This window comes from Yimella sp. NH-Cas1, assembly GCF_022359705.1.
Classification (GTDB): Bacteria; Actinomycetota; Actinomycetes; order Actinomycetales; family Dermatophilaceae; genus Yimella; species Yimella lutea.
In genome coordinates this window covers 2289940-2520625 of record NZ_JAKSGG010000003.1, presented here as the reverse complement: position 1 = coordinate 2520625, position 230686 = coordinate 2289940, and the positions used below count along the sequence as shown (strand labels likewise).

Genomic DNA, 230686 nt, shown 5'->3' with positions numbered 1-230686 from the left:
ACGTATCTGGCTGACATTGCCGGGCGCGCCCTCGATGTCGGCGGACGCGATGGTCTGCACCGAGTCGATGATCAGAAAGGTCGGCTGTACCTGCTCGATCTGCGCGAGCACGGTGGACAGGTCGGTCTCGGATGCGAGGTAGAGGGTGTCGGCCATGGCCTCGATGCGCTCGCCGCGCAGTCGCACCTGAGCCGCGGATTCTTCCCCGCTGACGTACAACACCTCACGACCCCCGCGCGCCGCCCGCCCTGCGACGTCGAGCAGCAGCGTGGACTTGCCGATGCCCGGCTCGCCGGCCACGAGCACCACCGCACCCGGAACGAGTCCGCCACCGAGCACCCGGTCGAACTCACCCACGCCGGTCGGGGCAGCCTCGGCCAGGCTCGCATCGACGTCGGCGATCGGCAGAGCCGGCCGCTCGACGGTGCGCGCCGGAGCCGTCCGCGGCTTGACCATGCCCGCCTCGACGACCGTGCCCCAGGCCTGACATTCACCGCACCGGCCGACCCACTTGATCGCCGTCCACCCGCATTCGGTGCACCTGTACGCCGGTGCCGAGCCCTTCTTCGCTGCCATGGTGGTAACCGTACGAGACGGGTACGACAGCAACTTCGGACGTCCTAAGTGGCCGACCTCACCTGGTGTGGGGCCTAGGCTGCTCGGGTGAACCTCGAAAAGGTGGTCTTCGGATTCTTCGTCCTGTTGGCGGCCACACTCAATTTCGGCTTCTTCCTCGGCGACATCGACAACCCGCACGTGCACAACGTGTACGAGTTGTTCGCTGCGATCGTGGTCAACTGCATCGCCACCGTGCTGAAGTTCGGCGACCGGACGCAGGTCGGCGCCGTGCACCTGGCGACCAGCCTGGTCGCCCTGCTGCAGCTGATCGGCGCGGCGTCGGTGTGGGTATGGGCGAGTCAGGTCTCCGCCCACGGGCTCGATGGGGAGGCCACGTCCAGCGTCGTCTCGCTGTCGGGTGGCGCGCTGCTGGCGAACGTGGTCTCGGTGGTGCTGCTGGTCGTGGAGACGGTGTCGTTCCGGCGACGTTGATCCGCGCCGTCGTCGACTGAACCTTCATGGTCAACCTGCTGCATCTGCTCAACCTGCGTCATCGCCACGTGCGGCGCGCGCGGCGCCGGCCGGTGCCGATCCCCACCGGGCTTCCGGCGACGGACGCCGTCTTCCTGCTGCTGCGCCGGATGCGAATGCCGTTCATCGTACTCATCACGACGTTCAGCATCGCCACCCTCGGCATGACGCTGGTGCCCGGCAAGGACGTCAACGGCAACACCTATCATCTGACGCCGTTCGATGCGTTCTACCAGATGACGATGACGGTCACGACGGTCGGATTCACCGAGGCCCCGCATGCCTTCAGCTACCCGCAGCGCATGTGGATGACCGCGTCCATCTTCATGCTGGTGGTCAGCTGGGCCTACGCGATCGCCGTCATCTTCTCGATGATGCAGGACACGGCCTTTCAGGAAGCCCTTGCCACACAACGGTTTCGGCGCAAGGTGCGCAACATGCGCGAGCCGTTCATGCTCGTTGTCGGGTACGGAGCGGCGGGCCAGGCGGTGGGCCACGAACTCGACAAGCGACGCCGCAGGTTCGTCGTCGTGGAGGAGTCGCAGAGCCGGGTCGAGACCGTGTGGACCGACGAACTCACCGCCGATGTCCCGGCGCTGGAGTCGGACGGAAGGGTGCCGGCCGCACTCGGACTCGCCGGGCTCGGACACCCGCAGTGCGAGGCCGTGCTCGCGCTGACCGACGACGACGAGGCGAACCTGGCAATCACGATGAGTGTGTCCTTGCTTCGTCCGGACCTGCCGGTGATCGCGCGCTGTGTCGACCACACTGTCCAGTCGCGGATCGAGGATTTCGGCCCGACCGCGCTGATCAACCCGGACGACCGGTACGGCGGCTACCTCGCGCTGTCCCTGCACCAGCCGGTCACCGACCAACTTGTGCAGTGGCTGATGGACAACGACGAGCACGAACTTCCCGAACTGCGTGAGGGCCTTGCCCTCGGACGCTGGGTGGTCGCCGGTGATTGTGAGTTCGGAGAGGAGGTCACTCGCGACCTGCGTGGAGCCGGGCTGTCGGTCGACCACGTGGACGCGTCCCGGATGCCCGAGTCGTTCGACGATGTCGCGGGGTTCGTCGCTGCCAGCACGAACGACCTGACGAACATCGCTCTGGCGGAACGGGTTCGGCTGACCAACCCCGACACCTACCTGTGCGTGCGGCAGCGCACGAACTCCTATGCGGCGCTGTGTCATGCGATGGAGATCGACTCCATCTACATCTCGACCGAGTTGGTGGCCCGTGAGGTGCTGGCCCGTGTGCTGACGCCGGTGTTCTGGCAGTTCATCGAGGAACTGTTGCAGCAGGACGAGCAGTTCGCGGTGGGGCTGCGCGACCGTCTGGTGGACAAGTGCGGCAAGCGCGCGCCCGAACGGGATCTGTTCAGACTCGATCACCAGCATGCGCCGGCCGTGTCCGCGTGGCTGGAGCGCGGTCACGACCTTCGACTCGGCGACCTGCTGCGGCACCCGGACGACCGCAACGAGAAGCTCGCCCTGGTGCCGCTGATGGTGCTGCGCGATGACGAGCACTTTTTGGCCCCGGACGACGACCTGCTGGTGCGGGCCGGCGATCAGGTGCTGCTGGCCGGCACCGGCCGCGGCCTCATGGACCTGTACGACGCGCTGTTCTACTCAGCGACGCTCGAGTACATCGCCACCGGCAACCAGGTGCCCTCCACCTGGGTCTGGCGGGCCCTGCGCAGCCGGCGTCCTTGACGCCGGTCAGTACTTTTTCCAGCGCACCCAGACCGCGTAGTCGACCTCGACGCCTTCGTGCGAGGCAAGGATCTGCTCGGCGTGGTGCCTGTCGAACTCGATGCCTACGACCGCCTCGAAATCCGCGCGGGTCTCGAACTTCCAGCGCATCAACACCGGGATCTTCGACCAACCCTGACGCTCCCAGAACCGCTCGACCGACACCAGGTCGTAGGTCGGCCACGCCTCCCGGAACCACCGCCCGAAGGTCGAGCGGGACGCGTCGTTGTCGACGACGAACGCGACACCGTCCGGCGCCATGACGCGGTCGAGCTCTTCCAGCCCCGGCTCGCAGCCGCCGCCGAAGAAGTACGCCCACCGGTTGTGCATCACGTCGACCGAGTGCTCCTCGACCGGCAGCATCTCCGCCCCACCGAGCCGGACGTCGACATTCCGGATGCCGCGCACCCGTGCCTGCGCGGTGCGCACCAACGGTTCGTGCGGCTCCACCCCGATCACGGACTCTGCCGTGCGGGCCAGCTCGGGCAGGTGGAAGCCGGTGCCGCAGCCGACGTCGAGCACCCGGGCACCGTCGAAGGAACGCACCGAACGCATCGCGTCCCAGATCAGCCCGTCGGGATCGACCCCGCGGTTCTCGATCTCGTAGATGTCGGGGTGGTCCCAGATGTTCGGTGACGGAATCGCTTGATAATCAGGCAAGTTCAGATCTTCCGACGATTCTGCTTCTCCGCGGCGAGAGTTGCAGGATGGACGAGCAGGGGCAGCATCTTGCGGTTGCCCGGACGACGCGCGACCGCAACCGCGGCCAGGTGGGCCTCGCATCGCCGAACCAGTTCTGCATACCCGGCCTCGCCCATCAGATGTTTCAGCTCTCCGGCATTCGAGACGTACAACGGGTTCTTGCCGACGTGCGCCTCGGGGTTGGCCGAGCAGTACCAGTCGAGGTCGTGTCCACCCGGACCCCAGCCGCGACGGTCGTACTCGGTGATCGTCACCTCGGTGTACGTCGACTCGTCGTTGTGCGTGACGGTGCGGAAGTCGCGCCGAATCGGCAGCTGCCAGCAGACGTCCGGCTTGATCGTGTGCGGCTCGATACCTTCGGCCATCGCGTGCTGATGGAGCGCGCATCCGGCGCCGGCGGGGAAGCCCGGCCGGTTGAGGAAGATGCATGCGCCGTCGACCACGCGGGTCTTGGTGGCGCCGTCCTCCTTCTGCGTCCAGCCCTTCTTGGAGCGGCCCTCGTCGTAGTACTGCCATTCGTCCGGACCGAGGTTCTTCGCGGCCTGCTTGACGTTCTTCAGGTCGTCCTTGTCGCTGAAGTGGGCGCCGAGCGTGCAGCACCCGTCGTCCGGGCGGTCCTCGTAGATGCCCTGGCAGCCCTGGCCGAAGATGCACATGTAGGACGAGGTGAGCCAGGTCAGGTCGACCCGGAACCGTTCGGTCGCGTCGTCCGGGTTGTCGAACTCGGCCCAGACCCGCGGGGCACGAAGGGGTGTCTCGGTCACCGGCGCATTCTCCCTTACCGATAACCTCGCCTCATGCGCCTGGGTGTGATCGACGTCGGATCGAACACCGTGCACCTTCTCGTGGTCGACGCTCACCAGGGCGCACGTCCGTTGCCGGCGTTCTCCCACAAGCGCGAACTGCGGCTGTCGGAGTACACCGACGACAGCGGACACATCGCCGACGCGGGCATCGATGAACTGGTCACGTTCATCGGGGAGTGCCAGGCGATCGCCGACGACCACGGCATCGAGGAACTCCTCCCGTTCGCCACGAGCGCGATCCGTGAGGCGCCGAACGGCGATTACGTGATCGAGCAGGTGCGCTCGCGTTCGGGTCTCGACATCCAGGTGATGCCGGGTGAGGACGAAGCCCGCCTGACCTTCCTGGCGGTACGTCGCTGGTTCGGCTGGTCGGCCGGGCGCCTGCTCGTGGTCGACATCGGCGGCGGCTCACTCGAACTGGTCACCGGTACGGACGAGGAGCCCGACGTCGCCATGAGTCTGCTGCTCGGCGCCGGACGCCTGACCCGCACGATGCACGGCGACCCGCCCTCGGCCGCCGAACTCAAGGTGCTGCGCAAGCAGATCCGGTCCGACATCGCCCGCGAGATCCGTCCGCTGACCAAGGCCGGTCTGCCCGACCGGGTCATCGGCACCAGCAAGACGATTCGCTCGCTGGCTCGCATGTGTGGCGCCGCGCCCTCGGACGAGGGGCCGTACGTCCGCCGCACGCTCTCGCGCGACGACCTGCGCACGATGGTGCCCAAGTTGTCGACGATGACTGCGGCACAGCGAACTTCGCTGCCCGGTGTCTCCGAGAGCCGCTCCCACCAGGTGCTTGCCGGTGCCATGGTCATCGAGGCCGTGATGGACCTGCTCGACATCGCCGAACTCGAGTTGTGCCCGTGGGCGATGCGCGAGGGCGTGATCCTGCGTCGGCTGGACTGGCTGGACGACTGAGTGGGGGTCGTTGACGTGCCGGACTCTCGCGTGGCGTTGTCGACCTCGTCGGTCTACCCGCTGGGGGTCGTCGGTGCGTTCGATCTCGCCGACCGGCTCGGGTACGACGGCATCGAGATCATGGTCTGGACCGACCCGATCAGCCAGGAGTCGGGTGCACTGAAGCGCCTCATCGACCACTACGGACTACCGGTCGTCTCGATCCATGCTCCGACGTTGCTGCTCACCCAGCGGGTGTGGGGCACCGATCCCTGGGGCAAGGTCGACAACTCGGTGAAGCTGGCACAGGAGGTCGGCGCCGAGGTGGTCGTCGTGCACCCGCCGTTCCGGTGGCAGAAGGAGTACGCCGCGGAGTTCGTCGAGGGCATCGCGCAGCGGGAGGACGAGACCGGCATCGCGATCGCGGTGGAGAACATGTTCCCCTGGCGGGCCCGTGGGCGTGAGATGCAGGCCTACCTGCCGCACTGGGATCCGGTCGGCGAGTCCTACCGCCATGTGACACTCGACCTGTCGCACACCGCGACTGCCGGGTCGGACGCCGTGCAGATGGTGCACGACCTCGACGAGCGGCTGCGCCACATCCATCTCGCTGACGGCCTCGGGTCCTTCAAGGACGAACATCTCGTGCCCGGACGCGGTGGCCAGCCCTGCGCGGAAGTGCTGGAACTCATTGCCGCCCAAGGATTCTCCGGCGACGTCGTGGTGGAGGTCGGCACACGCAAGCGCACCGACGACGATCGCGAACTCGACCTCGCCGAGGCGCTCGCCTTCGCCCGATTGCATCTGGCGGCGCCTGCGGGCTGAACCCCGCCGGGCCCTGCGGCCACTGTGGCAAGACGAATGTCGCGCAGAAACATGGCGGTAACCAAACCGCGCTAGGTTCGCATGCGTGAAAGGGATCTTCGAGGCGTACCGGAACCGCCCCGACACCTACGACGAGATGTACGCCGAGGACGCCACCACGCGTCCGGCGTATGTCGAGCTCAGGCGTCAGGTCGAACGGCTGACCCCGGACGACATGCGTACGCGAGCCGACTACCTCTCGCACACGTATCTCGACCAGGGCGTCACGTTCGACATCGGTGGCGAGGAGCGGCCGTTCCCGGTCGACATCATTCCCCGTCTGATCGACAACAAGGCCTGGTCGCACGTCGAAGCCGGTGTGGCGCAACGGGTTCGCGCACTCGAGGCATTCCTTGGTGACATCTACGGAGAGGGCCAGGTCTTCAACGACGGCGTGATCCCGCGTCGCGTCGTCACCAGCAGCCCGCACTTCCTGCGCGCCGCGAAGGGCATCAACCCTCCTGCCGGCGTGCGCGTGCACGTCGCCGGCATCGACCTGATCCGGGACGCGAAGGGCGATTTCCGGGTGCTGGAGGACAACGTCCGCATTCCCTCCGGTGTCTCCTACGTCATGACGAACCGGCGCGCAATGTCCGCCGGTCTGCCGGAAGCCTTCGCGCACCACCGCATTCGCCCGGTCACGCAGTACCCCGGCAAGTTGCTCGCCGCCCTGCGCGCCAGTGCTCCGTCCGGTATCGGCGATCCGAGCGTGGTCGTGCTTTCTCCTGGCTCCTACAACCCGGCCTACTTCGAGCACGCCTTGCTCGCTCGTCTGATGGGGGTCCGCCTCGTCGAAGGACGCGACCTCGTCGCACAGGCCGGACGGGTCAGCGTGCGCACCACCAACGGCCTCCTACCGGTGCACGTGATCTACCGCCGGGTCGACGACGATTTCATCGATCCGGTTCATTTCAGACGGGATTCGGTACTCGGCGTGCCCGGCCTGCTGAACGCGGCCCGTCGCGGCAATGTCGCGATCGCCAACGCGGTCGGCAACGGCGTCGCCGACGACAAGCTCGTCTACACCTACATGCCCGATCTCATCCGTTATTACCTGGCGCAGGAGCCGATCCTGCCCAACGTCGACACCTGGCGGATGGAGGACGAGGACCACCGCGAAGAGGTGCTCGACCGACTGCACGAACTCGTCGTCAAGCCCGTCGACGGGGCCGGCGGCAAGGGCATCGTGATCGGCCCGCGGGCCACCATGCAAGAACTCGACGAACTGCGCGCCCGCCTCCTCGAGGACCCTCGCGGCTGGATCGCCCAGCCCGTCGTCCAGCTGAGCACCGTGCCGACGTTGATCGGCAGCGATTTGGCGCCGCGTCACGTCGACCTGCGTCCGTTCGCGATCAACGACGGGGAGAAGGTCTGGGTGCTGCCCGGCGGCCTGACCCGCGTCGCGATGCCCGAGGGCGAGCTGATCGTCAACTCCAGTCAGGGTGGCGGCTCGAAGGACACCTGGGTGCTGGCTCCCGAGCCCGGCGACCCGATCGTCACCCCCGAGCCCGCCGACGAGTCGGCGGTCCTGCACCCCGCACAGCGGACGGCGCGCGCTGCCGCTGAACGCGAGGCGGCGGAGGAAGCCGCAGAGACGGCGGAGGCCATCACCCCGGGCTTCTCGCAGTCGCAGGCCCAGTCACAGTCACAGTCCCAGGGCTCGGCGCGGCAGCCGGCTCACCCCGGTCTGGACGGCGGGATGCAGAGACAGTCCCAGAGCCAGTCGCAAAGCGGTGGTGGCTCGCAGAGCCAGTCCCAGTCGCAATCGTCACAGTCGTCGCAGTCGGACGAGCCGGTCGAAGCCGGACCCCAGGAGCAACCCCAGATCGAACTCGATCCGGACGTCGAGGACGAGGGGGCGCTCTAGATCATGCTGAGTCGAATCGCTGAATCCCTCTTCTGGATCGGTCGCTACATCGAGCGCGCCGAGGCCACCGCCCGCATCCTCGACGTGCACCTGCAGTTGCTCGTCGAGGATCCGGTGCTCGACCGTGACGCCACCTGCCAGTCGCTGCTCGCGGCCATGGCCGTCGGGCACGACGGTCCGGCCGACGTGGACGAGGTGCTGCGCTACCTGCTGACCGATTCCCAGCAGCCGTCCGCGATCGCGTACGCGCTCACGATGGCCCGCGACAACGCGCGTCGGTCGCGCGAGATCGTCTCGACCGAGCTGTGGGAGGCGCTCAACACCACCCACCTGCAGGTCGCCGACGGCCAGCTCGCCGCGATGCGCCCGGCGGACGCGTTCCGTCTGGTTCGTGAGCGAGCGAACATGATTGCAGCGCTCGCCGACAACACCCAGAGCCACGACGACGGGTGGCAGTTCATCCGCCTCGGCCGGATGATCGAGCGGGTCGACATGACCGCCCGGGTCATCCTGATGACGACGTACGGCACCGGTTCGGCAGCGTCCTGGCAGGTCACCCTGCGCGCCTGCGGTGCCGCACACGCGTTCACCCGTATCTACCGGGCGTCCGAATCTCCCCGCTCCGCAGCCGAGTTCCTGCTGCAGGACCGGTTGTTCCCGCGATCTGTCAGGTACTCACTCAACGAGGCGGCCACCTGCCTCGAGGAACTCAATCCCAAGCAGCACCGCACCGGCTTCTCCGGCGATGCGCGCCGCATCGTGGGGCAGGCCCTCGCCCAGCTGGAGTACCGCTCGATCAGCGACCTGCTCGGCGACGTCGCCAGGGAGATGGAGTCGCTGCAGCGGGTGTGCGCACAGGCGACCGAGGCAGTGTCCAAGCGTTACTTCGAGGGAGCTCTCCCTCCCGAGTGGATCCGAGGTGAATCGTGAGCGTGACCCTGCGCCTGGTCCACCGGGCCGGCTATACCTACTCCGGACCCGCCGTCGCGTCGTACAACGAGGCGCGCATGGTGCCCAGATCGACTCTGGCACAAACGGTTTCGCACACCAGGATGGAGATCACCCCGACGCCGTGGCAGGACTCCTGGGTCGACTACTGGGGCAGTAATGTCACCACCTTCGAGCTGCACGAACCGCACGGTGAACTCAAGGTCGTCGCCATCAGCACGGTCACCGTCCACCGCACCCGGCAGGAGGGCGAGCACCTCGGCTGGGACCAGATGCAGGAGAAGTCGGTCAGCGACGAGTACGGCGAGTTGTTGGAGTGTTCGGGCCACTGCGGCGCGGTCGGCGAGTTCGCTGCGGCCATTCAGCGGATCCGGAACGACGCCGACACCCCGGCGACGTTCGTCGAGTCCGTGGTTGCCGCGCTGCACGAGAAGGTGACCTACCGCCCGGAGCGCTTCTCGCACGCACCCCAGGCCGCGAAGGTCTGGGACGCGGGGGAGGGCGGCTCCACCGATTTCGCGCACATGATGATCACCGCGCTTCGGTCCGCCGGGATCCCGGCCCGTTTCGTCGTTGGTTACCTGCTGCGTGACAGCGAGGTGCCGATCGGCGAAGTGATCACCGGTCACGGTCACTCATGGATCGAATGGTGGGACGGCACATGGATGGCGTACGACCCTGCGATGCAGCGGGAGCCGGACGACTTCTACATTGAGGTCGCACACGGACGCGACCACACCGACGTCGCGCCACTGCGGGGCATCTTCACCGGGACGCCCGGCAGCAAGATGTCCGTCACGGTGGAAATCAGCCGACTGGCCTGACCATCGAACGAGCTGAAGGAGAGTCATGGTCGACCCGAGTGCTGTGCTGCGCAGCGGACTGATGGGCCTGAGCCGCAACACCAAGGTGCGTGACGTCGTCGAGAAGGCGCCGGTCAGCAAGGACGTCGTCAAGCGGTTCGTCGCAGGCACCTCCACCGAGGACGCCGTGCGGGTCAGCCGTGAGCTCGACGTGGAGGGCAAGCTCGCCACCATCGACTTCCTCGGCGAGGACACCCTCGAGCGTGCGCAGGCGATCCACACCCGCGACGCCTACCTCGATCTGCTCGCCGAGCTCGCCGACGCCTGCCTCACCGACGGCGGACGTGTCGAGGTCAGCGTGAAGCTCAGCGCACTCGGCCAGGCCCTGCCCAAGGACGGTCGCAAGATCTCCCTGGAGCACGCTCGCTCGATCTGCGAGGCCGCGGCGATCGCCGGCACCACGGTGACTCTCGACATGGAGGATCACACCACCACCGACGCGACGCTGGAGACCCTCGCCGAGCTGCGCAAGGACTTCCCCGACACCGGTGCCGTGCTGCAGGCCTACCTGCGCCGCACCGAGGGTGACTGCCGCGACCTCGCGTACGAAGGCAGCCGCGTCCGCCTGTGCAAGGGCGCGCACGCCGAGCCGGCGTCCGTCGCCTTCGCCGACAAGGGCGAGATCGACATGAACTACGTGAAGTGCATGCGGGTGTTGATGGAGGGCGAGGGCTACCCGATGATCGCCAGCCACGACCCGCGCATCGTCGAGATCGCCGGTTCGCTCGCGACCAAGAACCTCCGCGCCCCCGACTCGTTCGAGTACCAGATGCTCTATGGCATCCGCCCGAACGAGCAGCGGCGTCTCGCGGATGCCGGAAACCAGGTGCGCGTGTACGTCCCGTACGGCGACGAGTGGTACGGCTACCTGGTGCGTCGAATGGCGAACGACCGTCGAACACGGCGTTCTTCCTGCGTGCGCTGAGCAGCCGCAGCTGAACCCCGTCCGTTCCATCCCGGAGGTACCAGTGTCAGAATCCTCGGCACCCGCGGGCACCCCGCGTCGCCTGGCCGTACTCGGCGTCGGCGTGATGGGGGAGGCCCTGCTCGCCGGTCTGTTGCGCAGCGGTCAGCCCGCTGATCACGTCGTGGTCGGTGACCGGCACGAGGCCCGCGCGCATCAGATCCTCGCCACGCACGGTGTCCGGGCCGCGTCCCCGGCGGACGCCGTCGTAGGCGCCGACACAGTGGTGCTCGCGGTGAAACCACAGGACATGAGTGCGCTGCTGGACGAGATCCGCGACCGGCTCGAACCGGGAGCGCTGGTGGTTTCGATCGCCGCCGGAATCGCCACGGCGTACCTGGAGGCGCGGTTGCCCGAAGGGACCCCGGTCGCCCGCGCGATGCCCAACACCCCGGCGCTCGTTGATCAGGGCATGGCCGCGGTCAGCCCCGGAACCCATTGCGGCGCCGACGATCTCGCCGAGGCGACCCGTCTGCTCGAGGGCTGCGGCAAGGTCGTCACGGTCGCCGAGCACCACATGGACGCGATCACCGCGATCAGCGGCAGCGGCCCCGCGTACCTGTTCTACGTGGTCGAGGCGATGATCGAGGCCGGCGTGCTGCTCGGGCTGCCGCGCAACACCTCGACCGAGCTCGTCGTCCAGACCGTCGTCGGCGCGGCCACCATGCTCAAAGAGACAGGTGAGCACCCGACCGTGCTGCGCGAGCAGGTGTCCTCACCCGGGGGAACGACGATGGCGGCGTTGCGGCAACTGGACGACCACAAGGTGCGCGCGGCTTTCCTGACCGCGATGGAAGCCGCCGCACATCGCTCCGCCGAACTGGCCCAGGGCTGACCGTGCCCACCTGGCCGGGCGTGTCGTCGGTCGTGCCGGATAGGCTGCAGCCGCGACTTCCGGCCCGGAGCCGGGAGGAAATGCTTGGCATGGAAAGGTGGAGTGCATGAGCGAAATCACGATTCGCGCGCTTGGTACGGACGAGTGGGAGACCTACCGTTCCGTTCGCCTGAGCTCGCTGGAGGAGTCGCCCGAGGCCTTCGCCGCATCCGCAGCCCAGGAGAAGGACTACGACGAGGACTTCTGGCGTACTCGCCTGGAGCGCTCCCGTCGGTTGATCGCGCAGGACGGTGACGACATCGTCGGAGTGGTCTCCGTCGGAGACCGCAGCACCGACGAGGCGCGTGTGGGCGAACTGTTCGGACTATGGGTCACCCCGCGCCTGCGTGGCCAGGGTGTGGCCTGGAAGTTGGTCGAGGCCGGCGTCGAGAAGGCCAAACAGGAGAGCTACAAGTTCCTGCTCTATTGGGTCGGCACCGACAACGGTCGGGCCGTCGCCTTCGCGAGCAGCTTCGGATTCCGTCCCACCGATTCGCGTCGTCCGATGAAGGGTGCCACTGAAGACACCCAGGACGACGATGAGATGGCGATGGTCTACCCCCTCGGCGACGACCCGTCCTCGGTGCCGTCGTCGGTCCTCGACTGATCCTTCGTCGCCGGCGCAGGAACACCACCTACTCGTAGAAGCCGCAGGCGCCCATGGCATCGACAACGCCGTCGGTCCGAGTCGTCTGGGATGACCGACTCACCCAGTACGACTTCGGGGAAACGCACCCGATGAACCCGGTCCGGTTGGACCTCACCACCCGGCTGGCACGCGCGCTCGGCGTGCTCGACCTGCCCGGCGTCGAAGTGGTCGGTGTCGACGACGAACCCGATCTCGACGCCTTTCTCACGGGAGTGCACAGCCCCGACTTCGTCGAAGCGGTCAAGGCCGCCTCCCTGGATCCGGCGAATGCCGACGAGCGCTTCGGGCTGGGCACCGAGGACGACCCGGCTTTCGTCGGCATCCATGAGACCTCCGCCCGCATCGCCGTCGCGACCCGCGACCTGTGCAAGGCCGTCTGGCAGGGCGAGATCGACCACGGCGTCAACTACTGCGGCGGCATGCACCACGCGATGGCTGACCGCGCCGCCGGCTTCTGCATCTACAACGATGCCGCTCTCGGCATCAGGTGGCTGCTCGACAACGGCGTCGAACGCGTCGCCTACATCGACGTCGACGTGCACCACGGCGACGGCGTCGAGCAGATCTTCTGGAACGACCCGCGAGTGCTGACCATCTCCGTGCACGAAACCGGACGAATCCTGTTCCCCGGCACCGGTTTTCCCGGTGACATCGGTGGTCCGGAAGCCGAGGGCTCGGCTGCGAACCTCGAACTCCCGGCGGGCACCGGGGACGCTGCCTGGCTGCGGGCGATCCACGCGGTGGCGCCGTCGCTGGTGCGCGCGTTCAAGCCGCAGATCCTGGTGACCCAGCAGGGCTGCGACTCCCACTACTCCGACCCGCTCGCGCACATGGCGATCAGCATCGACGCTCAGCGCACCGCGTTCGAGACCATCCACGACCTGGCTCACGAGGTCTGTGACGGACGCTGGGTCGCGCTCGGCGGAGGAGGCTACGAACTGGTCGACGTCGTCCCGCGCTCGTGGACGCACCTCACCGCGATCGCCGCGCACAAGCCGATCGATCTTGAGACGCCCGTCCCGCAGGAGTGGCGCGACCACGTCACAGAGCGCGTCGGGCGCCCGGGCCCGCCGCGGATGGGCGACGGCGTGGCCGAGGGCGGGCATGTCTGGTTCCGTTCCTGGGCCACCGGCAGCGACCCCGACAACCCGGTCGACCGCGCCGTGATGGCCACCCGTGAAGCGGTCTTCCCGCACCATGGCCTGGACATCTGGTTCGATTGAGATCGCACCCCACAGGGCACCGATGCGGAGCGGCCGGGCAGTATTTCGAGCGGTTTCGGCCACTGTCGGCGTGTCGGATGGACAAAGTCCCCCAGAACTTTCCAAGGGAGCACATCTGCCCCTAAGGTGCTCCAAGGCAACATCAACCACATGAGTTCAGCGCAGACCGCCCTGGGCCATGGCTTCCATCGCCACGAGAGGGCTGGGATCCTAAATGGAGCAAGAGCGTCAGATCGGCGAGACCACATTCATGACGGTCGCCGAGGTGGCCGCGATCATGCGGGTCTCCAAGATGACGGTCTACCGCCTCGTGCACGCCGGTGAACTGCCGGCCGTCCGTGTCGGTCGGTCGTTCCGGGTACCCGAGGACGCGGTGCACCACTACCTCAAGCAGTCCTACATGGGCACCGCCTGATTTTCCGGCCTCGCCGTCGATGGCGTAAAGTAGCCCGAAGGGCTCGCGCCCACTGACTTTTCTGTTCCTCGATAACCAGTTAGGACACCGCTGACGCATGGGTTCCGTGATCAAGAAGCGCCGTAAGCGCATGGCCAAGAAGAAGCACCGCAAGTTGTTGCGCAAGACGCGTCACCAGCGCCGTAACAAGAAGTAAGGCTTCTTCGCCACAAGATGGCTCCGTCCGATTCGGACGGAGCCTCTTGCGTAGGGTCCCGAACGCATAGGATCGGGGCGTCGAAAGGGGTGAGCATGGGACGGATCGTCCTCGTCACGGGCGTTTCGCGCCGGATCGGTGGTCGCACCGCCGAACTGCTGTCCCGTGACCCCGAGATCGAGAAGGTCATCGCGGTCGACGCGGTACCGCCCTCGCACAGCCTGGGCCGTGCCCAGTTCGTGCGCGCCGACATCCGCAACCCGATGGTCGGCAAGGTGATCGCCCATGAGGGCGTCGACACAGTGCTGCACCTCGGCGTGATCCTCACCCCCAAACAGGCCGGTGGACGCACCTCCCAGAAGGAGATCAATGTCATCGGGACGATGCAGTTGTTGGCCGCCTGCCAGCGCGCGTCCTCCCTGCAGCGGCTGGTCGTGAAGTCGTCGTCCGCGGTCTACGGCTCCTCGCCGCGCGACCCCGCGATGTTCACCGAAGAACTCCAGGCCAGGCGGATGCCCGCCGGTGGATTCGGCAAGGACTCGGCGGAGGTCGAGAACTACGTGCGCGGCTTCGCGCGCCGTCGTCCCGACGTCCAGGTCGCCACCCTGCGCATGGCCAATGTCGTCGGACGCGGTTTCAGTAGCCAGCTGTCCGATTACTTCTCGATGCCGATCATGCCGGTACCGATGGGGTTCGACGGACGGATGCAACTACTGCACTTCGACGACGCGCTGCAGGCGTTGCGCGCCGCGACATTGTCCGATCTCGACGGCACGATCAACATCGCGGCCGACGGACTGCTCACTGTCCGCCAGGCTGCGCGGATCGCAGGCAAGCCGATCGTCCCGGTCGTGCCTCAGACAAGCGGTCTTGTCGAGCAGCTCACTCGCCGGGTCGGACTCAAGGGCTTCGCGGCGTCCCAGATGGACTTCCTGTGTTACGGGCGAGGAATGGACACCAGTCGAATGCGCACTGAGCTCGGGTTCGAGCCCGCACTGACCACACGTGAGGCGTTCGCCGACGTGTTCGCTTCACCATCACGACGCGCGGCCTTGGTCGGAGCTGCGCATGGCTGAGCCCAAGGGCCGCAAGCCGGCTGCCAAATCCGCTGCGAAGCAGGCGCCATCGGCCAAACCGGCGTCCAAGCGCGCCACCAAGGCGTCGACGCCGCGCAAGACCGCGGCCAAGCCACTGCGTGCTGCCGCGCGAACCGATGACTCGCTCGGCTCGAAGACGACCCGTCGGCCCACCCGGTCGTCAGTACAGGCGAAGGCGAAGTCGCCGCGTCCGGCGCTGCACGTCGTGCCCGACCCGGCGCCCGATCAGGACGAGGGGTTCGCCGCCACCGGCAATCCGTTCGAGAACAAGCTGCCCTTCGGACTGCCGGTCGACCCGGCCATCTTCGTCCAGACGCTGATCTCGGTGCTGCGCGCGGCAGGCACTGCCGCCGGGTTGTCGGGTGATGACCTCGAACGCCGGGTCGCGTCCGCGCTGGCCTTCCTGCGGCGACGGCTCAACGGTGACTACGCGATCGACGATTTCGGTTTTGACGAGGAGTTCACCCGCGAGATCTGGATCCCGTTGCTGCGGCCGCTGTACAAGCGTTGGTTCCGGGTCGAGGTGCGTGGCATCGAGAACATCCCGGCCGAGGGCAGGGGCCTGGTGGTCGCGAACCACTCCGGCACCGTTCCGGTCGACGGACTGATGACCCAGGTCGCGATCCATGACGAGCACCCGAACCACCGTTTCGTGCGGATGCTCGGAGCCGACCTGGTCTTCCAGTCGCCGTTCATCGGAGAGTTGTCCCGTAAGTCCGGCACCACGCTGGCGGCCAACCCCGACGCCGAGCGCTTGCTCGAATCGGACGAACTGGTCGCCGTCTTCCCCGAGGGGTTCAAGGGCGTCGGCAAGCCGTTCAGCGACCGCTACCGTCTGCAGCGCTTCGGTCGCGGTGGCTTCGTGTCCGCCGCCGTCCGTGCCGGCGCCCCGATCATCCCGTGTTCGATCGTCGGAGCAGAGGAGATCTTCCCGATGATCGGCAACGCCAAGAGCGTGGCCAGGCTGCTCGGTTTCCCCTACTTCCCGATCACCCCGACGTTCCCGTTGTTCGGCCTGCTCGGTGCGATCCCGTTGCCGAGCAAGTGGATCATCGAGTTCGGCACGCCGATCGAGACCGAGCACCACGGCTCTGCCGCCGCCGATGACCCGATGGTGTTGTTCGACGTCACCGACCAGGTGCGCGAGACCATCCAGCAGACGCTGTACTCCCTACTGCTGGAACGACGTTCGGTCTTCTTCTGATGGCGCGCATCACCCTGTACGGCAAGCCCGGCTGCCACCTGTGCGACGACGCCCGCACGGTGATCCAGCGGGTCTGCGCCGATCTGGGGGAGCAGTACGAGGAGTTCTCGATCGAGGGCGACGCCGACCTGATGCACACGTACGGCGAACTGATCCCGGTCACGCTCATCGACGGCAAGCAGCACGACTACTGGCGGGTCAGCGAGTCCCGACTGCGTACTGCCCTCACCGCCTGAAACTGTTCGCGAAGGCCGGGGGTGGCTATACCACAGAGGCCTTGTAGCACGTTTCGCGCGTTCATGCGACTTTGTGCCTGCGTTCACGAGGACTTACTCTCGGGGGGTCATGTGCCAGGGATGACGAGCGTTTGGTATACGCCGCCATCTCATCGGGAGGAGATTCGTTCCCTGTGACCAACACGTCCGCGTCGCGCCGGGACATCCCGGATGCGACCGTCGCTCGGCTGCCGGTGTACCTGCGGGTGCTCCGTGCCCTCAGCGGCCGTGGGATCGACGTCGTGTCCTCGGACGAACTGGCTGACGCCGCAGGCGTTCGCTCCGCCGGTCTGCGCAAGGACCTCTCCTACCTCGGCTCCTACGGCGTGCGTGGTGTCGGTTACGACGTCGAGCGCCTGTCGGAGGAGATCACCCGCGAACTGGGCCTACAGAGCGACTTCGCCGTCGCCATCGTCGGCATGGGCAACCTCGGCCGCGCGTTGGCCGACTACCGCGGATTCGCCACTCGCGGCTTCGAGGTGCGCTGGCTCATCGACAACGACCCGGCCTTGACCGGCATGCATGTGGGTGCTCTGGCGATCGTCGACTTCGACGGCTTCCGCCCTGCCGCCGACGAGTCGGTCATCGGGGTGATCGCCACGCCGCCGCACGCTGCGCAGGCCGCCGCCGATGATCTCGTGGCCCGCGGCGTCCGCTCCATCCTGAACTTCGCCTCCGAGCCGCTCGATCTGCCGGAATCGGTCGCCGTGCGCAAGGTCGACCTCGCCACCGAACTGCAGATCCTGGCCTTCCACGATCAGCGCACCCGTCCCGAACCTGCTCCCCTTGTGGAGGTTCCTTCGTGAGTCTCCTGGTCGTTGGGTTGTCGCACCGTTCGGCGCCCGTCGAGTTGCTCGAGCGCGCCGCCCTGTCCGGTGAGCGCGGCGCGCGGCTGGACGCCGTGCTGCGCGACGGCGACCACGTCGAGGAATGGATGATCGTGTCCACCTGCAACCGGGTGGAGATCTACGGCGAGGTCGGCACCTTCCACGGTGCCGTCACCCAGATCAGCGAATCGCTCTGCGCGGTAACGGGACTCAGCCTCGAAGAGCTCGGCGACAGTCTGTACGCCCACTACGAGGAGCGGGCGATCGCGCACTTGTTCTCCGTGGCCGCCGGGCTCGACTCGCTCGCGATCGGCGAGAGCCAGATCCTCGGTCAGTTGCGCAGTTCCCTGCAGGACGGCCGCGAACACGGGCACCTCGGGAGTGCGCTGGAGAACGTCGCCCAGCAGGCGCTGCGCGTCGGCAAGAAGGTGCACGCCGAGACCGAGATCGACCGGGTCAGCAAGGGCCTGATCGAGCGTGGAGTTGCGCTCGCCGAACACCGGATCGGCCCGATCCAGCGGGCCCGTGCGACGGTCATCGGTTCGGGTGCGATGAGTGCGCTCGCCACCCACACCCTCAGCCGGATGGGCGTGGAGAACATCACGATCGTCAGCCGGACGCTGGAGAACGCGCGCCGCCTGGCTGCGGCCACCGGCGCCACCGCGCGAGAGTGGGACGAGCGTGCCGACGCGATCGCCGAGTCCGACTTCGTCGTGTCCTGCACCGGAGCCGTAGGACATGTCGTCGAGATCGAGCACGTCACCGGCGGCGACCGTCCGAAGGTCTTCCTCGACCTCGCCCTGCCCCGCGACGTCGACCCCGCGGTCGCCGTCCTCGACGCAGTCACCGTGCTCTGGCTCGAGGACCTGCGCGAGGTCACCGAGTCCGAGGGTTCGCGCTCGCAGGTGCACGCCGTCGAGGAGATGGTCACCGCCGAGGTCGCCGAGTTCGTGCTCAATCGGCGCGCCGCATCCGTCGGCCCGACCGTCGCCGCGATCCGCCGGTACGCCGCCGACGTGGTCGCGACCGAACTGGAACGCCTGGACTCCCGCGTCGAACTGGACGACCGCCAACGCGCGCAGGTGCAGCTCAGCGTCCACCGCATCGTGGAGAAGTTGTTGCACACCCCGACCGTGCGGATGAAACAACTCGCGGGCTCCGAGGACGGCAGTGAGTACACCTCCCTGCTGCGCACGCTCTTCGACATCGACCCCTTCGTCTCGAAGGTGTCGTCCATCCCGCGACAGGTAGGAGGCGACTCATGAGCGCACTTCGGCTCGGCACCCGCCGGTCCCACCTGGCGATGACCCAGTCCGGCCATGTCGCCGACGCGCTGCGTGCGCTCGGTCACGAGGTCGAACTGGTCGAGATCGTCACCGAGGGCGACACCAACCGCGCCCCGCTGACCCAGATCGGTGGCACGGGAGTCTTCGCAGCCGCCCTGCGCGAAGCGCTGCTGCAGGGCGAGGTCGACCTCGCGGTGCACTCGCTCAAGGACCTCCCTGCTGCGGGGCACCCCGGCCTCACGGTCGCCGGTATCCCGCGACGAGAGGACCCGCGTGACGCCTTGGTAGCCCGCGACGGACTGACCCTCGGCGAACTTCCTCCCGGCTCGAGCATCGGCACCGGCTCGCCGCGTCGCGTCGCAGCGTTGAACGCGCTCGGCCTCGGCTTCGAGGTGCGGCCGCTGCGCGGCAATGTCGACTCCCGCTTGGCGCGGGTCAGCGACGGCGAACTGGACGCGATCATCCTGGCCTGCTCCGGGCTTCGCCGGATCGGACGGCAGGACCGCATCACCGAGGCGATCGACCCGCTGCAGATGCTGCCGGCCCCGGGGCAGGGCGCACTCGCCATCGAGGTGCGCGCGGACGACCGGCGGATGATCGACATCGTCGGCGCACTCGACGACGCCGACACCCGCGCCGCCGTGACCGCCGAACGAGCCGTTCTGCTCGGACTCAAGGCAGGGTGCTCGGCACCCGTCGGTGCGCTCGCCGAAGTCGTCGAGGACGTCGACGGCAGCCTGGAGATCTCGCTTCGGGCGTTCGTCGGAGCACCCGACGGCAGCGATGACCTGCGCCGCTCGATCACCGGCCCGTTCGACAAGGCCGAACAACTGGGCCTCGACCTGGCACAGATGCTGCTGGAGGACGGGGCGGACCGGATCATCGCCGACGCCGGTGGTGACGATGCGGTGGCGGGGAGCGTGCGAGCCGGCACCGAGGAGGAGCACCGGCAGAAAGCACAGGCGCAGCATCACGGGGCGTACGAAATCGTCGCCGACGCGTGCGAACCCCCTCCCGGGCGACCAACCAACGCCGGCTCGGCCGGCGGCCCCGAAAGTCCGAACAACAAACACCGACGCCATGGAGCGTGACAAGTGACCACCACCGCCAAGACGCCTGCAGCAGTCGCCTTCGTGGGCTCCGGCCCCGGCGACCCGGGTCTGCTGACCGTGCGAGCCGCCAGCCTGCTGCGCCGCGCCGACGTCGTCGTCCTCGACCGGGTGGCTCGCGAGGACTTCGTCGCGAAGTTCGTCCGCGAGGACACCGAGATCGTCGACGCCGGCCACGGCGAGGCCGGCCAGGCTCTCACCACCGCCTCGCGTGCCAAGCTCGTCGTGAAGACGGCCAAGGCCGCGGCCAAGCTGGGCAAGGACGCTCTTGTCGTCCGCCTCATGGACGGCGACCCCGCCACCTTCAACGGTCTCGCCGAGGAGGCGTCCGCGCTGCACAAGGCTGCGGTGCCGTTCGAGATCGTCCCCGGTGTCAGCGCTGCGTCCGCAGTGCCGACATACGCAGGTATTCCGCTGACGCACAACGGTTCTCGCGCGGTGCACCTGCTCTCGCCGGGCGACTCCAAGGTCGACTACGCCAAGTCGGCCGCAGCTGACACGACCGTCGTGCTCTTCGGCACCGTGGACACCCTGCGCACCAGCTTCGCCCGACTCCTCGAAGCCGGACGGGACGCCGAGACCGCGGTCGCGGTGACCGTCGACGGCACGACCATCCACCAGAAGACGCACACCTTCACCCTCGACACCGTCGACGCCGGCCTGAAGTTGCTCGCCGACGATGCCCAACTGGTCGCCGTCGTCGGTTCACCGGTCGACTACCGCGAGACGTTGTCGTGGTGGGAGAACAAGCCGCTGTTCGGGTGGAACGTCCTGGTGCCGCGCACCAAGGACCAGGCCGGTTCGATGACCGAGCGCCTCGGCGACTTCGGGGCGTCCAGTGACGTCGTTCCGACGATCAGCGTCGAGCCGCCGCGCACCCCGCAGCAGATGGAGCGCGCGATCAAGGGTTTGGTGACCGGTCGCTACGAGTGGATCGGCTTCACCTCCCAGAACGCGGTTCGGGCCGTGCGCGAGAAGTTCGAGGAGTTCGGTCTCGACGCCCGGGCGTTCGCCGGTCTGAAGATCGCCGCTGTCGGTGGCGTGACCGCAGAAGCGTTGCGCGAGTGGGGCCTTCAGCCCGACCTGGTCCCGTCCGGTGAGCAGTCGGCCAAGGGCCTGCTGGAGGAATGGCCGGAGTTCGACGAGTTGCTCGACCCGATCAACCGAGTCTTCCTGCCGCGCGCCGACATCGCGACCGACACCCTTGTGGCCGGTCTGCAGGAGATCGGCTGGGAGGTCGACGACGTGACCGCGTACCGCACCGTGCGCGCCGCGCCGCCGGCCCCCGAGGTGCGTGAGGCGATCAAGACCGGCAAATTCGATGCGGTCTGCTTCACCTCGTCCTCGACCGTGCGCAACCTGGTCGGCATCGCGGGCAAGCCGCACGCCACGACCATCGTCGCGTGCATCGGTCCGGCCACCGCCAAGACCGCCGAGGAGCACGGTCTGCGCGTCGACGTCATGTCGCCGGAGCCGTCCGCCGAAGCACTGGTGGACGCGCTGGCCGACTTCGGTCGAAGCCTCGCCCTGTCGGCCGCCGAGGCCGGTGAGGCGGTCCGTCGCCCGAGCGAGCGGCGCACCACCTCGCGCCGCAAGGCCAAGGCCTGATCCGAAACCTTCACCGAGTGGCCGGGCTATGAACCAGTGGCCGAGCTATGGCCCGGCCACCCGTTCATAGCCCGGCCACTCGGCGTTTGTCCGACAGAGCAAGGAGAAGCCGTGAACCCGATCGTCCGTCCGCGCCGTCTGCGGCAGAGTCCGGCTGTGCGCCGGTGGGTGTCGCAGACGCGTCTGCACCCGGCTGACCTGGTGCTCCCGCTCTTCGTGAAGGAGGGCATCAGCGAGCCGGCGCCGATCTCGTCGATGCCGGGAGTCGTGCAGCACACGCTCGACTCGCTGGTGGAGGCCGCACGCGAGGCGATCGACGCCGGCGTCGGTGGCCTGATGGTGTTCGGCGTTCCGGCCGAGCGTGACGAGATCGGTTCGGGCGCAACGGATCCGGACGGCATTCTCAATGTCGCGCTGCGTCGCTTGCGGGACGAATTCGGTGCGTCGACGGTGCTCATGGCCGACCTGTGCCTGGACGAGTTCACCTCGCACGGACACTGCGGTGTGCTCACCGAGACCGGTGCCGTCGACAACGACGCGACGCTGGAGATCTACGGACGGATGGCGGTTGCGCAGGCACGAGCCGGCGCTCACGTCGTCGGCCCGAGCGGCATGATGGACGGCCAGGTCGAGGTCGTGCGGGCCGCACTCGACGACGCGGGCTTCACCGACGTGATTGTGCTGGCGTACGCCGCCAAGTACGCGTCCGCCGCCTACGGACCCTTCCGCGAGGCCGTCGACTCCGCGCTGCAGGGTGACCGTGCGACCTACCAGCAGGACCCGGGCAATCTCACCGAGTCGTTGCGCGAAGTACGCCTCGACATCGAACAGGGCGCCGATATCGTGATGGTGAAGCCGGCGACTCTCTACCTCGACGTCATCGCCGCGGTGAAGCAGACGTCCGACGTGCCGGTCGCCGCGTACCACGTCAGTGGCGAGATGGCGATGATCGAGGCCGCTGCCGCGAACGGGTGGATCGACCGCGACCGGATGGTGACCGAGCAGTTGACCGCGATCAAGCGTGCGGGTGCGCAGATCATCCTGACCTACTACGCCGCCGAGGTCGCGCGCCGTCTGGGCTGACCCGCGTACCCTCGACCTGGAAGAGTCCGCTCGAACCTTCGATTGGGAGGCCACCCGATGAGACTGCTCTCCATCGCCGCCGGTGCCACCGCGGCAGCAAGCATGCTCACAGTTGCCGGCTCCGCCGTGGCTGCTGCTGAAGCGGCGCCGAAGCTGACCCGCGTCGTCCCTGTGCCCGTCACCGCTGATCGCGTCGCGCTCGGTGTGGAGGTGAAGCACGCCGCCGATGACACGGCGGTGAAGGCGTACGACCGCGGACGGTTGGTCGGCACCGGCGAAGTCGCGAAGGGGAAGGCCGTTGTGCCGATCCAGCACACGCTTCGAGCAGAATCCGCGCCCCGCTCGATCGCCGTCGTGGTCGGCGACCACCGCAGGACCGTCACGATCGACCTCGACACCGACGACCTGAAGCGCAGCCCGTGGTTCGTGGTCAACAAGCGACACGGCGCCGCCAGGTACGTGCCCAAGAAGCTGAAGGAGTTCGAGGGTGGGCGTCTCGAGGTTCGTGCTCTCGATGCCTATCGGCCGATGGCGAAGGCCGCCGACAAGGACGGATCCGGTTTCTGGGTGGCGAGCAGCTACCGCTCCGCGGAGCGACAGAAGCAGCTGTACGAGGGTTACGTCCGGCGCGACGGCGCCGAGAAGGCGGATACCTACTCGGCCCGTCCTGGCCACAGCGAGCACCAGACCGGCCTGGTGATCGACATCGCGAACGGCGTCTGCAATCTCGAACGCTGTTTCGCCGAGACCGCGGCCGGACGCTGGGCCTCCAAGTACGCGGCCGAGCACGGTTTCATCGTCCGGTACACCCGTGGCAGCGACGAGGTCACCGGCTACCGGTACGAACCGTGGCACCTGCGCTACGTCGGACGCTGGTTGGCGACCTACCTGCAGGACTCCGACACCGCCACCCTCGAGGAAGCGTTCGACCTCGACGATGCAGCCGACTACCCCCGACCCGTGGCCTGACCTGCACCGATGGCCAGTTGATCGTTGTACGACCGAGACCCTTGAGGGCCGGCCTGCGCGTAAGTTATCTGCATGAGTGGCTCTGGGGTCGAGTGGCTTGATGACGAACAACAGCTCGCGTGGCGGCACTACATCCGCGGTTCACGCGCGCTGGAGACTGTGCTCGACAACGAGGTACAGACCGAGGCAGGCATGTCGCTGTCGGAGTTCGAATTGCTTTCGATGCTGTCGGAGGCACCTGACCGGGTGCTGCGGATGAGCACCCTCGCCGAACTCATCGTCCAATCACGCAGCCGGGTCACGCACACCGCCAACCGTCTGGCACGCCGGGGCTGGGTCGAACGGCGTGCTGCCGCCGACGACGGCCGCGGCGTCGAGCTGGTCCTCACCGAAGCCGGGATGGAGGCCGTCGTGGTCGCCGCCCAGGTGCACGTGATGAGTGTTCGCCGGCATCTGGTCGACGTGCTGGAGCGCCTGGAGTTGGTGGAGCTCGGTGCCGCGATGATGAAGGTTCGCGCGTCACTGTGAATCGACTGTGAACCCGGGCTGACGTCGTGGGCGCGGATTTCGGTTGACCGCTCCCATCTGGGACACTGGCCTCATGTCCACCGCCTCGACGTCGGCTTCCGCTGCCCTGCTCGACCGAGCCCGCCGGGTCACGCCCGGCGGTGTGAACTCCCCGGTCCGCGCGTTCCGCGGCGTCGGTGGCACGCCCCGTTTCATCGCCTCGGCGAAGGGTCCGTGGATGACCGATGTCGACGGCAACGAGTACGTCGATCTCATCTGCTCCTGGGGCCCGATGATCCTCGGCCACGCCCAGCCCGACGTAGAGCGTGCGGTGAGCGAGGCTGCGTCGAAGGGGTTCTCCTTCGGCACGCCGAGCGAGAACGAGGTCGCGCTCGCCGAGGAGATCGTCCGCCGGGTCGAGCCCGTCGAGCAGGTGCGCCTGGTCAGCAGCGGCACCGAGGCGACGATGAGCGCGCTGCGGCTGGCGCGCGGATTCACCGGCCGGACGAAGGTCGTGAAGTTCGCCGGTTGCTACCACGGACACGTCGACGCTCTGCTCGCCCAGGCCGGTTCCGGTGTCGCGACGTTCGCGCTGCCCGACTCCGCGGGTGTCCCCGAATCGAATGCGCACGACACGATCGTGTTGCCCTACAACGACATTCCTGCGCTCCAGGCTGCGTTCGTCGAGCACGGTGACGAGATCGCCTGCGTCATCACCGAGGCGAGCCCGGGAAACATGGGCGTCGTCCCGCCGGCCGAGGGCTTCACCGCCGCGCTGCGTCGCGTCACCCGCGACCACGGGGCGCTGCTGATCAGCGACGAGGTCATGACCGGTTTCCGTTGCTCGCAGGCGGGCTGGTTCGGCCTGGAAGGTCCGCAGGGCGACGGCGTGCCCGACCTGTTCACGTTCGGCAAGGTGATGGGCGGTGGCTTCCCGGCCGCCGCGTTCGGTGGTCGCGCCGACATCATGAGCCGCCTGGCTCCCGACGGCCCCGTCTACCAGGCCGGCACCTTGTCGGGTAACCCTGTTGCCACGGCGGCCGGACTGGCTACTTTGCAGGGCTGCACCCCCGACGTCTACGGACGTCTGGAGGTGGCCGCCCGAGCGATCGCCGGAGCCGCGAGCGAGGAACTCGACAAGGCCGGAGTGCCGCACGTCGTGCAGTGGGCCGGGTCGATGTTCAGCGTCTTCTTCCGCGACCGCCCGGTGCGCAACTATGACGACGCCAAGGCCCAGGACACCGAGGCGTTCGGACGGTTCTTCCACGGGATGCTCGACCAGGGCGTCCACCTGCCGCCGAGCGCGTACGAGGCCTGGTTCGTCAGCGCGTCCCACGACGACGCCGCAGTGTCCAAGGTGATCGAGGCGTTGCCGGGCGCGGTCCGCGCCGTCACGGAAGGAAGCCGCTGATGGCTGCTCGTACCGTCGTCCACCTGGTCCGTCACGGCGAGGTCGAGAACCCCGAGGCGCTGCTGTACGGGCGGATGCCTGACTTCCATCTCTCGCAGCTCGGTCGCGAGATGGCCGTACGGGTGGGGGAGTACCTCCAGTCGCACGACGTGACCCACCTGGTGAGCTCTCCACTGGAGCGCGCCCAGGAGACGATGGAGCCGCTGGCCGAGACGCTGCGCCAGGAGGTCACCCTCGACGATCGCGTCGTCGAGGCGGCCAACGACTTCGAGGGCATGACCGTCGGTTCGAACCCCAAACAGCTGCTCAACCCGCGCCTGTGGCCCAAACTGGTCAACCCCATCCAGCCGTCCTGGGGCGAGCCCTACGAGCAGATCGCGACCCGGATGCGCGCTGCGATCCACGACGCCCGGGTGGCCGCCTCCGGTCACGAAGCTGTGATCGTCAGCCACCAGTTGCCGGTCTGGACGGCGGGGTTGTCCTTCGAGGGACGCCGCCTGTGGCACGACCCGCGTAAGCGCGAGTGTGCGCTCGCGTCCGTCACCAGCCTCACGTTCGCCGGTGACGAACTGTTGAGCATCCAGTACTCCGAGCCGGCCGGTGGGTTGCTGGCGCGCGCGTCCAAGGTGCCCGGAGCATGACCCGAGTGTTTCGTCGTCTGACCGCAGGTGCTGTTGCCTTTCTGTTGGCCGGGTCGTTGGCTGCCTGCTCGGACGACCCCAATTCGATCGGCGCGCAGGCCAACAAGGGCGATTCCAAGGGGTACGTCGCCGGTGACGGCACCATCGAACAGATCGGTTCGGGTGAGCGGGGCAAGCCGGTGAGCCTGTCCGGCAAGCTGCTCGACGGCACGCAGTGGAGCAGTGACCAAGCGACCGGCAAGGTCGTCGTCCTCAACGTGTGGGGAGCCTGGTGCCCGCCGTGCCAGGAAGAACTTCCGCACCTGCAGAAGGCGTGGACCGGTTGGCAGGACTCCGGCAAGCCGGTGGTGATGCTCGGTATCAACCAGCGTGACTCCGTGCAGCGGGCGCAGGCCATGCTCGACAAGTTCGCGATCAGCTACCCCTCGCTCGCCGAGGACGGCGGCCGGGCGCTGTTGTCGCTGCAGGGCAAGGTGCGCGCCTACCCGACCACGCTCGTCCTGGACAAGCAGCACCGCATCGCCGCGCGGGTCTCCGGCGCGGTCACCGAGAGCACGCTCAACGGTCTGGTCGACGACGTCCTGAAGTCGTCATAGTGCTCGCTGACGTCGGCTCGACGGTCGTCTCCGGCAGTCTGCCGGCGGCGATCGCGTTGGCCCTGCTCGCGGGCGTCGTCTCATTCGCCTCGCCGTGCGTGTTACCGCTCGTGCCCGGCTTCCTCGCCTACGTCACCGGCCTCACCGACGAACAACGAAGGACCCGCCTGGTCACCGGCGCGTTGTTGTTCGTGCTCGGTTTCGGCGCCGTACTCGTGTCGGTTGCGGTGGCGCTCGGATTCGCCCTGGAGGCAACGCAATTGCACCGTGCCGCGATCACCCGGGTCGCCGGCGTCGTGGTCATCCTGCTGGCGCTCGTCTACCTCGGTTTCTTCGGGCAACGCGGCTTGCCGGTGCACTGGCGGCCGACCGCGGGGCTGGCCGGAGCACCCCTGCTCGGCGTCGCGTTCGGGCTAGGGATGACCCCGTGCATCGGCCCGGTCTACGGGGCGATCCTGACCGTCAACGCGCCGCTGGCAGGCGACGGCGGCATCGTCGGACGCGGCGTCGTGCTCGCGATCTGTTACGCGATCGGGCTCGGGATCCCGTTCGTACTCATGGCCGCCGGGTGGGCGCGGGCCGAGCGTGCCTCGCGCTGGTTGCGTGATCACCACCGTCCGATCCAGTGGGTCGGTGGCGGGCTGATGCTGTTGGTCGGAGTCCTGATGGTCCTCGGAGTTTGGGAGCAGTTCATTGTCTGGATGCAGACGAACCTTGTCGGCGTCGACGGATTCCGGACGGTGATCTGATGGGTACGAGCACGCGGACCGCACAACCCAAACTCGGTCTCGTCGGCACCCTGCGCTGGTTGTGGCGCCAGCTGACCTCGATGCGCACGGCGCTGTTCCTGCTGTTGATGCTGTCGGTGGCGGCGGTGCCGGGCTCGATCTTCCCGCAGCGCTCGATCAACGCCCAGCGGGTGACCGAGTACCTCGACCAGCACAAGACCACCGGGCCCTGGCTCGACCGGTTCGGCTTCTTCGACGTCTTCTCCAGCCCCTGGTTCGCGGCCATCTACATCCTGCTGGTGATCTCGCTGCTCGGCTGTGTCATCCCGCGGATGCGCATCCACTACAACTCGCTGCGCTCACCCATTCCGCAGGTGCCCGCGCGTCTGGGACGCCTGCAGGCGAGCGCCGACGAAAGGGTTGCGGGTGACCCTGCGAAGATCATCGCCACCGCGCGAGAAGTGTTGGGGCGCAAGCACTATCGCCTGAGGGAAGACTCCGGCGACGACGCCCGCACCCAGGACACCCACGAACTCGCGGCAGAGGGCGGCCGGATGCGCGAGACCGGCAACCTGCTGTTCCACCTGTCGCTGGTGATCGTCATCGTGGCGGTCGCGATGGGTTCGCTGCTCGGTTGGCGCGGCGATGTCATCGTGCCGGAGAAGAGCGAGTTCTCCTCGACCATGACCCGTTACGACACGATCGACCCGGGCCCGTGGGTCGACCTGGAGAAGCTGACCCCGTGGTCGCTGACTATGGACAAACTCGATGTCGCGTTCGAGGAGAACGTGCCGCAGGACTCCCCGCAGTTCGGGCAGCCGCGCAGCTTCATCGCGTCCGTCACCACCCAGGACGGCGAAGGCGGGTCGCCGCAGAAGTCGCAGATCTCGGTCAACCATCCGCTCAGCATCGGCGGTTCGGACGTCTTCCTGCTCGGCAACGGGTACGCACCGAAGGTCGTCGTGCGAGACGCCCGAGGCAACGTCCTGTACGAGGACGCCACGCCGTTCCTGCCGCAGGACAACAACTACCGCTCGGTGGGCGCCATCAAGGTGACCGGTTCCGCGCCCAAGCAGCTGGGTTTCTTCGGGCTCTTCCTCCCGTCGGTCGACTTCGACGACAAGCAGGGCCCGTACTCCACCTTCCCCGACCTGCGAAAGCCCGCGCTCGTCCTTGGTCTCTACGAGGGCAATCTCTTCCCGGGCGGACGCCCGCAGTCGGTCTTCTCGCTCGACACCCGCGAGATGACCCAGGTGAAGGCGCAGAACGGTGAGCCGCTGCGGATGATGATCCGCCCCGGTGAGACCATCCAGCTGCCCGGCGGCCGCGGTTCGATCACCCTGGAATCGGTGCCGCGCTGGGCCGGACTGTCGGTGCGCTCCGACCCCGGCAAGCTGCTGGCGCTGATCGGCGCCACCTTGGGCCTCATCGGCCTGGTCATGTCGATGGTGCTTCGCCGCCGCCGCATCTTCGTGCGGGTCACACCGGACGGGGAGGGCACCAACCGTGTCCAGGTCGGTGCCCTGGCCAAGGGTGACGACCCACGCCTGCAGCGCGCGGTCGACGAGCTGATGCAGACGCTTCGAGGTGGCTCCACGGACGCCACGTACCCTGAACAGGTGAAGAAAGCAGGTGCACGATGATCACGTCCTTCGTAGCGAGCGAGGTGAACGAGTCCCTCGCTGAGATCGGCGTCGACCTGCTGTGGTCGTCCGCGCTGGTGCTGACCCTCGCGATGCTCTCTTTCACCCTCGACCTCGCCGGGCACCCCGGACGCGTCGCCCGGGCGCAGGCCCGTCGCACGGCGCGCACCCACGAGCAGATCGAGGAGGCCGGCGACACCGCCGTCCTGACCGAGGTCGACACGTCTGGCGCGCCCGAGAAGCGCCAGTGGGGCGGCATCGGCATCTCGCTGGCCTGGCTCGGCACGTTGCTGCTCATCGGGTCCGTCGCCGCACGTGCGTTCTCGGTGCACCGTCCGCCGCTGGGCAACATGTACGAGTTCGCGATCGTCGGCTCGGCATTCGTGATGCTCTGCTACCTGCTGTGGGCGCTGCGCCACGACGTCCGTTGGCTCGGTGCGTTCGTCACCGGCACCGTCGTGCTGTTCGAGATGCTCGCCGCGATGGTGTTCTTCACCGAGGCCAGCCAGTTGATGCCGTCGCTGCGCAGCTACTGGCTCTCGATCCACGTCTCCGTGGCGACTCTGTCCGTCGCGCTGTTCACCGTCGCGTTCGTGCTGCACGCGCTGTGGTTCATGCAGTCCTGGCGTGAACGTCAGCCGGGCAAACTGGCCTTCATGGACGCCGTCCCCGGCAAGGACACGCTCGACCGCCTGGCGTACGGCGTCCTGATCATCGCCTTCCCGCTGTGGACGTTCACCCTCATCGCAGGTGCGATCTGGGCGCAGGAGGCCTGGGGCCGCTACTGGGCCTGGGACCCCAAGGAGGTCTGGACGCTGGTCATCTGGGTGCTCTACGCCGCCTACCTGCACGCCCGCATGACCGCCGGTTGGAGCGGCCGCAAGTCGATCTACGTCGCGCTCGCCGGGTTCGCCTGCGTGCTGATCAACTACGGCATCGTCAACGTGTTCTTCGTCGGTCAGCACTCGTACTCGGGTATGTGATGGCGCGCTACACCGTCCTGCGCCTGCTGATCTTCTTCGGCGTCCTCTGCGCGCTCTGGCTCGCCCAGTTGCGCGGCTGGCCGCTGCTTCTGCTGTCGGCGGTGGTCTCCGCGATCATCTCGGTGTTCGTGTTGGCCGGCCCGCGCGAGCAGGTCGCCCAGAAACTCGAGGAGAAGGTCACCGAGCGCCGCGAGCGCACCGACGACCACCGTACGGCCGAGGACGAAGAGGACGAGGAATCGCAGGAGTACACCGACCGCTGAGTGTCTCGGACGCGAATGTGGCGCGAAGGTGGCGCGAATGTCATGGAGGGTGAGGCGTCAGGGCCTCACCCTCCATGACATTCGGAGTGCGTCAGCCGAGGCGAAATGCGAGGTAGAGACCGAGACCGAGCGCGAGGCCGTAGCTGAGGCTGGTCAGTCCGGCACCGGCGAGCGCGGGGACGAGGTCGCGTCCCTTCTTGCCCGACAGCACCGTTCGGACCGGCAGGATCGCCGGCAGCAGACCCACGAACCCGAGCGCCGCGTACGGGTGGCCGATCGCGATGAGCGCCACGACGACGGCGGCGACGGCGTACATCGCCACGAACAGCGTCCGGGTGGCCTTGTCACCGATGCGGACGGCGAGCGTGCGCTTGCCCGAGACGGTGTCGCCGGGGATGTCGCGCAGATTGTTGACCAGCAGGATCGCGACGGCGAGCGCACCTACTCCGACCGCTCCGGCGATGGAGGCGAGGTTGAGTTCCTTGGCCTGCGTGTAGGTCGTGCCGAGCGTCGCGACGAGCCCGAAGAAGATGAAGACGAACAGTTCGCCCAGACCCATGTAGCCGTAGGGCTTGTCTCCGCCGGTGTACTTCCACGCCGCCCAGATCGACGCGACACCGCCGAGCAACAGCCACCAGGTGCTCGACAGGGTGATCAGCGCGAACCCGCAGAACGCCGCCCAGAAGAAGGCGATGAACGCGGCCAGCTTCACGTTGGACGGGGTGGCGAGCCGTTGCCCGACCAGGCGGACGGGGCCGACGCGGTCCTCATCGGTGCCGCGGATGCCGTCGGAGTAGTCGTTGGCGTAGTTGACCCCGATCTGCAGCAAGGCCGCGACGAGCAGCGCGAGCAGCGCGTACCCGAGGTTCGCGCCGCGTGGCAGCAGGTAGGACGCACCGGTGCCGACGGCGACGGGCGCGACGGCGGCGGGCAGGGTGCGCGGGCGGGCGCCGGCGATCCACTGGTTCAGGGTTGCCATGGGCGGTGCGTGCTCCAGGAGGGCAGGCCGAATCAGGGTTCGGCGACGGCAGGGGTCATCCAATCTTGCCACTGATCGGAGGTCCGCAGCGCCAGGCGGTCGGGCTTGCCGGGGCCGCGCAGGGGAAGTTCGTCGAGCACGAGCAGGCGTCGGGGGAGGGCGTACGGGGGCAGGTTCGCGGCGAGGGTTTCACGGATACCGGCGAGCGTGATCGGCGAACGGGCGACCACGGCCGCGCTGACGACCTGCCCCCATTCGGGGTGATCGGTGCCGAGCACGACGCTTTCCCGGACCTGTGGAAGGTGGGACAACGCGTCCTCGACGAGGCGCGGTGCGACCTTCATACCGCCGGTGTTGATGAGGTCGTCGGCGCGTCCGAGCACCTGCAGGCGGCCGTCGACGAACCGGCCGAGGTCCCCGGTGCGGAAGCCACCCTCGGCGTCGAAGACCTCGGTCGTGAGTTCGGGTTCACCCAAGTAGCCGAGGGCAACGGTGTTGCCGCGCAGGGTGATTCGGTCGTCGTTCAGTTCGACAGTGGTGCCCTCGAGCGGGACTCCGTCGTACACACACCCGCCGGCGGTCTCACTCATCCCGTACGTCGTGTGCACGCGGACGCCGGCATCAGCGGCTCGGTGCAGCAGCGCCGGTGCGCTCGCCGCGCCGCCGAGCAGGATCGCGTCGTAGGAGCGCAGTGCCGTCAGGGCGTCGCTGTCCAGCAGCCGGACCAGTTGGGTCGGCACGAGCGAGGTGTATCGGCGGTCGCCGGTCAGTTCGGCTGTGGCGCGGACGAATTCGTCGGTACCGAACCTTCCGAGACCGACAGGTTCGGTGCCGGCCACGATTGAGCGGATCAGCACCTGGGTACCGGCGATGTGTTGCGGCGGCATCGGCAGCAGCCATTGGCCAGGGCCGCCCAGCCGTTCGTGTGTCGCGGTCGCACTGGCGCGCAGGTTGTCGGCGGTGAGCATCGCTCGCTTGGGTCGTCCGGTGGAGCCGCTGGTCGAGACCACAAGGGCGACCCCGGCCGGTACGTCGGTCTCCTCGGGTGCACCGGCGTCCGTCAGTGGCGCGATCGCGTCCCCGCCGTTCAACGCCTCGTGCAGCGCTCGCCGGTAGTTGCGCAAGTCGCGTGGATCGACGACGAACGGGAGGAGGCGGGTCACGGTCCGACCCTACGACCCGCGTCCCGCCGCTCATCCCTAGCCTGTGCCCATGGTTGACAAGCGAGTGGCAGTGGTGACCGGGGCGAGCAGCGGCATCGGACGGGCGACGGCCCGACGGCTCGCGGCGGACGGGTTCGAGGTGATCTGCGCGGCGCGCCGGACCGAGCGCATCGAGGAACTCGCGGCGCAGATCGGCGGCCGAGCCGTCACCTGTGACGTGACCGAGCCCGAGGACATCGAGCGATTGGCCGACGAGGTCGGCGACCGGCTCGACGTCCTCGTCGCCAACGCCGGCGGAGCGATCGGTACCGAGCATGTCGCCGACGCCAAGCTCGAGGAGTGGCGGGCGATGTACGACACCAACGTGATCGGCGTGGCTGCGTCCATCCAGGCCCTGTTGCCGGCTCTGAAGAACGCGCACGGCGCGATCATCATCATCGGCTCGGTGGCCGGGCTGGTCGCGTACGAGGGCGGCGCCGGCTACTGCGGTGTGAAGGCCGCCGTTCGCTCGCTGATGATGGCGCTGCGCCTGGAGCTGGTCGACCAGCCGGTGCGGGTTTGCGAGATCGATCCGGGCATGGTCAAGTCGGACGAGTTCTCGCTTGTCCGTTTCCACGGCGACGCGGCGAAGGCCGAAGCGGTCTACGACGGGGTCGAGGCACCGCTGTCGCAGGACGACATCGCCGACACCGTCGCATGGGTCGCATCCCTGCCCGAGCACGTGAACATCGACCAACTCGTCGTCCGCCCGCGGGCGCAGGCGGCTGCGCACAAGGTCCACCGCACCGGCTGATCCTGCCGACCGGCACAATGGCTGCGTGGACAACGACCAGTTGCTGGGCCTGTTGCAGGAAGTCGCCGCCGAGATCGTCACCCCTCGATTCAGATCCCTCGCCGCGCACGAGGTGATGGAGAAGAACCCGGGCGACCTGGTGACCGTCGCCGACCGCGAGTCGGAACTGGCGATCGCCGCCCGCCTCACGGACGCCTACCCGGACGCGTTGATCGTCGGCGAGGAAGCCGTCGCGGCCGACCCGTCGATCCTCAAGCGCACCCCGGACGCAGATCACTGGTTCACGGTCGACCCGATCGACGGCACGAAGAACTTCGTCAACGGTTCTCCCGATCACGCGTTGATGGTCGCCGAGATGCATGGACGCGAGGTGGTGCGCGGGATCATCTGGCAGCCGGAATACCAGACGGCGTACGTCGCCGAGCGCGGGGCGGGAGCCTTCCGCAACGGCACTCGACTGGAATCGGTGGAACGCAACCAGGAGACGCTTTCCGGACACACGTCCCGACGCTCGCTGCTGAACGAGCAGATCGGTGACCTGCCGCCGCTGAAGCTGTCGTGGGTCTGCTGCGGAGTCGACTACCCGCATCTGGCGGCCGGTGACGCCGACTTCCTGCTGTACGGCGGCTCGATGCCCTGGGACCACGCGCCCGGCTCGCTGCTGCTGGCCGAGACCGGAGGAACCGTCGGGTATGCGGACGGTTCGCCCTACGACCCGACCTCTTTGCAGACCCCGCTCCTCGCGGCCGGCGATCGCACCACCTTCGACCGGGTGCGCTCCGAACTCACCAGGCACTCGGCCGCGACCGCCTGACCGAAAGTCCGCAGAACGCGCGGGTCAACGCGCCCTTCTTACGGACTTTCGGGTTGCTCGTCGTAGGGTTCGCCGGTCCAGGGGTCGACGGCGTCCCGACGTTCGGTGCGGAAGAAGACGAACGACTTTCCGCCCACCTGGTAGACGCGGGCGTCGGTGCAGGTCGAGTGCGGCATGCCGGCGGCAATCTCGTGGACGTCGGCGACCTTCGCCTTGCGCGAGCGGGCCATCAGCGGGGCAGATGAGCGTAGGCGTCCTGGACGCGTCGCTTCCACCACTGGATGCGGTCGGGAGACGCCGCCCACCGGTCGAGCAGTTCCGGCTCCGGAGTGACTGTCCGGACGGACAGCGAACCATCGTGTGGCACAACCGAATCGGTGACCACGTCTGCGTCGAACAGTTCGATCGTTCCCAGGCCGCACGCGAACGGCAGGTCCGGAAGCGCGGCTGCGAATGCGACTCCCGCCGACATGCCGACACTGCTCTCGAGCGCCGACGACACGACGACGGGCAGGTCGATCTGTTCGGCGATCCGGAGGGCGTTCCGGACGCCGCCCAGCGGGGCGACCTTCACGACCGCGACGTCGGCAGCGTCCAGTTCCTTGACCCGGAACGGATCCTCGGCCTTGCGAATCGACTCGTCCGCTGCGACCAGGACGTCGATCCCGTTGCGGGCCAACGCCACTCGCAGAGCGGCGAGGTCCTCGACCCGGGTGCAGGGCTGCTCCACGTACTCCAGGCCGTACGGGGCGAGCTGGGCGATCGCGTCCAGGGCGTCGTCCACCGTCCAGCCGCCGTTGGCGTCGACCCGGATGCGGGCGTCCGGACCCATCGCCACGCGGGTCGCAGCGACGCGGGCCAGGTCGTCGGTCAGTGACTGACCGCGTTCGGCGACCTTGACCTTCGCGGTGCGGCATCCGTCGTACCGCGCCAGCACGTACTCCACCTCGTGGTCGGCGACGGCGGGAACGGTCGCGTTGACTGGTACCGAATCGCGTACCGCCTCAGGGAATCCGTGCCAGCCCGTTTCGATCGCCGCAGCCAGCCACCTGGATGATTCCTCGGGCGCGTACTCCAAGAACGGACCGAACTCGCCCCACCCGGAAGGCCCGTCGAACAGCGCGACCTCACGGTGGTCGACCCCGCGGAACCGTGTGTTGAGCGGGAGTGACACGACGTGCAGTGCCGCGATGAGGTCGTCGGGGCCCGGAAGGTTCACCTCATCATCATGACAACATCGCGGCATGCGTGAACAGGGAGGCAGCCGCACAGTCATCGGTACGCCCGCACGGTTCGTGCACTGGCGATCTGATCGTCGCGGTGCGTGGGCGGTCTTCGTCGCGGCGGGCGCGCTGTGGGGTCTGGTTCTGTTTCAAGGTCACCCCCAACGTCATCGGGGCATGGTCGATCGTCCTGGACCCGGACTAACCCACGCACGTCATGCTCGAACAGGACTAGCGTGATGGTCGACGCCCTCTGTCGCTCTCCGCAGTCGTGGCCGGCAACATCCTGTTCGCCGGCGCCGGCCTGTACGTGAGGCGCAGCCGCCGTCGGTGACCGGGATGACTAGGGTCGGTCGGGTGAGTGAGCAGACCAGCGCCAACCCCTTCCGTCCCGAACTGTGGGAGCCGGTCGACGGGTTCGACTTCACCGACATCACCTACCACCGCGCGAAGGACCTCGGTTGCGTGCGCATCGCGTTCGACCGTCCGGAGGTGCTGAACGCGTTCCGGCCGCACACCGTCGATGAGCTGTACCGGGCTCTCGACCACGCACGCCGCACCGCGGACGTCGGCGTCGTCCTGCTGACCGGCAACGGGCCCGGACCGCAGGGATCCGGTGCCGCCGGCAAATGGTCGTTCTGCTCCGGCGGTGACCAGCGCATCCGCGGACGTTCGGGCTATCAGTACGCGGACGGCGAGACCGCCGAAACCGTCGACGAGCGCCGGGTGAAGGCCGAGGGCGGACGCCTGCACATCCTCGAGGTCCAACGGCTGATCCGCACCATGCCCAAGATCGTCATCGCGGTCGTCGGCGGCTGGGCGGCCGGCGGCGGTCACTCGCTGCACGTCGTCTGCGACCTGACGATCGCTTCCCGTGAGCACGCCCGCTTCAAGCAGACGGACGCCGACGTCGGCTCCTTCGACGCCGGCTACGGTTCGGCGTACCTGGCCAAGATGGTCGGCCAGAAGTTCGCCCGCGAGATCTTCTTCCTCGGCAGGCCCTACAGCGCCGAGGACATGCACCGCATGGGCGCGGTCAACATCGTCGCCGACCACGCCGAACTCGAGGACGAAGCGCTCCAGGCGGCCCGCGAGATCATGGGCAAATCGCCTCAGGCACAACGGATGTTGAAGTTCGCGTTCAACCTCACCGACGACGGTCTGATGGGCCAGCAGGTGTTCGCCGGTGAAGCGACCCGGCTGGCCTACATGACCGACGAGGCCGTCGAGGGGCGCGACCAGTTCCTGGAGAAGCGCGACCCGGACTGGTCGCCGTTCCCCTGGTACTTCTGATCAATCCCGCGACTCCCGGTAGTGCTGCGGGCTCACGCCGTACTCCTTCTTGAATGCGGCGCTGAGGCTGTACGGGCTCGCATAGCCGACCCGTCGGCCGATCGCTGCGATCGTCATCGATGGTTCGTGCAGCAGGTCGGCCGCGAAGCCCAGGCGCCACCCCGTGCCGCACAGTTCTCCTAGGGTGTTGACATGGGGAAGATCATCGAAGCCACAGGCCTGTCCAAGAGGTACGGAGATCATCAAGCCGTCGACAACGTCGACCTGACCGTCGAGGAAGGATCCTTCTTCGGCATTCTCGGCCCGAACGGTGCCGGGAAGACCACACTGCTGGAGATCATCGAGGGCATCCGCAAGCCGGACGCCGGGACGGCGCGCATCGCCGGGGTGGAGGTGTGGCCGCGCAACAAGGAGATCCTCACCAAGATCGGCGTCCAGTTCCAGTCGGCCGCTTTCTTCCCGAAACTGACTGCAAGAGAACAGATCCGGGCGTTCGCCGATCTGTACGGTGCACCCGAGTCGCGCTGCGACGCTCTGCTCGAGCAGTTCGGTCTGACGCAGAAGGCGGGCACGCTCACCGAGGACCTGTCGGGTGGCCAGTCCCAGCGGCTGTCCATCGCCTGCGCTCTGGTGCACGACCCGCAGGTCGTCTTCCTCGACGAACCGACCGCAGCGCTCGACCCACAAGCACGCCGCAACCTCTGGGACGCCCTGCGCGGCATCAACGCCGAGGGCCGCACCGTCGTCCTCACCACGCACTACATGGACGAGGCGCAGTCGCTGTGCGACCAGGTGGCGATCATGGACCACGGACGCATCCTCACCGTCGACAGCCCACGCGCTCTCATCGCGCACATCAACGCGCCGCACAAGATCACCATCGACCGCGACCTCATGTCCGTTCCGGATGCGGCCGCGATCGGTGGTGTCCACTCGGTCGAGGACACCGGTGAATCCCTCACGATGATCACCGACGATCCGGCGCCCGTGCTCACCGCCCTCGCCGAACGCAAGGCACTCGCCGGCGTCGGGGTCAGCGGAGCCAGCCTCGAGGACGTCTTCCTCGAACTCACCGGACGGGAGTACCGCGCGTGAACTCACCCCACGAAGTTCTCCGCTCGTACCTCGCTCCGATACTTCGCGGGGGCCCCGGCACCGATGGTGGAGTGACCGGAGAAAGGGAGTGCTGCTCATGAGTCACACCACCGAGGAGACTCTGGCTCCCGAACAGACCGGCCGCACCCAGCTGGGCAAGCCCAAGGGTTTCGCCACGCTGGCTCGGGCGCAGTGGAAGGCGTTCATCCGCGACAAGCAGATCCTGTTCTGGATGCTGGCGTTCCCGCTGGCCTTCCTGCTGCTGTTCGGGGTGCTGAACGGTTCGTCCGGTGACGCCCCCAAGACCGAGATGACGCAGGTCGGTTCGGTGCAGTTCGTCGACCGTATGCCGGCCGACGCCAAGAAGCAGTGGGACGAACTGTTCGATGTCACCAAGACTTCCGATCGTGATGCCGCTCTGGCCAAGCTGAAGAAGGGCGACACCGACGCCGTCCTCGAACAGACCGGTGGCGGTCTGGTGCTGCACTACTCCAGCGCCGACCAGGTGCGGGCCGCCACCGTCCAGGGCACGGTGAGTTCGTTCGTCGACCGGTCGAACCTAGCGATCGCCGGCGTGAAACCAGCTGTGTCGCTGCAGGCTCAGCCGGTCGAGGACGCCTCACTCAAACCGATCCAGTACCTCACCCCCGGCCTGCTCGGGTTCGCGCTCGCGATGGGTGGCACGTTCGGCGGCGCCATGACCCTGGTCAACTGGCGCAAGACCAAGCTGCTGCGCCGGATGCGGCTGACCCCGACGAACACCTGGGACCTCGTGGCCTCCCGTGTCGTGGTCTCGATGGTCATCGCGGTGCTGCAGTTCGTGCTCTTCATCGCGGTCGCCATGGCGGTGTTCGGCCTGAAGCTGACCGGTTCCTGGTACATGGCGCTGCCGCTCGCGCTGTGCGGAATGCTTGTGTTCATGGCGATCGGACTGATCGCCGGTTCGGTCTCCAAGAGCGAGGAGGCGGCGTCCGGCCTCGCAAACCTCATCGTCCTGCCGATGTCCTTCCTCGGCGGAGCGTTCATTCCGCTCGACTTCGCGCCGGCATGGCTCAAGACCGTTGCGAACTTCCTGCCGATGGGTCACCTCACCGAAGGAATGTTGGACGTTATGGTGCGTGGCGAGGGACCGACCGCCGCGCTGATGCCGATGGCGATCCTGCTCGCCTTCGCCGCCGTCTTCACGCTCATCGCAGCGAAGATCTTTCGCTGGGAGGACTGAGACATCGACGTCGCAGGCGCCGCACTCCCACCGAGTAGGTCCCGGCGTCGGGGAGCGCGCAGCTTAGGCTGGTTTCGCGGAACGGATTCGCCACTGTCGCGTCCGACCGCAGGGCACAGAGTTGCCCCGATGCGACCAGGGAGGAAGTCATGTCTAACTACGCCGGAGAACCCAAGCGCCGAGGTCTTGCCCTCACCATCGTGGGCGCCGTGATGATGCTGGTGCTCGCTCCGGCGGCGTTCGTCGTCGGCACCGTGTTCGGGGTGAAGGGTGCCGTCGACCTGGTGCAGTCGGCCCCGATGGTCACCAGCGGTGGGAGCGTCGCCATGTCGGTCGGACAGACCCGCGACATCTACGCCTACGTCGGTGCGTCGTCGTCCGACTCCGGCATCGAGACCGACTCCACCCTCGGCGAGTCCGTGCCCGCGTGCAAGGTCACCTCGCCGTCCGGTGCCGACGTGCCGGTGTCGAGCGCGACCGGCAACACCAGCTGGACGCGCGACGGCGGCCGCTACGGCTCGGCCGGTAGCTTCACCGCCCAGGAGGCGGGCGATCACGCCGTCGACTGCGGCAGCGCCTCGGCCATCGTGCCGGACGGCGACCAGGCCAGTGAAGCCGCCACGAAGGCTGCCTGGGGGATCGGCGGCGGCCTCATCGGCGCCACCATCATCGGGATCCTCGGCCTCATCATGCTGATCATCGGCATCGTCAAGCTGGTCAACTCCGGCAAGGAGCGCTCGCAGTTCCGCATGCAGCAGCAGATGGGCCAGTGGAACAACCAGCCGCGCTGGTGACCCGCCGTTCGTCCGTCCGGCGACGGTGAATCGGGTTCGGAGGAAAGGCGCCGGACGCGTTAACCTTTGGCCGTCGGCCCTGCGCGCCCGCAGGCGACGCATTTTCCAAGACTGATCAGCAAGCAGGTGTGACGTGCCCAGCGGCAAAGTGAAGTTCTTCGACGCGGACAAGGGGTTCGGATTCGTCTCCGGCGACGACGGCAAGGATGTATTCCTGCCCTCCAGTGCCCTGCCCGCCGGCACGAGCACCCTGAAGAGCGGCACCCGCCTGGAGTACTCCATCGTCGAAGGGCGACGTGGTGCGCAGGCGATGACTGTCACCCTGCTCGACCCGGCGCCGTCGCTGGCAGCCCGTCACCGCAAGCCGGCCGACGACATGGCGATCATCGTCGAGGACCTCATCAAACTGCTCGACGGTGTCGGCAACGGTCTGCGCAAGGGCCGCTACCCCGACAGCTCCCACTCGGCGAAGGTCGCCTCGGTGCTGCGCGCCGTCGCGGACAACCTGGACGTCTGATGCCGGCCGACACCACGACCAGGACAGCGGCCCCGCGCCGCACGGCCCGCAAGAGCGCCGCGCCGAAGCCGGACAAGGTGCTGTTCGACGCCGTCGACCTCGCCCGTGAAGCAGCCGTCTCGATCGCGACCCCGAACACGGTCGGCGATCACGAGGGCGCGGTCATGCTCGGCGAGCGTCTGGCGATGCATTACTTCACCTGCACCAACAAGGGCTACCGCGGGTGGCGCTGGGCGATCGCGGTCGCTCGTGCGCCGCGGGCGAAGGTCGCGACCGTCTGCGAGACCAACCTGCTGCCCGGCGACGACGCGGTGCTGGCGCCCGAGTGGCTGCCCTACGCCGAGCGCCTGGCCCCCGGTGATGTCGGCCCGGGTGATGTCATGCCCTACATCGCCGACGACCCCAACCTCGAGCCCGGCTTCGAGGCGACGGGCGACGAGGACGTCGACCACATGGCGTTCTTCGAACTCGGCCTGGGACGTCCGCGCGTGCTGTCGCGTGAAGGACGCGAGGCTGCTGCCACCCGCTGGTACGACGGCGAGCACGGCCCGCGCGCCGCGGTCGCGGCACAGGCAAAGGGCAACTGCAGCGGATGCGGTTACTTCCTGCCGATGGCCGGCGCGCTGCGTCGCTCCTTCGGTGTCTGCACCAACGAATGGTCGCCGAGCGACGGCACCGTCGTCTCCCTCGACCACGGGTGCGGTGCCCACAGCGAGATCCACGAAGAGGCCCCGACACCGGAGAAGATCGAGCCGCCCGTGCTCGACGACTTCGCCGTTGATGTCGAACAGGGCTGAGCAGCACGCAGATTCACCTGAGAAGGGCGACCTGGGATTCCAGGTCGCCCTTGCTCGTTGCTGGTCCGCCTCGAGTCAGGCGGTCGGCTCGCGCCACTCCCGCTCGAACGGCAGGCGCCACGCAGTGGGTGCGACCAGTTGGTGGATCTGGTTCGGACCCCAACTGCCCTGCCCGTAGGGGCGCACCGGGGGTGGGTTGTCCAGCAGCGGCTGGCTGACCTCCCAGAGACGTTCGATGCCCTCGGACGTCGTGAACAGCGTGTGGTCGCCGCGCACAGCGTCGTAGATCAGACGCTCGTAGGCCTCCAGTGCTGCCGCCGAACCGGTCGACTCCTGCATCGCGAACTGCATCGAGTGCTTGTTCAGACGGAAGCCGGTACCGGGTCGTTTTCCATAGAACGACAACGACATTCGCGATTGGTCGGCCAAGTCGAAGGTCAGGTGGTCGGGGCCGTGCTGGCTCACTCCGGAGCCGGCCGGGAACATCGACTTCGGCGGCTCCTTGAACGCGATCGAGATGATGCGCTGGCCCTGCGCCAGGCGCTTGCCGGTGCGCAGGTAGAACGGGACGCCGGCCCAGCGCCAGTTGTCGATGTAGCACTTGAGCGCGATGAAGGTCTCGGTCTCCGATTCGGGGGCCACCCCGTCCAGATCGCGGTACCCCTGGAACTGACCGCGCACGACGTTCTCGGGCTGGATCGGCATCATCGACCGGAAGACCTTGTTCTTCTCCTCGGTGATGGCCTGCGGTTCCAGTGACGTCGGCGGCTCCATCGCGGTGAAGGCGAGCACCTGGAACAGGTGGGTGACGACCATGTCGCGGTACGCACCGGTCGCCTCGTAGAACGCCGCGCGGGTTTCCAGGCCGAGGGTCTCGGGCACATCGATCTGGATGTGGTCGATGTGGTTGCGGTGCCAGATCGGCTCGAACAACCCGTTGGCGAACCGGAAAGCCAGGATGTTGAGCGCCGCCTCCTTGCCCAGGAAGTGGTCAATGCGGAAGATCTGTTCCTCGGCGAACACCTCGTGCAGCTTCTTGTTCAACTCCACCGCCGTCGCGAGGTCGGTGCCGAACGGCTTCTCCATCACCACGCGGCTGTACGCCGCAAGATCGGCGGCGGCGAGCGTCTGGATCACCGAGAGCGCAGCCTTCGGCGGGACGCTCAGGTAGTGCAGTCGACGCGGGCGCGAGTCGCCGTCGTACCCCTTTTCCGCTTCTGCGACAACGGCTTTCAACGCTTCCGGGCCGGCATCGCTGCGCACGAAGTAGAGCCTCTTCGCAAACTCCTGGAAGTCCCTCTGCGCCTCCTTGCGGGAGGAGAACTCGGCGATCGCCCGCTGCGCGAACTCGACGAAACTCTCCCGCGTGTGGTCATCGAGCGAGGTGCCGACGAGGCGCACATCGTTGAGCAGTCCGCTGCCCCACAGGTGCAGCAGGCCGGGCAGCAGCTTGCGGCGGGCGAGGTCTCCGGTGGCTCCGAACAGGACGATGGTTGTGGGCCGTTCCGACATGCCGCCCAGTCTGCCTCTCCCGGCGTGGCTGTCGCGAGCCCGCAGCAGGTGAAATGCGTCGCTGCGTTCCTTGGAGGTGTCGGGCTGCCCCGACACAGCGTTGGCCAGAGCACGGGATGTCGTCGCCGCTCGGCGGTCCATAGCGTCGATGACATGATGACGACACAGTTACCGACCTCGGCCGAGAAGACACTCATGTCGACGACGCACCAGACTCGTCAGCGGATTCCGACCCCTCGCGACGTGCTGCGCCGTCTTCCCGGTGACGCGGCGTACCTGTTCCTGTCCTGGCCGGTCGCGCTGCTGGCGTTCGCGCTCGCGTGCATGTTTTTCGGAATGGTCAGCAGCGTCGTCCTGGCGCCGGTCGCCGTCCCGGTGGCGCTGCTCGTCGCGTCCTGGGCGGCACAGACCGAGCGGCGCCTGCTGCGCCGGTTCCAGGGTGTGGACGACGCCCATGGTGCGTACTACCCACTGCGCCAGGGCGATTCGATGGTCGCCAAGGCGTGGACGCTGGTGCGCGACCCGCAGCGTTGGCTGGACGCGGTGTGGTCCGCGGTCGGCTGGGTGATCTCGACGATCACCTGGATCATCCTGGTCACCCTGTGGGGCAGCGTCATCGGCCTCGTGTTCTGGCCGGCGTGGGGCTGGGCGTTGCCGGAGGACGGCAGCGGGTCGCTCGCGGGGTTGATCTTCGGGTTCACCTCCTACGGAGCTCAGGCGGTGGTCGAAGTCGTCTTCGGGATCCTGCTGCTGATGATCGCGCCCTACGTGACGGTCGGTCTGGCGCATCTGCAGAGCCTCGCCTCCCGCGCCATCTTGTCCAGTCGGTCGCAGCAGCAGGTCATCGAACAGTTGCGCTCCAGCCGCGACGCCGGGCGGTCGGCCGAGACCGATCAGCTGGCTCGTCTCGAGCGTGACATCCACGACGGACCGCAGCAGCGGTTGGTCCGTCTGAAGGTCGACCTCGCCCGCATCGAACGACAGTTGGGCTCGGATTCACCTGCGGCAGAATCGATCCGGGCTGCAATCGTCAGCACGCAGGACACGCTGGAGGAACTGCGAGCGCTGTCCCGCGGTATCGCTCCACCCACCCTCACCGAGCTCGGACTCGTCGCCGCGGTGCGCCAGGCAGCCGCTCGTCCCACCGTTTCGGTCTCACTGACCACGAACCTTCCCGAGGAGCGCGGCGTCCTGCCGTCGCACGTGGAACAGGCCGCCTATTACGTGATCAGCGAGGCACTCACGAATGTCGCCAAGCACAGCGGCGCTCGCAACGCCTACGTCGAACTGACCGTCGACGACCATGAACTCGTCGTCGCCGTGACGGACGACGGTGTCGGCGGCGCCGACCTGGCCAAGGGCAGCGGCCTACGGGGGCTGGCCGAGCGGCTGCGTTCCGTGGACGGCAGGCTGTCGGTGGACTCACCCACGGGTGGCCCGACCACACTGCTGGCTCTCATTCCCCACGGACGAAGGTGTACTGATGCGGATCGTGCTCGCCGATGACTCGACGCTGCTGCGTGAGGGCGTCCAGCTGATCCTCACCGATGCCGGTCACCAGGTCGTGGCCGGCGTCGGCGACGCACCGACCCTCGTCGAGGCGGCGTTGCGGGAGCGTCCCGATCTGGTGATCACCGACGTCCGGATGCCGCCCACAGGTTCGGATGACGGTCTGCGTGCTGCGGTCGAGATCCGACAGGCGTGGCCGGACGCCCGAATCGTCGTCCTGTCGCAGTACGTCGTGCAGGCGTACGCCGATCAGTTGCTGGTGTCCGGAGCGGCCGGCGTCGGATACCTGCTCAAGGACCGCATCGGCGACATCGACGAGTTCCTCGCCGCGATCGACCAGGTCGCCGCAGGCGGCACCGTCCTCGACCCGGACGTCGTCTCGCAGCTCATGGTGCGGGCGAAGGACCCTGTCCAGTCGCTGACCCCGCGTGAACGAGAGGTGCTCGAACTGATGGCGCAGGGGCTCTCGAACGGTTCGATCGCGGGGCGGTTGTTCGTCACCGGGGGAGCGGTGGAAAAACACACCCAGCGGATCTTCGCCAAGCTCGGTCTGTCGCCGGACGACTCGGCCGGGCACCGACGGGTGCTCGCTGTGTTGGCTTACCTGCGCGGGTCCGACTGACCTTCGGTCAACGAAACCGCCTGAAACGTGACCCCACGAAAGCGAGGGACGGATCAGGCGGCGGACGCGTTGCCGCGTCCGCGGCGCACGTAGAAGTAGCCGATCAGGCCGAGTGCGATGCCGAACACCGGCGTCCAGGGCCACCAGCTGCGCTCGCCGGAGCGCAGACTCGGCACCACGAGAATGACGATCAGGGCGACGGTCCAGACGGCCACTCCGCCGAGGGTCACCTTGTTCATGTCGACCCGCATCGGTTCGACCGCGATCGGCTCGTCGGATGCGTCGTGGGTCACGATTAGCAGCGTACCGGTGACGCGGACCGGCGCCCGGGCCTAGTCTCGCGGGCATGTCGACCAACACCCCCGTGAAACCCGCCCCGGTCAGCGGCTTCGACCGCTACTTCAAGATCTCCGAAAGAGGTTCGACGCTTGCCCGGGAGGTGCGGGGAGGATTCGTCACCTTCTTCACGATGGCGTACATCATCGCGCTGAACCCGTTGATCATCGGCACGGTCAAGGACGGAACCGGCCAGTTCCTCGGTGGCGGCTCGGCTCCGAACCTGGCGATGGTCGCCGCGTGCACCGCCCTGGTCGCCGGAGTCATGTCGATCCTGATGGGCGTGGTCGCGAACTTCCCGATGTCGATCGCCGCAGGCCTCGGGCTCAACGCGTTCGTCGCGTTCGGTGTCGCGGCGCTTCCCGACATGACCTGGAAAGCAGCGATGGGGTTGGTCGTCTGGGAAGGCATCCTCATCCTCCTGCTGGTCATCTCCGGCTTCCGGGTCGCGGCGTTCCGAGCCCTGCCGGGACAGATGAAGACCGCGATCTCGGTCGGTATCGGACTGTTCATCGCTTTCATCGGCCTGTTCGACGCGGGCTTCTCGCGCGCCGGCGCCGGTACGCCCGTTCAGCTCGGCATCGACGGGCGCCTGCAGGGTTGGCCGATCGTCGTGTTCATCGTCGGGTTCCTGCTGCTGCTCGCCCTCTACGTCCGCAAGGTGACCGGCGCGCTGTTGATCGCGATCGTCTCGGCCACCGTCCTGGCGATCATCATCGAGTCGATCGCCAACATCGGCCCCCGCTCCGTCGACGGCAAGCCGACCAACGACCGCACCTGGTCGCTGAACGTCCCGGCCGTTCCGGACCAGGTCGTCTCGACACCGGACTTCTCGCTCGTCGGTCAGGTCGACATGTTCGGCGGCTTCGCCAAGATCGGTGTCATCGCGGCCGCGCTGATCATCTTCTCGCTGATCCTCGCCGACTTCTTCGACACCATGGGCACGATGACCGCCATCGGGGCGAAGGGTGACCTGCTGGACGAGGACGGCGCCCCGCACGACACCCAGAAGATCCTGGTCGTCGACTCCGTGGCAGCTGCCGCCGGCGGTCTGGGCGGAGTCAGCTCGAACACCGGCTACATCGAATCGGCGTCCGGCGTCGGCGACGGTGCCCGCACCGGCCTGGCGTCCGTCGTCACCGGCGTCCTGTTCCTGTTCGCGACCTTCCTCGCCCCGTTGGTCGAGGTGATCCCGCACGAGGCGGCCGCCCCGGCACTGGTCTTCGTGGGCTTCCTGATGATGCAGGAGGTCGGCGAGATCAACTGGCGCGACATCGACATCGCGCTGCCGGCGTTCCTGACCATCGCGCTCATGCCGCTGACCTACTCGATCACCGTCGGTATCGGTGCGGGCACGCTCGCCTACCTGCTGATCAAGATCATCAAGGGCAAGTGGCGTGAGATCCCGGTGATCCTGTGGATCATCTCGTTCTGCTTCTTCCTGTACTTCGCGATCGACCCGATCCGTCAGATCTTCGGGGTCAACTGACCGCGCGACCGAGTGTCATGAGGGACGCGGCAGCCACGCCTCGTCCCTCATGACGTTCACAGGTCCTCGGCGTCGGTGATCCGGTAGGCGTAGCCCTGTTCAGCCAGGAAGCGCTGCCGGTGGGCGGCGAAGTCGGCGTCCACGGTGTCGCGGGTGACGACCGTGTAGAAATGCGCGGTGCGTCCGTCGGTCTTCGGGCGCAGCACGCGTCCGAGGCGTTGCGCTTCCTCCTGGCGTGAACCGAAGGTGCCGCTGACCTGGATCGCGACGGACGCCTCCGGCAGGTCGATCGAGAAGTTCGCCACCTTGCTGACCACCAGCAACGAGATCTCACCGTCGCGGAACTGCTGGAACAGCTTCTGCCGCACCGAAACCGACGTCTCGCCGGTGATCAGGTCGGCGTCCAGGCGTCCGGCGAGCGACTGCAGTTGGTCGAGGTACTGGCCGATGACCAGGGTCGGTTCACCGCGGTGCTTGTCGACGAGCTGCTGGACGACCTTGTCCTTCACCGGTGCACAGGACGCGAACCGGTAGCGCTCGTCCGCATCGCTGGACGCGTACGCCAGGCGCTCGCTCTCGGACAGACTGACCCGCACCTCGACGCAGTCGGCGGGCGCGATGTAGCCCTGCGCCTCGATCTCCTTCCACGGCGCATCGAAACGCTTGGGGCCGATGAGGCTGAAGACGTCCTCTTCACGCCCGTCCTCACGTACCAACGTCGCGGTGAGGCCGAGGCGGCGACGGGCCTGCAGGTCGGCGGTCATACGGAAGATCGGGGCCGGCAGCAGGTGCACCTCGTCGTAGACGATGAGTCCCCAGTCGCGGGCGTCCAGCAGTTCCAGGTGCGGGTGCACGCCCTTCCGCTTCAGGGTCAGCACCTGGTAGGTCGCAATGGTGACCGGCCGGATCTCCTTGCGGGCCCCGCTGTACTCGCCGATCTCGTCCTCTGTGAGGGAGGTGCGGCGCAGCAGTTCGTCCTTCCATTGCCGAGCGCTCACCGTGTTGGTCACCAGGATCAACGTGGTGGTGCGCGATTTCGCCATGGCACCCGCGCCGACGAGGGTCTTGCCGGCACCGCAGGGGAGGACGACGACGCCGGATCCGCCGTGCCAGAAACCGTCCACCGCGTGCTGCTGGTAATCGCGCAGACTCCAGCCGTCCTCGGCCAGTTCGATCGGGTGCGCCTCGCCGTCGACGTAGCCGGCTTCGTCCTCGGCGGGCCAGCCGAGCTTGATGAGTTGTTGCTTGATCGCGCCTCGTTCGGACGGGTGCACCAGAACGCTGTCGTCGTCGATCCGGTCGCCGACGAGTGGCTGAATCTTCTTGTTGCGCAACACTTCCGTGAGCACTGCGCGGTCGGTCGTCACCAGCACGAGCTTCTGTTCGCCGGCGATGTCCTGCTTGCGCAGGGTCAGACGTCCGTAGCGATCCATCGTCTCGGCGAGGTCGATGAGCAGCGCGTTCGGCACCGGGTAGCGGCTGTACCGGACGAGCGCGTCCACCACCTGTTCGGCGTCGTGTCCGGCGGCGCGCGCGTTCCACAGGCCGAGCGGCGTCACCCGGTAGGTGTGGATGTGCTCGGGCGCACGTTCCAACTCGGCGAACGGCGCGATCGCCGCACGTGCTTCGCGGGCGAGCGGGTGGTCGACTTCGAGCAGGACGGTCTTGTCGCTTTGGACGATCAGGGGTCCGGGGACGTCGGTGGGCACGTTTCAGGCTAACCAGGCGGGAAGCCCGCCGATTCCCGGCGGGTTCAGGGCGCGGACGGCGGGTGAGACGATGCTCACATGAGCCTGCCGATGGTCGAACCAGCCGACGGATTGCCCGACAGCATCACGATCTACGAGGTCGGTGCCCGCGACGGATTGCAGAACGAGAAGAGTGTCGTGCCCACCGCGGTGAAGGCCGAGTTCATCCGCCGGATGATCGACGCCGGCCTCGACACGATCGAGACGACCAGCTTCGTGCCGCCGTCCTGGATCCCGCAGTTGGCCGACGCGACCGAACTGGTGGACTCGCTGGGGCAGGAGGCGCGCCGTCCGACCCGGCCGGTACTGGTGCCGAACGAGCGGGGTCTCGACAACGCGCTCGCGGCCGGGGTGAAGTCGATCGCGGTGTTCGGTTCAGCCACGGAGACCTTCGCTGGAAAGAACCTCAACCGCTCCGTCGAGGAGTCACTCGACATGTTCGCGCCCGTGGTGAAGCGGGCCAAGGACGACGACCTGTGGGTGCGCGGGTACGTCTCGATGTGCTTCGGTGACCCGTGGGAAGGACCGGTGCCGATCGAGCAGGTCGTCGACGTGTGCGCGCGGCTGATGGAGCTCGGGTGCGATCAACTCAGCATCGGTGACACCATCGGCGTCGGCACGCCGGGTCATGTTGCTCGACTACTGGATGCGTTGGGAGACAGCGGAATCGGGATCGACCGGATCGGCGTCCATTTCCACGACACCTACGGGCAGGCGCTGTCGAACACGCTCGTCGCGCTGCAGCACGGGGTCCGGGTGGTGGATGCGTCCACCGGCGGATTGGGTGGGTGCCCCTACGCGAAGTCGGCGACCGGCAACCTGGCCACCGAGGACCTCGTGTGGATGTGTCGCGGACTCGGCATCGAGACCGGCGTCGACCTCGACAAACTCGTCGCCACCAGTGTCTGGATGGCCGACCAACTCGGCCGCCCGTCGCCGTCCCGCGTCGTCCGCGCCCTCGGCACTGCCTGACCCACCGAGTGGCCGGGCTATGAACAGGCGGCCGGGCGATATCCCGGCCACTCGTCCATAGCCCGGCCACTCGGCGGGGTTAGGGTCGACGTATGCGTTCTGGCCTGACTTCGACCTTCGATTCCGAAACCCGCGTGCAGGACGACCTGTTCGGGTTCGTCAACAATCACTGGGTCCGCAGCACCGAGATTCCCGACGACCGTGCGCGGTACGGCGCCTTCGACGCGCTGCGCGAGGCGTCCGAGGCAGCTGTCCGAGTGATCATCGAGCGGGCCGCCGCCTCCGACGCCGAGCCCGGCACGGGGGAGCGCAAGGTCGGTGACCTGTTCACCTCGTTCATGAACACCGAGTCGATCGAGGCCGCCGGTGCCGACCCGATCCAGCCGCGGCTGGAGCAGATCCGCGGTTTGCGGTCGACGAGCCAGCTGGCCGGGCTCATGGGCGAACTCACCCGTCGCGGAGTGTGGAGCGCGATCGCCTTCTACGTCACCGCCGACGCCAAGGACCCGGACAAGTACATCGCCTACCTCACGCAGAGTGGTCTCGGCCTGCCGGACGAGTCGTACTACCGCGAGGACAAGTACGCCGAGGTGCGCGAGAAGTACCAGGGGCATCTCGAGCGGATGGCCGAGTTGGCGAGCGTCCCCGATCCTGCCGATTTCGCGCGCCGTGTGTTCGCGCTGGAGACCCGCCTCGCGACTCATCACTGGGACGTCGTCTCGACCCGCGACGCTCTGAAGACCTACAACAAGCACTCGTTCGCCGAACTGAAGGATCTGGCCCCCGAGTTCGATTGGGATGCTTGGGTTTCCGGGATCGGGGCGCCGCCCGGAGCATTCGCGGACGTGGTCGTCGGAGAACCGTCGTACCTGTCCGGTCTGTCCACCGCATTGGTCGACCACGACCTGGACGACTGGAAGGCGTGGCTGTCGTGGATGGTCATCAGCGACCAGGCGGCGTACCTCCATCAGGACATCGTCGACGAGAGCTTCGCGTTCAACGGCAGGGTGCTCAGTGGCACCCCGAAATTGAAGGAGCGGTGGAAGCGCGGCGTCGCGGTCGTCGAGTCGTGCATCGGTGAGGTCGTCGGGCAGTTGTACGTCGACGAGCATTTCCCGCCGCGCGCCAAGGAGCGCATGGAGGAACTCGTCGCGAACCTCATCGAGGCGTACCGCCGCGACTTCGAGAGCCTCGAATGGATGTCGCCCGCGACTCGTGAACGCGCGCTCGGAAAGCTGGCGCAGTTCACCCCGAAGATCGGTTACCCGGACAAGTGGCGTGACTACTGCGCGCTCGAGATCGACGCGGACGACCTGCTGGGAAACCTTGCTCGGTCGGCCGAGTTCGAACTCAACCGTCAGCTCGGCCGCATCGGGCAGTCGATCGATCGCACCGAGTGGTTGATGACCCCGCAGACGGTCAACGCGTACTACCACCCGATGATGAACGAGATCGTCTTCCCGGCCGCGATCCTGCAGCCGCCGTTCTTCGACGTCGACGCGGACGACGCGGTCAACTACGGCGGCATCGGTGCGGTGATCGGTCACGAGATCGGGCACGGCTTCGATGACCAGGGTTCGCGCTTCGACGGCGACGGTTCGCTCACCGACTGGTGGACCCCGGAAGACCGCGAGCGTTTCGAGGAGCGTGCCAAAAAGCTCATCGACCAGTTCGACCAGGAGTCACCGGCCGATGCCCCCGACATCAAGGTCAACGGTGGACTGACCGTCGGCGAGAACATCGGCGACCTCGGTGGTCTGACGATTGGTTACATGGCGTATTCCATTGCGCAGGAGGAGAATCCGGCTCCGGAACTGGACGGATTCACCGGTAACCAGCGTTTCTTCCTCGGGTGGAGCCAGGTGTGGTGCGGCAAGGCGCGTCCGGACGAGGCGAAGCGTCTGATCGCGATCGACCCGCACGCGCCGGCCAACTGCCGCGCGAACGTCGCACGGAACCTGCGCGAGTTCCACGAGGCGTTCGACGTGCAGCCGGGCGACGGCATGTACCTCGCGCCCGAGGACCAGGTGCGGATCTTCTGATGTCGCGCATCTTCACCACCAGCGTCGCGTCGGTGTATCCGCACTACGTGACGAAGGTCGAGAAGAACGGTCGTACCGAGGCCGAGCTGCGTGAGGTGATCGAGTGGCTCACCGGCTTCGACGCGGCGGCTCTCGACAAGCACCTCGCCGACGAGACGACCTTCGAGGAGTTCTTCGCTGAGGCGTCGGTCAACCCGAACGTCTCGCAGATCACCGGCTCGGTGTGCGGGGTGAAGGTGCAGGAAGTCGAAGACCCGCTGATGCAGAAGATCCGTTATCTCGACAAGCTCGTCGACGAGCTCGCCAAGGGCCGTCCGATGCAGAAGGTGCTACGCGCCTGACCCGTCGCGGGACAGCCCGCGCACCGCGTCGAGATGCGCAAGCTTCAGCGGATTGCGTTGCACCAGAGTGCGATTCAGGAGGCCGTCCGCGACTTAGAAGGTTGAAGGTCGAGTCGAGCTGACCGTCGATGTCGGCGAGCACCGCCGGGCCGCCGTTGAGGTCGACGATGCGGAACTGCGTGGGTGCGTCGGGCCGCACGGCCAGCAGGAACCGCAGCACCTTCTCGACGCCGACGATCGGACGCAGCGCGGCCTTGCGCACTCCGCCGCCGTCGGTCAGCGTGTGGCGGTGGTGACGCGGTCGACTCGTCCGGTGCGGGCGAGCACCTCGGCCTGCCGGTCGGCGTCCGTCGGGACATCGACAGGGCGGGCGAAAATGCCTGGCGCATAAGCGTGTTCGCCCCAACCGGTCACTGCCGAGTCGATCTCGTCGAGCTCAGGGTCCGTGAGGAGGGCGCGTTCGCCATGTGAGGCTGCGAGGTCCCAGCGGTGCACCAACAGATCGAATCCGTAGAACTGCGACAGCGTCTCGCCCACGGTGGTCGGGCCGAAGTGGCCGTCGTAGGTCTTGTCGCCCACGCCCGGCTCGGCCAGCAGCTCACGGACCTTCGCGTCGTGCGCGCGCCAACGTGCGGACGGATCGCTGTGGTCGAGGTTCGGTAGGTCGAATCCCTGGCCGGTGAGGAATTCCCGTTCGGTGTCGACGACGTGGTCGACCACGTTGCGGGCGGTCCATCCGTCACACGGGCTCTGGGCGTCCCAGTCGGTGATCGATGCGACCACCTCGGTGAACGGGTCGGCGTGGGCGGTCCAGGTCTGCAGACTGTCGGCCATGGTCTTCTCCTTCGGTTGAGTTCTTCGAAAGTAGGAGCCCGGCCACCGCCCGGTATTGATAATTTCCGACACATGGGCCGGGCTGCAGACGATGTCGAACGCGCGCACCTGCGCGACGCCGGCGACCGCACGTTCACCATCCATCGCTACCCGGCGCCCGATCACCTCGCCGGGTTGCTGCGGCGTTACTGGATTCCGGTCTGGGATGTGCCCGCCGGGGAGCAGGCGGTGCAGAAGGTGCTGCAGTATCCGCTCTGCCTGCTGATCACGACGCCCGCCTACTCGCGTTTCGTGGGGCCGAATCGCGGGCTCGGCACGACCGTGCTCGAGGGGCGCTCGTGGGGCTTCGGTGCGATGTTCGCGCCGGCGGCGGGAGCACTGCTGCTCGGTCGACCGGTGCGAACGCTGACCGACACGCATCTCGAACTCGATGCGGTGCTGCCCGGACTCACCGCGCCACTGATCGACGTCATGGCACCGGACCCCTCCGATCCGCGGGCGCATGCGATCGGGCGCGCCCTCGTGGAGGAGCGGCTGGAGCGGCTGCTGCCGATGGACGACGAGTCGGAACTGGTCAATTCGATCGTCGAGCGCGTCGAGACCGACCCGTCGATCACCACGGTGACGCAGCTGTGCGAGCTCGTCCGCCTGCCCGAACGCACCCTGCAACGTCTGTGCTCGCGCCGGCTCGGACTCAGCCCGCTGTGGCTCATCCGTCGACGCCGCCTGCACGAAGCCGCGGACCGACTGCGGGACGGCACTGGCTCGTTGGCCGACACCGCTGCGGACCTCGGCTACTCCGATCAGGCGCACTTCTCCCGCGACTTCAAGGCATCGACCGGGATGACACCACGGGAGTTCCTGCTGCGCAGTCAGCCGCGCTGAGCCGAGCCAGTCCGCGCCACCCCGCGCACACGCCCCCCTTGCCACCGTCCCGTGGCGGTGTTGTAATTCTGTAATTTGGTAATTCGCTAGGAGATTGTGATGATGGCACGACAGGCAATGGGTGGCCCCGGGCGCCGGACGGCGCGCGAACTGCCGTCGGCGGACGACGTCGCCGAGTGGTTCAACGGCAGGCTTCCGGCGCAATGGTTCAGCAGTTTCGACCTCACCGCCGACCGCGAGGAGATCGTCGTCATCGGGCGCCTGACCCATGTCACCGAGTCGAACGCCGAGGCCGAGGGCAAGGTCGCGAAGTTCCGGTCGGACACTCGTGACGAGCGGATCGGCATCGCACTCGACGCCGAGAGCCGCTACCACCGCAAGGTCTCCTGGGGCATCGCTGTCGGAGACGAGACCTACCTGTTCACGCACGTCGCGGCGCCGGTGATGACACGGCTGCGCCAGCCGGAGCGACACGTGCTCGACACTCTCGTCGATGCCGGCGTCGCCGGATCACGCTCGGAGGCGCTCGCCTGGTGCGTTCGTCGCACCGGAGAGCACATTCACGAGTGGCTCGACGAACTGCGGCAGGCGATGTCGGAGGTGGAGGAACTGCGCAAGCGCGGCCCCGGCAACTGATGCAGACCTGACCTGGGGAATTTGCTGACGGCGCGCTGTAGTTGGCCGACGTCGGTGTGGGGTGCGAGGCGGGTGACGGCTTCCTCATAGGGGGCGGGGACGTGCCTCGCGATGATCACCAGTTGGTGGAAGGTGATCGCGGTGGTCTCGAACGCGGCCAGGGCACAGGGCAACTCGTCGGCGCGGGAGGCGACTTGGACGATGTCGGTCGCGGCGCCGCGGGAGATACCTGCGAAGCAGGTGAGCCAGTGTTGTGGGGAGCGGATGCCTGACCCGGCCCAGTGCTGCTCCCGTAGCGCGAGGCGGGTGACTTCGACGCGGTGTCGGTAGGCGGCGGTCAGCACTCCGGCGGCGTGTTCGAGGTCGTACCGGGCCGCGCAGGCGGCGTCGACCTGGGACAGTCCGGGCCGCGTCGCGCCCATCGGCACCGGAGCAACAGCAGGCTCAAATCGTGGCCGGATCGCGTTGTGTCACAACCGATCCCGTCACCATCGAACCCTCGTCCAGCTCCATGAACAGAGTCTGCCACCCACCACCGACAACCTCGATTGCCCGACTGTGGGCCAGCGGTTCTGCGTCAGTGTCGGTCGACGAACTCGCGGGCGCGACCGAACCTGGCGACCTGATGCCAGACCTGCTTCACGGCCTGCGGATGATGCCGACCGGTGCGCGCCGCATCGCCGATGATTCGTGCGTCGAGCATGCCGTCACGCGCGATGCTGCGCGCAAGCTCGACCGCCGGTGGGTCACGGTAATCGGCGTTCCGTTCGAGGGTGCCGAGGTCGAGCGCGCGGCCCTCGTGCCACTCCACTGGCACCCCGAGCGAACCGGCAGAGTCCGCGTGGGCGGTGTCGCGGTAGCAGGGGTCGAGCACGACGGCCTCGACATCGCGTTCGATGATCAGGACGCCGTGCACCTGCGCCTCGATGTATCCGTCGAGCAGGTCGCCGTCCTCCGGCTCGTGCTGCGGAGGCTGCCGGTCGAAGCGACGTACGGCGTCGAGCAGGTTGCCGAATCGGGCGGCGGTGCCGATCACCGAGGGCTGGGTGAAGGAGTCAGGGAAGCAGAAGGTTGCGCGCTCGAGGGCGTGCTCCGCGAGCCGGAAGTAGCACGAACCGAAACGGGGTGCCCCGCCGAGCGGCCGCCGACGGTGATCGACCGCGCCGTACTTCGGACGTTCCTGCGCCGGGGCGTCGTCGTAGGCGCCCCGAACAGGCGACCCTCCCAGCGCCATCGGTCTCCACCGGGATGAGCGGTGAGGCCGCCGTTGCCGGTGCCGGTCTCGAATTGCGACCGGTAGACCCCGTCGCGCGCGATGCCTTCGATCGTCGTCGCGTCGCCGCTGCGCCGGTCCGGGTGGAAGTTGAGCGTGATGCGCAGCGATCGGTCCATCGGGTCGCCGTGGCTCGACGACGTCACATGCGCGACGGCCGCCCGCGCCCAGCGGGACGGCTCGGCCGGTGGCTGTGTGCGCTCAGGCCGGGCTGACATCGGTGATCCGATGAACGCCGATCGTGCGCACCGACTCACCCACCGTGCCGGTGACGCGTCCTCCGTCGACGCCGGTCGGTCGCAGGGTCACGCGCTTGATGTTGCCGGCGGTGTCGACGTAACCAACCCGCACGGGCAGCCCCGCGGCAGCGGCGTCGAGCAGCAGGTCGACCGTCACGGCCGGGTCGCCCGCTGATTCGCCTGGGGCAGAACCATTTCGGGCGAGTAGGTCAGCCACGAAGCGCTCGGCGGCTGAGTCGCTGACAGCAGTGGTGACCACCGGCGACGGCGGACGCGGCACCGGCGCCCGGTGCTGGACGGCGCCCGTCGCGGCCACGGTGCCCGACGCGTCCTCTCCCAGTGTGGAGTAGCCCGCCTCGCGCAGCAGGGTGAGCATGCGCGCCGCCGGAAGCCGCGACACGACCACGGTCGGGGCGATGCGCAGCAACTGCAAGGGCTCGGTGTTGCGGTCGGCGAGCAGCGCGTCGAGCAACGTCTCGTCGTCGCTTCGCAGGTAGCAACTCGCGGCGCCGATGCGGGCAACTCCGTGTTGCCGCGCGACGTCGTCGATGAGGTAGTCCAAGGCCTGCGGGAGTGGGGTGAGGCTCGCGGCGCTCAGCCGGTCGCGCAGATCGGGCGCCGACCAGCCGGCATCGAGCCCGCGCCGAAGAGACGTCGAGCTGAACCGGTAAACCGTTGCACCACCACTTGATTCGACGTCGGCGACGGCACCCATCAGGCGCCGCAGATCGTCCCGCAACGGCCCGGGAGCGATCGCGGTGAGGTCGGCCTGCACGAGCAGGTGGTCGATCAGGGTCGGCAGCAACGGCTCGAGCGCGGCGGCGCCGCACCGGTCGTCGAGCAGAGCACGTCCGGCGGTGCTGAGCTGACCGTCGGCCACCAGGCCGAGCCATTGCGCCTCGGCCAGCACGTCTGCCGACCGTGTCGGCGTGCCCGGCGGCAGCCGCAGCGGACGGTGCCAGCGCAGCAGATCGTCGACGTCACCGGCGTCGACCGCGACGTTGAGTCCCGCCTCCGCCACGGCGCCGAGCACATCGTGGCGGCGCTGCCGCATCATCGGCCACGCCGCGCCCGAGCCGAGCAAATTGACGGTGGTGCCCGCAGCGTCCCGGGTGCCGACGAGCGAGGGTGCACGCAGCATCGCCCACCACGCGTCGATCAGCACCGACCACCGGTGCGCGGGCGAGGTGTCGAGCCAGTCGTCGTATGCGGATGTCGGCAGCCAAGTGGGTTCGACGTCGTGGTCGTCGGCGACCAGCCCTGCGGCGTGGGCGATCTCGGCGACGAAGGCGGCTGCGGGTTCGGCGAGTGCGAGCTCGGTGGAGAGTCGCTTGTGGTCGCGCACCGACACCCCGCCCTTGGCCATCACCCGAGGCGGGTTGTTCTGCCACCAGTCGGCAAGCGACTCGATGTGGCGCAGCAGGTCGAGCGCCGCCTGGCCGGCGTGCGCGTCGGTGACCGACCGGTCGACGCCCGCTCGACCCACGGTCGGCAACGTCAGCGGCGCGGAGTCGAGCGCGTCGTGCTCGGCGAGGGCCGTGGCGCGAGGCAGCAACAACTCGCTCACCGATCGGGTCGCGACCAGGGCAGAATCCCTGCGCCACAACAGCGCTCGGGTCCACAACAGATCGGCGAACTCGCCGATGACCGCCGTGTCGACCCCGAGTCGGGCTGCGGCGGCAGCGCCGTCACCGTCGGTGACCAGCAGCGTTTCGAGCACCCTCAGCGCGTCGGCCGACAAGCTCTCGACGGCCCGCTGCACGCTCGCCCGCGACGCCGCACGCGCGGCCAGACCCGACACGTCGACCGTGCCGCCCTGCATCAGATCGGGCCGGGCCAGCACCAGTTGCCGCAACTGCTCGGGTGAACGCGCACGCACGTCGTCGGCGAGGCTGCGATTGGTTTCCGGCACCCCGCAACGGTAATCCCACGGCTTCGTTGCGGAATGCTGTGGAGTCGGGCGCGTCGACCTGCCAGGCTCGAACCCGTGACGACGAACGCGACGACCGAGATGAAGCAGAAGCTGCACACCTACCTGCGGGAGGCGCGGGAGGCCGTGCTCTGGAAGGCCGACGGACTCGACGAGTACGACCTGCGCCGTCCGCTCACCCGCACCGGCACGAGCGTGCTCGGACTCATCAAGCATCTGTCGCTGGTGGAGGCGTGGTACTTCGGCGACTGCTTCGACCGGCCGTTCGAGCCGCACCTCACGGGGTGGGACGAGGGCGCCGAGGAGGAGAGCGACATGTGGGCGACGGCCGAGGAGTCCAGCGCCGACCTGATCGCCACCTACCGCGCCGCGATCGCGCACGCCGACGCCACCATCGACGCTCTCGACCTGGACGCGATCGGTCACGTGCCGTGGTGGCGCAGCGATGGGGTCACCTTGCACTCGATGCTCGTGCACGTACTGAGCGAGACCGCGCGTCACGCCGGCCACGTCGACATCCTGCGCGAGGGGCTCGATGCGCGGGCCGGGATGAGCGAGGGCAACACCAACCAGGGCGACCACGACGACGCGTGGTGGGCGGCGCACCGCGCCCGCATCGAGGCGGCTGCTCGTGCGGCTGCCGGCCCGAAGACTCCCTGACGGGGTGCGGGCTCGCACGCGATGTGCTTGATTGGGCGTCATGAGTGATCGCGCACCCAGCGGGCAGCAGTGGACCCTGATGGCCCACGACCAGGAACTCGTCGTCGTCCAGGCGGGTGGAGGAATCCGCGAATACCGCTCGGGTGGAAGGCCACTGCTGCACGGCTACCCGGTCGACGCAAAGGCCGATGCCGGACGGGGTCAGCACCTGATGCCGTGGCCCAACCGTATTCGCGACGGCAAGTACACCTACGCGGGCAAGGAGCAGCAGTTGGCGCTGTCCGAACCGGCACGATCGAACGCCTCCCACGGACTCACCCGTTGGGCGACCTGGCACCTGGTGGAGCAGAGTGATGATCGAGTGGTCGTCGGTTGCTCGCTGCTGCCGCAACAGGGTTGGGACGGGATCCTCGAGCTGACCGTCACGTACTCGATCGGCGAGGACGGCCTCACCGTCACGCCTGCTGCAACGAACGCCGGCCGTGCAGCGGTGCCCTTCGGTTACGGCGCACACCCCTACCTCACGGCCGGGGAGGACACGGTCGACCAGCTGATCCTCGAACTGCCTGCCGGCACCGTGATCGACGTGGACGACCGCCTCATCCCTACGGGCACCGCGCCGGTGCCGGCCGAGCTCGACTTCTCGACCGCGCGGCCGATCGCCGATACGCAGCTGGATCACGCGTACACCGATCTGCGCGCGGAGGACGGTCACTGGCGCATCACGGTACGGACCGACGAACACGCGACGACGCTCTGGGCCGATGCGGACGCGTTCGGCTACGCGCAAGCCTTCACCGGTGACTCGCTGCCCGGTGGTAACGCCCGGCGCACCGGCGTCGCGGTCGAGCCGATGACCTGTTCGGCCAACGCTTTCAACACCGGCGAGGGCCTCATCGAGCTGCAACTCGGACAGACCTGGTCGGCGTCGTGGGGCGTTACGGGAGAATGACGCCGTGAACCCCTCCATGGCCTTCGCGACCGTGCTGATCGACGAGCTCGTCCGGCACGGCGTACGTGACATCGTCCTGGCTCCCGGCTCCCGATCGGCGCCGCTGGCGTACGCCGCGCTCGAGGCCGAGAAGGCCGGACGACTTCGGCTGCACGTGCGCATCGACGAACGGTCGGCGGGGTTCCTCGCCCTCGGCATGGCGAAGATCCGTCGGATCCCGGTGCCGATCATCACCACCAGCGGCACCGCGGTGGCCAACCTGCACCCGGCCGTTCTCGAGGCGCACCATGCCCATGTGCCGATGCTCGTCCTCTCGGCCGACCGGCCGCCGGAGATGCGCGCTGTCGGTGCCAACCAGACCACCGACCAGGTGAAGATCTTCGGCAACTCCACCCGCTGGTTCTACGAGTTCGGCGTACCCGAAAGGCGTGCGGGTCAACAGGATTGGTGGCGTTCGATCGTCGGACGTGCCCTCGCCGAAGCGACCGGCGTACCCACGGGCGACGCCGGCCCGGTGCACCTGAACATTCCGCTGCGCGCCCCACTGGTGCCGGACGTCGACAGTGAGGACTGGCCGGAGGACCTCAGCGGTCTGCCGCGCGGTGAGTCCTGGCTCAACATCCGCCAGGTCGACAGCCACCGCGCTGTGGCTGCCGGGCCCGGCATCGCCCCCGTGCCGCGCACGCTGGTCGTGCTGGGTGACCTGCCCGAGCCGTCGATGGCCGCCGAGGTCGCCGAGCTCGCGGACGCGGCGGGCTGGCCGGTCATCGCCGAACCGTTCGGTCAGTACCACCGTGGACGGGTCACCCCGCACGGGGCGCTGATCCTGCGTGCCACCGAATGGCTGGAGCGCAACCGGCCAGAACGCGTCCTTGTGGCCGGACGCACCACCCTCGATCGGGAGGTGGGCAAACTGCTGCGCCATCCGGACGTCTCGGTCGAGGTCGTCACCGCCGGCACCTCGTGGGCGGGCTCGAGTCACCACACCCGCCGCGTGCACGCGTGGGAGGACATCGAGCGCAGCCGGACGGCGGTCGCCAGTTGCGCGGACCGCGCGTGGAGCGCCCGGTGGCGTCGTGCCAGCACTGCGCTGTCCGAGGCCGCGACACCGCTCATCGAGGGCAGCTGGCCTTCCGGCATGACCGTCGCCCGGACGGTGGTGCACAACCTGCCCGACGGCTCTGCGATCGTGATCGGCCCGTCCAACATCGTCCGAGACCTCGATCTTGCGCGAAACCCCAATCGCATTGCGCGAGAGGTGGTTTCGGTAGCCAATCGCGGTTTGGCAGGCATCGACGGCATGGTGTCGACCGCCGCGGGCGTCGCGCTCTCGCGTCCGGAACGACCGACGTACGCACTGATGGGCGATCTCACGTTCCTGCACGACGGCAACGCGTTGCTGATCGGCCCGGACAACGACAAGCCGGACTTGACGATCGTCGTGCTGAACGACGACGGCGGTGGGATCTTCAGCACCTTGGAGCCGGGCCAGGACCACTTGACCGATTCCTTCGAGCGCATCTTCGGAACGCCGACCGGCGCCAACCTCGAGCTGGTGTGTCGGGCGCGCAGCACGCAGTACGAGCTCATCACCGACCGCGACACGCTCGCCGATCGAATCGCCAACCCCAGCAAGGGGGTTCGGGTGCTGGAGGTACGCATCGAGCGTTCTGCCGAGCGTCCTCTGCACGAACGTCTTGCGGAGGTCGCCCGACACGCGCTGGCCGAACTGGACTGATCGCGCTCAGTCGGCCGATGGCAGAGACGGGTGATCCGTCGGATACACGCCGATGGCGAATCCGTACACCGTGTCACCCGAGCGCGGCATCCGGTCGAACTCCTCGACGAGTTCAGCCATCCGGTGCCAGAACTGCGACGCCTGGTCCTGCGAAAGGCGGGCGTGCCGGATGAAGCCCCACAGCTTGCCGCGTTCGTAGGCGGGGCCGGATTCCTGCGCGGCGACCTCGAAGTCGTTGAAGTCCCGCGGCATTGCGCCGCGATCGGCGGCGGGTTCGGCCGGTCAGACTAGCATCGTCGAACGTTCCAAGAATGTGGATCATTGCCTCGAGAAAGCTGTTGCTCATGACCGACGTGCTGCTCTACCACCACATCCAGGGCCTGACCGACGGCGTCCGTGCCTTTGCCGACGAGCTACGCGAGGCCGGGCACACGGTGCACTCACCCGACCTGTTCGAGGGGCGGACATTCCCCAGCATCGAGGACGGCTTCGCCTATGCGAAGGAGGTGGGGTTCGAGCAGTTGGGCGAGCGAGGCGTCGCTGCTGCCCAGGAGTACGGAACCGATCTCGTGTATGCGGGCTTCTCGTTCGGTGTGGCGATCGCCCAGCAGCTGGCCCAGACCCGATCCGGCGCACGCGGCGCGCTGTTCATGTACTCCTGCCTGCCGGTCAGCGAGTTCGGAGCATGGCCGACCGGGCTGCCCGTGCAGATCCACGGCAAGGAAGGCGACGAGTACTTCGACGAGGACCTGCCCGCAGCACGTGAGCTCACCGAATCTGAGTCCAATGCAGAGCTGTTCGTCTACCCGGGCGATCAGCACCTGTTCGCCGACAGCTCTCTCGACGCCTACGACCCGCAGGCGGCGGCCTTGCTCATGGAGCGGGCCAAGGCCTTCCTTGCCGGGCTCGACTGAGCGCTCCGGCAACGAAAAGTCCGCAGAACCAGTAGACCAACTCGACGATTCTGCGGACTTTTCGGGTTGTTCAGACGTGCTCCTGGTGATCCGAACTCTCGCTCGGTGCAAGGCGGACAGTGCCGCTGCCGGTGCGAGCGCTGAGCTTGACGAAGTCTTGGCCGGGGGCCGGTTCGCCGGCGGAAGGCAGCGTCGACTCCACCGGACGTCCGGAGACCACGTCCGTCCAGACCGGAGTGCCTTCGGGGACGTGCACGCTGACCGAACCACTGCCGGTCTTGGCATCGATCTCGCCGTGCTGGAGGCGACCTACGGACACGTCGCCACTGCCGGTGCGTCCCCGCACCTTGCCCCGAGCCCGCTCGATCGACAGGCTTCCGGAGCCGGCCTTGAACGAGAGTTCGCCGAGCAAGTCGCTGATGCTGACGTCGCCGGAGCCGGTGGCGACGATCGCCACGCCGTCGAGGCGTCCGGCTCGGACGCCACCGGACCCGGTGCGCAGTCGGGCGTCGCGCTGCAGATGAGCCACCGTGATCCGGCCCGAACCGGTGTCGACGAGGGTCTCGCGTCCGACCCGGTCGAGCACCACGTGGCCTGATCCGGCCTTGCACTGCATCGAGCGCAGCTCACCCTGCTGGGTCACCGGCGCGCTACCTGACTGCACAATGACGTCACTGTCGCCCGGAACGCGGATGCGCAGGTCGACGGCCCATTCGCGTCCGCCGCCCAGCCCCCGCGGCCGCGGGGTGACCACGCGCAGCGAGCGACCGCGCTGCTCGACCAGCACCTCGTCCGCGTGAGTGCCTTCGATCTCGACCGAGACGTCGGTGGATCTCGTGGCGTCCAGGTGGACCGAGCCGCCCTGGATCTCCACGTACAGCTCGACAGGTTCGCGGGCCTCGAACTGTTCGTGTCGCATGATCAGTTCCAACCCTTCATGTGTCGGCTGCCCTTTCGTCCGGTGAACGGGTCCTGACCGAGGAAGTGGTTGATCAGTTCGCTGGGGTCCATCTGGAACCCGTCCTTGATCGTGGAAACGCGAATTGCGTTGACGATCCACGTGTTCAGCGACTGGTTGGCAGCCTCGGCGCGAGCCTCGGCCTTGGCCTTGACCGCCTCGGGCAGGCGTACCGTGACGCGGGCCAGGCCGCCTTCGTCCTCGGGTTCGGCGTCCTTGTCCAGGTGAGGGGGCGACGGGGGAGTGGGCGGACTCGGCAGCGGCGCGTTGATCGCGAAGTCGAGGTCGCGACCGACCAGTTTCACATCGACCGAACCGGACGGCATCTTGGCCGTGATCTCGGCGGCAGCGGCGCTGACCGCCTCCATGATGGCCAGTCGCGCGGATGCGTCGATGGCGTACGAGAGGCGTTCGGCGACGAACTTCTCGCCGTCCTCCCCGGCGGCACGGGCGGCAGCGAGCAGGTCCTGCCGCATTCCTTCGATGTACGGAGTGATGTCCATAGACATCACTATGACGTCAACGTGGCGTCAGCGTCAAGGGTTCGGGGGCGGCAGAAGAATCCAAGCCTCCGACGATCTGCTGGACGCGGGTCATCACGAGGTCGGCAGTCGAGGTGCGTGAGGGTCATGGGGCCTCGACCAGGCCGGTGACGCGGGCGTCGTGGGCCGCCAGCGTGGGAGGCAGCGCCGTCTCCTCGTGGTCGAGCAGCCAGTGCCCCAGTCCGAGCAACTCAGCCGCCGGTCGGGGATCGCTGCGCGCGAGAGCGGCGGCCGTTCCCACGCAGCACTCGCCCATGGCCGGGGCGGACGCGTAGGAGCGGGGCCCGCCCATCGCCTCGGCGAACCACCTCGTGGCCACATCCACCCGGTCGAGTGCCAGCGCCGCCCAACCCGCGTACGTGGCGATCGTGGCCGTCGGCTGCACGCCGAGTCAGCCTGCCTGGCACGCGGAGTCCTCGAGCAGGTCGAGCGCCTCCTGCGGCCGGCCGGCGTGCAGCAGCAGCGCCAGGGCGGCCTTGGGATGGCAGTGACCCGATGCACCACGCCGGCACTGTGGCCTGCCCGGGCCATCGCCGCGTGCGCTCCGCCATGGCTCCCTCGGCGTCACCGACGGCCGCGTCCTTGTCCGAGCCGCCCGGACGGTGCTCGTCCAGAAGGAAGCTCGCCGGCGTGGTCCGAACGCCACGGCGTAGCTCGTCCAGCCGTACCCGGCTCGGGGCCGACCAGGGTGGCAGACACGTTGTCGTAGGCGATGTCCCCGTGCCACAGGGCCAGGGCGCGGCGGCACAGATCGGGGTTCAGTGCGTACACCCAGGCCGAGGTGCGCCGCGCCGAGGAACGGGCCGAGTTGAATGCCCAGGACCAGGCGGCGGGACGGTCCGCGACTCGTCCGGTCGACCCGGATCGGGTGCACCTGCAGCGTGTGTTGCGCGGCACCGCGACCGGTTCCTCGGCCGAGGCGGAGTGGTTGCGGAACGCGGCGATGGTCGGCCTCGAGCTGGTGCCCCGGTGGGGTAAGGGTGGCCGCTACGTCGTCACCGGATACTTGGTGTCGTTGGCCGACACCGACTCGGTCGCGGTCGCCGCATCGAAGATCGCGCCGGACCTGACATTTAGATCGTTGCGGAAGCAGTGGGCACCCCACGAAACCCCCGAGACCCGGCGGGAAGCTCTCGCGCTGTGGCGGGAAGAAGAGGCGGTTGTCGACCACCCCACCACCGACATTGAGGAGCACCTGGCCGAGCCGAGCACCACGCAGAACGGTTCGCTGCCGAGGTCGAGGCGACCGACCCCGAAGACATTGAGCAGTGGCGATCGCACGCGGCCGCCGCCGGCTGGATGCTCGCCCTGGCCGCGGTGCATCACCCCGACCCGCACGAGGCGTCCCGGCTGGGAAGGTCGCCGACGACTACGCCCGAGTGTCGTTCGATCCCCGCCCGGAGGACTACACCACCGGGGCCGGGATGTAGCACGGCAGCATTCTGCCCCGCTCCCGCTCAGCAGGGCTCGCAGCACGACACCTGAACCTCGCGATCCGCGCCGGCGGCCGCGACCGCACTCGCGGCTGGTACGCGGTGATGAAGCAGATCCAGCGCACCGTGCGCGCTATGCAGGATGCGCAGGCCGCCCGCCAGGAGCTCGTCGACCTTGGTCGCGGCCAAACCGTCACCCAGCAGCAGCTCGTGCCTGTCCTGGTCGGCGCCGGGGATAACGCTGAGGCCGGCCGCGTCCCCTCGTCGATGCGCACCAATCCCGCGCCGGAGCTGCCGGCAGAGGCGATCGAGGTCCAACAGGCCGCAGCGCACGGCACCTCTGGGCGACCTCGGTTCCCGGCCGCCGGCACCGGTCCGGCGCGCGGCTGGGCCAATGAATGGCCGGCACCCCACGCCGTACCGGGCCGGCACCTGATCGAGGGCTCGGTCAGTGAACCTTCCACACACATCAGGATGAGGGGGCTACAACCAGCGTTATGGCCCCCTTGTGTCACCCAGAGATAGCCCTACCCAGCCCCGTCAGCTAGTCGGCGAGTCGGGAGGGCCTTGCGTGAGAGATAGCGTCCCAAGGCCTGGGATCGCATGTCCCGACGTGGTCGATCACCATTCGCCGCGATCCTTAGTATCGACGCCATCTTCGATGCTGTTGAATAACACGCGAAAGTAGCGGACAACCCCCCATAATGTGACGATCGCAAGCGGGAGCGATAATATTTGGAGGAGCGACCCCAAGCCCTCATTCGATTGCTTGAGTTGCGATCCTCCAAAGGTAAGGGCTCCTGTTGCAATCGCTGCTAGGTACAACCATGCAGGGAACTTACTTTTTCTAGCTTGATCACGTTTCACGTGGCTATCACTCACTACCATTCGAACTCATTGTGAAAAGGGCTGTTGGAAGCCCTGGATCCGATTGAAGCCGAGCGTTGCATTTGCGATTACTTCTGCTCCACGACCATACATGAAGCCGGCGACGCCACCGATGACGGTTCGTTCCGGCCCGAACAACGATCCGACGCCGGCGAAGTATCCTGATGCTACCGAGCCGCCACTTACGCACGCAGAAAGTCCTCCGATGGAATCGGTAACATCAGACCAGTACTTTCCGACAGGGTCCATGTAGTTGATCGGTTTGCCTCCTTCAAACACGTATGGGTTTGCACCGGCCGGGTCGTTGAGTCGCGTGATCGGGTCGAGACTGATCCATGTGCCGGCGTAGGTGCCGTTCCGGCGTTCGCCACGCTTTCAATGCTTAGAGATGACGCCCTGAATTCCGAAGTTGCCCCAGGGGCTTTGCTGTCCGGCGCCGGACGACGTCGATGTTCCGGAGGTGCCGTCGATGCCCGAGGTTTTGCCGTCGCATCGGTGGGTGCGGCTCAGGGCGGGTTGAGTCGTGCACAGCTGCACCGTGATGGCGTTGAAGCGACCGGCAAGGTGCACGTCTTTCACGCGTCGATGGCGCTGGGTCCCAAGCACCAGCATCTGACTGATGAGCAGTGGAACGTGTTGGCTCATGAGTACGTGAAGCGTGCCGGTTTCGTTGATGAGAACGGGCACGGCTCGTCGTGGATCGCGGTGCGCCATGGGCTGTCCTCGAAGGGCAACGACCACATCCCTCGCGGTCGACAGGCAGAGCCCCGAGCGCGGCCATGCCCAACTCGCGCAAGCGGTCCCTGCCGAGCGAGGTGTCGGTTGACGCGGCGCAGCATCGTCGGGTCGCTGGGGTCGGAGAGTGCGCCGAGACGGGTCGGCCAGGCCCGCATGCGGTGGTGCTCAGACAGTACTACCCGCCGACAGCTGGCGGAGTCGGCGATCATCACCGCGATCTCGGCCTCGTCGGTGTCCGATGACCGGACCCACATCGCGAGACCGATCGCCCGGCCGGTGCCGGACTCATGTGCCACGTGCGATCGCTGAACACCGTCCACCACCCGTGCGAGTGCGGTCGTCGAGCGGAGCGGAAGCTGCTGGATGCCGGTGTGAAGACGCAGGTACGCAGATTGCGCAGACATCCCACCCATGACCTCGTGGACGGTGAGGACGTCGCCGTCCGTGAGGGAGCGCACCGCGAAGGTGTCGGTGGGCGCCGGGAGGGTAGTGCCCCAGTGCTGGATCACAGGGATCGTGGTTGTCGTGGTCTGCATGACGCTCCTTGTGGTCTCGTGACACCAACCTGCGCGCCCGGTCTGTCACCGACCTGGCACGGTCGGAGAACCTCCGAGAACGCTGGGCTTGCTCGACCAGCGTCGGGGTTGTGATCGGGTTGGCGTTCGCGGTCACCGTGGTTTCGGCGCCTGCGGATTCCTTCGTCATCCGCAGGGCTCAACCAGCGGTAAGGGCTCGACCAGCGTCGGGGTGTGGTCGGGTTGGCGTTCGCGGTCACCGTGGTTTCGGCGCCTGCGGATTCACTTCGACACGTCGCTTGTGCCTCGCGACGGCTCAGTACAAGCCTTCGTCATCCGCAGGGCTCGACCAGCGGCGCGGGCTCGACCAGCGGTGGTCAGTCGTCGGCGAGGGCGCTGCGCATCGGCAGCAGCTTGGCGTCCGACTCGGCCAGTTCGGCCTCGGGGATGCTTCCGGCGACAATGCCGCAGCCGGCGAAAAGCCTTATTCGACAGGGGTCTTCGGGGTCGAGCATGCCGCTGCGAAGAGCGATGCCCCACTCGCCGTCACCATCGGCGTCGAGCCAACCGACCGGGCCGGCGTAGCGTCCGCGGTCCATCCGCTCGAGTTCGTGGATGACCTCGGCTGCCATGCCGGTCGGCGTGCCGCACACCGCCGCGGACGGGTGCAGCGCGGCAGCGAGCGCCAGTGACGGCGTGCCGTTGCGCAGCACGCCGGTGACGTCGGTGGCCAGGTGCATCACGTTGGGCAGGTGCAGCACGAACGGGGACTCGGGCACGTTCATCGACTTGCAGTGCGGACGCAGCGCCTCGGCGACCGAGCGCACGGCGTACTCGTGTTCTTCGAGGTCCTTGGAGGACCGGGCCAAACCGGCGGCCAGGCCGAGGTCGTGCTCGTCGTCGCCGCTGCGGCGGATGGTGCCAGCGAGAACACGCGAGGTGACCAGGCCCTTCTCGCGGCGCAGCAGCATCTCCGGTGTCGCCCCGAGCATGCCGTCGACGGCGAAAGTCCACGTGTTGGAGTAGGTCTGCGACAGGCGGTGCAGCAGCCGGCGCGGGTCGATCGGGGTTGCGCTGCGAGCCACGACGTCGCGCGCCATGACCACCTTGTCCAGGTCGCCGTGCTGGATGCGCTGCACGGACTCGGCGACCGCGTCCGCCCACTCGTCGCGGCTCAGGGATCCTGATTCGAAGGCCGTCTCGCCGGTCGTGCGCGGCTCGTGGCGCTCCACCCGGGCAGGGGTACCGGGCAAGCGGTCGGCCGTCGCGATCTGGGTGATCCAGCAGCGGCCCTCCCGTCGTCCGACGACCACCTCGGGCACGACCAGCGTGCTGGTCTGACCCGAGCGGCGACTGAACGCGAAGGTGCCGAATGCGATGGGTCCCGTGCCCGGGAGGTCGAGATCGGTGCGGACCACGGCGCTCGCGGTGACGTCCTGCCACCACTGTGTGGCGGCGTCGAACCGGTCGGCACCGCTGGTGGTGATCGAGGCGGCCCGGCCCCAGCCGATGAGTCCTTCGCCGCCCCGCAACCAGCAGACGATGTCCTGCGGCGCGACGTCGTCGGGCACCAGCAGCGACAGGTCGATCGGGTCGGGGATCTGCGTCGTCCGGGCCACCAGGGTCGGCGGGGTGGCGTCGGCGAGCGGGAAGGTCACGAGCAAGGAGCGTACGCCGACCGGCGAGTAATACGGTCACTGCGTGCGTCAAGATGGGCACATGAATCGCGCCAGCCTCGACAAGCGCCCCTCGGACGTCGCCCGGATGTTCGATGACGTGGCAGCCCGCTACGACATCACCAACGACGTCATGTCGATGGGGCAGGACCGCCGCTGGCGCAAGCAGGTGGTGGATGCCGTCGCACCCAAGCGTGGCGAACTCATCCTCGACATCGCTGCCGGCACCGGCACGTCGAGCGAGCCGTTCGAGGCGGCCGGTGCACAGGTCGTGCCCGCCGACTTCTCGCTCGGCATGCTGCGCGTCGGCAAGAAGCGTCGCGCCGACATGGCCTTCACCGCGGCGGACGCGATGAACCTGCCGTTCCCGGACAACACGTTCGACGCGGTCACGATGAGCTTCGGTCTGCGCAATGTCGAGAACGCGGTGAAGGCGCTCGCGGAGTTCCACCGCGTCACCAAGCCCGGCGGACGCGTCCTCATCTGTGAGTTCTCGACGCCGACGAACCCGGTTTTCCGCAAGGTGTACTCCGAGTACTTGATGGGTGCGCTGCCACGCATCGCCAAGCCGGTCGGCTCTAACGCCGAGTCGTACGTGTACCTGGCCGAGTCGATCCAGGCCTGGCCCGACCAGGCCGGGATGGGCGCGCAGTTGCAGCAGGCCGGCTGGAGCGACGTGGAGTGGAAGAACCTCACCGGCGGGATCGTCGCGCTGCACCGGGGCACCAAGGCCTGAGTTCTTCGCGGTCCGGAGCACGAGTGGCCGGGTTCTCGTCCCGTCGGCGCCTTGATTTCGGCGCGCACGCCTTCCTTCGTCAGGCGTGCGGCTCTACCAGCGGCGTTTTGGGTGCGGCTCTACCAGCGGCGTTCGCAGGGTGTGGCTCGACCAGCGGCGGTTGCGGAATGTAGCTCGACCGGCGGTGTTTAGGGTCGCCTTAGTAGGGACATTCGAGGGCTGCGACGTAGAGTGCACGGGTTAGTGAACGTCTTCACAAGCAGACCCAGAAGCACCGAGGAACCCCACTGTGAGCCAGGCTGCCCCGCGTCATGCGGCGGAGGGAACCGCTGACGTCATCGTCGTCGGCGCAGGCCCCGCAGGTTCGGCGACCGCAGCGCACCTGGCCCAGGCCGGCCTCGACGTGCTGGTGCTGGAGAAGGCCACTTTCCCCCACGACACCGACCGCGGCAACAACCGTGGCGAGGCTCTGTCTCCGCGCGCGGTTCGCGAACTGATCACCCTCGGCGTCCCCACCGACGGGTGGGTGCGCACCAAGGGTGTGCGGATCATCGGTGGCGGCATGCGACTGCAGGTCGCCTGGCCGGACGAGGCCGCCTTCCCGCCGTACGGTTTCGTGCGCAGCCGGCGCGAACTCGACCAAGCCCTCGCCGAGCACGCCGCGGCCAAGGGCGCCCGCGTGCTGCACGGGGTCGAGGTCACCGGGCCGATCAAGGACTCGAACGGCAGGATCGTCGGCGTCGAGGCTCGGCGCATCGACGACGAGGGCGCGAAGGTCGGCTTCGACACGCCGCTGGTCATTGCGGCCGACGGTGCCGGGTCGGTCCTGGCGCAAGTAGCCGATCACGAGTCGGAGCAACCGGAGATGTACGCGGTCTGCGCCACGTACTCCAGTCCGCGCAGCAACGACGACCACCTGGAATCCTGGGTCGAATTCCCGACGCCGGACGGCGGTGAGCCGATGCGTGGCCGCGGCTGGATCCATGGCCTGGGCGACGGCACGAGCACCGTCGGACTCACCGTTCGCGAGGACATTGCGCCGGCGGACGCCGCGAACGCCCTGAAGCGCTGGGTGGCGACGATGCCGTCCGAGTGGACCTTCGACGACTCCACGATGCAGGGCGAGATCGAGGGCACGCGCCTTCCGGCGGGTCTGATCCGAGGGCCGTTGTACGCCGACGGGCTGCTGCTCGTCGGCGACGCAGGAGCCTGCACCAACCCGTTCACCGGCGAGGGCATCGCTGCCGCGCTGGAGTCCGGCCGCCTCGCTGCGCAGGTTGTCGTCCAGGCCTTCGCGCGCTGCGATGCCGCCGGTCGCGAGCAGGTCCTGGCTTCCTACCCGGACGCCGTGAGCGGCGCGCTGGGCGGGTACTACACAATGGGTCGTTGGTTCGCCAAGATGATCGGCAACCCGCACCTCGAGCGCTGGGCCGTGAAGTACGCGGTACCCCGCGCAACGACGATGCGGTTTGCGGTGAAGTTGATGGCAAACCTCGGTGACACCCACGGCCGCAACGCCGACGACCGGCTGCTGGCAGCCCTGACACGGGTGACCCCGGCAGCATGAGCGTGAATACCATGGAGCGTCGCTCGATCATGAGCGCCTGGAAGGAGTCGGCCCGATGCAAGGGATGACGAACTACTCGTATGCACCGCTGTTGTTCTTCGCGGCCATCGGTCTGTTCTTCGCGGTGTTCTCGGTCGTCGCCGGTGCACTCGTCGGCCCGAAGCGATACAACCGCGCCAAGGCGGACGCGTACGAGTGCGGCATCCAGCCCACCCCGCACGCCGACGGCGGCGGACGCGTCCCGATCAAGTACTACCTGACCGCGATGCTCTTCATCATCTTCGACATCGAATCGGTGTTTCTCTACCCGTTCGCTGTCTCCTTCGACCGCATGGGCCTGTTCGCCCTGGTCGAAATGGTGCTGTTCATCCTGACCGTCTTCGTGGCCTACGCATACGTGTGGCGCCGCGGCGGCCTCGACTGGGACTGAGGTCCGAAACATGGGTATTGAAGAGAAGCTCCCCGCAGGCTTCCTGCTGTCGACCGTCGAGAACGTCGCCGGCTACATGCGCAAGAGTTCGATGTGGCCCGCCACGTTCGGTCTGGCTTGCTGCGCGATCGAGATGATGGCCGTCGGCACTCCCGACTACGACATCGCCCGCTTCGGTATGGAGCGCTTCTCAGCCACCCCGCGCCAGGCCGACCTGATGATCGTCGCCGGCCGCGTCAGCCAGAAGATGGCTCCCGTCGTGCGCCAGGTCTACGACCAGATGCCTGAGCCGAAGTGGGTCATCTCGATGGGCGTGTGCGCCAGCTCCGGCGGCATGTTCAACAACTACGCGATCGTGCAGGGTGTCGACCACATCGTCCCGGTCGACATCTATCTGCCCGGCTGCCCGCCGCGTCCGGAGATGCTGCTGAACGCGATCCTCGAACTGCACAAGCAGGTGCAGTCGAGCCCGCTCGGCGTCAATCGCGTCGAGGCCGCCCGTGCCGCCGAGCGCGCCGCCATGCAAGCCACCCCCACCCACCAGATGAAGGGCCTTCTCGCGTGAACGACAACGAGAAGAAGGACGTCCCCCAGGATCCGGTGAACGGTCCGGTCGTCCCGGCGCCCACCGAGCAGAAGCCCGAGACCGAGATCGCTCAGGAGGACGGCCGCGTACTCGACACCCGCGAGGGCGGCGGTCCCGTCGTCGTCGCGAAGCGCCAGGGCATGTTCGGTTCGTCGATGGGCAACGACACCACCGGTTACGGCGGTCTTGAGCGCAAGGTGCTCTTCCCCGGCGAGGCGCAGCGTCCGTACGGCGGCTGGTTCGACAAGCTCGCCGACGATCTGGCTGCAGCGGTCGACAAACGCGGGGGAGCCTCGTTCGCCGACGCGATCCAGCGAGTTGTGGTCGATCGCGGGGAACTGACCCTCTTCGTGACCCGTGAGCACCTGCCGATCGTGGCGCAGACGCTTCGCGACGAGCCCTCGCTGCGCTTCGAGATGTGCGCCGGTGTTTCCGGCGTGCACTACCCGCAGGAGGCGGGCGCGGAGTTGCACGCGGTCTACCACCTGCTGTCGATCACCAACGGCAGCAAGCGAATTCGCCTCGAGGTGACGGCCCCCGAGAGCAACCCGCACATCCCGAGTATCACCTCGGTGTGGCCCGGTGCCGACTGGCACGAGCGCGAGACCTGGGACATGTTCGGACTGATCTTCGACGGTCACCCCGCACTGACCCGCATCCTGATGCCGGACGACTGGCCCGGCCACCCGCAGCGCAAGGACTACCCGCTCGGCGGAATCCCGGTGGAGTACAAGGGCGCCACCATTCCGCCGGCCGACGAGCGCAGGAGCTACAACTGATGTCGACCGCCACGAACGAACGCGACCCCTTCGGCGCCTCGAACCACGACGTCGACGACGACACCCCGGTCATCAACGCGACCGGCGGCGATTGGGACTCCGTCGCCGAGGAGGCGTCCGCCCTCAACGAGGAGCGGATCGTCGTCAACATGGGTCCGCAGCACCCGTCGACGCACGGCGTCCTTCGCCTGATCCTCGAACTCGACGGCGAGACCGTCACCGAGGCTCGCGCTGGAATCGGCTACTTGCACACCGGCATCGAGAAGAACATGGAGTTCCGCACCTGGGTGCAGGGCGTCACGTTCTGCACGCGTATGGACTATGTGATGCCGCTGTTCAACGAGGCGGCATACTGCCTCGCGGTCGAGAAGGTGCTCGGCATCACCGACCAGATCCCGGAGCGTGCCAACACCATCCGCGTGATGATGATGGAGTTCAACCGGATCACCTCCCACCTGGTCGCCCTGGCGACCGGCGGGATGGAGCTCGGCGCGACCACCGTCATGACCATCGGCTTCCGTGAGCGTGAGCGCATCCTGCGTATCTTCGAGATGGTCAGCGGTCTGCGCATGAACCACGCTTACATCCGTCCCGGCGGTGTGGCTCAGGATCTCCCGGTCGGCACCATCGACGCAGTGCGCGAGATGCTGCCGAAGCTGCGCAGGGGCATCGGCGAACTCGAGGCGCTGCTGAACGAGAACCCGATCCTCAAGGGCCGCATGGTCGACGTCGGCTACCTCGACCTCACCGGCTGCATGGCCCTCGGCATTACCGGCCCGATCCTGCGCTCGGCGGGTCTGCCGCACGACCTGCGCAAGACCGAGCCGTACTGCGGTTACGAGACCTACGACTTCGAGGTCGCCGTGCGCGACACCTGCGACGCCTACGGACGACTGCGGGTGCGCATCGATGAGATGTACCAGTCGATCCGCATCGTCGAGCAGGCCATCGAGCGCTTGGAGAACAACCCGGGCCCGGTCATGGTCGCCGACAAGAAGATCGCCTGGCCGGCGCAGCTGGCCGTCGGCAGCGACGGTCAGGGCAACAGCCTCGACCACATCCGCGAGATCATGGGCGAGTCCATGGAGTCGCTGATCCACCACTTCAAGCTGGTCACCGAAGGATTCCGGGTGCCGGCAGGACAGGCCTACGTCGCGATCGAATCGCCCAAGGGCGAACTCGGCTGCCACGTCGTCTCCACCGGCGGCACGCGTCCGCATCGGGTGCACTTCCGTGACCCGTCGTTCAACAACCTGCAGGCCGCGGCCGCGATGAGTGAGGGCGGCGCCGTCGCCGACGTCATCGTCGCCGTTGCCTCGATCGACCCTGTGATGGGAGGCGTCGACCGCTGATGAGCGCCGAGAGCCCGCTCCACGAGAAGACCCCACTGCACGCCAGCGCCGAGCCGTACACCGACGAGCAGCTGGCTCAATTGCACGCCGACGCCGACGCGATCGTGGCCCGCTACCCGCAGAAGCGGTCCGCGCTGCTGCCGATGCTGCACCTGATCCAGTCGGTCGACGGTTACATCACCGGCCGCGGCGTCACCTTCTGCGCCGAGAAGCTCGACCTCACCGACGCCGAGGTGTCAGGTGTGGCCACCTTCTACACCCAGTACAAGCGCCACCCCAACGGCGACTACACGATCGGCGTCTGCACCAACACGCTGTGCGCCATCATGGGCGGCGACCAGATCTTCGACGAACTGTCCGAGCACCTCGGCATCGGCCACGACGAGACGACGCCCGACGGCAGGATCACCCTCGAACGCGTCGAGTGCAATGCCGCGTGCGACTACGCCCCGGTGGTCATGGCCAACTGGGAGTTCTTCGACTACATGACCCCCGAGGCCACCAAGCAGGTCGCCGACGACCTGCGGGCCGGCAAGGACGTGCGTCCGAGCCGTGGCCCGAACAAGGTCTGCACCTTCAAGCAGGTCTCGCGCACGCTCGCCGGGTTCTCCGACGGCCTTGCCGACGAGGGGGTCGGCGCGGGCCCCGCGTCCCTGGAGGGTCTGAAGGTCGCCAAGCAGCACAACTGGACCGCACCCGGCAGCGCGCAGGACGTCGATTCCGACGACCAGGCCACTGCCGAGGCCGGCGGTCGCCAGCCGCAGCCGGGGGAGCCCCACTCGGGCGCCGAAGGTCATGGCACCGCAGAGTCCGCGAAGGGTGACAACTGATGGCCACGACGCTGACCCCGATCCTCACCAAGTTCTGGGACGCACCGCAGTCCTGGACCCTGGCGACCTACGAGGACAACGAGGGCTACCAGGCGCTGAAGAAGGCGTTCGGCATGAGCCAGGAAGAACTCGTCAACATGACGAAGGACTCCGGCCTGCGCGGACGCGGCGGCGCCGGCTTCCCGACCGGTATGAAGTGGGGCTTCCTGCCCAAGCCGGACGGCGGCCCCCGCTACCTCGTGGTCAACGCCGACGAGTCCGAGCCGGGCACCTGCAAGGACATCCCGTTGATGATGGCCGCGCCGCACTTCCTCATCGAGGGTGTGGCGATCACGTCGTTCGCCATCGGTTGCAACCATGCGTTCATCTACCTGCGCGGTGAGGTCGTCCACGTCTACCGTCGCCTGCTGCGCGCGGTGGAGGAGGCGTACGCCGCCGGACACCTCGGCAAGAACATCCACGGCTCGGGGTTCGATCTCGATGTCACCGTGCACGCCGGCGCCGGTGCCTACATCTGTGGTGAGGAGACCGCGCTGCTCGACTCGCTCGAGGGCCGTCGTGGCCAGCCGCGCCTGAAGCCGCCGTTCCCGGCCGTCGCCGGTCTGTACGCGCGTCCGACCGTCGTCAACAACGTCGAGTCGATCGCATCCGTGCCGCCGATCCTGTTGCACGGCAGTGACTGGTTCAAGGCAATGGGCACCGAGAAGTCGACCGGTTTCGGCATCTTCTCGCTGTCGGGTCACGTCACGCGTCCGGGTCAGTACGAGGCGCCGATGGGCATCACCCTGCGCGAACTCGTCGACATGGCCGGCGGTATCCGGGGCGGTCACAAGCTGAAGTTCTGGACGCCGGGTGGCTCGTCCACGCCGATCTTCACCGACAAGCACTGGGACGTCCCGCTCGACTTCGAGTCGGTGGCCGCCGAGGGTTCGATGCTCGGTACCCGCGCCCTGCAGATCTTCGACGAGACCGTCTCGGTCGTCCGTGCCGTCAGCCGCTGGATCGACTTCTACGCGCACGAGTCCTGCGGCAAGTGCACCCCGTGCCGCGAGGGCACGTTCTGGCTGAAGCAGATCATGACCCGTCTCGAGAACGGTCGTGGTACCCAGGACGACATCGAGAAGCTCGTCGACATCTGCGACAACATCCTCGGCCGGAGCTTCTGTGCTCTGGGCGACGGAGCCACCAGCCCGGTCACCTCCGCGGTGAAGTACTTCCGCGACGAGTTCGAGGCCGGTATGCACACGCCGTGGTGGGAGATGTTCCCGCCCGAGCGCTCGGTGCTGTTCAACACGAAGGAGACCGTGTCCGCATGACGACCGTCACCTCTCCCTCGGCCGGCGGCAACGCCGTCGACAAGGGCGGCAACGCTGCGCCCCCGATCGCGGCCGACGAGATCACCCTGACCATCGACGGCGTGGACGTCAGCGTGCCCAAGGGCACCCTGGTCATCCGCGCCGCAGAGAAGCTCGGCATCCAGATCCCGCGCTTCTGCGACCACCCGCTGCTCGACCCGGTCGGCGCCTGCCGCCAGTGCCTGGTCGACGTCTCGACCAAGGGTCCGGACGGCTCGCTGAAGCCGATGCCGAAGCCGCAGGCGTCCTGCACCCTCGAGGTCAGCGACGGCATGGAGGTCAAGACGCAGCAGACCAGCCCGGTCGCCGACAAGGCGCAGCAGGGCGTCATGGAGCTGCTGCTGATCAACCACCCGCTCGACTGCCCGGTGTGTGACAAGGGCGGCGAGTGCCCCCTGCAGAACCAGGCGATGAGCAACGGCCGCGCCCGGTCGCGCTTCGAGGACATCAAGCGCACCTACCCCAAGCCGATCAACATCTCCAGCCAGGTGCTGCTCGACCGTGAGCGTTGCGTGCTGTGCGCCCGCTGCACCCGCTTCTCCGACCAGGTCGCCGGTGACCCGTTCATCGCCCTGATCGAGCGTGGTGCGCTGCAGCAGGTCGGCATCTACGAGGAGCAGCCCTTCGAGAGCTACTTCTCCGGCAACACCGTGCAGATCTGCCCGGTGGGTGCACTGACCAGCGCGATGTACCGCTTCCGCGCGCGTCCGTTCGACCTGGTCTCGACGCCGAGCGTGTGTGAGCACTGCGCCAGCGGTTGCTCGCTGCGTACCGACCAGCGCCGCGGTGTGGTGCTGCGCCGCATGGCGATGGACGACGTCCTGGTCAACGAGGAATGGAACTGCGACAAGGGTCGCTGGGCCTTCCAGTACGCCACCAAGAACCGCCTCGAGACGCCGATGGTGCGCGACGAGAATGGTGAACTGCGCGTCGCCGGCTGGCCCGAGGCCATCGTCGCCGCGGCGGACGGTCTCGCCAGGGCCCGTGCCGCCCAGGGCGTCGGTGTGCTGACGGGTGGCCGCCTGTCGGTCGAGGACGCATACGCGTACAGCAAGTTCGCCCGTCTGGTGCTCGGCACCAACGACGTCGACTTCCGCGCCCGCCCGCACTCGGTCGAGGAGGCCGAGTTCCTGGCGCACGCCGTGGTCGCGACCGGTCCCGCCGGTGGCGCGGTCACGCACGCCGATCTGGAGAACGCGAAGAACGTCGTGCTCGTGGGCTTCGAGCCCGAGGACGAGTCGCCGATCGTGTTCCTGCGCCTGCGCAAGGGCTTCCGCAAGAACAACGTCAACGTGCTCTCGCTGGCCTCCTACGCCAGCCGCGGTCTGGAGAAGATGGGTGGCACGTTGGTGCCGACCGCTCCGGGCACCGAGGCGGAGGTGCTGGACGCCCTGGGCGACCTCAACACCGAACTGGCCAAGTCGAACCCGATCGAGGGTGACGTGATCGTGCTCGTGGGTGAGCGCATGGCCGCTTCGCCGGGTGCGCTGTCCGCGGCCGCCGCATTCGCCGCGTCCAAGAAGGGCCGCCTGGCCTGGGTCCCGCGTCGCGCGGGGGAGCGCGGTGCGCTCGAAGTCGGTGCGTTCCCGACCCTGCTGCCCGGTGGCCGCGATGTCACCGACTCCGCTGCCCGCGATCAGGTCGCGACCGTCTGGGGCGAGGGCGACCTGCCCTCGACGCCGGGCCGTGACACCGGCTCGATGCTGGCCGCTGCCGCGTCCGGCGACCTGTCCGCGCTCGTCGTGGCCGGCGTCGACCCGCGCGACCTCACCGGTCAGGGAACCGTTCGCCAGGGTCTGACCAACGCGTTCGTGGTCTCTTTGGAGATCCGCGACAACGAGGTCGCGCAGTACGCCGACGTGATCCTGCCGGTCGCCCCGCAGCAGGAGAAGTCCGGCGCCTATGTCAACTGGGAAGGCCGCGTCCGCCCGTTCCAGCGTGCGATCGACACCCAGTCGATGAGCGACTACCGCGTGCTCGACCTGCTCGCCGCCGAGATGGGCGAGTTCCTCGGCACCCGCACGATCGACCAGATCCGCGCGGAGATGGACGAACTCGGTCCGTGGACCGGCACCCGCGCGGTGCGTCCGCGTGCCAAGGCCGGCGGCGCCCCGCGTCCGCTGGTCGGCGAGGCGATCCTGGCCACCTGGGCGCAGCTGCTCGACAACGGAGTGCTCCAGGACGGCGAACCGTTCCTGGCCGGCACCCGCCGTCCGGCGGTGGCTCGCATGTCGCAGGCCACCGCGTCCGGCGCGGGCGTGGTCGACGGCGATCTGGTGCAGGTCTCCACCAAGTCCGGTGCCATCACCCTCCCGGTGTTGATCACCGCCATGCCCGACCACGTGGTCTGGGTGCCGACCAACTCCGACGAAAGCACGGTGCGTTCGACGCTCGACGTCGACGCCGGTGCGGCCGTCGCACTGCGCAAGGCAGGTGCCTGAGTGAACTCCGTGGCTCACCTCCTGACGGCCGTCCCGGCCGCCACCGACAACCCGGTGGCCGACTTCAGCGACACCCCGTGGTGGCTGTCGCTGGTCAAGGCGGTCCTGCTGTTCGTGTTCCTGCTGGTGAACACGCTGATCGTCATCTGGTTCGAGCGTCGCGTCATCGGCCGGATGCAGCAGCGTCCGGGCCCGAACCGTGCCGGCCCCTTCGGTTTGCTGCAGACGCTGGCCGACGGTGTGAAACTGGCGCTGAAGGAAGACGTCACCCCCAAGAACGCCGACAAGCTGATGTTCATGCTGGCTCCGATGATCGCCGGTGCGATGGCGTTCGTCGCGTTCGCGATCATCCCGCTGTCGAACGAGGTGTGGATGTTCGGTCACCGCACCCCGCTGCAGCTGACCGACACTCCGGTGGCGGTGCTGCTCGTGCTCGCGGTGGCGGGTGTGGGTGTGTACGGCATCCTGCTCGCCGGTTGGTCCTCCGGTTCGACCTACCCGCTGCTGGGTGGCCTGCGTTCCTCGGCCCAGGTCATCTCCTACGAGATCGCGATGGGCCTCGCGCTGGTCGCGGTGTTCCTGTACGCCGGCTCGATGTCGACCAGTCAGATCGTCTACGCGCAGAAGAGCCTGTGGTACATCATCCCGGCGTTCTTCTCTTTCTTCGTCTACCTGATCACCATGGTCGGTGAGACCAACCGTCTGCCGTTCGATCTCGCCGAGGGTGAGGGCGAGCTCACCGGTGGTTTCCACACCGAGTACTCCTCACTGAAGTTCGCGATGTTCTTCCTGGGTGAGTACGTCAACATGTTCACCGTCTCCGCGTTGGCGACCACGCTGTTCCTCGGCGGCTGGCAGGCGCCCCCGTTCATCGCGATGATCGGTGACGGCATGCTCAACGGCGGCTGGTGGGGCCTGTTGTGGTTCAGCCTGAAACTGTGGACGTTCATGTTCTTCTTCGTCTGGCTGCGTGGTTCGTTGCCGCGTGTCCGGTACGACCAGTTCATGAAGCTCGGCTGGAAGGTGCTCATCCCGGTCACCCTGCTCTGGGTCGTCGCGGTCGCGTTCATCCGCGCCTCCCAGCTCGGCTTCCTCGGTGACAACCGGATCTCCTTCGCCGGCTTCGACATCCCGCGGGCAACGCTGTTGGTAACCAGCCTGATCGCGCTCGCCGTCCTCGGTGCCGCATGGGCTTGGGATGCCAAGCAGGCACGCAAGGAGACCGAGGTCCGGCAGGTGCCGGACGAGATCGATCCGTTCGCCGGCGGTCACCCCGTACCGCCTCTGCCGGGCCAGCGCCTGGTCGAACCCGCGCCCAGCCTGACCTCCTCGAGCGTCCGGTCGAGCGCCCACAGCACCGACACCACCCTCCAGGAGGAGTCCCGTGGCTGACCAGAAAAAGCCTGACGACGACGGCGAGAAGGGCGGATTCCTCTCCGACCTGTTCGCGCCCATCGCGGGCTTCGGCGTCACCTTCGCAACCATGTTCCGCAAGATCGAGACGCAGGAGTACCCGGAGGAGAAGCGGCCGACCCAGCTGCGCTTCCACGGGCGTCACCAGCTCAACCGTCACCCGGACGGGCTGGAGAAGTGCGTCGGCTGCGAGCTGTGCGCGTGGGCCTGCCCGGCCGACGCGATCTTCGTGGAAGGCGCGGACAACAATGACGCCGAAGGTGAGCGCTTCAGCCCCGGCGAACGGTACGGCCGCGTCTACCAGATCAACTACCTGCGCTGTATCTTCTGCGGCCTGTGCATCGAGGCCTGCCCGACGCGCGCGCTGACGATGACCAACGAGTACGAACTGGCCGACAACAACCGCGCTGACCTCATCTTCACCAAGGAGCAGCTGCTGGCTCCGGTGCTGTCGGGCATGCTGCCCGCGCCGCACCCGATGGTTGAGGGCATGGAGGAGCGCGACTACTACCAGGGCAAGGTGCAGGGCGCCACGGACGAACAGCGCGAGTGGGTCGAGCAGCGCGGCGGCGACACCGTCGTCGACGAGCCCGACGAAACCCCGGTCGAGCACCACGAGGCCGGCCGCTACGCAGGGGAGGGACGCCCGTGAGCAACCTCGGTGGAGCCGAGTCGACGCTCTTCTTCTTCCTCGCACCGCTGACCGTCTTCGGTGCGCTCGCTCTGTTGTTCGCCCGCAAGGCGGTGCACGCCGCGATGGGGATGGCCCTGACGATGGTCGGGATGGGTGTCTTCTACATCGCCCAGAACGCCGAGTTCCTGGGTGTCATCCAGATCTTCGTGTACTCCGGCGCCGTGATGATGCTGTTCCTGTTCGTCGTCATGCTGGTCGGTGTCGACAGTTCCGACTCCCTGGTCGAGACGATCAAGGGTCAGCGGGTCGCCGGTCTGCTGCTGGGCCTCGCGCTGGCCGCACTCGGCGTCGCCGCGGTCGCCAAGGCGAACTTCGGTCCGTTCACCGGCCTGGACAAGGTCAACGAGCAGGGCAACGTCAGCAGCATGGCCAACCTGATCTTCGGCCAGTACGTGTGGACCTTCGAGGTCACCTCGGCGCTGCTGATCACCGCCGCCCTCGGCTCGATGGTGCTCGCGCACCGTGAGCGCCTGACCGCCAAGCCGACCCAGGCCGACTGGTCGCGAGCTCGCATCAAGAGCGGCAAGGACGTCGCGGGTCTGCCGGTGCCGGGTGTCTACGCCCGCCACAACGCGGTCGACACCCCGGCCCTGCTGCCCGACGGATCGATCGCCGAGAAGTCGGTGTCGCGCGTCCTCAAGGCCCGTGGCCAGGTGGCCTCCACCGGTGAGCTGGTCGCCGCGAGCAAGGAGCTCGAGGGCGAGACCGGCGACATGACTCGTTACGACGGAGGTACGGACCGATGAGCCCCATGGTCTACATCTACCTGTCGGTGATCCTGTTCGCGATCGGCGCGACGACGGTCCTGCTGCGGCGCAACGCGATCATCGTCTTCATGGGCGTCGAGCTGATGCTCAACGCGGCGAACCTGGCGTTCGTCACCTTCGCGCGCATGCACGGCACGGTCGACGGGCAGGCCATCGCACTGTTCGTGATGGTGGTCGCGGCCGCCGAGGTCGTGGTCGGCCTAGCGATCATCATGGCGATCTTCCGGGCGCGCCGCTCGGCCTCCGTCGACGACGCGAACTTGCTGAAGTTCTAAGGGAACGGTGACTTGAGTTGAACTTCCTCACGACCTCTGTCCAGGGCGCCGTCCTGGCGTCCGGCGAGGCGCAGACCGCACACGCCGCCGAGGGCATCGCGTCCCTGGGCTGGCTGATGATCGCGTTGCCGTTGCTGGGTGCTGCCGTGCTGCTGCTCGGCGGACGCAAGCTGGACAAGATCGGTCCGCTGCTGGCGACCGTGCTGTCCTGGGCCTCCTTCGGCGTCGGCCTCGCCGTCCTGCTCGGCATGCTCGGCAAGGACAGCCACGACCGCGCAGCGCACCTGAAGCTGTTCTCGTGGATCGACGCCGGCGCGCTGAACGTCGACTTCGGCCTGCTGATGGACCAGCTGTCGATGACCTTCGTCATGCTGATCACCTTCGTCGGCTCGCTGATCCACGTGTACTCCCTGGGCTACATGGAGCACGACCCGGACAAGCGCCGGTTCTTCGCCTACCTGAACCTCTTCATCGCCGCGATGCTGACGCTGGTGCTCGCCGACTCCTACGTCGGTCTGTTCCTCGGCTGGGAAGGCGTGGGTCTGGCCTCCTACCTGCTGATCGGTTTCTGGAACTGGAACCCGGCGTACGCGACCGCCGCCAACAAGGCGTTCATCATGAACCGTGTCGGTGACTTCGGTCTGCTGCTGGCGATGTTCACGATGTTCGCCACCTTCGGCCGCGTCGACTTCGCCGGAGTCAACGAGCAGGTCGCCGGAGCCGGCAAGGGCGCGCTCACCGCGATGGGAATCTTCCTGCTGGTCGCCGCCTGCGGTAAGTCGGCGCAGTTCCCGCTGCAGGCCTGGCTGGGCGATGCGATGGCCGGCCCGACGCCGGTCTCGGCGCTGATCCACGCGGCCACCATGGTGACCGCGGGTGTGTACCTCATCGTCCGCAGCAATGTCATCTACGACGCCACCCCGGACGCCCGTCTCGCGGTCTGCATCGTGGGTGCGATCACGTTGATGTTCGGTGCGATCGTGGGATGTGCCAAGGACGACATCAAGAAGGCGCTGGCCGCCTCGACGATGTCGCAGATCGGTTACATGATCCTGGCCGCCGGTCTCGGCCCGGTCGGGTACGCGTTCGCGATCTTCCACCTGGTCACGCACGGCTTCTTCAAGGCGGGCATGTTCCTCGGTGCCGGTTCGGTCATGCACGGAATGAACGATCAGGTCGACATGCGCCGCTTCGGCGGGCTGTCCTCGGTCATGAAGATCACCTGGATCACCTTCGGCCTCGGCTGGCTGGCGATCATCGGTGTGCCGGGTCTGTCCGGTTTCTGGTCCAAGGACAAGATCATCGAGGCCGCGTTCATCGGCGAGGGCTGGCGTCCGTGGGTCTTCGGCGGGGCGACGCTGCTGTGCGCGGGTATCACCGCGTTCTACATGTCGCGTCTGTTCTTCATGACTTTCCACGGCAAGCGCCGCTGGACCGACGACGTCCACCCGCACGAGTCGCCGCTGTCGATGACGGTGCCGATGATGATCCTCGCGGTCGGTTCGGCCTTCCTCGGTCTGGCCCTCACGCTGCTGGACTTCCCGCACTGGCTGGAGCCGGTGGTCGGCGCCCACCCTGAGGGTGAGCACCCGGTCATCGCGATCCCGGTGATCATGGCGCTGACGATCCTGTTCGTCGCCGTGGGTGTGGCCCTGGCGTGGATGCGCTACTGGCGCGACGACGTCCCCGTGACGCCGCCGGTCGGTTCGTTCGCCACGCGTGCCGCGCGTCGCGACCTGTTCCAGGACGACCTCAACGAGGCCGCGTTCGCTCGTCCCGGCCTGCACCTGACCCGCTCGCTGGTCTTCGCCGACAACAAGGGCATCGACGGCGCCGTCGGCGGCACGGCCGCGATGATCGGCGGCAGCTCCTCGCGCCTGGCGAAGCTGCAGAACGGTTTTGTCCGCTCCTACGCGACAACGATGCTCGTGGGCATCGTCGCGATCCTCGGTCTGCTGTGGGTGATCAACTGATGTCCAACTTCCCCTGGTTGACGACGATCGGCGTCGTGCCGTTGGTCGGCGCCATCGTTATCGGCTGCCTGCCGAAGGCAGCCGCGGCCTCGGCGCGCCTGGTCGCGCTGGTGTTCTCGCTGATCACCCTCGGTCTGGGCATCGCCGCGGCGACCCAGTTCAAGACCGGCGGCAGCGGTCAGCAGTTCCAGCTGACGGAGACGCACACCTGGATCAAGCAGTTCGGTGTCTCCTACGCGCTCGGTGTCGACGGCATTGCGCTCGCGCTCATCCTGATGAGCCTGGTGCTGGTGCCGATCGCGATCCTGGCCGCCTGGCGCGATGTCGAGGACGACACCCCCGGCCGGCAGAAGGCGTACTACGCGCTGCTTCTGGTGCTGGCCACCTTCATGGTCGGTGTCTTCGCCGCCACGGACGTCTTCCTGTTCTACGTCTTCTTCGAGGCGATGCTGATCCCGGTCTACTTCCTGATCGGCCAGTTCGGCGGCCCGCGCCGCCAGTACGCCGCAGTGAAATTCCTGATCTTCTCCCTCGCCAGTGGACTCGTCATGCTCGTCGCGGTCATCGGCCTGTTCCAGGCCGGTCCCGGCGGGGAACACGGCTTCCTGGTCAGCCGCCTGACCGGGATCGACATCCCGCTCGATACCCAGAAGTGGTTGTTCGTCGGCTTCTTCATCGCGTTCGCGGTGAAGGCCCCGATGGCGCCGGTGCACACCTGGTTGCCGGACGCCGCCGCCGAGTCCAAGCCGGCCGTCGCCGTCCTGCTCGTCGGTGTGCTCGACAAGGTCGGCACCTACGGAATGATCCGGTTCTGCCTGCAGCTGTTCCCGGACGCGTCCAAGTGGGCAACGCCCGTGGTCATCACGCTGGCGGTCTTCTCGATCATCTACGCGGCGATCGTGGCGATCGGCCAGACCGACATGATGCGCCTGATCGCCTACACCTCGGTGAGCCACTTCGGCTTCATCGTGCTCGGCATCTTCGCGATGACCAGCACCTCGCACGTCGGCGCGAACCTCTACATGATCAACCACGGTTTCACCACCGGTGCGTTGTTCCTGTTCGCCGGCTTCCTCGTGGTGCGCGGTCGCAGCCAGAACATCCCCGACTACGGCGGTTGGCAGCGGGTCACCCCGGTACTCGCCGGTGTATTCCTGATCGCCGGTCTGTCCGGTCTGGCGTTGCCGGGTCTGAACTCCTTCGTCTCGGAGTTCCTGGTCATGGTGGGCACCTTCGGCAAGTACTGGCTGGCTGCGGCGATCGCCGCGGTGGGCGTCATCCTGGCCGCGATCTACATCCTGCTGATGTACAAGCACCTGATGACCGGTCCGAAGCCGGAGGGGGAGCGGTTCGCCGCCGTGCGCGACCTCGACGTCCGCGAGAAGGTCGTCGCCGCAGTCCTGATCGCCTTCCTGATCGGTCTGGGTGTGTACCCCAAGCCGGCCCTTGACATGTTGAAGCCCGCCGTGACGCAGACGCTGCAGCACGTCGGGGTGACCGACCCCGCTCCGAAGACCGGTGCGGCCGTTGACGGGAGCGCCAAGTAATGGATCCCAATACCTTCACGCAGGCGCAGATCGAGTACTCGGCGCTGCTGCCGATGTTCGTGATCTTCGGTGCGGCGATGGTGGGTGTGCTGATCGAGGCGTTCGCGCCCCGCAAGGCCAGGTACGCGGCGCAGCTCGCCGTGACCCTCATCGGCCTGGTGGCCGCGTTCGTCCTGCTGGTGACCGTCGCGCGTGACCACCAGGGTGTGACCGCCGGTCGCGCCCTGGTGATCGACGGCCCGGCGCTCATGATGCAGGGCACGATCCTGGTGCTGTCGTTCCTGGCCGTCCTGGTCATGGCCGAGCGCTTCACCTCCGACGGTGCGGACGCGTTCACCCAGTCCGGTGCATCGGTGCCCGGTTCGCCGCAGGAGGCTCAGGCCGAGCGCCTGGGCGCCACCACCACCGAGGTCTTCCCGCTGACGCTGTTCGCGGTCGCCGGAATGATGATGTTCCCCTCGACCAACAACCTGCTGACGATGTTCGTCGCGCTCGAGGTGCTCTCGCTGCCGCTGTACATCATCACCGGTCTGGCTCGTCGCCGTCGCCTGCTGTCGCAGGAGGCCGCCCTGAAGTACTTCCTGCTGGGAGCCTTCTCCTCGGCGTTCTTCCTGTTCGGTTCGGCGATGATCTACGGCTTCGCGGGCACGCTCGACCTGGCGTCGATCTCCAACGCCGTCGGCACCCAGAGCGGCCAGGACTCCGTCCTCGTCCTCGGCATCATCCTGATCGCGGTGGGCCTGCTGTTCAAGGTCAGTGCGGTGCCGTTCCACTCCTGGACGCCGGACGTCTACCAGGGTGCCCCGACCCCTGTCTCGGGCTTCATGGCTGCGTGTACGAAGGCCGCCGCCTTCGGTGCGTTGCTGCGCGTCTTCTATGTCGCGTTCGACACGATGCGGTGGACCTGGCAGCCGGTCATGGTGATCGTCGCGCTGCTGACGATGGTCGTCGGTGCGGTGCTGTCGATCACCCAGACCGACATGAAGCGTCTGTTGGCCTACAGCTCGATCTCGCACGCAGGCTTCCTGCTGCTCGCGCTGACCGCGCTCGACAAGGATTCGGTCGCCGGTGTGCAGTTCTACGTCGCCACCTACGGCGCTGCGACCATCACCGCCTTCGCGGTCGTGGCGCTGGTGCGTAAATCGGGCGTCGAGGCGACGCACCTGTCGGAGTGGGCGGGCCTCGGCCGTCGCAGCCCGATCCTGGCCGGTGTGTTCGGTTTCCTGATGCTCTCGTTCGCGGGTATCCCGCTGACGTCGGGCTTCACCAGCAAGTTCGCGTTGTTCGCGCCGGCCGTCAAGCACGGCTCGGTGTGGTTGGTCGTCGTGGCCGTGATCGTCTCCGCGATCACCGCGTTCGTCTACGTCCGCGTCATCGTGCTGATGTTCTTCTCCGAGCCGGCCGAGGGTGTCCAGGTGGCGATGCCGTCGCCGCTGACCGCCGTAGCGGTGGCCGCCGGTACCGCGATCACGCTGGCGCTCGGTGTGCTGCCGGGACCGTTGCTGGACATCGCGGGCCACGCCTCGCAGTTCCTGCGCTGATCCGGTCATGAGCATGTCCACGAGCCCTACCGACACGTCCACCATCGGTGTGCCGGGCGCGAGCGAAGAGCTCGCGACCCGGCTCGCCGAGGGACTCACACAGGTCGACGCGCGGCTGCGGGAGGTCGTCCAGCATGACGACCCGTTCATCGCCGGGGCTTCCAAGCACCTGGTCGAGGCGGGCGGCAAGCGGTTCCGCCCGTTGCTGACGCTGCTGGCCTGCGAACTCGGTGACGGACGCAATGAGCAGGTGGTCGACGCGGCGGTGGGTGTCGAACTAACCCACCTCGCCTCGCTGTACCACGACGACGTGATGGATGAGGCCGACCTGCGTCGCGGTGTCCCCAGCGCGAACGCCGAGTACGACAACTCGACCGCGATCTTGATCGGCGACCTGCTGTTCGGCAAGGCGTCGGCGATCATGGCCGGGCTCGGACCGGATGCGGTCCGCATTCAGGCCGAGACGTTCGTCCGGCTGTGCACCGGTCAGATCGAGGACGACCGTCAGGCCCCGGCCGATGCCGATCCGATGGCGCACTACCTCGACGTGCTCGCCGACAAGACGGGCTCGTTGATCGCGACCGCGGCTCGCTACGGTGCGATGTTCAGCGGCGCTGCGGACGACGTCGTCGAGACGCTCACCAAGTACGGCGAGCTGGTCGGCATGGTCTTCCAACTGGCCGACGACGTGCTCGACGTGAGTTCGGACGTCTCGGGTAAACCCGCGGGCACCGACCTGCGCGAGGGCGTGCGCACGTTGCCGGTGCTGTACGCGTTGGCGTCGACCGACCCTGCCGATGATCGGCTCAAGGAGTTGGTATCCCGGCCGCTCACCGATCCCGCGGAGCACGCCGAGGCGCTGGCGTTGCTGCGTGCCCACCCGGCGCTGCAACAGGCGCGTGAGCACACCGTCGCCGTGGCGGCATCGGCTCGGGCGCTCTTGGACGGGCTGGGGGACAGCGATGCAGTGCAGACGCTGCGGGCGCTGCCCGAGGGAGTTGCCGAACGCTCTGCCTGAGCCGAGCGGACTCGGCCCGGTGGTCGAGCGGATAGTGCTACGCGCCGGTTCGGAGCCGGTTGACACCCGTCACGATCAAGAGTGCTGAAATATCCGGGAATCACCGGTATTGTCTTGGACGGCCGTTCAAGACCGGGAGAAGGAGAATCCCATGTCACGCACTCCCGCGGCCATTCGTCGTACCGAACTGGTCGAGGCGGCCATTCGGGTCTCGCTCAACGAAGGCCTGGAAGCGGCGACGGTCCGCCGCATCGCCGCCGAAGCAGGGGTCTCCCTGGGCACGGTCCACTACTGCTTCGGATCCAAGCGCGCGCTGCTGGAGGCCGTGGTCGAGTCGATCGCGCAGCCGACCCTCGAGGTCGACCTCAGCGCAATCGCGCCCGACGACTACACCGGGATCATCCGCGCGGCCTTCCGGGCGTACTGGGTCGAGGCCGGCGGCAACCGTGACCGCCAGCGGCTGATCTACGAGCTCGCAACCCACCTGGTGCGCCAGGAGGAGCCTGGCCCCGAGCTGGCGAAGATGATGTTCCAGCGTTCCTTCGCGACCGTCGCCCGGTTCATCGAGCAGCGCCTGCTGGATTCCGTGCCGGAGTTGCCGCTGCCGAGCCAGACGCTGGCCCGCATGATCATTGCCGTCACCGACGGTGTCGCCCTTGCTTGGATCGCCGACGGCGACGACGAGGCGGCCCTCGAGGTGCTCGACGGCTACGCCGTCATCTTCGGAATGACGATCGACACCTTGCTCGCGGGGTCCGATTGACCGAGCCCTGGAGAGCGCTGACGAAGGCCGGTGTCCCGACCGCTGTCGTCGATCTGGATCGTTTCGACGCCAACGCCGCGGGCATGCTTCGCCGTTCCGGTGGAATGCCGATCCGGGTCGCATCCAAGTCGATCCGGGTGCGATCGCTGATCGAACGCGCGCTGTCCTTCAAGTGCTACCAGGGAGTGCTGGGCTACTCAGTGGCCGAGGCGATCTGGTTGGTACGCAACGGAATCGACGATGTCGTGGTCGCGTACCCGACCGTGGACGAGGAATCGGTGCGGACCGTTGCAGCCGACCCCACGCTGGCCGCAGCGATCACGTTCATGGTCGATCTGCCCGAGCACATCGACTGGCTGGCCCGGTTCGCTCAGGACGTGCCGCTGCGGGTTTCGATCGACGTCGACTGCTCGCTGCGGCTGGTGGCGCTGTCGATCGGTGCGCACCGATCCAGCGTGCACACCGCGGACGAGGCGGGCCGCCTCGCAGCGCACGCGGCCGCAACTCCCGGTCTCGCGCTGGTCGGAATGATGTTCTACGAGGCGCAGGTCGCCGGAGTGCCCGACAACAAGGCCGGCATGCGGATCGTGAAGAAGCTGTCGCTCGATCAGCTCACCCGTGACCGCGGCGCGATCCGATCAGCGGTCGAGGAGCACGCGTCCCTGGAGTTCGTGAACGGCGGCGGCACCGGCAGCCTGCACACCACCCATCTCGACCCGGCGATCACCGAACTCGCAGCAGGCTCAGGCCTTTTCTCGCCCGCCAGTTTCGACGGCTTCGACGACCTACGGGTGGAACCCGCGGCATGGTTCGTCTCGCCGGTGACGCGCAAGCCGCGCGCCGACGTCGTCGTCACCTTCAGTGGCGGCTACCTCGCCTCCGGTGCGGCCGACCGCTCGCGCCTGCCCACCCCGACCCACCCGTCCGGACTGTCCTACTTCCTGCAGGAGGGCGCCGGCGAGGTGCAGAGTCCGTTGCGCGGCAAGGCTGCCCGCGATCTCGAACTCGGTGACCTGGTGTGGTTCCGGCACGCGAAGGCGGGTGAGATGTGTGAGCGTTTCGACGAGATCGTGCTGATCAGCGACGGGCAGGTGACAGGTCGCGTCCCGACCTATCGCGGCGAAGGGAAGAACTTTGGCTGAGTGGAGCAACTGGAGCGGTACCGCCACGGCCGACGTCGAGATCGTCGAGGTCTGCGACGTCGAGCACCTCCAGCAGATCTGCGCGCAGGCGCTCGCCTCCGGTCGCAAGGTCAAGCCGATCGGCGCGAGCCACTCCTTCACCGCGATCGGCCAACCGGTCGACATTCAGTTGCGGATGGACCGCATCAGTGGGCTCATCAGCGCGGACGCTTCCACCGGACGGGCGTGGGTGCGTGCGGGCACACGCCTCAAGGACGCCGTGGTCGCGCTGCACGAAGCAGGCCTCGGTCTGCCGAACCAAGGCGACTACGACCGGCAGACGCTCTCGGGCGCGACCTCGACGGGTACGCACGGCACCGGTGTCGGTTTCACCGGGTTCTCCGGCATGGTGCGCGGCGTGGAGTTGGTGCTCGCCGACGGCACGTTGCTGCGCGTCTGCGACTGCGAGAATTCGCAGCTCCTGCCGGCCGTCGCGCTGACCCTCGGCTCGCTCGGTGTGATCACCGCGATCGAGTACCAGTGCGAGCCCCGCTACCTGCTGACCGCGCAGGAAGGACCGGCTTCCTTCCGGACGGTGCTGGCAGAGGTCGACGAGCGCATCGCCGCCCACGACCACTTCGAGTTCTTCTGGTTTCCCGACACCGATCGCGTTCTGACAAAGACGAATTCGCGCCACCGCGAGGAGTCCAGGCGTGCGCCGATGCCCGCGTGGAAGGACCGACTGGACAACGATCTGCTGTCGAACAAGGTGTTCGAGGCGGTCAACCGGTTCGCCGGACGTGTTCCGCGGGCGACGTCGTTGATCAACCAGGTTTCCGCTCGTGCACTCTCGGCCAAGACCTACACCGATTGGTCGCACATCGTGTACCCGACCGAGCGTGACGTCGTCTTCCGCGAGACCGAGTTCTCCGTGCCCCGAGCCGACGCCGTCGAGGTGTTGCAGCGGCTGGACGAGTGGCACCGCGCGCACCCGTCGGCCACCTGCTTCCCGGTCGAAGTGCGCTTCACGGGGCCGGACGACGTCTGGCTGTCGACCTCCTACGACCGCGAGTCGGCGTACATCGCCGTGCACCAGTTCCGCACGCGTCCGCACGAGGAGTACTTCTCGGCGTTCTGGGACATCCTTCGCGACTACGAGGCGCGCCCGCACTGGGGCAAGATGCACGAGCTCGGCGCCGACGATCTGCGCAAGGTGTACCCGAAGTTCGACGACTTCGTGGCCGTGCGTGACCGACTCGACCCGCAGCGGGTGTTCACCAACCCCTACCTCGACCGCGTCCTCGGCGCCTGATCATCTCTGCTGGTTGAGCCGTACGCCTGAGCGACGAAGGCGTACGCGCCGAAATCTCTGCAGCGAACGAAGCGAATAGAGCATCGAACCGCTTCGGACGTGCAGGTCTCTCAGACGCTTGCGTTTCGCGCCGATCTCGCCGACCGTCGGGAGCGGCCTGCGCTGGCGAGCGAGTCGGCGCTGAGGACGGCGAGGGCCAGCCAGACGATCGCGAAGCCGATCCAGCGTGCGGTTGACAGCTGTTCGCCGAGGAACAGCACCGCACAGAGCAGTTGCAGCACCGGCGTGACGAACTGCAGCAGCCCGATGGTGACCAGCGGGACGCGTGACGCGGCGGCAGCGAACAGCAGCAACGGGATGGCGGTCGCGATACCGGACGACGCGAGCCACAGCGTGTGACCGGCGCCCTCGGAGCCGAACGTGGTGTCGCCGCGTGCGGCGAGCAGGAAGAGTGCGACCAGCGCGATCGGGGACAGGATGGCCGTCTCGGCCGCCAGGCTCTCGAACGCCGACAGTGATCCGCCGATGCGCTTCTTCGCCAGACCGTAGGAGGCGAAGCTGCACGCGAGCACCAGTGAGATCCACGGGAACGTGCCGCCCTCGACGGTGAGGTACAGGCAGGCCACCGCGCCGATCGCGACGGCGATCCACTGCAACGGGCGCAGCTTCTCGCGCAACACGACCACGCCGAGTGCGATCGTCACCAACGGGTTGAGGAAGTAGCCGAGGGACGCTTGGCTGGTGCGTCCGGTGTTGACCGCGTAGACGTAGACCAGCCAGTTGGTCGCGATGAGCAGGCTGGCGATCGTCACCAGTGCCATTCGCCGCTTGTCGCGAATCAGCTTGCGGATGAACGCGGTTCGTCGCAACACCACGACGCCGATCGCGCAGACGACGAGCGTCCATAGGATGCGATGGACCAGGATCTCCCAGGCGCCCGCCGGCAGCAGCTGGTGAAAGTAGAGCGGGAACACGCCCCAGAGCAGGTAAGCCGCGAACCCGTAGACCGTGCCCTTGCTGACCTCGTCCCGTTCGCGCCTCACCAGTGAACGGTAGGGCATCGATCGGCTGCCTATCGAACCGTTTCAGCCGCTGATCACGGCGCGGCAGGATGGGCGCCATGACCGTGAACCTCACCATCGACGACCACGTCGCGTTGATCGAGTGGAACCGTCCGCCGGCCAACCATTTCGATCGCGAACTACTCGACTCGATCGCAGATGCGGGGAAGCACGCTCAGGACGCGGGTGTACGGGCCATCGTGCTGGCGTCGGCGGGCAAGCACTTCTGCGCCGACGTCGACTTCGCCGCCGGACAGATCCGGGCCGACCCGCACGGTGCGATCTCGGCACTGTACGAAGCGGGCAAACGGATCTTCGCGCTCGAGATTCCGGTGGTGGCGGCGGTGCAAGGTGCCGCGGTCGGTGGTGGACTCGGGCTGGCCTGCGCAGCGGATTTCCGGGTGGCGTCGGCGCAGACCCGCTTCCAGGCCAACTTCGCCCGTCTCGGCATCCACCAGGGCTTCGCGACATCGCTGACTGTCCCACGCATCGTCGGCCCGCAGCACGCCGCGTACATGCTCTACGCAGGTCACTCGGTGCGCGGCACGCAGGCGCTTCGGATCGGGTTGATCGACCGGCTCGCCGACGACGGACATGAGCGGGAGGAGGCATTCGCGCTCGCCCGTGAGATCGCGGCGTCCGCACCGCTGGCGGTTCGCTCGATCCGTTCGACGCTGCGTGCGGAACTGCTCGCCGGCCTCGACGCCGCCTTGCAGCGCGAGGTGGACGAGCAGGCACGACTCATGCAGACCGCCGATGCGGCCGCGGGTATCGAGGCCTCGCTCGCGCGCGAGACGCCGATGTTCGAGGGCCGCTGAACGCGCCGCGGCCCCTGGTTGAACGTCCCGAGAGTTTGCGCAGGGCACGTGCAAGCGCCCAGGCTGCGTCCGGATGCGCACGTCATAACGTGCGCATTCCGGACACGGCGTGAGCATGTGGACGCAACCTGCGCACCTGTCCATGAGGTGCGCATCGTTGACGACCTGAGGACGCAACGAGCCCGCAAGCCCGGGTCCTTCGAGGCCCGCCTGAAACCTGGACGCCTCGAAAAGCCGGCCGCCCGAAGGCGATACGGAATCCGCCTGGGCACAGACCGACAGAACAGACTCAGCGGGCGTTGACGTCCCAGGTGTCGGCACCGGACAGCAGTTGCTGCAGGTCGGCGTCGGCCACCTGTTCGCCGCCGGTGGCCTGGTCGATCTGGGCGCGTACACCGTCGTCGTACGTCGGCACCTCGACCTGGCGGAAGATGCCCATCGGTACATGTGCGAACGACGGGTCGTCCAGGCGGGACAGCGCGAACGCCAGTCCGAGGTCGGTGGGGTCGTGGTGCACGATGCGATTCGGATCGGCGTCCGCCTCGGGAACGACGGCGAGAGAACCGTTCTCGGCGCTGACGACCACGCGGACGTCGTCGCCGGTGCCGGCACGGACGGGTTCGCCGGGCACGAGGTGCAACAGGCGCGCGGTCGCCTCGTCACGGTCCTTCAGCAGTTCGAAGGCGCCGTCGTTGAAGATCGGGCAGTTTTGGTAGATCTCCACCAGCGACGTACCGCGGTGTGCCGCAGCCGCTTTCAGCGTCTCGGTGAGGTGCTTGCGGTCGGAGTCCATGGTGCGGGCGACGAACGTGCCCTCGGCTCCGAGCGCCAGCGAGACCGGGTTGAACGGCCGGTCCACCGAACCGGCGGGCGACGACTTCGTCACGGCGCCGACGTCCGAGGTGGGGGAGTACTGACCCTTGGTGAGGCCGTAGATCTTGTTGTTGAACAACAGGATCGTCAGGTTCACGTTGCGGCGCAGCGCGTGGATCAGGTGGTTGCCACCGATCGACAGAGCGTCGCCGTCACCGGTCACGACCCACACCGACAGGTCACCGCGCGAGGTGGCGAGCCCGGTCGCGATGGCCGGGGCGCGGCCGTGGATCGAGTGCATGCCGTAGGTATCGAGGTAGTACGGGAAACGGCTGGAGCAACCGATGCCGGAGACGAACACGATGTTCTCGCGCTTGAGGCCGAGTTCGGGAAGGAAGCCCTGGACGGCGGCGAGGATCGCGTAATCGCCGCAGCCAGGGCACCAGCGCACTTCCTGATCGGAGGTGAAGTCCTTCTTGGTCTGCTTCGCGTCGGTGGTCGGGACGCCGGCGGTGCCGCCGCCGATGGTGGCGGGCATGCCCAGGTCGATGCTCACTGCGAGACCTCCTCGAGGTGTTCGGTGATGACGGTGGCGAGTTCGGTTGCGGTGAAAGGCAATCCGCGGACGGCGGTGTGCGACTTGACGTCGACGAGGTACTTGCTGCGCAGCAGCATCGCGAGCTGGCCGAGGTTCATCTCCGGCACGATCACCCGGTCGTATGACTTGAGCACGGTTTCGAGGTTCGCCGGGAACGGGTTCAGGTGGCGGACGTGTGCGGTGGCCAGTTCGGCGCCGCCGGCACGCACCAGCCGTGCCGCGGCCTGGATCGGTCCGTAGGTCGAACCCCAGCCGAGCACCAGCACCTTGGCCTTGCCGCTCGGGTCGTCGACCTCGACGTCGGGCACCTCGATGCCGGCGATCTTGGCGGCGCGGGTGCGCACCATGTGGTCGTGGTTGGCCGGGTCGTAACTGATGTTGCCGGTGATGTCGGCCTTCTCGATCCCTCCGACGCGGTGCTCGAGACCGGGGGTGCCGGGCACGGCCCACGGCCGAGCGAGCGTCTCCGGATCGCGCTTGTAACCGTGGAAGACCGGTTTGCCGTCGGCGTCCACGTCGTTGGGCTCGGTGGTGAATTCGACTGTCAGATCGGGCAGTTCGTCCACGGATGGCACCAGCCACGGCTCGGAACCATTGGCCAGGTAACCGTCGGACAGCACGATGACCGGGGTGCGGTACTTCGTGGCCATGCGAACGGCGTCCAGTGCGGCGTCGAAGCAGTCGATCGGGGTGCACGGCGCGATGACGGCCACGGGGGACTCGCCATTGCGGCCGAACATCGCCTGCAGCAGGTCTGATTGTTCGGTCTTGGTCGGCAGGCCGGTGGAGGGGCCACCGCGCTGCACGTCGACGATCACCAGGGGCAGTTCGAGGGAGACCGCGAGGCCGATGGTCTCGGCCTTGAGCGCGAGGCCGGGTCCGCTGGTCGTGGTGACACCCAGCGACCCACCGAACGACGCGCCGAGTGCGGCACCGACAGCGGCGATCTCGTCCTCGGCCTGCAGCGTCATGACGTTGAAGCGCTTGAGCCCCGACAGGGTGTGCAGCAGATCGGACGCCGGCGTGATCGGGTAGCTGCCGAGTGTCAGCGGGATGCCCGCACGGTGCGACGCAGCCACCAATCCGTAGGCAAGAGCTACGTTTCCGGTGATGTTGCGGTAGGTGCCCTGCGGCATCGGGGCTGGCGCGATCTCGTACTGGACTCCGAACGCCTCGGTCGTCTCGCCGTACGCGTGACCGGCGTGCAATGCCTTGATGTTGGCGGCGAGGATGTCGGGCAACTTGGCGAACTTGGTGGACAGGAACTTCTCGGTGCCCTCCAGCGGACGCGAGTACATCCACGACAGCAGGCCGAGCGCGAACATGTTCTTCGCGCGTTCCTTGTCCTTGCGGCTCAGGCTCTCGAACTCCTGCAGCGCCTCGACGGTGATCGAGGTCAGCGGGACAGGGTGCACCTGCCATGAGGCGAGGGATTCATCGTCCAACGGGCTGGCGGTGTAACCGACCTTGGCCAGGTTGCGCTTGGTGAACTCGTCGGTGTTGACGATGACCGTCGCGCCGCGTGGCAGATCACCCAGATTCGCTTTGAGTGCAGCGGGATTCATCGCCACGAGCACGTCGGGCGCGTCACCCGGGGTGAGCACGTCGTGGTCGGCGAAGTGCAACTGGAAGCTGGAGACACCAGGCAGCGTGCCCTGGGGCGCGCGGATCTCGGCGGGGAAGTTGGGCAACGTCGACAGGTCGTTGCCGAGCGAGGCCGTCTCGGCGGTGAATCGGTCACCGGTCAACTGCATGCCGTCGCCGGAGTCGCCGGCGAAACGAATGACCACACGGTCGAGTGCTTGGGACTGCTTGCTGCTCACTGGACCCGTCTTCTTCGAGGTTCGCGTTCGCGGAGGTTGGTTCGCGAGTTAGGAGGTGCTAACCCACAACGGTACGCCTGTGTCCGAGAAACACCGGAAACCGTCCGCGTTATGAAATTCCTAACTCAACGTTATACATACGTCGAGGGTGAGTGCGCGGTCGGCGCGGTTCGGTTGGCCCGACCCGGGTCACCTTGGTTCTAGCGCTACGCCGAGGGCCCTCGCAAGCAGCGTCGGGCGATCCGTCGCAGCCGGTGGTCGGACTGCCATGTCGATGCCCGCTCGACCTGGTTCGGTGATCTGGTTGCCGGCAGTCCGAGTGCCGACACCAAGGCGCCGGACGTCGACTGATCACTGCCAGCACGCGAAAACGCCTCGTCGCCGAGGCGATTCGTACGTGCGATGGATTGCTCCGGGGGCAGCGAGTTCGAAGATGGCGGTCGCCGGGGATGGGCGTCGGCCGACGATCGTGACCGTGTCGATCGTGCGGTGCTCGCCCAGATACCCGGGCAGGTCGCGATGGGAATCGTCGAGAACGAGGTGTTCCACAACGGCAGGCCGGGCGGCGTGCTCGATGAGGGTCTCGCAGTGCAGTTCGCCGCCGTGCTCACCGTGCCTGCCCAGACGGACGGCGTCGCGCATGAGTAGTTCGCCTCCTTCGGCCACGGCTGCATGCAATGAGCGGTGCACGATTGCACCGTCGCACACCACGAGCGGTTCACCCCACCAGTGCAGGCTCGCGCCGGATGCGACGGTGAGGCGCGTCGTCCAACGAGCGCTGTGTCCCTGGCCGTCGTACGCCACGGTGGCGGCGACGTCGGTGAGGTCGAGTCGTACACCCTCACCCACCACGACCTCGAGCACGACGTGGTCACCGCCGAGAAGTAGGGCCTCGGTCGCGACCAGGGTGATGCTCAGCCGGTGACCTTGCTGGTGGGTGATGCGCGGCGACAGGACGCCGGTGCGCATCCTCGTCCGGACGGTGTCTCCAGCGGGGTGTACCTCGATGCGGGTGGTGCGCGGTTCAGTGACTGTGGGCACCGGCGCTCGCGTGTTCGTGGGTGGTGCCATCGGCGTGCGAATGCGGAGCCATCGGACCCGGGTCGATCGCCTGGTGATCGCCCGCCCGGTAGGCGGCGAGGGTGGTGAGTACCCAGTCGGTGAGGGACTGCACGGACGCCGGATCGTTGCGCGACAGGGCGATCACCGGTCGGCCGTCGCGGGCTACCTCGCCCTCGTGCCGCATCAGGTGCGCATCGACGCCGACGAACGGCGCGAGGTCGGTCTTGTTGACGATCAACATGTCGGCACGGGCGATGCCAGGGCCGCCCTTGCGGACGACGTCGCCGCCTCCTGCGACGTCGAGCACGAAGATCTGCGCATCGACGAGGGCCGGGCTGAAGGTTGCGGTGAGGTTGTCGCCGCCGGACTCGATCAACACGAGTTCCATTCCGGGGTAATCGGATTCGAGATCCTCGACGGCGGTCGCATTGGCCGTGATGTCGTCCCGGATCGCGGTGTGCGGGCACGCCCCGGTCTCTACGGCACGGATCCGGTCGGCGTCGAGCACGCCGGCGGCGCGCAGCATTCGGGCGTCCTCGTCGGTGTAGATGTCGTTGGTGATCACACCGAGGTCGAGCTGGGTGCTGAGTTCGCGGCAGAGCAGTCCGATGAGTGACGACTTGCCGGTGCCGACCGGTCCGGCAACGCCGAGTCGCATTGCGCGAGAGGGGTTTTCGAGCATGATGTCAGGCACGGAAGAGTCTCCTGGTGTGGGTGGGATGGGCGTGCTGCCATAGCTCCAACAGCGGGGCGGTTGCAGCCGGGAGGTGGTCGGGCGAGGTCAGTTCGCGTACCGCGTCGACCACTTCGTCGATCTCGTCGGCAACGCCGAGCGACCAGCCGACGGTGTCGATCGGGTCGAGTGGCGCGAGTTTCAGGGCGGCGGACGCAACCGCCTGCACCTCGTCATGGCACACGACGCGGGCGGTCTGCTCGGCGTCCAGTCTCCAATGTGCGGCGAGCAGGCCGACGGCGACCGGACGAGGGACGTCCGTGCGGCGATTCCAGCGAGCGTCCAGCCCGCCGCGTACGCCGAGCCGAAGGTAGCCGCGGGCAGCCTGGCAGGACGCCTCGCGCACCACGTGGCTGGGCGTGCGTGCGTTCCAGGCGCTGATGACGTCCTCGACACGTTCAGGGTCGGCGCGGGTCACCACCGCCGTCGCCGCGTCCACCCGAATGCTGGTGCGCAGGCGAGCGACGAGGAAGTGTTCGATCTTGGCCTCGGGCATTCCTGCCAGAAGGGCCGGCTCGAGGGCGCCGGATTGGGTATGGCCGCCGGTGGGCAGACGCGCATCGGCGAGCAGCAGTGCGTGACTGGACATCAGAAGAGTGAATAACGCTGTGCGAGTGGGAGTTCGGTAGCCGGTGACGGCTGCACAACCGCGCCGTCGATCGCGATCGTGAAGGTCTCCGGATCGATGTCGATGCGTGGACAGGCGTCGTTGAGCACCATGTCGGCCTTGGTCACCTCGCGGGTGTTGCGTACGGGCTGGATCTCGTGGCGAAGCCCGTAGCGATGACCGATGTCCGTGGCCAGGGGGCCAACGAACGTGATGCCGTGGGCGGCCTCGGCGGTCAGTGCGGGCCGCATGAGAACGGGTTGCGGGGTCGGGATGGACGCGTTCGGGTCGCCGAGTGCGGCGCGCACGATGGCGCCGCTCTTGACGACCAGAGCAGGGCGGATGCCGAAGAAAGCCGGGTCCCACAGCACGAGGTCGGCGAGCTTGCCGGCCTCGACCGAGCCGACAAGGTGGTCGATGCCGTGCGCGATCGCCGGGTTGATCGTGTACTTCGCCACGTACCTGCGCGCTCGCAGATTGTCTGCCGCGCCGCCGAGGGATCCGACGCGGTGCTTCATCACGTGCGCGACCTGCCAGGTGCGGGTGATCACCTCGCCGATGCGTCCCATCGCCTGAGCGTCCGAGGAGGTCATCGACAGGGCGCCGAGGTCATGCAGCAGGTCCTCGGCGGCGATCGTCGTGGCCCGGATCCGCGACTCGGCGAACGCCAGGTCCTCCGGTACGGACGGGTTGAGGTGATGGCAGACCATCAGCATGTCGAGGTGCTCGGCGACGGTGTTGACGGTGTGCGGAAGCGTCGGATTCGTCGATCCCGGAAGGACATTCGGGTGTGAGGCGATCGACATGATGTCGGGCGCGTGACCGCCGCCGGCGCCCTCGGTGTGGAAGGCGTGGATGGTGCGTCCGCCGATCGCGCGCAGCGTCGAGTCGACGTACCCGGCTTCGTTTAACGAGTCGCTGTGGAGTGCGACCTGCAGACCGAACTCGTCGGCTGCTCGCAGGGCGGCGTCGATCGCGGCGGGGGTCGAACCCCAGTCCTCATGCACCTTGTAGGCAGCAGCTCCGGCCTCAGCCTGTTCGCGTAAACCGTTGTGGCTCAAGGTATTTCCCTTACCCATGAGCAGCACGTTGATGGGCAGGTGGTCCAGGCCCTGCAGCACATTGCGCAGGTGCCAGGGTCCGGGTGTGACCGTGGTGGCCTTGGAACCCTCCGACGGCCCGGTGCCGCCGCCGCCCAGCGTGGTGAGTCCCGCGGCGAGGGCCTCGTGCACCTGGCTGGTCGACAAGAAGTGCACGTGCAGGTCGATGCCGCCGGCGGTCAAGATCTTGTGTTCGCCGCTGATGATGTCGGTCGAGGGGCCGATGCGCAGCGCCGGGTGGACGCCGTCCGTCACGTCCGGGTTGCCGGCCCGTCCGAGAGCGACGATCCGTCCGTCCTTGATGCCGACGTCCGCGCGGACGATGCCGGCGTGGTCGAGCACGGTGACGCCGGTGATGACGGTGTCGGGCGCGCCGTCGGCGCTGGTGGTCGACCCCTGCGCCATCGATTCCCGGATCGACTTGCCACCCCCGAAGACCGCTTCGTCGCCGTAGCTGATCGAGCCGTCAGGTCGTTCGGCGGTGAGGTCGCGTTCGATCTCGATCCACAGGTCGGTGTCGCCGAGCCGCACCTGATCGCCGGTGGTCGGTCCGTAGAGGTCGACGTACTTGCGGGCGCTGATGCTCGTCATCGCGCGTTCTGCTTCACCTGCAGGCCGGCCACCACGCGTTCGCCGCGCAGGCTGACGGCACTCACCTCGCGGGAAACGCCCGGTTCGAATCGGACGGACGTGCCGCTCGGCACATCGAGCCGGAACCCCTGCGCCGCAGCGCGATCGAACTCGAGTGCCGGATTGGTGTCGGGCAGGTGGAAGTGCGAGCCGACTTGGATCGGACGGTCACCGGTGTTCGTGAGGGTGAGCGAGATGCGCTCGTCGGCCGGACGCGGATTGATTTCTCGCTCGGTCTGCGCCGGTCTGGTTGCGCCGGGCGCTTCGGCCGACCCGCCTTGCACGGGATGGTGCAAGGTGACCAGCTTGCGTCCGTCCGGGAAAGTCGCCTCGACCTGGACGTCGTGAATCATCTCGGCGACGCCGTTCATCACCTGGTCGGCCGTGAGCACCTCGCGTCCTTCCTCCATCAATTGCGTCACCGACGCTCCGTCACGAGCGTGTTCGATCACCCAGGTCGACAGCAGTGCTACGGACTCGGGGTGGTTGAGCTTCACCCCGCGCGCGAGCCGGTCGCGGGCCACCATGCCGGCCACGGCCAGCAGCAGCTTCTCGGTGTCGGAGGGCATCAGGTGCATGACGGGTGACTCTGGCAAGCGGATGTGTCAGGGATGTTTCGTGGTCATTCCGGCGGTGGAAAGACTCGGCCGAGAGGTGGCGTGCGTGGTCAGGCGCGTTTGTCAACGGCATGAGTCGCGCTGTGGACAACTGCGTGCTCGGACGGGGGCTGTGGATACCAGCGGGTAGCGAATTTCGTTGTCAGCGAACGAAATTGGGGTATGGAAGGCCTTCCGTGCGGGTTCGAACACCTGTACGATAAGGACATGCTCGAGACCACCTCATACCCCGGCGAAGCAGCCGAATGCGCCTCGGCGGTGTCGGACGTGCTCGCCTCCGTGGAACGGTTGGCGTCGGTTTCCTCGAACCTCACCGATGTCGAACTCACAGCGACCGCGCAGTCGTTGGTGGTGATGATGCAGCAGGCCGAGGCCTCGCTGGTCGCCTTGACGGCGGACGCGATCGGTCGGGGTGTGATCGACCGGTCCACCGCCGCGGACACGTCCCAGTGGGTGCAACGCTTGTCGACCGGTGAACCCGTACACGGGTTGTTGGGCGCGCAGACCCTTTCGGTGGCAGGCCCTCTGGTGCCCGTGGCCTCGACGAACAGCGAACCCACCAGTGACCCGGCCGACGTCGCCGGGGAAGCGGTCGACTCGACCGCGTTGCGGTCGGGGATCGAGCCGGCGCACGCCGCCCGGATCAGCAAACTCGCCGACGCGTGCCGGTCCTCGCTGAATCAGGTGTTGGCGGACGCGGTGTGCACCGCAAGCGTGAACACCACCATCGCCAAGACCGCGCTCGACAACATCGACAAGGTCAAATCGGTGCTGCCCACGGCGGACCGGGGTGAGGTGTTCTCCTGGTTCCTCGGCCTGGAACCCGGGTCCGGCGCCAAAGCAGTCCACGAACTGACCAAACGAATCATGGCGGCATTCGGTGATGAAGTCCTGGACGACACGGAAGACGCCGTCCGGCCACACGAATCATTGACCTGGATGAACCTGCCCGAGGGCATGGTCCGGTTGATCGCGGACCTGTCACCCGACCACGCAGAAATCGTGAAGCACGCCATCGGTGCGTTGTCCGCCCCGGCGCCGGTCACCGATTGCTGTGACGAGCCGAACCACCGCCACAACGAGGGTGCTGCGAAGACGGGTGAACCGGACACTCGGTCCCCGGGTAAACGACGCGCGGACGCGCTACTCACGCTGATCGCCATGGGCGCCCAAGGGATCGACGGCGACGGCAGCATCAAGACGTTCGGTTCGGCCCGGCTGGTCGTGACCATCGACTACGAGGTGCTCGCCAAAGCCCTCGCCGGACTCGGGGTCACCGACACCGGGGTAGGTGTCACCCCCGGCACGATCCGGCAACTCGCCTGCGATGCGGAGATCATCCCGATGGTCCTCGGGTCCAAGTCTCAACCGTTGAACGTCGGACGCAAGGTCCGGCTGGTCGACAAAGAACTCCGAAGAACCGTGATCCATCGCGATGAACAGCGAGTCGACCACACGCCACTGGTGGCGCGCTGTTGGGAACTGCGGGAGGACCTGGCGATCTCGAGCGTGATCCAAGGAGAACGCGCCGGTGCGGGATTCTCCGTCATCCGTGGCGTTCATGGGGATTTCGGGCAACTTGGTTAGTCTGCTCGGGTGCGTTCCGGACTCAGTGGCTACCTCGTGCTCGGTGGGGTCGGTGTCGCCGGAATCCTGCTGTTCGTGGCCGCGATGATCGCGCGCCGTCTGCTTGCGCCGGTTGATCCGAACCCCGCGAAACTGGCGACCTATGAATCGGGCGTCGACCCGGTCGGCACGGGCTGGGCGCAGACCAAGGTCCGCTACTTGGCGTACGCCTTCCTCTACCTGGTGTTCGCGATCGACACCGTCTATCTGTTCCCTTGGGCTCTCGTGCTGCGCGACAGCCGCCTGGGAATGACCAGCCTGGTCGAGATGGGCATCTTCATCAGCGTCCTGCTGGTCGGGCTCGCGCACGCGGCCCGCCGCGGCGTGCTCAGTTGGGTGAACGATGTCGACTGACCTGCCCATGCCCACGGTCGGACCCATGCAGTCGGCCGCGCCCAAGCCGATGCGCATCGTCCTCAACTGGGGACGCCGCTACTCGCTCTGGGTCTTCAACTTCGGATTGGCCTGCTGCGCCATCGAATTCATCGCTGCGTCCATGTCACGGCACGACTTCATCCGGTTCGGTGTCATCCCGTTCGCACCCGGACCGAGGCAGGCCGACCTCATGGTGGTCAGCGGCACCGTCACCGACAAGATGGCGCCCGCGATCCGCCGGCTGTACGACCAGATGCCGGAACCCAAGTACGTCATCTCGTTCGGTGCATGCTCCAACTCCGGTGGCCCGTACTGGGATTCGTACTGCGTCACCAAGGGTGTCGACCAGTTGATCCCGGTCGACGTCTACGTACCCGGGTGCCCGCCGCGCCCGGAAGCCCTCCTGCAGGGAATCCTGGTGTTGCAGGAGAAGATCGCGAGTGAGCGGGTGAGCACGAAAGCGTTGCGTGCCAAGGCTGCCCGGTACGCTGACAACCGCACCGCGGCGAGCGCGCTGCAGCGCCCGGTCGTCAAACCGCCGACGGGCGGCGCGGATGACTGACGAATTGACCACCATCTGCGAATGCTCGGCATGGGTGGAGCAAGCCGGCAAGCTGTGGGCCGAAGGCTTCGACTTCTTCGACTTCCTCACCGCGGTCGACCACCTCGACGACGTCGAGGAGCCGGGCTTCGACGTCGTGCTGCACGTTTACGACATCACCCCCGGCGCCCTGCGTGAAGCCTTCCTGCGCACCCGCGTCCCCGACGGCAGGTCGCTGTCGAGCCTGACCTGGGTATGGCCGGGTGCGGCCTGGCACGAGCGCGAGACTCACGAGATGTTCGGCATCGACTTCACCGGCTTCACCGACGCCTCCGGACGCGGGATGCGTCCGCTGCTGCTGCCGGAAGGTTTCGAGGGCACCCCGCTGCGCAAGTCGTTCGTGCTGGCAAGCCGTGTTTCCAAGCCGTGGCCCGGCGCGAAGGAGCCCGGCGAGGGCGCGACCGCCCACGCCGCGAAAGCCGGTCGCGCGCCGCGTCGCAAGCTGCAACCGCCCGGCGTCCCGGACGAGAGCTGGGGACCCCGCTGATGGACGTCGCGATCGAGGTGATGCTGCGCAGCGCCGCCGTGCTGGCGGCGTTCCTCGTGCTGCCGCTGGTCGTCGGTCAGACCGAGCACAAGACGATGGGCCACATGCAGGGCCGGGTCGGTCCGATGTACGCCGGTGGTTTTCACGGCTGGGCCCAACTGGTCGCCGACGGGGTGAAGTTCGTCCAGAAGGAGGACATCACCCCGTACGCCGCCGACCGTGGAGTGTTCCGAACCGCGCCTGCGCTCGGGCTGGTCAGCTACATGATGGCGCTCGCGGTGATTCCGCTCGGGCCCGGCACGATCGCCGCCAACGTTCCGGCATCCCTGCTCGTGGTGCTCGCGGTCAGTGCGATCGGCACGGTCGGCACGCTGATGGCCGGGTGGGCGTCCGGCAACAAGTACTCCCTGCTCGGCGGGCTGCGCTCGGCCGCCCAACTCGTCTCCTACGAGTTGCCGCTCCTGCTCGCCTGCGCCTCCTTCGCGATGGCCGCCGGCTCGCTGTCCCTGGTGGAGATCGCCCACGCGTGGACCCCCTGGTGGCTGCTGTGGCAGCTGCCCGGAGCGATCGTCTTCCTCATCGCCGCCACGGCCGAGCTGCAGCGTCCCCCGTTCGACATGCCGGTCGCCGACTCCGAACTCGTGCTCGGTCCGTACACCGAGTACACCGGGTTGCGGTTCGCCCTCTTCCTGCTCGCCGAGTACGCCGGCATCGTCGTGATGTCGCTGCTGTTCGCGGTGCTCTACCTCGGCGGCTGGACCGGACCGTTCGACGGCGTCCTCGCCTGGGTCTGGACGCTGCTCAAGGGTTTCGTGATCGCGGTGTTGATCATCTGGATCCGTGTCTCGTGGCCGCGCCTGCGGGAGGACCAGCTGCAGCGGTTCGCCTGGCTCGGCCTCGTGCCGCTCGCCCTGTTCCAGGTCGCGATCACCGCGGTCGGTGTCGTTCTGATCGGAGACAAACCGTGACCGAGCAGAAGAAGAAGTCCGGTTTCATCCCTGGACTCATCTCCGGGATGGCCACCACCGCCAAGACCGCCATGCGCCCGGCCGACACCCAGCACTATCCGGACGAGAAGCCGGCCCTGCCGCCCCGCTCGCGCGGAGTGATCGCGCTGCAGGCCGACAATTGCACCTCCTGCATGCTCTGCGCCCGCGAATGCCCCGACTGGTGCATCTACATCGACTCGCACAAGGAGACGATCCCGCCGGCCACCGAGGGAGGTCGCGCGCGTCAACAGAACGTGCTCGACCGGTTCGCTATCGACTTCAGCCTGTGCATGTACTGCGGCATCTGCATCGAGGTGTGCCCGTTCGACGCGCTGTTCTGGAGCCCGGAGTTCGAGTACGCCGAGACCGACATCCGCGACCTGCTGCACGAGAAGGACCGGCTGGGGGAGTGGATGGCCACCGTCCCGCCACCGGCAGCGATCGACCCCGGTGCCGACCTGACGAAGACCGATGGACCAGAGGCGGATTCGTGACCACACACGACGTCTTCTTCACCATCGTCGGAGTGCTCTGCCTGGCCAGTGCGGTCCTCGCCGTGACGACCAAGCACATCCTGCACTCGGCCTTGTGGCTCGTGGTCAGCCTCGGCACCCTCGCCGGTTGCTACCTCGTGCTCGGTGCCGAGTTCGTCGCACTGGTGCAGTTGGTGGTCTACGTCGGCGCGGTCGTCGTGCTGATCCTGTTCGCACTCATGCTGACCCGCGCACCCATCGGTCGCTCGAAGGCGCACGACACCCCACGCGTCCAACGCGCCGCTGCGCTCGTGCTCAGTGCCGCCACCGCGACCCTCATCGGTGCCGCGCTGATCACCGGGTTCGGCACCGGCAAGGTCAGCCTGCGACCGAACACCACCGAGCAACTGGCCACCCAGATCTTCGCCACCTGGTCGTGGCCGTTCGAACTCTTGTCGTTGTTGCTGCTGATCGCGCTGGTCACCGCAATCATGCTGTCCCGCGTACAACTCGACGAGGTGTACGACGACGAAGAGGTGGACGCGTGATCCACCTGTGGTTGCCGCTCGCGCTGTCGGCGGCACTCTTCGGCGTCGGTCTGTACGGCGTGCTCGCCCGGCGCAACGCCGTGCTGGTGCTGATCGGGGTCGAGCTCATGCTCGGTGCCGCGGGTCTTCTGCTGATCACCGCCGGGGTGAAGTTCTCCGACACCGTCCTGGCCGGTCAGACGCTCACCGTCTTCCTCATCACGATCGCCGCCGCCGAGATCGCCGTGGCGCTCGGGCTCGTCGTGCTCGCCTACCGCGCACGCGGCAACATCGATGTCACCGCTGCTCGAGGTGACGACGAGTGAAGACACCCCACGAAGTTCTCCACTCGTCCATCGCTGCGATACTTCGCGAGGACCCCGTACTCGACACCACCACGGGTGCGCTCGACCTGATGCTCCAACCCAGTCACCTGGCGATCCTGCTGCCCACCCTCGGCGCCTTGTTGGTGCTGCTGTTCCGCAGCCCGAACGCGGTCGCCGCGTGGATCGTCCGGATCACCGGTTTCCTCGGTCTGCTGGCGCCGGCCTGGCTGGTCTGGCAGTCGATGCGCGGTGGGCTGCGGTCGAGCGTGCCGACCGTCGGCGTCCCGATCAGTTCAGCCGAACTCACGCTGCCGCTCCAACTGCACGTCACCCGACTCGGCATTCTCATGGCCTGCGCGGTGGCGCTGGTGTCGCTGGTCGTGCAGATGTTCGGGCGTTGGTACCTCTACAACGACCCGCGGTACCGCTCGTTCGCTGCGACCGTCGCGCTCTTCACCGCCGCCATGCAATTGGTTGTGCTCAGCGGTGACGTGGTGCTGACCCTCATCGGCTGGGAGCTGATGGGCTGGTGCTCCTACGTCCTCATCGGCCACGAATCCGAGCGGGCGAAGGCCCGTCGCGCGTCCTACAAGGCGTTCCTGGTGACTCGTCTGGCCGATGCGCCGTTCTACATCGGGCTCGTCGCGCTCGCGAGTTGGGCGAAGACGACCTCCATCCCGGGCATCATCGAGTTCTGGAGCGCCCACCCGCAGCGCTCGCTCACGGTGGCGTTGCTGTGCATCGTGTGCGGCGTCGCCGGAAAGTCCGCGCTGGTGCCCTTCCAGGACTGGCTGGCCGACGCGATGGAAGGCCCGACGCCTGCGTCCGCCCTCATCCATGCGGCCACGATGGTCGCGGCCGGCACCTACCTGGTCAGCGTCCTGCACCCGCTCTTCCTGGTCGCCCCGAGGGCCACGCTCGCACTCGCGATCCTCGCCGGGATCACGACCGTCGTCGGTGCGCTGCTGGCCTTCTTGCAGCACGACCTGAAGAAGCTGCTCGCCTGGTCGACCGTCTCGCAGATGGGGCTCATGCTCACCGGCCTCGCCGGTCTTCCGGACGCGGTCAGGCCGGACGTCGTCGTGCTGCACCTGCTCGCGCACGCCGGCTTCAAGGCGTTGCTCTTCCTGATGGTCGGCTGGCTCGCGGTGCTGGTCGGCGGCACGATCGTCGAGCGCATGTCCGGCGCAGTCACCACCCACCACAAGACCCGTTGGCTCGTCGGCAGCGGCCTGCTGGCGCTCGCCGGCATCCCGCCGCTGTTCGGCTTCGTGTCCAAGGACCTCATCGTCGACGAGGTCTTCAAGGGCGTTGCCGACGGACGGCAGTCCTCCTACGTGGCCGCCGTCGCGCTCGTGCTGGTCATCCCGCTCACCGCCGCGTACGCGATGCGTGCCTGGCTGGTCCTGACCCACCAGACGGTGCTGCAGCGCCACTTCGTCATGGACGTGCTCGACGACTCGCACTCGGTGCAGGAAGTCGGCCTGATGGACCTGCTGGTCGAGGGTGAGCCGGTGGACGAGTTCGGTCGCCCGCTGCGCCGCGAACCCGAGCCTGAGCCCGAACCGGAAGTCGTCCTGCCGCGTCCGCCGTGGCCGACCCGCATGGGTCTGGGCCTGCTGGCGTTGATCAGCATCGGCGGCGGCGCGCTCATCCTGAGCCCCTGGCTCGACATCGACTACATGCACCCGCAGTGGCTGATCGTGGCCGCAGGGCTGCTCGCGATCGCCGCCGCCGGGTTGCTGGTGCGGGCGCTGTCGGTACGCACCACCTTCGGGGACGCCGCGTCCCGCCTGCCGTTGTACCTGCGTACGTTCGCCTCCCGCGGCGCCGACGTCGACCGGCTCTACCTCGCGCTGGTCGCCCGGCCGGTCGAGATGCTCGCCGGCGTGGTCGCCCGCGCGGACGCGATGCTGGAGCGCGGGGTTCGCGCCCTGGGCACCGGTGCGCTCACCCTCGCCACCCGCAGCGGACGCGTGCACACCGGCGCCCCGTCGGTCGGTCTGGTCGCCCTCGCCTGCGGCATCGTGCTGGCCGGGGTGCTGGGGGTGACGCTGTGGTGATCATCCTGCTGGCTCTCGTGCTGGTGCCACTCGTCACCGGATTCGCGCTCGTGGGCGGCGGACGCTGGCCACGCGCCGTCGGCGAGACCTCTGCCTTCGCGATCGCGGCGCTCGCCGCGGCTGCGACCACCGCCCTCGCCGTCGTGGTGTCGATCCAGCGGCCGGACTTCGACCGGCAGTGGGTGCCCTCGCTCGGCCTGCGCTTCCACCTCGGTGTCGACGGCATCAGCATTCCGTTGATCGTCCTCACCGCCGCGATCGGTCTGCTCGCGGTGCTGCACCGCCGGGTTGATGACCGATCTGGTTCGGACGCAACGTATTTCGGCTGTCTGCTGATCGTGGTCGGCGGCGCCCTGCTCGGCTTCCTGGCCCGCGACGCGATCCTGTTCTTCATCGCCTTCGAGATGGTCCTCGTGCCGATGTGGGTGTTGATCGCGGTCTTCGGCGACCAGCGGGACCGCGAGAGCACCCGCCGCGCGGCGCTCATCTTCGTGCTCTACACGGTGCTCGGCTCGACGCTGATGCTCGCCGGAATCCTGGCGCTCGTCTTCGCCTCCGGCACCGCCGACCTCACCGAACTCGCCCGGGGCGTCTCCCTCAACGCACCCCAGCAGACCGCCATCGCCGCGATGCTGCTGGCCGGGTTCGCAGTCAAGGTGCCGCTGTGGCCGCTGCATTCCTGGCTACCCGCCGCACACACCGCGGCACCCACCGGCGGCTCGATGCTGCTGGCGGCCGTCCTGCTGAAGCTCGGCACCTACGGCGTCATCCGCTTGCTCGTCGCACCCTTGCGCGAAGGCTGGCAGACGCTCGCACCCCTCGTCGGCGTGCTGGCGGTCATCGGCATCATCTGGGCAGGCCTGGTCTGCCTGGTCGAACCGTCACTCAAACGCCTGATCGCCTACTCCTCGGTGGCCCACATGGGTGTCGTGATGCTGGCGCTCGCGACCGGCACCGAACTCGGTCTCAAGGCGGCTCTCTTCGGCAACATCAGCCACGGACTCATCTCGGCGCTGTTGTTCGCAGTGGTCGGTGGGCTCAAGCAGCGCTGGCACGACGACCGCCTGGACGTGCCTCGCGAGGCCGTCCGCGACGTCAGCCCCCGCCTGGGTTTCGCTCTGCTCTTCGGCCTCGCCGCCTCCCTCGGTCTGCCGCCGCTGGCCGGCTTCTGGTCCGAGTTGCTCACCCTCCTCGCCGCTTGGCAACCGGCATCCGATCGGACGCTGTTCAAGGTGCTGGCCGCCGTGGCCGCGATCGGTGCCGTGCTCGGCGCCGCGTACGCACTGCGCGTCGCGCGCACCGTCTGGGGCGGCTCGTCCGACCGCGGCGAACGCGTGGTGCCCGAGCCCGCGCCCTGGCGTGATGCGTCCGCGTTGGAGTGGACGGTCATCGCGACGCTGATCATCGCCATCGCGGTGCTGGGCGTCTGGCCGACCGGGCTGCTCGATCTGATGGCCCCTGCCGTCGATCAGTCGGGAGCAATCCGATGAACATCAACGTGCACTGGCTGCCGCTGCTCCCGGTGATCATCCCGGCGGTCACAGCCGTCTTCGTCCTGGTGATCGACGCAGTCGTGCCCCGCCGACGCACCGTCCACTTCCTCGTGGCGGCCCTCGCCCTGGCCGCGGCCACCGCGAGCACCGTCCCCTCGCTGACGCGGGTGTTCGACGATCCGGCCACCTCGTTGTGTCAACCGGAGGGCAACTGCTTCTACGTCGTCGACAACGTCTCTGCGGGTCTGCAGGCGACCGCGCTGCTCTCGGCACTCGTCGTCACGTTGCTCGCGGCGCCGATCCGGATCGCGAAGTCGCACAGTGTGATTCAGGTGTCGGCCCTGCTGTCCGTGACCGCGGGCGCCACGGGCGTCGTCGCCGCCCGCGACCTCCCCGCGTGGCTGGTGATGCTCGAACTCGCGACCGTCCCCACCATCGCGCTGGTCGCCGTCCGCGCCCGCCGCACGGCGGTGGACGGCGCGCTCAACCTGCTGACGACGTCGCTGGTCTCCTTCGCGGTGACGGCGATGGGTGTGGCGATGTGGTTCGCCGCCACCGGTTCGGCCACCTTCGACGCCGACACCGTGCAGGTCGCGATCGACAACCCCGACACCCGCCCGATGCTCGCCGTCGCGCTGATGCTGATCGTCGCCGGTGTCGGGTTCAAGCTGTCGCTCGTGCCCTTTCACGTGTGGACTCCCGAGGGGTACGCGGGTGCGTCCGTCCCGATGACCGCGCTGCTTGCGACGGTGTCCAAGATCGCTGCACTGGGGGCGTTGCTGGTGGTCGCCCGCCCGATCGCCGCGGTCGGGGGAGCGGCCATGGTCGCGCTGGCGGTCATCGCGGTGCTGTCGATGACGCTCGGCAACGTCATGGCGCTGCGTGAGAACGACACGCTGCGCTTCCTGGCGTGGTCCTCGGTCTCCCAGGCCGGCTGGATCGTGCTGCCGCTGGCCACCTCGTCCAGCCGTGCGGTGCACGCCGCGGCCGCGTACGTCGTCATCTACGCCGTCGCCACGCTCGGCATCTTCATCGCGCTCACCGCGGTCGCCCACCAGCAGGGACGCTGCGCAGTCACCGCGTTCGATGCTCTGCGCGGACTCGGACGACGACAGCCGTGGACCGGCGTCCTGCTCTCGCTCGGTCTGTTGACTCTCGCCGGTCTGCCTCCCGCGATCGGCGGTGTGCTGGCGAAGGTCGCGGTGCTGCACCCCGTCGCGGACGAGCGGCAGTGGGTCCTGCTGGTACTCGCCGCGATCAACGCGATGATCGGCGTCGCGGTGTACCTGCGATGGGTGTGGCAGATCTTCAGCTCCGGCGGTGACACCGTCGACCGTGGTCTGCGTGCCCACCCGCTGCACCTGATCCTGCTCGTTGCCGGGGTGCCCGCGCTGGTCGTCGTGAACCTCGCGCCCCAGCTGTTGTTCTGGCTGGTCGACTGAACGGACGCCCGCAATCCCGCGGTCGTTCGGCGTTCCGAGCGCGCGCACCTAGACTGCTCGCTCGTGCACCAGTTCGACGAGAAGACCCAGCAATTGAGCGACGCCATCGCGGCGTACGCCGACAACCGACTCAAGCTGAACCCGGTTCCGCTGGACGGGGTCGCGACCCCTCAGGAGCTTCAGGAGCTCGTGGGCCAGACGATCACCCGCGAGGGCATGGGCGGACTGCCCGCGCTGGAACTTTTCACCGAGCAGCTCGCGCCGAAGTGCCTGTCGATCGACCACCCACGCTATCTGTCGTTCATTCCTTCGGCGCCGACGCGCGAGGCGGCCATGTTCGACCTCGTCGTCGGTGCGTCCGCGCTCTACGCCGGTTCGTGGCTCGAGGGCTCGGGTGCGGTGTACGCCGAGAACCAAGCGCTGCGCTGGATCGCCGATCTCGTGGGCCTGCCCCCGACCGCCGGCGGTCAGTTCGTCCAGGGCGGCACGATCGGCAACCTCTCCGCCCTCGTCGCGGCGCGGGACACCGCCCGCGCGCTCACCGACAAGCGTCCGTACCGTGTTGCAGCCACCTTCGGCTCACACTCCTCGATCGAGACCGCGTGCAAGGTGATGGACGCCGAACTGGTCAAGGTGCCGGTCGACGACTGGCAGCTGACCGGCGACAAGTTGCGAGAAGTGTTGGAGGAGAACGGTCCTGACACCTTCTTCGCCGTCGTCGCCACGGCTGGCACGACGAACTTCGGCATCATCGACGACATCGACTCCGTCGCGGACGTGTGCGATGAGTACGGCATCTGGCTGCACGTCGACGGTGCCTACGGCGGCGCCGGGTTGGCGGCGCCGAGCGTCCGGGAGAAGTACGACGGCATCGAACGCTGCAACTCCTTCATCGTCGACCCGCACAAGTGGTTCTTCGCGCCGTTCGACTGCTGTGCGCTGATCTACCGCGAACCCATGCTCGGACGAGCCGCGCACACCCAACACGCCTCCTACCTGGACGTGCTCACCGGCTCCACCGATTGGAACCCCTCCGACTTCTCCATCGGCCTCACTCGTCGCGCTCGCGGCCTGCCGTTCTGGTTCTCGCTCGTGGTCAACGGCACGGACGCCTACACCGAGGCCATCGAGCGCACTCTCGAGGTGGCGCGGTTCGCCAACGAGGAGATCAAGAAGCGGCCGTACGTCGAACTCGTGCGCGAGGGTTCGCTCACCGTCGTGGTGTTCCGCCGGCTCGGCTGGTCGGCCGCCGACTACCAGCGCTGGTCGGACGACCTGCTGGAGCGCGAGGAGGCGTTCGTGGTGCCGACCTCGCACGAGGGCGAGACCCTTGCCCGGTTCGCGATCGTCAACCCCCTCACCAGTGAGGACGACATCACCGCGATCCTCGACACCATGGCCTGACTGCCCCGCGTATCCGCGCGGATTGTGTTGCTACCGGGCGGCGTGTACCTGCACCAGTTGGCCGTCGGGGTCGGTGATCTCGAGCATCGTGCCGAACGAGGTGTCGACCCGGACGTCGTGACCGGGGCCTAAGTCGCATCTTCTTTCGCAGGTGACGCGGTTGGTGTCGAAGAACGAAACCGCTGGGCTACTGGCGAGTCCGTGATTGAGTCGCCCTCATGAACACCAGCACAGGCGTCGTCTTCCCGGTCAGCAACACCGCCAAGATGGCGCAGGGGCAGGAGGAGCGCAGTTCGTCGGCCTTCGGTCGAGGGGTCGTCTCCGACGCGCTCGCCTCCGTGGACGAGCCGGGAGCTCTCGCTGTCCGTCGCGACACCGGGTGGCGCCGCGGCTATCCCCGACACTTCCGGCGCCTGGTCGAGGTGGGCGCGCGCGACCACCAGGCGGCGATGGCGATCGCCCGCGACGGACTGTCGGCGGTGCACGAGCGGATGTGCTGGCTTCCTGTGACCGGCGGGCACGACCGGCGCGTGGCCGAGGCCTTCGCGACTCCCAGTCCGCAGCCTGCCCTGGAGTCGGTGACGGTGCGCGGTGACGGCGATCCGGAGCGCGAATTCACCCTGCCCTACAAGGGAGATCGGCTCTCGGGGGCCAACCTGCGTCGCCGGTTGGACGACTGGGTCGAATCCGGCGTCATCGAACCGGGGGTGCGGGACGCGGTGGGTCAGGTGCTCGACCATCCGGAGTGGCTGGACGTCCGTGACCGCACGTTCGTCGTGTTGGGCGCCGGTGCCGAGATGGGTCCGTTGCGGTCGCTGCTTCGCTGGGGAGGACATGTCGTCGCGATCGACCTTGCCCGCCCGGGCATCTGGTCGCCGCTGTTCGACCTGGCCAGGTCGGGTGCGGGATCGCTCACCGCACCGGTCGGTCCGGCCGGGGTGGATGCGTCCGACCCGAGTCAGCATGCCGGTGCCGACCTGCTGCACGACACCGGCCGCATCGGCGACTACCTGATGGGCGTCGAAGGCCCGATGGTGCTCGGCAACTACGTGTACGCCGACGGTGGGGTGAACCTTCGTCTCTCGGCCGCCACGGACGCCCTTGCCGTGCACCTTTCGCAACGTCCGGACGTCGCGCTCGCCTACCTGGCCACACCCACCGACGTCTTCGTCGCGCCGGACGATGCTGTGTCGCAAGCCAATTCAGGACTCGACTCGGCGTTCCTGAAGTCGGTGCGTCGTCCGCTGCGTGCGCTGTCGGGAGGCCGGTTGCTGCAGCGGCAGTACCCGCCGATCGTCGACGGCCCCGCGATCAGCGACACGATCGTGCCGCAGCAAGGGCCGAACTACTTGCTGGCCAAGCGAATTCACCGCTGGCGCGCGACGGCCGCCGCGGCCGACGGGCAGCTGGTCTCGATGAACATCGCGCCGCCCACCCGCACCAAGAGCGTCACCAAGAACCGCGCCCTGGCTGCCGCGTACGCAGGCGCCCACCGGTTCGGCGTCGAGGTGTTCGATCCGTCCACCGCCAACACCCTCATGGCGGCGATGCTCGTCCACGATCTGCGCACCGGTGGCTACGCGGCCAAGGGCGACGTGTGGGCCGCCGAGGCGGCCGGCGCGGCCCATGGCGGGCTGTGGCGTTCGCCGTACGACCCGCGGTCCGCCCTCGGAATCGCGGCTGTACTCGGCATCGGAGGGGCCCGCTGAGGCCCTTTTTCGACTCATTCGTCACATCCGTCACAGGCTCACCGCCACAAATGACAACGGTGTCATTAGGCTCCTAGAATCGGCGACGGCTCGGCTTGCCCCAGCGGGCGAGCTGAGCACCAGACGTCCACGAGGAAAGGTCACCGATGAGCGCGGCGGAGCAGACGAGTGCACCCCAGGGTGCAGTGCTGACCGACCGTGACCGGCGGATCCTCGAGCTCGAGCGAGACTGGTTCCGCGCCCAGGGCTCCAAGGAGGACGCGATCCGCGACCGCCTCGGCATGGGCTCGACCGCGTACTACCAGGCGCTCAACGCATTGCTCGACAACCCGGAGGCGATGAAGGCCGACCCGCTGTTGGTCAAGCGCCTGCGCCGACTGCGTTCCAGCCGAATGAAGCAACGCAACGCGCGCCGGTTCGGTTTCGACGCACCCTGAGCCTGCCCAGCCCCCACAAATCGGCGTGAGTTTCTGCCCTTCGCCGGACGTGGCGAAGGGCAGAAACTCACGCCGATTCTCGGGTGGGGTCGAAGTCAGACGCCGCCGTTGAGCAGCACGCCACCGTCGACGGTGAGGGTCTGGCCGGTCATCCAGCCGGAGTCGTCCGAGGCGAGGAAAGCAACCACGCTGCCGATGTCCTCGGGCTCGCCAAGGCGCTTGAGCGGGTAGGGCTTGGCCACCTGCTCCTCGCGTCCGGAGTAGAGCGCCTCGGCGAACTTCGTCTTCACGACGGCCGGTGCGACGGCGTTGACCCGGATGTCCGGGCCGAGCTCGATCGCGAGTTCCTCGGTGAGGTGGATGACGGCGGCCTTGCTGACGCCGTACATCGCAATGCCCGGGGCGGGTCGCAGGCCGGCGACGGACGCGACATTGACGATCGAGCCGCCGTGCTCCTGCATCCACGCCTTGTGCACCAGCTTGACCCACTCCAGCGCGGACAGGACGTTGACCTCGAGGATTTTGCGCGACACCTCTGGCTCGACGTCGAGCAGCTTGCCGAAGACCGGGTTGATGCCGGTGTTGTTGATCAGCACGTCGATGCTGCCGTGCTTGTCGATCGCGGTGCGCACGACCTCCTCGCGGTGCGCGGGGTCGTCCGCCTTGCCGGCGACGTAGGACGCGCGCTCACCGAGTCCGGCGACGGCTTCCTTCAGGGCGTCCTCGCCACGTGCGGTGATGATGACGTTCGCGCCTTCGTCGACCAGGCGCTCGGCTATGGCCAGGCCGATGCCTCGGCTGGCTCCGGTGACGATCGCGGTCTTGCCCTCGAGACGGTTCATGGACACCTCTTCTGTTCGTTTCGGTGGTTGTGTTGTCATCTTGTCGCAATCCGTACGTCCGACGAAGGAGTGGTCCATGTCCAGCGCTCGCGGGAACCTCGACTGGCAGCCCCTGGAGGAGCACCCCGGCCTCGTGGCGCCGACGGTCGCGGACGCGAACGCGCCCGGTCTGCTGGTCGCGCCGGTCGACGACTCGCTCTCCGACACCGCCGCGTTCTGCCAGGCGTACGACGTGACCCTCGAAGCGGCCGCGAACTGCGTTGTCGTGCAAGCGCGCCGGGGTGAGAACACCACGTACGCCGCCGTCGTCGTTCGGGGCACCGACCGCGCCGACGTGAACAAGACCGTCCGCAAGCACCTGGACGCTCGCAAGATCACCTTCGCCGACCAGGAGCACACCGAAGCCGCCACCGGCATGAAATCCGGCGGGATCACACCGGTCGGTCTGCCAATGGACTGGCCGATCCTCATCGACCGGGCGGTCGCCGATGGCGGGGAGTTCGTGATCGGCGGGGGATTGCGCACGTCGAAGCTGTTGATCACCGGCGAAGCCTTGGCAGCCCTGCCGAACGCCGAGGTTCTCGACCTGACGATCGCCGGTTGAGCCGTCCGGTTTGCGTGTCTGGGAGCCCGCCGAAAATTCCCCGGCGTCCCGTTTGCACTCGCCCCGCGCGAGTGCCAATAATGGCGTTAGCACTCTCGGCATGAGAGTGACAGAACAAGTGGCAGTACGGCGAGGGTCACATCGCGCGGACGACGTAGGTCCGCAGCCGGTGCGGCTCGTCCGTCGCGGGCGTCGTGCCGCCAACTCGATACGCAATGTGTGGGAGGAACCACCACATGGCCAAGACAATTGCCTTCGACGAGGAGGCCCGTCGCGGACTCGAGCGGGGTATGAACACCCTCGCCGACGCCGTCCGTGTCACCCTCGGCCCCAAGGGCCGCAACGTCGTCCTGGAGAAGAAGTGGGGCGCACCCACGATCACCAACGACGGCGTGTCCATCGCCAAGGAGATCGAGCTCGAGGACCCCTACGAGAAGATCGGCGCCGAGCTGGTCAAGGAGGTCGCCAAGAAGACCGACGACGTCGCGGGTGACGGCACTACCACCGCCACCGTGCTGGCCCAGGCCATGGTGCGCGAGGGTCTGCGCAACGTTGCCGCCGGCGCGAACCCGATGGCGCTCAAGCGCGGCATCGAAGCGGCTGTGTCCGCTGTGTCCGAGCAGCTGCTCAACCACGCCAAGGAGATCGAGACCAAGGAGCAGATCGCTGCCACCGCGTCCATCTCCGCCGCGGACCCGCAGATCGGTGAGCTCATCGCCGAGGCCATGGACAAGGTCGGCAAGGAAGGCGTCATCACCGTCGAGGAGAGCAACACCTTCGGCCTCGAGCTCGAGCTCACCGAGGGCATGCGCTTCGACAAGGGTTACATCTCCGGCTACTTCGTCACCGACACCGAGCGCATGGAGACCGTCCTCGACGACCCGTACATCCTCGTCGTCAACTCCAAGATCTCCTCGATCAAGGACCTCCTGCCGCTGCTGGAGAAGGTCATGCAGTCGGGCAAGCCGCTGATGATCATCGCCGAGGACGTCGAGGGCGAAGCACTCTCGACCCTGGTCGTCAACAAGATCCGCGGCACCTTCAAGTCCGTTGCCGTCAAGGCCCCGGGCTTCGGTGACCGTCGCAAGGCCATGCTCGGTGACATCGCCATCCTCACCGGTGGCCAGGTCATCTCCGAGGAGGTCGGCCTCAAGCTCGAGACCGCCGAACTCGACCTGCTCGGCCGCGCTCGCAAGGTCGTCGTCACCAAGGACGAGACGACCATCGTCGAGGGTGCCGGCGACGCCGACCAGATCGCCGGTCGCGTCAAGCAGATCCGCGCCGAGATCGAAAACAGCGACTCCGACTACGACCGCGAGAAGTTGCAGGAACGCCTGGCCAAGCTCGCCGGTGGCGTCGCCGTCATCAAGGCGGGTGCCGCGACCGAGGTCGAGCTCAAGGAGCGCAAGCACCGCATCGAGGACGCCGTCCGCAACGCGAAGGCTGCCGTCGAGGAGGGCATCGTCGCCGGTGGTGGCGTGGCGCTGATCCAGGCGTCCAAGGACGCTTTCGGTTCGCTGTCGCTCGAGGGTGACGAGGCCACCGGTGCGAACATCGTTCGCGTCGCGGCCGAGGCTCCGCTGAAGCAGATCGCCCTCAACGCCGGCCTCGAGCCGGGCGTCGTGGTCGAGAAGGTCCGCAACCTCACCCCGGGTGAGGGCCTCAACGCGGCCACCGGCGAGTACGTCGACATGGTGAAGGCCGGCATCATCGACCCGGCCAAGGTGACCCGTTCGGCGCTGCAGAACGCAGCCTCGATCGCGGCCCTGTTCCTCACCACCGAGGCCGTCATCGCCGACAAGCCCGAGAAGGCTGCGCCGGCGATGCCGGGTGGCGACGACATGGGCGGAATGGGCTTCTGACCCACGTCTGACCGACGCACGAAAGAAGGGGCGCAGCCACGAACGTGGTTGCGCCCCTTCTGTTACACATCGATTTCTGGTGCCGCCGGCGCTGCCGGACGCGATATGGAAAGCCGGAAACACTCCCGGATGGCACGTGCGTGTCTCGCAGGCGTGCCGTTCCCGGGCGCGGCAGCCTCCGACGAAGCGGACGCCGGCGGGTCAGCGCGGCATGAACGCAGCCTTCACGTCGGACTCGGTCGTGGAGTACGCCCTGCTGGCCGTGCCGAGCGTGCGTCCGATGTCGGCGAGCGAGTCCTTCATCTTGATCTGTGCGCGCTGCCACTCGCCGTGCAGCACGGCGTACTGCGTGGCCGCCGAACCCGTCCACGTGCCCTGAAGGGCCGTCAGCTTGCGGTCCATCAGGTTCATCGCCGTCTGGATCTGCCCGGCGATCGTGCCGACGTCCAATCCGTGCTGGGCCACGAGGTCGCTGTCGACCGCGTACTTGCTGGGGTGCATGGGATTCCTCCTGGCTCGGTCCACCCGACCGGTGGACGATGCGCAGGACGGTACGTCGAATCGCCCGAACGTGTTCGAGTTATCCCCACGGGATCAGTTCGACGCCTTGCCGAGCGCGACCGTGACCTTCTTACGGTCGCCGTCGCGGACGATCGTCAGCTCGACCTTGTCACCCACGGTCTTGGCGCGGACGTAGCCCACGAGCGCGTTCGAGGAGACGATCGGACGTCCGTCGGCGGCGATGATCGCGTCGCCGACCTTGATCCCCGCCTTGTCCGCGGCGGAGCCGGACACCACCTCGGCGATCTTCGCGGCACTCTCGGTCGCGTCGCCGACCTTCACCGAGCCGGTACTGGCCTTCACCCCGAGCTGGGCATGCTGGACCGAGCCCTTGCTGATCAGCTGCTGGGTGATGGAGTCGACGACGGAGACCGGGATCGCGAAGCCGATGCCGATGTTGCCCGACTGCGAACCGGCCGAGGAACTGCCGAGCGTCGCGATCGAGGAGTTGATGCCGATCAGCTGACCGCTCGCATTCACCAGTGCGCCACCGGAGTTGCCCGGGTTGATCGCGGCACTGGTCTGGATCGCGTTGGTGGTGCTCTCGCTCTCACCGTCGCTGCCGCCTGCCGTGACGGGCCGGTTGAGCGCGCTGACGATTCCGGTCGTGACCGTGCTGGACAGCCCGAGCGGGTTGCCGATCGCCATGACCGGCTGGCCGACGGCGAGCGTCGCGTCGTCACCGAGAGAGATGGGCTTGAGGTTCGACGGCGGCTTGCTCAGCTTGATGACGGCGAGGTCGGTGCTCGGGTCCTTGCCGACGACCTTCGCCTCGTAGGTCAGGTTGTCGGTGAAGGTGACGGTGATCTTGGGATCGCTGCCGCCGCCTGCGGACACGACGTGGTTGTTGGTGACGATGTGGCCCTTCGTGTCGAGCACGACCCCCGAGCCCTCGCCGCCGCTACCGCCGCCCTCGACCGTGATCGACACGACGCTGTCGGTGACCTTGGTGGCGGTTGACGACCAGTTCACTCCGCTCGCGTCCTTGTAGTCGGCGGGGTTGGCCTGCACGACCTTCGTCGTGGTGCTGGACGTGCCGGCGACGTCGTCGTCGGTCAACGCGTAGGTCGTGCCGCTGGCCAGGCCGGCAGCCAGCACGGCCGCGATCGGGACCGCGAGCCACGGAGCACCACGGCGACGGCGCGGTGCGGTCGCGGTCGATGCCTGCTGGTGCCCGTACGCGGGCATGCCGGGACCGCCGGCGGGGTTTGCCCAGGGGGAGCCGAAGGTGCCGGACGCCTGGGATGCGGGCTGCTGGTGCGGGGAGTTGCCGTACGGACGGTGCTGACCCGGCATCTGGAAGGAACGGGTGTCACCGGCGGAAGGGCGGACATCCTGCCGGTCCACGCGAGGCAGCGGGCCGGTGGTGTCGTCGTCCTGCTGCGCGGGTCGGGGTGCGTTGCGTCCTGCGTCGGAAGGGTGCTCGTCGTGCGACATGGTCGCTCCTTGCTCGTTCGGTGCTCGTTCGGTTGTTCGTCTTCATGCAGTCAACCGGCTGCTCTTGAGCAGTTGCTGGCCCGAGCCTGTGTGAAGCCTGTGCGTCCTGCCTGGCCCGGGGCCCGAGTCTGTCAGGCGCGTCGAGGGTTGAACGCCCTGCCCGCCACGCCGATTCCGGCAGGCCACATTGCACTGTCGTCACGGATCGCCACGGGATCGCCACGGAATCGACGTGCGGCGAATCATTAGCTAAACTATTGAACTGAGCTAACTACCTTGCCTGGAGGCGAAACCCACCGAATGACCCCGGATGAACGTCGGGCGATGTCCGACGAACTGCGCATGACCTGCATGAAGATCAGTCGACGCACCCGCTTCGAGAACGTCGAAAGCGTTGCGCCGCACCAGTTCTCGGTGCTCTGCAAACTGATGGACGCCCCGCTGCCGATCGGCGGTCTGGCTGAAGCCGAATGCGTGAGCCGACCCTCGATGACCCGCACGGTCGACGGTCTTGTCGAGGGCGGATACGTGGTCCGTGTCGCCGATGGCGGCGACAAGCGCCGTACGTGGGTGTACATCACCGATGCCGGGCGTGAGTCGGTGCTGCAGACCAAGCGGTCGCGCGACGTCTGGATGAACGAACGCATCGCCCAGCTCAGCGACGACGAGTGCGAACTGCTGGCGCAGGCCACTGCGATCCTCGCGCGGGTGGTCGCTCGATGAGCCCCACCTTCGCATCGCTCTCGATCTACAACTACCGCGTCTACGCCCTGGGTGCGATCGTCTCCAATGTCGGCACCTGGATGGGACGCGTCGCACAGGACTGGCTCGTCCTCACCGAACTCACCGATCACGACTCCACCGCGCTCGGCATCGTCACCGGCCTGCAGTTCGCACCCGTCGTGTTGCTCGCGCCGCTGGCCGGTTCGTTCGCCGACCGGTTCGACAAGCGCAAGCTGTTGGCGCTGTCGCAGACCTCCCTGGCGATCACTGCCGCGCTGCTCGCGGTGCTTGTGCTCACCGATGTCGCCCAGTTGTGGCACGTCTACGTGTTGGCCGGCCTGCAGGGAGTCGCGACCGCGCTGGACAACCCCACGCGTCAGGCGTTCGTCTCCGAGATGGTCCCGCCGGACAAACTCTCCAATGCCGTCGGACTCAACAGTGCCTCGTTCAATGGGGCCCGTCTCGTCGGTCCCGCGATCGCCGGTCTGCTGATCGCCGCGGTCGGCACCGGATTCACTCTGGTGATCAATGCCTTCAGCTTCATTGCCGTCCTCGGGGCGCTCGCGATGATGCACGGCGCCGAACTCACCCGGCCACCGCGCGGCAAGGGGCGCGGGGGAGTGCGCGAGGGCCTCGCCTACGTCAGGCAACGCAGCGACATCAAGCTGCTGCTGTTCGTGGTCTTCATGCTCGGCACCTTCGGCATGAACTTCCAGATCACCATCGCGCTGATGTCGACGTCGATCTTCGGTCGCGGCGCGAGCGAGTACGGACTGCTCAGTTCGGTCATGGCGATCGGGTCGTTGGCCGCGGCGCTCATGTCGGCGAGGCGTCCGAAGCCGCGGTTGCGGGTGCTGTTCACCGCGTTGATCGGTTTCACCGTCTTCTCCGCGGCGGCCGGTCTGGCACCCACGTTCTGGTTCTTCGGGCTGATGCTCATCCCGACCGGCCTGTGCGCGCTGACAGTCGTCACCACCGCCAATGCCGCTGTGCAGCTGTCCGTCTCACCGCAGATGCGCGGACGTGTGATGGCGCTCTACATGGCGATCTTCCTCGGCGGTACACCGCTGGGCGCACCGATGATCGGCTGGATCGGGGACGCCTGGGGACCGCGTTGGACCATCCTGGTCGGCAGCCTGGCGGTCGGCCTTGCCGCCGTTGCTGCCATCCTCTACGTCATGCGCACCGACCGGCTCACCGTCACTCTCGAGCGCCACCCCTGGCACCTGAACGTGGTCTCGGCCCGTCAGGCCGCCGCCGGGATCCACCCCGAGCAGGTGCGATGACCCCGCACAGTCGCCGCCTGCTGGTGGTCGGCGTCCTGCTCGGGATGCTGATCGTCGCAGGCATCGCCGCGCTCACCGGCTGACGTCAGTCCTGCGTCACCTGCTGAGCCCGCAGCGCGCGCTCGGCGTGGTCGATCTGCTCCAGGACGATGCGGCGCAGCGCCGCGGGTGAACCCGGGTTGTCGTCGTACCAACTCCTGATCGCTCCCAGTGCGGCGCGACCCTCGTCGTCCGCGTCCACGTCCGGGAACAGGCCGATCACCAAGCGCTGCGCCATCGACTGCACACGGTCTCCCCACACGGAGTCGAGCAACTCGACGTACGGCTGCGCGTACTTCGTCCCCGGATCACTGATTCCCCAACCGGTGAGCAGCGCTCGCTGCGCGTCGTTCGTGAGTTCGTCCTCGACCAGGCGTCGCCAGGTCTCGTCCTGGGCCTGCGGCGCAGCGGCCAGGGCGGTCAGCGAACTGGTGCGACCGATGAGCGTGTTGTCCTGCTCGAGCAAGTGCTGCACCTCGGCCTCGTCCCAGGCGCCCTGCCGGACGAGCGACGCGGCGAGTTTCCAGCGCAGTTCGTCGGTCAGCGTCAGACCGTCCGGCACCTTCCCGTCGGCGAGCGCGGCCGCATCGCCGGCTAGCGTGTCGGTCTGCGACGCGAATTCCGCGAGCAGATCGGCCCAGGTGCGCTGCAGATCCGACTCGGGTTCGGCGCCGGCGATAGCCACGCGTGCCACACCGCCCAACGCGTCCCACGCTGCTGTCCGGGTGCCGGCCGGCAGGAAATGGCCGACCGCGGTCTGCACCTGACCGGCGACGATGCGCAGGATCATCGCGTTGGACTCGGCGGGGGCCTGCGTGCAGAAGGTGTCGACGAAGCGGGACGCGGGGATGCGGGCGTCACGAGTGAGGTTCCACAATGCGGTCCAGACGGCGCCGCGGTCGAGATCGTCGGTGATGGACGACAGGTGCGTGCTCGCAACGTGCTGCGACTGCTCGTCGAGGCGGCCGATGCCGTAGGTCAGGTCGCCGGCGTTGACCAGTACCAGGTCGGCTCGGTTGCCGACGGCTTCGGGCACCTCCACCGATTCGCCCGTCAACGTGACCGGGGCGAGGAAGGTGCGCTCCAGCCCGGCCTCGCCCAGCGCGTATCCGGCGACCTGCAGTTGGTGCGGTCGGACGACCTCATCGCCGGTGATCCGGTCGGTGCACCGTTGCCGGACGACGAGTTCGGTCACGGCGCCGCCGTGACCGCGCGACGTGTCGGCGGTGAGTTCGGACGGGGACGTGGTGCGCAGCCAGGCGTCCGCCCAGCGCCACAGGTCGTGCTCGGTGTGCGGTTGCAGGGCGGTCAGCAGATCGTTGAAGGTCGCCGAACCGAATGCGTGCGCGGCGAAGTAGTCACGTGCGCCGGCGAAGAAGGACTCCGGTCCGATGATCGCCTGCAGTTGGCGCAGGACGGCTGCGCCCTTGGAGTAGGTGATGCCGTCGAAGTTCTGGGCCGCGGCCTCGAGATCCTCGATCCGGGCGATGACCGGGTGGGTGCTGGGCAACTGGTCGTAGGTGTACGCCCAGAGCTTGCGTCCGCTGGCGAACTGTAACCACGCCTGGTCGAACCGGGTCGCCTCCTGAGTGACCTGGTAGCCCATCAGGTCGGCGAACGATTCCTTCAGCCACAGGTCGTCCCACCACTTCGGGGTGACCAGGTCGCCGAACCACATGTGCGCCATCTCGTGCAGGATCACTGCGGCACGGGAGGTGCGCTGCATGGTGGTGGCGCCGCCACGGAAGAGATAGTCCTCGGTGAAGGTCACCAGGCCGGGGTTCTCCATCGCGCCGATGTTGTACTCCGGCACGAACACTTGGTCGTACTTACACCCCACGAAGTTCTCCGCTCGTCCCTCGCTGCGATCCTTCGCGGGGGCCGCGTAAGAAGAACCGCCCCAGGGGTAAGGGAATCCGTACGCGCGGTCGTAGAAGTCGAGCCCCGCCTTGGTGGTGTAGAAGATCTCGTCGGACTCCAGGTGCTCCAGCATTCCCCGCCGGCACATCGCGGTGAGTTCGATCGTCTGCGAACTGCCGTCGGCGCGCTTGACGCTCCAGGTGTCCTGGACCACGGCGTACGGCCCCGCGATGAGGGCCACGATGTAGCTCGACAGCGGCGGAGTCGGCGCGAACGTGTGGGTCGTGCACTCGCCCGCGGGCTCGGACGACACCTCCGGCTGGTTCGAACGCACCAGCCACTGCGACGGCGCGGTCACCACGAAGGTGAACTGGCCCTTGAGGTCGGGCTGCTCGAAGCAGGCGAACATGCGGCGCGCATCGGTCGGCTCGCAGTGGGTGTAGAGGTAGGTGTTGCCGTCCTCGGGATCGGTGAATCGGTGCAGCCCCTCACCGGTGCGACTGTACTTGCAGAGGGCGTCGACGACGACTGTGTTCTCGCCGATCTCCAAGTCGTGCAGGAGGATTCGCGCGCCGTCGTAGTCCTCCAGGTGCACCTGCCGACCGTTGACCGTGACCGAATCGATGACGTCGGTGACCAGGTCGATCCAGGTTGAGGTGCCGGTGGAGTCGAACACCACGGTCGAACGCGAGCGGTAGGTCTCCGCGTCCGTCGCAGCCTCGGAGAGGTCGAGTTCGACGCGGTAGGTGCGCACCTTCAGCTGGTCGCCCCGTGCGTCACATTCTTGGCGGGTGAGGTTCAGATCACTGGTCACGGAACCCGAGTCAAACATGTTGCGGCGCCGGCTGCGTCATCAGGCCGAGTGAACGACTCAGCCCAGCACGAAGTCAATGCACCTGGTCAGCGCGGAGACGTCGTCGGGTTCGACGGCGGGGTACATGCCGATACGCAACTGGTTGCGGCCGAGCTTTCGGTACGGCTCGGTGTCGACGATCCCGTTGGCGCGCAACGTCTTCGCGAGTGCCGCCGCGTCGACGGACTCGTCGAAGTCGATCGTGCCGACGACCTGGGAACGGTGCTTCGGATCGGTGATGAACGGCGACGCGTACGAGGACGCGTCCGCCCAGGAGTACAAACGCGAGCTGCTGTCGAAAGTACGGCTCGCACATCCCGCGAGCCCACCGTGCGCGAGCATCCAGGCCAACTGCTCGTCGAGCATGATCAACGTCGCCAGGGCCGGAGTGTTGAGCGTCTGGTGTTTGCGCGAGTTCTCGATCGCGAGTTGCAGGTTGAGGGAGTCGGGGATCCACCGGTCGCCCCGCGCGGTGATCTCGGCGGCGCGTTCGAGCGCAGCCGGCGACATCAGCGCGAGCCAGAGTCCACCGTCCGAGGCGAAGGACTTCTGCGGAGCGAAGTAGTAGACGTCGCAGGCGGATACGTCGAGTTCGAGGCCGCCCGCGGCCGAGGTGCCGTCGACGACGGTCAGTGCGTCGGCGTCCACCCGCTCGACCTCGATCATCGCGCCGGTCGACGTCTCGTTGTGCGCGGTCGCGTACAGGTCGACGCCGTCGACCGGGGACAGGTCGGCCACGCCGCCGGGCTCCACCGAACGCACGTCGGGGTCGGCGAGGAACGGAGCCTTCGTGGTGACGGTCGCGAACTTCGAGCTGAACTCACCGAACACCGCGTGCTGCGACCGCTCGCGCACCAGGCTGCAGGCGGCGACGTCCCAGAAGGTGGTCGAGCCACCCAACCCGAGCACGACCTCATACCCGTCGGGGAGGTCGTAGAGCGAGGCGAGACGTTCCTGGACGCGGGCCACGAGCTCCAGCACCGGCGCCTGGCGGTGGCTGGTGCCCATCACCGACCGTGCCTGTGCGGCAAGTGAATCGAGCTGCTCAGGGCGTACCTTGCTGGGCCCGCTGCCGAAGCGCCCGTCGGTGGGCAGGAGTTCGCTGGGGATCTTCACCACATCGGTCACGCTGCACAGTCTGGCAGCGCGTAGCTTTGGGCCATGGAACCGATCGCCCGATGGGACTACGCCGGCGAAGGCCTCGACGAACAACAGATTCCCGCTGCGCCGTGGGAGTTGGTCCGCGGCTGGGTCGAGCAGGCCCGCGCCCGAAGCCAGCAGGAACCCGACCTTCGCGAGCCCGACCAGATCTCGATCGCCACCGTCGACGCCGATGGCGGGCCGAGCGTCCGCACCGTGCTGATGCGCTACCTCGAGCCTGCCGGACCCGGTTTCTACACCAACCTCGACTCACGCAAAGCCGTTGCCCTGCAGGAGAATCCGAAGATCGCCGGCACGCTGACGTGGGCACCCATGTTCCGTGCCATCCGCTTCGAGGGCACCGCACGAATGCTCGACCGCGACACCGTCCGCACGTACTTCGAGTCCCGTCCATGGGGCAGTCGGATCGGTGCCTGGGCGTCGGCGCAGTCGCAGCCGATCCACGACCGCACGGTGCTGGAGGATCGCGTCCGCGAACTCGAACTCAAGTTCCCCGACACCGGTCACGCCGACGACGTCCCGCTGCCCGACAACTGGGGCGGGTACGTCATCGACTGTCACGCTGTGGAGTTCTGGGCCGGACGCTCCTCGCGGCTGCACGACCGATTGGTCTACCTGCGCGAGGGTGACGGCGATCTCGCGGAAGACTGCTGGCGCGTCGAGCGTCGCCAGCCCTGAACCGGCCCCGAAGGCCGACAGGAAAAAACCCGTTGATCGAGGGCGATCACCGACCTACGCTCGGAGGTACACGAGAAAGGAGGTGGTCCGACTCATGATTTCTTATCGGACGCGTGAGGTGGTTGCGCGCTAGCGCACCCTTCGGTCTGCCGTAGTGGCAGACCGTGGACGTGCGGGAGCGAATCCATCGCCGCCGCCGCAGCCCGTGGGAGCGTGCATCGTCCAGCACGCACCGGCCATCAGGCCGGAACCCATGGGCTGTTCCATGCCCGGGTGACGATCAGCCGGCCATCATCCCGAAACCGATGAGCAGCGCGGCCAGGTTGGTGAACAGCACCGGGCGGCTGGCGGTCGTGCGGAGGTCGACCAGCGGGTCGTGGTGCCGCAATTCGTATGCGTCCCAAGCCAGTAGGACGAGCTTGCCTATGACCGGGCACGAACACGGGTGGCCCAAATCGAACGACGAGCACTCGTGAACGGCGCGCACATGACCTGCGGATGGCCCGCGGAGGAGCTTCGGATGACTTGCGCCGAACATGGAAGCGGCCGGCACGCCAAGGGGTGCGCACCGGCCGCGATGTCCAACGAGGGACATCCAAGACAGAAGAACCAAGGGGTAGTTCTTTGTCCGACGACATTTCTACCCCATCTGGGGTCGGTTTCAAATAAAGATGACGAAACCTTTCGCCGAGCGGTCCGGTCAGGCCATGGCGCCCGGTCAGTTTCGGGACCAACGGCCCTTGCGTCGGTGGTAGGTGGCAGGCTGGGCACCGTGAGTGACCTGATCGATACCACCGAGATGTACCTGCGCACGATCTTCGACCTCGAGGAAGAAGGCATCGTGCCGCTGCGGGCCCGTATCGCCGAGCGTCTCGGGCACTCCGGTCCCACCGTCTCCCAGACGGTCGCCCGCATGGAACGGGACGGTCTGCTCACGCTCGCCGGTGACCGGCACCTCGAACTCACGCCGCAGGGGCGGCTGCTCGCGACCCGCGTCATGCGCAAGCACCGCATCGCCGAGCGACTGTTGGTCGACGTCCTCGGGATGGAACTCGAGTACGTCCACGACGAGGCGTGCCGGTGGGAGCACGTGATGAGCGACCGCGTCGAACTGAAGATTCTGGAGCTGCTTCAGGAGAAGGAGCTCTCGCCGTTCGGCAACCCGATCCCGGGTCTGGAGGAGCTCGGGCAGACGGCCACCGCGACGAAGTTCCGCGACGGCGTCGTGCCGCTCACCTCGGCCGTCACAGACACCGAGGCCGACCACGTCGTGCGTCGCATCGGCGAACCGGCACAGGCCGACCACGACACCCTCGCCGTGTTGACCAGCGGGGGAGTCGTTCCGGGCGCTCGCGTCAGTTCACGCCGCGACGGCGACCGCGTCCTGGTGCAGGCGGTCGGCGCGGATGCGATCTCGCTGCCGCTCGATGTGGCCAGTCACGTGTTCGTCGACGCCTGACGAACGGCCGCGACCCGTGGCTCGGATCACGAAGGCGAGGCTGACCTGCGCCCAGGTTCGTAGGCCTGCACAATGGTCCGAGTGACTGCACCCCACTCCGGCTCCGCCGCCGGCAAGAAGGCCGGCTTCGGTCTCGTCGTCTCGGCCCTCGGTGTCGCCTTCGGCGACATCGGCACCAGCCCGCTGTATGCGATGCAAACGGTGTTCAACATCGACCACGGCGACGTGAAGGCGACGATCCCGCACGTCCTGGGCATCATCTCGCTGATCTTCTGGTCGATCACCGGCATCGTCAGCGTGAAGTACATCGTGTTCATCCTGCGCGCCGACAACGACGGTGAGGGCGGCATCATGGCGCTCTCGCACCTGACCCGGCGCAGCGTGAAGCCGGGCGGCAGGAGATTCCGGACGATCGTCGTCCTGGGCGTGATCGGGGCGGCGCTCTTCTACGGCGACAGCATCATCACGCCGGCGATCTCGGTGCTGTCCTCGGTCGAGGGCCTGGAGGTCGCGGCACCGGAGGTCCACGATTGGATCCTTCCGCTGGCGGTGGTGATCATCGTCTTGCTCTTCGCCGTCCAGCGTTTCGGATCGGAGAAGATCGGACGCGCGTTCGGCCCGGTGATGGTCATCTGGTTCCTCACGCTCGCCCTGCTCGGGATCCCGCACATCGCCGCCCAGCCGAGCGTCCTGAAGGGTCTGTCCCCGACGTACGCGCTCGACTTCCTGGTCGGCGAACCCTTCGTCGCGTTTGTCGCGATGGGCGCCGTCGTGCTGGCCGTGACCGGAGCGGAATCGCTCTACGCCGACATGGGGCATTTCGGGCGTCCGCCCTTGTCGCGCGCGTGGTTCTTCATGGTGATGCCGTGCCTGCTGATCAACTACCTCGGTCAGGCCGCCATGATCATCGAGGACCCGACGAAGATCGACAGCCCGTTCTTCCATCTCGCGCCGACCTGGGCCACCCTGCCGCTGGTCGCGCTCGCGACCCTGGCAACCGTGATCGCATCCCAGGCGGTCATCTCCGGTGCCTATTCGATGTCACGTCAGGCCGAGCGCCTCGGTTACCTGCCGCGCCTGACCGTGCGGCAGACGTCCGAGCACGAGGGCGGTCAGATCTACGTCCCCGCCATCAACTGGATGTTGTTCGGTGGCGTGATCGTGCTCATGCTGATGTTCCGGTCGTCCGAGCGCCTCGCTGCCGCCTACGGCGTCGCGGTGACGAGCATGTTCATCATTACGACCCTGATGTTCCTGGTGCTGGCTCGCGCTCGGTGGAAGTGGCCGACGTGGCGAATCGCCTTGGTGCTCATACTTTTCGCCCCGCTGGAGATCATCTTCGTCTCTGCCAACCTCACCAAGGTGACGCACGGTGGCTGGCTGCCGCTGCTCGTCGCAGCCTGTGTGGCGACCGTGATGTTCACGTGGCGCCGAGGGCAGACCATCATCACCGAACGGCGCGCCAAGCTTGAGGGCCCGCTGCTGCCGTTCCTGGACGACCTGCACGCCGATCCATTGATGCGGGTGCCCGGCACCGCAGTCTTCATGCACCCCAACAAGGAGACCGCACCGTTGGCGCTGCGTGAGAACGCGAGCTTCAACCACGTGATCCACGAGAACGTCCTCATCGTCACGACCGTCTCGGCCAACATCCCGCATGTGCCCCTCGACGAACGGGTAACGATCGACGACCTCGGCGACCCGTTCGACCACATCACCCACCTCACGGTGCGCTTCGGCTTCATGGACGACCAGGACGTGCCGGCCGCGTTGGAGACCGCTCGTGACATGGGCGTCGACTTCGACGCCGACGAGGTCTACTACTTCCTGTCCCGGATCAGCGTGCAGATGTCGCAGGACAGTTCGATGCCCAAGTGGCGCAAGCGTGTCGTCATCGGCCTCGCACACAATGCGGCCACTCCGGTGCAGTACTTCCGGCTACCCGAGGAGCGCACGGTGATCATGGGCGCGAACGTCGCGCTCTGAGCCGCACTGAGGCGCACTGAGGCGGCGATGCGCTGCCCGGATCAGCGTGTGGGCATCGGGTAGGACTTGTGGCTCACGATCCGCTTGCTGCTGAACGCACCGGCCGGCTGGTCGGGTGAGGTGTCGAACCGACCGGTCATGTCGACGATGAAGTCGCAGGAGGCGTACCGGTTGTACACCGAGTAGCGCAGCCGGGTGTTGTCGTCGTTGCGCGGTGTCACGACCACAGTCCCGTTGGCGCGCTCGCGGTTCGGCGCGACGTTCGTAGTGCTGCTGTCCGTGGGTGCCGTGCCGGACCACATCGTCAGGTGCGTGCCGGTGGTGGCTCTCGTGCCGATGAGGTTGCCGACGAAGGCCTGGGTACGAGTGTTCACCAGGTGGCCGGGGACCAGCAGGTTCGTTGTGCTGTTGGTGCCGCGCGCAGCCTTGGTCGTGCCGAGGCCGAACCGGGAGTCGACCAGGCGCGTGGGGGTCACCGGCACGAAGACGGAGCCCACGCCGTCCGCAGCGGTCGTGTAGAAGCCGGCGATGTCGACGACGACATCGACGGACCCCGCGCCGATCGCGGTGATGCCGAAGGAGTAGCGGGAGTTGCCCAGTGCGTCGACGCCTCGGTAGGTGACCGGCACGTTCGTGGTGTTGGGCGAGACTTCGTTGCGGGCGTACTGCAGGGTGGACGTCGCCGGGCGGGTACCCGTGCCGCTCCACGTCGTCAGATATCCGCTGGAGGTCGACCCGGCGACCGCCGTGATGTTGGCGACGACCGCCTTGAGTCGCGACCCGGCGCTGTCGTAGAAGCCGAACTCCTCCACGCGGGTACTGCCGGAGCTCAACGCTCCCTTGTTGTAGCGGGTGTCGTCGAGACGGTAGGGATCCTGCGGGCTCAGCAGCGTCCCACCGGTCTGCGTGGAGCCCGTCCCGGCGTACCAGCCCACGACATCGACCAGCAGATCGGCGCCGCCTGCACCGGCGCGCACGATGATCGTGCCGTCAGCACCTACGGGCACGGTCGCGGTGACGGACCCGGTCCACCCGGCGCGGAAGTTGAGTGTCGACGTCGCAGGCAGCGAGGTGCCGGACGGGAATGCGGTGAACCACCCTCTCGAATGTGCCTTCACAGCAGTCAGGTTGACCACGATCGCGCGGACTCCGGTCGCGGGAATACCCGCGACGCCCGCTGCACGAACGGTCACCGATTCACCCGTGTCGACCGAACCGATCGGAGCACCCTGTCCGATGCGCGTGTCGACGAGCCGAGTCGGGGCGGCCGGCAGGTAGTTGCCTGCAGCAGTGCGCGTCACGGCGGTCGGCAGCGCAACGGAAGCCGAAGCGGGGCCGGCGTGGACGGCGCCGAGGCCGGACACGAGCAGGGTGGTGGTCGCGGCCATGGCGCGCTTCATCGGGATGCCTTCCGGGCGAGGGAGTCTCGCCGTCAGAGTACCCAGCCCGAACCCCTCAGCCGCGCATGCTGAGCCACGGCCGGTGCATGTGCAACCGCCGTCCGGTCACCTCGTTCGGGTCGATCGCGACAACATTGAACTTCGGGGTGTTGATCCAGGGACGCAGGCGGACCCGTTCTGCGACGTATGCGGAGTCTGCCTCCAAGACGTGTGCGCGCCCGCGCACGATCACGCTGATGGCTTCGTCTCCCAGAAGTTGGTCGACCTCGAACGCCACGTCGTCGTTCATCGTGATGCCGAACAGCTTGCTTCCCTCCGCGGTGCGGAAGATCAACCGGTTGTCGTCGTCGACCGCGTAGTTGACGGGAACGATGTGCACTTCACCGAGCAGGTGGTAGGCCAGGCGCCCGAGTTCCTGGCTGCGCAGGAACTCGTAGCACTCGAGATCGCTGAGTTCGGTCGGTCGGAACGTGTCGTCGGTCATCGTGGTTCGCCTCTCTCGCTGATTACTACTCATGGTAGTACTAGTCGCGGGCGATGGCACGGGGTAAGTTTCCGACGTGCTGAAGCAAACGCAGGTCGGGCGTCGTCGAGTTCTCCTCGGGGCGATGGGTGTGGCCGCGGCCCCCATGCTGAGCTTGGCGATCGCGCCGCCCGCGAGCGCTGTCACGAAGACGCGCTTGGATTCGACGATCGGTTCCTATGTACGCGCTCGCGGGGGACGGTCGGAATCTCGTTGTGGGACAACCGGACCGGGGTGCACTACACCTACAACTCGTTCTCCAACGAGACGCTCAGCACGGTCAAGATCCTCATCCTGTGCACGGTTCTGCGGGTGTCCCGCGAGCAGGGGCGTCCGTTGACCTCCTCCCAGCGCACCCTCATCGGACGGATGATGGGCTCGAGCGACAATGCCGCGACCGACACCTTGCTGGCGCAGGTGGGCGTCTCGAACGTCCAGCGGGTGACCCGGCTCCTCGGTCTGACGTACACGACGATCCGGGGTGGCGGCGCTGCCGGCAGTTCCACCTGGTGGGGCTATTCGACGACCGTGCCGTGGGACTTCCTGAAGCTGGAGACCTACCTGGTCAACGGGACGCCGGTGCTCACCCCTGCCGAGCGCACCTACGTCCGCTCCTGGATGTCGAACGTGACCTCCAGTCAGATCTGGGGCGTGGTCAACCCCTCCTTCGCCTCCATGGTGAACGCCGAGGTCAAGAACGGCTGGGGGCCGCGGACGGGGGGCTACCGGCTCAACTCGGTCGGCCGGATCAAGGGGTACGGCCGCGACTATCAGATGGCGATGTTGTCGCGCTCGCCGAACGGGTTCTACTACGGGCGCGACACGCTCAACGGGGTCAGCTCGATCGTCTTCCGCGAACTGGCCACGCCGCTGACCTGATCGCCCGTAGTTCCGATGCACTCGTGCTCGCGCCCTAGGAGCACAATGGATCTCGGGACGTGTTGCACCGTCCCGAGTGTGAAGAGGTGAGCAGTCATGGGGTCCCTCGAGAAGTTCGAGGCGTCGGTGGCCGATCGGGTCGCCCGACCGCCGGGCGCGTTCTGGCTCGCCACCGAGATTCCGCGCGTCGCCCTCGGTGTGCACCTGATGGCGTCGGCGGTGCCGCTGCTTGCCACCACGGCCTCCGGAGACGGCCACCCGGTCCTCGTCCTGCCCGGGTTGGGCGCGAACGACCTGTCCACCCTCGCCTTGCGCAACTTCCTGCGGTTGCGCGGCTGGCGCCCGTACGGCTGGCACCTGGGCCGTAATGTCGGTCCCACGGCCGCCGTTCGTGCCGAGCTTCCGGTCGCGATCCAGCGCATCGCTCGCCGCAACCGCGCCAAGGTCTCGGTGATCGGGTGGAGCCTGGGCGGTATCTACGCTCGCGAACTGGCTCACCAGCACCCCGAGTGCATCCGTCAGGTCATTACGCTCGCTTCGCCCTACCGGCTGCAGCACCCGCGCCAATCCCGCGCCGAATCCATGTTCACCCGGTTCGCTCATCTGCACGCACAGGATGCCGAGCAACCCACCGCGACCGGTCGAAGCGCGTACCCGCTGTCGGTGCCCTCCACGTCGTTCTGTTCCAAGGAAGACGGCATCGTGGCGTGGCAGCACTGTCTCGAGCCTGCGACCGAACATTCCGAGAGCGTTCGCGTGCGCTCGAGTCACCTGTCGATCGGCTTCGATCCGCACATGTTCTACGCGATCGCCGACCGTCTCGCCCAACCGGAGGACGACTGGCGTCCCTTCGTGCCGCCGGGTGCCCTGCGTTGCTTCTTCCCCGAGTCCGACAACCCACACGGAGATGCCGATGTCGCCTGAGAGCCCGTTCACCGCACCGCTGGCCGAGCGTGGAGCCGAGTACCGCACGGTCGATCTCGACGGTGAGGTTCACTACCTCGACTTCGGTGGCGACGGCACGCCGTTCGTGCTGGTCCATGGACTCGGCGGACATTCGTTGAACTACATGCTGATCGGACCTCTGCTGCGCGACGCGGGGTACCACGTCTACGCGCCGGATCTCGGCGGATTCGGTCTGACCCGTGCCGCGGATCGCTCGCCGACCGTGCGCAGCAACGCCAAATTGGTGCGGCAGTTCATCGAGACTGTCGTCGGGGAGCCCGCCCTCGTCGCCGGCAACTCGATGGGTGGGCTCATCTGCGCGATGGTCGCGTCCGCGCACCCCGACCTGGTGCGCGGCGTGGTGCTGCTCAACCCGGCGATGCCCGCCCCGCGCCGTCATCCCGGACGCCAGATCTCCTCTCTGCGAACGCTTTTCACTCCGGCCGCCGTCGGTATGTACAGCCGCGCACGTAAGCGTCCGATCACGCCGGAGGCGGAGGTCGACAATGCGATGCGGATCTGTTTCGCCGACTACGGCTCGCGGGACAACGACATGTTCGACGTGCATGTCGACATGGCCAAGGCTCGCCGCCAGTTCCCGGACGCGATGCAGGCACTCGGAATCGCCGCCCGGTCGATGTTCCAGGAAACCATCTCGCACGGTGCCGTGCTCGGCCGTTACCGGGCGATCAGGGTGCCCGTCCTGCTGATCCACGGCGTGCAGGACCGGTTGGTGCCGGTCGAGGCGGCGCGGTGGGCCAAGCGGGCCATCCCTCGCTGGATGTACGAGGAGTGGGAGGCCACCGGTCACGTGCCGATGATCGAGCACCCCGATCGCACCGCGAAAACCATTGTCGGATGGGTGGATTCGCATATCCGACCCGCCGCATGAAGCAACTCTCCGCCCTCGACGCGGCGTTCCTCGGGCTCGAGAACTCCACCATGACGGGCAACATCAGCAGCATCATGTTGCTGGATCCGTCCGGTCTCGACGATGAGTTCGACCTGGCACACATCACCCAGTTCGTCGCCGAGCGCCTCGACCGGGTCATCTTCTTCCGCAAGCGCCTGGCCGAGGTGCCGTTCGGCCTCGACCGGTCCTACTGGGTCGACGACGACCACTTCGACCTGAGTTACCACGTGCGAGAGAGTGCGCTGCCGCGTCCGGGCACGGTCGAGCAACTCATGGAGTTGGCGACGCGCATCCACGAGCGACCGCTCGACACCAGCCGTCCACTGTGGGAGTTGTACCTGGTGACCGGACTTGCCGATGGGCGCGTCGCGTTGATCACCAAAACGCACCACGTGGTGATCGACGGGGTGTCCGGCATGGAGGTGCTCAGTGCGCTCGTCGACCTGGAGCCACTACAGCTGACCGGGAAACCGTTCAAGTTCGTTCCGGAGCCGGCGCCGTCCTCGGTGGGTCTGCTGGCCCGCTCGGCGATCGGGATGTTGCAGCGTCCGGGCGATGCATGGACGGTCGTGACCGGCCTGGCGAAGTGGACCCCGGCGATGCTCTCGCTCAGCGCACTCAAGCCGCGTAATCCGTTGCGGCAAAAGGACGCCGATCCGGAGATCGTCACCGACTCCCTGCCGGTCCGACCACCGGTCACCACCTTCAACGGACGTATTTCGCGCCGTCGGCGGCTCGGCGTGATCGACCTGCCGTTGCACGACATCAAGACGGTCAAGAACGCGTTCGGCACGTCTGTGAACGACGTGGTGATGGCGGTGATGGCGGGCGCCGTCCGGCGATGGTTGCTGCAGGACGGGGGAGTCACCGGGACGCCGCTCGTGGCGATGGTGCCGGTGGCGGTCCGCTCGGCGGATCGGTCCGAGCAGGGCAACTTCGTCACCGCGATGCTGGCCACGCTGCCCACTCACCTCGAGGACCCGAAGGACCGCCTGCGGCGCAGTTCGAAGTTCACGAAGTCGGCACGCAAGAAGGGTGGAGCGGTGCCACCGACGGTGCTGACGTCGGCGATGCAGTTCGCGCCGCCGGTGATCTTCGGCCGTGCTGCTCGCGCGATGTGGGAGACCGGCATCTTCCGCACCATCAGGCCGTTCAACCTCATCATCTCCAACGTGCCCGGTGGCAGCCGGCAGGCATACGTCGCGGGCGCGGAACTGCAGGCGATGTACCCGCTGTCGGTGTTGGCCGACGGGATCGGGCTCAACATCACCCTGCTGGGCTACCGCGATCTGCTGCATGTGGGCATCACCACCGATCCGGAACTGGTGCCTGACCCGCAGCAGATCTGCGAGTGGGCGGTCGAGGAACTGGCGCTGTTGGTGCAGGAGGCCGAACGGCCCGCCTCACAGACTGATTGACCGGTCTCAGGCTGCTCGTCGTGCGGCCAAGGCGACCGCTGCGCTCGCCACGGCTGCGATCCACAGCCCGGCCATGACCTGTTGGGTGTGCCAGCGTGAGGCGAGCGCGGCGATGATCATCGGCAGGAAGAAGCCGAGATAGGTGAGGCAGTAGAAGACCGCGTTGGTCATCGCCAGGTGAGTCGCGTCGGCGGCGTGCTCGACGCGGGTGAGCCCGCCGACGAGGTTGAGTCCGTATCCGCACCCCAGCACCGCTCCGGCGGCAACTGCTAGCAGCGGATTCGGTTGCCACGCAACGAGAGCCACCATCGGGATGCCGACCAGCACGGCCACCATGCCGAGCAGGCTGACCACGCCCGGACGCTGCGCCTCCAGGTCACGGGCGGGCTGCTGCACCAGCACGCCGATGCCGAGCGTCACACCCGACATGGCGCCGCTGAAGGCGATCGACCAGCCGCTGATGTGCTGACCGACGAGGGCGGGGATGGTGACGATGCCCAGCGACGGGCAGGCGAACACCCACGGCGCCATCGGCGCGATGCGTCCCCAGAAATGCGTCGACAGGGCCGCGTGCGACGGGCGAGTCGCAGGGACGTCCGGCTCGCCGATCGCGACGAGATGGTCGGGGGCATGCTGGGAGCGCATCGGAGCGTTCCACACGACCGCCGCGGCAACAGCCGTCAGGGCGATGTGGACGAGGTACGGGACGACCTTGGGGCCGGCAACCCATTCGGCGAGCACCCCGGCCGCCACGGGGCCGAGGCAGAACCCGCCCGACAACGACATCGCGGCCCGACGGGCGCCCGTCCCTGCAGGTGCATCGCTGGACAGTTCCTTGACCCAGGTCGAGCCCGGCGCCATGGCGGCACCGGTTGCCATGCCGTACAGCACACGTCCGATGAACAGCAGGACGGAGTTCGATTCACCGATCGCCAGCACAGCCGAGGCGAGAGCACTGAACACCATGACCGGTCGGAGCACCGCACGGTGGCCGAAGCGTCCGGCCAGTGCAGCCGAACCCAGCAGGGCCGGGACCAGGCCGAGAACGTATGCCGCGAACATCGCGTTGACGAAGGTGGGGGTGAGTCCGTTCTCCGCGCGGTAGACCAGCAGCAGCGGGGAGAACTCGTTGGCCCCCCATCCGACGACGAACAGCGCGAACGCGACGCGCATCCATGGCTTCACCGGCACAGCCTGGCAGGCATGAATCCGGCGAGCATCACTGCAGGTGCGGACATCCGTCGTGCCCCCTCCCACCGCACCGACCGATCGGTGGGCTTGTGGACCGGTGCTCGCCGTCCGGGTCGCCGGCCTGACATGCTGCACCCATGCCGTCGTCCCGTGGTTCGCGTCCGCTCCCGCACCAGGAAGTCGTTCGTCGTGCTACCCAGCAGTACGCCTCCCTGCACCCGAAGTTGCGCGTCGCCGCTGAAGAAGCGGTCGATCTCGTCGTCGGCATCCTGGACGACGCCGGCCTCAACTACCTGACCGTCACCGGCCGAGCCAAGAGCGTCGAGTCGTTCGCCGACAAGGCCGGCCGGTTGCGGGACGGTACGCCGGTCTATCCCGACCCGATGTCCGACATCGGCGACGTGATCGGTCTGCGGGTCATCACCTACGTGCGTTCGGACGTCGCGGCGGTCGCTCAACTGCTGGCCACCGAGGCAGTCGTGCTGGACGACCGGGACATGGGCAGCGAGACCGCGAGCGAGGGGCGCTGGGGTTACGCGAGCCGGCACCTGCAGATCCAGCTCTCGGCCGAGGACCGCAAGGCCCACCCGAAGATCGGAGACCGGCACGTACAGGTGCAGATCCGTACCGTGCTGCAGCACGCATGGGCCGAGTTCGAGCACGACATCCGTTACAAGGGGACGGTTCCGGATGAGTACCGCTCCGACTTCGATCGTCGTTTCAGTCTTGCGGCGGGTCTGCTCGAGCTCGCCGACCTCGAGTTCTCGGCGATCCGCGAACGCCTGCAACGGCCGGTGCACGCGCCCTCCTCCGGCGACCCCGAGGTCGACCCGCGCATCGACCCGCGCGAGTTGGCCGCGTTCCTGGCCGGTCAGTACGCGGACGCCAGCTGGTCGCGTCCGGAGCACTACGCCTGGATGTCGGGGCTCGTCCTCGAGCTCGGGATCACCTCGCTGACCGAGCTCGCCGATGCGATCCGCAGTATCGACGTCGCGGACGTGGACCGGCGAATGGGTTATCGCAACCCGCCGGGCGCCGTCCGCCGGTTGGATGACGTCCTGCTGGTCGCGTTCGGTGAGAGGTACATCGATCTGCACGACAACTCCCACCGCGTCGACCGGCTGAAGACGCGGCTGGCGAAGATGAAGTCCGCCGGCTGACTCGCCTACGCACTCATCAGCGGCTTCTGAACGCCCAAGGCTTCCGCCGACTTTGGCTGGTTGAGCCCTACGGCGGAATGTCACCACCGCCGGCCGCAGGCTTCGGGGGCCTAGGAGCGTTCGCTGGTTGAGCCCTGCGCCCGAGGTACGAGGGCGCAGGTGCCGAAACCACGGCGACATAGACGGACACCCGACCCGCCGAGGAAGGGCTGTGCATAAATAGGCCCGCGAAGCCGGGCTGTGGATACCGTCAAGTAGCGAATTCTGTTGTCGACGAACGAAATTCAGGGACCAAACCCTTCCCCACACTGTTCGAACACCTGTACGATGAAGGTAGACCGGAAGCGCACCAAGGGAGGGTGAGTGGGCATGGTGAACGAACGCTGGTCGAGTAGCTGCGAGCCCCCAGGGGCGAGCGGCGCGATCGAGACCCGGTGCGGTTCGACGGCTGCTGAACCGGCCCCTGCGTACCCGGGCGAGGCGGGTGAGTGTGCTGGGTCGGTGCGTGAGGTGCTGCCGGATGTGTGCCGGTTGGCGTCGATCTCGGTGAATCTGAGTGATGTGGAGCTGACGGTGGCGGCGCAGTCGTTGGCGGTGATGATGCAGCAGGCGGAAGCAGCGTTGGTGGCGGTAACTGCTGAGGCGATCGAGCGGGGAGCGGTGGATCGGTCGACCGCGGCGGGTGCGGGGCAGTGGGTGCAACGGTTGTCCAGTGGTGAGGACGCGGGCTCAGTGCTCGGCGCGCAGACAGCGTCGCTCGCGGGGCCCCTGGTTCGGGTGGATCCGGTTGAGACAGAACACGATTCCGACGGTTCCGACTGTTCCGACGGTTCTGATGTGTCGTGTGCTGTGGCTGCTGGTGGTTTGGAGCCGGCGCATGCTGCCCGGGTTGCTCGGTTGGCGGACGCGTGTCGGTCGCCGTTGAATGCTCGGTTGGCTGCTGCGGTGACCTCGGGGGCGGTGAACACCACGATCGCGAATGCGGCGTTGTTCAACACCGCGAAGGTGAAAGCGGTGGTGCCGACCGCGGGTGTGGACGAGATTTATGGGTGGTTCCTGTCGCTGGCGCCGGGTGATGGGGCGCGGGCGGTGCGGGAGTTGACCAAGCGGATCCTGGCTGAGTACGGCCAGGAGGTGCTGGATGAGAAGGAAGACGCGTTGCAGCGGCACGAGTCGTTGTCGTGGACTGATCTGCCGGAGGGCATGGTGCGGTTCACCGGTGACTTCTCTGCTGATCATGCCGAGGTGATCAAGCACGCGATCGGAGCATTGTCGGCGCCGTCACCGGTGTCGGAGTGCTGCGAGGATCCGCATCACCGGCACTACCCGGGTGCGAGCAGGTCGGGTGAACCGGATCTGCGGACGCCGGGCAAGCGGCGCGCGGATGCGTTGCTGATGTTGATCATGGTGGGTGCGCAGGCTGTTGATGGTGACGGCAGTGTGAAGACGTTCGGGACGGCCCGGTTGGTGGTCACGATCGATTACGGGGTGCTCGCCAAAGCGCTTGCGGGGTTGGGCGTCACTGATGGTGGTGTGGGTGTCACACCGGACACGGTGCGGCAGTTGGCGTGTGATGCGGAGATCATTCCGATGGTGTTGGGTTCGAAGAGTCAACCGTTGAACGTCGGACGCAAAGTCCGGTTGGTCGACAAGGAACTGCGACGAGCAGTGATCCAACGAGATCGGCACTGCAGCTTCGATGGGTGCACGCGGCCGCCGGTGATGTGCGAGGTCCACCACGTTCAACCGTGGTGGACCGGTGGTGAAACATCCCTGGCGAACTCAGCCCTGTTGTGCGGCACGCATCACCGGATCGTGCACCGTGACAACCTCACCGCGACCGTTACCGACGAAACCGTGACCTGGCACCACCAAAAGAAGACCGCCTCCGCGGCCTGACCGATCGAAGCCCTCAGGTTCGACCGATGTTTTCAGTTCCACCGAGGGGTCATTCGCCAGGACATGATTCCTGTCACCACTCGGTGACGTTCTCGAGCGAAATGAATCAGAGCGACGCGAGCACTTGTAGCGTCACGACGCTGCGAGATTTGTGAGCGGCGTAGCGGTCCGTCTACTCGTGAGCAGCAAGACCGCGACCGCCTCGCACAGCACGGCGAGGACGATCGCCGCCGCTCCCACCGCGGTGCTGAGTGAGACGACAGTGGCGACCGCGCCGACGCCGATCGCGGTGGCGGCCTGCAGCGTGTAGGCGACCAGATAGAGGAACGACAGTGTGGCACCCCGGTGATGCGTAGGAGACAGGTCGTTGATGAGTCCGAGCCCGCCGGTGAACGCCAGCGCGTAGGCGATCCCGCCGACGACGCACCAGCCGAGGAACAACGGAAGCGATCCGAAGCCGCTGGCCGCCGCCATGAGTGCGAGGCTCACGAGAGTGAGCGCGGTGCCGGCCCAAATGAGAGCGCGGGCATGGAACCGCGGCAGGAAAAGGCCAGTGACCCCGATGCACGCGGATGACGTGGCCAGCAGGCTCCCGACGAGAGCGGTGTTCTCGTTGTGGGTGAACTGGTCGATCATGTGGGCGCCCAAGGACAGGAAGATCGCACCGACGCAGTAAGCCAGGCTCACCGAGAGCGTCGAGATGACGAACCCGGTCCGGAATCCGGTGGGGACGAACGGTACCTGCGGTCGCCACCGCTTCGTCATCAGTGGTCGGTCGTCCGGGGTGGCCCACACCGCCGCACCCGCCGTCACGGCAAGGACGAGCAGGACGATGTAACTCCACAGCAGCGGGCGAGGGAGGTGTTCGGCGAACAAGCCGCTGAGCAGCAGGGCAAAAGTGAGACCGGTTGCCGTCGCGACGGTGGCGACAGTGCTCGCGGAGCGAGGGTTGCGGCTGGTGTTGTTCTCGATCAGGGACGCGGTCGCGGCGCCCATTGCCAGGCCCGCCCCGGCGCCCTGCAGCACGCGTCCGACATAGAGGAAGGCGACGTTGGGTGCGAATGCGAACACGATCGCGGAGGCTGCCATGAGCGCGATGCCCGCGAGCATGATGCGGCGCCGTCCGAACAGGTCGGACAGATTCCCGAACAAGGGGAGCACCACGACCAGCGCGAGTTGATAGGTCGCGAACACGGTCGTGACCGCGACTGGCGGTAGATCCCACTTCACCGCGTAGAGCGGATAGAGGACGCTCGGCGCTCCCGACGACCAGAGCGACAGGCCCAGGACGCACGCCGCGGACCAGAACGCCCTGCGCCGGCCCAGGCGGTTCATGATGCTTGGGCGCGGACGCGTCCGAACAACACACGGCCCATCGCGCGTTCCCTCCGTCGTCGTCCGGTCTCAAGGATCAGCCGAAGTAACTGTCGAGCATGAGGTCATCCGTCACGCGAAGTGCCCCCGGCAGGATTCGAACCTGCGACACCCGCTTTAGGAGAGCGGTGCTCTATCCCCTGAGCTACGAGGGCGGGGGCCGGGCGCCCGGCCGGAGCAGTCTAGTTCGCAGCTGGTCGAACCTGCGAACTCACCGGGCGACTCACAGTTCGTCCAGCTTGTCCGCCAGGTCGTCCTTTGCGGGCGGGTGAGTGTCTTTGGCAGCTTGCTCGGCCGCGTACCGCCCTTCGGGTGTGAGTGGCTCGAGTTCGCCCGGAGACAGGTCACCTGTTCGCAGGTCGATCTGTTCACCCAGATAGCGCAGTGTCACCGCGACCGTCGCGGCGAGAGGCACGGCGAAGAAGGCGCCGACGATGCCGAACAACTGGCCACCCAGCGCGATCGACAGCAGCACCAGCGCAGGGTGCAACTCCATGGAACGGCTCTGCAGCAAGGGCTGCAGGATGTGGCCCTCGAGTTGCTGCACCAGCAGGACGATCAGCAGCACCAGCAACGCGGTCGTGACGCTCTTGGTCACCAGCGCCACCAGCACCGCGAGCGTCCCGGCGACGAACGCACCGACGATCGGGACGAACCCACCGAAGAAGGTCAGCAGCGCCAAGGGCAACGCGAGCGGGACGCCGAGCACCACCAGACCGAGACCGATGAAGAACGCGTCCACCGCGGAGACCAGGGCCTGCGTCCGGATGAACCCGGACAGGGTCTGCCACACGCGGGTGAGCATCTCGGTGAAGTGGGCGCCGGCGCCGCGTCCTGCGATCGAGCGCAGCCACGGCAGGAAGTGCGGTCCGTCCTTGATCATCAGGAAGCACAGGATCAGGGCCACGATGAGGTTGACCAGGATGTGTCCGGCGGTCGTGACGCCGGTGAAGACACCGCTGGCGATCTTGTCGCCGGATGTCTGCAGCTTGTCGGTGATGGCCTTGACCGCGTTGTCGATCTGCTCGGGCTGCACGTTGAACGGCGGGCCTTCGAGCCAGTCCTGGATCTTGTTGACCCCGTCGATCGACTTGCTGGTGAGTTCGGGCACCTGCGAACTCACCATCGGCGTCATCAGCGCGATGATCGCCGCGAACACTGCGATCGCACCGAGCAGGCTGGTGACGGCGGCGGCCGCAGGGGAGAAGCCGCGCGAACGCAGCCAGCGGGTCGGCGGCCACAACACGGTGGCGATGACGAGCGCCAGGCACACCGGCAGCAAGGCCGACCAGAAGATGCCCACGATCTTCAGCACGGCCCACAGGGCGGCCAGGATCAGCAGCGTTCTCAGAGCCCAGCCGGCGGTCCAACGCATGCCTCGTCCGATGACCATGGCCCGGTCGACGCCCTCGTTGGTCGTGCGCGCCTTCGCGACCTTCGACCCGGCAGCCACCCGCTCGCCCAGGATGCGGGGCCGTACCTTGGCGGTCCCGTCGCCGGAGTCCTCGTCCGGACGCGTGGGCTTCTGTTTGGGGCCCGCGAGCTTTGTACCCAGGCGGGACAAGCCCAAGCGTTTCAGCATTGTTCTCCTTCAAGCGGCGAAGTCCGAGCCGGCCCCGAGGATGAGGACCGGCGCCGGACGCTGTCCCCACTGAACCACCTCGATCGGCGCAACGGGGAACTAGCGCGGGAACGGGCAGGTAACCTACCGGAACGATGAGTGACTCCTCGGTATCCACAGCTGCGTCGTCGTCCGCCGGCCCTGCGCGAAACAAGCGCATCGCCGCGGGCGCCGGACTGCTCGCGCTCACCCTCGGCACCGGTGGCGCGGTCTCGGCGATGGTCGGCTCGTCGGACGAGGTCGCGTCCTGCGCCGAGCCGGCGAAGGTGTCCGTGTCGGTGACCCCGGAGTTGTACCCAGTCGTCTTCGAGCAGGTGGACGCGTTGGAGTCCAACCCCACGCTGTGCGCGGACTACGTCGTCAGCCGCGCATCGGGTGAAAGCGTCAACCGGGCCGTGAAGGCGGGCGGCCAGGGCATCCCGGACGTGTGGATCCCCGATTCCTCGATGTGGGTGGACGACGCCACGGCGAAGCTCGGTGCGGGCTGGGTCGGAAACTCCGGTTCGATCGCCAGCAGTCCCGTGGTTGTCGGCGTGCCGCAGGCACAGTCCTCCGTGCCCGGTTTGGACAAGACCCCGACTTGGGCGCAGCTCCTCAGCGCCGGCAATCTCCCGGTCACCGTTCAGGACACCGGTGTCTCCTCGACCTCGCTCGCCGCGATGACCGTCGCGAACCGCGGATCGGGCACCCGTCAGGAACGCACCGACCTGCTGCGCTCGATCGTTCGACTCAGCCGTTCGACCCTCTCGCCGGAGTCGCTGGCCGGCCGCGCTGTGCAGGGGTCGGACGCCGCACGCGCATACCCGCTGTCGGAACAACAGTTGCTCGAGTTCGACCGGACCCACCCGGACAAGAAGCTGCGGCCGCTGATTCCGCAGGAAGGCGTCCCGCAGCTCGACTTCCCGTTCGTGCGTCCGGTCAAGGCAACCTCCGCACCGCAGAACGCGATCGATGCGTTGCTCGCCTCTCTGCGCAGCGCGCAGGCGAAGTCGGCGCTGAACAAGGCGGGCTTCCGGGTGCCCGGGGGACAGGCGCCGGACAGTTCGGCACTTCCCTCCGGCATCAAGCTGGTGGCGGCGCCCAAGAGCGCCGAGAACGTCAGCGCCGTCAAGTCGTGGGGTGACCTGGCACGCGACGCACGCATGCTCGTCCTGGTCGATGTATCGGGCTCGATGATCGCCGAGGTGGGGCCGAAGCAGAGCCGGATCGACCTGCTCGCCAGCACCGCGAAACTCGCACTGAACGCGCTCCCGGGCACGACTCAGATCGGTGCCTGGGCGTTCAGCACCGACCTCGACGGCAAGGGTAAGGACTATCTGGCGATCGTTCCCGAGGTCGCCGAGATCGGTAACACCCCGTCCGGCAACGCGCACAAGCAGAAGATGGTCGACAAGCTCGGACAGCTACCCGCCTTGGTCGAGAAGAACGGGGACACCGGTCTGTACGACTCGATCTGGGCGGCGTACCAGGCGGCGACCAAGAGCTACCGAGACGGCTACGTCAACTCGATCGTCGTGATGACCGACGGCAAGAACGACGACCCGGGTGGCGGGCTCAGTCTCCAGCAGCTGCTGAAGAACCTCGGCGGCGCCTACAAACCCGACAAGCCGATCAAGCTGGTCGCCATCTCGATGGGCCAGGACACCGATCCGGCCGCGCTCAAGCAGATCGCGAGGGCAACCGACGGGTTGTCCTACGTGACCAAGGACCCCTCGGAGATCTCAACTGTGTTCGTCGACGCATTCCTGCACCGAAGCTGACGATGACCGACACCACCGCAACGGACGACCGTTCCGCGCACGACATCGCCGGCTGGCGCGAGGAGCTCACCGGTATCGGCGGACCCAACACCTTGTTGTGGTTCGACGACCGCGGACGCGGCATGCTCGAACTCACCACCGCGCACCCGGCCGGGGTGGCTCGCCTGTTCTCCTCCGGCAGCGCCCGTCTGTCGCAGGTGGTGCGGGAGTCCTACGCCTACGCCGAGGCCTCGCGCCGGCTGCGGATGATCGAGGCCAAGGTGGTGGAACTGCAGGAGGACCGCGGCATCGATTCCTGCTGGATGGGTATCGGCCTGGCCGGGTGGAAGGTGCGGGGCAGCGGCACGCCTCCGCTCGCCCCGGTGCTGCTGCGCCGGGTGCGCCTGCAACGGGTCGCCGGGCACCCGGACGACCTGCTCATCCAGGTCACGAGTCCCGCGATCGTCAACCCGGCGCTGGTTGCGTACCTACGGCAGGCCTACGGCATCGAGGTCGACGAGGACGCGTTGACCGCGCTCGCCCGCGCCAGTTCACCGTCGGACCCGCGACAGGTGTTCGACGAACTACGCCGAGCGTGCACCGCGGTGCCCGGCTTCGAGATCCAGCGTCGCCAGATCATCAGCACCTTCAACCTCAGCAAGGCCGACCTCGTCGGTGACCTGATGGACGAGCACGCTCCCGGTCACCCGGTGCTGGATGCGCTCAGCGGTGACCCGGACGCGCTGGACGCGATCCGCGCAGTGCCGCCGGAGCCCGACCCCACCGGGCTGTCCGAAGCCCACGGCGTGCTGGCATCGGACGCCTCGCAGGAAGCCGTGCTCAGCGCTGTGCTCGCCGGCGCCCACCTGACGGTCGACGGGGCGCCCGGTACCGGCAAGACCCAGACCATCGCCAACCTCGTCGCTGCGCTCGCGGCGCAGGGCCGGCCGATGTTGCTGGTCAGTCACAAGCGCGCCGCCATCGAAGCGGTGAACAGTCGGCTGACCGAGGTCGGGCTCGGCGACCTTGTCGCACACATGAGCGACGGGCGTCCGGGCCCTGAGTTCGAGGAACTGTTCAACCGGCGTATTCAGGAAGCGATCGCCTCGTCCGTGCAACCCCCTGCGGTGCAACGGAACCCGTCGGTCTTCGCGCAGAAGTTGCAGGAGCACCACCAGCGGATGCACCGGCTGCACTCGCCGTGGCAGGTCTCGCTGGCGCAGACCCTCGAGGCGATCACCGCGCTGGGCGATCGGCGTCCCTCACCGCGCTCACATGTCCGGCTGGCCGGCGGCGACCTGCTGGCGCTGTCACCCGCGCAGCGCGACGAAGCCGGACGCCGCCTGCTGGCCATCGCGCGCAAGGGCGCGTGGCCGACCAGCGGTGAGAACGACCCTTGGTACGGCGCCGCCATCGCCGGTCCGCAGCAAGCGCAGCGGACGCGCAACAGCGTCACCGAGTTGGCGAACGAGCGACTCGGCGCGCACCGTGCGCTGGTCGAAGATCTCTTCGACCAGGTCGGCCTGCCCTCACCCGCCGACATGCGCGAGGAGGAGGAGTGCCTCGAACTGCTCCAGCACGTGACCGACACGCTCGAAGTCTTCCGCCCCGAGGTGTTCGAGGCGCCGCTCGGCGACCTGGCCGCAGCTACCGGCGACCGCCACTACCGGCGCGAACACGACTCGAAGGTCGGGGTCATGGAACGGCGCCGGTTGGTCGCGCAGGCGCAGGAGTTGCTGCGTCCGGGACCGCGTCCCGATCTGCACGGTGTGCTGGTGCAGGCGTTGCGGCAGCGGGTCACGTGGCGCCGGATCGCGGGCAAGGGTTCCCGGCCGGCCGCACCGAAGGGTCTGGCCGACGTGGTCGCCGCCCACGAGAAGATGCGCAGCGAACTCGAGTGGCTCGGGCAGCGACTGTCCACCACCGCCGACGGCGGGGACCTGCTCGACCAGTCGTTCGACTCGCTGCAGGCGCGCCTGGGACGGTTGTCGCACTCGATCGAACGACTCGGCGTCATCCCCGAGGTAACCACCGACATCGATGCATTGCGTGCACAGGGACTCGGCGACCTCGTCGACGAACTCGCACACCGGCAGGTCAGCCCCGACGAGGTTGTGCCCGAACTCGAATTCGTTTGGTGGACTTCGCTTTTCGCTCATCTTCACGATCCTGCCGAGGGTACTGATGCCGCAGGTCAGCAGATCCGCGATCTGCTGCACCAGTACGCGGCCGATGAGCAGGAGCGCCGCGCGGAACGCGCCGGCTTCGTGCGCTCCAAGCTGGACGAACGTCTGCGGTTCGTCGTACGCAACCTGCCTGAGCAGGTGCGGGACGTCCAACAGGGTCTGGCCCGCGGGGCCAGTCTGCGGGACCTGTTGCCGGCTGCACCCGAGCTGATGATGGCGCTCATGCCGTGCTGGGCGATGAGTCCCCTGCTCGTACCCGCCCACGTCCCGGCGGGCGTCTGGTTCGACGTCGTCGCGATCGACGAGGCGTCCCGGATGAGCACCGCGGAGGCGGTGCCGGCGGTTCGGCGCGGTGCGCAGACCGTCCTGTTCGGTGACCGGCGTCAGCTGCGACCGAGTCGGTTCGCGGTCGACGCGGCGCGCACCCCGGCCGGTGCACGACCGACCCCCTCGATCCTGGACGAACTCACCGGGCTCGTACCGGCGATCGAACTGGGCACGCACTACCGATCGCGCGACGGGCGGCTGTTCGACTTCGCGAACATCCAGGCGTACGGCGCGAAGGTGCGCACCTTCCCCGCTCCGACGGACGGCCGGGTCATCAGGCTGGACATCACCGCGGCGGGTCAGGACGAGCTCGACCGCGTCGTCGACGTCGTGAGCAGTCACGCTGCACGTCCTGGACGCGGGTCGTTGATGGTGGTGGCACTGACCGACGAGCACGCCGAGCGACTGAACGCCCAGTTGGCGCGACGCGCAGTCACCGATCCCGGGGTACGGGCGCTGTTGGAGGAGAACTCCGCCGAAGCGTTCATCGTGCGCACCGCCGAACGCGCCCAGGGCTTCACCCGTGACGTCGTCGTGCTCAGCACCGGGTGCCGGGTGGACGAGGACGGCGGGCTTGTCGGCGCGGTGGCGCGTGTGTTGGACGACGGGGGCGAGCGTGCCCTGCTGGTCGCCACCACGCGGGCCCGCGAACAACTCGTCGTCGTCAGCGCGTTCCGGGCGGACGACGTCGCCGTGGCCGGACTGCACAGCCGCGGTGCCCAGATGTATCGCGACCTGCTCGTTCACGCGGCCACCGGTGGCGGGGCCGAACGGACCGCCGGCCCGCCGGGGTCGGCGGGAAAGAGCAAACAGTCTCGCCGTCGGCGCACCGCCTCGACCGGCAGTGTGCTGGATCGGCCCCTGAGTAAACCCGTCGACGAACCGGCACACCCGTGCATCGGCGACCTCGCGCGCCGGTTGCGCGGCGAGGGTCTGACCGTTCGGCCGGGGGCGGGCACGTCTCGCCCGGCGGTCGACCTGGTGATCGTCGAGGGTGAGCCCTTGGTGGTCGACACCGACGCCGTCGCCTTAGCCGAACTCGGCAACGTACGCGATCGCGATCTCGTGCGTCCGGCGCAGTTGCGCGCTCGCGGCTGGCGGTACGAGCGACTGGCGCTGGGTGAGGTCTTCAGTGACCCCGCCCAGCAGATTGCTCGGTTGGCTGAGGTCGCCACACGCACGCAGGACGGGGCGTAGTGACCGAGCAGCCGCGGCGACGCAAGCACCGTCGGGTGGTGCGACCGGCGACCGGCGGCGAATCCGGCCCGGAGCCGCGTGCGGACGAACCGGCCAAGGAGGATCTGACGCCGCGCGACCGGGCCCACGAGACCTGGCTCAACGAGCAGCGTCCGCCGCACTGGGAGTAGTGAGGCAACGAAGAACAAGAACGGGCGCCCCGATCGGGGCGCCCGTTCCTGTTGTGGTGCTGGGTGATCAGCGGCCCATGCGCAGGGCGTCGCGAATCTCGGTGAGGACGCTGAGTTCGGTCACGTCGTCCTCTTCCTTCTGCTTCATGAAGCGGGCCTTGAAAGCCTCGTACGGCTTGACGACGCCGAAGTAGACGACGGCGGCGACGATCAGGAAGCCGATCAGCGCGGTGAGGAAGTTACCCACGCTCACGCCGCCCGGCTTGTAGTTGGAGAAGTCGGGGGTCCCGCCGGCCTTGCCGATGAGGTCCATGATGATCTTGACGAAGGCGTCGACAACCTTGGCGAAAACGGTGGCGATGACAACCGCAACAGCGAGTTCGACGACGTTGCCCTGCAACAGGAATTTCTTGAAGCCACTCACGGCTGTTTCCTTCTCTTTTCGGGGTCTTTGTGCTTCGGTGCTTTCTGCAGGAAGCGCCGCCACAGTAGCGGAGCAACCCGGAGTGGAAAAATCCGAAACGCCCACATGGCGACGTTTGTTGTGTCAGGCCCGTGACGATGCGGCCGCGATCAAGCCCGTCCCGAGGGTCGTCGCAGAGGCCAATGCGCCCGCCAGTTGCGCGGAATTCCGCTGCTCCACCGCGATGACCAGCGTGGGCTCTCCGGGTGCAGTCACGTCGTGAGGCCCGACCTTTGGGGTGGTGGACATCACCACTCGCGCCGAGCTCACCACCAGTCGTCGGGTGGCCGGGTCGTAGAGATCGACACGGTCGCCGGCTCTGAGCAATGCCGCCAACTGTGGGTCGGCGAGCGGGATCGTGAAGGCCTGTTCGCCCGGACGCAGCGCCTTCCAGGCGCTGTGGGCCAGTCGGGTCGCCGTGACCGGTTCGCCCGCAGCGATAGCGCCCGTGGTCACCTGTCCGGCCGCCTGGGCAGGTCGCAGCAGACCGGGGACGACGACGCCGGCGGGCCACTGCACGATCTTCAGGTCGGCTGAGCCGAGCGTCGTGCCGGCGGCGATGGGACGTGCCGCGACGGTGACCGCGACGGTCGCAGCCGCGCTCGGTCGCAACGCCGCCCACGTCGTCCACAGCGCCAGCACCGCGAGCACCACCGCACCGGTGCGTCGCAGGCGGGTCCGGCGCCACCTCTGTGCGCGGCTGCCGGTGCGTGCCGATCCGAACCGACTCACGGCAACTCGAAAGGAAGGGTGATTCCGTCGAGCGCATTTCTGCATTCACAGTTCGAGTCGTCGACGGGCGGAAGCTGCGCGATGGTGCGTCGCACCAGATCTTTCAGGTGCTCAACCTTCGTCGCGAACACCGCCAGTACTTCTTCGTGGGTGACACCCGGGTGGCCCTCCACCCCCGCGTCGGCGTCGGTGACCAGGCAGACGCTGGTGAAACACATCGCGAGTTCGCGGGCGATCGACGCTTCGGGCATCCCGGTCATGCCGACGACCGACCACCCGGCTGCTTGGTGCCATTGCGACTCGGCGCGGCTGGAGAAGCGCGGCCCGTTGATCACCACCAACGTGCCGCCGTCGACCGGTGGTAGGTCGGCGTCGTCGCGTGCGGCGTCCAGCACCGAGGCTCGCCCGGTGGGGCAGTACGGATCGGCGAACCCGACGTGGACGACGGCCCCCGGTTCGTCGTACACGGTGTGTTCGCGACCCCAGGTGCGGTCGACGACCTGATCGGGCACCACGACGGTGCCGGGGCCGAACTCCGGTTTCAATGCACCGACGGCGCACGGGGCGAGGACCTGGCGCACGCCGACGCAGCGCAGGGCCCACAGGTTGGCGCGGTAGTTGACCCGGTGCGGCGGGAAACGGTGCCCCTGACCGTGCCGTGCCAGGAAGGCCACCGACCGTCCGCCGACCGAGCCGATGACGACGTCGTCACTCGGCGGACCGAACGGGGTGTCGACCGCGACCCGGCGGGCGTCGTCCAGGAAGGTGTAGAACCCGGATCCGCCGATGACACCGATCTCGGCTATGGGTGCGGACTCGGCGCCGGCGGTGCTCTGGGAAGTCATGCCGCGAGGTTAACGGGCGGCGCCCACGCCCAGCGGGTCCGCGAGGCCAGTCTGTGGATCGCAGACGACCCGCAGGCGGGGCTGTGGAGAATCGGGTCAGTCGGACTTCGGCGCAGGAGTGCTCGGGGCACTCGGGGCCGGCGTGCTGGAACCGGTGTCCGAGGACGAGGACGAGGACGAAGACGAGGAGGTGTCGCCCTTCTTGTCCTTCGCCGCAGGAGTCGTCGACGACGAGGAGGACGAGGAGTTGCTTCGGCTGTCGGTGCGGTAGAAACCGGATCCCTTGAAGACGACTCCGACCGAGTTGAACACCTTGCGCAGCTGACCACCGCACTCCGGGCAGTCGGTCAGGGCGTTGTCACTGAAGGACTGGACGATGTCGAACTGATGACCGCAGTTCTTGCAGCCGTACGAATAGGTGGGCACGTCGCACAATTCTAGGTCAGCGACGCCGGACGTCCTGCGCCACCGTCCGATCTGCCTCGTCCCGACGCCATCCGGCCAGACGTCCGCGATCACTCACCGCGCGGATCCGCTTGACGACGGACGTCCGAGAAGTGCTCGGCGTGACGACCAGCAACTGGTCGCCACGGTGCAGCACCGAACGCCTGCTCGGCACGAACGAATCGTCACCACGCTTGACCAGCGTCACGTTCGCGCCCTTGGGCAGACGCAGCTCGTGCACCTCGACCCCGTGCAGCAGCGAGCGCTCACCGATGCGCACCTGCACCACCTCGGCGTTCAGTTCGTCCAGGGGAGTGGCCTCGAGTTCGACGTCGACGACGTGCGATTCGTCGACGATGCCGAGCTTGCGGGCGACCCAGGGCAAGGTCGGCGCCTGCACGATCGTGAAGATCACGACGAGCATGAACACCAGGTCGAAGATCCACTCCGTGCCGCGGCTGCCGAGCGTCAGCGGCACCGTCGCGAGCACGACCGGGACGGCTCCGCGCAGACCTGCCCAGGACAGGAAGAGCTTCTCCCGCAACGAGATTCCGAACCCCGGCATCGACCCGAACACCGACAGCGGCCGGGCCACGAGCAACAGCACGAGACCGACGACGATCGAAGGCCAGATCTGTTCGTCCAGGCGGCGCGGGTCGGCCAGCAGCCCGAGCAGCACGAACAGCCCGATCTGCGCGAGCCAGCCGAGCGCCTGCGCGAAGCCGCGGACCGCTTGCCGATGCGGCAGTCCCTGATTGCCGAGCACGAGTGCGCACAGGTAGACGGCGATGAAACCGCTCGCGTGGATGACGTCGGCGAGTGCGAATGCGAGCACGCACGCCGCGACGACGCCGATGGAGAACAAGCCGGACGACCCGGGGGCCGAGCGCTTCATCAGTTTGCCGAGCACGAACCCGAGCGCGAGACCGATGGCCGAGCCGATGGCCAGTTCCGCGATTGCCGCGAAGCCGACCAGTCCCCAGTTCGGGTTGGCTCGATCATCAGCGCCGACAGTGGCCAAGGCGGAGACGAGCAGCACGACGGGGGCGTCGTTGAAGCCGGACTCGGCCTCCAACAGGCCCTTCAGTCGGTCGGGCAGCGGCACCTTGCGCAACACCGAGAACACCGCGGCAGCGTCCGTGGAGGACACGATCGCGCCGAGCAACAGCGCTGTCTCCCAACGCAGTCCGAGAAGGAAGTGCACGGCGACGCCGACCACACCGACAGAGATCAACACACCGATCGTGGACAACAGCATGGCTGGTAAGACGCTGCGTCTGATGCTGCTCCACTCGGTGGTCAGCCCACCTTCGGCGAGGATCAGCACGAGGGCGGCGTAGCCGAGTACCTCGGTCATCAGCGGGTCGGAGAACTCCAGGCCGAAGCCGGAGCTGCCGAGCATGAGCCCCATCGCGAGATACAGCAGCAGCGTGGGCAGCCCGGACCGGTTGGCCAGACGCACCGCGGCGACCGCGATCAGCAGGACGGCGCTGCCGATGAGCAGTGAGCGGGCCAGGTCGTCGAGGTCGTACGCGCCCGACTTCGGCACGGCCGCCAGCGTGGCGAAGCCCGAAAGGTGCACTTCGCCCCCTCCCGCCGTCGGCTACGGGGCGATTCTTCCAGTACCCCTGTCGCGCATGCGAACACCCTCGGACGTCAGGACGCCGTCGACCCGGGCGTCATGTGTTTCTCTCGGGACGGATGCGACGAGTTCATCCGGGAAGATCATCGCGATCACCGGTACTCCGGGGCGCAGCAGTCCGAGGGTGCGGTCGTAACAACCGCCGCCCTGGCCCAGGCGGTAGCCGTCCAGGTCGATCGCCAGGCCGGGGATGAGCGCGACGTCGGCAGCTTCGACCCCGCCGATGCCGAGGTCGACGTCCGGTCGCGTGACGTCGTGCCAGGACAGGCGCAGGTCGGCGAGCGTGTCCGGCACGATCACCCGCCAACCCGCGTCCTGCAACGCGGAGATGAGGACCTCGGTGGGCGGTTCGGTGGCCCACGACTCGTACGCGGTGATGGTGCCGGGTTCGAACCCGGCGAGGTGCTGCAGCAGACCGTCCCGGTAGGCCGCAGCGAGGGCGGCCCGGTCGGTCGCCGGGTCGTCGCGACGCGCACGGCGGGCGGCGCGCACCTGTGCCCGCGCGGCGGGCTTGTCCTCGGGCAGGGTGAGCACGCTCATGGGTCCAGTCTGAACCCGGCGATCGGCGTATGCACGGACGCCTCGGGCGCCTGACCCGACGCGCGGCGCTGCTCCATTAGCCTTGCGCCCATGAGTGCGTCCCGCAACGACCCGGTCCTGAAGGCCGTCATCCCGGCCGCCGGTCTCGGCACCCGGTTCCTGCCCGCCAGCAAGGCGATTCCGAAGGAGATGCTGCCGGTCGTCGACAAGCCGGCCATCCAGTACGTGGTCGAGGAAGCCGCACGCGCCGGCATCGAAGACGTCCTGATGATCACCGGGCGCAACAAGGCCTCGCTCGAGGACCACTTCGACCGCCACTGGGAACTCGAGGCGGCGCTGGAGCGCAAGCTGGACGACGAGAAGCTGCGCCGGGTGCGCAAGTCGGCCGATCTGGGCAATGTCCATTTCGTTCGTCAGGGCGAACCGCTCGGGCTCGGCCACGCGGTGCTGCAGGCCAAGGCGCACGTCGGTGACGCACCGTTCGCCGTCCTGCTCGGTGACGACCTGATCGACGAGACCGAGCACCTGCTCGAGGACATGATCGCCGCGCGCGGTCGTCATGGTGGCTCCGTCGTGGCGTTGATGGAGGTGCCGGCCGACCAGATCCACATGTACGGCTGCGCCGCCGTCGAGTCGATCGACGGAGAGACAGACGTCGTGCGGGTCACCTCGATGGTGGAGAAGCCCAATGCCGAGGACGCACCGTCGAATCTCGCGGTCATCGGGCGGTACGTGCTCGACCCCTCGATCTTCGCGGTGCTGGAGCAGACCGCGCCCGGACGCGGGGGCGAGATCCAGTTGACGGACGCACTGCTCGCCGAGGCCCAGAGCAGGAACGACGGCGGCGGTGTGCTCGGCGTCGTCTTCCGCGGCAACCGCTATGACACCGGAGACCGTCTGGACTACCTGAAGGCGGTCGTCCGGCTGGCGGTTCGCCACCGCGAGATCGGCGACGATTTCCGTTCGTGGCTCGGCGAGTGGGTCGAGACCGACGAGGGCTCGGGAGCGGCCGAGGGCCAGCAGCTGAAGCACTGATGGAACTGCTTGCGCCGTCCGACTACTCCGCACGCCTCACCGAGGCCGTTGCGGCCCTGCCGGCGGTCGACGTGGCGGTGACCGACTGTCTCGGTCTGGTGCTCGCCGAACCGGTGATCGCCCGAGCCTCGCTTCCGGGCTTCGACAACTCCGCGATGGACGGTTACGCCGTGCGCGCGCAGGACGTCCCCGACGCGGGCACCGTGCTGCCGGTCGCCGGCGTCGTACCGGCCGGTGACACCCGCCGCAACCGCCTCGAGCCGGGTACGGCGTGGCAGATCATGACGGGCGCGCCGGTGCCGGACGGCGCCGACACCGTCGTCCAGGTCGAGTTGACCGACGGCGGTACGGACGAGGTTCGTTTCGAGCGGGCGGCCGAGCCGGGTGTGTCGATCCGGCGGGCCGGTGAGGACGTGTCTGCGGGTGACGAGGTGCTCGCTGCTGGCACCCGGATCGCGGCCAGGCACGTGCCGGTCCTGGTCGCAGCAGGCTCGGCGACGGTGCGGGTCATTCCGCGCCCGAAGGTGGCGGTCATCAGCACCGGCGATGAATTGCGTTCTGTCGGAGACGAACTGGCTTACGGGCAGATCATCGACACCAACGCGCCCATGCTTGCCGCACTTGCGCGTCAGGCCGGCTTCGAGGTCGTACACATCGGACGCAGTGGCGACACCGCCGAGGCCGTGCTGGCCGCCGTGGAGCAGGCGTCCGACGCCGGCGCAGACGCGATCATCACCACGGGCGGGGTGAGCGCGGGAGCGTTCGAGCCGCTCAAGGCGGCGTTCGAGGGCGGCAGCGAGATCACGTTCAGCAAGGTCGCGATGCAACCCGGCAAACCGCAGGGTTTCGGAATCATCGGTGACCGGATGCCGCTGTTCGCGTTGCCCGGTAACCCGGTGTCGTCCCTGGTGTCGTTCGTGATGTTCGTCGCGCCCGCACTGCGCACCATGGCGGGGAGGACAACCGACATCGCCTGGCTGTCCGCACGGGTCACCAAGGGATGGCGTACCTCGCCCGGCCGGGCGCAGATCGCGCGGGTTCGCCTGTCGCAGAACGACCACGGACTCGGCGTCGCACCCAGCGGCGGCCCGGGATCACACCTGATGGGTGGTCTCGCCCACGCCGATGCACTCGCCTGGATCGACGCCTCCGCGGACGAAGTCACCGCAGGCGACGAGGTGCGCGTCGTCTCGCTGGAAGGGGAATTCGCATGACCGACAGAGGTTCTGGTCTGACCCACGTGCGATCGGACGGTTCGGCGCACATGGTCGACGTCAGCGCCAAGCAGATCACTGCTCGCGAGGCGAAAGCGCGCGGGTCGGTGTTGCTGTCGGACGCCGCCATCGACGCGCTGCGCTCGGACAACGTGCCGAAGGGGGACGCGCTCGCGGTCGCCCGCATCGCCGGCATCCAGGCCGCCAAACGGACCCCCGAGCTCGTCCCGCTCGCCCACCCGGTGGCGATCCACGCGGTCGCAGTCGACTTGCGAGTCGAGGACGACCGGGTCGAGATCGAGGCGACCGTCCGCACTGCCGACCGCACCGGCATCGAGATGGAGGCGCTCACCTGCGTCACCGTCACGGCGCTCGCGCTGGTCGACATGGTCAAGGCGGTCGACAAGCATGCGCGGATCACCGACGTCCGGGTCACCGCCAAGTCCGGTGGGCGCTCGGGCGACTGGACCGAGGCGTAACGCCGTGCGAAGGGCGGTGGTCATCACGGCCTCGACCCGCGCTGCGGCCGGTGTCTACGACGACCGGTCCGGTCCGATTGCGGCGCAAGCGTTGCGGCAGTGGGGTTTTCACGTCGACGAACCCGTGGTCGTTGCTGACGGTCCGGCGGTGGGTGAGGCCCTACGCGCCGCTATTTCTTCGGGCGCCGACCTGGTGCTGACCACCGGTGGCACCGGACTCAGCCCCACCGACAGCACCCCCGAACAGACCTCGCCGTTGCTCGACCGGCAGGTGCCGGGCATTCCCGAGGCGCTGCGAGCAGCCGGTGTTGCCAACGGAGTGGCCGGCGCGATCCTGTCGAGAGGTCTCGCCGGCGTCGCCGGACGGACGCTGGTGGTCAACCTGCCCGGTTCGACCGGGGGAGTGCGCGACGCGATCGACGTATTGCATCCGGTGGTCGAACACGCCCTCGATCAGATCGCCGGCGGAGACCATCGGCGTGAGTGACCGCCCGTGGCCGGTTGCGGTCGAAGCAGTACACCTCGGTCGGCGAATCAAGCTGCGACCGTTGCGAACTCGGGCTGATCGCAACGAGTACCTGCAGTTGCGGCGTGACAATTCCGACTGGAACCGTCCCTGGGACTCCTCTCCGCCGGTGCCGCTGCCCACGGGGATGTCGTTCGCGCAGATGGTGCGCCAGCAGGATCGCGAGGCGAAGGCCGGGCGCCTGCTCCCGTTCGTGCTCGAGGTCGACGGTGCGATGGCCGGTCAGGTGCACCTGTTCGGCATCTCCCGAGGTGCGCTGCTGTCCGGCTCCGCCGGTTACTGGATTGCCGAATCCCTTGCCGGACAGGGGATCATGCCGTTCGCGCTGGCGATGACGATGGACCACGGTTTCGAGCGCGAAGGGTTGCACCGGGTCGAGGTCAACATCCGTCCGGACAACCCACGCAGCCTGCGCGTGGTCCAGAAGCTGGGCCTGCGGGACGAGGGTCTGCGAGAGCGGTACCTGCACATCGACGGGAAGTGGCGCGACCACCGCACCTTCGCGCTGACGACCGAGGATTTGGACGGCGAGAGCGTCGTCGACCGTCTCAATCGGCTTTCACGGCAGTCACTTCCGCGACACACCGAGTAGGTCCGCTGCTGCTGCGGTTCGCACAACTACCGTCGGGTTCGTGCCGACCACAAGCTTGCTCATCCTCCTCGTCGTCGCGATCTGGGCTGCCTATCTGCTGCAGCATTGGATCCGCCGACGGGAAGCGATGGCGACCGCTCGTTCGGTCGATCGGTTCTCCGAAGCGATGCGGGTGCTCGCCAAGCGCGACCCGCTGCCGCAGGGGATCGCGCCGATGGTGCGCCGACGTTCCGCCGCCCAGCAGGCACCGCAGGTCAGCGTCAAGGCAGCCCGCACCTCCTTGCGCGCCGGACAACCCACCGTGGGAGACAAGATGAACGACGAAAAGCATGTGCCGCAGCACGATTCGCGGCGTGACCGGTTCGAGGGCATCACCACCGGTGGCAAGCAGGCACTCGCCAAGGTGCGCGGTCTCGACGGACGTCAGGTTCGTGGCATCTCGCTGCTGACCGCGCTCGGGTTCACCGCACTGATGCTCGTGCTCGCTCCCTTCGGAGTCGTCTCCTGGTTGGCTCCGCTCGCCGGAGTGATGATCACCGCCGGTGTCGTGCTGTGGCTGCGCAACACCGCGATCGCCGAGCGTCGGGCTCGCGAGCAGGCCCGCCCGACCCGTGCGCCGCGTCGTACTGTCCGCACCGAGTCGTTCGCGGCACCGGCCGAGCCGATGGCCGACACGATGAACGAGCCCGTCGCAGTCGAGGAATCGCGCATCGTCATCGAGACCACCCCGAGCCCGGCGCCGTTCGGGTTCGAGGAGCAGCCGCAGGAAGCGCCTGTTGTGCAAACCGCGGTTGCCGAGCAGATCTTCGACGCCGAGGGCTGGCAGCCCACCTCCGTCCCGCGTCCGACGTACGCGATGAAGGAGCGGGCGCCGCAGACTCAGGTCGCACCGGCCGCCACTGTTGCCGACACCCCGGTCGAGGACCTTCCGTTCGACGGCCTGGCCCTGGACGAGGAACTCGAGGAACTGCCCGCGGTCTACCGCGCCGGCTGATCCCAACAGCACCGCAAAGCGCGACGGTCGCGCCTTACGCCCCGGTATGAAGCGGTACTCCGGCGTAACGCGCGACCGTCGCGCTGTGCGCCTACGAGCGAGCCCCGCTCCGATTGGTGAGCCCGCGGCGGCTGGTGTTATCGTTTCCTCGCTCTGGGGCTATGGCGCAGTTGGTAGCGCGTCTCGTTCGCAATGAGAAGGTCAGGGGTTCGAATCCCCTTAGCTCCACCACATCGAGAGGGAGCTCAGGCACACAGTGTCTGAGCTCCCTTTCGCTTTCTGCGGCACAGGGGGACCGTCATCTGGCGGACCAGACCTCGTCCGGACATCCAGATCTCAACTGGTGCGGCCGGCGCTGCCAGATGTCACCCGGATCGCCGGTCGCGATCAGGATGGCAAGACAAAACGCCGGACCAGCCGGTTGATAGGCTCCCAACGAACAATTGGGCACGATTCCGCGCGATTCCAGGAGCAGATCGAACAGTGGTGGACTTCAATGAGGCCTTCGGCCCGGGAGACGTCGACGGTGGCCTCATCAACGTCGTCATCGAGATCGGCAAGGGCAGCACCCTGAAGATCGAATGGGACCGCGAGAACAAGGTGATGAAGCTCGACCGCGTCGAGCCGCAGGTGTTCACCAAACCCACCAGCTACGGATTCATACCGCAGACACTGGACGAGGACGGCGACGAACTCGACGTGCTGGTGCTGACCGAGGAACCGCTGCCGACCGGGCTGGTCATGGAGGGCCGTGTCGTCGGCATCATGAAGTTCATCGACGACGGTGAGGTCGACGACAAGGTTGTCGTGGTCCCGTCCGATGACCGCAACACCGGCGACGGCATCACCAGCCTCGACGACGTGAACCCGCAGCTGATCAAGCAGATCGAGTTCCACTTCAACAACTACAAGGCGCTGAAGAAGCCCGGTTCGACGAAGGTCGACCACTGGGGTGACGCCGCGGAGGCCATCGAGGTCATCCACGAGTGCATCGAGCGCTGGAACACCAAGTAGTCGTGTCACAGGTCGAGGGGGCGGCCGCACTACTCGGGCGAGAGCCCGCTCACCGCGTTTCGCCGCGCGCGAAATGGATGTGGCTGTGCTCGGAGGCGATCTCCTCGGTCGTCGTGATCGGCATTCTCATCTGGGTCTGGACCAAGGACTGGATCCCGAGTCCGTGGGACACCACCCTGCTCGTCCTGGCGATCGTCGAGGCGATCGTCAGCATGATCGTTCAGCCGCAATGGCGTTACCGGGTGCACCGGTACGAGGTCACCGACCAGGCCGTCTACACCCAGCACGGCTGGCTGAACCAGGAGCGCCGGATCGCCCCGATCCCGCGCATCCAGACCGTCGACACCGAACGCGGGCCGCTGGCCCAGCTGTTCAAGCTGTCCACCGTGACGGTCACGACGGCGTCCGCGAAGGGGGCACTGCGGATCGTCGGCCTCGACCGCACCGAGGCCGACCGGATCGCAGCCGACCTCACCCGCATCGCTGCGGCGGACGGTGGGGACGGCACCTGAGATGAGCGACGATCAGCAGCCCGATGCCGGTCTGGACGATACGGCGCGACAGGACCACCAGAGCCTGCCACCTACGCCGCCGCAGAACGATGCCGGCGAATGGAGCCGCCTCGACCCGCGGATGCTGCTGATCCACCCGTTCCGTGAGATCGGTCGGGCCATCCCGCTGCTGGTCGGTGCACTGTTCGCCGGACGCAACCTCGGCGGCGGCACCGGCTGGTTGTGGCCGGTCGTGGGCACCGTACTGGTCGTGTTGTTCGGTGTGCTGCGCTGGTTCACCACCACCTACCGCTTCACGCCCGAGCACATTCAGTTGCGCACCGGACTGTTCGAGAGGTCCACCCTGGCGGCCGCCACCGACAAGGTCCGGACGGTCGACGTCACCGCGCCGCTGCTGCACCGGCTGGTCGGGTTGGCGACGGTCGAGATCGGCACCGGCGCGGGGGACAAGCCGGTCAAGCTCGACGGTCTTCCTGCGTCCGAGGCAGCCCGTCTGCGCGCCGACCTGCTGCAACGCCGCCGGACGCCGGCGCCGAACTCACTCGAGCACGAAGGCGCGGGCAGCGACACCGAGGAGAACGCCGAAGGTGCTGTCCCGCGATGGGTTTCGAAGGATGAAGCCGATGAGGTGCTCTACCGCTTCGAACCCAAGTGGTTGCTGTACGCGCCGCTCGGACTCGCCGGCTTCGCGACCGCCGGTGCGGTGCTGGGCGTCCTGTTCCAGACGGTCGACCAGCTGAACTTGTGGCCCTCGGACGATTCCGCCGTCAACGACGCATGGACCCGCGCCGAGAACCTCGGTGTGTTCGCGATCATCGCCGTTGCTGGACTGCTCTTCCTCGCCGTCGTTTCACTGCTGGCCGTCGTGGGCGCTGCGATCAGCAACTTCGGTTTCACGCTCGGTCGCGATGTGCACGGCCGCACCCTGCACCTGCAGCGTGGTTTGTTCACCACCCGCTCCACCTCGTTGGAGACTCAGCGGTTGCGCGGCGTCGAGGTGCAGCGTCCGATCCTGTTGCGCCGCTTCGGTGGTGCGCGGCTGACGGCCATCGTCACCGGCTTCTCTCTGGACGCCGACGCGGGTCAGCGGGCGGTGCTCGCGCCGTCGTCGCCCTACGAACGCATCGTGCAGACCGGCAACACCGTCCTGCGCGGTGACATCCTGGACGGCCCGCTTCGCCGGCACGGCAGCGCCGCGACCCGACGTCGTTACATCCGCTCGATCGTCCCGGCCTCGGTGCTGGCCGTGGGTCTGGTCGTCGGCGGTCACTTCCTCGGCCGCATCGTGCCCGCGATCGTGCTGGCTGTGTTGCTCGTGCTCGCCTCGATCCTGCTCGGACGGTCCCGCGCACACTGGCTCGGCCACGCCGTCGTCGACGACCACCTGGTGACCCGCAGCGGATCGCTCGCGATGAGCACCGCGGCACTCGACCTCGACGCCACTGCCGCAGTCACTGTGCGGCGCAGCTTCTTCCAGCGTCGGGCCGGCTTGGCCTCTGTGGAGGTCGCTCTGGGCGCGGGGCGCCAGGGCTATCGGGTCACCGACCTGGCGGACCACAGCGCCGAGGAACTCACCGCCTTCGTCGTGAACCGGGCGATGCGCCGCTGACCAGCGGAGCAACTACCGGATCAGGACCAGCTGGGCAGCCACATCCGCGCCTGCCAGTGGCTGTGCGGGATGACCTGCGCGGTGTAGATCGGCCAGAAGAAGACGAACATCGCCACGCAGGCGACGACGATGGCGCCGACCGCGATCATGCCCCGTTTACGGCGCTGCGCGGACGCGTCCGGCGCCCCGAGCAACAGCCCGAGCACGAACACGACGGCAAGCACGACGTACGGGGCGAACGCCACCGAGTAGAACGTGAAGATCGTCCGCTCCTGATAGGAGAACCAGGGCAGCCAAGCGGCCGCGATTCCGGCCAGGATCGCCGGTGCGCGCCAGTCACGCCTGAGCACCCAGTGGAAGATCAACACCACGAGCGCGATCGTGCCCAACCACCAGATCAGCGGCGTGCCGATCGGGTTGATCACCTTCGCGCACTTGGCCACCTCGCAGCCCTCGGCGCCGCGGTTCGGCCACTCGGCGAAGAAGAGCGTCGGGCGCGACTGGATCATCCACGACCAGGGGTTCGACTCCCAGTTGTGCGGGCTGACGATGCTCGCGGCCGAGGTGTACATCTCCTGGTGGTAGTGCCACAGCGACCGCATCGAGTCAGGCATCCAGCCGAACAGCGAGCTGTCCGCAGACAGCCCGGAGTCCTTGTCGGCCGGGTTGTTCGCGGCCCAGTTGCGGCCCCACGCGTCCTTCGACGCGAACCAGCCCCACCAGGTCGCGAGGTAGGTCGCGAGTGCCACCGGGATCATGAAGACCATCGCCGGGAGCGCGTCCTTGAAGATCGTGCCGCTGATCCAGTGGCGGCTGCCGACCGCGCGTCGCGCGCCGAGATCCCACCACACGGTCATCAGACCGAAGAAGACCAGGAAGAAGCCACCCGACCATTTCGTGGCCAGGTCGAGTCCGATGCACAGGCCCGCGACCCAGCGCCACGGACGCAGCCCGAGGAACGGCCCCGACCACGCGGCCTTGTCCTCGGTCCAGGTGCCCTCGATCTTCATTCGAGCGACCTTGTCGGCGAGGATCCCGCGGGTACGTTCACGATCGGCCAGCAGCGCGACGAACGCGGCCAGCGCCCAGAACATCACGATGATGTCGAGGATCCCGGTGCGCGACATCACGAACTCCTGGCCCTCGAAGGCCATGAGTAGGGAGGCGATGGTCGCCAGCAACGGAGAACGGAACAGGTGCCAGGCGGCGCGTCCGGTCAGGTAGATCGCGAGCGTGCCCATCAGGGCGACCGCGAAGCGCCAGCCGATGCTGTTGTCGATGCCGAAGATCCACTCGCCGGCGCCGATCAGCCATTTCCCGAGTGGTGGGTGGACGATGAAGTCGGCCTCGGTGCCGTAGACACCCTGCTGCCAGTTGCCCATCGTGAACAACGAGTCGGCGGCCTTGCCGTCCTGCACCGCTTGGGTCGGCTTCATCTCGTAGCCGTACTGCATCATCGACCAGCCCTGCTTGACGTAGTACGTCTCGTCGAAGACCAGTTGATGCGGGCGTCCGAGTTCCCAGAAGCGAAGGACTCCACCGATCACGGTGACGATGGCCGGTCCGAGCCAGGCCCACAGCTTCTCCTGCGCCGTACGGGGTCGACCGAGCAATCGTCGTCGCAGCGCCTCGCGCTCGGCGGTCAGGGAAGACACCCGGCGAGCGTAATACCCGGGCGAGGGAAACTACGCTGCGACTCATGGCTGAAGGTGTGCTGGTGCTGGCTGCGACTCCGATCGGCGACCCGAGGGACGCCGCGCCCCGGCTCGCCCAGGAATTGCGGGAGGCCGACGTCGTCGCCGCGGAGGACACCCGGCGGCTGCGTCGGCTGATGGACGCGCTCGAAATCACCACGTCGGCGAAGATCATCAGCTACCACGAACACAACGAGGCGTCCCGCTCCACCGAGCTCGTCGACACCGTTGCCCGCGGCGGACGCGTGGTGGTGGTGACGGACGCCGGCATGCCGTCGGTGTCCGACCCGGGTTACCGCGTCGTGGCGGACGCGGTCACCCGCGACCTGCGGATCACCTGCGTCCCCGGGCCGTCCGCCGTCCTGATGGCGCTCGCGGTCTCAGGTCTGCCGGTCGACCGGTTCTGCTTCGAGGGGTTCCTGTCCCGCAAAGCGGGGGAGCGGTCGCGACAGATCTCCGACCTCGCTGCCGAACGCCGAACGATGGTCTTCTTCGAAGCGCCCCACCGGTTGGCCGACATGTTGGAGGCGCTCGCCGAGGGTCTGGGCGCCGACCGGCGGGCAGCGGTCTGTCGCGAACTCACCAAGACCTACGAGGAGATCAAACGCGGCGGCCTGGCCGATCTCGCGCAGTGGGCGGTCGAGCACGCCCGCGGCGAGATCACGGTCGTCGTCGAAGGCGCCCCGGCCGTCCGGACGACGGTCGAGGACGCCGTCCCGCAGGTGCTCGAACTCGTCGCCGAGGGCGACCGCCTCAAGGACGCCGCCGCCGCCATCGCCCAGGAGACCGGGTTGTCCAAGAAGGCCCTCTACGACGCGGCCGTCGCCGCCCGCTGAACCCACGGTGGTCGAGTAAGTGCTCGCTCGCTACTCGACCAGCGTTCGGGGGTCTCGATCGCGGCACTCGCCCTTCGGGCCCCCGTACCTACTCGACCAGTGTTTTCCGGCTACTTGACGTTGCAGAGCGGGTCGTAGGGCAGTCGAATCGTGGCCTCGTCCGGGTCGTCGGTGACGTAACAGACCCACACCTTGGAGCCCTGCCACTCGAACGCGTCCTTGTCCACACGTCCCTCGACCGTGTGCGTCGATGCACCGGCCCGGAACCTGACCTGGAGAGCGAGGTTGTCCCCGTCGGCCGCGCGCGAGGTGACGGTGCCCTCGGTCATCGACCGCAGGGTCGGTTGCCGGGATTGCTGCCACCACCAGTAACCGGCCAGCAGCACCAGCACGAGCCCGGCCGCCATCAGACCGAGCGGCAGTCGAACCGACGGACGCCCGGACGGGGCCGGCCGGCTAGACAAGTGCTTCGGCGTCGCGCCGCCGCCGTCCGTACCGCCGCACCCGACGGATCAGGCGCCACATCACCCACGCCAGGACGGCGAGCGCGACGACGACGAGCACCGGGATGAAGATCGCGATCAACGACAGACCGATGGAACTGACGTCCTCGGCGGTCGACACGATCGGGGCGCCAAGACCGACGGACGCGGTGTTGATCAACGGGCGGGCACTCGCCTTGCCGGCGTGCACGACGGCCGCGATGAGGCCACCGCCGATCGCGGAGATCCAGGGGTTCTCGGTCATGAACGTCGAGTTGTCCAGCGTGCCCGCCGACGAGGTGGCCGCCGCGACCACACCACCGATGGTCGGCCGCACGGCGGTGCCGACGATGTCGTTGAGACTGTCGACCGCCGGGATCTTGTCGAGCACCACCTCGGTCAGCAGCAGCAGCGTGGCGCCACCGATCGCCCACGGCGACTCGATCCACTCGAAACTCGCCGGCAACGTGATCACGTCGCTGAACCGCGCCACGATCGCGACGAGCAAGAACGGGACGTAGGCGTTCAACCCGGCTGCGGCGGACAGGCCGGCACCGGTCAAGGCTGCGAACATTCCGCATCCTCCTGGAAACTTCGGCGACCATCCTGGCGGCGGTCGAACATCCGATGCAACCAACGTAGCGGCGCACCTTCGCATTCCGGGAAAGCCCGCGCGGAGCACACCGATCGCACTCCTAGGATGGGTGACCATGAAGGTTTTGTCCGCAGTTGCCTGGCCGTACACCAACGGTCCCCGCCACATCGGCCACGTCGCCGGTTTCGGGGTGCCCTCCGACGTGTTCAGCCGGTACATGCGTATGGCCGGCCACGACGTCCTGATGGTCAGCGGCACCGACGAGCACGGCACGCCGATCCTGGTGCTGGCCGACAAGGAGGGCGTCGGCGTCCAGGAGATCGTCGACAAGTACAACGCGGTCATCGCCCAGGACCTCACCGACCTCGGGTTGTCCTACGACCTGTTCACGCGCACGACCACACGCAACCACTACGCGGTCGTGCAGGAACTCTTCCGCGGCATCCACGACAACGGATACATGATCGAGCAGACCACGCAGACCGCGGTCAGTTCGGTCAACGGACGCACCCTGCCCGACCGGTACATCGAGGGCACCTGCCCGATCTGCAAATACCCCGAAGCGCGCGGCGACCAGTGCGACAACTGTGGCAACCAACTCGACCCGATCGACCTGATCGACCCGATCAGCAAGGTCGACGGGCAGCCGCCGAAGTTCGTCGACTCCAAGCATTTCTTCCTCGACCTGCCGGCCTTGGCGGACGCGTTGCAGCAGTGGCTGGACGAGGTCGACTCCGCCGGCACCTGGCGTCCGGGCGTCATCAATTTCGCCAAGAACATCGCCAAGGACATGCACCCGCGCGCGATGACCCGCGACATCGACTGGGGCATTCCGATCCCGGTCGAGGGCTGGGACGACAAGCGGCTGTACGTCTGGTTCGACGCGGTCATCGGCTACCTGTCGGCGTCCATCGAATGGGCGCGACGCCTGGGCGAGCCGCAGAAGTGGCGCGAGTGGTGGAACAACGCCGAGATGAAGTCCTACTACTTCCAGGGCAAGGACAACATCACCTTCCACGCCCAGATCTGGCCGGCCGAACTGCTGGCCTACATGGGCAAGGGGGACAAGGGCGGAGAGCCCGGCGGTTACGGCGACCTGCAGTTGCCGACCGAGGTGGTCGCGTCCGGCTTCCTCAACCTCGGCGCCGGCCAGTTCTCGACCAGCCGCGGCAACGTGATCTACGTCCAGGACATGGTGGCCCGCTACGGCCCGGACGCGCTGCGCTACTTCATCTGCGCCGCCGGCCCGGAGCAGCAGGACTCCACCTTCACCTGGGAGGAGTTCGTGCAGCGCAACAACTCCGAACTCGTCGCCGGGTGGGGCAACCTGGTCAACCGCACCGCCGCGATGATCGCCAAGAACTTCGGTGAGGTGCCCGCACCGGGTTCGCTCGAGCCGATCGACGAAGCGCTGCTGGCGCAGATCACCGGTGGCTTCGCGACGGTCGGCGACATGCTGGCCGAGCAGCGCCAGAAGCCGGCCATCGCCGAAGTGATGCGCCTGGTGCGCGAGGCCAACAAGTACGTGTCCGACACCGAGCCGTTCAAGCTCAAGGGCGACGACCAGCGCGAGCGCCTGGCCACCGTCCTGCACACGCTCGCGCAGGCGGTGCTCGATCTCAACACGATGATGGCGCCGTTCCTGCCGCACTCCTGCAACAAAGTCGCCGAGGTGTTCGGCATCACCGAGTTCATGCCGATGCCCCGCCTGGAGCAGGTGCGCGATTTGGACGACGAGTCGCGCGGCTACCCGATCATCACCGGCGAGTACACCTCGACCCCGCGCTGGGAGTCGCGCCCGGTGACCGTCGGCACGCCGATCGCGAAGCCGACGCCGATCTTCACCAAGCTCGACCCGTCCGTGGTCGAGGAGGAGAACGCGCGGCTGGGGCAGCCGCAAGCATGAGCGGCACGCAGGGTTCCTCACATTCGACGCCGCCGGCGGCGCCGGATCCCTTGCCCCTGCCGATCGTCGACAACCACACCCATCTCGACATCAGCCGGGAGGGTCAGGGCCCCGTCGACGTCGCGGACGCGATCGCCGCGGCCAAGCGGGTCGGGGTCAACCGCATGGTGCAGGTCGGTTGCGATCTGGACGGGGCCCGCTGGACGGTCGAGGTCATCGACCGGCATCCGGAGTTGTTGGGCGGCATCGCGATCCACCCGAACGAGGCGCCCAAGCACGAGGCGCGCGGCGACCTGCGCCAGGCGTGGGACGAGATCGAACGGCTGGCCGCGCACCCGCGCGTCCGAGCGATCGGGGAGACAGGCCTCGACTACTTCCGTACGGGTCCGGACGGCGTTGCGGCGCAACAGGATTCGTTCCGATGGCATATCGACCTGGCGAAGCGCACCGGTAAGGCGCTACAGATCCACGATCGCGACTCCCACGACGACGTGCTGCGGATCCTGGCCGAGGAGGGCGCGCCGCAGAAGGTGGTGCTGCACTGCTTCTCCGGCGACGTCGCGATGGCCCGTGAGTGTGTCGACCGCGGTTACTTCCTCAGCTACTCGGGCACGGTCACCTTCAAGAACGCGCGACCATTGCGCAACGCGCTTGCGGTGACCCCGCTGGAGCAGGTCCTGGTCGAGACCGACGCACCGTATCTCACTCCGGCACCCCACCGCGGAGCCCCGAACTCGCCCTATCTGACGCCGATCACGGTCCGTCTGATGGCGGACGTCCTCAATGTCTCCGTGCCCGCGCTGTGCCAGGCGGTCTCGGACAACAGTGAGGCCATCTACGGACCGTGGTGACGCACACCTCGTTACCAAAATTTGACCTTTTGTCGGTCCATGAGTCACGGTTGATGGGCTAGTCCCGTGGTGACACACCTCGGACGCCCGGTCACGTGTGGCCGAATCCCCGGACATTTCCGGGGACCAGTGCGAGAACGTACGGCTCGTCGAAGCCGACACCGATCGCGAGCGTCCGTCGCCGGGGAACCGTACGTCATTGGAGACATTTTGAACTTCCGCACGCCCACCCGCTCGACGACCGTCGCTGCCGCCACCTGCGTCGTGGCCGCACTCAGCCTCACCGCCTGTGGTGGTTCCGGCGACACCGCTGCGAATGCCCCGGTGCCGACGTCCTCGACGTCCAGCGCTGCATCGAGCACCAGCTCGTCCTCGTTCGCCACCTCCAGCTCGACCACCTCGAGCTCGACCACCTCGAGTTCGACCGCCGCCAAGGCGACCACATCGAAGGCCGTTGCCAAGCCGTCCGCGACCGCATCGGCTGCCGCCCCGGCCCGTGCATCGCAGAGCACCCGCGCCGCCCGTTCGGCCGCGCGTCCGGTCCTCAAGACCGTCGTGGAGCACCGCGTTCTGGCGTTCGATGTCGTGAGCCGCAAGGACACCTCACTCGACAAGGGCACCACGAAGGTCGTGCAGCGCGGCGTCGCCGGCACCCAGAAGGTCACGCTGACCCAGACCCTCCTGCAGGGCCGCATCACCAACGTCGTGGTCACCAAGCGCGAGACCGTGCAGCAGCCCGTGAACAAGGTCGTTGCCGTCGGCACCAAGGTCGCGGCTGCGGCTCCCTCGCGTACCGCCCAGGCTCCGGCCACGCCGAAGGCCACCGGTGGCAACACCAGCAACGCGGGCATGTGGGACCGGATCGCCCAGTGCGAATCCGGCGGCAACTGGTCGATCAACACCGGCAACGGTTACTACGGCGGTCTGCAGTTCGCGCAGGGCACCTGGGCCGCGATGGGCGGCACCGCCTTCGCGCCGCGCGCCGACCTCGCCTCCCGCGCCCAGCAGATCACCATCGCCAACAAGCTGTACGCCCAGGCCGGGCTGCAGCCGTGGGGCTGCGCACACGCTGCCGGCTGATCGAGGCACCGTCACTACAGCGGTAATACAGGAAAGTGGGCGCAACAGCGCCCACTTTCCTGTTGTCGTTAGGCTCGCGGAGTGACTGACCAGCCTGCCGCCGACGAGGCTCTGCTCGGGCCTGCCGAGATCCGTGAACTCGCGGCCGGGCTCGACATCCGCCCCACCAAGCAGTGGGGACAGAACTTCGTCATCGACAAGGGCACGGTCCGCAAGATCGTCCGGCTGGCCGGTGTCGGCGCCGACGACGTCGTGGTGGAGGTGGGTCCCGGACTCGGTTCGCTGACCTTGGCGCTGCTGCCGCAGGTACGCCAGGTCGTCGCCGTCGAGATCGACCGGCGCCTGGCCGAACAACTGCCCAAGACCGTCGAGACGATGGCGCCCGCCGTGCTCGACCGGTTGCGCGTCGTCCAGCAGGACGCCTTGACGGTCTCCGAACTGCCCGACCCCCAGCCCACCGCGCTCGTCGCGAACCTGCCCTACAACGTCTCGGTGCCGGTGGTGCTGTCGATGCTGCAGCGCTTCCCGAGCATCGAGAAGGTGCTGGTGATGGTGCAACTCGAGGTCGCCGAGCGGCTCGCGGCCGGGCCCGGCAGCAAGGTGTACGGAGTGCCGAGCGTGAAGGCCGCCTGGTACGCCGACGTCCGCCTCGCCGACAAGGTCGGGCGCAATGTCTTCTGGCCCGCGCCGAACGTCGACTCCGGCCTGGTCTCGATGGTTCGCCGGGAGCCGCCGCGCACCGATGTGCCGGCGGCGCAGGTGTTCGCGTGCGTCGACGCCGCGTTCGCGCAACGCCGAAAGACCCTGCGTGCGGCGCTCGCCGGATGGGCCGGATCGCCTGCCGCAGCCGAAGAGGCACTCGTCCGGGCCGGCATCGACCCGACCCTGCGCGGGGAGCGCCTATCGGTGCATGACTTCGCTGCGCTCGCGGCGGCTCGCGCCGCCCCGTCGAACGCATAGGGTGCAGACATGGCCGCCAAACAACCAGGGGTGACGGTTCGCGCACCCGCGAAGGTGAACCTGTGCCTCGGCGTGGGCCCGGTGCAGGGCGACGGCTACCACCCGCTCGCGACGGTGTTCCACGCCGTCGATCTGACCGACACCGTGACGGTGCGTCCGTCCAAGCGCTGGGAGTGCACGGTCACCGGCCCGTACGCCGACCGCGTACCGACCGGCGCTTCGAACCTCGCGATGCGCGTGGCGCAGCGGCTCGCCGACGAGTGCTTCGAGGCCGGTCCGGTCTCGATGACGATCGACAAGTCGATCCCGGTCGCCGGCGGAATGGCCGGCGGATCCGCCGACGCGGCCGCTGCGATCATCGCGATCGACCAGTTGTTCGACCTGCAGCTCACCAAACTCGACCACCACGAGCTGGCCACCGACATCGGCGCCGACGTGCCGTTCATCCTCGCCGGCGGCACCGCGCTCGGCACCGGCCGCGGTGACCAGTTGGCTCCGGTGCTGACCACCGGTCGCTACGAATGGGTCTTCGCCCTGCAGGACGACGGGCTGTCGACGCCCGCGGTGTACGCGGAGTTCGACCGACTCAACAAGGGACGCAAGGTGCCGCTCCCGCAGGCTCCGGAGGAGATGATCGCGGCGCTGCGCAGCGGCGACCCCCGCGAGCTCGCGGGCGCCCTGTCCAACGATCTGCAGGAGGCGGCGATCTCCCTCATGCCGAAACTGCAGAAGACGATCGACACCGGTTTGGCAGAAGGCGCGCTCGGTGCGATCGTGTCCGGCTCCGGCCCGACCGTGGCTTTCCTGTGTGCCGACCGTGCGGCTGCTCTCGACCTGATGGTGGGGCTCACGGCCAGCGGGGTCGCGGACGACGTGGTGTCGGCCGGTGGCCCGCACCCGGGTGCGCGGGTCGTTTCGAATATCCGAACTGTCTGAAGGATCGATGGCGAATCTCATTGCTGCCGAGCGGATTTCGCTTGCGCTCGGCACCCAGCAGTTGCTCGACGAAGTTTCTCTCGGTGTAGGCACCGGTGACCGGATCGGCATCGTGGGCCGTAACGGTGGTGGCAAGACCACGCTGCTGTCGGTGCTCGCCGGCAAGCAACCGATCGATTCGGGTCGCTTGACTCGCACCGCAGGTCTCACCGTCGGGGTGCTCACCCAGCAGGACGGCCTGTCGCCCGAGTCCACCGTCGCCGAGGCGGTGCTCGGTGATCTCGCCGAACACGAATGGGCCGGTCAGGCCCGAGTCCGGGAGATCCTCGACGGCCTGCTCGGCGGGGTCTCCTTGTCGGCGGTCGGCGGTCACGACGCACGCGTCGGACCCTTGTCGGGTGGTGAGCGGCGTCGAGTTTCGTTGGCGCGCTTGCTGATCGACGACCCCGACGTGCTGCTGCTCGACGAGCCGACCAACCACCTGGACGTCGAGGGCGTGCAGTGGCTGGCGACCTACCTGTCCACCCGGCGGGCCACGGCGGGCAACGCGCTCGTGACCATCACCCACGACCGGTGGTTCCTGGACGCCGTCGCCACCCTCACCTGGGAGGTCGTCGACGGACGGGTCGAGCAGTACGAAGGCGGATACGCCGCGTACGTGCTGGCGAAGGCCGAGCGGTCACGGGTGGCTGCGGCCACCGAGGACCGTCGACAGAACCTTCTGCGCAAGGAACTCGCCTGGCTGCGAAGGGGAGCGCCCGCCCGTACCTCGAAGCCGAAGTTCCGCATCGACGCTGCCAACGAACTCATCAAAAGCGAGCCCGACCCACGCAACGAGGTCGAACTGGTGCGTTTCGCGACGACCCGTCTCGGCAAGGACGTCATCGACCTGCTGGACGCGTCGGTCAGCGTGGGTGATCGCGAACTGATCACCAAGCAGACCTGGCGGCTGGCGCCCGGCGAGCGCACCGGCATCGTCGGAGTGAACGGCGCCGGCAAGTCGACGCTGCTGCGCGCGATCGCCGGCCTGCACCCGCTGTCGGCCGGCAAGCGCAAGGAGGGCCGCACCGTCCAATTGGCCTTCCTGACCCAGGAACTGCGCGAACTGGACGAGGTGATGGGGCTGAAGGTGATCGACGCGATCACCGAGGTGAAGTCGTACATCATGCTCGAGGGCAAGGAGACGAGTGCGTCGTCCCTGGCCAAACGCTTGGGGTTCAGTGGCTCTCGTCAGCAGACCCGGGTTTCCGATCTCTCCGGTGGAGAGCGTCGCCGGCTGCAGTTCCTGCGGTTGCTGATGACCGAACCCAATGTGCTGATGCTCGACGAGCCCACCAACGACCTCGACATCGAGACGCTCACCTCGATGGAGGACGTGCTGGACGGCTGGGCCGGCACCCTGCTCGTCGTCTCCCACGACCGGTACCTGCTGGAGCGCATGTGCAACCGTCAGGTCGCGCTGTTGGGCGACGGACGCATCCGTGAACTACCCGGCGGCGTGGAGCAGTTCCTCGAACTTCGTTCTGCCGCAACGCGATCGGAGACTTCCACGGCGCCCACGTCAGCGTCGGCCGCTGCCGCGGCGTCCGCCGGTTTGTCGGCCGGAGAGGTCCGCGAACTTCGCAAGACCGTCGCCCGTCTCGAGAAGTCACTGGCCCGCAGCGCCGAGCGCGAGCAGCGGTTGCACCAGCAGTTGCTCGAGGCCGCGACCGATCACGTCAAGGCGGCCGAACTCGACGCGCAGTTGCGGGAGGTACACGCCGAACGCGATCAACTCGAGATGGAATGGCTCGAAGCGGCTGAACGACTCGACGACTGACGCGTCCCGAAGGGTTACCTTGGGGGGAGTGCTCGGCAGGGGGTCGAGCGCCCGGAGGGGGAGCCATGCGAAAGATCGCAGTCACGGTCACATTGGCGAGTGCGTTGGCGCTCACGGGATGTCAGGACAACAAGGTCAATCCGGCTCCGACGTCCGGCACGGGCAGCGCGAGCACCTCATCGAGCACGAGCACGAGTTCGGGTGTGGCACCGACGTCTACGTCGAGCACGAGCAGCAGCGAATCGTCCTCTGCGGCACCGGCGGTGGGCAGCAAGGTCCCGGGAGCGACCCTGGCGCAGCAGATCCACGCGGCGCTCACGGACGCCAAGACGGTGAAGTACTACTCCGGCAACCTCGGTTCTGCGCAGAGTTCGTCCCCGAGCTCGAACAGCCTCACCGACACGGTGCAGCTGAAGCTGGACGACCCGATGACGGCCGCCTTCACCGACGGCGGTTCGAGCAAGCGGGACGTCATCGCGGTCGACGGTGTGGTCTACGGGTATGACCGCCGGTCGAAGAACTGGGTGAAGCAGTCCCAGACACCGAGCCCGCTGGAGCAACAGTTCGTCGCCACGTACACCTCGCAGATCGCAGAGCTCGACCCGCGCGTGGCCGCCGACATGCTCAGTGCGGGCGAGGCCGTGGTCAAGGGGCAGACCACCATCGGCGGCGTCCAGGCCACCCACTATGCGGTCATCGCCACCGGTGCTGCACTGATGGACAAGCAGGTCGCCTCGATGAAGGCGCACGGTTGCGACCTGCTCGCGGTGCCGGAGATCAAGAAGTCGTTCGACAAGGCGAAGGCGAAGGATGGCGCCACGCAGTACACGCTCGAGGTCTTCCTCGACCCGCAGAACCGGCCGTTGGTGTACCTCGAGCCGACGAAGGGGGGCGGCTCGAAGTCGGGCCGCGACTACGCGAAGTACACCGGGTACGGCGACGAGTTGAGTATCGAGGCGCCCTCGTCGTGGAAGACCTTCGCCGAGGTGGAGAAGCTGTCCCCGACGGCGTCTGCCCGCACATCCAGCTCGTCCTCCTGAGGTTCGGGTCACGGTTGCGTGACAATGGCATCCGAATGGAGTGTGCCGTCGTAATCTGATCAGGCACGGTTCTCGCCGTCGCAACGTCAGCAAGGGGAGAGTCATGCGCACCATCGCAGCCGCCGCAGTCGCCGCCATCACCGTCGTGTCCCTCGCGGGCTGCGGCCAGCGGCCGACCGAACAGCCCGCCGCCTCCTCGCCGACGAGCACGAGTGCGCCGTCGTCGACGTCGTCCCCGAAGACCACCTCGTCGACTGCTGCGAGTGCCACCTCGTCGAGTTCGACGACGGCATCGTCGTTCACCAAGCCGGCTGCCGGCGGGAAGGTCGACGCGGCTGCGTTCACCGACACGGTGTGGGGTGCGGTCGATGCGGCGAAATCGGTGAAGCTGGCGCTGTCGGTGCCCGGCGAGGAGACGATCAAGATGGTCGTGGCCAAGCCCGGCCCGAACCGCACCGACCTCGAGATGAGCGACGGCGAGAGCGGTTCCATGCGGATCGTCGACGGCTCGCTCTATTTCCCGATCCCGCCGGAAGAGCGCCAGAACGGCAAGTCCTGGGTCGTTGTCGACAAGAACACCGAGTCCCCGATGGGCAAGATGATGAGCATGGCGCTGTCGTCGATGACCTCGATGGCGCAAGGGGATCTGCAGCGCGGCGCCATGGCCAAGGCCGCGGTGACCTTCGTCGGTGACGAGAAGGACGGCGCTCACTACCGGGTGGCAGTGCCGGCGACCGCGATGCTCGATGCCATGCAGAAGATGTTCGACACCGTCGTCTCCGGCGCAGGTGCCTCCGCGTCCTCGTCGATGGCCAAGGAGATGAAGCAGGCACGCACCAAGCTCGCCGGAAAGACGGTCAGCTACGACTACTGGCTGGACGCCTCCGAGCGGCCGGCCGTGGTCGTCGCCGACCTGTCGTCGTTCCACGGCGCGATGGCCGATGGCGAACTGCCCAAGGACGCGATGGGGCCGGCGAAGATGACCGTTCGCTATTCCGAATGGAACGTCCCGGTGCGGGTGGTCGCTCCGCCGGCCGCGCAGACGATGTCCTTCGACGAGGCGATGAAGAGCCTGGGCGACGCGGGCATGTTCGGCCCGGGTGGCACCGGCGAAGAGACCGCGTCCAGCAGCGCGTCCTCGCCGGCCTGATCGCTCAACCGCTCACCGCAGCCGGCGTCTCCTGCAGCAGATCGTCCGCGTCGATCCTGTTCGGTCGAGTTCGTGCTCGATTCCGGTGGTGTCGTGGTCGGTGTGCGTGGCGGGCCCCCTTGGTCGTCAATGATCCTTCATCATTCGAGGACGCGGCCACACCTGCGTTTCGTCAACACAGGCTCGTCGCACCTGGGTCGCCCGTACGATTGGTCGACGGTCGATCCCTCGTCGGCCGCTGCGACACAAGGGAACTTACATGCGAAACATCTTCGGATCGGCGCTTCTCGCGGCCGGCCTGACCGCCACTCTGACCGCGTGCGGCGGCAGCGACGACGGCGCGTCCTCGACCACGTCCTCGACCATGTCTTCGAAGACGGCGTCCGCCTCGTCCTCGTCGACCAGCAGCAAGCCGACCCCGACCGGACCGACCCCCGGGGCCACCGTTGACGCGAAGGCCTGGGCCGACACGTCCGACAAGGCACTCAAAGCAGAGAAGTCGTATCGGATCAGCGAGGTGAGCACGGCCGATTCGGGCACGACCACCGGCGCGATGGTGCGTGGTGCAGGTGATCGCGTCGACCTGATGGCCGAGATGCCCGGCGAGGGCGGCCTTCGCTACATCGACGGGAACGCCTACATCCAGTCGCCGGAACTGCCGGGCAAGTGGATCAAGTTCGACAAGACGAGCACGAACCCCGAGGTGAAGAACTTCCTGGAGGGAGTGCGGCGCGACGTCGACGGCGACGAAGACATCAACGTCCTGGCTGCGGGCAAGGTCACCTTCGTCGGTGACGAGGCCGAAGGCAAGCACTACAAGGCCCAGGCACCGGCTGACCAGTTCTACGAGGACGAGGTGGACGAGGACTCCGAGACCGAGCAGGGCGGCCCGGTCGACCGCAAGGCGGACAAGGCCAAGCTGAAGGACAGGACGGTCGACATCGATGTCTGGCTCGACGCCAAGAACCGCCCGGTGAAGGTGAAGACCGACTCGACCGGCTTGAGCGGTCTGGGCTTGTCGGCGAAGACGTCCGACGTCGTGTTCGTCTCCACGACGACCTACTCCGGCTGGGGCGAATCCGTGAAGATCGAGGTGCCGCCGGCAGCCGCCACGGTCAGCGCGGACGCGCTGTCCGGCCAGGGTCAGGCCTGACACCGGACGCGGACGGGTTCGCGCCCGTCCGCGTCCACCGGCTTCCCTCCCTGCTCCGGGCGATTTGGTCGGATGCGACATTCGCCCGTAGCATTGAGTTACCAATGACCGCCGGTCGGTGCGATCCCGCAAGGGAAAGCGTCCGAAGGTCCCGCCGAAACGGGCGACCAGCGTAGGTGAGCACAAGGTAATTCCACGAACGTACGGATGCCGTACGTTCCTGCGAGCCCTGAGCGCATCTGCGCCGGGGCTCTTTTCGTTGTGGCCACGGCGATCGGCAACCACGATCGAAGGAGGTCCGCATGGCGAAGTCCGACAAGAACGCCGCCATTGCCGAACTTACGGACAAGTTCCGTGAGTCGGGTGCGGCCGTGTTGACGGAGTACCGCGGTCTGACCGTGGCGCAGCTGACCCAGCTGCGTACTGATCTCCGCGAGCACGCGACCTACGCCGTGGTGAAGAACACGCTCACCGAGCGTGCTGCCAGCGAAGCCGGTGTCACCGCCTTCGACGGTCAGCTCGTCGGTCCTTCCGCAATCGCTTTCGTCACCGGTGACCCGGTCGAGGCGGCCAAGAAGTTGCGCGACTTCGCCAAGGCGAACCCGCTCCTCGTGATCAAGGGTGGCGTGCTTGACGGCAAGCCGCTCTCGGCCGAGGAGATCACCAAGCTCGCGAGCTTGGAGTCCCGCGAGGTGCTTCTGGCCAAGCTGGCCGGCGCGATGAACGCGTCGCTCAGCCAGGCTGTGTACCTCTTTGCTGCCCCGCTGTCGCAGACCGCCCGTGTGGTGGACGCGCTGCGTGCCAAGGTCGAGACCGAGGGCCCCGCGTCCCCGGCCGCCGACGAGGCACCGGCTGCTGCAGACGAGGCCGGCACCACCGACGTCGCCGAGGGTGGCGACGAGAACTGAGCACCCGCTCGGTTCGCACTTTTCACACACAGCCACTCACGGCATTAACGAAAGGAAGCCATCATGGCGAAGCTCAGCACTGACGAGCTCCTTGAGGCCTTCAAGGAAATGACCCTCATCGAGCTCTCGGAGTTCGTGAAGCAGTTCGAGGACACCTTCAACGTCACCGCTGCGGCCCCGGTCGCGGTTGCTGGCGCTGCCCCGGCAGCAGGCGGCGGCGACGCCGGCGCTGCTGAGGAGCAGTCGGAGTTCGACGTCGTTCTGGTCGCTGCCGGCGACAAGAAGATCGGCGTCATCAAGGAGGTCCGCGCGCTGACCTCCCTCGGTCTGAAGGAAGCCAAGGACCTCGTCGACGGCGCTCCCAAGCCCGTCCTGGAGAAGGTCGACAAGGCTGCCGCCGACAAGGCCAAGGAGCAGCTCGAGGGCGCCGGCGCCACCGTCGAGCTCAAGTGAGCCTCGCTGCCTAGGCAGCAACTCTCGCGAAGCGGGTCGGACCGAAGGGTCCGGCCCGCTTTGTCGTCGGACGGTGATCAACGGTGGTCGAGTAGGTGCGGATCCGGTGGTCGAGTAGGTGCGGATCACGGTGGTCGAGTAGGTGCGGATCACGGTGGTCGAGTAGGTGCGGATCACGGTGGTCGAGTAGGTGCGGATCACGGTGGTCGAGTAGGTGCGGATCACGGTGGTCGAGTAGGTGCGGATCACGGTGGTCGAGTAGGTGCGGATCACGGTGATCGAGTAGGTGCGGATCACGGTGATCGAGTAGGTGCGGAGCATTAGCGGAGTGCCGCGATCGAGACCACTCCGCGGTGAGCGTCAACGTTCCCGCGGACGCCGCGGACGTCGTGGTCTCTTGAGCGGGTATGCCCACGGGTCGTCTGGCTCCGGCGGACGCTCGACGCGACCTTTCATCGGTCGGCCCGGATCGCCGTCCGGCCGCGGTCGACGATCGGTCCGACGCGCGAGCTGCGGCAGCACCTCGTACTCGCCCCTGATCAAGGCCTCGCGTTTTGCGCGTCCCCAGTTCTGCACCTGCTTCTCGAACTCGAACGCCGCCGCGATGCTGTCGAACTCGACGGCCCACACAAGCTGCACCGGACGGCGATGGCGAGTGTAGGCAGCACCGTTCGGGGAATGGTTGTGTTCCCAGATGCGCCGGTCCAGCTGCCACGTGCTTCCGCAGTAGTAGGAGCCGTCAGAGCACTCCACAATGTATGTGTACGGCATGGGGACAACTGTGCGGCTGGGGCTCCTGCGGGGCCAGCTTCGTTTACGCAGTTGTGGATGACGCGCTGGTGAGGGAGGCGCTGTGGACAGCCGTCGTGGGATGTGGTCTCGATCGCGGCACTCCGCTAACGCTCCGCACCTACTCGACCACCGTTGGGGATGTGGTCTCGATCGCGGCACTCCGCTAACGCTCCGCACCTACTCGACCACCGTTGGGTGTGTGGTCTCGATCGCGGCACTCCGCTAACGCTCCGCACCTACTCGACCACCGTTGGGTGTGTGGTCTCCGTCCCTTCGACACGACGCTCGTACCTCGCATTGGCTCAGGACAAGGCGCGAGAGTCCGCTGACGCTCCGCACCTACTCGACCAGCGTGTTGTCGGGATCTCGGTCGCTGGCGCTCCGCACCTACTCGACCACCGTTGGGTGTGCGATTTCCGTCCCTTCGACACGACGCTCGTACCTCGCATCGGCTCAGACAAGGCGCGAGAGTCCGCTGACGCTCCGCACCTACTCGACGGGGCCGAAAATGATTCGCTCCTTGACAGTGGTCGGGCATAGCCTGAACCACGCCATGACGACAACCCTGACGCCGACGAAGATCCAAGAGTCTGCCGCTGCCGAGACGATGAAATCACCGGAGCGACAGGTGAATTGGCGTCGCCTGAAGCACCCGCTGACCGTGGTGGCAATCATTGCGCTCACGATCGCAGCGCTGGGAGCGACCGCCGGCACGGTCGTCGCTGGGCGATTGGCGCAAAGCCCGACCGCATCCCTGGTCTGGTGGCTTGCTGCATGCGTCATCGGCGGGGCGGTTCTCGACACCGCCGGACGCATCCTGTGGGCGACCGTCGTCGACCGCGCCGAGGGCAAACTGCGTGACGACCTGCTGGACGCAGCCCTCCACCAACCGCTGGAGGCACTGTCCGAGCAGGCGGTGGGCGAGGTGCTCGACCGCGTCGACGACGACACCCACGAGGTCGGCTCACTCGTCCGGATGCAGGTCTGGATGGTGCTGCGCGCGGTGCTCTCGCTCATCCCGATGTGGCTGGTGGCCGGTTTCACCTGGTGGCCGGCCTGGCTGCTGTTCCCGGTCTTCGCCGGGCTGACGCTGCTGGTGATGCGTCCGCTGATGGGCCAGATCGCCGAGCGCAAGGTGGTCGAGGAAGCCGCCTGGACCGACCACGCCGCCGCCCTCGAGGAGGGCATCGCCGGACGCGACGACCTGCGCACCAGCCTCGGCCAGTCGTTCGCGATCCGCCGGCTCGCGCAGCTGTCGTCCAGGGTCCACGAACTCTTCTACAACGTCATCCTGCTCGAACGTCGCATCACGCTGCGCGCCGTCCTGCTGTTGCACGGTTTGCTGGCGATCATCGCGGTCGCCGGTGTCTTGCTCGCCGACCGCGGATCTTTGTCGGTCGCGCAGATCGTGACGCTGTTCCTGATCACCAGCACCTTCGTGGGCGTCATCGGCAACGTCGCTCAGCAACTTCCCGACCTGCAGGCGGGCATGGGTGCCGTGATCCGTCTGCGTCAGATGCTCGCCGTCGCGCCCGAACCGACCGGCGGTCTGCACCTCGGCGACCAGACCCCCGACCTCGACTTCCGCGACCTGCACTTCTCCTACACCGAGGGCAAGTTCGCGCTCGAGGGCATCGACATCCACGTTCCCGCCGGCCAGACGCTCGCGCTCGTCGGACGCACCGGATCGGGCAAGTCGACGCTCGCGTCTCTGGTCTCCCGTGCCGTCGAACCCGAACGTGGCTCGGTGCTCATCGGGGGAATCGACGTGCTCGACCTCGACCTGCATGCATTGCGCCGCCAGGTCGGCGTCGTCACCCAACGCACCGAGATCATCGCCGGCACTCTGGCCGAGAACATCACGCTCTTCGCCGACAACCCGCGCACCCAGGTCGAGGCCGTCGTCGACGAACTCGGCCTCACCGACTGGGTCGCCGGTCTGGACGACGGACTCGACACGCTCCTCGGTCCGGGCGGCACGCTGCTCTCGGCCGGTGAGGAACAGCTGGTTGCGTTCGCACGACTGCTGATCCGCGACGTCCACGTCGTCGTGCTCGACGAGGCCACCGCTCGCATGGACCCGCTCACCGAGTCCCGGGTCGTCGCCGCGTCCGATCGCCTGTTGCACGGACGTACCGGAATCCTTGTCGCACACCGCCTTTCGACGATCGAGCGCGCCGACCTCGTGGCGGTCCTCGACCGTGGACGGGTCGCGCAGTTCGGCAGTCGCAGCGAGTTGGCGTCGTCCGAGGGACGCTTCCGCGACCTGCTCACGGCGGCCGACCTCGGGGACGGTGAGGCAGAGCCTGAGATCGTCGACGAAGTGACCACGGTGGGCGGTCAGCGCCGTCGCACCGACCCGCCGGTGCGTCCCGACACCGGCAACGGCCCGAGCCTGGCGAAGGGCATCTGGTCGGCACTATGGGTGCGTCCGCGCTGGGGCATGCTCTCGGTCGGACTCTTCCTGATCTTCTCCCTGACCGGCGCGGTCGGCGCGGTCACCGGATACACCTGGGGCCAGACGATCGAGCGGCTGCAGGACGGTTCGCTGTCCTGGCCGTGGTTGGTCGCAGTGGTCGCCAGCGTGATGATCGGGCCGATCATGCTCGCCGAGGCGATTTCGCGGTACCCGCGCTGGTGGGTCGAGGTGCTGCTGCGGGTGCGGATGGCCGTGCTCGTCGGCCAGACCGCGCAGCGCCGACTGCACAAGGACCCCGCCGGCGAGGTCGTGGCCCGTGCGATGGACGCCGACCGCTACGCGCGCTACGCCGACCGCTGGGTCGACTTCTGCAACGGCTTGGCGATCGCGCTGTTCACCGCGGTTGCCGCAAGTACCCCGTTGGCCGGACTCGTCCTCGCCGCCGTGATGCTCTCGGCCGCGCTCGCGTCGGCAGTGGGACGCCCGATCGCCGGACGCTCGGCGACCCAGGCGTCCGCCGCCCGAGCCCGTTTCGGCCGTGCGCTGGTATCGACGCTGGAGTCGGCGCGCACTGTCAAACTCGCCGGCCGCACCCCCGAACTGCACCGCCACCTGCGCAAGGTCGACGCCGGACGGGTGGATGCTGCCGTCCGCGAACACCGAGTGCAGTCCTTCCTGGACGGCGTCCCGATGGTGATGGTGCAGACCGGTGCCGTCGTCGCGTGGGCCGCAGTGCTCTGGGACGTCTGGGGTCTGGCGACGGCGCTGCTCGTGGTCAACGCGGTCAACGGTTTCGACTGGTTCGGACGCGTCGCCGGTGCCGTGGTCACCGAGGCGCCGGGCACGCGTTCATGGCAGACCGCCACCAGTCGGATGGCAGGCGGCCAGGACCTGATGCGCCTTCCCGACGGCGTCGACCTGCTTACAGGTGAGGCGCCGCAGGCTCCGGTTGCTCCGCGAACTGCGTTGCAGGAGCTGGGGGTTCACGGCCTCACCGCGATTCACGAGGACGGCACGGTCGGCGTCGAGGATGTGCAGCTCGACATCCGACGCGGCGAACTGGTGCTGCTGCTCGGCCAGGTCGGTTCGGGCAAGTCGAGTCTGCTGCGTGCGCTCGCCGGCCTGATCGACTACGACGGCTCGCTCACCTGGAACGGCGAGGAGATCGACGACGCCGAGGTGTTCATGCGTCCGGGGCAGGTGGCGTACGTCGCGCAGGTGCCGCGCGTCCTGTCGGGCACCTTCGCCGACAACGTCCAGCTCGGATTCACCCGGGCGTTCGATCAGCCGGTCGCCGACGCCCGTCTGACTCCTGACGTCGAGACCGCCGGTGGACCGACCGCATTGGTCGGGCACCGCGGAGTTCGCCTGTCCGGTGGGCAGGTTCAGCGCCTCGCACTGGCCCGGGCGCTCGCCGCGGACGCCGAACTGCTGCTGGCCGACGACGTCTCCAGCGCGCTCGACGCCACCACCGAGATCGAGTTGTGGAAGGCGCTGCGTGATCGTTCGGCGACCGTCGTAGGAGCCACTTCGAAGCGGGCCGCGTTGGCCCAGGCCGACCGCGTCGTGGTCCTGGTCGACGGGCGCGTCGCCGCCGACGGTCGGTGGCGCGACCTCGCGGACGACTGGGGCCACCTGGCCGGCTGACCACAACTGGCGATCCAGCTCGCTTCTTGACCTCCAGATCGCAACTGGTGCCGCCGGCGCTGCCAGTTGCGATTTGGGTGTCCAGTTGCGGTCCGGATGGCCAGTCGTCGTCGGGACCGCTAGCGCGAACCGACGTACCTCCACGAACGCTTCGCCATGGCGGCACCCGCAGCGGGGGAGGCCTCGAAGCGGCCGGAGATGTCGAACAGCACATGGGCCGCGGCGCCCGACCCGTTGTAGACACCCAGCCGGTTGTTCTGCGCGGTTGTCGGGTCGTACCCGAGGGCGACGGCAGCACCGGAGGCACGGTTCTGCCCGGCCATGGTGTTGGTGGTCGAAGCGATCGGTCGCGGAATCCCCCGCTCCAGAACAACGAGTGCCCCGAGGACGATCCGGCGATCATCGTCGCGTTGCCGACCATCGCCCAGGTGTTCGCGGTGCGCGCGTTCGCCGCTGACGGCACGGCGATCGAAAGCGTCGACCGCGCCTTCAACGCGCTGGTTCTGCGGGTGTCGAGGAATCGCCACGGCGTGATCGGACGGTAGGTGGCGGCGTTGAATCGTCCCGCGTCCCCGACCGAATCGATGACGATGTGGGTCGGGCCACCGGTGGCACGGACGGTGAACTCGAAGACGCCGGCCGCGACCTTGCGTACCGGCACGGCGACGAACGAGGCGATGTTCTCGCCCCGACGGAAGTTCAGCACGGATGTGGGCGGCGGCGTGGTCGTCCGGCCGTCCCAGGCCTGCAGGTAGCCGTTGCCGGTGGGCGAGGCTGCGGTCATCTGCACGAGGGCGGTGTTGATGTCGGCGTCCGAGAACGGCGTCTCGAAGCGAATCGCTCGTGTCCTGTCGCCGCCGAGCGGCCCGTCACCGTTGAAACGGGAGTCGTAGAACCGCGCCGGGTCGGTGATGTCGACCTGGGAGGTGACCACATCGGCCGGCAATGTGGCGCCGCTGGTGAACCAGCCGACGACGTCCAGGATCACGTTGCTCGACCCGGCACCCTCGGTGACGTCGAGCGTTCCGTCGGCTGCAACGGGCACGATCGTCGTGTTCGCCAGTTGATGGTTGCCGGCGGGGAAGTTCACCGTCGACACCGCAGGAGACCGACCGGTGTTCTTCTGCTGCGTCGTGACGTAACCGGCAGCCGAGGTGTTGGCGACGGTCGTCGTGACCATCACGGCCGACACCTGGTCGGGCGCCACGGTGGCGCCGGACGCGGTTCGAAGGCGGGAGACGACGTCGACGGTGCGCGATTCGTCGGTCCGCATCGGTCGCGCCTCACCGGCCGCCAACGTCGGGGAACGGGTGTCGAACACACGGGTCGGGGAGGGCAGGGGGACGTACTCACCCGGTGTGGCAGCCGCCAGAGCGGCAGGGGCGGCAACGCCACCCGACAGGGCGAGGGCAGCGGTGCAGGCGACGGCGGAGCAGAACCGAACGGGGCTGAGCTTCATGGCAATCCTGACGTGGTGTCGATCAGTTGATGACGACGCTGTTGCGGTCCGGCGGCTGCACACGGGGGTGCCCCACCCGGTATCCGGGGTTCGTGGATGCGTACAGCCGAAGACCGGCCTCGGTGATGCGTCGCGCGTAGGCGTTGGTGCCGGACAGGTAGGGGTCGATGACGACGAACTCACCGCTCGGTGCGGTGCCGAGCACAGCTATCCAGTGCGATGCGTCGCCGGAGTAGGTCGTTCTCCACCACGGCAGCTGCCTGATGTTCCCGCCGCATATCGTCGCGCGTCCGGCCCGGCCGAGGGAGATGGTGTCGGCGATCCCGCCTTGGCGCCCGGTGAGGCCGTAGGTGGCGAAGCCTCTGAGCAGTTCCCAGTATTCGGTGCCGACCTTGTCCCGGTCGGTGACCCCGGCCACGGCGTCCAGAGCGCAGGAGCGCCGGAAATCATCGATCGCGGCGCCGGCACCGGCAGTCGTGTAAGCCCACTTGCGCGGAAGTTTTCCACGGGACGCCAGAATCGCGACCGCGCTCGCGGGCCCGCAGTTGGTGCCTTTCACCGACGAGGAAAATTGACTCACCGGGTACAGCCCCCGATTCTCGGGGCGCCGAAGAGTCTGGTCCAGATGACGGCATCAGGGTTGGACTGTGTGTGGCCGTAACCGGCCGAGACGCGGAAGTTGCCGAGATCGAGCATCGTCTGCGCGAACGCGAGCGACGATCCGGTCAGGTAGGGCGTCGCGTCCGCGCCGGTGGAGAAGACGTACCCGTGCTTGTGCAACAGCACCTTGAGGGCGCCGGCGTGCCAGGAGGTGGTGTCGGCCGCGACCGTGCGTCGCGACGCGAGGAAACGGATGGTTGCTTCGTCGCCGAGGCCGGTGACCGGCAAGCCGTTCCGCCGCTGGAACGTGCGGACGAAGTCATAGAAGGTGCGTGTGTACGTGGTGTCCACCGCGGTGCGCCAACCCAGCCCGTTCAGCAGCAACTTGAACGCCCGGATGTTCCTGGGATCAGACGTGGAGGTGACAGCGGCGAACGTGGCGGCCGACGAAGCCTGCACCGAGGTGCCGAACAGGATGCCGGCGCCGGCGGAACCGAGTACGAAGCGACGAGAAATGGTCATGACAATCCCTTGGACGTGAGACCCCTTGGACGTGACGACGCACCTACCGCCTGCGCGGACCCCGCGGTGCTCCGGCCAACGCAAGGGTAGTCGAACGGTTGTCATGGTCGAGCCCGCTTCTGGCATCCGGATCGCAACTGGTGCCGCCGGCGCTGCCAGTTGCGAGCTCGAAGGCAGCCGCGGTCCGCACACCGTTAGAAGCGACCACCTGCGACACGCGCATCGAAAGCTCTTGACCCCGGCACCCACCCCGGTGCACCCTTTTCGCAGTTGATGTCGCCCGGGGTAGGGGGTCTTGTGCCCGCGGCTGGACATTTCCGCATCGCGTGTCTATAGTTGACCTTTGCGCTGCCCTCTTCAGCAACCCATTTTCGATCCGGCGACAACATTCGGCCGATCTCCGCTCCACGGCGGGACGATCTCCGATTTGCGAAGCCGCGGTTGTCCTGCCCACCGGTAGGGATGGATTCGCCGCTTGAGTGTGGCCACAAACCGCCCGTCCCGGCCTGTGGAAGGACCCTCCTTGGCTGCCTCGCGTACTGCGACCCAATCTCTGTCCTCGGCGAAGACGGCTTCGGGCCGTCTCTCGTTCGCGAAAATTCGCGAACCCCTGGAAATGCCCGACCTGCTCGCTCCGCAGACGGAGAGCTTCGACTGGCTGCTCGGCAACGAGCGCTGGCAGGAGCGTGTCGCCGAGGCGAAGGCTGCCGGGCGCGACGACCTGAACGAGCGCTCCGGCCTGGAGGAGATCTTCGAGGAGATCTCCCCGATCGAGGACTTCGCGGAGACCATGAGCCTCTCCTTCCGCGATCACCGCTTCGAAGAGGTCAAGTACTCCATCGAGGAGTGCAAAGAGCGCGACATGACCTACTCGGCGCCGTTGTTCGTCACGGCCGAGTTCATGAACCACAACACCGGTGAGATCAAGAGCCAGACCGTGTTCATGGGCGACTTCCCGCTCATGACCGACCGCGGCACCTTCGTCATCAACGGCACCGAGCGCGTCGTCGTCTCCCAGCTCGTCCGTAGCCCGGGTGTCTACTTCGAGCGTTCGATCGACAAGACGTCCGACAAGGACATCTACACCGCGAAGATCATCCCCAGCCGCGGCGCGTGGCTGGAGTTCGAGATCGACAAGCGCGACATGGTGGGCGTTCGCGTCGACCGCAAGCGCAAGCAGTCGGTCACCGTGCTGCTGAAGGCCCTGGGCCTTTCCGAGGCGCAGATCCTCGAGCACTTCGGCGAGTACGACTCGATCCGCCAGACCCTGGAGAAGGACAACACCACCACCCAGGACGAAGCGCTGATCGACATCTACCGCAAGCTGCGTCCGGGCGAACCGCCCACCAAGGAAGCCGCGCAGAACCTGCTGAACGGTCTGTACTTCAACGGCAAGCGCTACGACATGGCCAAGGTCGGTCGGTACAAGGTCAACAAGAAGCTGGGCCTGGAGGCTCCGCTGTCGGACTCGACCCTTGCCGTCGACGACATCGTCGCGACGATCAAGTACCTGGTCGCGCTGCACGCCGGCCAGACCACGCTGCCGGGTCGTCGTGACGGGCAGGACGTGTCGATCCGCGTCGAGACCGACGACATCGACCACTTCGGAAACCGTCGCCTGCGCAACGTGGGTGAGCTGATCCAGAACCAGGTCCGCACCGGTCTGTCCCGTATGGAACGTGTCGTTCGTGAGCGCATGACCACCCAGGACGTCGAAGCCATCACGCCGCAGACGCTGATCAACATCCGGCCGGTCGTCGCCTCCATCAAGGAGTTCTTCGGCACCAGCCAGCTGTCGCAGTTCATGGACCAGAACAACCCGCTCGCCGGCCTGACGCACAAGCGTCGTCTGTCGGCGCTCGGCCCGGGTGGTCTGTCCCGTGACCGCGCCGGCATGGAGGTCCGTGACGTCCACCCCTCGCACTACGGACGTATGTGCCCGATCGAGACGCCGGAAGGCCCGAACATCGGTCTGATCGGTTCGCTCGCGAGCTTCGGACGCATCAACCCGTTCGGTTTCGTCGAGACGCCCTACCGCAAGGTCGAGAACGGCCTGGTCAGCGACGAGGTGCACTACCTCTCTGCCGACGAGGAGGACGAGTTCGTCATCGCGCAGGCCAACGCGCCGCTGACCGACGACAACCACTTCGTCGAGGACCGCGTCCTGGTGCGCGCCAAGGGCGGAGAGGCCACCGACGTCCCGCGTGAAGACGTGGACTACATGGACGTCTCCCCGCGCCAGATGGTGTCGGCGTCCACCGCGCTGATCCCGTTCCTGGAGCACGACGACGCATCGCGCGCGCTGATGGGTGCCGCCATGCAGCGTCAGGCCGTGCCGCTGGTGCGCGCCGAGGCTCCGCTGGTCGGTACCGGCATGGAGTACCGCGCCGCCCTCGACTCGGGCGACGTCGTCCGCGCCGAGAAGGCCGGTGTGGTGCAGGAGGTCTCGGCCGACCTGGTCACCGTCGCCAACGACGACGCGACCTACACCACCTACCGCATCGCCAAGTTCGACCGTTCGAACGCCGGCACCTGTTACAACCAGCGTGTGCTGGTCGACACCGGTGACCGCGTCGAGGTCGGCGGCGTGCTGGCCGACGGACCGTCGACCGACGGTGGCGAGATGGCCCTCGGAAAGAACCTGCTCGTGGCATTCATGCCGTGGGAGGGCTACAACTTCGAGGACGCCATCATCCTGAGCCAGCGTCTGGTGCAGGACGACGTTCTCTCCTCGATCCACATCGAGGAGCACGAGATCGACGCCCGCGACACCAAGCTGGGTCCGGAGGAGATCACCCGCGACATCCCGAACGTGTCCGAGGAGGTGCTGGCCGACCTCGACGAGCGCGGAATCATCCGTATCGGTGCCGAGGTTCGCGACGGCGACCTGCTCGTCGGCAAGGTCACGCCCAAGGGTGAGACCGAGCTGACCCCGGAGGAGCGCCTGCTGCGCGCCATCTTCGGTGAGAAGGCGCGTGAGGTCCGCGACACCTCGATGAAGGTGCCGCACGGCGAGACCGGCACGGTCATTGGCGTCAAGGTGTTCGACCGCGAAGAGGGCGACGAACTTCCCCCGGGCGTCAACCAGCTGGTGCGTGTGTACGTGGCCAACAAGCGCAAGATCACCGACGGTGACAAGCTCGCCGGCCGCCACGGAAACAAGGGTGTCATCGCCCGCATCCTGCCGATCGAGGACATGCCGTTCCTCGAGGACGGGACGCCGGTCGACGTCATCCTGAACCCGCACGGTGTGCCGCGTCGTATGAACCTGGGTCAGATCCTGGAGTTGCACCTGGGCTGGGCAGCCAGCCGCGGGTGGAACATCGAGGGCGAGCCGGAGTGGGCCGCACAGCTACCGAAGGACGCCCACGAGGCGCCCGCCGGCTCGCGCGTCGCGACCCCTGTGTTCGACGGTGCGTCCGAGGCCGCCATCACCGGTCTGCTCGAGTCGACCAACAAGACCCGCGACGGTCAGCAGTTGGTCGAGAGCAGCGGTAAGGCGCGTCTGTTCGACGGTCGCTCGGGTGAGCCGTTCCCGGAGCCGATCTCGGTCGGGTACATGTACATCCTGAAGCTGCACCACCTGGTCGACGACAAGATCCACGCCCGTTCGACCGGTCCGTACTCGATGATCACCCAGCAGCCGCTCGGTGGTAAGGCGCAGTTCGGTGGTCAGCGATTCGGTGAGATGGAGGTGTGGGCCCTGGAGGCGTACGGCGCCGCCTACGCACTGCAGGAGCTGCTCACCATCAAGTCCGACGACGTCACCGGCCGCGTGAAGGTCTACGAGGCGATCGTCAAGGGCGAGAACATCCCCGAGCCGGGTATTCCGGAGTCGTTCAAGGTGCTCATCAAGGAGATGCAGTCCCTCTGCCTGAACGTCGAGGTGCTGTCCAGCGACGGCCAGACCATCGACCTTCGGGACGCGGACCAGGAAGTCTTCCGGGCCGCCGAGGAACTCGGCATCGACCTGTCCCGTCGCGAGCCGAGCTCGGTCGACGAAGTCTGATCCGGACGCGGGGGCGCACCACGCGCCCCCGCACTCCGCGATCACTGAGACAAAACTTCCAGAAAGAACGAAAGAAGGAAGCACCAAGTGCTGGACGTCAACTTCTTCGACGAGCTTCGTATCGGCCAGGCAACGGCCGAAGACATCCGCCAGTGGAGCCACGGCGAGGTCAAGAAGCCCGAGACCATCAACTACCGCACCCTCAAGCCCGAGAAGGACGGCCTCTTCTGCGAGAAGATCTTCGGCCCGACTCGCGACTGGGAGTGCTACTGCGGCAAGTACAAGCGGGTCCGCTTCAAGGGCATCATCTGTGAGCGCTGCGGCGTCGAGGTGACCCGTTCGGCCGTGCGTCGTGAGCGCATGGGCCACATCGAGCTCGCCGCCCCGGTGACGCACATCTGGTACTTCAAGGGTGTTCCGTCGCGTCTGGGCTACCTGCTCGACCTCGCCCCGAAGGACCTGGAGAAGGTCATCTACTTCGCGGCCTACATGATCACCTCCGTCGACACCGACCAGCGCCACAAGGACCTCCCGTCCTTGGAGGCTCAGATCGAGGTCGAGAAGAAGGAGATCGAGAACCGCCGCGACGGCGACATCAACACCCGCGCCACCAAGCTCGAGGGCGACCTCGCGGAGCTGGAGAAGGAAGGCGCGAAGGCCGACGTCCGTCGCAAGACCCGTGAGTCCGCCGAGCGTGAGATGACGCAGATCCGCAAGCGTGCGGACCAGCAGATCGAGCGCCTCGACCAGGTCTGGGACCGTTTCAAGAACCTCAAGGTCCAGGACCTCGAGGGTGACGAGACGCTGTACCGCGAGATGCGTGACCGCTTCGGTCTGTACTTCGAGGGCGGCATGGGCGCGGCTGCACTGCAGAAGCGCCTGGAGTCCTTCGACCTCGAGGCCGAGGCCGAGTCGCTGCGCGAGACCATCGCCACCGGCAAGGGTCAGCGCAAGACCCGTGCGCTGAAGCGTCTGCGCGTCGTCACCGCTTTCCAGCAGACGACCAACAGCCCCGCTTCGATGGTGTTGGACGCCGTCCCGGTCATCCCGCCGGACCTGCGTCCGATGGTGCAGTTGGACGGTGGCCGTTTCGCGACCTCCGACCTCAACGACCTGTACCGCCGCGTGATCAACCGCAACAACCGACTCAAGCGTCTGCTCGACCTCGGTGCGCCGGAGATCATCGTCAACAACGAGAAGCGCATGCTTCAGGAGGCCGTCGACAGCCTCTTCGACAACGGCCGTCGCGGTCGCCCGGTCACGGGCCCCGGCAACCGTCCGCTGAAGTCGCTGTCCGACATGCTCAAGGGCAAGCAGGGTCGCTTCCGTCAGAACCTGCTCGGTAAGCGCGTCGACTACTCCGGCCGTTCGGTCATCGTGGTCGGTCCGCAGCTGAAGCTGCACCAGTGCGGTCTGCCCAAGCAGATGGCGCTGGAGCTGTTCAAGCCGTTCGTGATGAAGCGTCTGGTCGACCTCGACCTCGCGCAGAACATCAAGTCGGCCAAGCGCATGGTGGAGCGTCAGCGTCCGCAGGTGTGGGACGTCCTCGAAGAGGTCATCACCGAGCACCCGGTGCTGCTGAACCGCGCACCCACCCTGCACCGTCTGGGCATCCAGGCCTTCGAGCCGCAGCTGGTCGAGGGCAAGGCCGTCCAGATCCACCCGCTGGTCTGCACCGCGTTCAACGCCGACTTCGACGGTGACCAGATGGCCGTTCACGTGCCGCTGTCCGCCGAGGCGCAGGCCGAGGCACGCATCCTGATGCTGTCGAGCAACAACGTCCTGAAGCCGGCCGACGGCCGCCCGGTCACCATGCCGAGCCAGGACATGATCACCGGCATCTACTTCCTGACGTCCGAGGACGGCGAAGTCGCCGCCGAGGGTGGGGAAGCCGGTGAGCTGCGCACGTTCTCGACCGCTGCCGAGGCCCGCATGGCCTACGACCTGGGCGAGATCAAGCTCGGTTCGCTGGTCAGCATCCGCCTGTTCGACCAGGTGCCGCCGGAAGGTTTCGACCTGCCGGAGGGCTTCGAGGTCGACGAGCTGGGCCGCGCGTCCGGTTACAAGCTGGCCACGACCCTCGGCCGTGTGCTCTTCAACGAGACGCTTCCGGAGGACTACCCCTTCCTGAACCGTGCGATCGACAAGAAGGGCCTCGGTGCGGTCATCAACGACCTCGCCGAGCGTTACCCCAAGGGTCAGGTCGCCGCGTCGCTGGACGCACTCAAGGATGCCGGGTTCTACTTCGCGACCCGCTCGGGTTGCACCGTCGCCATCGGTGACGTGCAGACCCCGAGCAACAAGAAGGAGATCCTGGCCGGCTACGACGTGCGCGCGGCGAAGATCCAGGGTCAGTACGACCGTGGTCTGATCACCGACCAGGAGCGTCGTGACGAGCTGACCGACATCTGGCGCCAGGGTGCCGATGAGGTCGCGCAGGAGATGCAGGCCAACTTCGACCCGAAGAACCCGATCTACCGCATGGTGGCCTCGGGTGCGGGTGGTAACTGGTTCCAGATCCGTCAGATCGCCGGTGCGCGAGGCCTGATGGTGAGCCCGCGTGGTGACATCATCCCGCGTCCGATCAAGTCCAACTTCCGTGAGGGCTTGTCGGTGCTGGAGTTCTTCATCTCCACGCACGGTACGCGTAAGGGTCTGGCCGACACCGCGCTTCGTACGGCCGACTCGGGTTACCTGACCCGTCGTCTGGTCGACGTGTCGCAGGACGTCATCATCCGCGAGTCCGACTGTGGCACCGACCGCGGTCTGGTCATGCCGATCGCCCAGCGCAACGCGTCCGGCGAGCTCGTCGAGCACGACCACGTGGAGTCCTCGGTCTACGCCCGCAACCTCGCGGTCGACGTCGAGGTGGGTGGAGACGTCCTGGCGAAGGCCGGCTCCGACCTCGGAGACGTCAACCTCGACAAGTTGATCGCGGCCGGTATCGAAGAGGTCAAGGTCCGCTCGGTGCTCACCTGTGAGTCCCGTGTCGGCACCTGCGCCATGTGCTACGGACGTTCGCTGGCGACCGGCAAGCTGGTCGACATCGGTGAGGCCGCCGGCATCATCGCCGCCCAGTCCATCGGTGAGCCGGGTACGCAGCTGACGATGCGTACCTTCCACACCGGTGGTGCGGCTGCGGCCGACGACATTACGCAGGGTCTGCCCCGTGTGGTCGAGCTGTTCGAGGCGCGCACCCCCAAGGGTGTCGCCCCGATCGCCGAGGCCGCCGGACGCGTCGAGATCAAGGACGACGACAAGTCCCGCACGATCGTGCTCACCCCGGACGACGGTGGCGAGGAGCAGACCTACCCGGTCAGCAAGCGCGCCCAGCTGCTCATCGAGGACGGTCAGCACGTCGAGGTCGGCGCGCTGCTGGTCAAGGGTGCGATCGACCCCAAGCAGGTGCTGCGTATCCAGGGCGCGCGCGAGGTGCAGAAGCACCTCGTCGACGAGGTCCAGGGTGTGTACCGCCAGCAGGGTGTGTCGATCCACGACAAGCACATCGAGGTCATCGTGCGCCAGATGCTGCGTCGCGTGACGATCATCGAGGCCGGCGACACCAACCTGCTCCCGGGCGAGTTGGCCGAGCGTGGTCGCTTCGAGGACTCCTCGCGCAAGGCGGTCGCCGAAGGCGGACGTCCGGCGTCGGGTCGTCCCGAGCTCATGGGTATCACCAAGGCATCGCTGGCCACCGAGTCGTGGCTGTCGGCGGCGTCCTTCCAGGAGACCACCCGCGTGCTCACCGAGGCCGCCATGCACGGTCGTCGCGACCCGCTGCTGGGCCTGAAGGAGAACGTCATCCTCGGTAAGCTCATCCCGGCCGGAACGGGCCTGCCCCGTTACCGCAACCTGTCGGTCGAGCCCACCGAAGAGGCCAAGGCTGCGCTGTACGCCCTGCCGGACTACCAGCCGTACGACTACCCGGTCTTCGGCCCGGGCAGTGGCGAGGCCATCCGCCTCGACGACGAAGCCCTGGGCTTCTCCGACAGCTGACCCACGGTGCTCGAAAGGCCCCGGTTCCTCGTGGACCGGGGCCTTTCGGCGTCCCTCGACGCCGAGGTCACTCCAAATGCATCAGGGCACTCCGTATACGGAGTGCCCTCGTGCACTTCGCGTGCCCTCACGCGATCCACTGCTGACCAGGGCGCGGACGTACGCCCTTGTCGGCAAGGATCCGCAGCATCGGACCCTCCGCGTACGCGTCGTCCCAGCACCATCTGGCCAGGTCTGTCACCCGGCGGATCCGGTCCTCGCGCTGCTTCTCGCGCCACACGGCCGCGGACGGGTCGTCGGTCAGGTCCGCGCCGTACTTCATCTTCCCGTCGCACTCGCCCACCAGACCGTCCCAGCCGAAGTCGCAGCGTCCGATGAACCCGCGGCCGTCGCGCACGGTGACCTGGAGCTGCGGACGGGGGAGTCGAGCCTGAAACATCACCGCGCGGCTCATCGACTCCAGCGGGGACTCCGCCCTTTCATCGGCGAGCTCGGCGACGAGCAGCGCAGCCTGCCTACCTCGGACGCCGGTCGGAAGCTCGCTCACTGCCTGCCGTAGGGCCTCGATGGCGAACATCATCTTCCGCAGCGCTGCGTCCGCGGTGGCGAGCGCGCTGCGCAGCGAGGTGCAGCGGGCCAGATCGATGACGGTCCGCAACGGATCGGTCACACGAATACCGTTGATCTGCACAGGGGTCGGAAGTTCCTTGACCCGGTGAAAGCGCTGGACGTGTTGAGAGGTGCGGCCGCGCCCGGCGACGGTCAGGGCGACGCGGTTCGGCCACCTGCCGATGGTCGGCAGACCGTGCAGTGCTGCCGCCGACCAGTGTGAGACGAGTCGATCGTCCGCCCATTTCGGGACGCTCGCGTGTACCAGCAGTGCGTGCCGCTCACCGGCGTCCAGCGCTTCCCACTCGGATGCCGGGTAGAACGCCCCGTGCCGCACCTGCGTCCACGCGTCCTGGTCGAGCGCCTCAGCGCGCTGGGTGCGCGGGCCGGTGAACAGCAGACGTTCCGGTTTCATGGGATGGAGCGTGCTGCATCGTGAGCGAACGTGCAGACGGCCGTGTGGATAATCCGGACGATCTTCCCCAGGGCACTCCATATGCACGAGGGCACTCCGACTACGGAGTCACTTCGTGCACTTCGAGTGCCCTGGGCACGGACGGTGCTTGACTGGTTAGTCTCTCCTGCGTGAGCAACGCGCGGATCCTGGTCGTCTGCACCGGCAATATCTGCCGGTCGCCTTACATCGAGCGGGTGCTGGCGACCCATCTCGCCGGACGCGGGTACGACGTCGAGAGCGCGGGCACCCGGGCCTTGATCAACCACCCGATCGAGCCGCAGAGCCTGGCCCACTTGCAGGCACTCGGGATCGACGACGGCGGGTTTCGGTCGCGTCAGCTCACCCCGCAGATCGCGGCGGACGCCGACCTCATCCTGACCGCGACCCGTGACCACCGAGCGGACGTCGTGACGCTGCAGCCGAAGGCGCTGAAGTACACGTTCGCGCTGGCCGACTTCAGCCACATGGTCGACGGCATCGCCGCGGTGCCGCCGGCGGAACGGGGCTTCTTCGGTCCCGCGGACGACTCGTTCGTCGGCCGGTTGGTCGACCACGTCGGCAAGCGCCGCACCGACATCCACCCGATCTCGGAGGAGGAGTCGGTGATCGTCGACCCCTTCCGCCGCGACCCCGAGGTGTTCGCCCAGATGGCGGCTCACATCAACCGCGTGATGCCCCCGGTCATCCGCGCCCTCACCCTCGAAAGCTGACCGTCCGAGCTCTCGCCCAACGCCGCGCGGGTCCTCACCTCACAACGGTGACGGCGACGAAGAGCCAACCACAGGCCGCACGGCTCAGATCGTGTAGCTGTGCTCGGTCTCCAGCGCCGACCTCGCTCGTCGTTCGTGCCGCTGCTTGAGCAACGCCCACACGAGCGGACACAGAATGACGGCGGCGCACCCGAGGATCCCGACGACGACCGGCGGCACCTTCAGCATGGTGAGTCCAGTGAGGCTGAGGACGATGACGATCCCGCCGCGCAGCACGGACGGCGCGACCCGGCGGGCGAGCTTGGCACCGAGGTAGGTGCCGGGCGTCCCACCGATGATCAACGGGATCAGCACGCTCCAGTCGATGCCCTGAGCGATGACGTGACTGATCGCCGCGGCCAGCACCAGCGGGACGGCCTGGACGAGGTCGGTGCCGACCAGCTTGCGGGCTGACAGCGTCGGGTAGAGCAGGACGAGCGCGACCATGATCAGCGAACCGCTGCCGACGCTGGTGATGCCGACGAGCAGTCCACCGAACGCGCCGACCGCGATCGTGGGTAGTGGACGGATGACGGTCTCGGCGCCGAGGCGGCGTCCGATGTGGCCGGTCATGTCGAGGTAGATGCGGGTGCCGTAACTGATCGCCGCGATGAGCAGCGTGATGCCGATGATCAGCTTGAGCCCGGACTGTTGTGCTTCGTCCTCGCCGAGGAGCCCGACGATCCAGCCGCCCATCAATGCCGTTGGTACTGAACCGATCACGAGGAACTTCACCAGGCGCAGGTCTGGCGATCCGGTGCGCCAGTGGACGCCGGCGCCGACGCTCTTGTTCACGGCGGCGGCGACGAGGTCGTTCGCGACGGCGGTGGTCGGAGGAACGCCGAGGAAGATCAGCGCGGGTGTCATCAGCGCGCCGCCGCCCATACCGGTGAGGCCGACGACGATGCCGACGAGGAAGGCCACGGTGAGCAGCTCGGGGAACTGACCACCCAACAGGTCTGTGAGCACCGGACCGGTCACCGATCCAGTTCGGTGATGATGCGCGCGACGGCGTCCGCCACGGCAACCTCACTCGTGTCGATCACCAGGTCGGCGTCCTCGGGTGCTTCGTACGGTGCGCTGATGCCGGTGAAGTCCGGTAGCTCGCCGGCACGAGCCTTGGCGTACAGGCCTTTTCGATCGCGGCGCTCGCATTCGGCCAGGGCGGTGGCGACGTGCACGAGCACCATTCGTGCGCCTGCCTTTTCGACCATCTGGCGCACCGCCTTGCGCGTGGCGTCGTACGGCGCGATCGGGCACGCGACAACCGCTCCGCCGTGTGCTGCGATTTCGGCGCCGACCCAGCCGATGCGGCGGACGTTGGTGTCGCGGTCCTCGGGGGAGAAGCCGAGTCCGGCGCAGAGTTCGCGGCGGACTTGGTCGCCGTCGAGCAGCGTGACCGACCGGCCGCGGATGATGAGTTCTTCGCGAAGTGCGCGGGCGATGGTCGACTTGCCTGAGCCGGAAAGTCCGGTGAGCAGGATGAATACGCCTGCAGCGGAGGAGGCTTCGTGGTCGCTGATGGTCGATGACGAGTCGGCGTCGAGCGCGCGTTCGACGAGTTCGCGCCGTTCGGGGTGAGCGTCGAGTTCGACCGGAACGGCGAGGACGCGCAGGTCTTCGCGTTCGCGCGCAGCGGCAAGCGCTGATCTGAGAGCGGCGAGCGCGTGGTGTCCCGGCTGGTGGCTCGGCGACGTGGGCACGAGCAGGATTGCGTTCGGAGGTGCGAGTTCCGCGACGTTATCGGATGGCTGGTCGACCCAGAGCGCCCGATGCGTGTGGTCTCGATCGCGGGACTCCGCTGGCGCTCCGTCCCTACTCGACCACCGCGTGCGTGTGTCGTGGTCTCGATCGCGGGACTCCGCTAACGCTCCGTCCCTACTCGACCACCGTGTGGGGGTTTCCACGGTGGTCGAGTAGGTGCGAGCCGCTAGGCGAGCGCCGCGATCGAGACCACTCGTCGAGATCCCGTACAACTGCGCGAACGGCCGCCCGTCCTCCGCTGCGAACTCGAGCCCACCGTCCACCACGCTTGCGACCACAGCACCCTCGAGGTCGACGAAGACCGCACCGTCCGGCATCGACAACGCGAGATCGGCGGCCGAACAAAAGCCGTCGCGGACGAGCATGAGTTCGTCGAGCTGGTCCGGGCTCAACCGAATGACGGACGCAGTGGTCACGGGGTCCTCTCGCGGTCGGTCTGCGATGTGGACGGCGACTGCATCCACTGACGTTACCGATAACATAACGCGAAGTTTTGGAAGCAAAGTCCAGCACCGAGGAGTGAGACGTGACCGTCGATGCCGAGGCCGCCCGCGCCGCCACCGGTTCGCCAAACCGGCTGACCGAGCTCGACCTGCTCGAAGCGGAGTCGATTCACATCATCCGAGAGGTCGCCGCAGAGTTCGAGAAGCCGGTGTTGTTGTTCTCCGGTGGCAAGGACTCGATCGTCATGCTGCGTTTGGCGGAGAAGGCTTTCTACCCGGCGAAGATCCCGTTCCCGGTGATGCAGGTCGACACCGGTTACGACTTCCCCGAGGTGCTGGCCACCCGCGACCATTGGGTCGACCGCCTCGGCGTCCGGCTGATCGTCGCCTCGGTCGAGCAGGCGATCGCCGACGGCGTCGTGGTCGACGACGGCAAGACCAGTCGCAACCGCCTGCAGATCGGCACGCTGCTCAACGCGATCGAGGAGAACGGCTTCACCGCGGCCTTCGGTGGCGGACGCCGCGACGAGGAGAAGGCCCGTGCGAAGGAACGCATCTACTCCCACCGTGACGACTTCGGCCAGTGGGACCCCAAGAACCAGCGTCCGGAACTCTGGTCGCTCTACAACGGCCGCATCCACGCCGGTGAGCACATGCGCATCTTCCCGCTGTCCAACTGGACCGAACTCGACATCTGGCACTACATCGCCCGCGAGCAGATCGAGATCCCGTCGATCTACTTCAGCCACCGGCGCCGCGTGTTCGAGCGCGACGGGATGCTGCTGAGCGAGTCGGAGTTCAACCCGTGCCGAGACGGCGAGACGGCGGCCGAGCGCACCGTCCGCTTCCGCACCGTCGGCGACCTGACACTGACCGGGTGTGTCGAGAGCGCGGCGTCCACGCTGGACGAGGTGATCGAGGAGGTCGCGATCGCGCGCGTCACCGAGCGTGGCGCTACCCGGGGAGACGACCGGTTCTCCGAGGCTGCGATGGAAGACCGCAAGAAAGAGGGCTACTTCTGATGGATCTGCTGCGTTTCGCGACGGCCGGCTCGGTGGACGACGGCAAGTCGACGCTCATCGGACGCCTGCTGCTCGACTCCAAGGCGATCTTCGAGGATCAGCTCGAAGCGGTCGAACACACTTCTCGCACAAAGGGATACGACTACACCGATCTGGCGCTCCTCACCGACGGACTGCGGTCGGAACGTGAGCAGGGCATCACGATCGACGTGGCGTACCGCTATTTCGCGACGCCGAAGCGCAAGTTCATCATCGCCGACACCCCGGGGCACGTGGAGTACACGCGCAACATGGTGACCGGTGCGTCGACGGCCGACCTCGGGCTGGTGCTGGTGGACGCCCGCCAGGGGTTGACCGAGCAATCGCGCCGGCACGCGGTGCTGTTGTCGTTGTTGCGGGTGCCGCATGTCGTGTTGGCGGTCAACAAGATGGACCTCGTCGATTTCGACCAGGCCACTTTCGACCGGATCGACGAGGAGTTCACGGCCTTCGCGGCCAAGCTCGACGTGCCGGGCATCAGGGTGATCCCGGTGTCGGCGCTGCAGGGCGACAACGTCGTCGACCGTTCGGCGAACATGCCGTGGTACGAGGGTCCGGCGCTCCTGGAGTACCTCGAGTCCGTCGAGGTGCTGCATGAATCTCGTTCTGCGGCAAGGCTTCCCGTGCAGTACGTGATCCGTCCGAAGTCGGATGAGCACCACGACTACCGCGGTTATGCCGGCCGGGTCACCGGCGGCACCTTCCGGGTGGGTGACGAGGTGGTGGTGCTGCCGAGCGGGCAGCGCAGCACCGTCGAGGCGATCGACCTGTTCGACAAGTCGCTGGCCGAGGCGCCTGACCGGCTGTCGGTCACGCTCCGGCTGGCCGACGACGTCGACGTCTCGCGCGGCGATGTGATCGCGCACGCCGAGCACGCACCGTCGGTGAACAAGGACGTCACCGCCACCGTCTGCTGGATGACGCAGCAGCCGCTGCGGGTGGGTCAGAAGCTGGCTTTCAAGCACACGACGCGCACCGGGCGGGCCATCGTCCGAGGCCTTGCCCATCAGCTCGACGTCAACACGCTCGAGCCACTTGGCTCTCCGGAATCGTTGCAGCTCAACGAGATCGGAGAGGTCAGGCTGAAGCTGTCGCAGCAGTTCGTCACAGACAGCTACGCCGACAACCGCACGACGGGCTCGTTCATCCTTATCGACGAAGCGAGCGGTGCCACGGTCGGCGCCGGGCTGATCGGCTGACGTCGGTCACATGGCGAACCGCACCGCTCCCGGATCACCGAGTTGAGGCGCCACAAGAGCCGACCGGCCTGTGACCAGCAACAACAGGTCGGCGGGCGCGGCTCCCAGCCGTGTTCATCACATTAATGGCAGACAGATGGCGATCGATTTCACGAGGAAGCAGCCACCGACCGCAGGGTCGGTAAACCTCAGCAAGGTGACTCTGTCCAAGGCTGCGCCGACGGTGAGCCTGGCCAAGAAGGGGAGAGTCAGAGCGCGATGCGGGTCAACCTGAACTGGTCACGGGGTGCCGCTGCGCCGAAGAAGGGGTTCCTCGCGAAGTTGACCGCGCCGAGCGGCGGTCGACCTCGACCTCGGCTGCCCGTATGAGCCGTCCAATCGTGAGAAGGGTGTCATTCAGGCGCTCGGCAACAGCTTCGGTGCGTTGCAGGCCCCGCCGTTCATCCAGCTCGACGGCGACGACCGGTCGGGCGCCGTCGCGGCGGCGAGAACATGCACATCAACCTCGCGCAGCCGGACGCTGAACTGCCGTCACTACCTCACATAAGGGCGATCTGCCGGTAACGTTCGCGCACGCCTTCGCGGCCGGCGACGATGCGCACCAGAGGTACAGATGCGCAGGTTAGGTACAGGTGCCTGCGCTGCACGGAATGAATCAAGCTGTTTGGGACAGCTGTGGGTTGGGTGTGTTGGGTTTGTTGATCCAGACGGTGTCTGGGGGCATGTGCGTGATCGGCGGTTTGTGGTGCCGGGCGGTGTGCTTGGCGGCGTAGGCGGCTTTGGTGGTTGCCCACTGGTCGTGGGTACTGCTCCAGGTGCCGTGGTGGACTCGGGCCGGGGTGTGTCCGGCGAGGCCGGCGTGGTGGTGGCGGGTGTTATACCGGTCGAAGAACTCGGCACTCCACTGCCGCGCGTGTTCTAAGGAGTCGAACTCTTCGGGGTAGTCCAGGTCGTACTTCACCGTTTTGAACAACGCCTCGGCGAACGCGTTGTCGTTCGACACCCGAGGGCGTGAGTACGAGGCGTGGACGTGCATCGTGGCCAGCAGTTCTCGCACGGTCCCGGCTCGCATCACGCCACCGTTGTCGGCATGGATGACCTGCGGTGTGCCCTGCTGGGCGGTGAACGCGTTGTTGAACAGTTCCTGGGTGAACCGGTGGTCCTCGACGTGCTCGACGCGGTACCCGACCACGTACCTCGAGTACAGATCGATCATCGAGTACAGCTTGAAACTCATCCGTCCTGGACCGGGCAGGTTGGTGATGTCCCAGCACCACACTTGTCCCGGGGCGGTGGCGTGCAACCGGGGAGTGGACCGTGCACCGTACCCGCGGTGCGCGGTGTGCCGGCGGCGATCACTGGACTGCCCTTCGCGACGCATGATGCGGTGCATCGAGGGCAACGAACACAGGTACACGCCCTGATCCAGTAGTTCGAAGTGTGCCTGCCGGATCGATAACCCTGCCAACTCGACCGTGTTGAGGGCCTGCACCACGGCCTTCGCCTCGGCAGCGGTGACACGGTTGGGGTACGCCCGTTCCGTGTGGGGCACCACCACCCCGATCCGTGGGGGCGGATTGAGATATCGGTAGTAGGACGACCGAGCGATCCCCAGCCAGGCACAACCCTGGACGATGCTCACTCCGGCATAGCCGAGGGCCGTGACGGTATCGGCGGCAACCTCGAAGTATCGGGGTCTCTCAACCAGTCCGGCATCCCCGGGCGGGGTGGTGGTTCCTCCTGGTTGGGGCCCGCGCTCTTGGCCAATCCCTCCAAGAGCGCGGCAGCTTTTCCCAGCAGTTCCACCGCGGACTGCGATTGCTCCAGTTCTAGTTGCAACCGCTGGTTCTCACGCCGCAACCGTTCCAGCTCAACGCGTTCGTCATATTTCAACACGTGCCTCGCTACCGTCGTTGGCTCTTTGGTGGCCGGGTCGACCAACCGGCCAGCGTCCCGCCACATCGACCACTTCTTGATCGAGAACGGCGTGACACCGACCCTACGCAGGAACGCGGCCTTCGCACCACGCTCGAGGCACTGGTCATGCTCCAGCAGCAGAGCCCACCGCTGCTCATCAGTGAAAGCCGCATGACGCGACGGACGAAACGGCACCTCATCAGAAACCATCAGGGAAATCCTTTCCCCACCCAGCTGTCTCACAACAGCCTGACGCACTGGGTGCATCCGGGTGCGCACGTCATAACGTGCGCACCCGGACATAACGTGCACCCTCGTACGTAACCTGCGCAGCCACCTGGCCGCGTCCCTCCCATCGTTCGACCAGCGCCGACTTACCGCGCGTTCCAGGACGTCAGCAACGCCCCCTGCGGATAAGACGTGCCGCGCTCCTGGGTGGGCAGCACGTACTGGCTGTACCAACTCGTGCAGTTGACGACACCGAGGTGCAGGTGGGCGCCGGTCACGCCGCCGGTGGCTCCGGAGTAGCCGATCACCTGTCCGCGAATCACGCGCGCACCGACACCGACGCTAAGGGTTGACAGGTGGGCGACCTGGATGCAGTTGTTGGTGCCGGGGCGCTTGACCATCACGACGTTCCCGCCGCCCCCGGGATTCCATCCGGAGAAGGCGACGACTCCGGTCTCGGCCGCGCGCAACGGCGTCCCCGAGGGCAGCGCGACGTCCATCGAATGTTGGTTGTAGACATTCGCGTGACTGTACGAACCGCCCGGGGTCTGGGTGACCACGTAGCCGCGGCCCTCGGTCCAGGGCAGGTTGGCAGCACAGCGTCCGACGACGGGGGCGTTGCTGCCGGTGCTGATGTCGATGTCGGGCACCCACACGCCGCCGTCCCCGCTGGTCTGGTACCAGATGTCGGAGGTGCCGCCCGTGACGGACGAGGAGTAGTAACCCCTGACCGCCTGGCCACGGTCGTAACAGGCGAGCGTGAGCACCTTGCCCTTGCTGAACGAGCGATTACGGGCGAAGTTGAGCGACGGGCCGGTCTGGCCCTGGGTGCTGGCGGCCATCACGGTCGCGGTGCGCGGGGCGGCGCTCGCGGTGTCTGCCGTGACGAACGCCCCGGTGGCCGTGGCGGCGAGTCCGCAGGCGATGGCGGTGGTGCGCAGAATGGACGATTTCATGAAGGTGAGACCTTTCATTCGAACCCGGATCGCGATCGACGATCGCCCGATCAGGTTGTCGCCCGCATGCCGGCGGACGCGTCCCCAGTTCAGGGGATATTCCACGGTTCGCCCCACTCGCGCGCGTCCCAGTAACCGTCCTCGAGCGCGGCCCGCAGAGTCTGCTGCCGGTTCACCGGACCGTCGCCGAGCACAGCGCGGTACTTCTCGTGGATGTGTTTGGTGTGGCAGCGCACGGTGTCGACGCTCACGCACAACCGTGTGGCGATATCGGACGCGGACAGCCCGTACGCCAGGCCGCGCAGCACGGTCGCCTCGGTAGGGGTGAGACGGGCACGCAACGGCGGAAGGTCGGCGAGCGCGGCGGCCAACTGGCGGGAAGGGCGCAGTTCGCCGTCGCGGATGCTCGCCAGCGTGCGCACGAGCGCGTCCAGCCCGTCGTGTTTCAGGCAGAGCGCGGTGATCCCGGCGGTGACCGCGGTCTGGATCAGGTACGGGCGCTCCTCGGAGGTGTAGAGCACGATCGGCGCGTTCCACTGCACCAGCCGGCCGATGTCGTCCACGCTGCTGCGGCAGTCGCGGCCGAGCCAGAAGTCCAACACGACGACGTCGGGTTGCGGGGATGGCCCGTCGTCCAGCTCGTCGACGGACGCGGCGACAGTAACGATGCGAACTACCGCGGGGTGGCTGAGCGGCAGCGACTGCAGAGAGCGGTGGACGTTCTCATCGTTGTCGATGACCACGACGGACAGCGGACGCGCGAGGGCCGACATGCGTTCTTCCTACCCGACCGTGGTGGACGCGGCCATCCCGTGATCGGGGGAGGGGCCGAGGACGAGGGTGGTTGCGAATGCGTCACGGGTCAGGCGGGCAGGAGTCGAACCGGTCAGCGTGGCGAGTGCACGCAGCCGTCGCTCGGCGTCGGGCGCCAACAGCGAAACGGTGCAGGGTTCACCGGCGCCGCCGAGACGAAGCTCCAACCGGTCGGGGGCGGCTGCATCGTCCAACAGTCGGTCGAGCACTCGCAGCAGCACGGCGCAGCGGTCGGGGCAGGGGTCGACGGCCGGGTGGATGGTGATCTCGGCGCCGAGCTCGCGGGCGGTCGCGATGCGGTCGCGCAGGGCGGCGTCGAGCACGCCGGGAAGGTTGAGTTCGTCGCGCACCTGAGCCGCGAGCCGGCCCGCGGTGACCCGGTCGGCAGCCTGGAGTCCGTCGGTCGAGATGCGGTCCAGGAACGGTCGGACCGTGCGCTTGGTGAACGACAACAGGTCGCTCACCCGGTCCTCGGACCACACTGCGGTTGCGACGGACAGGCGCTCGCGCACGGCGGCCTCGTCCCGGTCGGCCTTGGTCTGCACCTGGCGCAGTCCGCGGCCGATGGCGTAGGTGAGCCATGGGCACAGGCCCGTCATCAAGGCACCGGCCGCGGACATCCAGGTGATCTCCGGGTGGGTGCCGACGACGGCCAGTGCGGGGGCGAGACCGCACACGGTCAGGAACAGCACGCGCCGCGCCGACCCGAAGAACGCGATCACGCACAACGGGACGCCGGCCATGCCCAGGCCCCAGGACGCGTACGTGTGCAGCGATTGTGGGCCGGCGATCGCGAGCGATGCGGACGCGGACGCCGCGGACGCCGCTGCGACCGCGGCCATGTTCACCCGAGTGAGACGCCCGGACGCCACGGCGCGGGTCAGCCACCACGTCACCAGCCAGAGCGCCGCGACGACCACCGACTGCGCCGCCAACTGCGCACCGGGCGTGTGCCGCCACGCGATGAAGGTATGCCCGATCAGCGCGGGCCACGCCGCCCAAACCGCCTCTGGATGGGCCGGTGATGTTGCTGGTCGAGCCCGCGATCCCGTTGGCCGAGCCGGCGATTCCGCTGGTTGAGCCGACGATTCCGCTGGTTGAGGCGATGATTCCGGTGGTTGAGCCGGCGATCCCGCTGGTTGAACCGGTGATCCCGCTGGTTGAGCCGGTGGGATGAGCTTGCGATTCTCACCGCGCCGAAACCAAGGTGCCGTCAACGCCAACGTCACGACGACGTCCGCACCATCGCGCCGCAGCGAAGCGCTACCACCAATTGAATTCAACTCGCGCTCAACGCAATTGCGCCAACCCCATCCCGGCCGCAGCGAGCCCGGCGACGCAGTCCGATTGCGCACTCGAATCTCGACGTCGTCGCCGCGCAACGCGAGGTCCACCTGCGCCGGTCCGTCGCCATGCCTGGCTGCATTGCGCAGCGCTTCACCCAGCGCGCGCCGCAACGCATCAGCAACGTGTGTCGGCACCGGACGACGCGCACGGGGTGACGGCGTGACGCTCACACCCGACGGCACGCACGAGTGGACGAGCGACAACAGATCGACCGCGACATCGCCACGCGCCCGAACGGGCAGATCGAACGCGCCGAGCGTTCGCTGGACGACATCGGACTCCACGCCTGCGGAGTCGGCGATACGGATCAGCGTGAACAGCACCTGGTCGTGCAGCACCCGACGCGCGGATTCACCCGCCCGCTTCTCGTCGTCCCGCAACCGTTGGGACAGTTCGAGTTCGAACTCCCGCGAGCGCACCCGATCGAGCCGGACGATCCTGTGCACCAGCAGGTGGTGACAGATGGCGATTGCCATGATGCACCCCAGGCTCAGCACGCCGTGGTCGATGAGCATGGCGGTGTCGGCGGCGTACGGCGAGCTCAGGTACGCCGCGACGAAGCACCCGAACCAGGTCGGCAGTACCACCAGGGCCGGGACGATGCGAAGTTGCGAGGCGATCAGCGCGAACGCGAGTCCGACGAGTTGTGAGGCGTTCGCGAAACCCGCGAGCGGCGTCAAGCACAGGCCGAGCAACAGCCCGGCCGCCCCGAACATGCGGGTCGCGCGACGCGCCATCACCAGGATCGAACCGAGCAGCACGATGCCCAACGCAACAGCTACGGACGACGGTCGCCCGGACGCTGCGGCCAGCGACAGACAGATCACAGCGCAGGCGATGAGTAGCGATCGCGTCGTGGCCTCGTAGATGGACACCCGTGGATACGACGACAGTTGCGTCGGCCAGATCCAGAAGCGTCCGAGCTCGAGCTGCAGGTGCGAGCGGACGAAGTGGACGGGATTCTCAGCGTCGGCGGCCCGGACAGTCACTTGCGCTCGACCGGCGACGAAGCCTGGATGAGTGATCGGCCCCTGGGTCACGGTCCATTGGTACGCGCGGTCGGTCTGGCGCACAACCGGCGGAGCGTATGGAGTTGGCAAAGTTCGAGGCGGTGGGGGAGGTGGCGCGACGTGCTCGTGCACACTCGGTTGGCCGATCGACCTTGATCGTGGACACTTGACTTTCAGCCTCGGTGCACGATCGGCGAGAAGCCCCGGGTGTCTATAGTCCACTCAGCTTGGGAGCACGCCTGTCGACGCCGATCGTGGTGACCCCGTCGAACCGGGCGGGGTCGTCGATCAGCCGCCGCCTACCCTCAGCGATGATCGCACTTTTCGCGGTATGCCAGGACACCCCGAGACCGGCCGCCACGCGGGTCACCGTGAGGTGATCCACGACAATCGCTGTCAGCGCCCAGCCGAGCCCGCCACGAGATATCTTCGCCCGCGGCGGTGCTGCCGCCGTGGTGTCCTGCCGCCACGTGCGCCCGCAGTGTGCGCACGGGTAGCGACGCACCCGAACCTGCAGGACCGTGGGCCTGTGCCCGAATGGCTCATGCGCGAGCCGGCGGACCACCGTGTCCCGCGGTACACCCTCCGCACCACACTCGCGACACCACGGATCGTCCTCCATGACGCGACACTCAATCACCGCCCGATCCGCCTCGAGTCGCTGCCCCACAGCCTCAAGGCCAAGCTCGTCGAGGCGGCAGAACGTGGTGAGGCAGGTCAGGCGTCGTGAAGGTAGCGTTGTGCACGTCGAGGTCTTCCAGATGAGTTGCGTCAGAACTCTCATCATCGGGAGACCTCGACCCCTACCCCCGGACCGACGCGCCAGGAACTCCTACACGTTGAGACTTGAAGGGCACTGAGTGGCATGACCCGACGCCTACACTGACGGGCTCCTTGAGGGTCCTGTCTTCCGAGGGATCTGTCTGCTGCTCGGAGCAAGCAGGAGTAGTGGGGTGCCGACCGAACCAGCCATGACCTGATAGGAGCGTGACCCGCCGATTCAGCCCGGTTTCGTCAACGTGTTGTCTGACCGGTCCGGCCGACGCCTTCCATGGTGAACCGTTGGAAGGAAAGGGCACAACCTGATGAATCAGCTAGTCGTCATCGCGGGTGTCGACACACACAAGGACACTCATCACGCCGCGGTGATCACCGCGACAGGTCAGCACCTGGGTGCTGCGCAGTTCCCGACCACTACGGCCGGCTATCGAGCTTTGGCTGCCTTCATTGCCGGGTTCGGGACGGTGGCCAAGGTGGGTGTCGAGGGCACCGGATCCTACGGCGCGGGTCTGGCCCGATATCTGAGCTCTGCTGGGGTGCCAGTGCTGGAGGTCTTGCGCCCAAGTCGGCAGATCCGCCGGATGCGTGGCAAGTCCGACGAGATCGATGCCTACGCCGCCGCGGAGACCGCGTTGGCCGGCACGAACTGTTCGGTCCCCAAGGACCGTGACGGACGCGTGGAGGCGATCCGTGTCGTGGCGACCGCCCGCAGGTCAGCCGTTGCCGCGACCACCGACGCGGTGCTGCAGATCCGGGACATCCTGGTCACCGCACCCGAGCCGATCCGAGCCAGATACCGGGCGCTGCGCGGCAAACCGTTGATCGCCGCGCTGGCCAAGATCCGGCTGCACGACCCCGACGACGTAGTCGCCGAACACACCCTGACGGCGTTGCGAGCTCTGGCCCGCCGCGTTCAGCAGTTGCGCATCGAGACCGATGCGCACGAGCAGACGCTCGACGACCTAGTCACACGCGTGAACCCGGCGCTGCTCCAGGCCAAAGGGGTCGGCGTCATCTGCGCTGCCGACCTACTGATCGCCGCCGGCGAAAACCCCGACCGAATCAGCAGCGAGGCAGCCTTCGCCGCCCTGTGCGGCGCCTGCCCGGTGCCGGCCTCCTCTGGCAAGATCACCCGTCACCGGCTCAACCGCGGTGGCAACCGTCACGCGAACCGCGCCCTGCATCGCGTCGCCGTCGTCCGGCTCCACACCGACCAGCGCACCCGTGACTACACCGCCAGCAGACGAGCCGCGGGCAAGACCAGCAAAGAGATCCTGCGGTGCCTCAAGCGCGCGATCGCACGAGAGGTTTACCGGCTCTTCGCCGTTGAGCGTGGGTCATAGGTTGAGTCCGCCGCCGATGAGGAGCATGCGCAGGCGGTAGTTGTCGCGGTTGCGGAAGCCGCGGGCGATACGGCGGTGCAGTTCGATGAGACCGTTCATCGCCTCGGTGCCGCCGTTGCTGGCACCACCGGTGTCGAAGTAGCCGAGGAACTCGGTGCGCCACTGGTTCAGTGGTGCGACCCAAGCGTGCGACCTCACCGATCGGACAGGTGGCGAAAGTACGCAGGACTTGTTCGGCGATCTTGCGGCCGGCCGCGTGCGTGGGCTGGTGGTACACGGATCGGACGTGTTGGGCGCACTGCCACGCGAGCTCGACCTCGACGTGGGCCTCGTGCGCGGCGAACGCCGCAGCGAGGCGTGCGCGTTGCCGGTCGGTGAGGTTCTCTTGCCCGGCCCGCAGGATGTTCCGGATCCGGTACAACGGGTCGTCCCGACGGCCTCGGTGCCCGTGGAGTTCTTGCTGGACACGGCGGCGGACCTCATCGACCATATGGGTGGCGAGCTTGACGACGTGGAACGCATCCAGCACCGCGCGGGCGTCGTCGAGACGGTCATCGATGGCGTTCTTGTATCCGTGGAACGGGTCCAGGGTCGCGACCTGCACTCGGTCACGAAAGTCTTCGCCGCGGTCGGTGAGCCAGTCGGCGTACACCTTCCCGGACCGGCCCGGGACGAGGTCGAGTAGTCGGGTTCGGTTGTGTCCGTTGGCATCTGGTGTCAGGTCGACCATCCCGGTGAGTTCTTTCGGGCCACGGCCGCCGTGCTCGACAGGCTTGGTGCTCACGTGGTGCCAGACATGCTCATCAACGCCCAGGATCGTGACTCCCTCGAACCGGGCCGGGTCGTCGGCAGCGGCTTGCAGCAGTGGCCGGATCGACTCCCACACGGTGCGCCACCCGGTACCGAGCTGCCGGCGGATCCCGTTGATCGAGGCGTGTTCGCGACGGATCTGTGCGATCGCCCACCAGCACGCGCGCGTCGTCAGCTTGGCCCGTGGCGCCCCGACCCGGTCGTCTTGTTCGACGAACACCGTGCGGGGACAGGAAGGTTCCAGGCAACGCCAGCGTCGCTTACGCCACCGCACCCGGACCGGTCGCCCGAAACAGGGTGCGTCGACCAAGGTCACTACGTCCCGGCCGTGCCCGGTCGCGACCACTGCGCATGCCGGGCACCCGATATGACCTGGTGGTGACTCGACCGTCACGACCACCCGATCGGCGGTGTCGTGCTCGACGCCGATCACGTGCAGCCCGGGCAGATCGACGAGCAGGTCGCACCGCCTGAGTTGGGTCAAACGCTTAGTGCCTTGAGGGCGGGCGTTCCAGCGCCTCGATGATCTCGGCTTCGTCGCTGTTCAGTGCGGGTGGGATGGTCGTGACGACGCCGTTGATTTCGATGGTGGCTGAGCGCAGTGGTTTGAGGGCGCGCAGGACACGGCGCAGGGACAGCCCGGTCCGGGCTTGTACTTCGCGGCTGACGGCGAGGGCGGTGAACACGATGGTGAGGTGGGCCTCGATCGCGTCGCGGGTACGCGCGAACATGGGCCGGGCGCGCAGGTCGGTCTTGGACATCCGAAACGACTGCTCAACCTGCCACAGGTCGTGGTAGCTGGCGATCACTTCGCTCGCGGGCATCAGTTCGGCCGGGATGTTGGTGACGTACCCCTTGAGCCCGACCAGCCGGCGTGCCCTCGCCAGTGACGCCTCATCCAGCGTGCGTGAACCGTTGGTGGTTTTGACGAATCGTGGTGTCCGCGCGGCCTTTTCACCGGCGACGACGGCCTTGGCGCGGTTCTCCTGCAGGGTCAAGGTGGTGCTGTCCCGGGCGGCGCGTTTCGCGGAGTACGCCCACACTGCCCGCCACGACCCGGGATGCTGTTCCCGATCCCACACCGGTTCCGCCTTGAGGTTCGGGTCGTTCTCGACCGTGTGCCCGGTCCGTGGGATGAGGGTATCGATGAGCTGCCCGTCGGTGAACGCGTCACCGTGCCACCGGAAATGAGACTCCAGATCCTTGGGTGCCTTGGTCACCCGGGAGCCCACGATGAACCGCAAGTTCGCCTCGTCGAGGGCTGTGAGGTTGGACGTGGACAGCATCCCCGCGTCGGCGACCACGACCATGTCCGCGATGTTGTGGCGTTCCTGGAACTGCTTGACGATCGGGATGATCGTGGCCGTCTCGGCCTTGTTGCCTTCGAAGCAGCCGATCTCCAGCGGGAACCCTTCCCGGTCGACCAGCAACCCGACCACGATCTGCCGGTCGACCCGCCGCTCCTTGGAATACCCGACCTTACGCAGGCCGTCCTCCTTCTCCGCCTCGAAGTAGAGCGTGGTGACGTCGTACAACACCAACGACACATCACCGCTGGTGCAGGCGTGCTCGAAACAGGCCACCGCGACCTGGTCGCGGTACGAGCCCTGATGCGCCCGCCGCAACGTCCGCTTCCGCGTCGACAGACTCACCGCTCGCCGCCCCAACTCGGCCAGGACCCGGTCCACATCGAGCAGGCTCGTCGGCTCCACGACCCGAGCGATCACCAAGTCCCGGAAGATGTCATCGGCCACGACATCGAAACCCAGGTCCGTGTACACCCCGGCCAGGGCCCCGTACAGCAGCCCCGAGGACGTCTTGAGCACCCGTGACCTCGACACCATCGGCCGAGCCGCTGACACCGCTGGCACTGCCGACACTGCCGACGATGGCTCGGGGTCCATGAACAGCCCCGACGGCCGCGCCGCGGGCACCATCACCGCCTTCGCGGCCACCGGCGTGATCCCGAGGTCCAGCACCCCCTGCCGGTCATCGGCGAGCAGAGCCCGCGCCTGCTCCATCAGCAACCCGAGGTCGGCCTCGTTCCTGGCGGACCCTACATGACGCACGATCCGACGCCGACCATTGACCGACTCAGCGATCTGCACCGCGGTCGCTCCCGAGGCCGTCCGCACCCGCCGAACCCACACCACCGCGCGAACCTCACCATCGAATTAGTGCCCTAGCGACACACTAATCGTCGGCATCCCCGCAGGTCACAGCGATTCAAACCCCTCGAATCCATCAAAGTGACCCAACTCAGGTCGCGGTCCTCGACGCCTGGCCCCCGCCTACCGTCCGGTGGCTGAAGTCTCGCTGTGACTTCAGTTCGTGTGTTTCCCCCTTAGTGTTGGCTCTCGGCGGCCGAGTCGTACGCGACGTAGAACGTGGGGCGCGCCTGCTGGCCGCTGAACACCCGTCCTACGTACTCGCCGAGGATGCCCAGACACAACAGCTGGACGGCGGAGAACCCGACGGTCACGGCCATCATCGAGGTCCATCCCGACACGGTGTGCCCACTGATCCAGCTACCGAGCACATATGCCAGTAGCACCGTTGCGAACAGGAAACCGAGCAGGCTGAACCAGGTCGCGAACCGCAGCGGCGCGACGCTGAATCCGGTGATCGAGTCGGCGGTCAGACGCAGCATCTTGGCGAGCGGGTACTTCGACTCGCCCGCCGCGCGTGCCTCGCGGCGATAGCCGACCTCGGCCGACGGGAAGCCCAGCGAGGGGATCGTCAGGCGGAGCACGCGGTTGTGCTCCGGCAGCGACAGTGCCGCCTCAACCGTGGCGCGCGACATCAGTCGGAAATCGCCCGCATCCAAAGGGGCGTCCAGCCCGGACAGCCGACGGATGAGCCGGTAGAACAGCCCGGCCGTCTGCCGCTTGAACACGGTGTCGGTGCTGCGGTCGGTGCGCACGCCGTAGACGACGTCGGCACCTTCGGCGCGCGCGGTGTCGAGCATCTCGGCAATGACCTCGGGCGGATCCTGCAGGTCGGCGTCGATCGTCACCATCCAGTGCCCGGTAGCCAGGCCCAGTCCGGCGGAGATCGCCGCCTGGTGGCCGGAGTTGGCCCGCAGGCAGATCAGTCGCAACTGGGGCCACTCCCGACGCAGCTTCTGCACCAGCAGCGCGGTGTTGTCCTTCGAGCCGTCGTCGACCGCGACGACCTCGTAGGTGACGCCCATACCGTCGAGCACCGGACGCAGCCGGTCGGCGAACAGCGGGAGTACGTCCTCCTCGTTGTACATGGGGACGACGACGGACAGTTCGGGCGCCGACGGATCGTCGTGCGGGACTGTCATGTGCGGGGCGAGTTCAGCTTCCATACCTGTGCCTGGTCGTTGTTGAATTGAGGTGTCGCGTACGGCGCGAGGGTCTGAGCGAACGGGCGCGACTTGTCGATGTAGATCCAGCGAACACCCTTGTCCCACAGGGCTTTGGCAGCGTCGGCTGTCGGTCGGGCGATGAATCCGTCGTTCAGGCGCAGGAGTGCCTGATCGCCGAACGGCGCAGTGATGGATTCACGACCTTTGGGGTACTTGGCGGCGATGGTCGGGGAGTAGCCCCATCCTTCCACCAACATCCGGCGTCCGCTGATGGCGGACACCATGAAGTAGCGGCTGTCGCAGACCTCGCCGCGCAGTTGGCGACAGTGCCGGTTGGTCATCACCATCGCATCGGGGTCGGCGTGCTCGCCGAGGTAGCGAGCGGCTTGGAACTGACCGGCGCCGATGGCTCCGTACGTTTCCTGCCGCACCGGACCCGGCTCCGGCAGGTCGGAGGTGCGGTTGTGGACGGCGGACGCGACCCCCGTGACAAGCACGGCCATTGCGATCGTCGCCGCCACGGCTGTGTGCCCGGCTCGGACGACGGCAGCCATGAGCGGCACGACCGCGAGGAGCAGCCCACCGATCGCGAGCACCGTCAACATCTGCACGCCGGACAACTTGCCGGCGGGCACGACCTGCTTCGGCAGCCACCACGCGAGCAGCCCGAAACCGGCCGCGAGCGAGAGCAGCCTGAGCAGTCGGGCGTCGCGCTCCTCCCACATGGCCACCAAGCCGATGGCGGACGCGGTCGCGGCCAGCGGGATGGCCGACAGGCGGAAGTAGAACTGGCTGCTGCCGGGCTGTACGAACACCATCGGAGCGGCAGCACCGGCGATGGTCGCGCCGAGCAGCGTCCACAGGACGGGGTCGCGACGTCCGGATTCCTTCGAATCACGGTACAGGGCAACGAAACCGAAGGCGGCGCAGGACAGCCCGGTGAACAGCATCGTCACTGCGCCGATGAGTAGTACCCAAATGTCGGTACTGCGGGTCGACGACGAGGGCCAGCTCGACTTCAATGCCGCCGCCGGGTCGAGCACCAGACCGTTGGACGACCCGTGGAACACCACGATCATGCTGATCAGCAGTGCCGCGACGACCACGGCGAGGTCGATGGCGACCACCTTCGCCCTCTCCCGACGCCACAGCAGCATCGCCACGAGCGTGAGCGCACAACCGGCGATGATCAACGGAGTGGTCGAACCCTTCGTGCCGGCCGCGACGAACGCGAACACGCCCAGCAGGACGAGCGGCAGACGGATGTCCTCGCCGCGCCAGCGCATCGCCATCACCGCCACCATCGCCAACAGTGCCGGTACGGAGATGGCGAGCGTGGGCGACTCGGGGTTGAGTGGGGCCGACGCGAAACCGAACCAGACGGACGCAGCGCCTCCCATCATCGTCAGCGTGACCCCGATGGCTGCGACCAGCGCCTTTCCGGTGAGGCGTAGGCACAGGCTCGCGACGCTGAGCACGACCAGGAACGGTGCCACGATCGGCGCGAAACGCAGCAGCACCTCGTCTGCGGACGCGGTGGAGGTCTGCGCGACATGTGCGATCCAGGCGTGGGTGAACCAGTGGTAGTAGAGCCCCTCGTTGTCCAGCAGTGGCCAGTTCACCGGGCCGCGCAGCTGCAATTGTTTGCTCATCGCCAGTTGGAAGTACTGGTCGACGTGCGGTACCCGGTATCCGGACCAGGAGAGCAGGTTCTGCCGGAAGTAGCCGATCACGCCCGGGACGGCGGAGGCCGTCGAGACTGCGATGACCGCACCCAACCAGGCGGGCACCGGCTCGCGCCGGGCCGAACGGACACGTGCGCGAGTGCGCGGCACGGCGAGGATCGCTGCGGCTACCAACAGTGGGAGAAGCACACTCAGCAGGCGACTGCCGAGCAGACCCGCGATGCACTGGATGACGACCGACAATGCGAAGCCGCAGGCGAATCCGAACGCGAGGTCTTCGAACAGCCAACCGCGCTGTGGCCGTACCAGCCGCCAGATGAGCACGCCGGGGAACAACTGGAAGATCCCGACTGCGAGCGACGCCGTGACGACGCTGAGCAGGGACATGCCCGACGACACCGCGTAGGCGCAGAACAGCAGGTAGGCGAGGGCCAGGAAGGGCCCCCCGTTGCCGATCGCTGCACGAAATCGGGCGGAAAACGACGGCGCGGGGTGCGCGACGGTCACGAGATCAGGTGTCCTTCCGGCTGAGGCGGTCGCCAAACGGTAGTGCTTCGGGGTGGCGACACCGCAACTTGCCACGCGATCATGCTGCACGTTCGGCGGCGGGCGGGCACTATTGGCGGCGTGGAAGCAACTGAGATCCGGAAACTGGCCGCCCTCGAGGACAAGCACTGGTGGTACGCCGAGCGGCGCTCGTTGCTCGCCCGTCAGATCAAGGGCATGAAGCCCGGCAAGGTGCTGGATGTCGGCGCCGCGGGTGGTGGCAACACCCGGGTCCTTCGTGCGAACGGTTGGGAGGCCGTCGCCTTGGAGTACACCGCTGAAGGAGCGGAGGTCGCCCGCGAGCGCGGACTGCAGGTGCTGCGCGGAGACGCGACCGGCCTGCCCTTCGAGGACGCGTCGCTCGACATGGTCGTTGCGTTCGACGTGCTCGAACACATCCCGCACGACGGTCGCGCCGCGTCCGAGGTGTTCCGTGTTCTGCGTCCCGGCGGCACATTCCTGGTCGCCGTGCCGGCCGACCCGAAGCTGTGGTCGGCACACGACGTCGCGGTCAGCCACGTCCGCCGCTACACGCGTCCGGAACTGGTGAACCTGCTCGACGGTGCCGGCTTCGAGATCGAGTCCGTCGGTTCGTGGAACGTGCTGCTGCGTCCGATCGCCGCCTGGCGCCGTAAGAAATCGAGCGGCAGCGACCTCGATGACCTGAATCCCGTTGTGAATCAAGGGCTTCGGATGATCGTGGCTAGTGAGCGCTACCTGCCGGTCGACAAGTTGCCGGGCGTCAGCCTGGTGCTTCGAGCTCGGCGTCCGTGACCTTCGACCCGGTGGCGGCTTCCGACTCGGCCTGAGGGGCGCCGCCGGTGGTCACCGGGGTTGGGTCACCCGAGGATCCCGGACGACGGAACGAGAACCGTCCGTGTCCGAACCAGCTCCAGAATGCGTTGAACGCCACGATGGCGACCTGCGCGGCCAGCGGACGCCAGTGCAGCAACTCGACGGTCGCGGTCAGCAGCACGACGTTGATTGCCAACCCGGTCAGGTAGACGCTCTCGAAACGCAGCGCGTCACGCAGCAGGTTGCCGCGCACCCGGAAGACCAGCCGTCGGTACAGCACGAAGGCCACGATCACCGAGACCACGTGCATGCACAGCAACGTCAGAAGGTAGTGCTTCGGACCGAAGAGCCGGTCGAAGCCGGCGAACAGCGCTACGCCGAGCACTGTGTTGATCAGGCCGACCACCAGGAACGCCGTCTTCGGGTCGCGCACGACGCGAAGCAACGGCCCCCGCTGTGAGGACAGCCGACCGATCAGTGGTGAACGCCGGCGTCCGCTCTTTCTCCTGTCGAAGTTGGTTGTCATCGCGGCGGACTGAGCTTCCATGCAGCAGCAGTGGGCGTACGGATTCCGAGGGTTGCGTACGGGGCTAGATCGTCGGCGTGCGGTCTCGTCGTCTCGACATAGACCCACCGCACGCCGAGGTCCCACAACCTGCGCTGTGCGTCCGCCGTGGGCGCCGCGATGAAGGTGTCGTTGAGTTCGAGGATCTCCGGCTTCCAGTAGTCGACGGTGATCGAGTCCCGGCCGTTCGGAGCAATCTTCGTGGCTCGCGGCGTGGCGGTCCATCCTTCGACGAGCATCTGCCGCTCGCTGAAAGCGCTGACCAGCCACCGGCGGCTGTCGCACCCCCGCGCGGCTCACGCACCGTCGTGCAGTGACGGTTGGTCATCACCAGGTCGGTCGGCTCGGAGTGCTCCCGGATGTATCGCGCGGCACGCAGCATGCCGACCGTCGTCGCGTTCTGCGACGTCAAAGTGGCGGGCCGCTCGTCCGGCACCGGCACCGACGTGCGATAGGTGTCGATCCACGAACCGGCGCCCGCGAACAGGCCGATCAGCGCGACCGTCGTCAGCGCGCCACGCCACCACTGCCGCCGCACCACCAACGCGCCGATCACAGCGGCCACGAGGACGACGACCGCGGCGATGGTGGTGATCTGCCAGAACTGGTCGTACTTGCGCGGCACGATGCGTCCGGTCCACATCAGGATGCCCTTGAAGAACACGAACGCTGCGACCGCGCTCAAGGCTCCGAGCAAGAGTGCGCGGCGGCGTCCGAGCGCCAGCCACAGGTGACGCGCACCGATGGCAGAACCGGTGGCAGCCAACGGAATTGCGGTCAGTGTGAAGTAGCTCTGGCTGCGTCCGGGGTGGGAGAACAGACCGAGAGCGGCGGCTCCGGCGATGGCGGCTCCGATGAGCACCCAGGAGACCGGGTCCAGCCGGCTCTCGCGGCGGAACGGCAACGCGAAGGCGAGCGCAGCCCGGGTCAGGCCCGCGATGATGACGGCGGCGGAGACGAACAGCACCTGCTCGCGCGACGCCACACCACCGATGACGGACGACAGGCTGGTCTGCTTCGCAGAGTTGGTGACACCGAGCTTCAGACCGGCCACCGACCCGTGGAAGACGACGACCATCGTCACGATGAGCGAGACCCCGATGACCACGGCGTCGCGAACCACCGGCCAGAACATCGGCCGGTTCCAGATCAGCATTGCGGCTGCGGCGAGGCCGAGGCCGGCGATCACCACAGGGGAGGTCGACCCCTTCGTCCCGGTCGCGATCACGGTCAGCCAGGGAATCAACCAGAAGGCACCCCGCAGTGCTTCGCCGCGCCATCTGGTGGCAAGCACCAGCACCATCGCGACCAGGGTCGGGATGCCGAGGCCGAGGGTGGGCGACAGGGGGTGATCGGCAGTTGCAGGCCGAGCAGGCCCCACGGTTGACCGCTGCCGACCAGCATAGAGAACGCGGCCGACAGCGCGCCGACCCCCGGGCTGCCGCTGAGGCGCAGGCCCAGGACGGCGATGCTCGCCACTGCGACGATCGGCATGATCGCGGGCAGGAAGCGCATCAGGACGTGATCGAGGGGGACGCCGGACGTTGCCGTCACGTGCGCCATCCAGGCGTGCGCGAACCACTGATAGCCGAGGTCCTCACCGGCCACCGTCGGCCAGCTCACCGGACCACGGGTCAGGATCTGCGCGGCCAACGCCTGGTGGAGGTAGGTGTCGATGTACGGCGTCCACGGCTTGTCCGACCACAGCAGGTTCTGCTTGAAGTACCACTCGGTCTGCGGGTAGGCCGCGAGCGTCATCAACCCGAGGGCCGGTCCCAGCCACCACGGCAGCGGCGACCAGCGCGCTTCCAGCACCCGGCGACGCAGCACGGGGACAGCGGCGAAAACCGCCACGAACAGCAGCGGGACGACGTACGCCGGGATGCGCGAGTGCATCAGCCCGGCGATGGTCTGAGCAGGCACGGCGATCGCGAAGCCCATCGCGAAGCCCATCGCGAGGTCCTCGAGCAGCCAGCCGTTGCGCGGGCGAATCGCACGCCAGACCATCGCACCCGGCAGCACCTGGAACACACCCGTCGCGGCCACCGCCTTCACCAGGCTGCCGATCGGCAACTGGTCCATCACCGCCCAGGTCATCCAACCCAGCAGCGCGAGCAACAAGGTCGCGTACGTGATCAGGGAGCCGAGGCCGGATCCGGTGCGGATTGCCTGCGTTCGGGCAGTCACGTGAAGGTGCCTCCGGCAAGGGGTGCGATGGGCTGGTGCGGGCAGCGTGGGCCCGCGGAGAACGCGGCCATCGTACGGTCTGTCGGCGCTACATCCCCGCAGGTGCTTGTTGTCGGCGCTGCATTCCCGCAGGTGCTTGTTAGAGTCGCATCGCATTTCGCGCAGGCCGGCGCGGAAGCACACACCGACAAGGACCTCTGCTGTGACCAACGCGCAGGACGCCTCGACGCCCGAAGGCGTCTACGAGAAGGGTTACTTCGAGACCCGCCTGGCTCAGGACGCCAACCGCGAGAAGGTGTGGGTGCACCTCGCCAAGCACTTCGCCACCTGGGTGCAGCCCGACCACGACGTGCTCGAACTCGGAGCCGGCTGGTGCGACTTCTCCAACAAGATCAAGGCCCGCCGCGTGGTCGCCATGGACATCGACGCCGTCGTCGAGCGTGCTGCTGCTGCGCACGTCGAGACCGCCGTCGGCGACTGCACCGACCTGAGCCGCTTCGAGGACAACTCCTTCGACGTCGTGTTCGCCTCCAACCTCGTCGAACACCTTGAGCGTGACCAGTCCAACCGCTTGCTGGACGAGGCCCGCCGCGTGCTGCGTCCCGGTGGTCGACTGATGCTCATGCAGCCGAACTTCCGGCTCAACCCGGGCCGGTACTTTGACGACTACACCCACGTCGCGATCTTCACCGACCAGTCACTGTCGGACTACCTCGTCTCTCGCGGCTACGCCATCGAGGAGATGCACGCCAAGTTCATGCCGCTGACCATGAAGTCGTCCGGCGCGAACCTCACCTTCCTGGTGCCGTGGTACCTGCGGTCACCGATCAAGCCGCTCGCCGGGCAGATGCTCGTCGTGGCCAATCCCGACGACTGACAACCGAATTCGACAAGGACTTTCGCGTGTTCAACGGCCAGACGCTCTCCGTCGTCCTTCCGACCTACAACGAGAAGGACAGCATCGCGGAGTGCATCCGCAGGTTCGAGGCGATTCCCGAGGTCGACGAGGTCATCGTCGTCAACAACAACGCCGCCGAGGGCACCTCCGAGGAGGTCGCCACCACCGGTGCTCGCGAGGTCATCGAGACGACCCAGGGTTACGGCGCGGCGATCCAGCGCGGACTGCGCGAGGCCGACACCGACCTGGTCGCCGTCTGCGAGCCTGACGGCACGTTCGACCCGGACGACATCCGCAAGCTGCTCGCGTTCGTTCCCGAATGCGACCTCGTCGTCGGTTCGCGCACCGTCCAGAGCTTCATCTGGGACGGCTCGAACATGGGCTGGTTTCTGCGCTGGGGAAACTGGGCCGTGGCCAAGGGCATCGAGGTGTCGTACAACTCCGCCTACCTCTCGGACGTCGGATGCACCTTCCGTGTCATGACGCGCAAGCACAAGGAGTACATCCTCGAGCGCGTGACTCTGGACGGCTCGGCGTTCGGTCTGGAGATGTTGCTCTTAGGCGTCTTGAGCGGACACAAGTACGTGCAGGTGCCGGTCAACTACCTGCCGCGCGTGGGGAAGTCCTCGGTGACCGGCGACTTCCGCAAGACGCTCGATCTCGGGTTCGAGATGATGGGCCTGGCGGCGAAGATGCGGTTGAAGCGCAACAAGATTCGCGCCGGGCAGGTCGATCGCTGACCGCACCGGGTCTCGCGCGCGTTGCTTGCTTCGTCGGTCGACCGCGGTCAGCGGTTGTTGAACACGTGCTTGCGGTAGGCCCAGAAACGGAAGCCGGACGCGAGCACCAGGCCGACGCCGTTGGCGGCGATGTTGTCGGCGATCGGTGAGGTGAACCCCAGCAGGTAGTGGGAGACCCAGAGGCAGCCGAGGGCGATGCCCATGCCGATCAGCGCGACGCCGCAGAACCAGGCGAACTCGTGGTGCTTCTCCTCCCGGCGAGTCTGACGGAAAGTCCAGTAACGGTTGCCCGTCCAGGCGACGACCGTCGCGGCGAACGACGACAACACCTTGGCCAGCAGCACGTATTCGTGCATCACGCCCTCGCCGCCCGGTCCGGCGAAGCGCAGTACGTTGAAGCCGCCGACGTCGACGATGAGCCCGAGCAGGCCGATGGCCCCGAACCTCATCAGCTGCGGTGCGAGCGCCACCAAGCGAGCCCAGAGCGAGCGCTGGGCGGGGGTCTGGTTCACGGTCGCGAGCTTCCTTCGGGGGCGGATAGGCGCGGCAACCCTAGCAACCGGCCTCGTCCGGATCGGCGGGTCGACTCCCCGGAGCGGCGGTGGCGGGTCCTCGAATGAAACGGGCTGCCCGAACCGTGATCTGCCGATTGTGCTGAAACGTGGCACACCGGCCCGCCTTTGCCACTAGCGTCCGCCATGCTCAGCGGTTCGTCACGGTCAGGGATGACGACCGCTCAAGGGAAAGCGAACCCCATGCGTACCAAGAAACTCGCCACCGTCGTCGTCTCGATCATCGCTGCCACGTCCTTCCTCGCCGCCACCCCGGACGCCGGGGCGACCGCGTCCGACCCCACCGGCAAGTACCACCCGGTGACGCCCTCGCGCATCGCCGACAGTCGCACCGGCTGGGCGCTACCGATGGGCGGGGTGCGGCGGGACACGTCCGCTTCGCTGGCGGTGGCCGGCCGCGGCGGGGTCCCGGGTTCCGGGGTGCAGGCGGTCGTCGTCAACATCACCGCGATCGACCCGACGTCCGGCGGTTGGGTGACCGCGTACGCGGGCGGCGCGACGAAGCCGTGGACCTCCGTTCTCACCTACCCGAAGGGCTGGACCGGCGCGACGACGGCCACGGTCCCGGTCGGTGCGGACGGGACGATTCGACTCGCCGCCGGAGGCGCATCGGTGCAGTTGGCCGTCGACGTGCTCGGCTGGTTCGCCGCTTCGTCCTCGACCGTCGCCGCGGGATCGCTCTACACCGTCAACGAGCCCGAGCGTTGGTTCGACAGCCGCTACGAGGTCGGTGGCTCCCGTCTCGCGCCGGGTGAGGGTATCGGAATCCCGTTGTCGCTCAACGAATCCGGCGGCCGTCGCCTGACCGCCATGCAGTTCAACATGACCGCCACCGGCGGATACGACAGGGGCTGGTTCACCGCGTGGAGCGGTGCGGGCGAGCCGCCGTCGACCTCGTCGGTGAACTTCGTCGAGGCGGAGACCTCGGCCAATCTGGTCACCGTCCCCGTCCGCCGTATCGGTGCCGACTCCGCCAGGCCCGGCTACGGCCAATACGCGGTGCACTTCGAGAACACCTCGAACTCCAGCGCGCACCTGATCCTGGACGCGGTCGGCAGCTTCGTCACCGACCCGGGGAACGTCGGCACCGTGCGGGTGCCGGTCGGGCCGACCCGCATCGGCGACACCCGCACCGGGTTGCGCTTCCCGCAGGCGAAGGTCGGCGCGCAGCAGACCGTCAGTGCCGCGGTTCCGAGCACGGTCGACTCCGACCGAACGCATTCCTTCGAGGGCGTCCTCACCGCCGCGAACCCCACCCGGGCGACCTTCCTCACCCTCTTCGGCGCCGGCGAGGCCAGGCCGACGACCAGCACGCTGAACACGAAGGCGGCACACAACCGCTCGAACTCCTTCGTCTCCATCCCCGGTTGCCTGACCCCGTCCGGCGCGACGACGTGCACGCCGGGGCTGTCGGTCTTCAATCAGAGCGGTTCGGTCGACCTCGTCCTCGACATCACCGGACGCTTCGAGTTGACCGACGAGGCCATCGCGCAGGTCAAGACCCAGTCACCGGCTCGCAGCGGTGCAGCGCCATCGCTCGCTCCGGTCGCCGGCAAACCCCACACCCTCAACTGAGCAATCAACCCAACCCTCGAGAAGAGATCAACATGAAGCTCTCCACAGTCGTCTCCGTCTGCACCGCGGCCGTGCTCACCGGCACCGTCTTGGCGGCCGCGCCGGCACAGGCTGCCGGCGCCGAGAACGCCGGTACCTACTACAACGCCACCCCCGGTCGCATCGCTGATTCGCGGTATGGCACCGGCGGCATGCCGAAGGCGCGGCTGGTGACCGGATCATCGGTCTCGATCCCCGTCCTGGGTCGCTCGGGCGTGCCCGCCACCGGGGTGTCGGCCGTCGTCGTCAACCTGACCGCGATCAAGACCTCCACCTCCGGCTGGGTGACGGCGTACGCGTCGCGCACCGCCAAGCCGAATACCTCGAGCCTGAACTTCGGTGCGAACTGGACCGGAGCGACGACGTCCACCGTCGACGTCGGCGCCGACGGACGGATCAAGCTGGACGTCACCGGATCGCTCGACCTGGCTGTCGACATCATCGGCTATTACGGCAGCGCGTCCGGAACCGGTGCCGTCGGTGCGTCTTTCGTCCCGATGGACGGCACGAGGATGGTCGACACCCGCGAGACGGTCGCACTGCGTCCGGGACAGTCGGTGCGGGTGTCCTTGGGCGATTGGGACACGACCGACGGGATGGTGCCGCGCGCCGTCCGTACGAACGTCACCGCCTTGTCGTCCTCGGCGTCCGGTTGGCTGGCGACCTGGAGCGGCGTGGGGGCGGCTCCCGCGACCTCCACTGTCAACGTCGTCAAGGGAGAGGTCTCGCCCAACTCGACGGTCGTCGCGCTGAGCAAGGGCAGCGCCGGAGAATACGGGTTCACCGTCAAGAACACCTCGAACACCACGATGCATGCACTCGTCGACATCGAGGGTCTGTACGTCACGTCGACCGACGGGCCCTTCTCGGTGCGCATCCCCACCGGACCCTCGCGGATCATCGACACCCGGTACGGCGTCGGCGCACCCAAAGCGAAGGTGGCCGCCGGACGAACCATCCGTCAGGCCGCACCGCAGCTGGACTGGATCTTCCCGCTCGGCTTCGAGGGCACCATCACCGGTGCCGCGCCGCTCGGTACGACCTGGCTCACCGCGTGGGGCGGTGACCCGTACCGTCCGACGACGTCCAGCCTCAACCTGGTCAAGGGCGTCAACCGGGCCAACGGGATGACGCTTTCCTACGGCATGCAGACCGAGGACTCCGACCCGGGCTTCGCGATCTACAACGCCGCCGCGGCAACCGACGTCATCGTCGACCGCACCGCGTACTTCGGCCTCACCATCGACCTGCCCGCGTTCGCGGCCAAGCAGAAGGCGGCCGAGCAGGTCGTCGCTCGAGCGGCAGCCCGCCCGACGCGCTGATCGTTCTGCCGCGAAGTGGCTGCCCCGGAGCTGCGGGGCAGCCACTTCTGCATGATCATGTTGACTCACGTCAAGATGCCCGCGTGGAGTGAGTCGTTGACTCATCTGAATTTGCCCGCTTGGTGGGGTGGATTTTCTTGCGGCTGAGGTAGGTCGCGTTGCGCTTGGGTCGTTGTTCGACTTTGCCTCTGCGGCGGGCGAGTTCGATGAGACTGGCTTGGATCGCGTGGATCTGACGGCGTAGTTCGGCGGGGTTGATCTGGGTGGCTCGTGTGCTCAGCTCAGCGGCGTCTTGATCGGTGAGGTACTGCGGGTGGTCCCGGGTCAGGCGGTGCAGCGGGGTCGCGGCGGTGTCGTAGGTTTTGGTGACCTTGGCGCCGTTGCGAGACTTGCTGCGCAGCTTTTGTTGGGGCAGGTAGAGGTTGTCGAGTGCTGCTTGCAGGGGCCACAGTTGGTTGAGCAGGTCGAGCTCGTGGCGGGTGTCGTACCGGTAGTAACCGACCGCGCGGCGGACGCTGGACCAGTTCTTCTGCTCGACGTAGGCCTGGTCGTTGCTGTGGTGGGCCCGGCCGCGGGTCAGGGTGATACGTCGCGCGTCGCACCACTTCGCGAGGTGGTGGTTGATGAACTCGCCCCCGTTGTCGGAGTGGATTCCGTTGATGCCGAACGGGAATCGCAGGATCAGGTCGGTCAGGCCGGCGGCGACGATTCGTTCGCCTTTGGAGCGGACACTGATCGCTTCGGTCCAACCGGTCGCGATGTCGGTGGCGTCCAGGGTGTAGTGGAAGGCTCCATTGTTGTCGCCGCCTTCGTGTGCGACCAGGTCGATCTGGAGGAAGCCGGGGACGGTTTCGTTCCATTCGTGCCAGGTCTTCATCGGGATGCTGGCCTTGAGGAGGCTGCCGGGTTTGGTCATCGACCGGCCCTTGGTCGCGATCAGGCCGGTGCGGTGTGGTTTGAGGCGGCGGTGGGCCCTACCCCCGGATCTTGGACACGGGGTGTGATTACGCAGCAGGTCGCAGCGTAGCGGTGTAGCCGGTCTCGAAGGCGACCGGCGAGGTGTAGCGACACCACGAGTGGCGTCGCTTGGTGTTGTAGCGGACGAGCCATCTGAAGACCTGCCGACGGCAGGTCAGCTCGTCACTCCAGCAGGCGGCGTCTTGGAGGACTTCACGCTTCATCGTGGCGTTGAACGACTCTGCGAGGGCGTTGTCCGCGCTGGATCCGACGGCGCCCATGGACTGGGTCACGCCGAGCTTGCGGCAGAGCTTGGCGTAGGCCTTCGAGCAGTAGACCGACCCGTGGTCGCTGTGGAACACAGCGCCCTTGAGGCTGCCCCGGGTCGCGGCGGCGGCCTTGAGGGCGTCCTCGACGAGTTCGGTGCGCATGTGGTCGGCGATGGCCCACCCGGCCAGCCGACGGGAGTAGCAGTCGATCACGGTCGCCAAGTACAGGTTCGTCCCGTCGGCCAGCGGCAGGTAGGTGATGTCGCCGACATAGCGCTCGTTGGGGCGCTCGGCGGTGAAGTCACGCTGGAGCAGGTCGGGGTACTTCTGCCCCGACGGCTCGGGGATCGTGGTGCGGACCCGGCGCTTCTTCATGTAGCCGCGGATGCCCTCAAAGCGCATCACCCTCGCGACACGCTTGTGGTTGACCCGCTCACCGGCAGCCGCGCTGTCACCGAGTTGAGCGTTGAGCTCGGCGGTGATCCGCGGCGCGCCCTGAGTGTTGTCCTCGGCATGGACCGCTCTGATCCGCTCAGCCAGCGCTGCGTCGTCAGCTGCTCTGGCTTCGCGGGCCGGCGCGGCCTTGAGCCAGGCGTAGTAGGACGAGCGCTCGATCTCGACGAGCTCGCACAGTCGCTTCACCTCGAAGGTGGCGGAGTTGTCGGCGACGAACTGGAAGCGACTCACCAGCGCGTCTCCCCGGCGAAATACTTGGCCGCCCGCTGCAGGATCTCCCGCTCGGTCGTGAGCTTGGTGGTCTCCGCTCGCAACGCCGCGTTCTCGGCCTCGAGCCGGGCGATCCTCTGCTCCGGCGTCTCGTCCGTCGGTGCCGACGAGCTCGCGGCGGACGTCTTGGCTTGCAGCGGGCTGGAGGTCAACGTCCCGTCAGCGGCGGTCTTCTTGCCGGTCCCGTAGACCTCGAGCCAACCCCGCAGCGTGCCACGCACGATGCCGAGGTCCTCGGCGATGCCGCGGACCGTGGCGCCCGGGGTGGACTCGTACAAGTCGACGGCCTGACGACGGAACTCCTCGGAGTAGTTCTTCCTGGCCATGATTCTCGGATCATCTCGCTTCCCCAGCACCAGGTGCTGGATTCAGCGTGTCCAAGAACCGGGGTCAGGCCCCGGTCGATCGTGGCGGGTGACATTCGTAGCAGCGCGGCCAACGTGTCAGGGGTGCAGTGCAGTTCGCCGTGGGCGATCAGCGCGGTGGTCAGGTCGGGCAGCGCAGGGTGCAGTCGCTTCCCGGTGGGGCCGTCCAGGACCACCCAGCAGGTCACCAGGGCATCGATCACGGCAGGGTCGTAGCGGTAGACCGGATCACGCTGTGCTCGGGGACGATTCGGGTCATGACCGGCGACCGCGCGGCGGAGCATCTTGCGGGCGTGGTCCCTGTGCCACCCGTTGACCGCGACCAGATGGTCCAGGATCGCTGTCTTCTCCGCCTTCGTCGCCTTCGGCCACGCCTTCACCTGCGAGACCAGGACCGCCTTGCGCTGACCCACCGTGAGCTCCATCCATCGAGGCTGCACCCCACGCGGGCATTCTGGGATGAGTCAATGACTCCACCCACGCGGGCATTTAGCGTGAGTCAACGCGATGATTTGGACGCATTCGGTGTGCCCGGTAGTCTTGACGCTCGTGCGTGGGCTCTGCCCTGCCTTCGGTATCGGCCCCAGGTCGCGCCGGGTTCATCAGGCCCACCACACGCTCTCGCCGGGCAGTCGCCTGCTCGCATCATTGCAGTGCGAAAGTGCGGGGGAGAGCGCCGCTTCGACACTCCCGACCTCGGGTTGTGGCGGGCGGTCAATCCAAGGAGTTCGGCCGGCGTCCGTCATGGGCGCGATCGAGCAGACAAGACTACGAATCAGTACGGAGAACAGGTTGCCTACTATCAACCAGCTCGTCCGTAAGGGTCGGCAGGACAAGACCACCAAGGTCACCACGCCGGCACCTAAGGGCAGCCCCCAGCGACGCGGTGTTTGCACCCGCGTCTACACCACCACCCCGAAGAAGCCGAACTCGGCGCTGCGCAAGGTCGCTCGTGTGAAGCTGACCTCCGGCATCGAGGTCACCGCGTACATCCCGGGTGTGGGCCACAACCTGCAGGAGCACTCGATCGTGCTCGTGCGCGGCGGCCGTGTGAAGGACCTTCCCGGTGTCCGCTACAAGATCATCCGCGGCGCCCTCGACACGCAGGGCGTGAAGGGCCGCAACCAGGCTCGTTCCCGTTACGGCGCGAAGAAGGAGAAGAAGTAATGCCTCGTAAGGGCCCTGCTCCGAAGCGCCCCCTCGTCGTCGACCCGGTCTACGGTTCGCCGGTCGTCACCCAGCTGGTCAACAAGATCCTGCTGGACGGCAAGAAGTCCATCGCCGAGCGCATCGTCTACGGCGCGCTCGAGGGCTGCCGTGAGAAGACCGGCACCGACCCGGTCGTCACGCTGAAGCGTGCGCTCGACAACATCAAGCCGAGCCTGGAGGTGAAGTCCCGCCGCGTCGGTGGTGCCACCTACCAGGTTCCGGTCGAGGTCAAGCCGGGCCGCGCCACCACGCTGTCCATGCGTTGGTTGGTCGGCTACAGCCGTCAGCGTCGCGAGAAGACGATGACCGAGCGCCTCATGAACGAGATCCTGGACGCGTCCAACGGTCTCGGTGCCGCCGTCAAGCGTCGTGAAGACACGCACAAGATGGCCGAGTCGAACCGCGCGTTCGCTCACTACCGCTGGTAATCCCCGTCGGTGCGTGGGGCAGCTAGCCGTCTCACGCACCAGGGGTGCACCTGATGCACCACCCGCCGGGTCCGCCCGGCACCCCAGAACTCATCTCCTAACTCGGGATACCGAGAGAACGAGGCAGACACCGTGGCACAGGACGTGCTGACCGACCTGAAGAAGGTCCGCAACATCGGCATCATGGCGCACATCGACGCCGGTAAGACCACGACGACCGAGCGGATCCTGTTCTACACCGGCGTCAACCACAAGATCGGTGAGACCCACGACGGTGCGTCGACCACCGACTGGATGGAGCAGGAGAAGGAGCGTGGCATCACGATCACCTCCGCTGCTGTGACCTCTTTCTGGGAGGGCACCCAGATCAACATCATCGACACCCCGGGTCACGTCGACTTCACCGTCGAGGTGGAGCGTTCGCTGCGCGTCCTGGACGGCGCCGTCGCCGTGTTCGACGGCAAGGAGGGCGTCGAGCCCCAGTCCGAGACCGTCTGGCGCCAGGCCGACAAGTACGACGTCCCGCGCGTCTGCTTCGTCAACAAGATGGACAAGATGGGTGCCGACTTCTACTTCACCGTGCAGACGGTCATCGACCGCCTCGGCGCGGAGCCGCTCGTGCTCCAGCTGCCGATCGGTTCGGAGTCCGACTTCATCGGTGTCGTCGACCTGCTCTACATGCGTGCACTCGTGTGGCCGGGCGACGCCAAGGGTGACGTCACCATGGGCGCGAAGTACGAGGTCCAGGAGATCCCGGCCGACATGCAGGCGAAGGCGGAGGAGTACCGCAACCGCATCGTCGAGCGCGTCGCCGAGGCTGACGACGACCTGATGGAGAAGTACCTCGGTGGCGAGGAACTCACCATCGACGAGCTCAAGGCCGGCATCCGTAAGCTGACCGTCAACTCCGAGGTCTACCCGATCCTGTGTGGCTCGGCCTTCAAGAACCGCGGTGTGCAGCCGATGCTGGACGCCGTCGTCGACTACCTGCCGTCGCCGCTCGACGTGCCGCCGATGATCGGCCACAAGCCGGGCGACGAGGACACCGAGATCACCCGCGAGCCGTCCAAGGACGCTCCGTTCTCGGCCCTGGCGTTCAAGGTCGCCGCGCACCCGTTCTTCGGCTCGCTCACCTTCATCCGTGTGTACTCCGGACGCATCGCCGCCGGCTCCGCTGTGGTCAACACGACCAAGGGCAAGAAGGAGCGCGTCGGCAAGCTGTTCCAGATGCACGCCAACAAGGAGAACCCGGTCGACGAGGCCGTGGCGGGTCACATCTACGCCGCCATCGGTCTGAAGGACACCACCACCGGTGACACGCTGTCCGACCCCAGCGAGCAGATCGTTCTGGAGTCGATGACGTTCCCGGAGCCGGTCATCCACGTGGCCATCGAGCCCAAGACCAAGGGTGACCAGGAGAAGCTCGGCACCGCCATCCAGCGCCTCGCGCAGGAGGACCCGACCTTCTCCGTCCACCTCGACGAGGAGACCGGCCAGACCGTCATCGGCGGTATGGGTGAGCTCCACCTCGACATCCTGGTCGACCGCATGAAGCGGGAGTTCAAGGTCGAGGCCAACGTCGGTGCGCCGCAGGTCGCCTACCGCGAGACCATCCGCCGGTCGGTCGAGAAGTTCGACTACACGCACAAGAAGCAGACCGGTGGTTCGGGTCAGTTCGCGAAGGTGCAGATCTCGATCGCGCCGCTCGACACCGCCGAGGGCGAGCTGTACGAGTTCGACAACGCCGTCACCGGTGGCCGCGTCCCGCGCGAGTACATCCCGTCGGTCGACCACGGTATCCAGGACGCGATGCAGCTCGGCATCCTCGCCGGCTACCCGGTCGTGGGTGTCAAGGCCACGCTGGTCGACGGTGCCTACCACGACGTCGACTCCTCGGAGATGGCGTTCAAGATCGCCGGTTCGATGGCATTCAAGGAAGCCGCCCGCAAGGCGGACCCCTGCTTGCTCGAGCCGATGATGGCCGTCGAAGTGCGTACGCCCGAGGACTACATGGGCGACGTCATCGGCGACCTCAACAGCCGCCGTGGCCAGATCCAGGCCATGGAGGACGTCAGTGGTGCGAAGGTCGTTCGCGCCGTCGTGCCGCTGTCCGAGATGTTCGGGTATGTGGGTGACCTGCGAAGCAAGACCCAGGGTCGCGCCAACTACACGATGCAGTTCGACTCCTACGCCGAGGTTCCCCGGAACGTCGCGGAAGAGATCATCAAGAAGGTCCGGGGCGAGTGATAAGGGATTTGTCCCTTCATCGGTTGACCCGCTAGTTTCCACCAGAATCAAGTAATCACCGACGCCGCCCCGGCGTCAGCAATCAAGTCCTTAGGAGGACCCGCAGTGGCTAAGGCCAAGTTCGAGCGGACCAAGCCGCACGTCAACATCGGCACCATCGGTCACATCGACCACGGTAAGACGACGCTGACGGCTGCCATCTCGAAGGTGCTGCACGACAAGTACCCGGACGTCAACCCGGCGTTCGCGTTCGACGAGATCGACAAGGCTCCCGAAGAGAAGCAGCGCGGTATCACGATCTCCATCGCGCACATCGAGTACCAGACCGAAAAGCGTCACTACGCGCACGTCGACTGCCCGGGTCACGCTGACTACGTCAAGAACATGATCACCGGTGCGGCCCAGATGGACGGCGCGATCCTCGTGGTCGCCGCCACCGACGGCCCGATGCCGCAGACCAAGGAGCACGTCCTCCTGGCTCGCCAGGTCGGCGTTCCCTACATCGTTGTCGCCCTGAACAAGGCCGACATGGTGGACGACGAGGAAATCCTCGAGCTCGTCGAGATGGAGGTCCGCGAACTGCTGTCCTCCTACGAGTTCCCGGGCGACGACCTGCCGGTCGTCAAGGTCTCGGCTCTGAAGGCGCTCGAGGGCGACGAGGAGTGGGGCAAGACCGTTCTGGAGCTCATGGACGCCGTCGACGAGGCGATCCCGGAGCCGGAGCGCGACACCGACAAGCCGTTCCTGATGCCCGTCGAGGACGTCTTCACGATCACTGGTCGTGGAACCGTCGTCACCGGTCGTATCGAGCGCGGTGTGCTGAACGTCAACGAGGAGGTCGAGATCGTCGGCCTTCGTGAGGGTGCTGCGGTCAAGACCACGGTCACCTCGATCGAGATGTTCAACAAGATGCTGGACAGCGGCCAGGCCGGCGACAACGCCGCCCTCCTGCTGCGCGGTATCAAGCGCGAGGACGTCGAGCGCGGCCAGGTCATCGCCAAGCCGGGCACGACCACCCCGCACACCAACTTCGAGGCGTCGGTCTACATCCTGTCCAAGGACGAGGGTGGCCGTCACACGCCGTTCTACGACAACTACCGTCCCCAGTTCTACTTCCGTACCACGGACGTGACCGGTGTCGTGAAGTTGCCGGAGGGCACGGAAATGGTGATGCCGGGCGACAACACCGAAATGTCGGTCGAGCTCATCGCTCCGATCGCCATGGACGAGGGTCTTCGCTTCGCGATCCGTGAGGGTGGCCGCACCGTCGGTGCAGGCCGCGTCACCAAGATCACCAAGTGATCCTCGCCCGCAAGGGCACAGCTTGAACCGAAGCCCCTCAGCCGTTCGCGGCTGAGGGGCTTCGTCATGCCCGCACACGAAAGCGCGACAGTCGCTCGTTACGCCGCAGTACACGTCCGTACTCGGGCGTAAGGCGCGACCATCGTTCGTTGGTGCGGGCTCAGCTCGCGAAGTGCCGGCGCCAACCGACGTGGTCCACGGACGTCGGGTGACCGCGCCGGTTCAGCGCATCGGCCACGCGACTCACGGCGTCCGCCGGCTGGCGATGGATGTCGCGACTGGTGAGGACGATGAAGATCCATCCGTCGGCCTCGAGTTCCTCGCGCCGCCGGATGTCGCTGCGCCACTGGCCCTCACGCTCGATGTGATGGCGTCCGTCGTACTCGATCGCGATCTTGAACTCCGGGTACGCCAGGTCGATGCGCCGACGGACGTGGCCCGTGTCGTCCCGGATCGGGTGGTTGACGAGCG

Annotated in this window: 214 protein-coding genes, 2 tRNA genes and 3 pseudogenes (2 of these 219 running past the window's edge); 141 read left to right on the top strand and 78 right to left on the bottom strand. The window is 67.4% G+C overall.

Annotated features, from left to right (window positions below; all coding sequences use genetic code 11):
• Positions 1 to 576: the start of a DNA repair protein RadA gene (radA, locus tag MF407_RS12435; protein WP_239702471.1), read on the bottom strand. Its footprint begins 849 nt before the window's first position; the window shows 576 of its 1425 coding nt (coding positions 1-576); the start codon lies at positions 574 to 576; its stop codon lies beyond the left edge, outside the window.
• Positions 577 to 663: 87 nt separating this feature from the next.
• On the opposite strand from radA, the gene MF407_RS12430 reads away from it, so the two are divergent.
• Together MF407_RS12430 and MF407_RS12425 are read left to right on the top strand one after the other, a co-directional pair.
• Positions 664 to 1050 carry a DUF6394 family protein gene (locus tag MF407_RS12430; RefSeq protein ID WP_129625191.1) on the top strand — a complete coding sequence of 129 codons (387 nt, stop codon included), beginning with the start codon at positions 664 to 666 and terminating at the stop codon, positions 1048 to 1050.
• Positions 1051 to 1076: 26 nt separating this feature from the next.
• The gene (locus MF407_RS12425; protein ID WP_239702470.1) at positions 1077 to 2804 is read left to right on the top strand and encodes a potassium channel protein; all 1728 of its coding nucleotides are present in this window, start codon (positions 1077 to 1079) and stop codon (positions 2802 to 2804) included.
• A gap of 6 nt (positions 2805 to 2810) precedes the next feature.
• Here MF407_RS12425 and MF407_RS12420 read toward each other — a convergent pair whose 3' ends face one another.
• Together MF407_RS12420 and MF407_RS12415 are read right to left on the bottom strand one after the other, a co-directional pair.
• Complete coding sequence (locus MF407_RS12420) at positions 2811 to 3503, bottom strand: class I SAM-dependent methyltransferase (RefSeq protein WP_239702469.1); 693 nt, start codon at positions 3501 to 3503, stop codon at positions 2811 to 2813.
• 2 nt (positions 3504 to 3505) lie between these two features.
• On the bottom strand, positions 3506 to 4309 hold the full coding sequence (locus tag MF407_RS12415) for a hypothetical protein (protein ID WP_129625194.1): 804 nt from the start codon (positions 4307 to 4309) through the stop codon (positions 3506 to 3508).
• A gap of 33 nt (positions 4310 to 4342) precedes the next feature.
• Between MF407_RS12415 and MF407_RS12410 the strand changes: the two genes are divergently transcribed.
• The 28 genes from MF407_RS12410 (at position 4343) to MF407_RS12275 (ending at position 30341) form a co-directional block, all read left to right on the top strand.
• A complete protein-coding gene (locus MF407_RS12410) occupies positions 4343 to 5269 on the top strand; it encodes a Ppx/GppA phosphatase family protein (RefSeq protein ID WP_239702468.1) in 927 nt (308 codons plus the stop codon).
• 15 nt (positions 5270 to 5284) lie between these two features.
• Entirely contained in the window at positions 5285 to 6073 is a 789-nt protein-coding gene (locus MF407_RS12405) for a sugar phosphate isomerase/epimerase (protein WP_239702467.1), read from the top strand.
• A 136-nt stretch (positions 6074 to 6209) separates the two neighbouring features.
• Positions 6210 to 7979, top strand: a complete 1770-nt coding sequence (locus tag MF407_RS12400; RefSeq protein WP_239702911.1) for a circularly permuted type 2 ATP-grasp protein — start codon at positions 6210 to 6212, stop codon at positions 7977 to 7979.
• Between the two features lie 3 nt (positions 7980 to 7982).
• Positions 7983 to 8909, top strand: coding sequence for an alpha-E domain-containing protein (locus MF407_RS12395; RefSeq protein WP_239702466.1), 927 nt, complete (start codon positions 7983 to 7985; stop codon positions 8907 to 8909).
• Positions 8910 to 8911: 2 nt separating this feature from the next.
• The gene (locus MF407_RS12390) at positions 8912 to 9751 is read left to right on the top strand and encodes a transglutaminase family protein (protein ID WP_239702465.1); all 840 of its coding nucleotides are present in this window, start codon (positions 8912 to 8914) and stop codon (positions 9749 to 9751) included.
• 25 nt (positions 9752 to 9776) lie between these two features.
• Positions 9777 to 10715: a proline dehydrogenase family protein gene (locus tag MF407_RS12385; RefSeq protein ID WP_345770866.1), complete on the top strand. Its 939-nt coding sequence runs from the start codon at positions 9777 to 9779 to the stop codon at positions 10713 to 10715.
• A 43-nt stretch (positions 10716 to 10758) separates the two neighbouring features.
• Positions 10759 to 11589: a pyrroline-5-carboxylate reductase gene (gene proC / locus MF407_RS12380; RefSeq protein ID WP_345770865.1), complete on the top strand. Its 831-nt coding sequence runs from the start codon at positions 10759 to 10761 to the stop codon at positions 11587 to 11589.
• 106 nt (positions 11590 to 11695) lie between these two features.
• On the top strand, positions 11696 to 12235 hold the full coding sequence (locus MF407_RS12375; protein WP_239702464.1) for a GNAT family N-acetyltransferase: 540 nt from the start codon (positions 11696 to 11698) through the stop codon (positions 12233 to 12235).
• 53 nt (positions 12236 to 12288) lie between these two features.
• Entirely contained in the window at positions 12289 to 13500 is a 1212-nt protein-coding gene (locus MF407_RS12370) for an acetoin utilization protein AcuC (RefSeq protein WP_239702463.1), read from the top strand.
• A gap of 214 nt (positions 13501 to 13714) precedes the next feature.
• Positions 13715 to 13915 (top strand): helix-turn-helix domain-containing protein, encoded by a 201-nt coding sequence (locus MF407_RS12365; protein ID WP_141927542.1) that lies wholly within the window; start codon positions 13715 to 13717, stop codon positions 13913 to 13915.
• Between the two features lie 97 nt (positions 13916 to 14012).
• On the top strand, positions 14013 to 14111 hold the full coding sequence (locus tag MF407_RS12360; protein ID WP_003792170.1) for an AURKAIP1/COX24 domain-containing protein: 99 nt from the start codon (positions 14013 to 14015) through the stop codon (positions 14109 to 14111).
• Between the two features lie 95 nt (positions 14112 to 14206).
• Entirely contained in the window at positions 14207 to 15187 is a 981-nt protein-coding gene (locus MF407_RS12355) for an NAD-dependent epimerase/dehydratase family protein (protein ID WP_239702462.1), read from the top strand.
• The gene (locus MF407_RS12350; protein WP_129625203.1) at positions 15180 to 16412 is read left to right on the top strand and encodes a lysophospholipid acyltransferase family protein; all 1233 of its coding nucleotides are present in this window, start codon (positions 15180 to 15182) and stop codon (positions 16410 to 16412) included. Before MF407_RS12355 ends, MF407_RS12350 begins: the two co-directional genes overlap by 8 nt.
• A complete protein-coding gene (locus MF407_RS12345; protein ID WP_129625204.1) occupies positions 16412 to 16648 on the top strand; it encodes a glutaredoxin family protein in 237 nt (78 codons plus the stop codon). Before MF407_RS12350 ends, MF407_RS12345 begins: the two co-directional genes overlap by 1 nt.
• Positions 16649 to 16821: 173 nt before the next feature.
• A complete protein-coding gene (locus MF407_RS12340; protein WP_129625205.1) occupies positions 16822 to 17493 on the top strand; it encodes a redox-sensing transcriptional repressor Rex in 672 nt (223 codons plus the stop codon).
• Positions 17490 to 18779: a glutamyl-tRNA reductase gene (locus MF407_RS12335; protein ID WP_239702461.1), complete on the top strand. Its 1290-nt coding sequence runs from the start codon at positions 17490 to 17492 to the stop codon at positions 18777 to 18779. The genes MF407_RS12340 and MF407_RS12335 overlap by 4 nt, the downstream gene beginning before the upstream one ends.
• Positions 18776 to 19891: a hydroxymethylbilane synthase gene (gene hemC / locus MF407_RS12330; protein WP_129625207.1), complete on the top strand. Its 1116-nt coding sequence runs from the start codon at positions 18776 to 18778 to the stop codon at positions 19889 to 19891. The genes MF407_RS12335 and hemC overlap by 4 nt, the downstream gene beginning before the upstream one ends.
• A gap of 3 nt (positions 19892 to 19894) precedes the next feature.
• Positions 19895 to 21517 carry a bifunctional uroporphyrinogen-III C-methyltransferase/uroporphyrinogen-III synthase gene (locus MF407_RS12325; RefSeq protein WP_239702460.1) on the top strand — a complete coding sequence of 541 codons (1623 nt, stop codon included), beginning with the start codon at positions 19895 to 19897 and terminating at the stop codon, positions 21515 to 21517.
• 111 nt (positions 21518 to 21628) lie between these two features.
• On the top strand, positions 21629 to 22600 hold the full coding sequence (hemB, locus tag MF407_RS12320; protein ID WP_141927550.1) for a porphobilinogen synthase: 972 nt from the start codon (positions 21629 to 21631) through the stop codon (positions 22598 to 22600).
• Positions 22601 to 22657: 57 nt separating this feature from the next.
• Positions 22658 to 23569 (top strand): M15 family metallopeptidase, encoded by a 912-nt coding sequence (locus MF407_RS12315; protein WP_239702459.1) that lies wholly within the window; start codon positions 22658 to 22660, stop codon positions 23567 to 23569.
• A 72-nt stretch (positions 23570 to 23641) separates the two neighbouring features.
• Positions 23642 to 24097, top strand: coding sequence for a MarR family transcriptional regulator (locus MF407_RS12310; protein ID WP_239702458.1), 456 nt, complete (start codon positions 23642 to 23644; stop codon positions 24095 to 24097).
• 73 nt (positions 24098 to 24170) lie between these two features.
• Positions 24171 to 25487 (top strand): glutamate-1-semialdehyde 2,1-aminomutase, encoded by a 1317-nt coding sequence (gene hemL / locus MF407_RS12305; protein ID WP_239702457.1) that lies wholly within the window; start codon positions 24171 to 24173, stop codon positions 25485 to 25487.
• A complete protein-coding gene (locus tag MF407_RS12300; RefSeq protein WP_239702456.1) occupies positions 25487 to 26128 on the top strand; it encodes a histidine phosphatase family protein in 642 nt (213 codons plus the stop codon). Before hemL ends, MF407_RS12300 begins: the two co-directional genes overlap by 1 nt.
• Positions 26125 to 26724 (top strand): TlpA disulfide reductase family protein, encoded by a 600-nt coding sequence (locus MF407_RS12295; RefSeq protein ID WP_239702455.1) that lies wholly within the window; start codon positions 26125 to 26127, stop codon positions 26722 to 26724. Before MF407_RS12300 ends, MF407_RS12295 begins: the two co-directional genes overlap by 4 nt.
• Entirely contained in the window at positions 26724 to 27473 is a 750-nt protein-coding gene (locus tag MF407_RS12290; protein WP_239702454.1) for a cytochrome c biogenesis protein CcdA, read from the top strand. Before MF407_RS12295 ends, MF407_RS12290 begins: the two co-directional genes overlap by 1 nt.
• Positions 27473 to 29095, top strand: coding sequence for a cytochrome c biogenesis protein ResB (locus MF407_RS12285; protein WP_239702453.1), 1623 nt, complete (start codon positions 27473 to 27475; stop codon positions 29093 to 29095). The genes MF407_RS12290 and MF407_RS12285 overlap by 1 nt, the downstream gene beginning before the upstream one ends.
• The gene (gene ccsB / locus MF407_RS12280) at positions 29092 to 30078 is read left to right on the top strand and encodes a c-type cytochrome biogenesis protein CcsB (RefSeq protein ID WP_239702452.1); all 987 of its coding nucleotides are present in this window, start codon (positions 29092 to 29094) and stop codon (positions 30076 to 30078) included. The genes MF407_RS12285 and ccsB overlap by 4 nt, the downstream gene beginning before the upstream one ends.
• Complete coding sequence (locus tag MF407_RS12275; RefSeq protein WP_129625217.1) at positions 30078 to 30341, top strand: DUF4229 domain-containing protein; 264 nt, start codon at positions 30078 to 30080, stop codon at positions 30339 to 30341. The genes ccsB and MF407_RS12275 overlap by 1 nt, the downstream gene beginning before the upstream one ends.
• Before the next feature lie 91 nt (positions 30342 to 30432).
• Here MF407_RS12275 and MF407_RS12270 read toward each other — a convergent pair whose 3' ends face one another.
• Both MF407_RS12270 and menE read right to left on the bottom strand, forming a co-directional pair.
• Positions 30433 to 31320, bottom strand: coding sequence for a 1,4-dihydroxy-2-naphthoate polyprenyltransferase (locus MF407_RS12270; RefSeq protein ID WP_239702451.1), 888 nt, complete (start codon positions 31318 to 31320; stop codon positions 30433 to 30435).
• Positions 31321 to 31352: 32 nt separating this feature from the next.
• Positions 31353 to 32483: an o-succinylbenzoate--CoA ligase gene (gene menE, locus MF407_RS12265; RefSeq protein ID WP_239702450.1), complete on the bottom strand. Its 1131-nt coding sequence runs from the start codon at positions 32481 to 32483 to the stop codon at positions 31353 to 31355.
• A gap of 49 nt (positions 32484 to 32532) precedes the next feature.
• Between menE and MF407_RS12260 the strand changes: the two genes are divergently transcribed.
• Positions 32533 to 33276: an SDR family NAD(P)-dependent oxidoreductase gene (locus tag MF407_RS12260; RefSeq protein WP_239702449.1), complete on the top strand. Its 744-nt coding sequence runs from the start codon at positions 32533 to 32535 to the stop codon at positions 33274 to 33276.
• 25 nt (positions 33277 to 33301) lie between these two features.
• Entirely contained in the window at positions 33302 to 34090 is a 789-nt protein-coding gene (locus MF407_RS12255) for an inositol monophosphatase family protein (RefSeq protein ID WP_239702448.1), read from the top strand.
• Positions 34091 to 34128: 38 nt separating this feature from the next.
• Here the strand turns inward: MF407_RS12255 and MF407_RS12250 are convergent, their stop codons facing one another.
• Both MF407_RS12250 and MF407_RS12245 read right to left on the bottom strand, forming a co-directional pair.
• The gene (locus MF407_RS12250) at positions 34129 to 34320 is read right to left on the bottom strand and encodes a hypothetical protein (protein WP_239702447.1); all 192 of its coding nucleotides are present in this window, start codon (positions 34318 to 34320) and stop codon (positions 34129 to 34131) included.
• Positions 34320 to 35309 carry an o-succinylbenzoate synthase gene (locus MF407_RS12245; RefSeq protein WP_239702446.1) on the bottom strand — a complete coding sequence of 330 codons (990 nt, stop codon included), beginning with the start codon at positions 35307 to 35309 and terminating at the stop codon, positions 34320 to 34322. Before MF407_RS12245 ends, MF407_RS12250 begins: the two co-directional genes overlap by 1 nt.
• 361 nt (positions 35310 to 35670) lie before the next feature.
• Between MF407_RS12245 and MF407_RS12240 the strand changes: the two genes are divergently transcribed.
• Positions 35671 to 36606, top strand: a complete 936-nt coding sequence (locus tag MF407_RS12240; RefSeq protein WP_239702445.1) for a 1,4-dihydroxy-2-naphthoyl-CoA synthase — start codon at positions 35671 to 35673, stop codon at positions 36604 to 36606.
• On the opposite strand, the gene MF407_RS15655 is transcribed toward MF407_RS12240, so the two are convergent.
• Positions 36607 to 36849: an AraC family transcriptional regulator gene (locus MF407_RS15655; protein WP_275578260.1), complete on the bottom strand. Its 243-nt coding sequence runs from the start codon at positions 36847 to 36849 to the stop codon at positions 36607 to 36609.
• Between MF407_RS15655 and MF407_RS12230 the strand changes: the two genes are divergently transcribed.
• The 5 genes from MF407_RS12230 (at position 36799) to MF407_RS12210 (ending at position 41031) form a co-directional block, all read left to right on the top strand.
• Entirely contained in the window at positions 36799 to 37701 is a 903-nt protein-coding gene (locus MF407_RS12230; protein ID WP_239702443.1) for an ABC transporter ATP-binding protein, read from the top strand. The genes MF407_RS15655 and MF407_RS12230 overlap by 51 nt on opposite strands.
• Positions 37702 to 37798: 97 nt before the next feature.
• On the top strand, positions 37799 to 38923 hold the full coding sequence (locus tag MF407_RS12225; RefSeq protein ID WP_239702442.1) for an ABC transporter permease: 1125 nt from the start codon (positions 37799 to 37801) through the stop codon (positions 38921 to 38923).
• Between the two features lie 149 nt (positions 38924 to 39072).
• On the top strand, positions 39073 to 39717 hold the full coding sequence (locus MF407_RS12220) for a hypothetical protein (protein WP_239702441.1): 645 nt from the start codon (positions 39073 to 39075) through the stop codon (positions 39715 to 39717).
• Between the two features lie 133 nt (positions 39718 to 39850).
• Positions 39851 to 40234 carry a cold shock domain-containing protein gene (locus MF407_RS12215; protein WP_239702440.1) on the top strand — a complete coding sequence of 128 codons (384 nt, stop codon included), beginning with the start codon at positions 39851 to 39853 and terminating at the stop codon, positions 40232 to 40234.
• The gene (locus MF407_RS12210) at positions 40234 to 41031 is read left to right on the top strand and encodes a DUF3027 domain-containing protein (protein ID WP_239702439.1); all 798 of its coding nucleotides are present in this window, start codon (positions 40234 to 40236) and stop codon (positions 41029 to 41031) included. Before MF407_RS12215 ends, MF407_RS12210 begins: the two co-directional genes overlap by 1 nt.
• Before the next feature lie 75 nt (positions 41032 to 41106).
• Here the strand turns inward: MF407_RS12210 and zwf are convergent, their stop codons facing one another.
• Positions 41107 to 42543: a glucose-6-phosphate dehydrogenase gene (gene zwf / locus MF407_RS12205; protein ID WP_239702438.1), complete on the bottom strand. Its 1437-nt coding sequence runs from the start codon at positions 42541 to 42543 to the stop codon at positions 41107 to 41109.
• A gap of 153 nt (positions 42544 to 42696) precedes the next feature.
• Here zwf and MF407_RS12200 point away from each other — a divergent pair, with 153 nt between their 5' ends.
• The gene (locus tag MF407_RS12200; RefSeq protein WP_239702437.1) at positions 42697 to 44049 is read left to right on the top strand and encodes a sensor domain-containing protein; all 1353 of its coding nucleotides are present in this window, start codon (positions 42697 to 42699) and stop codon (positions 44047 to 44049) included.
• A complete protein-coding gene (locus tag MF407_RS12195; protein WP_239702436.1) occupies positions 44027 to 44674 on the top strand; it encodes a response regulator transcription factor in 648 nt (215 codons plus the stop codon). The genes MF407_RS12200 and MF407_RS12195 overlap by 23 nt, the downstream gene beginning before the upstream one ends.
• Positions 44675 to 44727: 53 nt before the next feature.
• Here the strand turns inward: MF407_RS12195 and MF407_RS12190 are convergent, their stop codons facing one another.
• Positions 44728 to 44967: a DUF2530 domain-containing protein gene (locus tag MF407_RS12190; protein WP_239702435.1), complete on the bottom strand. Its 240-nt coding sequence runs from the start codon at positions 44965 to 44967 to the stop codon at positions 44728 to 44730.
• Positions 44968 to 45020: 53 nt separating this feature from the next.
• Here MF407_RS12190 and MF407_RS12185 point away from each other — a divergent pair, with 53 nt between their 5' ends.
• Entirely contained in the window at positions 45021 to 46499 is a 1479-nt protein-coding gene (locus MF407_RS12185) for an NCS2 family permease (RefSeq protein ID WP_239702434.1), read from the top strand.
• Positions 46500 to 46555: 56 nt separating this feature from the next.
• On the opposite strand, the gene MF407_RS12180 is transcribed toward MF407_RS12185, so the two are convergent.
• On the bottom strand, positions 46556 to 48208 hold the full coding sequence (locus tag MF407_RS12180; RefSeq protein WP_239702433.1) for a DNA repair helicase XPB: 1653 nt from the start codon (positions 48206 to 48208) through the stop codon (positions 46556 to 46558).
• A 78-nt stretch (positions 48209 to 48286) separates the two neighbouring features.
• Here MF407_RS12180 and MF407_RS12175 point away from each other — a divergent pair, with 78 nt between their 5' ends.
• The 3 genes from MF407_RS12175 to MF407_RS12165 all read left to right on the top strand — a co-directional run bounded on the left by MF407_RS12175 (position 48287) and on the right by MF407_RS12165 (position 51602).
• Positions 48287 to 49219, top strand: a complete 933-nt coding sequence (locus MF407_RS12175; protein ID WP_239702432.1) for a hydroxymethylglutaryl-CoA lyase — start codon at positions 48287 to 48289, stop codon at positions 49217 to 49219.
• Positions 49220 to 49311: 92 nt separating this feature from the next.
• Entirely contained in the window at positions 49312 to 51261 is a 1950-nt protein-coding gene (locus MF407_RS12170; RefSeq protein WP_239702431.1) for a M13-type metalloendopeptidase, read from the top strand.
• Positions 51261 to 51602, top strand: coding sequence for a DUF2200 domain-containing protein (locus tag MF407_RS12165; protein ID WP_239702430.1), 342 nt, complete (start codon positions 51261 to 51263; stop codon positions 51600 to 51602). The genes MF407_RS12170 and MF407_RS12165 overlap by 1 nt, the downstream gene beginning before the upstream one ends.
• Before the next feature lie 276 nt (positions 51603 to 51878).
• Here the strand turns inward: MF407_RS12165 and MF407_RS12160 are convergent, their stop codons facing one another.
• Complete coding sequence (locus MF407_RS12160; protein ID WP_239702429.1) at positions 51879 to 52436, bottom strand: maleylpyruvate isomerase N-terminal domain-containing protein; 558 nt, start codon at positions 52434 to 52436, stop codon at positions 51879 to 51881.
• 72 nt (positions 52437 to 52508) lie between these two features.
• Between MF407_RS12160 and MF407_RS12155 the strand changes: the two genes are divergently transcribed.
• Positions 52509 to 53321 carry a helix-turn-helix transcriptional regulator gene (locus tag MF407_RS12155; RefSeq protein ID WP_239702428.1) on the top strand — a complete coding sequence of 271 codons (813 nt, stop codon included), beginning with the start codon at positions 52509 to 52511 and terminating at the stop codon, positions 53319 to 53321.
• A 99-nt stretch (positions 53322 to 53420) separates the two neighbouring features.
• Complete coding sequence (locus MF407_RS12150) at positions 53421 to 53957, top strand: hypothetical protein (protein ID WP_275578259.1); 537 nt, start codon at positions 53421 to 53423, stop codon at positions 53955 to 53957.
• Here the strand turns inward: MF407_RS12150 and MF407_RS12145 are convergent.
• From MF407_RS12145 to MF407_RS15925, 3 genes and pseudogenes are all read right to left on the bottom strand, one after another.
• Entirely contained in the window at positions 53882 to 54379 is a 498-nt protein-coding gene (locus MF407_RS12145) for a hypothetical protein (RefSeq protein WP_239702427.1), read from the bottom strand. The genes MF407_RS12150 and MF407_RS12145 overlap by 76 nt on opposite strands.
• 155 nt (positions 54380 to 54534) lie before the next feature.
• Positions 54535 to 55349: pseudogene (locus tag MF407_RS12140) on the bottom strand (DUF3626 domain-containing protein).
• A gap of 82 nt (positions 55350 to 55431) precedes the next feature.
• Complete coding sequence (locus tag MF407_RS15925; RefSeq protein ID WP_239702426.1) at positions 55432 to 57381, bottom strand: helicase-associated domain-containing protein; 1950 nt, start codon at positions 57379 to 57381, stop codon at positions 55432 to 55434.
• A gap of 75 nt (positions 57382 to 57456) precedes the next feature.
• Here MF407_RS15925 and MF407_RS12130 point away from each other — a divergent pair, with 75 nt between their 5' ends.
• The 3 genes from MF407_RS12130 to menD are packed head-to-tail and all read left to right on the top strand — an operon-like array spanning position 57457 to position 60749.
• Positions 57457 to 58059: a DinB family protein gene (locus tag MF407_RS12130; protein WP_239702425.1), complete on the top strand. Its 603-nt coding sequence runs from the start codon at positions 57457 to 57459 to the stop codon at positions 58057 to 58059.
• Between the two features lie 40 nt (positions 58060 to 58099).
• Positions 58100 to 59011, top strand: a complete 912-nt coding sequence (locus tag MF407_RS12125) for an aldose 1-epimerase family protein (RefSeq protein WP_239702424.1) — start codon at positions 58100 to 58102, stop codon at positions 59009 to 59011.
• Between the two features lie 4 nt (positions 59012 to 59015).
• Positions 59016 to 60749, top strand: coding sequence for a 2-succinyl-5-enolpyruvyl-6-hydroxy-3-cyclohexene-1-carboxylic-acid synthase (gene menD, locus MF407_RS12120; protein WP_239702423.1), 1734 nt, complete (start codon positions 59016 to 59018; stop codon positions 60747 to 60749).
• A 6-nt stretch (positions 60750 to 60755) separates the two neighbouring features.
• Here menD and MF407_RS12115 read toward each other — a convergent pair whose 3' ends face one another.
• The gene (locus MF407_RS12115; RefSeq protein WP_205744695.1) at positions 60756 to 61001 is read right to left on the bottom strand and encodes a hypothetical protein; all 246 of its coding nucleotides are present in this window, start codon (positions 60999 to 61001) and stop codon (positions 60756 to 60758) included.
• Positions 61002 to 61093: 92 nt separating this feature from the next.
• Here MF407_RS12115 and MF407_RS12110 point away from each other — a divergent pair, with 92 nt between their 5' ends.
• Complete coding sequence (locus MF407_RS12110; RefSeq protein WP_239702422.1) at positions 61094 to 61663, top strand: dienelactone hydrolase family protein; 570 nt, start codon at positions 61094 to 61096, stop codon at positions 61661 to 61663.
• A 70-nt stretch (positions 61664 to 61733) separates the two neighbouring features.
• Here MF407_RS12110 and MF407_RS12105 read toward each other — a convergent pair whose 3' ends face one another.
• The 8 genes from MF407_RS12105 to MF407_RS12070 all read right to left on the bottom strand — a co-directional run bounded on the left by MF407_RS12105 (position 61734) and on the right by MF407_RS12070 (position 68338).
• Complete coding sequence (locus MF407_RS12105; RefSeq protein WP_239702421.1) at positions 61734 to 62582, bottom strand: DUF4097 family beta strand repeat-containing protein; 849 nt, start codon at positions 62580 to 62582, stop codon at positions 61734 to 61736.
• Positions 62583 to 62584: 2 nt separating this feature from the next.
• Positions 62585 to 63124 carry a toxin-antitoxin system HicB family antitoxin gene (locus MF407_RS12100; RefSeq protein ID WP_211345128.1) on the bottom strand — a complete coding sequence of 180 codons (540 nt, stop codon included), beginning with the start codon at positions 63122 to 63124 and terminating at the stop codon, positions 62585 to 62587.
• 124 nt (positions 63125 to 63248) lie between these two features.
• Positions 63249 to 63548: a hypothetical protein gene (locus tag MF407_RS12095; RefSeq protein WP_239702420.1), complete on the bottom strand. Its 300-nt coding sequence runs from the start codon at positions 63546 to 63548 to the stop codon at positions 63249 to 63251.
• A gap of 602 nt (positions 63549 to 64150) precedes the next feature.
• On the bottom strand, positions 64151 to 64444 hold the full coding sequence (locus MF407_RS12090; RefSeq protein ID WP_239702419.1) for a hypothetical protein: 294 nt from the start codon (positions 64442 to 64444) through the stop codon (positions 64151 to 64153).
• A gap of 176 nt (positions 64445 to 64620) precedes the next feature.
• Positions 64621 to 64914, bottom strand: a complete 294-nt coding sequence (locus tag MF407_RS12085; protein WP_129625245.1) for a hypothetical protein — start codon at positions 64912 to 64914, stop codon at positions 64621 to 64623.
• 945 nt (positions 64915 to 65859) lie between these two features.
• Entirely contained in the window at positions 65860 to 66129 is a 270-nt protein-coding gene (locus MF407_RS12080; RefSeq protein WP_136622855.1) for a hypothetical protein, read from the bottom strand.
• Positions 66126 to 66758: a hypothetical protein gene (locus MF407_RS12075; protein WP_129625247.1), complete on the bottom strand. Its 633-nt coding sequence runs from the start codon at positions 66756 to 66758 to the stop codon at positions 66126 to 66128. Before MF407_RS12075 ends, MF407_RS12080 begins: the two co-directional genes overlap by 4 nt.
• A 356-nt stretch (positions 66759 to 67114) precedes the next feature.
• Positions 67115 to 68338, bottom strand: coding sequence for an isochorismate synthase (locus MF407_RS12070; protein ID WP_239702909.1), 1224 nt, complete (start codon positions 68336 to 68338; stop codon positions 67115 to 67117).
• A gap of 118 nt (positions 68339 to 68456) precedes the next feature.
• Between MF407_RS12070 and MF407_RS12065 the strand changes: the two genes are divergently transcribed.
• From MF407_RS12065 to MF407_RS11970, 20 genes are all read left to right on the top strand, one after another.
• Entirely contained in the window at positions 68457 to 69149 is a 693-nt protein-coding gene (locus tag MF407_RS12065; RefSeq protein ID WP_129625249.1) for a demethylmenaquinone methyltransferase, read from the top strand.
• Between the two features lie 289 nt (positions 69150 to 69438).
• Positions 69439 to 70716: a geranylgeranyl reductase family protein gene (locus tag MF407_RS12060; protein ID WP_129625250.1), complete on the top strand. Its 1278-nt coding sequence runs from the start codon at positions 69439 to 69441 to the stop codon at positions 70714 to 70716.
• A gap of 64 nt (positions 70717 to 70780) precedes the next feature.
• Positions 70781 to 71146: an NADH-quinone oxidoreductase subunit A gene (locus MF407_RS12055; RefSeq protein ID WP_129625338.1), complete on the top strand. Its 366-nt coding sequence runs from the start codon at positions 70781 to 70783 to the stop codon at positions 71144 to 71146.
• Between the two features lie 10 nt (positions 71147 to 71156).
• Entirely contained in the window at positions 71157 to 71711 is a 555-nt protein-coding gene (locus MF407_RS12050; protein WP_129625251.1) for an NADH-quinone oxidoreductase subunit B, read from the top strand.
• A gap of 86 nt (positions 71712 to 71797) precedes the next feature.
• Positions 71798 to 72511 (top strand): NADH-quinone oxidoreductase subunit C, encoded by a 714-nt coding sequence (locus MF407_RS12045; RefSeq protein WP_129625339.1) that lies wholly within the window; start codon positions 71798 to 71800, stop codon positions 72509 to 72511.
• Positions 72511 to 73863: an NADH-quinone oxidoreductase subunit D gene (locus MF407_RS12040; RefSeq protein WP_129625252.1), complete on the top strand. Its 1353-nt coding sequence runs from the start codon at positions 72511 to 72513 to the stop codon at positions 73861 to 73863. The genes MF407_RS12045 and MF407_RS12040 overlap by 1 nt, the downstream gene beginning before the upstream one ends.
• The gene (nuoE, locus tag MF407_RS12035; protein WP_239702418.1) at positions 73863 to 74693 is read left to right on the top strand and encodes an NADH-quinone oxidoreductase subunit NuoE; all 831 of its coding nucleotides are present in this window, start codon (positions 73863 to 73865) and stop codon (positions 74691 to 74693) included. Before MF407_RS12040 ends, nuoE begins: the two co-directional genes overlap by 1 nt.
• Complete coding sequence (gene nuoF / locus MF407_RS12030; protein WP_129625254.1) at positions 74693 to 76009, top strand: NADH-quinone oxidoreductase subunit NuoF; 1317 nt, start codon at positions 74693 to 74695, stop codon at positions 76007 to 76009. The genes nuoE and nuoF overlap by 1 nt, the downstream gene beginning before the upstream one ends.
• Positions 76006 to 78489 carry an NADH-quinone oxidoreductase subunit G gene (locus MF407_RS12025; RefSeq protein ID WP_239702417.1) on the top strand — a complete coding sequence of 828 codons (2484 nt, stop codon included), beginning with the start codon at positions 76006 to 76008 and terminating at the stop codon, positions 78487 to 78489. The genes nuoF and MF407_RS12025 overlap by 4 nt, the downstream gene beginning before the upstream one ends.
• Complete coding sequence (gene nuoH / locus MF407_RS12020) at positions 78490 to 79881, top strand: NADH-quinone oxidoreductase subunit NuoH (RefSeq protein WP_129625256.1); 1392 nt, start codon at positions 78490 to 78492, stop codon at positions 79879 to 79881.
• On the top strand, positions 79874 to 80554 hold the full coding sequence (gene nuoI / locus MF407_RS12015; RefSeq protein ID WP_239702416.1) for an NADH-quinone oxidoreductase subunit NuoI: 681 nt from the start codon (positions 79874 to 79876) through the stop codon (positions 80552 to 80554). The genes nuoH (MF407_RS12020) and nuoI overlap by 8 nt, the downstream gene beginning before the upstream one ends.
• A complete protein-coding gene (locus MF407_RS12010) occupies positions 80551 to 81342 on the top strand; it encodes an NADH-quinone oxidoreductase subunit J (protein WP_239702415.1) in 792 nt (263 codons plus the stop codon). The genes nuoI and MF407_RS12010 overlap by 4 nt, the downstream gene beginning before the upstream one ends.
• Positions 81339 to 81638 carry an NADH-quinone oxidoreductase subunit NuoK gene (gene nuoK, locus MF407_RS12005; protein WP_129625259.1) on the top strand — a complete coding sequence of 100 codons (300 nt, stop codon included), beginning with the start codon at positions 81339 to 81341 and terminating at the stop codon, positions 81636 to 81638. The genes MF407_RS12010 and nuoK (MF407_RS12005) overlap by 4 nt, the downstream gene beginning before the upstream one ends.
• A 116-nt stretch (positions 81639 to 81754) precedes the next feature.
• Positions 81755 to 83611: an NADH-quinone oxidoreductase subunit L gene (gene nuoL / locus MF407_RS12000; RefSeq protein ID WP_239702908.1), complete on the top strand. Its 1857-nt coding sequence runs from the start codon at positions 81755 to 81757 to the stop codon at positions 83609 to 83611.
• Complete coding sequence (locus MF407_RS11995) at positions 83611 to 85158, top strand: NADH-quinone oxidoreductase subunit M (protein ID WP_129625260.1); 1548 nt, start codon at positions 83611 to 83613, stop codon at positions 85156 to 85158. Before nuoL ends, MF407_RS11995 begins: the two co-directional genes overlap by 1 nt.
• The gene (gene nuoN / locus MF407_RS11990) at positions 85158 to 86699 is read left to right on the top strand and encodes an NADH-quinone oxidoreductase subunit NuoN (protein WP_129625261.1); all 1542 of its coding nucleotides are present in this window, start codon (positions 85158 to 85160) and stop codon (positions 86697 to 86699) included. The genes MF407_RS11995 and nuoN overlap by 1 nt, the downstream gene beginning before the upstream one ends.
• Positions 86700 to 86706: 7 nt before the next feature.
• Positions 86707 to 87717 (top strand): polyprenyl synthetase family protein, encoded by a 1011-nt coding sequence (locus MF407_RS11985; protein ID WP_129625262.1) that lies wholly within the window; start codon positions 86707 to 86709, stop codon positions 87715 to 87717.
• Between the two features lie 151 nt (positions 87718 to 87868).
• Complete coding sequence (locus MF407_RS11980; protein WP_129625263.1) at positions 87869 to 88480, top strand: TetR/AcrR family transcriptional regulator; 612 nt, start codon at positions 87869 to 87871, stop codon at positions 88478 to 88480.
• A complete protein-coding gene (locus MF407_RS11975) occupies positions 88477 to 89622 on the top strand; it encodes an alanine racemase (RefSeq protein WP_239702414.1) in 1146 nt (381 codons plus the stop codon). The genes MF407_RS11980 and MF407_RS11975 overlap by 4 nt, the downstream gene beginning before the upstream one ends.
• Positions 89615 to 90913 carry a D-arabinono-1,4-lactone oxidase gene (locus MF407_RS11970; protein ID WP_239702413.1) on the top strand — a complete coding sequence of 433 codons (1299 nt, stop codon included), beginning with the start codon at positions 89615 to 89617 and terminating at the stop codon, positions 90911 to 90913. The genes MF407_RS11975 and MF407_RS11970 overlap by 8 nt, the downstream gene beginning before the upstream one ends.
• Positions 90914 to 91023: 110 nt before the next feature.
• On the opposite strand, the gene rarD is transcribed toward MF407_RS11970, so the two are convergent.
• Positions 91024 to 91956, bottom strand: a complete 933-nt coding sequence (gene rarD, locus MF407_RS11965; protein ID WP_239702412.1) for an EamA family transporter RarD — start codon at positions 91954 to 91956, stop codon at positions 91024 to 91026.
• Positions 91957 to 92033: 77 nt separating this feature from the next.
• Here rarD and MF407_RS11960 point away from each other — a divergent pair, with 77 nt between their 5' ends.
• Positions 92034 to 92792: an enoyl-CoA hydratase/isomerase family protein gene (locus MF407_RS11960; protein ID WP_239702411.1), complete on the top strand. Its 759-nt coding sequence runs from the start codon at positions 92034 to 92036 to the stop codon at positions 92790 to 92792.
• A 289-nt stretch (positions 92793 to 93081) separates the two neighbouring features.
• Here MF407_RS11960 and MF407_RS11955 read toward each other — a convergent pair whose 3' ends face one another.
• From MF407_RS11955 to MF407_RS11925, 7 genes are all read right to left on the bottom strand, one after another.
• A complete protein-coding gene (locus MF407_RS11955) occupies positions 93082 to 94161 on the bottom strand; it encodes a 2-oxoacid:ferredoxin oxidoreductase subunit beta (protein ID WP_239702410.1) in 1080 nt (359 codons plus the stop codon).
• Positions 94158 to 96026 (bottom strand): 2-oxoacid:acceptor oxidoreductase subunit alpha, encoded by a 1869-nt coding sequence (locus MF407_RS11950; protein WP_239702409.1) that lies wholly within the window; start codon positions 96024 to 96026, stop codon positions 94158 to 94160. Before MF407_RS11950 ends, MF407_RS11955 begins: the two co-directional genes overlap by 4 nt.
• A gap of 351 nt (positions 96027 to 96377) precedes the next feature.
• Positions 96378 to 97067, bottom strand: a complete 690-nt coding sequence (locus tag MF407_RS11945) for an urease accessory protein UreD (RefSeq protein WP_239702408.1) — start codon at positions 97065 to 97067, stop codon at positions 96378 to 96380.
• Positions 97051 to 97770, bottom strand: a complete 720-nt coding sequence (gene ureG / locus MF407_RS11940) for an urease accessory protein UreG (protein WP_239702907.1) — start codon at positions 97768 to 97770, stop codon at positions 97051 to 97053. The genes MF407_RS11945 and ureG overlap by 17 nt, the downstream gene beginning before the upstream one ends.
• A 4-nt stretch (positions 97771 to 97774) precedes the next feature.
• Positions 97775 to 98410: an urease accessory UreF family protein gene (locus MF407_RS11935; protein WP_239702407.1), complete on the bottom strand. Its 636-nt coding sequence runs from the start codon at positions 98408 to 98410 to the stop codon at positions 97775 to 97777.
• Complete coding sequence (locus tag MF407_RS11930; RefSeq protein WP_239702406.1) at positions 98410 to 100119, bottom strand: urease subunit alpha; 1710 nt, start codon at positions 100117 to 100119, stop codon at positions 98410 to 98412. Before MF407_RS11930 ends, MF407_RS11935 begins: the two co-directional genes overlap by 1 nt.
• Positions 100116 to 100736, bottom strand: coding sequence for an urease subunit gamma (locus MF407_RS11925; protein WP_141927598.1), 621 nt, complete (start codon positions 100734 to 100736; stop codon positions 100116 to 100118). Before MF407_RS11925 ends, MF407_RS11930 begins: the two co-directional genes overlap by 4 nt.
• Positions 100737 to 100982: 246 nt before the next feature.
• Between MF407_RS11925 and MF407_RS11920 the strand changes: the two genes are divergently transcribed.
• The 14 genes from MF407_RS11920 (at position 100983) to MF407_RS11855 (ending at position 114727) form a co-directional block, all read left to right on the top strand.
• The gene (locus tag MF407_RS11920; protein ID WP_239702405.1) at positions 100983 to 102362 is read left to right on the top strand and encodes a DUF222 domain-containing protein; all 1380 of its coding nucleotides are present in this window, start codon (positions 100983 to 100985) and stop codon (positions 102360 to 102362) included.
• 9 nt (positions 102363 to 102371) lie between these two features.
• Positions 102372 to 102755 (top strand): NADH-quinone oxidoreductase subunit A, encoded by a 384-nt coding sequence (locus tag MF407_RS11915; RefSeq protein WP_239702404.1) that lies wholly within the window; start codon positions 102372 to 102374, stop codon positions 102753 to 102755.
• Between the two features lie 25 nt (positions 102756 to 102780).
• Positions 102781 to 103338, top strand: coding sequence for an NADH-quinone oxidoreductase subunit B (locus MF407_RS11910; protein ID WP_239702906.1), 558 nt, complete (start codon positions 102781 to 102783; stop codon positions 103336 to 103338).
• Complete coding sequence (locus MF407_RS11905) at positions 103331 to 103864, top strand: NADH-quinone oxidoreductase subunit C (protein ID WP_239702403.1); 534 nt, start codon at positions 103331 to 103333, stop codon at positions 103862 to 103864. The genes MF407_RS11910 and MF407_RS11905 overlap by 8 nt, the downstream gene beginning before the upstream one ends.
• Positions 103864 to 104832, top strand: coding sequence for an NADH-quinone oxidoreductase subunit NuoH (nuoH, locus tag MF407_RS11900; RefSeq protein WP_239702402.1), 969 nt, complete (start codon positions 103864 to 103866; stop codon positions 104830 to 104832). The genes MF407_RS11905 and nuoH (MF407_RS11900) overlap by 1 nt, the downstream gene beginning before the upstream one ends.
• A gap of 47 nt (positions 104833 to 104879) precedes the next feature.
• On the top strand, positions 104880 to 105347 hold the full coding sequence (locus tag MF407_RS11895; RefSeq protein ID WP_129625345.1) for an NADH-quinone oxidoreductase subunit I: 468 nt from the start codon (positions 104880 to 104882) through the stop codon (positions 105345 to 105347).
• On the top strand, positions 105344 to 105874 hold the full coding sequence (locus MF407_RS11890; protein ID WP_129625276.1) for an NADH-quinone oxidoreductase subunit J: 531 nt from the start codon (positions 105344 to 105346) through the stop codon (positions 105872 to 105874). Before MF407_RS11895 ends, MF407_RS11890 begins: the two co-directional genes overlap by 4 nt.
• Entirely contained in the window at positions 105871 to 106179 is a 309-nt protein-coding gene (gene nuoK / locus MF407_RS11885) for an NADH-quinone oxidoreductase subunit NuoK (RefSeq protein WP_129625277.1), read from the top strand. The genes MF407_RS11890 and nuoK (MF407_RS11885) overlap by 4 nt, the downstream gene beginning before the upstream one ends.
• Entirely contained in the window at positions 106176 to 108242 is a 2067-nt protein-coding gene (locus tag MF407_RS11880) for an NADH-quinone oxidoreductase subunit L (RefSeq protein WP_239702401.1), read from the top strand. Before nuoK (MF407_RS11885) ends, MF407_RS11880 begins: the two co-directional genes overlap by 4 nt.
• Positions 108236 to 109732 carry an NADH-quinone oxidoreductase subunit M gene (locus MF407_RS11875; RefSeq protein ID WP_239702400.1) on the top strand — a complete coding sequence of 499 codons (1497 nt, stop codon included), beginning with the start codon at positions 108236 to 108238 and terminating at the stop codon, positions 109730 to 109732. Before MF407_RS11880 ends, MF407_RS11875 begins: the two co-directional genes overlap by 7 nt.
• Positions 109729 to 111177 carry a proton-conducting transporter membrane subunit gene (locus MF407_RS11870; RefSeq protein ID WP_129625280.1) on the top strand — a complete coding sequence of 483 codons (1449 nt, stop codon included), beginning with the start codon at positions 109729 to 109731 and terminating at the stop codon, positions 111175 to 111177. Before MF407_RS11875 ends, MF407_RS11870 begins: the two co-directional genes overlap by 4 nt.
• Before the next feature lie 63 nt (positions 111178 to 111240).
• Positions 111241 to 112581 (top strand): aminotransferase class I/II-fold pyridoxal phosphate-dependent enzyme, encoded by a 1341-nt coding sequence (locus MF407_RS11865; protein WP_129625281.1) that lies wholly within the window; start codon positions 111241 to 111243, stop codon positions 112579 to 112581.
• A gap of 218 nt (positions 112582 to 112799) precedes the next feature.
• Positions 112800 to 114290 carry a hypothetical protein gene (locus MF407_RS11860; RefSeq protein ID WP_239702399.1) on the top strand — a complete coding sequence of 497 codons (1491 nt, stop codon included), beginning with the start codon at positions 112800 to 112802 and terminating at the stop codon, positions 114288 to 114290.
• A 146-nt stretch (positions 114291 to 114436) separates the two neighbouring features.
• Positions 114437 to 114727: a DUF3263 domain-containing protein gene (locus MF407_RS11855; protein ID WP_129625282.1), complete on the top strand. Its 291-nt coding sequence runs from the start codon at positions 114437 to 114439 to the stop codon at positions 114725 to 114727.
• A 95-nt stretch (positions 114728 to 114822) separates the two neighbouring features.
• Here the strand turns inward: MF407_RS11855 and MF407_RS11850 are convergent, their stop codons facing one another.
• Positions 114823 to 115569, bottom strand: a complete 747-nt coding sequence (locus tag MF407_RS11850; RefSeq protein ID WP_141927607.1) for an SDR family oxidoreductase — start codon at positions 115567 to 115569, stop codon at positions 114823 to 114825.
• A 76-nt stretch (positions 115570 to 115645) separates the two neighbouring features.
• On the opposite strand from MF407_RS11850, the gene MF407_RS11845 reads away from it, so the two are divergent.
• Both MF407_RS11845 and groL read left to right on the top strand, forming a co-directional pair.
• Positions 115646 to 116173: a YbaK/EbsC family protein gene (locus MF407_RS11845; protein ID WP_239702398.1), complete on the top strand. Its 528-nt coding sequence runs from the start codon at positions 115646 to 115648 to the stop codon at positions 116171 to 116173.
• A 236-nt stretch (positions 116174 to 116409) separates the two neighbouring features.
• Positions 116410 to 118035, top strand: coding sequence for a chaperonin GroEL (groL, locus tag MF407_RS11840; RefSeq protein ID WP_239702397.1), 1626 nt, complete (start codon positions 116410 to 116412; stop codon positions 118033 to 118035).
• Positions 118036 to 118236: 201 nt separating this feature from the next.
• Here the strand turns inward: groL and MF407_RS11835 are convergent, their stop codons facing one another.
• Positions 118237 to 118536, bottom strand: coding sequence for a WXG100 family type VII secretion target (locus tag MF407_RS11835; RefSeq protein WP_129625286.1), 300 nt, complete (start codon positions 118534 to 118536; stop codon positions 118237 to 118239).
• A 93-nt stretch (positions 118537 to 118629) separates the two neighbouring features.
• Positions 118630 to 120033 carry a trypsin-like peptidase domain-containing protein gene (locus MF407_RS11830; protein ID WP_239702396.1) on the bottom strand — a complete coding sequence of 468 codons (1404 nt, stop codon included), beginning with the start codon at positions 120031 to 120033 and terminating at the stop codon, positions 118630 to 118632.
• Positions 120034 to 120357: 324 nt separating this feature from the next.
• On the opposite strand from MF407_RS11830, the gene MF407_RS11825 reads away from it, so the two are divergent.
• Both MF407_RS11825 and MF407_RS11820 read left to right on the top strand, forming a co-directional pair.
• Complete coding sequence (locus MF407_RS11825) at positions 120358 to 120756, top strand: MarR family transcriptional regulator (protein WP_211345131.1); 399 nt, start codon at positions 120358 to 120360, stop codon at positions 120754 to 120756.
• Positions 120753 to 122042 carry an MFS transporter gene (locus MF407_RS11820; RefSeq protein WP_129625287.1) on the top strand — a complete coding sequence of 430 codons (1290 nt, stop codon included), beginning with the start codon at positions 120753 to 120755 and terminating at the stop codon, positions 122040 to 122042. Before MF407_RS11825 ends, MF407_RS11820 begins: the two co-directional genes overlap by 4 nt.
• An 85-nt stretch (positions 122043 to 122127) precedes the next feature.
• On the opposite strand, the gene MF407_RS11815 is transcribed toward MF407_RS11820, so the two are convergent.
• Positions 122128 to 124755, bottom strand: a complete 2628-nt coding sequence (locus MF407_RS11815; protein WP_239702395.1) for a M1 family aminopeptidase — start codon at positions 124753 to 124755, stop codon at positions 122128 to 122130.
• A gap of 57 nt (positions 124756 to 124812) precedes the next feature.
• Positions 124813 to 125922: a phosphoserine transaminase gene (serC, locus tag MF407_RS11810; protein ID WP_239702394.1), complete on the bottom strand. Its 1110-nt coding sequence runs from the start codon at positions 125920 to 125922 to the stop codon at positions 124813 to 124815.
• A gap of 33 nt (positions 125923 to 125955) precedes the next feature.
• On the opposite strand from serC, the gene pdxH reads away from it, so the two are divergent.
• On the top strand, positions 125956 to 126633 hold the full coding sequence (gene pdxH, locus MF407_RS11805; RefSeq protein ID WP_239702393.1) for a pyridoxamine 5'-phosphate oxidase: 678 nt from the start codon (positions 125956 to 125958) through the stop codon (positions 126631 to 126633).
• A gap of 280 nt (positions 126634 to 126913) precedes the next feature.
• On the opposite strand, the gene MF407_RS11800 is transcribed toward pdxH, so the two are convergent.
• Positions 126914 to 127120, bottom strand: a complete 207-nt coding sequence (locus MF407_RS11800; protein ID WP_239702392.1) for a hypothetical protein — start codon at positions 127118 to 127120, stop codon at positions 126914 to 126916.
• A gap of 285 nt (positions 127121 to 127405) precedes the next feature.
• On the opposite strand from MF407_RS11800, the gene MF407_RS11795 reads away from it, so the two are divergent.
• Together MF407_RS11795 and MF407_RS11790 are read left to right on the top strand one after the other, a co-directional pair.
• Positions 127406 to 128092: a metal-dependent transcriptional regulator gene (locus MF407_RS11795; RefSeq protein ID WP_239702391.1), complete on the top strand. Its 687-nt coding sequence runs from the start codon at positions 127406 to 127408 to the stop codon at positions 128090 to 128092.
• 81 nt (positions 128093 to 128173) lie between these two features.
• Positions 128174 to 130078 (top strand): potassium transporter Kup, encoded by a 1905-nt coding sequence (locus tag MF407_RS11790; RefSeq protein ID WP_239702390.1) that lies wholly within the window; start codon positions 128174 to 128176, stop codon positions 130076 to 130078.
• A 41-nt stretch (positions 130079 to 130119) separates the two neighbouring features.
• Here the strand turns inward: MF407_RS11790 and MF407_RS11785 are convergent, their stop codons facing one another.
• Both MF407_RS11785 and MF407_RS11780 read right to left on the bottom strand, forming a co-directional pair.
• The gene (locus MF407_RS11785) at positions 130120 to 131478 is read right to left on the bottom strand and encodes a hypothetical protein (protein WP_239702389.1); all 1359 of its coding nucleotides are present in this window, start codon (positions 131476 to 131478) and stop codon (positions 130120 to 130122) included.
• Positions 131479 to 131533: 55 nt separating this feature from the next.
• Positions 131534 to 131962 carry a pyridoxamine 5'-phosphate oxidase family protein gene (locus MF407_RS11780; protein ID WP_239702388.1) on the bottom strand — a complete coding sequence of 143 codons (429 nt, stop codon included), beginning with the start codon at positions 131960 to 131962 and terminating at the stop codon, positions 131534 to 131536.
• A gap of 252 nt (positions 131963 to 132214) precedes the next feature.
• Between MF407_RS11780 and MF407_RS11775 the strand changes: the two genes are divergently transcribed.
• The 4 genes from MF407_RS11775 (at position 132215) to MF407_RS11760 (ending at position 136156) form a co-directional block, all read left to right on the top strand.
• Complete coding sequence (locus MF407_RS11775) at positions 132215 to 132880, top strand: serine hydrolase (protein ID WP_239702387.1); 666 nt, start codon at positions 132215 to 132217, stop codon at positions 132878 to 132880.
• 96 nt (positions 132881 to 132976) lie between these two features.
• Positions 132977 to 133804 carry a hypothetical protein gene (locus tag MF407_RS11770; RefSeq protein ID WP_239702386.1) on the top strand — a complete coding sequence of 276 codons (828 nt, stop codon included), beginning with the start codon at positions 132977 to 132979 and terminating at the stop codon, positions 133802 to 133804.
• A complete protein-coding gene (locus tag MF407_RS11765; RefSeq protein ID WP_239702385.1) occupies positions 133794 to 134717 on the top strand; it encodes an alpha/beta hydrolase in 924 nt (307 codons plus the stop codon). Before MF407_RS11770 ends, MF407_RS11765 begins: the two co-directional genes overlap by 11 nt.
• Positions 134714 to 136156 (top strand): wax ester/triacylglycerol synthase family O-acyltransferase, encoded by a 1443-nt coding sequence (locus MF407_RS11760; protein ID WP_239702384.1) that lies wholly within the window; start codon positions 134714 to 134716, stop codon positions 136154 to 136156. Before MF407_RS11765 ends, MF407_RS11760 begins: the two co-directional genes overlap by 4 nt.
• A gap of 6 nt (positions 136157 to 136162) precedes the next feature.
• On the opposite strand, the gene MF407_RS11755 is transcribed toward MF407_RS11760, so the two are convergent.
• Complete coding sequence (locus MF407_RS11755; protein WP_170221706.1) at positions 136163 to 137341, bottom strand: MFS transporter; 1179 nt, start codon at positions 137339 to 137341, stop codon at positions 136163 to 136165.
• Positions 137342 to 137484: 143 nt separating this feature from the next.
• On the opposite strand from MF407_RS11755, the gene MF407_RS11750 reads away from it, so the two are divergent.
• The gene (locus tag MF407_RS11750) at positions 137485 to 138507 is read left to right on the top strand and encodes a GTP pyrophosphokinase (protein ID WP_141927621.1); all 1023 of its coding nucleotides are present in this window, start codon (positions 137485 to 137487) and stop codon (positions 138505 to 138507) included.
• Positions 138508 to 138876: 369 nt separating this feature from the next.
• Positions 138877 to 140406, top strand: a complete 1530-nt coding sequence (locus tag MF407_RS11745) for a DUF222 domain-containing protein (protein ID WP_345770863.1) — start codon at positions 138877 to 138879, stop codon at positions 140404 to 140406.
• 132 nt (positions 140407 to 140538) lie between these two features.
• Here the strand turns inward: MF407_RS11745 and MF407_RS11740 are convergent, their stop codons facing one another.
• The 3 genes from MF407_RS11740 to MF407_RS11730 all read right to left on the bottom strand — a co-directional run bounded on the left by MF407_RS11740 (position 140539) and on the right by MF407_RS11730 (position 143362).
• On the bottom strand, positions 140539 to 141741 hold the full coding sequence (locus MF407_RS11740; protein WP_239702383.1) for an MFS transporter: 1203 nt from the start codon (positions 141739 to 141741) through the stop codon (positions 140539 to 140541).
• Between the two features lie 121 nt (positions 141742 to 141862).
• Positions 141863 to 141935 (bottom strand) — tRNA-Arg (locus tag MF407_RS11735).
• 68 nt (positions 141936 to 142003) lie between these two features.
• Complete coding sequence (locus tag MF407_RS11730; protein ID WP_239702382.1) at positions 142004 to 143362, bottom strand: AI-2E family transporter; 1359 nt, start codon at positions 143360 to 143362, stop codon at positions 142004 to 142006.
• A gap of 134 nt (positions 143363 to 143496) precedes the next feature.
• Here MF407_RS11730 and MF407_RS11725 point away from each other — a divergent pair, with 134 nt between their 5' ends.
• The 3 genes from MF407_RS11725 to MF407_RS11715 are packed head-to-tail and all read left to right on the top strand — an operon-like array spanning position 143497 to position 149020.
• A complete protein-coding gene (locus MF407_RS11725) occupies positions 143497 to 145161 on the top strand; it encodes a substrate-binding domain-containing protein (RefSeq protein ID WP_239702381.1) in 1665 nt (554 codons plus the stop codon).
• Positions 145162 to 145163: 2 nt separating this feature from the next.
• Positions 145164 to 148850, top strand: a complete 3687-nt coding sequence (locus tag MF407_RS11720; protein WP_239702380.1) for a hypothetical protein — start codon at positions 145164 to 145166, stop codon at positions 148848 to 148850.
• Positions 148850 to 149020 (top strand): hypothetical protein, encoded by a 171-nt coding sequence (locus tag MF407_RS11715; RefSeq protein ID WP_239702379.1) that lies wholly within the window; start codon positions 148850 to 148852, stop codon positions 149018 to 149020. The genes MF407_RS11720 and MF407_RS11715 overlap by 1 nt, the downstream gene beginning before the upstream one ends.
• A 67-nt stretch (positions 149021 to 149087) precedes the next feature.
• Here the strand turns inward: MF407_RS11715 and MF407_RS11710 are convergent, their stop codons facing one another.
• The 6 genes from MF407_RS11710 to MF407_RS11685 form a co-directional block, all read right to left on the bottom strand.
• Complete coding sequence (locus MF407_RS11710) at positions 149088 to 149444, bottom strand: MscL family protein (RefSeq protein ID WP_239702378.1); 357 nt, start codon at positions 149442 to 149444, stop codon at positions 149088 to 149090.
• 123 nt (positions 149445 to 149567) lie between these two features.
• Complete coding sequence (locus MF407_RS11705; protein ID WP_239702377.1) at positions 149568 to 150215, bottom strand: SAF domain-containing protein; 648 nt, start codon at positions 150213 to 150215, stop codon at positions 149568 to 149570.
• Positions 150212 to 151060 (bottom strand): S-methyl-5'-thioadenosine phosphorylase, encoded by an 849-nt coding sequence (locus tag MF407_RS11700; RefSeq protein WP_129625304.1) that lies wholly within the window; start codon positions 151058 to 151060, stop codon positions 150212 to 150214. Before MF407_RS11700 ends, MF407_RS11705 begins: the two co-directional genes overlap by 4 nt.
• Before the next feature lie 96 nt (positions 151061 to 151156).
• A complete protein-coding gene (locus MF407_RS11695) occupies positions 151157 to 151486 on the bottom strand; it encodes an FmdB family zinc ribbon protein (protein ID WP_239702376.1) in 330 nt (109 codons plus the stop codon).
• A 16-nt stretch (positions 151487 to 151502) separates the two neighbouring features.
• Positions 151503 to 153086: a potassium/proton antiporter gene (locus MF407_RS11690; RefSeq protein WP_239702375.1), complete on the bottom strand. Its 1584-nt coding sequence runs from the start codon at positions 153084 to 153086 to the stop codon at positions 151503 to 151505.
• A 21-nt stretch (positions 153087 to 153107) separates the two neighbouring features.
• Complete coding sequence (locus MF407_RS11685; RefSeq protein ID WP_129625306.1) at positions 153108 to 153686, bottom strand: 5-formyltetrahydrofolate cyclo-ligase; 579 nt, start codon at positions 153684 to 153686, stop codon at positions 153108 to 153110.
• Between the two features lie 90 nt (positions 153687 to 153776).
• Between MF407_RS11685 and galU the strand changes: the two genes are divergently transcribed.
• From galU to MF407_RS11635, 10 genes are all read left to right on the top strand, one after another.
• The gene (gene galU, locus MF407_RS11680) at positions 153777 to 154721 is read left to right on the top strand and encodes a UTP--glucose-1-phosphate uridylyltransferase GalU (protein WP_239702374.1); all 945 of its coding nucleotides are present in this window, start codon (positions 153777 to 153779) and stop codon (positions 154719 to 154721) included.
• Positions 154721 to 155935 (top strand): gephyrin-like molybdotransferase Glp, encoded by a 1215-nt coding sequence (gene glp / locus MF407_RS11675; protein WP_239702373.1) that lies wholly within the window; start codon positions 154721 to 154723, stop codon positions 155933 to 155935. The genes galU and glp overlap by 1 nt, the downstream gene beginning before the upstream one ends.
• On the top strand, positions 155932 to 156414 hold the full coding sequence (moaC, locus tag MF407_RS11670; protein WP_239702372.1) for a cyclic pyranopterin monophosphate synthase MoaC: 483 nt from the start codon (positions 155932 to 155934) through the stop codon (positions 156412 to 156414). The genes glp and moaC overlap by 4 nt, the downstream gene beginning before the upstream one ends.
• 4 nt (positions 156415 to 156418) lie before the next feature.
• Positions 156419 to 156901: a MogA/MoaB family molybdenum cofactor biosynthesis protein gene (locus MF407_RS11665; protein ID WP_345770862.1), complete on the top strand. Its 483-nt coding sequence runs from the start codon at positions 156419 to 156421 to the stop codon at positions 156899 to 156901.
• Positions 156894 to 157532 carry a GNAT family protein gene (locus MF407_RS11660; protein WP_141927631.1) on the top strand — a complete coding sequence of 213 codons (639 nt, stop codon included), beginning with the start codon at positions 156894 to 156896 and terminating at the stop codon, positions 157530 to 157532. Before MF407_RS11665 ends, MF407_RS11660 begins: the two co-directional genes overlap by 8 nt.
• Positions 157533 to 157572: 40 nt before the next feature.
• Positions 157573 to 158526, top strand: coding sequence for a hypothetical protein (locus MF407_RS11655; protein ID WP_239702370.1), 954 nt, complete (start codon positions 157573 to 157575; stop codon positions 158524 to 158526).
• Between the two features lie 155 nt (positions 158527 to 158681).
• Positions 158682 to 158757, top strand: a tRNA-Ala gene (locus MF407_RS11650).
• Between the two features lie 255 nt (positions 158758 to 159012).
• Complete coding sequence (locus tag MF407_RS11645; RefSeq protein WP_205744701.1) at positions 159013 to 159540, top strand: inorganic diphosphatase; 528 nt, start codon at positions 159013 to 159015, stop codon at positions 159538 to 159540.
• 2 nt (positions 159541 to 159542) lie between these two features.
• Positions 159543 to 160052, top strand: a complete 510-nt coding sequence (locus tag MF407_RS15920) for a PH domain-containing protein (RefSeq protein WP_239702369.1) — start codon at positions 159543 to 159545, stop codon at positions 160050 to 160052.
• A 1-nt stretch (position 160053) separates the two neighbouring features.
• Entirely contained in the window at positions 160054 to 161661 is a 1608-nt protein-coding gene (locus MF407_RS11635) for a PH domain-containing protein (RefSeq protein ID WP_239702368.1), read from the top strand.
• Positions 161662 to 161681: 20 nt separating this feature from the next.
• Here MF407_RS11635 and MF407_RS11630 read toward each other — a convergent pair whose 3' ends face one another.
• Positions 161682 to 163316, bottom strand: coding sequence for a phospholipid carrier-dependent glycosyltransferase (locus MF407_RS11630; protein ID WP_239702367.1), 1635 nt, complete (start codon positions 163314 to 163316; stop codon positions 161682 to 161684).
• A gap of 44 nt (positions 163317 to 163360) precedes the next feature.
• Between MF407_RS11630 and rsmI the strand changes: the two genes are divergently transcribed.
• Entirely contained in the window at positions 163361 to 164191 is an 831-nt protein-coding gene (gene rsmI, locus MF407_RS11625; protein ID WP_239702366.1) for a 16S rRNA (cytidine(1402)-2'-O)-methyltransferase, read from the top strand.
• A 110-nt stretch (positions 164192 to 164301) separates the two neighbouring features.
• Here rsmI and MF407_RS11620 read toward each other — a convergent pair whose 3' ends face one another.
• Both MF407_RS11620 and MF407_RS11615 read right to left on the bottom strand, forming a co-directional pair.
• Positions 164302 to 164598: a DUF3592 domain-containing protein gene (locus MF407_RS11620; protein ID WP_239702365.1), complete on the bottom strand. Its 297-nt coding sequence runs from the start codon at positions 164596 to 164598 to the stop codon at positions 164302 to 164304.
• Positions 164599 to 164647: 49 nt separating this feature from the next.
• Positions 164648 to 165247: a DUF4126 domain-containing protein gene (locus MF407_RS11615; protein ID WP_129625317.1), complete on the bottom strand. Its 600-nt coding sequence runs from the start codon at positions 165245 to 165247 to the stop codon at positions 164648 to 164650.
• A gap of 136 nt (positions 165248 to 165383) precedes the next feature.
• Here MF407_RS11615 and metG point away from each other — a divergent pair, with 136 nt between their 5' ends.
• From metG to MF407_RS11580, 6 genes are all read left to right on the top strand, one after another.
• A complete protein-coding gene (gene metG / locus MF407_RS11610) occupies positions 165384 to 167174 on the top strand; it encodes a methionine--tRNA ligase (RefSeq protein ID WP_239702364.1) in 1791 nt (596 codons plus the stop codon).
• Positions 167171 to 168025: a TatD family hydrolase gene (locus tag MF407_RS11605; RefSeq protein ID WP_129625319.1), complete on the top strand. Its 855-nt coding sequence runs from the start codon at positions 167171 to 167173 to the stop codon at positions 168023 to 168025. The genes metG and MF407_RS11605 overlap by 4 nt, the downstream gene beginning before the upstream one ends.
• A gap of 210 nt (positions 168026 to 168235) precedes the next feature.
• A complete protein-coding gene (locus MF407_RS15640; protein ID WP_275578255.1) occupies positions 168236 to 169105 on the top strand; it encodes a resuscitation-promoting factor in 870 nt (289 codons plus the stop codon).
• An 81-nt stretch (positions 169106 to 169186) separates the two neighbouring features.
• Positions 169187 to 170065 (top strand): 16S rRNA (adenine(1518)-N(6)/adenine(1519)-N(6))-dimethyltransferase RsmA, encoded by an 879-nt coding sequence (gene rsmA / locus MF407_RS11590; protein ID WP_239702363.1) that lies wholly within the window; start codon positions 169187 to 169189, stop codon positions 170063 to 170065.
• A 9-nt stretch (positions 170066 to 170074) separates the two neighbouring features.
• Entirely contained in the window at positions 170075 to 171001 is a 927-nt protein-coding gene (locus MF407_RS11585) for a 4-(cytidine 5'-diphospho)-2-C-methyl-D-erythritol kinase (RefSeq protein ID WP_239702362.1), read from the top strand.
• Positions 171002 to 171008: 7 nt separating this feature from the next.
• A complete protein-coding gene (locus MF407_RS11580) occupies positions 171009 to 172820 on the top strand; it encodes an ABC-F family ATP-binding cassette domain-containing protein (RefSeq protein WP_239702361.1) in 1812 nt (603 codons plus the stop codon).
• A 121-nt stretch (positions 172821 to 172941) separates the two neighbouring features.
• Here the strand turns inward: MF407_RS11580 and MF407_RS11575 are convergent, their stop codons facing one another.
• Positions 172942 to 173094 carry a hypothetical protein gene (locus MF407_RS11575; RefSeq protein ID WP_239702360.1) on the bottom strand — a complete coding sequence of 51 codons (153 nt, stop codon included), beginning with the start codon at positions 173092 to 173094 and terminating at the stop codon, positions 172942 to 172944.
• Here MF407_RS11575 and MF407_RS11570 point away from each other — a divergent pair.
• The 5 genes from MF407_RS11570 to rplL all read left to right on the top strand — a co-directional run bounded on the left by MF407_RS11570 (position 173084) and on the right by rplL (position 177524).
• Positions 173084 to 173860 (top strand): hypothetical protein, encoded by a 777-nt coding sequence (locus MF407_RS11570; RefSeq protein ID WP_239702359.1) that lies wholly within the window; start codon positions 173084 to 173086, stop codon positions 173858 to 173860. The two genes, MF407_RS11575 and MF407_RS11570, sit on opposite strands and share 11 nt — an antisense overlap.
• Positions 173861 to 173963: 103 nt before the next feature.
• Positions 173964 to 175010 (top strand): hypothetical protein, encoded by a 1047-nt coding sequence (locus tag MF407_RS11565; RefSeq protein WP_129625325.1) that lies wholly within the window; start codon positions 173964 to 173966, stop codon positions 175008 to 175010.
• A 259-nt stretch (positions 175011 to 175269) separates the two neighbouring features.
• Positions 175270 to 176163, top strand: a complete 894-nt coding sequence (locus MF407_RS11560; protein ID WP_239702358.1) for a hypothetical protein — start codon at positions 175270 to 175272, stop codon at positions 176161 to 176163.
• 302 nt (positions 176164 to 176465) lie between these two features.
• Positions 176466 to 177071 carry a 50S ribosomal protein L10 gene (gene rplJ, locus MF407_RS11555; protein WP_141927643.1) on the top strand — a complete coding sequence of 202 codons (606 nt, stop codon included), beginning with the start codon at positions 176466 to 176468 and terminating at the stop codon, positions 177069 to 177071.
• Between the two features lie 63 nt (positions 177072 to 177134).
• Positions 177135 to 177524, top strand: coding sequence for a 50S ribosomal protein L7/L12 (gene rplL, locus MF407_RS11550; RefSeq protein WP_129625328.1), 390 nt, complete (start codon positions 177135 to 177137; stop codon positions 177522 to 177524).
• Between the two features lie 360 nt (positions 177525 to 177884).
• Here the strand turns inward: rplL and MF407_RS11545 are convergent, their stop codons facing one another.
• Complete coding sequence (locus MF407_RS11545; RefSeq protein ID WP_239702357.1) at positions 177885 to 178295, bottom strand: GIY-YIG nuclease family protein; 411 nt, start codon at positions 178293 to 178295, stop codon at positions 177885 to 177887.
• Positions 178296 to 178869: 574 nt separating this feature from the next.
• On the opposite strand from MF407_RS11545, the gene MF407_RS11540 reads away from it, so the two are divergent.
• Entirely contained in the window at positions 178870 to 182382 is a 3513-nt protein-coding gene (locus tag MF407_RS11540; protein WP_129626004.1) for an ABC transporter ATP-binding protein, read from the top strand.
• A 119-nt stretch (positions 182383 to 182501) separates the two neighbouring features.
• Here the strand turns inward: MF407_RS11540 and MF407_RS11535 are convergent, their stop codons facing one another.
• Positions 182502 to 182705, bottom strand: a complete 204-nt coding sequence (locus tag MF407_RS11535) for a hypothetical protein (RefSeq protein ID WP_239702356.1) — start codon at positions 182703 to 182705, stop codon at positions 182502 to 182504.
• An 87-nt stretch (positions 182706 to 182792) separates the two neighbouring features.
• Between MF407_RS11535 and MF407_RS15635 the strand changes: the two genes are divergently transcribed.
• Positions 182793 to 182927, top strand: a complete 135-nt coding sequence (locus MF407_RS15635) for a hypothetical protein (RefSeq protein ID WP_275578254.1) — start codon at positions 182793 to 182795, stop codon at positions 182925 to 182927.
• 366 nt (positions 182928 to 183293) lie between these two features.
• On the top strand, positions 183294 to 183449 hold the full coding sequence (locus MF407_RS11530; protein ID WP_239702355.1) for a hypothetical protein: 156 nt from the start codon (positions 183294 to 183296) through the stop codon (positions 183447 to 183449).
• Positions 183450 to 183863: 414 nt separating this feature from the next.
• On the opposite strand, the gene MF407_RS11525 is transcribed toward MF407_RS11530, so the two are convergent.
• Positions 183864 to 184421: a hypothetical protein gene (locus MF407_RS11525; RefSeq protein ID WP_239702354.1), complete on the bottom strand. Its 558-nt coding sequence runs from the start codon at positions 184419 to 184421 to the stop codon at positions 183864 to 183866.
• Positions 184418 to 184963, bottom strand: coding sequence for a peptidoglycan-binding domain-containing protein (locus MF407_RS11520; protein WP_239702353.1), 546 nt, complete (start codon positions 184961 to 184963; stop codon positions 184418 to 184420). Before MF407_RS11520 ends, MF407_RS11525 begins: the two co-directional genes overlap by 4 nt.
• A 523-nt stretch (positions 184964 to 185486) precedes the next feature.
• On the opposite strand from MF407_RS11520, the gene rpoB reads away from it, so the two are divergent.
• Positions 185487 to 188972 carry a DNA-directed RNA polymerase subunit beta gene (gene rpoB / locus MF407_RS11515; protein WP_141927647.1) on the top strand — a complete coding sequence of 1162 codons (3486 nt, stop codon included), beginning with the start codon at positions 185487 to 185489 and terminating at the stop codon, positions 188970 to 188972.
• An 87-nt stretch (positions 188973 to 189059) separates the two neighbouring features.
• On the top strand, positions 189060 to 192968 hold the full coding sequence (locus MF407_RS11510) for a DNA-directed RNA polymerase subunit beta' (RefSeq protein ID WP_239702352.1): 3909 nt from the start codon (positions 189060 to 189062) through the stop codon (positions 192966 to 192968).
• 127 nt (positions 192969 to 193095) lie between these two features.
• Here MF407_RS11510 and MF407_RS11505 read toward each other — a convergent pair whose 3' ends face one another.
• Entirely contained in the window at positions 193096 to 193992 is an 897-nt protein-coding gene (locus MF407_RS11505) for a hypothetical protein (RefSeq protein WP_239702351.1), read from the bottom strand.
• 170 nt (positions 193993 to 194162) lie between these two features.
• Between MF407_RS11505 and MF407_RS11500 the strand changes: the two genes are divergently transcribed.
• The gene (locus MF407_RS11500) at positions 194163 to 194744 is read left to right on the top strand and encodes a hypothetical protein (protein ID WP_170221721.1); all 582 of its coding nucleotides are present in this window, start codon (positions 194163 to 194165) and stop codon (positions 194742 to 194744) included.
• An 84-nt stretch (positions 194745 to 194828) separates the two neighbouring features.
• On the opposite strand, the gene MF407_RS11495 is transcribed toward MF407_RS11500, so the two are convergent.
• Positions 194829 to 195764, bottom strand: coding sequence for a sulfite exporter TauE/SafE family protein (locus MF407_RS11495; protein ID WP_239702350.1), 936 nt, complete (start codon positions 195762 to 195764; stop codon positions 194829 to 194831).
• The gene (gene cysC / locus MF407_RS11490) at positions 195761 to 196963 is read right to left on the bottom strand and encodes an adenylyl-sulfate kinase (RefSeq protein ID WP_239702349.1); all 1203 of its coding nucleotides are present in this window, start codon (positions 196961 to 196963) and stop codon (positions 195761 to 195763) included. The genes MF407_RS11495 and cysC overlap by 4 nt, the downstream gene beginning before the upstream one ends.
• Before the next feature lie 110 nt (positions 196964 to 197073).
• Between cysC and cysD the strand changes: the two genes are divergently transcribed.
• Both cysD and MF407_RS11480 read left to right on the top strand, forming a co-directional pair.
• Positions 197074 to 198012 (top strand): sulfate adenylyltransferase subunit CysD, encoded by a 939-nt coding sequence (cysD, locus tag MF407_RS11485; protein ID WP_239702348.1) that lies wholly within the window; start codon positions 197074 to 197076, stop codon positions 198010 to 198012.
• On the top strand, positions 198012 to 199250 hold the full coding sequence (locus MF407_RS11480) for a GTP-binding protein (RefSeq protein WP_239702347.1): 1239 nt from the start codon (positions 198012 to 198014) through the stop codon (positions 199248 to 199250). Before cysD ends, MF407_RS11480 begins: the two co-directional genes overlap by 1 nt.
• A gap of 655 nt (positions 199251 to 199905) precedes the next feature.
• Here MF407_RS11480 and MF407_RS11475 read toward each other — a convergent pair.
• The 6 genes and pseudogenes from MF407_RS11475 to MF407_RS11450 all read right to left on the bottom strand — a co-directional run.
• Complete coding sequence (locus MF407_RS11475; protein WP_170221769.1) at positions 199906 to 200892, bottom strand: IS3 family transposase; 987 nt, start codon at positions 200890 to 200892, stop codon at positions 199906 to 199908.
• Positions 200889 to 201377: a hypothetical protein gene (locus MF407_RS11470; protein ID WP_239702064.1), complete on the bottom strand. Its 489-nt coding sequence runs from the start codon at positions 201375 to 201377 to the stop codon at positions 200889 to 200891. Before MF407_RS11470 ends, MF407_RS11475 begins: the two co-directional genes overlap by 4 nt.
• Positions 201378 to 201541: 164 nt before the next feature.
• A complete protein-coding gene (locus MF407_RS11465; protein WP_239702346.1) occupies positions 201542 to 202351 on the bottom strand; it encodes a M23 family metallopeptidase in 810 nt (269 codons plus the stop codon).
• A gap of 89 nt (positions 202352 to 202440) precedes the next feature.
• Positions 202441 to 203124, bottom strand: coding sequence for a response regulator transcription factor (locus MF407_RS11460; RefSeq protein WP_239702345.1), 684 nt, complete (start codon positions 203122 to 203124; stop codon positions 202441 to 202443).
• Positions 203125 to 203133: 9 nt separating this feature from the next.
• Positions 203134 to 205551: an ATP-binding protein gene (locus tag MF407_RS11455; protein WP_239702344.1), complete on the bottom strand. Its 2418-nt coding sequence runs from the start codon at positions 205549 to 205551 to the stop codon at positions 203134 to 203136.
• Positions 205552 to 205762: 211 nt separating this feature from the next.
• Positions 205763 to 206267, bottom strand: a pseudogene (locus MF407_RS11450) (ISL3 family transposase); the annotation flags it as partial.
• Positions 206268 to 206606: 339 nt separating this feature from the next.
• Between MF407_RS11450 and MF407_RS11445 the strand changes: the two are divergent.
• A complete protein-coding gene (locus MF407_RS11445) occupies positions 206607 to 207644 on the top strand; it encodes an IS110 family transposase (protein ID WP_239702343.1) in 1038 nt (345 codons plus the stop codon).
• Here the strand turns inward: MF407_RS11445 and MF407_RS11440 are convergent.
• From MF407_RS11440 to MF407_RS11425, 4 genes and pseudogenes are all read right to left on the bottom strand, one after another.
• Positions 207639 to 208893 (bottom strand): annotated as a pseudogene (locus MF407_RS11440) (ISL3 family transposase). The gene MF407_RS11445 and the pseudogene MF407_RS11440 overlap by 6 nt on opposite strands.
• A gap of 49 nt (positions 208894 to 208942) precedes the next feature.
• On the bottom strand, positions 208943 to 210607 hold the full coding sequence (locus MF407_RS11435; protein ID WP_239702342.1) for an IS1634 family transposase: 1665 nt from the start codon (positions 210605 to 210607) through the stop codon (positions 208943 to 208945).
• 191 nt (positions 210608 to 210798) lie between these two features.
• Positions 210799 to 211788 (bottom strand): glycosyltransferase family 2 protein, encoded by a 990-nt coding sequence (locus tag MF407_RS11430; protein WP_239702341.1) that lies wholly within the window; start codon positions 211786 to 211788, stop codon positions 210799 to 210801.
• Entirely contained in the window at positions 211761 to 213980 is a 2220-nt protein-coding gene (locus tag MF407_RS11425; protein WP_239702340.1) for a hypothetical protein, read from the bottom strand. The genes MF407_RS11430 and MF407_RS11425 overlap by 28 nt, the downstream gene beginning before the upstream one ends.
• 120 nt (positions 213981 to 214100) lie before the next feature.
• Between MF407_RS11425 and MF407_RS11420 the strand changes: the two genes are divergently transcribed.
• Positions 214101 to 214793: a class I SAM-dependent methyltransferase gene (locus MF407_RS11420; RefSeq protein ID WP_239702339.1), complete on the top strand. Its 693-nt coding sequence runs from the start codon at positions 214101 to 214103 to the stop codon at positions 214791 to 214793.
• On the opposite strand, the gene MF407_RS11415 is transcribed toward MF407_RS11420, so the two are convergent.
• The 3 genes from MF407_RS11415 to MF407_RS11405 all read right to left on the bottom strand — a co-directional run bounded on the left by MF407_RS11415 (position 214762) and on the right by MF407_RS11405 (position 217566).
• Positions 214762 to 215340 carry a GtrA family protein gene (locus tag MF407_RS11415; RefSeq protein ID WP_129626025.1) on the bottom strand — a complete coding sequence of 193 codons (579 nt, stop codon included), beginning with the start codon at positions 215338 to 215340 and terminating at the stop codon, positions 214762 to 214764. The two genes, MF407_RS11420 and MF407_RS11415, sit on opposite strands and share 32 nt — an antisense overlap.
• Before the next feature lie 64 nt (positions 215341 to 215404).
• A complete protein-coding gene (locus MF407_RS11410) occupies positions 215405 to 216682 on the bottom strand; it encodes a hypothetical protein (RefSeq protein ID WP_239702338.1) in 1278 nt (425 codons plus the stop codon).
• Complete coding sequence (locus tag MF407_RS11405; RefSeq protein ID WP_239702337.1) at positions 216622 to 217566, bottom strand: hypothetical protein; 945 nt, start codon at positions 217564 to 217566, stop codon at positions 216622 to 216624. Before MF407_RS11405 ends, MF407_RS11410 begins: the two co-directional genes overlap by 61 nt.
• A gap of 202 nt (positions 217567 to 217768) precedes the next feature.
• On the opposite strand from MF407_RS11405, the gene MF407_RS11400 reads away from it, so the two are divergent.
• Together MF407_RS11400 and MF407_RS11395 are read left to right on the top strand one after the other, a co-directional pair.
• Positions 217769 to 218443 (top strand): class I SAM-dependent methyltransferase, encoded by a 675-nt coding sequence (locus MF407_RS11400; protein WP_129626029.1) that lies wholly within the window; start codon positions 217769 to 217771, stop codon positions 218441 to 218443.
• A gap of 26 nt (positions 218444 to 218469) precedes the next feature.
• The gene (locus tag MF407_RS11395) at positions 218470 to 219204 is read left to right on the top strand and encodes a glycosyltransferase family 2 protein (protein WP_239702336.1); all 735 of its coding nucleotides are present in this window, start codon (positions 218470 to 218472) and stop codon (positions 219202 to 219204) included.
• A 47-nt stretch (positions 219205 to 219251) separates the two neighbouring features.
• Here the strand turns inward: MF407_RS11395 and MF407_RS11390 are convergent, their stop codons facing one another.
• A complete protein-coding gene (locus MF407_RS11390; RefSeq protein ID WP_239702335.1) occupies positions 219252 to 219716 on the bottom strand; it encodes a GtrA family protein in 465 nt (154 codons plus the stop codon).
• A gap of 243 nt (positions 219717 to 219959) precedes the next feature.
• On the opposite strand from MF407_RS11390, the gene MF407_RS11385 reads away from it, so the two are divergent.
• Complete coding sequence (locus tag MF407_RS11385) at positions 219960 to 221351, top strand: hypothetical protein (protein ID WP_129626031.1); 1392 nt, start codon at positions 219960 to 219962, stop codon at positions 221349 to 221351.
• Between the two features lie 32 nt (positions 221352 to 221383).
• On the top strand, positions 221384 to 222712 hold the full coding sequence (locus MF407_RS11380) for a hypothetical protein (protein WP_239702334.1): 1329 nt from the start codon (positions 221384 to 221386) through the stop codon (positions 222710 to 222712).
• A gap of 70 nt (positions 222713 to 222782) precedes the next feature.
• Here the strand turns inward: MF407_RS11380 and MF407_RS11375 are convergent, their stop codons facing one another.
• Positions 222783 to 223628 carry a transposase family protein gene (locus MF407_RS11375; protein WP_239702333.1) on the bottom strand — a complete coding sequence of 282 codons (846 nt, stop codon included), beginning with the start codon at positions 223626 to 223628 and terminating at the stop codon, positions 222783 to 222785.
• An 88-nt stretch (positions 223629 to 223716) separates the two neighbouring features.
• Positions 223717 to 224990, bottom strand: a protein-coding gene (locus MF407_RS11370; protein ID WP_129627795.1) for an IS3 family transposase whose coding sequence is annotated in 2 segments (ribosomal slippage) — positions 223717 to 224636 and positions 224636 to 224990 — 1275 coding nt in all. Because the reading frame shifts where the segments join, the coding sequence is not laid out codon by codon here.
• A gap of 831 nt (positions 224991 to 225821) precedes the next feature.
• Between MF407_RS11370 and rpsL the strand changes: the two genes are divergently transcribed.
• The 4 genes from rpsL (at position 225822) to tuf (ending at position 230215) form a co-directional block, all read left to right on the top strand.
• Positions 225822 to 226196, top strand: a complete 375-nt coding sequence (gene rpsL, locus MF407_RS11365; protein ID WP_239702332.1) for a 30S ribosomal protein S12 — start codon at positions 225822 to 225824, stop codon at positions 226194 to 226196.
• The gene (rpsG, locus tag MF407_RS11360) at positions 226196 to 226666 is read left to right on the top strand and encodes a 30S ribosomal protein S7 (protein WP_129626038.1); all 471 of its coding nucleotides are present in this window, start codon (positions 226196 to 226198) and stop codon (positions 226664 to 226666) included. The genes rpsL and rpsG overlap by 1 nt, the downstream gene beginning before the upstream one ends.
• A gap of 132 nt (positions 226667 to 226798) precedes the next feature.
• Positions 226799 to 228913, top strand: coding sequence for an elongation factor G (fusA, locus tag MF407_RS11355; RefSeq protein ID WP_239702331.1), 2115 nt, complete (start codon positions 226799 to 226801; stop codon positions 228911 to 228913).
• 105 nt (positions 228914 to 229018) lie between these two features.
• On the top strand, positions 229019 to 230215 hold the full coding sequence (tuf, locus tag MF407_RS11350; protein WP_129626042.1) for an elongation factor Tu: 1197 nt from the start codon (positions 229019 to 229021) through the stop codon (positions 230213 to 230215).
• A 160-nt stretch (positions 230216 to 230375) separates the two neighbouring features.
• Here the strand turns inward: tuf and MF407_RS11345 are convergent, their stop codons facing one another.
• Positions 230376 to 230686 carry the 3' end of a hypothetical protein gene (locus MF407_RS11345; protein ID WP_239702330.1) on the bottom strand. Its footprint extends 580 nt past the window's final position, so 311 of the gene's 891 nt are visible here — the last part of the coding sequence; its start codon lies off the right edge, out of view; it ends in the stop codon at positions 230376 to 230378.

What these genes read in the sequence shown, in the direction of transcription:
- MF407_RS11745 (WP_345770863.1), top strand. Translation starts at nt 138,877, where the DNA reads ATGGTGAACGAACGCTGGTCGAGTAGCTGCGAGCCCCCAGGGGCGAGC.
- MF407_RS12165 (WP_239702430.1), top strand. Translation starts at nt 51,261, where the DNA reads ATGTCGCGCATCTTCACCACCAGCGTCGCGTCGGTGTATCCGCACTAC.
- MF407_RS11825 (WP_211345131.1), top strand. Translation starts at nt 120,358, where the DNA reads ATGTCCGACGAACTGCGCATGACCTGCATGAAGATCAGTCGACGCACC.
- MF407_RS11985 (WP_129625262.1), top strand. Translation starts at nt 86,707, where the DNA reads ATGAGCATGTCCACGAGCCCTACCGACACGTCCACCATCGGTGTGCCG.
- MF407_RS12400 (WP_239702911.1), top strand. Translation starts at nt 6,210, where the DNA reads ATGTACGCCGAGGACGCCACCACGCGTCCGGCGTATGTCGAGCTCAGG.
- MF407_RS12275 (WP_129625217.1), top strand. Translation starts at nt 30,078, where the DNA reads ATGGCGCGCTACACCGTCCTGCGCCTGCTGATCTTCTTCGGCGTCCTC.
- MF407_RS12065 (WP_129625249.1), top strand. Translation starts at nt 68,457, where the DNA reads ATGAATCGCGCCAGCCTCGACAAGCGCCCCTCGGACGTCGCCCGGATG.
- MF407_RS11835 (WP_129625286.1), bottom strand. Translation starts at nt 118,536, where the DNA reads ATGCACCCCAGCAAGTACGCGGTCGACAGCGACCTCGTGGCCCAGCAC.
- MF407_RS11765 (WP_239702385.1), top strand. Translation starts at nt 133,794, where the DNA reads ATGTCGCCTGAGAGCCCGTTCACCGCACCGCTGGCCGAGCGTGGAGCC.
- glp (WP_239702373.1), top strand. Translation starts at nt 154,721, where the DNA reads ATGGAACTGCTTGCGCCGTCCGACTACTCCGCACGCCTCACCGAGGCC.
- nuoH (WP_239702402.1), top strand. Translation starts at nt 103,864, where the DNA reads ATGGACGTCGCGATCGAGGTGATGCTGCGCAGCGCCGCCGTGCTGGCG.
- MF407_RS11530 (WP_239702355.1), top strand. Translation starts at nt 183,294, where the DNA reads ATGTCGACCTGGGAGGTGACCACATCGGCCGGCAATGTGGCGCCGCTG.
- MF407_RS12025 (WP_239702417.1), top strand. Translation starts at nt 76,006, where the DNA reads ATGACGACCGTCACCTCTCCCTCGGCCGGCGGCAACGCCGTCGACAAG.
- MF407_RS11380 (WP_239702334.1), top strand. Translation starts at nt 221,384, where the DNA reads ATGAAGCTCTCCACAGTCGTCTCCGTCTGCACCGCGGCCGTGCTCACC.
- MF407_RS12295 (WP_239702455.1), top strand. Translation starts at nt 26,125, where the DNA reads ATGACCCGAGTGTTTCGTCGTCTGACCGCAGGTGCTGTTGCCTTTCTG.
- MF407_RS11830 (WP_239702396.1), bottom strand. Translation starts at nt 120,033, where the DNA reads ATGTCGCACGACGAGCACCCTTCCGACGCAGGACGCAACGCACCCCGA.
- metG (WP_239702364.1), top strand. Translation starts at nt 165,384, where the DNA reads ATGAAGGTTTTGTCCGCAGTTGCCTGGCCGTACACCAACGGTCCCCGC.
- MF407_RS11685 (WP_129625306.1), bottom strand. Translation starts at nt 153,686, where the DNA reads ATGAGCGTGCTCACCCTGCCCGAGGACAAGCCCGCCGCGCGGGCACAG.
- nuoE (WP_239702418.1), top strand. Translation starts at nt 73,863, where the DNA reads ATGAGCGCCGAGAGCCCGCTCCACGAGAAGACCCCACTGCACGCCAGC.
- MF407_RS11820 (WP_129625287.1), top strand. Translation starts at nt 120,753, where the DNA reads ATGAGCCCCACCTTCGCATCGCTCTCGATCTACAACTACCGCGTCTAC.
- ccsB (WP_239702452.1), top strand. Translation starts at nt 29,092, where the DNA reads ATGATCACGTCCTTCGTAGCGAGCGAGGTGAACGAGTCCCTCGCTGAG.
- MF407_RS11540 (WP_129626004.1), top strand. Translation starts at nt 178,870, where the DNA reads ATGACGACAACCCTGACGCCGACGAAGATCCAAGAGTCTGCCGCTGCC.
- MF407_RS12175 (WP_239702432.1), top strand. Translation starts at nt 48,287, where the DNA reads ATGAGCCTGCCGATGGTCGAACCAGCCGACGGATTGCCCGACAGCATC.
- MF407_RS11385 (WP_129626031.1), top strand. Translation starts at nt 219,960, where the DNA reads ATGCGTACCAAGAAACTCGCCACCGTCGTCGTCTCGATCATCGCTGCC.
- nuoK (WP_129625259.1), top strand. Translation starts at nt 81,339, where the DNA reads ATGAGCCCCATGGTCTACATCTACCTGTCGGTGATCCTGTTCGCGATC.
- MF407_RS12200 (WP_239702437.1), top strand. Translation starts at nt 42,697, where the DNA reads ATGATGACGACACAGTTACCGACCTCGGCCGAGAAGACACTCATGTCG.
- MF407_RS11545 (WP_239702357.1), bottom strand. Translation starts at nt 178,295, where the DNA reads ATGCCGTACACATACATTGTGGAGTGCTCTGACGGCTCCTACTACTGC.
- MF407_RS11445 (WP_239702343.1), top strand. Translation starts at nt 206,607, where the DNA reads ATGAATCAGCTAGTCGTCATCGCGGGTGTCGACACACACAAGGACACT.
- MF407_RS12260 (WP_239702449.1), top strand. Translation starts at nt 32,533, where the DNA reads ATGGTTGACAAGCGAGTGGCAGTGGTGACCGGGGCGAGCAGCGGCATC.
- MF407_RS12220 (WP_239702441.1), top strand. Translation starts at nt 39,073, where the DNA reads ATGTCTAACTACGCCGGAGAACCCAAGCGCCGAGGTCTTGCCCTCACC.
- MF407_RS11480 (WP_239702347.1), top strand. Translation starts at nt 198,012, where the DNA reads ATGGATCTGCTGCGTTTCGCGACGGCCGGCTCGGTGGACGACGGCAAG.
- MF407_RS11580 (WP_239702361.1), top strand. Translation starts at nt 171,009, where the DNA reads ATGGCGAATCTCATTGCTGCCGAGCGGATTTCGCTTGCGCTCGGCACC.
- nuoL (WP_239702908.1), top strand. Translation starts at nt 81,755, where the DNA reads ATGATCGCGTTGCCGTTGCTGGGTGCTGCCGTGCTGCTGCTCGGCGGA.
- MF407_RS11925 (WP_141927598.1), bottom strand. Translation starts at nt 100,736, where the DNA reads ATGCACCTGATGCCCTCCGACACCGAGAAGCTGCTGCTGGCCGTGGCC.
- MF407_RS12050 (WP_129625251.1), top strand. Translation starts at nt 71,157, where the DNA reads ATGGGTATTGAAGAGAAGCTCCCCGCAGGCTTCCTGCTGTCGACCGTC.
- MF407_RS11460 (WP_239702345.1), bottom strand. Translation starts at nt 203,124, where the DNA reads ATGTCGGCCCTCGCGCGTCCGCTGTCCGTCGTGGTCATCGACAACGAT.
- MF407_RS12155 (WP_239702428.1), top strand. Translation starts at nt 52,509, where the DNA reads ATGGGCCGGGCTGCAGACGATGTCGAACGCGCGCACCTGCGCGACGCC.
- MF407_RS11620 (WP_239702365.1), bottom strand. Translation starts at nt 164,598, where the DNA reads ATGGCGGCCGGGCTCGTGCTGGTGCTGCTGGCCGGTTACTGGTGGTGG.
- zwf (WP_239702438.1), bottom strand. Translation starts at nt 42,543, where the DNA reads ATGTCGGAACGGCCCACAACCATCGTCCTGTTCGGAGCCACCGGAGAC.
- moaC (WP_239702372.1), top strand. Translation starts at nt 155,932, where the DNA reads ATGACCGACAGAGGTTCTGGTCTGACCCACGTGCGATCGGACGGTTCG.
- nuoF (WP_129625254.1), top strand. Translation starts at nt 74,693, where the DNA reads ATGGCCACGACGCTGACCCCGATCCTCACCAAGTTCTGGGACGCACCG.
- MF407_RS12310 (WP_239702458.1), top strand. Translation starts at nt 23,642, where the DNA reads ATGAGTGGCTCTGGGGTCGAGTGGCTTGATGACGAACAACAGCTCGCG.
- pdxH (WP_239702393.1), top strand. Translation starts at nt 125,956, where the DNA reads ATGGAACCGATCGCCCGATGGGACTACGCCGGCGAAGGCCTCGACGAA.
- MF407_RS12250 (WP_239702447.1), bottom strand. Translation starts at nt 34,320, where the DNA reads ATGGCCCGCTCGCGCAAGGCGAAGGTCGCCGACGTCCACGAGATTGCC.
- MF407_RS12040 (WP_129625252.1), top strand. Translation starts at nt 72,511, where the DNA reads ATGTCGACCGCCACGAACGAACGCGACCCCTTCGGCGCCTCGAACCAC.
- MF407_RS11470 (WP_239702064.1), bottom strand. Translation starts at nt 201,377, where the DNA reads ATGGTTTCTGATGAGGTGCCGTTTCGTCCGTCGCGTCATGCGGCTTTC.
- MF407_RS12355 (WP_239702462.1), top strand. Translation starts at nt 14,207, where the DNA reads ATGGGACGGATCGTCCTCGTCACGGGCGTTTCGCGCCGGATCGGTGGT.
- MF407_RS15655 (WP_275578260.1), bottom strand. Translation starts at nt 36,849, where the DNA reads ATGATCTCCGTACCTCTTGGACAGGCCTGTGGCTTCGATGATCTTCCC.
- MF407_RS11740 (WP_239702383.1), bottom strand. Translation starts at nt 141,741, where the DNA reads ATGAACCGCCTGGGCCGGCGCAGGGCGTTCTGGTCCGCGGCGTGCGTC.
- MF407_RS12110 (WP_239702422.1), top strand. Translation starts at nt 61,094, where the DNA reads ATGACCGACGTGCTGCTCTACCACCACATCCAGGGCCTGACCGACGGC.
- MF407_RS11560 (WP_239702358.1), top strand. Translation starts at nt 175,270, where the DNA reads ATGCGAAACATCTTCGGATCGGCGCTTCTCGCGGCCGGCCTGACCGCC.
- MF407_RS12185 (WP_239702434.1), top strand. Translation starts at nt 45,021, where the DNA reads ATGTCGACCAACACCCCCGTGAAACCCGCCCCGGTCAGCGGCTTCGAC.
- MF407_RS12300 (WP_239702456.1), top strand. Translation starts at nt 25,487, where the DNA reads ATGGCTGCTCGTACCGTCGTCCACCTGGTCCGTCACGGCGAGGTCGAG.
- ureG (WP_239702907.1), bottom strand. Translation starts at nt 97,770, where the DNA reads ATGCTCGAAAACCCCTCTCGCGCAATGCGACTCGGCGTTGCCGGACCG.
- MF407_RS11700 (WP_129625304.1), bottom strand. Translation starts at nt 151,060, where the DNA reads ATGACTTCCCAGAGCACCGCCGGCGCCGAGTCCGCACCCATAGCCGAG.
- MF407_RS12105 (WP_239702421.1), bottom strand. Translation starts at nt 62,582, where the DNA reads ATGCGACACGAACAGTTCGAGGCCCGCGAACCTGTCGAGCTGTACGTG.
- MF407_RS12410 (WP_239702468.1), top strand. Translation starts at nt 4,343, where the DNA reads ATGCGCCTGGGTGTGATCGACGTCGGATCGAACACCGTGCACCTTCTC.
- MF407_RS12385 (WP_345770866.1), top strand. Translation starts at nt 9,777, where the DNA reads ATGGTCGACCCGAGTGCTGTGCTGCGCAGCGGACTGATGGGCCTGAGC.
- MF407_RS11520 (WP_239702353.1), bottom strand. Translation starts at nt 184,963, where the DNA reads ATGACCATTTCTCGTCGCTTCGTACTCGGTTCCGCCGGCGCCGGCATC.
- MF407_RS11615 (WP_129625317.1), bottom strand. Translation starts at nt 165,247, where the DNA reads ATGTTCGCAGCCTTGACCGGTGCCGGCCTGTCCGCCGCAGCCGGGTTG.
- MF407_RS12230 (WP_239702443.1), top strand. Translation starts at nt 36,799, where the DNA reads ATGGGGAAGATCATCGAAGCCACAGGCCTGTCCAAGAGGTACGGAGAT.
- MF407_RS11760 (WP_239702384.1), top strand. Translation starts at nt 134,714, where the DNA reads ATGAAGCAACTCTCCGCCCTCGACGCGGCGTTCCTCGGGCTCGAGAAC.
- MF407_RS11905 (WP_239702403.1), top strand. Translation starts at nt 103,331, where the DNA reads ATGACTGACGAATTGACCACCATCTGCGAATGCTCGGCATGGGTGGAG.
- MF407_RS12080 (WP_136622855.1), bottom strand. Translation starts at nt 66,129, where the DNA reads ATGAGCCAACACGTTCCACTGCTCATCAGTCAGATGCTGGTGCTTGGG.
- MF407_RS12055 (WP_129625338.1), top strand. Translation starts at nt 70,781, where the DNA reads ATGACGAACTACTCGTATGCACCGCTGTTGTTCTTCGCGGCCATCGGT.
- MF407_RS12195 (WP_239702436.1), top strand. Translation starts at nt 44,027, where the DNA reads ATGCGGATCGTGCTCGCCGATGACTCGACGCTGCTGCGTGAGGGCGTC.
- nuoN (WP_129625261.1), top strand. Translation starts at nt 85,158, where the DNA reads ATGGATCCCAATACCTTCACGCAGGCGCAGATCGAGTACTCGGCGCTG.
- MF407_RS11920 (WP_239702405.1), top strand. Translation starts at nt 100,983, where the DNA reads ATGCTCGAGACCACCTCATACCCCGGCGAAGCAGCCGAATGCGCCTCG.
- MF407_RS12370 (WP_239702463.1), top strand. Translation starts at nt 12,289, where the DNA reads ATGGCATCGACAACGCCGTCGGTCCGAGTCGTCTGGGATGACCGACTC.
- MF407_RS11780 (WP_239702388.1), bottom strand. Translation starts at nt 131,962, where the DNA reads ATGACCGACGACACGTTCCGACCGACCGAACTCAGCGATCTCGAGTGC.
- MF407_RS12270 (WP_239702451.1), bottom strand. Translation starts at nt 31,320, where the DNA reads ATGGCAACCCTGAACCAGTGGATCGCCGGCGCCCGCCCGCGCACCCTG.
- MF407_RS11850 (WP_141927607.1), bottom strand. Translation starts at nt 115,569, where the DNA reads ATGAACCGTCTCGAGGGCAAGACCGCGATCGTCACCGGAGCCAGCCGA.
- MF407_RS12315 (WP_239702459.1), top strand. Translation starts at nt 22,658, where the DNA reads ATGAGACTGCTCTCCATCGCCGCCGGTGCCACCGCGGCAGCAAGCATG.
- MF407_RS11855 (WP_129625282.1), top strand. Translation starts at nt 114,437, where the DNA reads ATGAGCGCGGCGGAGCAGACGAGTGCACCCCAGGGTGCAGTGCTGACC.
- MF407_RS12350 (WP_129625203.1), top strand. Translation starts at nt 15,180, where the DNA reads ATGGCTGAGCCCAAGGGCCGCAAGCCGGCTGCCAAATCCGCTGCGAAG.
- MF407_RS11980 (WP_129625263.1), top strand. Translation starts at nt 87,869, where the DNA reads ATGTCACGCACTCCCGCGGCCATTCGTCGTACCGAACTGGTCGAGGCG.
- MF407_RS11845 (WP_239702398.1), top strand. Translation starts at nt 115,646, where the DNA reads ATGTCCAGCGCTCGCGGGAACCTCGACTGGCAGCCCCTGGAGGAGCAC.
- MF407_RS11605 (WP_129625319.1), top strand. Translation starts at nt 167,171, where the DNA reads ATGAGCGGCACGCAGGGTTCCTCACATTCGACGCCGCCGGCGGCGCCG.
- rpsG (WP_129626038.1), top strand. Translation starts at nt 226,196, where the DNA reads ATGCCTCGTAAGGGCCCTGCTCCGAAGCGCCCCCTCGTCGTCGACCCG.
- hemC (WP_129625207.1), top strand. Translation starts at nt 18,776, where the DNA reads ATGAGCGCACTTCGGCTCGGCACCCGCCGGTCCCACCTGGCGATGACC.
- MF407_RS12360 (WP_003792170.1), top strand. Translation starts at nt 14,013, where the DNA reads ATGGGTTCCGTGATCAAGAAGCGCCGTAAGCGCATGGCCAAGAAGAAG.
- MF407_RS12160 (WP_239702429.1), bottom strand. Translation starts at nt 52,436, where the DNA reads ATGGCCGACAGTCTGCAGACCTGGACCGCCCACGCCGACCCGTTCACC.
- MF407_RS12100 (WP_211345128.1), bottom strand. Translation starts at nt 63,124, where the DNA reads ATGGACATCACTCCGTACATCGAAGGAATGCGGCAGGACCTGCTCGCT.
- MF407_RS11585 (WP_239702362.1), top strand. Translation starts at nt 170,075, where the DNA reads ATGGCCGCCAAACAACCAGGGGTGACGGTTCGCGCACCCGCGAAGGTG.
- MF407_RS11770 (WP_239702386.1), top strand. Translation starts at nt 132,977, where the DNA reads ATGGGGTCCCTCGAGAAGTTCGAGGCGTCGGTGGCCGATCGGGTCGCC.
- rplJ (WP_141927643.1), top strand. Translation starts at nt 176,466, where the DNA reads ATGGCGAAGTCCGACAAGAACGCCGCCATTGCCGAACTTACGGACAAG.
- MF407_RS11565 (WP_129625325.1), top strand. Translation starts at nt 173,964, where the DNA reads ATGCGCACCATCGCAGCCGCCGCAGTCGCCGCCATCACCGTCGTGTCC.
- MF407_RS12345 (WP_129625204.1), top strand. Translation starts at nt 16,412, where the DNA reads ATGGCGCGCATCACCCTGTACGGCAAGCCCGGCTGCCACCTGTGCGAC.
- MF407_RS11995 (WP_129625260.1), top strand. Translation starts at nt 83,611, where the DNA reads ATGTCCAACTTCCCCTGGTTGACGACGATCGGCGTCGTGCCGTTGGTC.
- MF407_RS11895 (WP_129625345.1), top strand. Translation starts at nt 104,880, where the DNA reads ATGGCCACCACCGCCAAGACCGCCATGCGCCCGGCCGACACCCAGCAC.
- MF407_RS12125 (WP_239702424.1), top strand. Translation starts at nt 58,100, where the DNA reads ATGAGTGATCGCGCACCCAGCGGGCAGCAGTGGACCCTGATGGCCCAC.
- MF407_RS11730 (WP_239702382.1), bottom strand. Translation starts at nt 143,362, where the DNA reads ATGCTGAAACGCTTGGGCTTGTCCCGCCTGGGTACAAAGCTCGCGGGC.
- MF407_RS12170 (WP_239702431.1), top strand. Translation starts at nt 49,312, where the DNA reads ATGCGTTCTGGCCTGACTTCGACCTTCGATTCCGAAACCCGCGTGCAG.
- MF407_RS11720 (WP_239702380.1), top strand. Translation starts at nt 145,164, where the DNA reads ATGACCGACACCACCGCAACGGACGACCGTTCCGCGCACGACATCGCC.
- MF407_RS11430 (WP_239702341.1), bottom strand. Translation starts at nt 211,788, where the DNA reads ATGGAAGCTGAACTCGCCCCGCACATGACAGTCCCGCACGACGATCCG.
- MF407_RS11860 (WP_239702399.1), top strand. Translation starts at nt 112,800, where the DNA reads ATGAACACCAGCACAGGCGTCGTCTTCCCGGTCAGCAACACCGCCAAG.
- MF407_RS11910 (WP_239702906.1), top strand. Translation starts at nt 102,781, where the DNA reads ATGCAGTCGGCCGCGCCCAAGCCGATGCGCATCGTCCTCAACTGGGGA.
- MF407_RS12395 (WP_239702466.1), top strand. Translation starts at nt 7,983, where the DNA reads ATGCTGAGTCGAATCGCTGAATCCCTCTTCTGGATCGGTCGCTACATC.
- MF407_RS11635 (WP_239702368.1), top strand. Translation starts at nt 160,054, where the DNA reads ATGAGCGACGATCAGCAGCCCGATGCCGGTCTGGACGATACGGCGCGA.
- MF407_RS11750 (WP_141927621.1), top strand. Translation starts at nt 137,485, where the DNA reads ATGCCGTCGTCCCGTGGTTCGCGTCCGCTCCCGCACCAGGAAGTCGTT.
- MF407_RS11960 (WP_239702411.1), top strand. Translation starts at nt 92,034, where the DNA reads ATGACCGTGAACCTCACCATCGACGACCACGTCGCGTTGATCGAGTGG.
- MF407_RS11870 (WP_129625280.1), top strand. Translation starts at nt 109,729, where the DNA reads ATGAACATCAACGTGCACTGGCTGCCGCTGCTCCCGGTGATCATCCCG.
- MF407_RS11535 (WP_239702356.1), bottom strand. Translation starts at nt 182,705, where the DNA reads ATGGCCGGGCAGAACCGTGCCTCCGGTGCTGCCGTCGCCCTCGGGTAC.
- MF407_RS12425 (WP_239702470.1), top strand. Translation starts at nt 1,077, where the DNA reads ATGGTCAACCTGCTGCATCTGCTCAACCTGCGTCATCGCCACGTGCGG.
- hemL (WP_239702457.1), top strand. Translation starts at nt 24,171, where the DNA reads ATGTCCACCGCCTCGACGTCGGCTTCCGCTGCCCTGCTCGACCGAGCC.
- MF407_RS11375 (WP_239702333.1), bottom strand. Translation starts at nt 223,628, where the DNA reads ATGACCAAACCCGGCAGCCTCCTCAAGGCCAGCATCCCGATGAAGACC.
- MF407_RS12210 (WP_239702439.1), top strand. Translation starts at nt 40,234, where the DNA reads ATGCCGGCCGACACCACGACCAGGACAGCGGCCCCGCGCCGCACGGCC.
- MF407_RS11725 (WP_239702381.1), top strand. Translation starts at nt 143,497, where the DNA reads ATGAGTGACTCCTCGGTATCCACAGCTGCGTCGTCGTCCGCCGGCCCT.
- MF407_RS11785 (WP_239702389.1), bottom strand. Translation starts at nt 131,478, where the DNA reads ATGAAGCGCGCCATGGCCGCGACCACCACCCTGCTCGTGTCCGGCCTC.
- MF407_RS11930 (WP_239702406.1), bottom strand. Translation starts at nt 100,119, where the DNA reads ATGACGAGCATCAGCGCCCGCAAGTACGTCGACCTCTACGGACCGACC.
- MF407_RS11465 (WP_239702346.1), bottom strand. Translation starts at nt 202,351, where the DNA reads ATGAAATCGTCCATTCTGCGCACCACCGCCATCGCCTGCGGACTCGCC.
- MF407_RS12225 (WP_239702442.1), top strand. Translation starts at nt 37,799, where the DNA reads ATGAGTCACACCACCGAGGAGACTCTGGCTCCCGAACAGACCGGCCGC.
- MF407_RS11415 (WP_129626025.1), bottom strand. Translation starts at nt 215,340, where the DNA reads ATGACAACCAACTTCGACAGGAGAAAGAGCGGACGCCGGCGTTCACCA.
- rplL (WP_129625328.1), top strand. Translation starts at nt 177,135, where the DNA reads ATGGCGAAGCTCAGCACTGACGAGCTCCTTGAGGCCTTCAAGGAAATG.
- MF407_RS11410 (WP_239702338.1), bottom strand. Translation starts at nt 216,682, where the DNA reads ATGGTGCTGGTGCTTGCCACCAGATGGCGCGGCGAAGCACTGCGGGGT.
- MF407_RS12115 (WP_205744695.1), bottom strand. Translation starts at nt 61,001, where the DNA reads ATGCCGCGGGACTTCAACGACTTCGAGGTCGCCGCGCAGGAATCCGGC.
- MF407_RS12285 (WP_239702453.1), top strand. Translation starts at nt 27,473, where the DNA reads ATGGGTACGAGCACGCGGACCGCACAACCCAAACTCGGTCTCGTCGGC.
- groL (WP_239702397.1), top strand. Translation starts at nt 116,410, where the DNA reads ATGGCCAAGACAATTGCCTTCGACGAGGAGGCCCGTCGCGGACTCGAG.
- MF407_RS11935 (WP_239702407.1), bottom strand. Translation starts at nt 98,410, where the DNA reads ATGTCCAGTCACGCACTGCTGCTCGCCGATGCGCGTCTGCCCACCGGC.
- MF407_RS12145 (WP_239702427.1), bottom strand. Translation starts at nt 54,379, where the DNA reads ATGGGCGCGACGCGGCCCGGACTGTCCCAGGTCGACGCCGCCTGCGCG.
- MF407_RS11505 (WP_239702351.1), bottom strand. Translation starts at nt 193,992, where the DNA reads ATGAAACCGGAACGTCTGCTGTTCACCGGCCCGCGCACCCAGCGCGCT.
- MF407_RS12375 (WP_239702464.1), top strand. Translation starts at nt 11,696, where the DNA reads ATGAGCGAAATCACGATTCGCGCGCTTGGTACGGACGAGTGGGAGACC.
- MF407_RS12150 (WP_275578259.1), top strand. Translation starts at nt 53,421, where the DNA reads ATGATGGCACGACAGGCAATGGGTGGCCCCGGGCGCCGGACGGCGCGC.
- rsmI (WP_239702366.1), top strand. Translation starts at nt 163,361, where the DNA reads ATGGCTGAAGGTGTGCTGGTGCTGGCTGCGACTCCGATCGGCGACCCG.
- MF407_RS12075 (WP_129625247.1), bottom strand. Translation starts at nt 66,758, where the DNA reads ATGCAGACCACGACAACCACGATCCCTGTGATCCAGCACTGGGGCACT.
- galU (WP_239702374.1), top strand. Translation starts at nt 153,777, where the DNA reads ATGAGTGCGTCCCGCAACGACCCGGTCCTGAAGGCCGTCATCCCGGCC.
- MF407_RS12365 (WP_141927542.1), top strand. Translation starts at nt 13,715, where the DNA reads ATGGAGCAAGAGCGTCAGATCGGCGAGACCACATTCATGACGGTCGCC.